The sequence below is a fragment of the Streptomyces sp. NBC_01334 genome, assembly GCF_035983595.1.
In the GTDB taxonomy this organism is placed as follows: domain Bacteria; phylum Actinomycetota; class Actinomycetes; order Streptomycetales; family Streptomycetaceae; genus Streptomyces; species Streptomyces coriariae.
In genome coordinates, this window is record NZ_CP130718.1 from 4,407,301 (window position 1) to 4,634,694 (window position 227,394).

The following is a 227,394-nucleotide window of genomic DNA, read 5'->3' on the forward strand; positions in this document are numbered from 1 at the left end:
CCGGCCAGGTGGAACGCGCCCGGCTGGTGGCCATGCTGCGTCAGCTGGACATGCCGCTCGCGCGGATCGCCGAGCTGGTGGGGACCGCCGACAGGCCCGCGTCCGGGGAGCTGCTCGCCGCGTACTGGGGTGAGGTCGAGACCCGGTTCGCCGCCCAGCGCGCCCTCGCCGACTACCTCCGTGCACGGCTGTCGGGGAGGAGCTCCGAGATGTACGAGAAGTTCGAGGTCCGCTTGGTCGACGTGCCCGAGCAGGTGATCGTCACCGAGACACGGCACGCGCTCGCGGACGAGCTGCCCACGTGGATCCCCGCCTCGCTGGGGCGGCTGGAGGAGACGGCCGGGGAGTGCGGGGGTGTGGCCGGGGCGCCGTTCGTCGTCTACTACTCCGCGGTGTCCATGGAGAGCGACGGGCCGGTCGAGTCCTGTGTGCCGGTCGCCGACGAGGCCGGGGCCCGGGCCTGGGCGGCCGCCGCGCAGGGCCGGGGCCGGCAGTTCCAGGCGCGGGTGGAGCCCGCCCGGCGGCTCGCGTACACGAGGATCACCAAGGCGCAGGTGGCGCACCCGCAGATCCTCGCCCCGTACGAGGCGGTGGAGGCGTGGATGAAGCGGGAGGGCTGGGACTACGACGGTCCCTGCCGGGAGATCTACTTCGCCGACTGGGACGCGGCGGGAGCCGAGGACCCGGTGTGTGACGTGGCGTTCCCGGTGAAGCGGGGCCAGCCGGGCTAGCCGGGTCGGCGGGCCTGTCGGGCCGACGGGCCTGTCGGCAGTCCCGCGCCGGAGATGTGCCGAGCCCCCTCGGCAAGGACGGCGAGCTGGTCGAGGGGGCTCTTGGGTCGTGCTGGTGAAGCTGGTCGTGCAGGTGAATCCGGTCGTGCTGGTGAAGCTGGTCGTACTGGTGGGGCGGTCTCAGGGGATCGTCCCCTTAGGCCTTGACCGATGCCACGAAGGTGTTCCACGCGTCGGCGGGGAAGGCCAGGGTCGGGCCCTCGGTGACCTTGGAGTCACGGACGGCCATGGCCGCACGGAGAGGGGACTTGATCTCGACGCATGCGCCGTTGCCCTGGGAGTAGGAGGACTTGACCCACTCGTTCGCGGCGCCCTGCTGGATTGCCATGTTCGCTCCGGTAGTCAGTTGCTGAGTTGCTGTCACCACGCCGTGCGCAGATCTCCGTCTGCACGGCATGGTTTGCGCCACCGTTGTTGCTTGATGGCGTGATCGACGCTACTCGCCAACATCGCGATGCGGAGCGACTATTCACCCGTCCGGATGGCATATTCCATAGGGACTTCCCTCCGGCCCGGCCGAAGGTGTACCTTGCGGCGCCTCACGGGGCGACCTCCCTGGCGTAGTCCTTCGCCACCTTCGCGATGAACTCCCGGGTCTGGTCGGCGTTCAGGGCCTGCGCCCGCAGGTGCTCGTACATCACGCTGTACTTCTGCACGTCCTGCGGCTTCTCCAGGTACAGGTCGCTGGTGACTCCCTCGATGTAGACCACGCTGGAGTCGGCGGCGTCCGGGAACTCCAGGATCGCGTACTGGCCGCTCACCCCCGGATGCGCGCCCATGGTGAACGGGATCAACTGCACGGTCACGTGCGGCAGCTGGGACATCTCCAGCAGGTAGTCCAGCTGCTCGATCATCACCTGCCGGTTGCCGACCTCGCGGCGCAGTGCCGCCTCGTCCAGAACGGCCCACAGACGCAACGGGTTGTCGGCTGTGGAAATACGTTCCTGTCGGCGCAGGCGCACCTGGATCCGCTTCTCGATGTCCGCCGGCGGGGCCTCCGGCAGCGCGCCCGAGATCAGCGCCTCCGCGTACTGACGGGTCTGGAGCAACCCGGGCACGACCTGCGGGTCGTACACGCGCAGACTCGCCGCGTCCGTCTCCAGGCCGATGTAGACGCTGTACGGAACATCGCCGAAGGCATGCCACCAGCCCTGCTGGCGGGAGTCCTTGGCCATCTCCATCAGCGAGTCGACCATCCGCTGGTCCTCGACCTCGTACACCCCGCACAGGTCACGGACGTCACGCTGACTGATACTGCGCCGGCCGTTCTCCAGCCGGCTGATCTTCGACTGGGACACCAGCAGGCGCTCGGCGACCTCTTCGGCCGTCATGCCCTTGAGCTCACGGAGCCGACGCAGCTCCTGGCCGAGCCGGCGTCGCCTGACGGTGGGATTGACATTGGACGCCACGGGACGTGCACCTCCGGCTGCGTGTCTGTAACTGACACTTTGCGTATCTGCTGTTGAGCAGACTGCCACCAAGGCGCTTTCTACCGCTGGAAAACGGTGGATATGCGGCGGGTACACGCCAGTTCGGGTCCGTCCCCGACATGCGTCCGCGCGGGGTGGCGGATCGATACGTCCACCACCCCGCGCGACCGCTGCGGCTCCCGGAACGGGTCCTGTGTCCGACGGGTCCAACTGGCCCTGCGGGTCTTACGTCCTGCGTTTCCGGCCCTGCCGGCGCGATGTCGTGGGACTGCGGCTCAGTGAGCCACGACACGCGCCATGGGACCGCGGTGCGGCTGCGCCGGAACGCCACGGGCGGGTTCCGGTGCGGGCCTGGCACCGGGTCCGGCCTGCCGGCCGGGTGGTGCCTGGTTGCGACGCGGCTGTGCCACCGCGCCGTTCTGGACGTCCATCACGGCGTGCGCCACGAGGCCGCCCATCGGGTCGTGCCTGATCAGATCCCGCAGCCGGGAGCGGGACGAACGTCCCTCGTTGCCCGGGTACAGGTGCTTGCCGAGGCCGACCGCGTGCGCCAGTGCGGCGAGCGCCGCGGTCCGCGGGTCCGGCGGTACGCCGGTGCGGATCGCGGAGTCCAGCCGGGCCTTGATCTCCCGGCTGATGTCGGTGTCCGTCGCCTGGTAGCGAGTCGTCGGCAGCACTCCGCACATCTGTCCCGCCACGGCATGAACCATGCCGCACCGCTCCAGATGCGAGAGGTAGGTCTGGCGTAGCCCGAGACGCGGCCCGCCGATCCAGTGGACGGCACGTACAGGAGCGCCACGCCTTCGCAGCAACTCCAACGCGCAGTCCAGCGTTGGGTCTCCAGTCGGCCGTGGGGACACCACGGCGATACGATCCCCGTCAGGGGCTATCCGTCCGGCCAGCGCCAGCTCCACTAGCTGTGCTCCGGCCAGACCGAGGTCGAGCGACTGCGGCTGTGCGGTGGTACCCGTGGTCGGGTCCAGCGCCAGCAACAAAAGCTCTTCCGGAATTGTTCTGCGGCTCCTGCCCATCCATGCCTCCCCGCGTGGATGAATGACAGGGTGACCCCTCTCACATTGGTCTGTCGAGGGTGCGTGACCTGTTTGTAGTGGAACCAGTAGGTATGTCGTTCTCGTCTACCGCAGGAGCCAAGCCCTCTACACAGGACACTGGTACATGGTTCGGACATGCCGTGAGGCGTGTCTCGGGCGGGCGGTTCACGGTTCGGCACGAGCGCGCGGTGGGCGTGCGGCACATGGAGGAGGCATCGGTGGCGGGCGAGTCCCCCGACAGGTCGAAGCAGCGCGAGTCGTCGGCAGAACCGACGTCGGGGAGCGCGAGCACGGTTCCCGAGGCGCGTGAGCCTCGCGATTCCCGCGAAGTCCGCGATCCGCGGGTGGCCGTGGCGCGGGAGGCCGAGCCGTCAGCGTCACGGGGCGGCGTGGACACGGCGACGCGAGTGTTCTCGGTACGGGACCTGAAGACCGCGGAGTCCGAACAGCCCGAGGCGTCCGCGGAGCCCGAGGAGGGCGAGGAGCCCGCGGGGGCCGAGGACGGCGACGAGGCCGTGGCGAGCGAGTCCGCCAAGGACGCCACGCAGGCCGAGGACGCCGAGAAGCCCGAGGGCGGGACCGAGGCCGACGACTCCGAGGAGCCCGAAGGGTCCACGGAGGCCACAGAGGCCGCAGAGGCCGCAGAGGCCGCAGAGGCCGCAGAGGCCGAAAACGGCGGTAGGGCCGCCAGGACCGGGTCCGCCGACGCCGAGGACGCCGAGAGCGGCTCCGAGAGCGACTCCGAGGGCGCCCAGGACGGCCCTGAGGGCGCCGAGGCGGCCGAAAGCGCGTCCGGGGGCGCCGAGGGCGCTTCCGGGGGCAGCGACGAGCGCCTGCGGGAGGCTGTGGCCCAGTGGGTGGCCTCGGCGGACGACAAGAGCTCCGCCGAAGAGCCCGCGACGGACTCGGCGGCGGACGGGGACGCCTCGGAAGAGGACACTTCGGACGAGACCACCTCAAATCGGGGCACCGGCGCCGAGGCGGAGGAACGTTCCGCGAGCGATGCCCCGGAAGCCGACGAAACCGACAAACCCGACGAGCCTGCCGACGTGAAGCCGGAGGCCGAGGCAGAGGCCGAGGCCGCCTTCGGGTCCGCGTCCAAGTCCACGTCCAAGCCCGCGCCGAAGTGGGCGTCGGACACCGACGAGGAAGCCGCCGGAGACGCCAAGCCCGGTCAGGCCGAGGACGCCGACGCCGACGCCGAAAAGCCCGACCACTCCCCCGTCGACCAGCCCACCGCCGTCTTCAAGGCGCCCCGGCCCAAGCCCGCCGTCGACCAGCCGACCACCATGCTGAAGCTGGGCGGCGCCACCAAGCGCAAGCCGGACGAGGACGAGGACGCCCCGAAGGCCGGCCGGCCGGCCGAGCCCGAGGCCCCCGCCGAGCGGACCAGCAAGTTCGTCGCGCTCAAGCCGCTCGACGAGCCCCGGCCGCAGAAGCCGGCCGACGTCACCGCCCTGGTCCCGCAGGTCGGCCCCGAGCGCACCACCCAGCAGCCGCTGCCGCCGAGGCCGCCGCTGGACCTGCTGGCGGAGCTGACGAACACCCCGCCGCCTCCGCCCACCCCGCTGCGCACGCTCGGACGGCGGCTCAAGATCTGGACGCCTCTGGTCATCCTGCTGCTGGTCGCATTTGCGATCGCGCAGGCCGTACGACCGCTGCCGGCGACCGCGTTGACCCTCACCGCGGAGGACTCGTACACCTTCGAGGGCGGCAAGACGCAGCTGCCCTGGCCGAGCGAGGGGCAGGGCTGGATCGACGCGGACGGCGTCGGCACGATGGGCAGCTTCGGCAAGCAGACGCCCGTGGCCATCGGCTCGGTCGCCAAGACCATGACCGCGTACATCATCCTCAAGGACCACCCGATGAAGACCGGGGAGGAAGGCCCGGAGATCGAGGTCGACGCGACGGCGGAGAAGGAGGGCGGCTACGACGTCTCCGGCGACGAGTCGACGCTCAACACCGTCAAGGCCGGCGACCGGCTCACCGAGAAGCAGGCCCTGTCGGCCGTCCTGATTCCCTCCGCCAACAACATCGCGCGGCTGCTCGCGCGCTGGGACGCGGGTACGGAGGCGGCGTTCGTGAAGAAGATGAACGCCACCGCCAAGGAACTGGGGATGAGCGACACGACGTACACCGACCCCTCGGGCCTGAAGGAGACCACCGTCTCCACGGCCGAGGACCAGGTCAAGCTCGGCCGCGCGTTCGTGAAGGTCCCGGCCCTGGTCTCCATCTCCAGCGCGGCCAGCTGGGACGACCCGTCCGGCAAGAACTGGCCCAACTACAACGTGCTGCCGTACAAGATGGGCGCGATCGGCATCAAGACCGGCAGCACCACCGCGGCCGGCGGCAACCTGCTCTTCGCCTCCCGCAAGGAGGTCGACGGGCAGACGGTGACCCTCGTCGGCGCGATCCTCGGCCAGCACAAGCCGAGGATCCTCGAGACGGTCAACGCGGTCAGCCAGACGGCGCTGCTCGCCGCCGAGGACGCGGTCACCTCGGCGAAGATCCTGAAGAAGGGCGACGTCGTCGGGTACGTGGACGACAAGCTGGGCGGCCGCACGCCCGTGGTCATCACCAAGGACGTCTCGGCGGTCGGCTGGGCGGGCATGACGGTGAAGCTGTCCTTCACCGCCGACGACGTGCCGCACACGGCGAAGGCCGGCACCCAGGTGGGCACGCTCACCGTCGGGGACGGCACCAGCAGTGCCGTGAAGGTGCCCGTCGCCCTGCAGTCCGATCTGACCGAGCCGGGCTTCTCGGACAAGCTGACACGCATCGGCTGACCCGCGACCCCGCACGTACGCCTACGTCACCCCGTCGGGCAGCCGCCCGGCGGGGTGCGTGCTAGCGTCACGAAACGGGACAGGTCGCCGGTCGCAAGGACGCAGCCGTGAAGCGGACGCGAACGGCATGCGGCCGAGAGCAGAAGACGGGACACGGGGAGTGCCTTCAGGTGGCCACTGCGGAGCCGACACGCGCCGACGACACCGGTCCGGACCCGGACGCCGGCGCGCGACCGAGGGTGCCCGCCCCACTGTCGGGCGACCACGACCGTGACGACCGCGGCGACCGTGACGACCGCGGCGACCGTGCCGACCACGGCGCGATGGTAGAGCTCGAGCGGGACCACGTCCCGGACCCCGAGGCGACGGACAGCCGCGCGGACGGCCGTGCGGACGGCCGTGGGGACGATGCGGGCCCCGCGCGTGAGCCGTCCCGGGTGAGATCCGCGCTCGACCGGCTGGGCGGCTGGCTGCGACGCCATCCCGTGCTGTCCATGACGGGACTGTCCGGCGTCCTGCACCTCGTCTGGTTCTTCACGTTCGCGAACAGTGGTGGCGACCTCGCGGCGCAGGACGCCTGGGCCGAGTTCGTCGGCCGGCACCCCGACTCCGCGTACAACCTCGCCTGGTACGGCGGCATGCACCCGGTCTCGTACAGCATGGTGTCGCCGTATCTGATGTCCCTGCTCGGCGTCCGGACGACGATGATGATCGCCGGGACGCTGTCGGCGGGGCTGCTCACCCTGATCCTGCTGCGCTGCCGACCGGTGAAGAACCCGTTGTGGCCGGCGCTGGCCGGGGTCTTCGCCCTGCTGTGCAACGCGGCTTCCGGGCGCGTGACGTTCGGGCTCGGCAACACGTTCGCACTGGGCGCGGTCGCCGTCGTGTTCTGCTGGCCGTACCGCTGGCGCTACAAACGCTGGGCGAAGGCGCTGTGCGCCGCCCCGCTCGCCGCGCTCGCCACGATGGGCTCGCCGGTGGCGGGGCTCTTCGTGGGGCTCGTCGCCGCCGCGCTGTTCCTCCAGAAGCGGCGGCCTGGCGCGTGGGCGCTGGGGCTCGCGCCGACGGCCGTGGTCGCCCTGTCCGCCTGGCTGTTCCCGTTCTCCGGCACCCAGCCGATGTCCTTCGGCTCGGCGTCCCTGCCGCTGCTGTCCGCGGTGGCCGTCTTCGCGGTCGTCCCGCGCGACTGGAAGACGGTGCGGATCACCTCGGCGGTGTACGGGCTCGGGGTCCTGCTGGTGTGGCTGATCAGCTCGCAGATCGGGTCCAACATCACGCGTCTCGCGATGCTGTTCACCGGCGTGGTGCTGATGGCTGCGCTGCCCTTCGCCGTGCCGCGCAGCCGCAAGTGGTACGCGATCGTCGTGGCGTTCCTCGGGTTCGTGGGCTGGATCGGCTTCAAGTCGGTCGACGACGTCCTGCGGACGACCCCGGCGGCCTCCTGGGCGCGTGAGCTGGCGCCGCTCGTCAACGAACTCCAGGAGATCGGTGCCGAGAAGGGGCGGGTGGAGGTCGTACCGGCCCGCTCGCACCGAGAGGCGTCCGCGCTCGCGCCGTACGTCAACCTCGCCCGGGGCTGGAACCGCCAGGCCGACATGGAGCGCAACCCGCTCTTCTACGACGACACCCTCAACTCGGCGAACTACCACGAGTGGCTCCAGCGGTGGGCCGTGCACTTCGTCGTCGTCCCGAAGGAGGCGCTGGACGGGGACGGCGGTGAACGGGAGCGCGAGCTGGTGCAGCGGGGGCTGCCGTATCTGGTGCAGATCTGGGGCGACGCCAACTGGCAGCTGTTCAAGGTCACCGACCCCGCCTCGCTCGCCGAGCCGAACGCGGTGGTGCAGCGTGCCAAGCAGGACGAGATGACGATCGACGTGAAGAAGGCGGGGCGGATCCTGATCCGGATCCCGTACTCGCCGTGGCTGAGCGTCGTCGACGCGCAGGGCAAGAGCCTGAAGCCGCCGCAGGAGACGGACGCGTCCAAGGACCGGGCGGAGGGGGAGCCGAAGACGTACGACAACGTCGACGGGTGCCTGTTCGAGACGGAGGAGGACGCGGAGGGGGACAAGTGGACGATGCTGGTCGCTCCGCGGGCGGGGGTGTACCGGCTGGCCGCGCCCTACCAGCTGCCGCGGGGCACTCCGTGTCCGGACGAGCTGAAGTGAGCGTGGCTTGACGCCGGCGTCCCTGGGGGCCGGCGCCCCCAGGCCCCCGCTTCGGCTTTGAACGGGCCTCGTCCTCAATCTCCCCCGGAGGGGGTACCCCCGAACAGGGTGGTGGTGCGGAGGTTCGCCACATGGGTGTCCGTGCCCGGGATCGTCGGGATGAAGGGTGCGAGCAGTTCCACCCGTCCCAGGCCCGACTCCGTCACCGCCTCCCCCAGGCCGGTGAAGTGGGGGTCCCAGCAGTCCCTCGGGTCGGTTTCCAGGAACCACAGGAGGGTCAGGCGGGTGTCGACGCCCTCGACCTGCTTGACGTAGGTCATGCGGTCGCCGGGGAGCGGGGTGGGGCGGAAGACGGTGACCATGGCCGTCGGGGAGCCTGCCACCCGCTTGGGGAGGTGGCGGGCGCGCAGCCACTCCAGGAGTTCGGCGCGCTGCTGCGCCGAGTCGGTGTCGATCACCTCGAGCACCAGGCCCGCGTACGGGTGGTCCAGGGCGTGGAAGTCGCGGGGACCGGCGGCGCCGTCCCGGTACACGGTCGTCTCGCGGTCCTGGAACGCGGTGAAGACGTGGGTGCGGTCCTGGTAGACGCGGGCGTCCCGGTTGAGGCGCTTGTTGATGGCGACCGTCCACTTCATGTGGTCGTCGTAGCGGCCGTCGGTGATCCAGTAGGTGGAGAGGTAGCAGCCGGCGGTGACCGGCCGGGCGATCGCCGACTTCTCCGGCTCGCGCAGGAGCTGGAGGTCGCGGGTCGCCACCCACCTGCGGCCGGCGTACATCCAGGGCATCGCCATCGCCCCGGCGTAGTAGTGGTCGTCCTCGTACCAGCGGTTGTAGGCGTACTCGTGGCCGGGATGCGGTTCGACCATGGTGATCAGGGCGTGGCCGGGGCGCACCCCGTAGGGGCCGAGGGCGGCCAGTTCGGCGTACGTCTCGCTGCGGGTCTCCTCGGACATGGGGACTTCCCTTCCCTTCCGTCCTCCTGCGGTCGCTCATACTCTGACGGTCCGTCAGTTAATGCGCCAGAGTCGGGAGTCAGGGAGGGCTCATGTCATTGCTCACCGGCAAGACCGTCGTCGTCTCGGGAGTCGGCGCCGGGCTCGGTCACCAGGTCGCCGCCGCGGTCGTCCGGGACGGCGGGAACGCCGTGCTGGGGGCGCGGACCAAGGCGAATCTCGCGAAGAGCGCGGCAGGGATCGATCCCGAGGGTGCGCGTACGGCGTACCGGGTCACCGACATCACCGACGAGGGGAGCTGCGAGGCGCTCGCGGAGCTGGCGCGGGAGCGGTTCGGCGGGATCGACGCCGTGGTGAACGTGGCGGCCTGGGACTCCTGTTTCGGCGGGGTCGAGGACGCCGACTTCACGACCTGGCAGTCGGTGATCGACGTGAACCTGCTGGGGTCGCTGCGGATGACGCGGGCCTGTCTGGCCGGGCTGCGGGTGAGGGGCGGGTCGGTGGTGTTCATCGGGACGCAGTCCGCCGTGGCGGCTCCCTCGCAGGTGCGGCAGGCGGCGTACGCGGCCTCCAAGGGGGCGCTGACCAGTGCCATGTACTCGCTCGCGCGGGAGTGGGGGCCGCACCGGATCCGGGTCAACACCGTGCTGCCGGGGTGGATGTGGGGACCGCCGGTGCAGGCCTACGTCCAGTTCACCGCGCAGACGGAGGGGGTGCCGCAGGAGGAGGTGCTGGGGCGGCTCACCGAGCGGATGGCGTTGCCCGAGCTGGCGACGGACGGGGATGTGGCGGACGCGGCGGCGTTCCTGGCGTCGGACCGGGCGCGGGCGATCACCGGACAGTCGTTGCTGGTCAACGCCGGGGAGCTGATGCGGTGAGTTCATGTAGGTGAACGCGAACCACCATACAGAATTCCTTTACCTCCCTTTGACCTTACGGTTACTTGTCGTGTTCACGCGGCAGCGCCCACGATGAGCGCCGGACTGAACGCCGGTCTGAACCCTGGGAGGGCGCACATGAACGGTCTCGACTGGGCCGTGCTCATCGGCTATTTCGGCGTGATGGTCGCGATCGGCGTCTGGTCGCACAAACGCGTCGACAACGTGAGCGACTTCTTCACCGCCGGCGGCAGGATGCCCTGGTGGCTGTCCGGCATCTCGCACCACATGTCGGGCTACAGCGCGGTGATGTTCACCGGGTACGCGGGCATCGCCTACACCTACGGCGTCACCTCCTTCGTCACCTGGTCCTTCCCCATCGCGCTCGGCATCGCCATCGGCTCGAAGCTGTTCGCGCCGCGCATCAACCGGCTGCGGTCGCGGCTCCACGTGGCTTCCCCGCTGGAGTATCTGAAGAACCGCTACGACCTCAAGACCCAGCAGGCGCTGGCCTGGTCGGGGATGCTGCTGAAGATCGTGGACGTCGGCGCGAAGTGGGCCGCCATCGCGACCCTGCTGTCCGTCTTCACCGGGATCTCCCTCAACCAGGGCATCCTCATCACCGGCGCGATCACCGCCGTCTACTGCACGATCGGCGGTCTGTGGGCGGACGCGCTGACCGAACTCGGCCAGTTCGTCATCCAGTTGCTGGCCGGCGTCGCGATGTTCGTCGCCGTCGTGCTGAAGCTGAACGACAAGGGCATCGGCTTCCTGGACGCCTGGGACCAGCCGGCGCTCCAGGGCCACGACAAGCCCCTGGTCGCCCAGTACGGCACGGTGTTCCTGCTCGCGTTCCTGTTCATCAAGCTCTTCGAGTACAACGGCGGCATGCTCAACCAGGCCCAGCGGTACATGGCCACGGCCACCCCGAAGGAGGCCGAGCGGTCGGCGCGGCTGTCGGCGGTGCTGTGGCTGGTCTGGCCGCTGGTGCTGTTCTTCCCGATGTGGATGTCGCCGCTGCTGGTGACGTCGAACAAGCCGGACGGCTCCGACTCCTACGCCCTGATGACCGAACAGCTGCTGCCGCACGGCCTGCTGGGGCTCGTCATCGTCGGCTTCTTCTCCCACACGATGGCCATGTGCTCGTCCGACGCCAACGCCATCGCCGCCGTCTTCACCCGGGACTGCGCGCCGGTGATCTGGGCCAGGGCGCGGGAGTGGAACCAGCGCTCGGGGCTGATCGCGGCCCGGGTGGCGACCGTCGTCTTCCTGGGGCTGTCCATGGCGGCCGCCACGCAGGTCAACTCCCCCGCCTTCAAGGACATCATCACGGTCGTCATCAAGTGGGTGGCCGGACTGATGGGCCCGATGGCGATCCCGATGATGCTGGGCCTGCTGCGCCCGTTCCGCCGCTCCGGCCCGACGGCCGCGCTGACCAGCTGGTCGATGGGTCTGCTGGCCTTCTGGCTGGTCAACTACCCGATCAACTGGAACGTCGACGGCGGAGTGCCGCTCCAGTACCAGGTGTCGATCCCGCTGGCCGTGTCGCTGGTCCTCTACATCCTGATCGGATTCATCAAGCCCGAGGACACCCCGGAACGCCTGGCGATCATCGAACAGATCAACACGGACGGGGACGGCAGCGCTTCGGCCGCCGCGCAGGTGCCGCGGCCCAAGGACGAGGTCCCCACGGCGGTGACGGACTAACTCCCCCTGGGGTACCGGGCCATCCAGCCCGGGGAAGCCCCGGCGGGACCGTGCAGGGCCGGCCCCTGGGTCATCTCCATGGCGAAGTCGTCGGCCAGTTCCAGGATCGTGGGACGGCCCTCCAGCTCGGCCAGCCAGGCCGGCGGGAGGGCCGTCTCGCCGTGCAGGGCGCCGAGCAGGCCGCCGGCGAGGGCGGCGGTCGGCCCCGAGGGAGCACCGTGGTTCACCGCGAGCCGCAGCCCGTGCCGTACGTCCTCCGCGACGAGCGCGCAGTAGACGGCACCGGACAGCACGGCCTCCGCGGTCCCCGCGCCCGCGAGCTCCTCCACCCTCGCCGGCCCCGGCAGCCCCTGCCGTACGGCGCCCAGCGCGTGCTGCAACGCCTCGGACACCGCCTCGTGCCCCGGCCGCGCGGTCAGCAGGGCGAGCGTCCGCTGCACCGCGCCGTCGAGACTCTCGCCGCAGGCCAGCGCGTGCACGGTGACGGCGTACGCGGCCGCCGCGAGGTACGCCGTGGGGTGGCCGTGGGTCTGGGCGGCGCACTCTACGGCGAGCTGCGCGACGAGTTGCGGCTCCCAGCCGACCAGCAGCCCGAAGGGCACCGACCGGGGAACCACCTCGGGCCCGGCCGCGCCGGGGCTCTTGGGCGAGTCCAGGGTGCCCATCACCTCGTCGCCGAGCCCGAGCAGCAGCGTCCGGGTCGGATCGCGCCGGGCGTACAGCCACTCCTCGCGGGCCAGCCAGCCGTCGTCCTTGCGGCGCAGGTCGGGCCCCCAGTCGCGCTGGGTGGCCGCCCATCTCAGATACGCCCGGTGCAGATCGGTCGGCGGATGCCAGGCGCCGGTGTCCCGCCGCACCTGGGCGCGGATCAGCCCGTCCACGGTGAACAGGGTCAGCTGGGTGAGATGGGTGACCGCGCCGCGCCGCCCGTGGGCGGGGGCCAGGTCCACGATGCCCTCGGGCCCGTGCTCCTGCCGGATCTCCTCGATCCCGAGCCCGTCGACGGGCGTCCCGAGGGCGTCCCCGACGGCCGCGCCCAGCAGCGTGCCACGCACCCGGCTGCGGAAGTCCTGCTGTTCGGCACGGCCCCAGACGGGCCCGGCAGTCGCACCCACCCAGTCCTCCCGCACCGTGCGTACATACGACGTCCGTCACTGTAATCGAACAGTGCTCCGTTCCGACCCCGTGCACGTGCTGTCCGGTGGAGGGGTGATGAAGACCTGGTGGGGTAAGGACACCGGCATGACCACCCCCACCACACGTATCCCACACGCGTCACGCGTGCTTCCGCTCACCGCCGCCCTCCTCACCGGGACGGTCGCGCTCTACATGCTTCTCGTCGCCTTCGGGAACATCACGGACTTCGGCACGAACCAGCAGTTCGTGCGGCATGTGCTGGCGATGGACACGACGTTCAAGGACGACGACGTGATGTGGCGGGCGGTGACGAGCAAGGGGCTCCAGGACGCCGCCTATGTCGCGATCATCGCGTGGGAGACCGTCGCGGGGGTGGTGCTGGCCGCCGGGACGTGGTTCTGGGCGCGGCGGAACGACATACGCGGTCGGTCGCTGTCCACGTACGGGCTGGTCATGGTGATGCTGCTGTTCGGCGCCGGGTTCATCGCGATCGGCGGGGAGTGGTTCTCGATGTGGCAGTCGGACACCTGGAACGGGCTGGACGCGGCGACCCGGGCCTTCCTGTTCGCCGGCGTCGTGCTGATCGTGAACCAGCTGCCGAGCGGACAGGCGCGGGACGACTCCCGGGCCTGACGCCCGGAGTTCCGGGACCCGGAGATAACGGGGCCCGGAGATAACGGGGCCCGGAGATACGGGGCCCGGAGATACGGGGCCCGGAGTTCCGGTACCTACTCGACGACCCTGACCTTCGTCCCCGTCTCGCCGAACGCCCACAGCGCCGTCCCGTCCGCCTTGGCCATCCGGATGCCGCCGGTCTGCGTGCCGGCGGCGGCCGGGGGCGGGGAGGAACCGTCGACGGCGTTGGAGAAGGCGATGTTGACGCCCGAGGTGGCGGAGAAGTAGACGATGTGCTCGATCGCCACGCCGTCGGAGCCCGTGGTGGCGTCCTTGCGGAGCGAGACCGTGAAGCTGCCGACGGCAGGGGCCACCGTGCCGGGCCAGACCGTGAAGGTGCGGCGGGCCGTTTCGTCCGCGTCGACCAGCCAGACCCGGTGCTGCCCCAGCGAGTAGACGATCCGCCGGCCGGTGCCCGAACCGGCCGGCACCTCGGCCGCCTTGGGGGTGGCAGACGGCTTCGGTGAGGCCGAGGGCTGCGCGCCCGCCGACGCGGAGGCGTTCGGACGGTTCGCCGCCGACGCCGTCGGGTGCGGGCCCTGTTCGGCCTGCGCCGTCAGGAAGACGACCGCGACGATCGCGCCGGTCGTCAGGCCGGTGACCCAAACCCAGGAGGGAAGCCGTCGGGCAGGCACGGGCACGCATCTCCTCAGCTACGGGACCCCTCCGGTCGGGGCCCGATCATCGTACTGCGAGGGGCCCGCTCCCCGGTCCCTGAGTGGCCCCTGAGTGGCCCCTGACTGGTCCCTGAGTGGCCCGTCAGTGCTCCCTGATGGTCCCCAGGCGCCTCCCCGAGCGGTCCCCCGGTGCTGTCCGAGTGTTCCCCTCAGTCCAGCACCGGCAGCAGTTCCGGCAGATGCCCGTCCGAGGCCGAAGCCGCCAGCTGCCGCTCCTGCGGCACCTCGCCGTACAGCGTCGTACGCGGCCTGGCCGGGCGGCCCGCCGCGTCCGCGACCGCGATCAGGTCCTTGACGGACTTGTAGGAGCCGTACGACGAGCCCGCCATCCGCGAGATCGTCTCCTCCATCAGCGTGCCGCCCAGGTCGTTCGCTCCCGAGCGGAGCATCTCCGCGGCCCCCTCCGAGCCCAGTTTCACCCAGCTGGTCTGGATGTTGGGGATGTGCGGGTGCAGGAGCAGCCGGGCCATCGCCGTCACCGCCCGGTTGTCCCGCATGGTCGGACCGGGGCGGGAGATGCCGGCCAGGTACACCGGCGCGTTCGTGTGGATGAACGGGAGGGTGACGAACTCCGTGAAGCCGCCGGTCCGCTGCTGGATCCCGGCCAGGGTCCGCAGATGGCCCAGCCAGTGCCGGGGCTGGTCGACGTGGCCGTACATCATCGTCGAGGACGACCGGATCCCGAGCTCGTGCGCCGTCGTGACGACCTCGATCCAGGTCGCGGCCGGCAGCTTGCCCTTGGTCAGCACCCAGCGGACCTCGTCGTCCAGGATCTCGGCCGCCGTGCCGGGGATGGAGTCGAGCCCGGCCTCCTTCGCCGCCGTCAGCCACTCGCGGATGGACAGGCCGGTGCGGGTCGCGCCGTTGACGACCTCCATCGGCGAGAAGGCGTGCACATGCATGCCGGGGACCCTCTCCTTCACCGCCTTCGCGATGTCGAAGTAGGCCGTGCCGGGCAGGTCCGGATGGATGCCGCCCTGCATGCAGACCTCCACCGCGCCCAGTTCCCAGGCCTGTTGGGCGCGGTCGGCGACCTGGTCGAGGGAGAGCGTGTACGCGTCGGCGTCGGTGCGGCGCTGCGCGAAGGCGCAGAAACGGCAGCCCGTGTAGCAGACGTTGGTGAAGTTGATGTTCCGCGTGACGATGTACGTGACGTCGTCGCCGACGGTCGAGCGGCGCACGTCGTCCGCGATGCGGGTCAGGGCGTCCAGGGCCGGGCCGTCCGCGTGGAGCAGGGCGAGGGCCTCGTCGTCGGTGAGCTTCGTCGGATCGTCGGCGGCCGTCGCGAGGGCCTGGCGTACGTCCGTGTCGATGCGCTCCGGCGCCATGCCGGGGGCGGCCGCCTCGCGCAGGGCGCCCCAGTCGCCGTACACCTCGTCGAAGTCGTCACGGCGGTCGGAGGTCCGGCCGTCGGTGTCGATGGTGCGGTGCAGGTCGGTACGGCCGGACGGCACGAACACCTCCTCCGGCTCCTGCCAGGGGCGGCCCTCGACGACGGCGTCCGACACGGCCAGTCCCGTCTCCGGGTCGGCCAGCGCGCGGACGTGCGGCAGCAGCCGCGGGTCGAGCCACGGTTCGCCGCGCCGGACGAACTCCGGGTAGACGCAGAGACGTTCCCGCAGGGCGAAGCCGGCCGCCGCCGACTTCTCGGCGAGCTCGTCGATCTGCGGCCAGGGGCGCTCGGGGTTGACGTGGTCGATGGTGAGCGGGGACACCCCGCCCCAGTCGTCGATCCCGGCCCCGATCAGCCGCTCGTACTCGCTGTCGACGAGGTTGGGCGGGGCCTGGAGGCAGGCGGCCGGGCCCATGATGTGACGGGCCACGGCCACGGTCGCGACCAGCTCGTCGAGTTCCGCGTCCGGCATGCCGCGCATCGCGGTGTCCGGCTTGGCGCGGAAGTTCTGGATGATCAGCTCCTGGATGCCGTGGTAGGCGCGGGAGATCTTGCGCAGCGCGAACAGCGACTCGGCGCGCTCCTCGTACGTCTCGCCGATCCCGATCAGGATCCCGGAGGTGAACGGGACGGAGGAGCGGCCGGCGTCCTCCAGGACGCGCAGCCGGACGGCGGGCTCCTTGTCCGGGGAGCCGTGGTGGGGGCCGCCTGGCTCGGACCACAGCCGGGTGGCGGTGGTCTCCAGCATCATGCCCATGCTGGGCGCGACGGGCTTCAGCCGCTGGAAGTCCGTCCAGCTCATCACCCCGGGGTTGAGGTGCGGCAGCAGTCCCGTCTCCTCGAGGATGCGGATGGAGATGGCGCGGACGTAGGCGATGGTGTCGTCGTAGCCGTGCGCGTCGAGCCACTCGCGCGCTTCCGGCCAGCGGTCCTCCGGCTTGTCGCCGAGGGTGATGAGGGCTTCCTTGCAGCCGAGGGCGGCACCGCGCCGGGCGATGTCGAGCACCTCGTCGGGCGACATGAACATCCCGTGTCCGGCCCGGCGCAGCTTGCCGGGGACGGTGACGAAGGTGCAGTAGTGGCACTTGTCACGGCAGAGCCGGGTGAGCGGGATGAAAACGCTCTTCGAGTACGTGATGACACCGGGCCGGCCGGCCGCCTCCAGGCCGGCGTCCCGCACCCGGGCGGCGGAGGCGGCGAGGTCCTCCAGCTGCCCGCCGCGCGCCTGGAGCAGCACGGCCGCCTCGCCGACGTCCAGGGCGACGCCGTCACGGGCCCGTTTGAGAGCGCGACGCATGGAGTTCTCGGTGGGGCCGGGGGTCGGGCCGGGGCCGGTTCCGGAGGTCGCGGAAGTCGTCATCCTTCGAGCATACGATCACGTTTTCCGAGCCTGGGGCGGGACCGGCGCCCGGGACGGAACCGGCAGCGGCACCGGGTCCCGGCCCGGACCCCGGTCCCGCGGACTCTGAGTACGCGTACCCATCCCCCGTACGCAGCCGTACCGATGCCCCGCGCACCCCGGCCGACCTACGGTCGCCACATGCCCGAGGAGATCACCGCCGCCCCCGCCACCACCCCCGTACCGGCGCCCGTACCCGCAGCCGCCGCGGCCGGACGCACCGCCGCGCAGGCCTTCGGCATCGGCTGCGCGGTGCTCGTCGCCGTGCCGCTGCTCCTCGTTCTCGCCTTCGTCGGCTGGATCGCCGTGGTGACGAAGGACGCGTCGGACTTCCCGCGCGTCACGCCCGAGGAGATGGTGGGCCGCGCCGTCGACCGCTCCCGGGAGGCGTACGACGTCCTCGGATTCACCCGTACCGTCAGGCCCGGTGTCGAGAAGATCGGGGTCTCCACCGAGAACACGGTCGGCTCGGACCACTGCTACCGGGGCGGTCTGACCGACGAGACCGTCGACGGCGCCTACAGCATCAGTCACAGCTGGGCGCTCGACCACGTCCCCGCCGAGCAGGCGGTCCCCGGTCTGCGCCGGCTGCGCGACCATCTCGAGGACACCGGCTGGGACATCACCTCCTACCGGGAGAACGTCTCCGGGGACTACTGGGCGCTGTACGCCTCGCGCGCGGACGGCGACGAGCGCATGTCCTTCCAGTGGTTCGCGGACCGCGACTACTTCGCCGGCGGCACCTCCACGCCCTGCGCCGTGGACCCCGGTTGGCAGCAGGGCGACGACGAGCCCGCCGGGGACCAGCTGTGGCCGCCCGACTTCGGGCCGTCGGCGAAGAAGAACGGGTCCTGAACGTACGGCGCGAACGGGGCCTAGAGGTACGGCGCGAACTCGTCCAGGGCGCGCAGCGCCTCCGCCTCCCCCACCGGCGGCAGCTGCACCACGACCTCCTCGATGCCCAGCTCGGCGTAGTACGCGAGCTTGCCGGGCGACGGGTGGACGGCGTACGGCACGACCTGGAGGGCGTCCGGCTCGCGGCCCGCGTCCGCCCACGCCGAGCGCAGCACGGGGAGCGCCTCGGAGAGGCCGCGGCCGCCGATCGGCAGCCAGCCGTCGGCGTACTCGCCGATGTGCGAGAACAGCTTCGGTCCCGCGGCACCGCCGACGAGGGTGCGGGGGCCGGTGACCGGCCCGCGCGGCTTCTGCACCGGCTTGGGGTACGCCGTGCTGGCGCGGACGCTGCCGTACTCGCCCTCGTACGCCGTCGGTTGCTCCGCCCACAGGGCCTGCATCAGCCGCATCCGGTCCCGGACCAGCTCACGGCGGGTGCGCCACTCGACGCCGTGGTCGGCGGCCTCCTCCACGTTCCAGCCGTAGCCGAGGCCGAGGGTGAGGCGGCCGCCCGACAGGTGGTCGACGGTGGCGATCTGCTTGGCGAGGTCGATCGGGTCGTGCTGGGCGACGAGCGTGATGCCGGTGCCGAGGCCCAGCGTCTCCGTCACCGCCGCCGCCTGACCGAGGGCGACGAAGGGGTCGAGGGTGCGGCCGTACTCGCGGGGCAGGTCGCCGCCGGCCGGGTAGGGGCTGGTGCGCTCGACGGGGATGTGCGTGTGCTCGGGCAGATAGAGCCCGGCGAAGCCGCGCTGCTCCAGCTCACGTGCGAGGCGGGTGGGGGTGATCGTCTCGTCGGTGAGGAAGATCGTGACGGCGATGCGCATGGGGGGCCTTTCGCTGCGTACGGCTCGGTCGACGGCGTCGTCGCGGGTGACGATCCCATCTCTACCTGCGGAACGATCCACTGTCCATACCGACTGGTCGGCATCACCCTCGGAGGCGCCGTCCCCTCGGTGTCCGCTGCCACGTGTCCGCTGCCGCGTCCTCCTGCCCGCCCTCGGCACACCGTCAGAACGCGCCCGGGGTGTCCAGCGGCCACCTGTCCGGCTCCGCGGGCGGGCTGTAGGTCATGGCCCGGTCGAGCCGCTCACGCTGCGCCGCGTCCAGGGCGGCCTCGGCCGGGTGCGGTGGGAGTGCTCGGCAGTACTCCGCGAACCGGTACCGGCGCTCCGGCCACCCGGTCATCACCACCACGTGCAGGACCAGCGCGAACACCCCCCACGTCAGCAGGCCCGCGATCACGCCGACCGCGATCTCGGCCGCGTTCGCGGCGAACCGACCGCTCGCGTACATCAGTTGGGCGGCGAGCCACCCCGCGAGCAGCGCGGCGGCCAGGATCGCGGCGATCTGGACGCGGTCCCCGTCCCGCTCGGCCCAACGCGGCCATCCGGAGTCCTCGGCCCGCAGGAAGGGGTCGCGCCGCCCGCGGTGCTCGTCGTCCGCATACAGCCAGTTCAGCGGCCACGGCCCGGCGTGCCCGCGCAGCGTGACCAGCACCGCGGCCGGGACCGGATGCTCCGGCGTCCGGGCGGTGTCGGCACCCTCGCCGGTGACCGACACCCGCCCGTCCTCCTCGATCCGGATCAGTCCGGCCAGCAGCAGTTCGGCGGCGGCGGCCCGGTCCGCGCCCTGCTCACCGCCGGCCGTGGCAGCCGCGTGGTACGGGTCGACGCGCGCCCCGTCCACCTGCGCGACGGCGGCCCGGTCGGCCCGGTCACGGAGCCACCACAACACGCCGAGCACGGCGTACACCCCGCCGAAGACCGCCAACACGGCCAGGAGCAGCTCCACTTGACTCACGGCAGGCTTCCTCTCGGACGAAGACACGGACGGAGGCGACGACAGGGACGTCGGCAGGAACGCACCGATCAGCTCACGTGCCGGGGATTCCCGTACGCCGAGGAATCCATGTACGGACCACGCCCGTTCGTGCGAACCCGTGACAACGCGACGGCATACTCGGCAGCGCCGTAACTGAGCTGCGAAGCCGTCGACTTGAGTCAGCTTCGGTGAAGAGGGGGATGCCGATGCGTACGAGCGGGAACGGGAGCGCCGGCAGGCAGGGTCGGGGCCGCACTGCCCTGCGATCCGCGACACTGCCGCTGGCCCTCGTCCTCACCACCGCCTGCCAGACGAACGCGGCCGACGGCCCGAGTCCCGCTGAAGCGAGCTTCACCGTCCGCTATGACCGGCCGACCGGCCCGGACGCGGACGACGCGGCGTTCGTCCGGGAACGGCGGCTGCCGGAGGAGGCCGTGCGGCACGTCACCGCTCTCGTGCGGCTGAACCCGCCGGTCGTGATGACCGTTCGGTCCTGCGACGGCGAAGGGCCCTCCTACAACCCCCAGACCCGTGAAGTGGAGATCTGCTACGACGAGATCTCCGAGACGCGGGGGCTCTATCAGGACGCCGGCCGGGGTCTCTCCGACGACGCCCTGTCCGCCGTCCTGCTGGAATCGTTGTTCCACGAGAGCGCACACGCCGTGATCGACGTCCTCGACCTCGCGGTGAGGGGCAAGGAGGAGGACTTCGCCGACCAGTTCGCCGCGCTCATGCTGCTCCGCCAGGGAGCGGAGGGAGAAGAGCGACTGCTCGACGTGGCCGAGACATGGCGGCTTTCCGCGATCACGTACGAGAACGAGGACGACGGTCAGGCGGACGAGCACTCCACGGACCACCGACGCGCCGTCGACCACCTCTGCTACCTCTACGGGGCCGCCCCGGCGAACCACGCAGACGTGATCGGCACGGACGCACTTCCCGCAGGCCGGGCGCGCGGCTGCGCAGGGGAGTGGAAGAGAGCGCAGGCCGCATGGATGAACGCCCTGGGACGACATGCCGAAGGCGACGACGCCTCCGCCGCCCGAGCCGCCGGCGGCCTTCACGAGTCCGGTGTTCCCGGGCGGGTGCAACGGCGGCCGATGAGGCTTGCGAAGGAACGGTCCGTGCCGGGATGAAACGATCGTGCCCATGACGTCTGCAACGCTCCCTCCCGCCGACACCCACGTCAGGCTTCTCGCCGGATATGCCGGCAACGGGCAGCCTGCCTACGAAGTGCTTCCCGCGCGCACGCTCGACGGGGGTCTCTTCGAGTTGGCCGGAAGCCCGGGGCTGGTCCTGGGATGCGCGGCCGGGGACGTGCTGCGGATATCGGACGACGGGGAGTTCGAGGTGACGCGACAGGGCCCATGGCTCTGCGTCCAGGCCGCCCCGGAGGCCGGAACCTTCTCACCGGAAGCCCTGACCGCACTGCACGAAGCCGTCGAAGGTCTGGGCGGGCTGGTCGAGTCCCCTGCCACCCTGCGCTTCGCCGTGATCACGATCGAGCGCGCCACGGATCCCGCCGCCCTCGAGCACGCGCTGGACGCCTGGGCCGACCGGACCGGGCAAGTGGCGTGGTGGTTCGGAAACGGCGAGGTCGCTCAGTAGCGGCCGAAGGGCGACTCGGTCCACCGCCCGTGGATCACGGACCCGCACCGCCTTCGCCGCCTGCTCGACGCGGTCAGCGCACGTCGACCCGGTAGGTGACCCGCTCCGGCTCGGTCGTCGGGGTCGGGGACGGGCCGGCGCCGCCGCCGCAGGCCGCGGTCTGCGCCGTGGGGAACGTGCAGTGCAGCAGCACGATCCGGGTGCTGCCCCTGCCGGTGGCCTCGAAGGTGAGGACGAGGGTGCCGCCGCCGCCGACCGACCTGCCGTCGTCGGCCGACTCGTAGGTGCGGTCGGCGGCGCGGACCACCGCCGCGTCCGGCTGCGGGGCGACCACGAACCAGTGCTCACGGGTGGACGCGTTCTCCGGGACGGAGAGCGTGAAGCGCTCGCCGACCTCGGCGGTGATGCTCGGGTCCTGCGTGGGGTGACTCGTGGGCTCGTCCGCGTCGGAGCCCGATGCGCAGCCCGCCACCAGCGTGACGGTGCACAGTGCCACCGCGACGGCCCCCGTGACCCTGCTCGACCAGGCCGCCATCGGCTCCCCCGTTTCGATCTTGGCCGCCGGGAGGGTAACACCCGCCCGGCGGACAAGTCCTAGCCGTCGACCTCGTACCGGCCGACCTCCAGGAAGTACCGCAGCTCCTCCGGCGTCCCGTCGATGACCTCCTCGGCGGCGGCGCGGAGGGCGGCGCTGATCTTCGGGTCGGCCAGGATGCGGGCCACGGCGACGCGGTCGTCCTCGGCCCGGGCCAGGCGGTAGCCGGTCTCCAGGAAAGCGCGCAGAGCCTCCGGGGTGCCGATGTCGAGGGCCTTGTTGGCCTCCCGGACGACCCCCTTGCCGGAGCTCTTGTCCGCCAGGATGCGCGCGATGGCGACGGCGTCGTCCTCGGCCCGGGCCAGGCGGTAGCCGGTCTCCAGGAAAGCGCGCAGAGCCTCCGGGGTGCCGGCGTCCAGGGCCTTGTTGGCCTCCCGGACGACCCCCTTGCCGGAGTTCTTGTCCGCCAGGATGCGCGCGATGGCGACGGCGTCGTCCTCGGCCTGGGCCAGGCGGTAGCCGGTCTTCAGGAAGGTGCGCATGTCCTCCACGGTGCCGTCGAGCACCTCACCGGCCTCCCGGAGGACCCTCGTGCCGCTGTCCTCGTCCGCCAGGATGCGCGCGATCGCGACGCGGAGGTCCTCCTCGGACATCTCGTCCACCGGCGTATCGGTCGTCACCACCGATGCCGCCGTGGTCGTCGCCGAGACCGTTGCCGCCGTCGTGCCGGTGGCGAACGCCGGGGTGGTGAGGAGGAGGGCCGGGGTCAGGGCGGTGGCCGTGACGAGCAGGGCGGCGCGGCGCCGTCTCAGCGATCTCATGGGCGTCATGGTGGGTTCCTCCGTGGTCTGGCGGTCGGTACGAAGATCCTCGCCGCTCCGCGCCATCGATGTCATTGCCGGATGTTGGCAGTCCTTGTCGGCTTTCGTTGCCGTACCCGCGCCCAAGTCGGCCGCTCGACGGGACGCACAACTCCCTTTGCGAGGACGGTGGTTACGTCGGAGGTAATCGCTCCGGGCCGTCGCCGCCGGTGATGATGGGGCCTCGTCGCGTCAGCGGGACGCGGCTTCCGCATCGGAAGGATCCACCGTGTCCTCAGCCACGCCCACGACTCCCCGCGCCGTGGTGCGGGAACTGCTCCGCCGGATCGGCGAAGGGGACCCCGAGCGCATCGCGGAACTGTACGCCGAACCGAGCGACTGGAAGCTGGACTGGCCGGAGGACGAGCACGGTCGTGCGCGGAGCGCCACCCCGTGGATCCGCCACCGGGTCACCCGTACCGACGCCGCCGCGCACTACCGCGAGCTCGCCGAGCACCACGTGCCCGGGCAGGCGGCCACCGTGATCGAACGCGTCCTCGTCGACGGTGACGACGCGGTCGTGCTCGGCGAGATCCGCCGTACCGCCCGCTCCACCGGGCGGGCCTATCGCGCCCGGTTCGCGCTGCACCTCACGATCGAGGACGGCCAGGTCACCAGGCACCACGTGTACGAGGACAGCCTCGCCGTCGCCCGCGCCTTCGGTACGGAGGGGACGGGTGAGAAGGGCGAGGAGAGCGGGAAGAGCGAGAAGGGTGAGACGGCTTAGACGATCGCCGTCTCCTCCTCCGCCAGGTCCGCGACCACGGCCGCGTGGTCCGAGGGCCAGACTCCGTCCACGGGACCGTGGCCCGCGCGGCGGACGTGCCGGACGTGGCCCTCGCCGATCGGGCCGGGCGGGCCCACATGGATGTAGTCGATGCGGACGGCGGGTTCCAGCACGCGGGCCGCGTAGGGGTTCTCGGGGGTCCAGGTGGCGGCGGGGGCGGTCGGGTCGGCGTAGTCCCAGGCGTCGTGGAGAACCTGTCCGGGGACGGCCGACGCGGTCCTCGTGCCGCCGAAGAGGCGCACCTCGTCGGAGTCCGGCCAGGCGTTGAAGTCACCGGTGACGACGGGCGGGAAGGGCGTGCCGCCGCGGTGCCTGGCGACGAGCTCCGCGAGGGCGGTGACCTGGGCGAGGCGCACCGCCGAGGCGTGGCCGGCCGAGGTGAGGTGGGTGGTGAAGAAGGGGATGTCGAAGGAGGGGGCGGCCACGCGCGCGTAGAGGGCGGCGCGGCCGTCGGCCAGGTCGGCGGGCGCGGGCAGCACCAGCGTCTCCCGTTCCACCACCGGCCAGCGGCTCAGCACCGCGTTGCCTATGTCGACCGAACCGGCGTCGGGGTCCGTGATCCGCTTCCGCCAGCGTTCGGGGGCCGGTGACGGGGCCCAGGTGCAGTGCAGACCGAGTTCGTCGGCCAGCCACTCTGCGAGGTTCTCGGCACCGGCCGCCCACACCTCCTGGAGGCCGACCACGTCGGGCTCCAGCTCGCGCAGAACGGCCAGGATGGCCTTCTGGCGTTCCCGCCAGGGGCCGAACCGCCACCACAGGTTCCAGGTCACCACGCGCATGTGCAGCCACCCGCTCTCGTCGCGCCGACGGCGTCGGGGACCATTGAAGCAACAAACCTGTGCGTGAAGGAGTCCCACGGATCATGACCCGTTCCAGCGACCTCCGTTTCCGCGCGACCACCGCCCTCCAGCGGTACGTCGCCAACCCCCTCATGCGCCGCCTGCCGTTCCACACGCTCCTGGAGACCACGGGCCGTGTCTCCGGTCTGCCCCGGCGCACCCCGCTGGGCGGCCGCCGGGTCGGTGACGTCTTCTGGCTGGTCTCGGAGTTCGGCGAGCGGTCGCAGTACGTCCGCAACATCAAGGCCGATCCGCGGGTGCGGGTGCGGCTGGGGGGACGGTGGCACTCGGGCACGGCCCGGCTGCTCCCCGACGACGACCCGGTGGCCCGGCTGCGCACCCTGCCCCGGGGCAACAGCACGGCCGTCCGGGCCCTGGGGACGGGTCTGCTCACCATCCGGGTGGATCTGGCCGACTGACGGACCCGCGGGCCCCGGCGAGACGGGACGGGACGAGCAGACGAGGCAAGCAGACGAGACGGGCGCGCGGCGCGGCACGGCAGTCGCCGGACACGGCGGCGGCCGCCCCGGGGTCGTCCGGAGGCCGCCGCCGTGCCGACTACCGCTCGGCTCGGGTCACTTGGCGGGCTTGTAGAAGGCGTACGTCGCGGTGTACGCGACGCTGACCTGGTCGGTGCCGGCACAGGCCGTGGTGGGGGCGACGCCGCCGGCCGTGTCGAGGCGCTGGATGTAGGTGACGTCGGCGAAGACGCCGGTGCCGCGGGTGGCGGTGGTCTTCAGGAGGAGCTCGGGGATGGTGCCGGTCCTGGGCGAGCTGACGGCGGCGGCGGCGTTGACTGCGCTGCCGTCCACCGTGGACACCCAGACGGGGCCGCGGGAGTGCAGGGCGACCGGGCGGTGGGCTCGGTCTCTCTTGTCCGACAAGGTGGCGGCGGGCTCCAGGAGCTTCCAGACGCCGTCGGCGCAGGTGTAGGTCTGGACGCCCCGGGCGGCGAAGGCTCCGGTCAACCGGTTGCCGTCGGGAACCTTGAGCGCCGCGGGAGCGTGGACCGCGGCGGGGGCGGACTGGGCGGGCGCGGCGTGACCGGCGGTCGTGCCGAGGAGGGTGCCGGCGGTAGCGGCGGCGAGGGCGGTGGTGGTGAGGACGAGTCGCTCGGCGAGCTTCATCGGGTGTTCTCCAGAACGTTTTCCGAACATGTGCACGGGGCAGGGAGTTGACGCCGACCGCGTTGCGACGCCGTCGTGTTCCGACACCGTCGTGTTCCTGACGCGGTCCGCGTCCCTGACGCCGTCCGTGCCCTTGCGCGGGGACGCTACGGGCCCGCGGCCGATTCCGGGGCCCGTCGGAGGAACTCGGCTCTCCGGCACCACGTGTCTGCACGCCGAGGACACTCCCCCGGTCTCAAAGGGCAAGTGGTCACAGCCCTGCGGGCGTTCTCACCCCGGCCACACGATCGCCTGCACCTCGCTGTACGCGTGCAGCGCGTACGAGCCGACGTCCCGCCCGACGCCGCTCCGCTTGAACCCCCCGAACGGGGCCTCCATGTTGCGGCCCACGGTGTTGATGCCGACGCCACCGGCCCGGAGCCTGCGGGCGACCCGGAAGGCCCGGGCCACGTCCGCCGACCAGACGTAGTCGATCAGGCCGTAGTCGCTGTCGTTGGCCAGGGCGATGCCCTCCTCCTCCTCGTCGAAGGGGATGACCGTGACCACCGGGCCGAAGATCTCCTCCCGCGCCACCCGCATGTCGTTCGTGCAGTCGGCAAGGAGGGTGGGGGCGACATAGAAACCCCGCTCCAGCGGCGGGCGTTCGCCACCCGCGACGACCACCGCGCCTTCCTTGCGTCCGAGTTCGACGTACGACTCCACCCGGTCCCGATGGGCGGCCGAGATCACCGGGCCGACCACCGTGTCCGGCGCCCGGGGATCTCCTACCGCCAACCGGCCTGCGTACGCGACGAGTTGCTCCACCAGCCGGTCGTACACCCGGCGCTGTGCCAGCACCCGCGTCGGGGCGGTGCAGATCTGGCCGCTGTAGAAGGAGAAGGTGGTGCCGATGCCGGCCACCGCCGAGGCGAGGTCCGCGTCGTCGAGGACGACCGCCGCGCCCTTCCCGCCCAGCTCCATCAGCTGGCGCCGCATGTCCCGGCCGCACACCTCGGCGATGCGCTGCCCGACCGCCGTCGAACCGGTGAAGCTCACCATGTCGACGTCCGGCGACGACACCGCCGTCTCGCCGATCTCGACGGCCCGCCCGGAGACGACGTTCACCACCCCGCGCGGCACGCCCGCCGCCTCCAGAGCCTCCGCCATCCGGTAGACGGACAGGGGGTCCTGCGGGGCCGGTTTCACGACCACCGTGTTGCCCATGGCGAGTGCGGGGGCGACCTTTCCGGCCGGGTTCGCCCACGGGTTGTTGTAGGAGGTGACGCAGGTGACGACGCCGACCGGCTGCCGTACGGCGACCGCGCCCATCACACCCGCCCTCCCCATCGGCCCGGCCTCGTTGACCTGCGGCGCGATCGGCCACTCGGCGGGCTCCACGCGCGCGTAGCGCCGGAAGCGGGCCACCCCCACCCCGACCTGCATCCCGCGCGCGGTCCCGGTCGTGGCGCCGGTCTCCGCCTGGGCCAGCTCGGCGTACGGCAGCAGCCGGGCGCGCATGATGTCGGCCGCCCGGGCGAGAATCGCCGCCCGTTCCTCCGGCGGGGTGCGCGACCAGGGCCCGAAGGCCTCGCGGGCCGCCGCGCAGGCAGCGCGCACCTGCTCCCGGGAGGCCTCCGGAGCCAGACCGACGGTCCCCTCGGTCGCCGGGTCGACGACCTCGTAGTGCCCGCCGTCGGGCTCCACCCAGGCACCGCCGACGAACAGCCGCTGCCCGCCGGGCCCGTGGGACCCCCCGGACCCGTGGGACCCGTCGGTCGTGCCGATCCCGTCGATCACCTGGTGCTCACCGTCCTGGTGTCCCGCCCCGAGCGCAGCACCCGGCCCGGGACGGCGCCCGTCACCACGTCGTCCCGAATGGCCGCCACGCCGTTGACCCAGACCGCCCGCACGCCGATCGCCTTCGAGTCCAGCCGCGGGCTGCCGCCCGGCAGGTCGTGCACCAGGGTGGCCTTGCCGGCGTCGATCCGCTCCGGGTCGAACAGGACGAGGTCCGCATGCCAGCCCTCCCGGATCCGGCCCCGCTCCCGGAGGCCGAACAGCCGCGCCGGGTCGTCCGTCAGCATCTTCACCGCCTGCTCCAGGCCGGCCAGTCTCCGGCCGCGCAGACAGTCGCCGAGGAAGCGCGTGGTGTACGGCGCCCCGCACATCCGGTCCAGGTGCGCGCCCGCGTCGGAGCCGCCGAGCAGCACGTCCTCGTGGCTCCAGGTGTCCGCCCGCAGCGCCCAGGAGTCCGGGTCGTTGTCCGTCGGCATGGGCCACAGGACCGTACGCAGTTCGTCGGCGGCGCAGATCTCGACCAGACAGGCGAAGGGGTCCAGGCCGCGTTCGGCGGCGATGTCGCGCACGACCCGCCCGGTGAGGCCCTCGTTCGCCGCGCTGTAGGTGTCGCCGATGACGTACCTGCCGAAGTTGGTCAGCCGTCGGAAGACGCCGGCCTCCTTGGAGTTGGCCCGCCTCAGCAGCTCCGCCCGCACCTCCGGGTCCCGCAGCCGCTCGATCCGCTCCGGGACGGGCAGGCCGAGGACCGGCCCCCACCCCGGGATCAGGTTCAGCGCGCAGAACGTGCCCAGGGACATGTTCATCGGCGTGAGGATCGGCATGGTCAGCGCGACGACCCGGCCGCCGGCCTTCCGCGCCCGTTCGCTCGCCATGAGCTGCCGGGGCACGCGTTCCGGAACGGCCGCGTCGACGGTGAGGACGTTCCAGTTCAGGGGGCGTCCTGCGGCCGCGCTCATCTCCACGAACAGATCGATCTCGGCGTCGCTGAACTGGTCCAGACAGCCCGCCACGATCGCCTCGATCTGGGTGCCCTCGTGCTCGCCGACGGCCCGGGACAGCGCGAGCAGCTCCTCCGGCCGGGCGTGCCGGGAGGCGACCGGCTGTCCGTCCCCGTCGGAGTGGGTCGAGGACTGCGTGGTGGAGAAGCCCCACGCGCCCGCGTCCATCGCCTCGTGCAGCAGCCGGACGATGTCGGCCAGCTGCTCCTCGCTCGGCTGCCCGCCCACCGCGTCCGCGCCCATCACGTACCGGCGCAGCGCGCAGTGCCCCACCATGAACCCGGCGTTGACGGCGATCCGCCCCTCCAGCGCGTCCAGGTACTCCCCGAAGCCGTTCCAGCTCCAGGGCGCCCCCTCCTCCAGCGCGACCAGGGACATGCCCTCCACCTTGGACATCATCCGACGCGTGTAGTCGGCGTCCTCGGGTCGGCCCGGGTTCAACGGCGCGAGCGTGAACCCGCAGTTCCCGGCCGCGACCGTGGTCACCCCGTGGTTCAGGGACGGGGTGGCGTAGGGATCCCAGAACAACTGGGCGTCGTAGTGCGTGTGCGGATCCACGAACCCGGGAGCGAGGACGAGCCCGTGCGCGTCCTCGCTGGTCCGCGCCTCCTCGGTGACCGAGCCGACGACGGCGATCCGCCCGTCCCGGATCCCGACGTCGGCGGTGAAGGCAGGCGCACCGGTCCCATCGACAACGGTCGCGCCCTTGATGACGTGATCAAGCATGGGGTGACTCCTCGAGATGCGTGAGGCATGCCTACTCAGAGGGGCGGGGCTGTATCGCTGCGCGGCTCCGCCGCGTGGGCGCGACCAGCCACGACGGAGCCGCAGCCGCCGACGACCCGCACCCCTAGGGCGACTAGGCCCCTTGGCGGAACCGCGTCGTCCGATGGACAGGATCCGTGTCGATCTTGGGAATGACCTGCTCTCCGATCAGCCGGATCGTCTGGAGCGTCTCCTCCTTCGGCACCCCCACCGGCAGCCCGAAGGACAGCTGATCCGCCCCCGCCTGCTCCCACCGCTTGCACTGCCGCAGCACCTCGTCGGGGTCGCCGCAGATCAACAGCTCCTCCTCGACGAGGAGTTCGACGAACTCGGCGTTGTACTCGGGCAGCGTCTCCGGCCAGACCGGGAAGCCCTCGGGCCGGGGGAAGGTGTCGTGGTAGCGGAACACCAGCGAGGGCAGATAGTGCAGCCCGCCCTCGACGGCGATCCGGATCGCCTCGTCGTGCGTCGGCGCGCAGATCGCCGTCGTCGTCACCATCACGTTGTCGTTGACGAAGTCGCCGATCGGCTCGGCGTTCACCACCGCCGTCTTGTACTGCTCCAGCACCCACTCCATGTCGGACACCTTCTGGATGCTGAAGCCGAGCACCCCGAGGCCCTTGCGGGCTGCCATCGCGTACGAGGGCGGCGACCCTGCGGCGTACCACATCGCCGGGTGCGACTTCCCGTGCGGCTTCGGCAGGATCTTGCGCGGCGGCAGCTGCCAGTGCTTGCCCTGGAAGCCGACGTACTCGTCCTGGAGCCACATCTTCGGGAACTCGGCGATGGTCTCCTCCCAGATCTCCTTCGTGTAGTTCATGTCGGTGATGCCGGGGAGGAAGCCGAGGATCTCGTGCGAGCCGGCGCCGCGTCCGCTGCCGAACTCGAAGCGGTTCTCGGTGAGATGGTCGAGCATGGCGACCTTCTCCGCGACCTTCACCGGATGGTTGACCTGGGCGAGCGGGTTGAAGATGCCCGAGCCGAGGTGGATGCGGTCGGTGGCGTGGGCGAGGTAGCCGAGGAAGACGTCGTTGGCGGAGAGGTGCGAGTACTCCTCCAGGAAGTGGTGCTCGGACGCCCAGGCGTACTTGAAGCCGGACTTGTCCGCCTGGATGACGTACTCGGTCTCCTCCATCAGCGCCTTGTGCTCGGCGAGCGGATCGGTCTCGGCGCGCTTGCCCACGTATCCCTGTACAAAGAGCCCGAATTCCACGGAGGTTCACCGTCCCGGTTCCTGGATCGCGATTAACTGACGGATCGTCAGATTCAGCGGATGCCGCCGACTGTGGCACCGGGCTCCCGGATGGTCAATAGCTGACGAACGGTCAGATGACCGAAACGCCCGCCAGCCATCCCCCGTCGATCACGAACGGCTGCCCGGTGATGTACGACGAGTCCTCCGAGGTGAGGAACAGGGCGAGCCGGGCCACCTCGTCCGCGCGGCCGATCCGGCCCAGGGGCACGAGCTTGCGGTAGAGGGAGTCGAGGGCCCGGGTCGTCTCCTCGGGGTCGGAGTCGGGCTCCAGCCGGGACGGATTGGACATCGCGGTGTCGACGGCCCCGGGACAGACCGCGTTGACCCGGATACGGCGGGGCGCCAGCTCCAGGGCGGCGACCCGGGTGAGGCCGAGCACCGCGTGTTTGGTCGCCGCGTAGGCGCCCACGGCCGCCATGCCGGTGAGCCCGGTGTAGGAGGCGGTGTTGACGATGGTGCCGCCGTCGGACAGCTCCGGCGCGGCGGTCCGGATGCCCAGGAAGCAGCCGACCTGGTTGACCCGTACGACCTGCATGAACTCGTCGAGCGGGGTGTCGACGAGGGCGTTGAACCGCAGGATCCCGGCGTTGTTGACGAGCCCGTCGAGATGGCCGTACGCCCGCTTGGCCTCCCGCACCGCCGCGGCCCACTCCTCCTCCACCCCCACGTCGAGATGGACGTACAGCGCGCCGATCTCCTCGGCGAGCGCCTGCCCCTGCTCGTCGAGCACGTCGGCGACGATCACCTCGGCGCCCTCCTGACGGAACAGCCGCGCCTCCTGCTCGCCCTGGCCGCGCGCCGATCCGGTGACGAGGACCACCCGTCCGTCGAGCTTGCCCATGCCGGCTCCCTTCGCCTCGGTGGAGCTCAGCATCGTATCGCCGCATCTGACGAATCGTCAGATGCGTGCGTCGGGAGATGGCAGCCATTGCACAAGCACACATCAAGTGACCAGCCGGTAGGGACATTTGACTCTGTCCGACACCTGTCCGGGGCCCCAATAATCCTTCACGGCCGGGCAAAGCCGAACCCAAGGATGGAGTACGTCGTGGCCAGGAGAAGACTGAAGAACAGGAAGGTCCGGTACGTGGCGATCGGTGCGGCTCTCGCGACCGGCGGAGCCGTCGTCACCCTGCTCCCGTCGGCGAACGCGGCCGACGAGAAGACACCGGATCAGATCATGAGAATGTGCCAGAGGTCCGCCGTGCTCAACGGAAAACAGCAGTCCGTGAGAGATTTCGGAGGAGCCTTCGCCGACGGGTTCGAGTCCGACAACTGCGATTTCGTCGAGACGAAGTTCGAGACCTTCGACGGCCCCACCGAGAAGTCGTCCATCGATTTCCCGAACTGCGAACCGAACGCCGCCGAGCCGGCGAAGGTCTCGATCACGTGGTCGGCGACCGCGGCCCAGGGCCAGGGAAAGTACTCCGTCACGCAACAGGGCGCCGGGGGCGGCCTCTTCGGATTCCTCAGCGGGTCCTGGCTGAAGCACAAGGGCACCCTGGACATGACCGTGAAGTCGGCCACCGCAGGCGCCACGGAACAGCGGGAGGTGCCGGTCGGCAAGGTGCTCCACATGGAGTTCACGCCGAAACTCCAGCGCATGACCGGCGAGTGGCGGGTGCGTCTCGACGCCGACCCCGGAAGCTTCGCCGTGAACCCCTCCCCCGAACAGAACTTCGTGGCGCCCGACGTCGTCGAAGGGCCCGTGATCCTGCCGGGCGCGGCAGGGGCGCCCGGTGTCGCGGACGGCACCTCCAAGGCGGTCCTGGAGGACTGCTGACCTGCAAGAAGCAGCAGAGATCGCAGCTCGACCCGCATCCCCCACAGGAGAATCCCATGACCACCCGCACCCTCCGGGCCAGAAGCCACCGCAGCAAGAGGAAGCGCATCACCCTCGCCCTGGCCCCCGTCGCGGCTCTCGCCGTGGCCGTGCCGCTGATGAACCAGGCAGGCGCCGCCACCCCCTCCGAGGTGACCGCCGACTGCGCGGCCGACTCGAGCAAGCTGGAGAACTGCGAGTTCGTCGACGTCCAGTTCAAGGCGAACAGTCTCGGGCCCAATCAGCGCGTCTCGCCCGTGACGCAGAACTGCGGATCGACGACCGCCGCGACGAACACCTTCAGCGTGAGCACGTCCGTCACCAGGACCATTCAGCTGGAGGACGGGTTCACCGCCGATGCCGGCACGAAACTCGGCAACTCCTTCTTCGAGATCGGCCTGAAGTTCAACACGTCGGAAATCAACATCACCCGCGACGACAAGACGACCGGCCTGGCGTTCAGCCGCTCCGACACCGTCCAGCCGGACAGCATCGGCTTCTTCATGTGGTCCGCCAAGCGCACCGACGTGAGCGGATTCCTGCGGGCCACCTACAAGGAGGCCCAGGACGGCCAGAAGGTGTTCTTCGCGCCGAGCGAGGGCGGGAGCACCGTCCACGTCTTCTATCCGCAGATCCTCAGGAACGGCACGCCGGACGGACGGCTCTGGCTGCGGAACGTGAAATGCGGGACGCCCGAGGCCAATGGAATCCAGAACTCGGCGAACAGCATCCGGACGGAACCGGGATTCGGCGAGGCCGGCGGTAACGTCACCGACGTGGAGATCCCGCTCGCGGACATCTCGCTCTCGGAGATCCCGGCTCCCTGACGGTTCTCAGGTGCGAAGCACGGGTGCGGCCGGGGTGGCGCCGAGCCATCGCAGGACCGCGTCCGTGCTGCCCCGGGCGTCGATCTTGGCGTAGATGTTGCTGAGGTTGTTGCGGACGGTCTTCTCGCTCAGCCGTAATCGCACCCCGATCTCCTGGGCGCCGAGGCCGGTCGACAGCAGCTCCATGACCTGCCGTTCACGCGGCGAGAGCAGCGCGCGCAGCCGCTCGATCGCGTCGCCGGCCGCCGGCATCCGGCGGGCCCCCTCCCGCAGGGCGGCGCACGCGGACGGGGAGAGGTAGGTGTGGCCGACGGTGGCCGCCATCACCGCGGAGGACAGCATGTGGGTGCAGTAGTCGCCCTCGGCCAGATAGCCCGCCCCGCCCCGGAAGACCCCGACGACCGTCTCGGTGTCCGTGCGGGGGCTGACGACGATCACCGGGACACCACGGCCGCCCAGCGCACCCAGCAGCCCCGGGAAGGACGTCGCCGGCTCCGCGCAGCGCAGCACGACGACGTCCGGCTCGCCCTCGCGCAGGGTGTCGTAGGGCGGGGCGACCCGCACCACCCGGCCCACGTACGGGTCGTCGGGGCCGGGCCAGCCCTCGTGCGGCCAGTCGTCCTCGGCGCAGGCGAGAGCGACGGTGAGTCGCTGGGAGGATCGCACTTACGGGGTCCTTCCGCCGGAACCATCACGTCCGTACGTCCGTACATACGCGGCCCGGCGTGGACATGTTCAAACTTCAAGAAGCCCGGTCGAGCAGGGGTCCCACCTCGGCTCCGAACAGGCCGATCTGGTCGGTGAGTTCGGTGCGGCTCCGGCAGCGGAAGCGCACCTGGATCTGATGGACGCCCATCGCCCCGTAGGCCCGCAGCGACTCGGCGAGGACCTCCGGCGGCCCGGTGAGGGTGCGGCGGCCCACCTCCCAGCCGGGGGAGCCGACGTACAGCGGCTCGGTGATGGCGCCGACGGTGAGCGGTGCGTCGTCCCCGCGCAGCCGCCGCAGCGTCTCGATCTGCGCGGGCAGCCGGCCCCTCGGGTCGCCCTGGGGCAGCCAGCCGTCGCCCTTGAGGGCGGCCCTGCGGACGGCGGCCGGGGAGGAGCCGCCGACCCAGATCGGCACCCGCGCCTGGGCCGGCCGGGGCCGCTGCCCGAGCCCCTCGAAGTCGTACGACTTGCCGTGGTGGGAGGGGAACTCGTCCGGCCCGAGCGCGGCGCGCAGCGCGTCGATCGTCTCCTCGAGCACGGCGCCCCGCCGCTCGAAGTCCACCCCCAGCGCCTCGAACTCCTCCCGTACGTGACCGGCGCCCACGCCGAGGATCAGCCGGCCGCCGCTGAGGTGGTCGAGGGTCGCGTACTGCTTGGCGGTGAGCAGCGGGTGGCGCAGGCCGACGACGGCGACGTGCGCGAGCAGCCGGACGCGGTCGGTCACGGCGGCCAGGTGGGCGAGGGTGGCCACGGGGTCGTACCAGACCGTGCTCATGGCCTCGGCCAGCCGGTGCGGGATCGCCACGTGGTCGCAGGCGGCGACGTAGGCGAATCCGGCGCGGTCGGCGGCGCGGGCGATCTCGACGAGGTCGGCGGGACCCGCGTCCGCCTCCCAGGGTTCGGCGTAGAGCGTGGACTGGGACTGGACCGGCAGCTGGATGCCGTAGTCGAGACTCACCGCGGGCTCCAGAGGCCGTCCGGGGTCAGCCCCAGCAGTTCGATCGCGTTGCCCCGGACGATCCGCTCCACCACGTCCGGCGCCAGGTGGCCCATCTGTGCCTCGCCGACCTCGCGCGACTTCGGCCAGGTGGAGTCGGAGTGCGGGTAGTCGGTCTCGTAGAGGACGTTCCCGACGCCGATGGAGTCGAGGTTCCTGAGGCCGAAGGCGTCGTCGAAGAAGCAGCCGAAGACGTGGTCGGCGAACAGCTCGGACGGGGGACGGTGGACCTTGTCCGCGACCCCGCCCCAGCCCCGGTTCTCCTCCCACACCACGTCGGCACGCTCCAGGATGTAGGGGATCCAGCCGATCTGGCCCTCCGCGTACATCACCTTCAGGTTCGGGAAGCGCTCGAACTTGCCGCTCATCAGCCAGTCGACCATCGAGAAGCAGCAGTTGGCGAAGGTGATGGTGGAGCCGACGGCGGGCGGCGCGTCGGCGGAGGTGGAGGGCATCCGGCTGCTGGAGCCGATGTGCATGGCCACGACCGTGCCGGTCTCGTCGCAGGCGGCGAGGAAGGGGTCCCAGTCGTCGGTGTGGACGGAGGGCAGGCCGAGGTGCGGGGGTATCTCGGAGAAGGCGACCGCGCGGACCCCTCGGGCGGCGTTGCGCCGGACCTCCGCCGCCGCCAGTTCGGCGTCCCAGAGCGGGATGAGGGTGAGCGGGATCAGCCGGCCCCGCGCCTGCGGGCCGCACCACTCCTCCACCATCCAGTCGTTGTAGGCACGCACGCACAGCAGGCCCAGTTCGTGGTCGGCGGCCTCGGTGAAGGTCTGGCCGCAGAAGCGCGGGAAGGTGGGGAAGCAGACGGCGGACTGGACGTGGTTGACGTCCATGTCGGCGAGGCGGGACGGGACGTCGAAGGACCCCGGGCGCATCTGCTCGTAGGTGATGACCTCCAGCTTGATCTCGTCCCTGCTGAAGCCGACGGCGGTGTCCAGGCGGGTGAGGGGGCGGTGCAGGTCCTCGTAGATCCACCAGTCGCCGATCGGGCCGTCGTCGCCGGGCTCGCCCATGACGGGCTTGAAGCGGCCGCCGAGGAAGGTCATCTCCTTCAGCGGAGCCCGGACGACGCGGGGTCCGGTGTCGAGGTACTTCTTCGGGAGGCGGTCCTGCCAGACGGTGCTCGGCTCCACGGTGTGGTCGTCGACGGAGATGATCAGCGGGAGGTTCTCCGTGGCCTGGACGGTCTTCGCGGTCTCCAATGCGTTCTCCATGGGGGCACGGTAGCGCTGATCTGACGGATCGTCAGCTAGTGGGCGGCAGCCGGAGTTGATCGACTCTGTGGGGATGTGTGCACACCGGATGTGAGGGGTGTGTGGACTCCCGTGCAGCTGCCGGGCAAGCTGACGCTTCCGGCATGGACAGGGCAAACTGGCCTAGGACCTGTCCGGCCGATCACGTCGCAGGAGAGTGACGGTGCCGAAGCAGCGCCGATGAGTGGGGTCTGGTGCGTGCGGCTGCAAGGCGGAGGAGGGCGTCGACGCGGAGCGTCGACAACCGACCAACGCCGCAGACGTGCGTGCCGGACCCCGCGTCTGCGGCGTGATCGGCCGGACAGGTCCTTGATTCGGATGCCTAAGGGGAGCCCTGATGGACGACCGGGTAGGACACCGCGACCCGCGTGTGCCGGAGCAGAGGCGTCCCGGCTCCGCCGAGGAGCCGGCGGCGCTGCGCTTCGACGTGCTCGGTCCGGTGCGCGCACACCGCGGCGACGAGCGGTTGGCCACCGGTTCACCGCAGCAACGCGCCCTGCTGGCAGCCCTGTTGCTGCGCGAGGGCCGTACGGCCACGGCCGCCGAGCTGATCGACGCGCTGTGGGGCGAGGAGCCCCCGTCGCAGGCACTGGCGGCGGTGCGGACCTACGCCTCCCGGCTGCGCAAGGTGCTCGACCCGGGCGTCCTGGTGAGCGAGTCGGGCGGCTACGCGGTGCGCGGTCTGGCCGAGGGCGCGCTGGACCTGGCGGTGGCGCAGGAGTGGGCGGCGCAGGCGGAGAAGGCGCGGAACGCCGGGGACCTGTCCCACGCCCGCGAGGTGCTGAACCGGGCGCTGGGACTGTGGGACGGGGAGGCCCTGGCCGGCGTCCCCGGGCCGTACGCGGAGGCGCAGCGGGTCCGGCTGGAGGAATGGCGGCTGGGACTGCTGGAGTCCCGGCTGGACATGGACCTGGAGCAGGGCTGCCACGCGGAGGCCGTCTCCGAACTCACCGCGCTCACCGCGGCGTACCCGCTCCGCGAGCGGCTGCGCGAACTGCTGATGCTGGCGCTGTACCGCAGCGGCCGGCAGGCGGAGGCGCTCGCGGTGTACGCGGACACCCGGCGACTGCTGGCCGAGGAGCTGGGGGTGGATCCGCGGGCCGGACTGCGGCAGTTGCAGCGCCGCATCCTACAGGCCGACCCGGAGTTGGCGGAGCCGTCGGCGCCGGCCGCGGAACCGGCGGTGGTACGGGTGCGGCCCGCGCAACTCCCGGCCACCGTGCCCGACTTCACCGGTCGTTCCGCCTTCGTACGGGAACTGAGCGAGGTGCTGGCCGGAGCCGGTGACGGCACGGGCGCGGGCGGCCGGGTGATGGCGGTGTCCGCGCTCGCGGGCATCGGGGGCGTGGGCAAGACGACCCTCGCCGTGCACGTGGCCCACCAGGCCCGGCCAGCCTTCCCCGACGGCCAGCTGTACGTCGATCTCCAGGGCGCGGGGCCGCGGTCGGCGGAGCCGGAGACGGTCCTCGGGTCGTTCCTGCGGGCCCTGGGCACGGCGGACTCGGCGATCCCCGACTCCCTGGAGGAGCGGGCGGCGCTGTACCGCTCGGTGCTGGACGGCCGCCGGGTGCTGGTGCTGCTGGACAACGCGAAGGACGCGGCCCAGATACGCCCCCTGCTGCCGGGCACGGAGGGCTGCGCGGCGCTGGTCACCTCACGGGTGCGGATGGTGGACCTGGCGGGAGCGCATCTCGTCGACCTGGACGTGATGTCCCCCGAGGAGGCCCTCGCCCTCTTCACCCGGATCGTCGGCGAGGAGCGGGTGGCGGCGGAGCGCAAGGCCGCGCTGGACGTGGTGGCCGCGTGCGGCTTCCTGCCGCTGGCGATCCGGATCGCGGCCTCCCGGCTGGCCGCCCGCCGCACCTGGACGGTGTCCGTCCTCGCCGCCAAGCTGGCGGACGAACGGCGCCGGCTGGACGAGCTCCAGGCGGGCGACCTGGCGGTGAAGGCGACCTTCGAACTCGGCTACGGCGCACTGGAGCCCGCCCAGGCCCGCGCGTTCCGGCTGCTCGGCCTGGCGGACGGCCCGGACACCTCCCTGGCGGCGGCCGCGGCGGTCCTGGACCTGCCGGTGGAGGACACCGAGGACCTGCTGGAGTCCCTGGTGGACACCTCCCTGCTGGAGTCGGCGGCCCCCGGCCGCTACCGGTTCCACGACCTGGTACGGCTCTACGCGCGTGCCTGCGCCGACCGCGACGAGCCACCCGGCGAGCGCGGCACGGCGTTGTCGCGGTTGCTGGACTTCTATCTGGCGACGGCGGCGGGGGTGTACGCGATCGAGCGGCCCGGCGACCGCACGGTCGTCCACCTGGAGCCCACGTCGTACCGGGGGCTGTCCTTCGGCGAGCGGACACAGGCCCTCGACTGGCTCTTCGCGGAGGCCCAGTGCCTGCTGGCGTGCGCACGGCAGCAGCAGTCGGGCAGTGGGCTGCGCCGTGCCGTCGATCTGCTCTGGGCCGCCAAGGACCTGGCGGAGTCGGGAGCGAACGCGAAGCAGTACGAGTGGGCGGCCACGGCCCTGCGGGACGCCGCGCAGGACGCCGCCGACGTCCGCGCGGAGAGCCGCGCGCGGACGGCGCTGTCCAACGTTCATCTGGCCGCGGGACGTTACTCCGAGGCGGACGAGGAGGCCCGGCTCGCGATCGAACTCGCGACGGCGGCGCACGACGCGACGCCGGTGAGCTGGGCGGCGACGGACCGGGGGATCATCGCCCTCAACCAGGGACGGTACGAGGAGGCGGAGCGGCTACTGACGACGGCGCGCGACGGGTATCGCGCCGACGGCAACCGCCCTGGCGAGGCCAGCGCGCTGTGCAACCTCGCTCAGTTGCACCAGCGCATGGACCGTGCCGACAGCGCGGTCTCGCTCGCGCAGCAGGGCGTCGACATCTTCCAGCAGCTCGGTCTCAGCCTGCGCCTCGCGAACGGCCGCTACTCCCTGGGTGTGGCGCTCACCCGCGCCGGGCGCCTGCCGGAGGGTCTGGCCCAGCTCACCGACGCCATGCTGATCTTCGCCTCCAACCGGCAGCGGCTGTGGGAGGGCACGACGCATCTGCGCATCGCCCAGCTGCACCTGGCCGCCCATCGCCCCGCGCAGGCCGCTCAGCACGCGGAGCAGTCCCTCGCCATCGGGGTCATCGGAGGTGACCTGATCCGAGGCAGCGTCCTGAACACGCTGGGCAAGAGCCTGCGGGCGCTGGGCCAGTCGGACCGGGCGCGCGCCTGTTGGCACGAGGCCCTGCTCCTGCTGGAGAATGCGGGGGCGCCCGAGGCCGCCGAGGTGCGTCGGCTGCTGGCCCCTCTGGACGCGTCATGAGTCCGACGCGGGCGGCGTTCATCGAACGTTTATGACCGCCCGACAGAATCGACCCAACGGTCCGTCGCGTCGGGGGGCATGCGGGCCGGGGAGTCCATGGGGGTGGACTCCGGTCCACGCCTCTGTCCGGCGATACTCGGGGGAATCGCCGGACAGAGGCGTCTCATTCACTTGAACACCATTCACAGGGGAAGCGTGAACATGAGCAGCACCGAGAAGCAGCCGACGGACATCACCACGCTGGAGAACCACTCGCCCGTCCCGCCGGCCCTCAAGGACGTGGTGACGCAGGAGACCACGACGCAGGAGACCACGGCCACGTCGACCGGCGAAGAGATCACCACGCTGGAGAACCACTCGCCCGCCCCGCCCGCCCTGGACCTGGACGGCAAGTAGGCACCACCCGTCACCACTTCGACGGGGATCGGCCGCGGCGGCGCGGAGGGGAGCCGCCGCGGCCGAGGCGTGTCCGGGGCCCGCGCGGTCACCGGGAGCGCAGCTCGCCCTTGACCACCTTGCCGCTCGCGTTGCGGGGCAGGGCGGTCACGAACTCCACCGCCCTCGGCACCTTGTAGTTGGCCATCTCCCGCCGGGCCCAGGCGATCAGGTCGTCGGCCGTGGAGACCGCGCCCGGCCGCCGCACCACGTACGCCTTGCCCACCTCGCCCAGGCGGGGATCGGGGACGCCGATCACGGCCACGTCGGCCACGTCCGGGTGCAGGCCGAGGCGCTGCTCTATCTCCGCCGGGTAGGCGTTGAAGCCGCCGACGATGAACATGTCCTTGAGGCGGTCGGTGATCCGGAGGTTGCCGGAGGCGTCCAGGACGCCCACGTCACCGGTGCGCAGCCAGCCGTCCTCCGTCAGGGCCTCCGCCGTCGCCGTCTCGTCCTCGTAGTAGCCGCGCATCACGTTGAAGCCCCGGACCAGGACCTCCCCGGGTTCGCCCGGCGCCGCGTCCACCCGCACCTCGGTGCCGGGGATCGCGCGGCCCGACGTCGAGGCGATGACCGTGGGGTCGTCCCCGCGACGGCACATCGTGACGACACCGCTCGCCTCCGAGAGGCCGTACGCCGTCAGGACGGTCTCGACGCCCAGTTCGCCCCGCAGGCGTTCGACGAGCCGCAGCGGCACCACCGCCGCGCCCGTGACGACCAGCCTCAGCGCCGACAGGTCGTGCTTGTCCCGGGACGCGTGGTCCAGGAGCGACTGGTGCAGGGTCGGCGGGCCGGGGAGGACCGAGACCCGTTCCGACGCCACGTTCGCGAGGACCGTGTCCACGTTGAACACCGGCTGCGGGATCATCGTCGCGCCCCGCATCAGACAGGCGATCACGCCCGCCTTGTAGCCGAAGGTGTGGAAGAAGGGGTTCACGATCAGGTAGCGGTCGCCCTGTCGCAGCCCCGCCAGGTCGGTCCAGATCCCGTACGCCCGCAGGGTCTGCGCGTGGGTGATCACCGCGCCCTTGGGGCGGCCCGTCGTGCCCGAGGTGAAGACGATGTCCGAGGGCCACTCCCCCGCCACCCGGTCCGCTCGCGCCCGGACCTCCGCCGCCCCGATGCCCTCCCCGCTCGCCAGGAAGTCCTTCCAGGTCCGGAAGTCCGGCGGGGCGTCGTCCGAGAGGACCACCACCTGCTCCAGCGCGGGAAGCCCCGGCAGCGGGCCGCCGCCGGCGCCCTCCGCCGCCGCCCGCCGCAGCGACGCCACGTACGACGTCCCGAGGAAGGTGCCCGTCACGAACAGCAGACGCGTCCCGCTGCGGCGCAGTACGTCCGCCGCCTCCGTGCCCTTGAAGCGGGTGTTCAGGGGCACCAGCACCGCTCCCGCGCTCACCGCGCCGAGCGCCGCCACCATCCAGTCCAGCGAGTTCGGGGCCCAGACGGCCACGCGGTCGCCCGCCCGCACCCCGTTCGCCAGACAGGCCGCCGCCGCGCGTTCGACGCGGGCGCCGAGTTCGGCGTACGAGATCCGGGTACGGCCCTCCACCACCGCCTCGGTCGTCGCGTACCGCTCGGCGGACCAGCGGACCAGGCCGGGGATCGTCCCCCACTCCATGTCACCACGCATGACCAGCCTCCCCACCCGACCACTAGCTGACTGACCGTCAGATTAGCGGTAACCTGACGGACTGTCAGCAGCACTGTCGCCGTGTGGAGGTGCGCGCAGCATGCCCGCAGTGACCGGAATCAAGGACGCCACCGCCATCGTCGGCATCGGTCAGACGTCCTTCGCCAAGCACCTCCCCGAGGACGAACGGACGCTCGCCTGCCGGGCCGTCCTCGCCGCCCTCGACGACGCCGGGATCGCCCCCGGCGAGGTCGACGCCCTCGCCTCCTACACCATGGAGGAGACGGACGAGGTCGAGCTCGCCAAGGCCGTCGGGTTCGGGGACCTGACCTTCTTCAGCAAGATCGGGTTCGGCGGCGGCGGTTCCTGCGCCACCGTCGCCCACCTCGCCGCCGCCATCGCCTCCGGGCAGGCCACGGTGGGGGTCGCCTGGCGGTCGCGGAAACGGGGCTCCGGGCCGCGTCCGTGGACCAACACGGCCGTCCAGCTCCCCACCCCCGCCCAGTGGACCCGGCCCTTCGGGCTGCTGCGGCCCGCCGACGAGATAGCCATGCTCGCCCGCCGCTATCTGCACGAGTACGGCGCCACCCGCGACCATCTCTTCAACGTCGCCCTCGCCTGCCGCAACCGCGCCAACCAGAACCCGGCCGCCGTGATGTACGAACGGCCGCTCACCCGCGAGATGTACATGTCGTCCCGGTGGATCAGCGAGCCCCTGTGCCTGTACGACAACTGCCTGGAGACGGACGGGGCGTTGGCGTGCGTCATCGTGAGCGGCGAGCGGGCCCGGGACTGCCGCCGGAGACCCGTGTACGTCCACTCCGCCGCCCAGGGCCTGCCCGCCCAGCACCACGGCATGGTCAACTACTGGAACGACGACCCGCTCACCGGCCCCGCCTGGGCGGCTGCCCGGCACCTGTGGAAACACGCCGACTTCACCCCGACCGACGTCGACGTCGCGCAGATCTACGACGCCTTCACGCCCCTCGTCCCGCTCTCCCTCGAGGGATACGGGTTCTGCGGCCGGGGAGAGGGTGGCGCGTTCACCGAGGGAGGGGCCCTGGAGACCGGCGGACGGCTGCCCCTCAACACCGGCGGGGGCGGACTCAGCGAGGCCTACGTCCACGGCTTCAACCTCATCAACGAGGGCGTCAAGCAGCTGCGCGGGACCAGCACCGCCCAGGTGCCCGGCGCCGCGACCTGCCTCGTCACCGCCGGCGAGGGCGTCCCGACCTCCGCCCTGCTGCTCAGGAACTGACCGCACCGAGGAGCTGATCCCACGATGCTCACCCCCGTCACCGACGCCGACGGCGCCCCCTTCTGGCGGTACGCCGCCCAGGGCGAACTCCGCGTCCAGGCCTGCGCCGACTGCGGCGAACCCCGCTTCCCGCCCCGCCCCTGCTGCCCGCACTGCCAGTCCTTCGCGAGCGAGTGGCGGCGGACGTCGGGACGCGGCCGGATCTGGTCCTACGTCGTCCCGCACCCACCCCTGCTGCCCGACTACGCCGCCCACGCCCCCTACAACGTGATCCTCGTCGAGCTGGCCGAGGCGCCCCGCATCCGGCTGGTGGGGAACCTGGTGAGCGGACCGGGGGCGGCGATCGACTCCTTCTCCCCCGACCGCATCCGCATCGGCGCCCGTGTACAGGTCGTCTTCGACGGCGACGGGCTTCCGCAGTGGGTTCTGGAGCGGCCGTGAGTGTGCGACTGGACATCGACAAGGACACCGGGGTCGCCGTCGTCACCCTCGACCGGCCGGCCCGGCTGAACGCCCTCGACCTCGAGACCGTCCGCGAACTGCAGGACGCCTGGCGGGAGTTGCGGTTCGACGACTCGGTTCGGGCCGTCGTCCTCACCGGGGCCGGACAGCGGGCGTTCTGCACCGGCCTCGACCGGGACGCCGTCGTGCCGCAGCCCGGCTCCCCGTACATGCAGGACGATCCGCTGCTCACCGTCGGCCCGAAGGCGAACGACCTGTGGAAGCCGGTCGTCGCCGCCGTGGAGGGGATGGCCTGCGGGGGCGCCTTCTACCTGCTCGGGGAGTGCGAGTTCGTCGTCGCGGGCGCCGACGCCGTGTTCTTCGACCCGCACACCACGTACGGGATGGTCAGCGCGTACGAGTCGGTGCTCCTGGCGCAGCGGATGCCGTACGGGGAGGTCGCGCGGATGATGCTCATGGGGACGGCGGAACGGATCTCCGCGCGGCGCGCCTTCGACGTCGGGCTGGTGTCCGAACTCACCGACACCGGCGGGGCGTCGGCCGCCGCCGTCGCCTGCGCCGCCGTCGTCGCCGGGTATCCCCCCGCCGGGGTCCAGGGCACCGTGCGGGCGCTGTGGTCGGCGAAGGAGGTGGCCCGCGCGATGGGGTTCGCGCAGGCGCCGCATCTCATCTCGCTGGGGAACCTGCCCACCGAACGCCAGGCGGAGCTGTTCGCCGGCCGCTCGGCAGCCGAACCCCGGGTCCGCTAGGAGAGTTCAGGAGGACGGGGCCGCCGGGTCGGGCTCGCAGTGGTCGACCTTCGCCGCGACGCCCGGGCCGGACAGGTCGACCTGGACCGTCGCCGAGTCGTTCCCCGAGACGTAGGCCTCCTCGCTCTGCTCCTCCAGCCGGCCGGAACCCGCGTCGAGGAAATCGACCGTGACGGTGAAGTAGCCGCCGGTCGCGTTCGGGTTGGTGACCTCGACCGTCGCGTACGCCTCGCTCGGCGTCGCGCAGTCGATCAGCTCCACCGTGGCGTCCCTCAGCGCCGTGGACGTGCTCGACGAGCCGCCGTCGCCGTAGGTGTCGTCCGAGTAGTCGTCATCGTCGTCGTAGTCGTGGTAGGTGCTGCCGGACGAGCCGCTGGACGTCGAACCCGACGTCGACGACGAGCTGTCGTGGTTCTGGCTGGAGCTGCTGCACCCGCCGCCCCCGCCGCCGTGGCTGCTGCCGTGACCGTGACCCCGGCTCGTCGAGAAACCGGTCAGGGCCAGTACGACGAACACGGCCACCGTGGTGAACTTGAGTTTCTGCCCCCGTCGATCCATACCGACAGCGTAGGCACCGCCTGTCACGGTCATGTCACCGCGTGGCGACCGGCCGGTCCCCGGCGTAGCGTCTGCGGTGGCGGCCGCCGTCCAGGTCCCTTCCGTGCACCCGGCACGACGGCCGTCCCGGCACGACGGCCGTCCTCCCGGCGGTGAGCGGTCGGCTCAGGCCGTCCGCGCCGTGCCCGTGCCCTTCTCCGCGTCCAGGGCGTACACACAGCGGTCCTTGCTGGACGCGTACACGACGCCGTCGCGGACCACCGGGGAGCCGGTGATCTCGCCGCCCGTCGCCAGCTTCCAGCGCAGCCGGCCGTCGTCGGCCTTCAGGGTGTACAGCAGGTGGTCCGTGGAGCCGAAGTGGATACGGCCCTCCGCGACCGCCGGGGCGCCCACGATGTCGCCGCCCGCCTGGAAGCGCCACTTGGGCGTGCCGGTGACCGCGTCCAGGGTGTAGAGCCCCTTGCCGCTGCCGACGTGCACATGACCGGCCGCCACCAGCACCGGGTCGACGGACGATCTGGCCTCGGTGGCGATGCGCCAGCGGTCGCGCCCGTCGGTGGCGTCGATGGCGTACACGGTGCCGAGGTAGTCGGCGAGGTAGACGCCGCCGCCGGTCACCGCCGGGCCGGGCACGAAGGTCGGCGGGGACAGGAACACCGCCGGAGCCTCGAAGTGCCAGCGCACCATGCCGCTCGCGACGTCGACGGCGAGGACGCGGGTGCCCGCGGAGAGGTAGACGTAGCCGTCGGGGGCGGGGGTGACGCGGACCGGGACACCCCCGCAGGAGGCCGTGTCGCCGATGGGGTACGACCAGCGCTCCTCGCCCGTGCGGGCGTCCAGGGCCCTGAGCCGGGCGTCCTGCCAGACGTAGACCGTGCCCTCGTGCAGGACCGGGCCCGCCTCCGGGGACTCGAAGTCGGTCTGGCAGCCGGTGATCTCCCAGAGCTTCTGGCCGGCCGAGGCCTCCCAGGCCTGGACGCCGCCGCCGCGCGTGCCGGTGACGACCGTGCCCCGGTCGGCCTTGAGCGAGTACACCCAGGCATCCGTCGACAGCCGCCACAGGTCACCGCCCTCGCGGGCGTCCAGGGCGAACAGGGTGGGTCCGTCGGAGGCGTGCACCCTGCCGTCCGCGACCGCCATCGACCAGGCCACGTCCCGCGTCTTGAAGCGACGGCGGCCGGTGGCCACATCCAGGGCGTGCACCTCGAAGGAGGTCACGTAGACGAGGTCCCCGGCGACGGCCGGCGTCCCCCACACATCGTTCGACATGCGAAAACGCCAGGGCCGCCAGCCCGCCGGTGTCTCCGACGGAGCGCTCGGCGGGGCCGGTACGGTCGTGTCGGCGCCGTTGACGCCGGGGCGCGGACGGGACCAGTTGGCGACCAGGCCGGGCTCGGCCACCGGCGCCTTCACGGCGGCCGTGGCACGGACGTCGGCGACGCGCGGACCCGGCCCGATCGGCACGGCGGCGCCCGCCAGCCGGACGGGACCGATGTCGGGGGCACCGACGGCCACGGGCGCGGGCGCCGGGCGGGAGAGGACCACGGGGGCGTGGGACGGCGGGGGCGGTACCGCCGGTACGGCGGGCCGGGCCATGCCCACACCGCCTCCGCCGCCGCTGCGGGGGCTCGGCGGCGCCGGTTTCACCTGACGGCCGCCACGGCGCGTCTCGATGAGGGTGACCGCCTTCTCGGGCAGCCACGCCGACGCCGTACCGCTGTCGTCGGAGCCGGAGCCGAAGAGGTGAGGGGCGAGCTGGGCCTGGAGGTCGGCCGGGTTGGGCCGGGCCGTGGCCTCCATCTGCATACAGGACTCGATGAGCGGACGCAGCTCGTCCGGCAGGCCCTCCAGGTCCGGTCCCTCGCGCAGCAGCATGAAGACCGTCTCGACCGGGTTGGCGCCGTGGAAGGGCGGGTGTCCGGTGGCGGCGAAGACCAGCATCGAGCCGAGCGAGAAGACGTCGCTCGCGCCGGTCACACTGCGCGAGTCCTTCGCCTGCTCGGGGGACATGTAGGCGGGGGTGCCGACAGCCACGTTCGTCATCGTCAAACGCGTGTTCGAGACGCCGGACGCGATACCGAAGTCGATCACCCGGGGCCCGTCCTCGACGACGAGCACGTTGGACGGCTTGAGGTCACGGTGGACCAGCCCCGCGCCGTGGATCGACTGGAGTGCCTCGGCGACGCCCGCCGCCAGCCAGCGCACCGCCTGGGCCGGCATCGGCCCGCAGTCGTTCACTATTTCCTCGAGGGAGGGCGCGGGCACGTACGCGGTGGCCAGCCAGGGCACGGCGGCGCGGGGATCGGCGTCGACGACGGCGGCCGTGTAGAACCCGGAGACCGCCCGGGCCGCCTCCACCTCGCGCGTGAAACGCACCCGGAAGAGCTGGTCCTCGGCGAGCTCGGTACGGACCGTCTTGATCGCCACGCGCCGGCCCGAGGCCGAGCGGGCCAGATAGACCAGCCCCATGCCGCCGGCACCCAGCCGTCCCAGCACCTCGAACGGCCCGATCCGCCGCGGATCGTGCTGCGTCAGCTGATCCACCACTTGCCTGCCACCTCCCCGTACGAACCGCGTCACCCACTTGTGTACACGGCCCCGTGCAGCGTCTCACCACCGCACCGCCATGGCGGCACGCACCCTGATTCTTCCTGGCCGGACGGCCGGTTGCGAACCCGGGGGCAATCGGGGTGTCTCATTTCATATACGCGCATACGGCACGCATACGGCACCTGTCAGCGCTGCAGAAGCGCGAACGACGCCCCTTGATTGTCCGTGACGACCGCCACGATTCCGTACGAAGCGGTGAACGGACCCGCCTGCACCCGCCCGCCGAGCCGGCTCACCGCGCCGAGGGTCGCCTCGCAGTCCTCCACCCCGAAGTGGACGAGGAAATGCGGCGGCATGACCTCCGGGAAGACATCGCCGACCGGCGCCCGCCCGAAGTCGGGTTCGGCGCCCGGACCGAACAGGGCCTCGTGGAAGAGATGACCGTAGAAGGTGTTCGCCGCCTCGGTGTCCCGGGCGTAGAGCTGCGCCCAGGCGAAGGCGCCGGGCCGGTGCCGTACGCCGAAGCCGGGGTGGCCGGCCGGCTGCCACAGGCCGAAGACCGCGCCCTCGGGGTCGGCGGCGAGCACGGTGGTGCCCGCCCCGCCGACCGGCAGCGGCGCCATGATGACCTGCCCGCCGGCGTGCTGGATACGGCGGGCGGTCTTCTGCGCGTCCGGGGTCGCGAAGTACACCGTCCACACGGTGGGCATCCGGCCGTCCGTCTTGTGGGCGAGCGCGGCCACCGGCTCGCCCTCCAGCCGGGCCCACACGGAGGAGCCGTACGCCTCCTCGAAACCCCACCCGAAGAGCTCACCGTAGAACCGCTTGCCCGCGTCCACGTCGGGGAGCTGCGCGTCCACCCAGCAGGGGACGCCCTCTGCGTACACCGATGCCCTGTTTTCGGCCATGCAGCCAAACTAACGGCGCCGCACGCAAGCCGCAGACCAGGCACACCCGCCTCCGCACCCCCTCGCACCCCATTTGCAGTCGGCCGAATAGCGCTCCGATCACCCCTCGGTAAGCTGACGGCATGACAGGACAAGTGCGTACCGTCGACGGCCGCGTGGCCGGTCGGCGCGGGCAGGCGACGCGGCAGAAGCTGCTCGACTGCCTCAGCGAGATGCTCAGCTCCTCTCCGTACCGCGACGTCAAGGTCATCGACGTCGCCCGGAAGGCGGGCACTTCGCCCGCGACCTTCTACCAGTACTTCCCGGACGTCGAAGGCGCCGTACTGGAGATCGCCGAGCAAATGGCAGCCGAGGGAGCCGAGTTGACCGGCCTCGTCGAGGGGCGGTCATGGATCGGCAAGGCGGGCTGGCAGACGGCGCAGGAACTCGTGGACGGCTTCCTGGAGTTCTGGCGGAAGAACGACGCGATCCTCCGGGTCGTCGACCTCGGCGCGGCGGAGGGGGACAAGCGTTTCTACAAACTCCGCATGAAGATCCTCAACTCGGTGAACAACTCCCTTTCGGACGCGGTCGCCGAGTTGCAGTCCAAGGGCAAGGTCGACAAGGACGTGAACCCGGGCGCGGTCGCCGGCGCGCTCGTCGCGATGCTCGCGGCGGTCGCCTCGCACCAGAAGGGCTTCCAGACGTGGGGCGTCAAGCAGGCTGAACTCAAGCCGAACCTGGCCCTGTTGGTACACCTGGGCATCACCGGCAAGAAGCCGACGAAGTAGCCCGGCCCCCACTCGATTCACGGTCAAGTCCTGTCTGCCAGGCGGCAGCTCACCCGGGTGAGCTGCCGCCTGCCGCGCTGTCGGCCTCAGGCGGGCAGCGCCCGGTCCTTCACCACGTGCTTCATCACCAGTGTCGACGTCAGCCGCTGCACTCCCGGAAGGGTGGCGAGGCGCTCGTCGTACAGCCGCTGGAAGGCCGCGAGGTCGGCGGTGGCCACCCGCAGCAGATAGTCGGGCTCCCCGAACAGCCGCTGCGCCTCCAGGACGTGTTCCACCTCACCGACCGCCCGCTCGAACTCGGCGACGGTGTCCCGGTCCTCCTGCCGCATCGAGACGAAGACCAGCGCCTCGAAGGTCAGCCCCACGGCGGACGGCTCCACCACCGCCCGGTAGCCGCTGATCGCCCCGGACCGCTCCAGCTCCCGCAGCCGCCGGTGACAGGGCGAGACGCTCAGCCGCACCCGCGCGGCCAGCTCGGTCACGGTCAGGCGCCCGTCCTGCTGAAGCTCGGCAAGAATCTTCCGGTCCACGTCGTCCATGGGGCAGATCTTCCCCCGGATCGCGCCGATCCGCGAAAACTTCGGGAACACTTTCGGCCGCATCGCGCCTAATGTCCCCGGCATGGACTCGGGAACGCTGATTTCTTTCCTCGCCGTCGACCTGCTGCTGGTGTGTGTGCCGGGCGCCGACTGGGCGTACGTGATCTCCGCCGGGCTGCGCGGCCGTTCGGTGGGTGCGGCGGTCGGCGGCCTGGTGAGCGGGTACGCCCTGCACACGGCGCTGGCCGCAGCGGGCCTCGCGGTGCTGGTCGCGGGGTCGCCGACGCTGCTCACCGGGCTGACGGTGGCGGGCGCCGCGTACCTGGTCTGGCTGGGGTGGGCCGTGCTGCGGCGGCCGGGGGCACCGGGCGCGGGCGAGGAGATCACAGCGGGCGGCGCCCGGGTGTTCCTGCGCGGGGCCACGATCAGCGGCCTGAACCCCAAGGGCCTGCTGCTCTACCTCTCGGTCCTGCCGCAGTTCCTCACCACGGGCGAGGGGCACCTGCCGGTGGCCGCCCAGACGACCGCCCTCGGGCTGCTGCACATGGCGTGCTGCGCCGCCGTCTATCTGACGGTGGGCGTCCTGGCCCGCAGACTGCTGGGCGCCCGCCCGGCGGCGGCACGGGCGGTGACCCGCACATCCGGTGCGGCGATGCTGGGCATCGGCACCTTCCTACTGCTCCAGCACACCTTCTGACCCTTTCGGGGCCCTTCTGCCTCCCAGGCGCTCCCCACCCGCCGAGCCCTCCTGACCCCTCCCGAGCCCTCCTGACCTCCGGGCCCCGGGCCCGCCTGCCCCCGGGCCTTAGGGCCACCTGGGCCCTCTAACCTCTGGTCCCCTGCACCCTCCAGTCCCTCTACGCCCTCGGGGTGAGCCGGAACACACGGATCTCGCGCTCCACCCGGGCCTGATACGTCGCGTACGGCGGCCAGAAGGCCAGCAGGGTCTTCCAGGCGGCCGCCCGCTCCTCCCCCGTCAGCAGAGCGGCCGTCACCGGGATGTCCTTGCCCTTCCAGCTGATCTCGGCGTCGGGGTGGGCCAGGAGGTTGCCGGTCCAGGCGGGGTGGCCGGTGCGGCCGAAGTTGGAGCCGATCAGGATCCAGCTCCCGCCGCCCTCCTCGGGCATGCAGGCCAGCGGCGCACGACGCGGCTGCCCGCTCCTCGCCCCGGTGGACGTCAGGATCACCCCGGGCAGCATCTGCGCGCTGAGCAGCACCTTTCCCCGGGTGAGGCGATGGACGGCCCGGTCGAGGGCGGGGATGACATGGGGTGCCACCTTGGCGAAGACCCTCGTCGAGGAGACCTTCTGCACCACCCGGACGCCGATCACACCGACACCTCCGTCCGCTCGAAGAGCCGGGCTCCCTCGGCCGCGTGCGCCCGCAGCCGGTGCACGGGCCCGAACAGCAGCTCGTCGCCGGCGGCCCGTTTGAAGAACAGGTGCGCCTCGTGCTCCCAGGTGAAGCCGATGCCACCGTGCAGCTGAATGCCCTCGGCGGCGGCCCGGCGCAACGCCTCCAGCGCCTGGGCAAGAGCCAGCCCGCCGACTCGGCCGTCCGGGCCGGCGAGACCGCCCGCCGCCCAGGCGGCGTAGTACGCGGCGGACCGGGCCGCCTGGATCTGCACATACACGTCGGCCAGCCGGTGCTGGACCGCCTGGAAGGAGCCGATCACCCGCCCGAACTGCTCCCGTCGGCCGAGGTACTCGACCGTCCGCTCCAGCGCGCGGTCGGCGGCGCCGACGGCCTCGCAGGCCAGGAAGGCGGCCGCGAAGTCACCGGTGCGGGAGAGGGCCTCCGGTATGCCCGCCTCCTCCTCCTCGCTCCCGAGCAACTCGGCCCGTACGTCGCGAAGTTGGACCCGGGCCTGCGGGCGGGTGGCGTCCAGGGCCGTCTGCCGGGTGCGGACGAGCCCGACTGCGTCCCCCGGCACGACGAACAGCAGGGTGCGCGACCGTACGAACCCCCCGGTGTGCGCGGCGACCACCAGCGCCCCCGCACCGTGCCCGTCGAGCACCTGCGCGGCCTCGCCGTACAGCCGCCAGACGCCCTGGACCCGCCGGGCCTGGATCCCGCCCGCGCGGCCGCCGCCGGCCCAGTCGCCGTCCTGGGGGCCGGTCAGGGCGAGGGCGGTGGCCAGGGCGGGTGCGGGCACGGCGAGGGCGGCGGTCAGGGTGCCGTCGGAGATCCGGGGCAGCAGGTCGGCGCGCTGGGCGTCGGTGCCGAGGCCGAGGACCAGCGGCGCGGCGAGGACGGAGGTCGCGAGGAGCGGGGAGGGCGCGAGCGCCCGGCCGGTCTCCTCGGCGGCGAGGGCGAGGTCGGTGACCGGGCAGCCGACGCCGCCGTACGCCTCGGGCAGCGCGAGGCCGGGCAGCCCGAGCTGCTCGGCGAGGGCGGCCCAGAGGGCGGGATCGTGACCGAGGGGTGTGTCCAGGGCGGCGCGCAGTTCTTCGGGGCCGCAGCGTTTGTGCAGCAGTTCGCGCAACGTGCGGCGGATCCCGTCCTGTTCGGCGGTGAAGCCGGGGTCCATGGCCACCCCTCTCATCCGTATCTGACGGTGCGTCATATTAGGGCGGGGGAACGGGAATGCCCAGAGAGGCGGCACCTGTCAGGGCAGGCGTTATCTGATGTACCGTCAGATTCATGGCATCCGCATCCGGTACCCGGAAAGTGGCCGTGGTCGGCGTCGCCCTCTCCGACTGCGGCCGAGTGGACGACGCCACCCCCTACGCCCTGCACGCCCAGGCGGCGCGGCGGGCGCTGGCGGACGCGGGGCTCGACCGGTCACGGGTGGACGGCTTCGCGTCCGCCGGGCTCGGCACGCTGGCCCCCGTCGAGGTGGCGGACTATCTGGGCCTGCGGCCCAGCTGGGTCGACTCCACCTCCGTCGGCGGTTCGACCTGGGAGGTCATGGCGGCGCACGCGGCCGACGCGATCGCCGCCGGTCACGCGAACGCGGTCCTGCTGGCGTACGGCTCGACGGCCCGCGCGGACGTGAAGGCGGGCCGCCGCACCGGCACCTTCGCCTTCGGCGGCCGCGGCCCGCTCCAGTTCGAGGTCCCCTACGGCCACACCCTGATCGCCAAGTACGCGATGGCCGCCCGCCGCCACATGCTCCAGTACGGCACGACGATCGAGCAGTTGGCGGAGGTGGCGGTCCAGGCCCGGGCGAACGCGGCCCTGAACCCCGACGCGGTGTTCCGCGACCCGGTGACGGTGGACGACGTCCTGTCCGGCCCGATGATCGCCGACCCCTTCACGAAACTGCACTGCTGTCTGCGCTCCGACGGCGGCGCGGCGGTCCTCCTGGCGGCCGAGGAGTACGTGCGCGACTGCCGCACGGCCCCGGTGTGGATCCTCGGTACGGGGGAGCACGTCTCGCACGCCTCGATGTCCGAGTGGGACGACTTCACGGTCTCCCCGGCGGCGGTGAGCGGCCGGCTGGCCTTCGAGCGGGCGGGACTGCGTCCGCAGGAGATGGACTTCGCCGAGATCTACGACGCGTTCACCTACATGACGCTGGTGACCCTCGAGGACCTGGGCTTCTGCGCGAAGGGCGAGGGCGGCGCGTTCGTGGAGAAGGGGCGGCTGACCCTGTCCGGCGCCCTGCCGGTGAACACGGACGGGGGCGGTCTCTCGGCCCAGCATCCGGGCATGCGGGGGCTGTTCCTGCTGGTGGAGGCGGTACGGCAGCTGCGGGGCGAGGGCGGGGACCGACAGGTGAGGGCGACGGACGGGGGCTTGCCCCGGCTGGGCGTCGCCTCCGGGACGGGCGGGTGGTTCTGCTCGTCGGGAACGGTGGTCCTGGGACGGGACTGAGGCCCGCCGCCCCGCCCCTCCCGGCAGGTCACGCCCCGCACGTCGGCCGCGACGATCCGATGGCGCCGGTGCGGACTGCGGAAGTCCGCGCCGACGGCGCTGAACGAGGCGCCGCCGTGTTCGCAGCCGTCCGGCCGGGGGACGAACGGCATGTCCAGCCGCCGGTCCACCGCAGGCTCGAAGCGCCGCAGCAGGACGCGGCAGCGGTCCGTCGCGCCCTGCGTCAGCTCGTTCACACCGCCGCTCAGCACCTCGGACGTGACCGCGCCGCTGTGGACGGTACGGCGACCGGGCGCAGCCCGGCGGCCAGGTGCATGAGTACGCGTACTCGGGCGCGGCCGGGCCTTCCGCCGGGCACGGCAACCTTTCCGGGGCCGGCGGCGACTGAGGAGTCGAAAGCTTTCCCGTACGTGCTCCGCCGAACCGCGTAAGGATTCATCCGTGGCATCCTCCTCACACCGCCGGCCCCGCCCCGAGAGACGCACGCGCCGCGTGCCCGTCGTCACGGTGGTCGCCGTGGCGGCCGTCGCGCTCGTCGTGTCCCTGGTCGTGGCCTTCCGTCCCGACGCCGGGTCCGGGACCGCGGCCGACGGCGGGGCCCGCACCGTCGAACCCGCCGCCGGGGCCGGGGTGAGCGGTTCGCCGACGGCGACCGGGACCACCGGGTCACCGTCGCCCAAGCCGAAGCCGTCGACCGCGTCCCCGAGCGCGACGGCCGGCCGGGCGTCCACGCCCGCCGCCACCCCGGCCGGCAAGTCCGGCTCGTCGAGCGGGCGCTCGGCCGCGCCCGCCGCGCGGACCGCGTCCGGCGCGGCACCGTCGGCGGGGCGGATCGCGCCCGGGACCTCCTACCGGGGCGTCGCCACCTCGTACGACATCGGAGACGGTAACGGCGCCTGCTCCTACGGCCCGACCTCCGACGTCATGACCGCGGCGATGAACACCGCCGACTACGAGACGTCCAAGGCGTGCGGCGCGTACGTCCTCGTCCGGGCCGGGAGCGGAGCGTCGATCACCGTCCGGATCACCAACGAGTGCCCGGCGCCCTGCGAGCCCGGTCAACTCGACCTCAGCCAGCAGGCCTTCGCCAAGCTGGCCCCGCTCTCGGCGGGCCGGATCCCGGTCACCTGGAGCCTGCTGAGCCCTGCCACGTCCGACACGATCTCGATCCGCTACAAGACCGGTTCCACCCAGTACTGGTGCGGCATCCAGGCGATCGGCCACCGCAATCCGCTGGCCCGGCTGGAGGTCCGCACGAGCGCCGGCTGGACCCGTCTGGCGCGCACCGACTACAACTACTTCCTCTCCGAGCAGGGCACCGGCTGCGGCGGCGCGCTCCGGCTCACCGACATCTACGGGGAGCAGCTGACGGTCGAGGGGATCGCCGTGCGGGCGAACGTGGTGCAGTCGACACGGGTCCAGTTCGCCCGGCACTGACCGCATACCCTCGCGGTATGGCCAAGGATCTTCATGAGCTGCTCAGGTCGCTGCGGGTGTGGGACCCGGAGGTGACCGCGCTGCCGCCGTTCGCCCCGGAGGAAGCCCCCGCCGAGCCGCTGTCCCTCTTCACGGACTGGTTCGCCGAGGCGGTGGCGGCGGGCGAGCGGGAACCGCACACGACGACCCTCGCCACCGTCGGCGAGGACGGCCTTCCGGACGCCCGCATCGTGATGCTGCACGGCGCCGACGCGGACGGCTGGGCCTTCGCGACCCACGCCACCAGCCGGAAGGGCCGTCAGCTCGCCGCGCGCCCGTACGCGGCCCTCACCTTCTACTGGCCGGTGCTGGGCCGCCAGATCCGGTTGCGCGGCCCGGTCACCTCCGCCCCCTCCGAGGAGGCCCAGGCCGACCTGCACGCCCGCTCGACAGGCGCCCTGGCCGCCGCCCTGACCGGACGGCAGAGCGAGGTCCTGGCCTCGACGGAGGAGCTGACGACCGCGTCGGAGGCGGCCTGGGAACACGCCCGCGCGAACCCGACGGCCAAGTCCCCGACCTGGACCCTGTACCGACTGCGCCCGGACGAGGTCGAGTTCTTCCAGGGGGACGGCACCCGCCGTCATGCCCGGCTGCGATACCGCCGGTCCGGAGGCTCCTGGTCCAGGGAACAGTTGTGGCCCTGAGGACACCCCCCAGGGGCGATCCGTGGCACGAGGGTGCACTGTCCCGGCGAAGGTGATCCAGCCCCTGTCACGGGACGTGTCGAGGAGACACCGGACACGTCCGCCGCCGGTCACCTCGATCTGCCCTCGCCGACAGGTCCGCCCCGCCTATGCCTTGAACCCGTACACCGCGAAGTCCGCCACCGGGCGGTAGCCGATCCGCTGGTAGAGCGCGTTGCTCGTCGGGTTGGCCAGGTCGGTGAAGAGGAACACCTCCGCCCCCGAAGCCAGCGCGACGCGGCTCACCTCGGCCGTCACCGCGCCCGCGTAGCCCCGGCCGCGCAGCCCGGCCGGGGTGTAGACGGGGGCCACCCTGATCTGGCCGGCCACCTCCGGGGTGACGCCGGCCATGGAGACGGGGGTGCCGTCGGCCGCCTCCCAGAGGGTGATTCCGCCGTAGGCGACCCGGGCGTCGGCCCAAGCGCCGCCGTCCTGGCCTTCGCGCGCGCCGATGTCGTCCGCGAACTCGTCGTGCCACCGGGCCAGTCGGTCGCGGTCGGCCGCGGTGGCGACGCGCGCCCGGCCCGCCGGGATCGGCCCCGGCGCCGTCGGCTCGCCCAGCCGGTAGAGGCGTTGGCGTTCGCTCAGGCGGGACCCGGTGCCGGTCCGCCGCTGCCAGGCCGCCGCGAAGACGGCCGCGGTGTCGCGGTCGGCGAAGACGCCGGGGAGGCGATGGCCGGTGGCGGCCAGTCGCGCGGCGAGGGTGTCGGCCTCCGCCTCCGTCAGGGAGGTGAGGTAGATCCCGTGCGGTGGAGTGCGGAAGAACACGGCGCGGATCTCTCCGGCCGTGTCCAGCATGCCGAAGAGGGGGGCCTCCGTGCCGTACACGTGCAGGCCCCGGCGGCGCAGGCCGTGCAGCACCGTCAGCGGGACGGTGTGCAGGTCCGGGCGGGAGGCCAGGAAGTCGCCGGCGCGGTCGAGGAACGCGTCGAGATCGTGGGTGAGGTGCCAGTCGTCGGGGCGCATGCCCCATCGTCGCGCGCGGGCGCTGCCCAGCGCCTGCCGATTACCCCGCCCTCACGGCCACACAGGCTCCGGGTCCGTGGTCAGTCGGGCGTGCAGGTGGACGTCCCGGAAGGCGTCTCGGCGGCCCGACTCCCACATCGCGCCGCGCAGGGTCCCCTCGTAGCGGAAGCCGCAGCGTTCGGCGATCCGGCAGGAGGCGTCGTGACCGAGGGCGTGGCCGAGCTCCAGCCGGTGCAGACCGATCTCGGTGAACGCCCACCGGGCCGCGAGCAGCAGCGAGCGGGTGGCGACGTGCCGGCCCCGCGCCTCCGGCAGGATCCAGTAGCCGACTCTGGCGAAGCTCAGCACGTGGTCGATCATGTTGACTCCGACCTGCCCGAGGACCGTGCCGTCGGCCGCGTCCGTGACACAGAACGCCATGGCACGTCCGGCGGCCGCGTCCGCGCTCCTGGCCTCGAGGGACGCCCGGGCGCCGGCGGCGTCGGCGATCGTCCGCAGCGGGGTGTTCCAGCGCACGAACTCCGGGTCGACGTGCCCGCGCAGCCAGGCGTCCACGTCGGTGGCGGACTCCGGGTCCCAGGACCGCAGGGTCAGGCCATGGCCGCGGAGACCGGAGGCGAGGGGGGCCGGGTACGGCTCGCGTATGTCGGTCATCCGGCCATTGAACACCGCCGGTCTTTCACGGCGCGGGCCGGAACACCGGCACCCCGTCCCGGAACGCGACCGCCAGTTCCAGCCCCGCCCGCAGCCCCGCCGACGCCTCCCCGGCCGCATCCCCCACGATCTCCGTGGACATCCGCGGCCCCTCCGCCAGGTCGACCACCGCCGCGACGTACGGCGTGCGCCCGCCGAAGGGCGGCAGGTCGTTGCGGTGGACGACGGACCAGGTGTACAGGGTGGCCTGACCGCTCGCGTCCTGCCAGGTCACGTCCTCGCTCCAGCAGTACGGGCAGAACTCCCGGGGGTAGTGGTGGGCCCGTGCGCAGGCCCCGCAGCGCCGGATCAGCAGCCGGCCCTCGGCGGCCGCGTCCCAGTACGCGCGGGTGAAGGCGTCGGTCTCGGGGACGTCGAACCGGTTGCCCATCTCCATGGATCTGACGGTACGTCAGGCGATCGGATCCGGGAAGACCGCGCCTTTCCCGCGGTATGCCCCATGACGGCGCTCCCCGTACCGCTTCCCGCGCTCTTCCGCATGCATCCCGCATGAGAGATCCCTGTGCGTCGGCCATGAAACTGTGCGTCGCCCGTGAATGTCCCGCAGATTGTTGACGATTTTGTTGGCTCCGAATTACGTTCACCAACGCAAGCCCGGAGAGCACGCAGTCACCACCCGGTTCATCGAGAGGCAGCATCGTGAAGCACAGGGCAGTCAAGCGCAGGTCGGTCGTCTTGGGGCTCGGCGCCACCGCGGGTGTCGCGGCAGTGGGCGGCATCGCCCTGAGCGCGCAGGCGTCCGGCGGCACGTCGACGTCCTCGTCCTCGGGCGCCGGTTCCCTGGCCTTCGACCCGGACGCCTACACCGAGCTCACGACGACCGTCACGGACACCGCGGGCGACGAGCACGCCGTGACGTACCACTTCTGGAAGGCGATCACCTACGTCGCCAAGCCGGTGGACGCCACGTACCAGTCGCTGAACGTGAGCGTGCCGGTGGAGATCGACGGCACGGCCGTCGACGCGAGCAACGCGCCGATCCTGTTCGCGAACTCCGTCGGCGGCTACATGCCGTCCTCCGTGGCGGACGCCACCGGGATCGGCGCCGGCGGGATGGGCGGCGGGATGGGTGGCGGCGCGCCCAGCGGAGCCCCCTCGGCCTCGGCGTCCGCTTCGGCCTCGGCCCCCGGCGCCAACGGCAACACCAACGCCACCGGCGGTGCCCTGTCCTCCAACCAGCTGCTGGCCCTGGCCGCCGGCTACGTCGTCGTCGAGCCCGGCGCCCGCGGCCGTACGCTCAAGAACTCCGCCGGCGAGTACTACGGCGTGGCTCCCGCCGCGATCGTCGACCTCAAGGCCGCCGTGCGGTACGTGCGGGCCAACAAGGGCGTCATCCCCGGCGACACCGACCGGATCGTGTCCGCCGGCACCAGCGCGGGCGGCGCGCTCTCCTCGCTGCTCGGCGCGTCCGGCGACAGCCCGCTCTACGCCGAGTACCTCGAGGAGCTCGGCGCGGCCGACGCCTCCGACGCGATCTTCGCGACCGGCGCCTGGTGCCCCATCACCGACCTGGAGCACGCCGACGGCTCCTACGAGTGGAACTGGGGCGGCAACACCCTCAGCACGGGCAAGCAGGTCGACCAGACGGTGTCGAAGGCGCTCCGGTCGCAGTTCGCCGAGTACCAGGCCGGACTCAAGCTCAAGGGCCTGAACGGCTTCGGCACGCTGAACGCCCGCAACTACGACGAGTACCTGGTCAAGCAGTACCTGGAGCCGTCGGCCACCACCTACCTCGCCGCCCTGTCCGACTCCGCCCGCGAGACGTACCTCGCCGCCAACACCTTCATCACCTGGAAGAACGGCAAGGCCGGCTTCTCCTGGGCGGACTTCCTCACCCACGTCGGCGCCCGCAAGAAGAACACCCCGGCCTTCGACGCCTTCGACCTGTCGGCGGGCGAGAACAACGAGTTCGGCAAGGGCACGGTCATCTCCCGTCACTTCACGGCCTACAGCCTGAAGAACGACACCACCGGGCTCACCGCCAAGCGCCTCGACAGCGACATCCCCGAGATGCTGCGGCTGATGAACCCGATGTACTTCCTGGCCGACAAGCCCAACGCGGGCCGCAGCAAGCACTGGTGGATCCGTCTGGGCACCAAGGACTCCGACACCTCGCTGACGGTCTCCGCCAACATCGCCGCCGCCGCGAACGGCCTCGGCGACGACGTCGACCACCTCTACTACTGGGACCAGGGCCACGGCGCCAACACCGACCCGGGCGACTTCATCACGTGGATCGCCAAGGTGACCGGCCACAAGGCCAAGGCCGGCGGCAAGGTCAAGAAGTAGTAGTTGCGCACGCCTCCCGGTCCCTCCGGAAGGCATCCTGGACGCGGCGGCGTCAGTTTCCCGTCATAGTCACCGACGCCGTCCGCACGCGACGCCTGGCCCGAGCGCACCTGGGCCAGGCGTCGCTCCTCTTCCCCCGCCGCTCCCTCGCCGCATCCCCACCGGATTCCCCACCGCTCCGGACTGTCGCGCACAACCGAGTGGCCTACGTCACCGGTCCTACCCGCACTTCCCCCACGCGTGATCGATCCGCAACCAATTCCGGTCTTGACCGAGACCCATCAACCGTCCGCGTGATTACGCTCGCGCTCATGGAAGACTCCGCACCGCGTCCGACCCCTCAGGCGATCACCACCGCGAACCCGGCCGACCGCCCCGTCTACGTCATAGGCGGCGGTCCCGGCGGCCTCGCCACCGCGTACGCGCTGCGTGCCCAGGGCATACGGGCCGTCGTCGTGGAGAAGGCCGACGGGGTCGGCGCGTCCTGGCGGCGCCATTACGACCGGCTGCATCTGCACACCACCCGGCGCCTGTCGGCCCTGCCCGGGCTCGCGATGCCGCGCCGGTTCGGGCGGTGGGTGGCGCGCGACGACATGGTGCGCTACCTGGAGAAGTACGCCGAGGTCCACGAGCTGGAGATCATCACCGGCGTCGAGGTCTCCCGCGTCGAGCGGACCCCGGACGGCACCGGCTGGCTGCTGCACGCCACCGGCGGGCGCGAGCTCGTCGGCTCGGCGGTGGTCGTCGCCACCGGCTACAACCACACCCCGCACCTGCCGGACTGGCCCGGCCGCGACGAGTTCACGGGCGAGCTGGCGCACGCCGCCGCCTACCGCAGCGGCAAGGAGTACGCCGACCGGGACGTCCTCGTCGTGGGCGTCGGCAACACCGGCGCCGAGATCGCCGTCGACCTGGTGGAGAGCGGTGCGGCCCGGGTGCGGCTGTCCGTGCGCACCGTCCCGCACATGGTGCGCCGCTCGACGGCCGGCTGGGCCGCGCAGTACACGGCCGTGCTCGTACGGCGGCTGCCGGTCCGCCTCGTGGACCGGCTCGCGCGGCCGATGGCGAGGCTCAGCGTGCCGGACCTGTCGGCGCACGGTCTGCCCCGCCCCGACAGCGGCCTGTACTCCCGCGTCAAGGAGGGCGCCATCCCGGTGCAGGACGTCGGCCTGATCGACGCCGTGCGCAAGGGCAGGGTGGAGGTCGTGGCGGCCGTGGCCGGCTTCGAGGAGGGCGGCGAGATCGTCCTCGCCGACGGCACCCGGATCACCCCGGACGCCGTGGTCGCCGCCACCGGGTACGTCCGCGCCCTGGAGGGCCTGGTCGGCCACCTCGGTGTGCTCGACGACCGCGGCAGACCCGTCGGCCACGGCGCCCGCGCCCCCGAGGACACCCCCGGCCTGTACTTCACCGGCTTCACCACCCCCATCAGCGGCACGCTCCGCGAGCTGGCGATCGACGCGGAGAAGATCGCGAAGGCGGTGCGCCGCCACCTCCGGTGATCCGCCCCGCCACCTCCGGCAGCCCGCCCCGGCAGGCCGCGGCCGCCGGATCCCGCGGCCAACTCCCTTCACCTCGCTGCCCGTTACACCTGTGTCAGATGTGACGAGAGCGTTGTCCCGTGCCCTCCCACGGAGCCAGAATGTGAGCACTGTTCATCTTTTTGGCTCCACCCCCGCTCGCTCCCGAAGCTCGACGGAGGACGCACGTGGCAAGTGAAAGACAGCATTCCCCAGGCATGTCCCGCCGTTCCCTGCTCGGCCGCACCGCCGCCGTGGCCGCCGGTGCCACCGCCGTGACCGCGGCCGCCGCCGGTACGGCCGCCGCGGCCACCACCCGGGACGTGGACGTCGCGATCGTCGGCGGCGGACTCGCCGGCCTCACCGCGGCCCGCGACCTCGTGGCCGCCGGCCGGACGGTCGCCGTCCTGGAGGCCCGCGACCGCGTCGGCGGCCGGGTCGTCAACCTGCCCCTGGCCAACGGGGGAGTCACCGAGGGCGGCGGCGAGTTCATCGGCCCCACCCAGGACCGCATCAAGGCGCTCGCCGACTCCCTGGGCGTGGCCACCTTCGCCACCTACAACACCGGCAAGAACCTCCTCTACAAGGACGGCAAGAAGACCCCCTACGCCACCGACGGCCTCCTCGGCTCGGTCCCGCCCGTCGATGTCGCCGGCCTCGCCAACGCCGCGATCGTGCAGGCCTCGCTGGACGACATGGCCAAGCAGGTGCCGGTCGACGCGCCCTGGACCGCCGCCAAGGCCGCCGAGTGGGACAAGCAGACCTTCGAGAGCTGGCTGAACGCCAACGCGGTGGTCCCGTCGGCGAAGTTCCTCCTCGACGTGGCCTGCACCTCGATCTTCTCGGCCGAGCCCCGCGAACTCTCGCTCCTCTTCGTCCTCTTCTACATCGCGGCCGCCGGCAACGCCTCGACCCCCGGCACCCTGGAACGCCTCACGGAGACCGCGAACGGCGCCCAGGAACTGCGCTTCGTCGGCGGCTCCCAGCTGGTGCCGATCAGGCTCGCCGCCACCCTCGGCGACCGGGTGGTGCCGAACGCCCCGGTGCGCACGATCGCCCGGTCCGGCGGCAAGTACGTCGTCACCGCCGACGGCATCACCGTCACCGCCAGGCGGGTCGTCGTCGCCGTGCCCCCGCCGCTCGCCGCCCGCATCCGGTACGACCCGCTGCTGCCCGCCGCCCGCGACCAGCTCACCCAGCGCCTGCCGATGGCCTCGGTCGGCAAGGCGATCGCGATCTACGACACCCCCTTCTGGCGGGCCGACGGCCTCAACGGCCAGGTCGTCAGCGACACCGGAGTGATCAGCTCCACCTTCGACAACTCCCCGCCCGACGCCTCGTACGGCGCGCTGATGGGCTTCATCGAGGCCGACGAGGCCCGCAAGCTGGACGCGGCGAGCGAGGCGGAGGTCAGGGCGGCCGTGCTGAAGGACTACGTGACGTACTTCGGCGAGAAAGCCGCCTCCCCTTCCTCCTTCGTCCTGCAACGCTGGAACAACGAGGCCTACACCCGCGGCGGCCCCGTCTCGATCGCCGCACCGGGAGTCCTGACGCAGTACGGCCCGGCCCTGCGCGAGCCGGTCGGCGGGATCCACTGGGCCGGGACGGAGACCTCCGTCCACTGGATGGGCTTCATGGACGGCGCCGTGCGGTCGGGCGAGCGGGTGGCGAAGGAGGTGCTGGCGGCGCTGTAGTCGCCGTCCGCGTCCACCCCCCGTCCGCTCCTTTCTGTGTGCACGACCATTCCTGACGCTCCGTCAGGTATGTAACCTGACAGAGCGTCAGTTACTTGACGGTCACCCATGGCAGTCACACAGGAGCGGGCGGACCGATGCTTGGATCAACCCACGGCACCCTCACCACCGACTCCCGCCGGGCCCGGGTCATCGCGTGCGGCGAGCACCCCGGGCCCGCCGTCCACGGGCGGCCCCCCGCGGCGGACGACCTCGACGTCAGCGGCCGTCCGCTGTATGCGGACGTCCCCGACCTGGACCGGTTCTTCCGGCCGGAGTCGGTCGCGGTCATCGGCGCCTCGGACGCCGAAGGACGCCCGAACACCGGTGTCACCCGGCAACTGGTGGGCTGGGCCGAGCGGGTGGGGGCGCGGCTGCATCCCGTGCACCCCACCCGCGGGAGCGTCTTCGGCCTGCCCTGCTCGCCGTCCGTGGCCGACCTGCCCGAACAGGTCGACCTGGCCGTCCTGCTGGTCGCCGACCCGCTGCCCGTCATCGAGCAACTGGCCGAGACCAAGGTGAAGTTCGCCGTCGTCTTCGCCTCCGGGTTCGCGGAGACGGGCGAGGAGGGCGCGGCAGCGCAGGCCCGCCTCGCGGCGGCGGTGGCCCGCTCGGGCATCCGCCTGCTCGGCCCCAACACCAACCTCAACGCCTTCGAGCGGTTCCGCGACGATCTCGGCGGCCCGGCGATCGCGCTGATCACCCAGTCCGGCCACCAGGGCCGCCCGGTCTTCGCCCTCCAGGAACTCGGCATCCGCCTCTCCCACTGGGCGCCGACGGGCAACGAGGCCGACCTGGAGACCGCCGACTTCCTCTCCTACTTCGCGGAGCGCCCCGAGGTCGGCGCGATCGCCTGTTACGTGGAGGGGCTCAAGGACGGCCGGTCCTTCCTCCTCGCCGCCGACCGGGCCGCCCGGCGCGGGGTGCCGGTCGTCGCGGTCAAGGTCGGCCGCACCGAGACCGGCGCCCGCACCGCCGCCTCGCACACCGGCAAGCTGACCGGCGCGGACGAGGTGGTCGACGCGGCGATGCGCCAGTACGGCGTGATCCGGGTGGACGGGCTCGACGAACTCCAGGACACCGCGACCCTGTTGGCCCGCGCCAGGCCGCCGCAGGCCGACGGGGTCGTCGTCTACTCGATCTCGGGCGGCACCGGCGCCCACGCGGCCGACCTGGCGACGGCGGCGGGCCTCACCCTGCCGACCCTGTCGGCGGACAGACAGGCCGAGCTGCACCAGTGGATCCCCGCGTACCTGAACGTGGCCAACCCGGTCGACAACGGCGGCCACCCGGTGGGCGACGAGCGCGGCCGGAAGATCATCGACGCGATCCTCGACGACCCGGCCGTCGGCGTCCTGATCTGCCCGATCACGGGCCCCTTCCCCCCGCTGAGCGACCGCCTGGTCCAGGACCTGGTGGACGCGGCGGAACGGACGGACAAGCTGGTGTGCGTGGTCTGGGGCTCGCCGGTGGGCACCGAACCGGCCTACCGCGAAGTCCTGCTGGGCTCCTCCCGGGTGGCGACCTTCCGCACCCTCGCCAACTGCATCTCGGCCGTCCGCGCCCACCTCGAGCACCACCGTTTCGTCAGCGACTACCACTCCCCCTTCGACGAGGCCCCGCGCACCCAGTCCCCGTCCTTCCGCAAGGCGCAGCTGCTGATGCGGCCGGGACAGCAGTTGAGCGAGCACGCGGCGAAACAGCTGCTGCGGGCGTACGGCATCCGGGTCCCGCGCGAGCAGCTGGTGACCAGCGCCGCGGCCTCGGTGCGGGCGGCCGGACTGGTCGGCTACCCGGTGGTGATGAAGGCGTCCGGCGCGCAGATCGCCCACAAGACCGAGCTGGGCCTGGTGAAGGTCGGCCTGACCTCGGCCAGCCAGGTCCGGGACGCCTACCGCGAGCTGACCGACATCGCGCGCTACGAGGGGGTCTCGCTGGACGGCGTCCTGGTGTGCCAGATGGTCGAGCGGGGCGTGGAGATGGTGGTCGGCGTGACCCACGACGACCTGTTCGGCCCGACGGTGACGGCGGGCCTCGGCGGGGTCCTGGTGGAGGTCCTGCACGACGCCGCCGTGCGCGTGCCGCCGTTCGGCGAGGACCAGGCCCGCGACATGCTGGCCGAACTGCGCGGGAGAGCGCTGCTGGACGGCGTACGCGGCCGCCCGCCGGCCGACCTGGACGCGCTCGTCGAGGTGATCCTGCGCGTGCAGCGGATGGCCCTGGAGCTGGGCGACGACCTCGCCGAGCTCGACATCAACCCCCTGGTGGTCCTGCCCTGGGGGCAGGGCGCGGTGGCGCTGGACGCGCTGGCGGTGTGCCGGTGAGGGCCACCTCACGGACCAGGACGAGGACGAGAGCCGAGACGAGAACGGAGAACGGAGCGTGACCGTGCCCGAGCCGTCGATACGCCACCGGACCGACCGCCAGGTCAGCCACATCACCCTCGACCGCCCCGAGACCCTGAACGCCCTCACCCCCGGGATGCGGGACCACCTGATCGACCTCCTCGCGAAAGCCTCGGCCGACCCGGACGTCCGGGCGGTGGTCCTCACCGGCACCGGCCGCGGCTTCTGCGCGGGAGCGGATCTGCGGGGTGGCTCCACGACGACGGGCGGCGAGCGGGTGGCCGGCGATGTGAGCCGGACCCTCCGACTCGGCGCCCAGCGCCTGGTAGGTGCCGTGCTGGACTGCGAGAAGCCGGTGATCGCCGCGGTGAACGGCACGGCGGCCGGCCTCGGCGCGCACCTCGCGTTCGCCTGCGATCTGGTGCTGGCCTCGGAATCGGCGAGGTTCATCGAGGTGTTCGTCCGCCGGGGCCTGGTCCCGGACGGCGGTGGCGCCTATCTCCTCCCCCGTCTGATCGGGCCCCGACGGGCCAAGGAGCTGATGTTCTTCGGCGACGCGCTCACCGCGCCGGACGCCGAACGCCTCGGCCTGGTCAACCGGGTGGTCCCGGACGGCGAGCTGGACAAGACGGCCCGTGAGTGGGCGGCACGTCTGGCCGCCGGCCCCACCCGCGCCCTGGCGCTCACCAAGCAGCTGGTCAACACCTCCCTGGACGGCGACCGGGCCGCCGCCTTCGCCGCCGAGGCCGCCGCGCAGGAGATCAACATGACGACGGCGGACGCGCAGGAGGGCGTGACGAGCTTCGTGGAGCGGCGGGAGCCGAGGTTCCGGGGCCGGTGACGCGGTCCCGGCGGTCCTGACCCTTCCTATCTGACATGCCGTCAGTTTCAATGGAACACATGATGGGACATGCGGGAATGGCGGCCGCGGCCGTCCGTTACCTCAGGGCGGACCACACGGTCGAGGCGCTGCCACGCCCGGAGCTGCGCTGTGTCCGCGAGGACGAACGCGCGCCGGTGGACCAGGGCGAGTTCCGGCGGGTGCTGGGGAGCTTCGCGTCGGGCGTGACGGTCGTGACGGCACCGGCCGTCGAGGGCGAGGACGGCGGCTCGGGCCCCGCCGGCTTCGCCTGCCAGTCCTTCTCCTCCCTCTCCCTCGATCCGCCCCTGGTCGCCTTCATGGTCGGCCGCACCTCCACGACCTGGCCGCGCATCGCCCGCGCGGGCGTCTTCTGCGTCAACGTGCTGAGCGCCGGCCAGGCCGGTCTGTGCCGTGCCTTCGCGGCGAGCGGCACCGACAAGTTCGCCGGCGTGGCCCATGACGCGGCCCCGGTGTCGGGGGCGCCCCGCCTCGCCGGCACCCTCGCCTGGATCGACTGCGCGGTGCACGCCGTCCACACGGGCGGCGACCATCTCGTCGTCGTGGGCCGGGTGAACGCCCTGGGGACGGGCGAGGGCGCGGAGGAACCGCCCCTGCTGTTCCACCGGGGCCGTTTCCTCTGAGCGCCGGCCGGTACGCCCCGCTCAGCGCACGTAGTCGACGACCTGCATCATGCCTTCGTCGCCGTGCTGGAGCTGGTGGCAGTGCAGCATGGAGCGGCCGGCGAAGTCCTCGGCGCGCAGCCGGAAGGTGACCGAGCCGTTCGGCGGGATGCTCACCGTGTCGTGCCAGACCGGCGTGGCCAGGCGGCGGTTGTCGACGGCGGTCAGGAGGAAGTGGTTGGTGTGCAGGTGGAAGGGGTGATGGCTGTGGGCGTGGGAGTCGTTGACGACCGTCCACTCCTCGACCTCGCCCAACCGGACGCGCTGGTTGACGAAGTCGGACGCGAGGCGCCCCCAGGCGAGGTCGCGGCGGCCGGCCAGCGGGTCGGCGGGCGGGGTCTCGCCGTCACCCAGGATGCGGTAGGCGTTCGGGAAGGCGCCTGAGAAGACGTTCTCGTAGCTGCGGAAGGTCAGAGTCCGGGTGCGGGTGGGCTCGGGCAGGTCGGTGGGCCTGCCGGGCAGGGCGGTCGGCAGCGCCATCGGGCGGGCTTCGCCGGTGACGACGAGCGTCAGCAGGGTCTGCGAGGGGCCCCCGCCGGAGAACTTGTAGGTACCGGGCTCGCCTCCGCGGATCAGCAGGTCGACGCGCCCGCCCATCGGTAGCGTCAGTCCGGTGGTGGCGACGGGTTCCATGAGGGTGATGCCGTCGCAGGCGATCTGGTGCAGCTCGTGCCCGCGCAGGCTCAGGAAGTGAGCGGTGATCGCTCCGGCGTTGACGATCCGCCAGCGCTGGACCTCCCCCGGGGCGATGGTCAGCACGGGGTTCTTGGCGCCGTTGACCAGGAAGGTCGAGGCGATGCCCTCATAGGCGCCGTGCGAGGTCAGGTCCGGCACCCGTCCGCCGGACAGCTTGAGCTCGTTGATGCAGACGACGACGTCCTTGGCGGCGGCGATCTCGGGCACCTCGTCGATGTCCCCCTCGACGACGAGCACGCCCCCCATGCCGCCCAGCAGCTGGGTCGCCGTGGAGCCGTGATGGTGGGGGTGGTACCAGAACGTGCCGGCCGGATGATCCGCCGGGACGTCGACGACACTGCGGTGGGTGGTGGTGCTCCCCGGCGTCTCGGAGGGCTCGAACGTGCGGTAGATGTTGTCCGCCTCGCCCGTGGGGTCCACGTGCATGCCGTGGGTGTGCAGGTTGAACGTGTTGAAGTGGTGCGGGACGTTCATGTCGTGCCGCGCCGCCTCGGCGTTCGGCGGCAGCGCGTTGACGTGCGTGATCTCCAGCGAGTCCCCCGGACGCACCCGCAACGTCGGCCCGGGGATCGTCCCTTCGTAGGTGCGCGTGGTCACCGTGCCGGCCCCGGGGAGCGCCTGCTCGGTGAAGGCGACGGTCAGACGGGTCTCCAGCCGCCCCGTGTGCGGCGGCGTCCTGCGGGTCTCCGGCTGCGGGAAGGAGGCGCCGGCCTCCGGTCGCGCCGCCGCTCGCGGACTCGCCGCCCCACCGGTCAGGACCGCCCCGGCGGCGACCGGCAGGCACTTCAGCACGCCACGACGGGCCAGAGAAGTCACGTATCGCCTCCATGGGCAGTAGAAGCAGTAGGAGCAGCGGACGGCAGTGCACGACAGCGCACGGGCAGAGCAACGACACGGAGGTCGCACAACGCAGCCATCCGTGTCGAAATGTGCCCATATGGTACGTAAAGGATCCCCGAAACCACCTTCGCCTCACCGGCTCGGCCGGGCACCGGCTCAGGCGGCCGTCGGCTCAGGCGGTCACCGATGCGGGGACAGCCGGTGCGGGGACCGCAGGCCGCCGCCGGATCACCAGCGCCATCAGCGCCGCCGCGGCGCACAGCGCTCCCGACGCGTACCAGACCATGTCGTACGAGCCGAACGTGTCACGCGCCATGCCGCCCAGGAAGGCCACCAGGGCCGCGCCGACCTGGTGGGAGGCCAGCACCCAGCCGAAGACGATGGCGCTGTCGTCGCCGTACTGCTCGCGGCACAGGGCCAGGGTGGGCGGGACGGTGGCGACCCAGTCGAGGCCGTAGAAGACGATGAAGAAGATCATCGGAGGGTGCACGGAAGGGGCCAGCAGCATCGGCAGGAACAGCAGCGAGATGCCCCTCAGCGCGTAGTACACCGCCAGCAGCCGACGCGGCTCGAAGCGGTCGGTGAACCAGCCGGAGGCGATCGTGCCGACCACGTCGAAGACGCCGATGACCGCGAGCAGCGAGGCCGCCGCCGTGATCGGCATGCCGTGGTCGTGGGCGGCGGGCACGAAGTGCGTCTGGATCAGGCCGTTCGTGGAGGCGCCGCAGATCGCGAAGGTGCCGGCCAGCAGCCAGAACGGGCCCGTGCGGACCGCCGAGAAGAGGACCCGCAGGGTGCGGCGCGCGGCGCCCTGCACCGGGGGCGGCTTCGGGACGAACTCCGTCGCGCCGTACGGCTTCTGGCCCACGTCCGCCGGATGGTCCCGCAGCAGCAGCCATACGAAGGGGACGACGGCCAGCGCGGCCAGCGCGACCGTCACCGCCGCCGGGCGCCAGTCGTACCGCGTGACCAGCCAGGACAGCAGCGGCAGGAAGATCAGCTGGCCGGAGGCGGAGGCCGCGGTCAGGATGCCGCTGACCAGACCCCGGCGCTCGGTGAACCAGCGGTTGGTGACCGTCGCGGCGAAGGCGAGCGCCATCGAGCCCGAGCCGAGGCCCACCAGCAGGCCCCAGTACAGCAGCAGTTGCCAGGCCGCCGTCATCCAGACCGTCAGGAGCGAGCCGACCGAGATCACGGTCAGCGCCACCGCCACCACCCGGCGGATGCCGAAGCGGTCCATCAGCGCCGCCGCGAACGGGGCGGTGAGGCCGTACAGCGCCAGGTTGACCGAGACCGCCGCGCCGATCGTGCCGCGCGACCAGCCGAACTCCTGGTGCAGCGGGTCGATGAGCAGACCGGGGAGCGAACGGAAGGCCGCCGCGCCGATGATCGTGACGAAGGTGACGGCGGCGACGAACCATGCGCGATGGATGCGGCGGCGACCGGGGACGCGGTCGGAGACGGGCTTCTGTTCCTCGGCGGATGCCGGAGTTTCGGTTGTCTGGGTCACGTCACAGAGCTTCCGATACCGGGATCCGGCGGGCGAGTGGCCCGAGGGACAGCATTCGCTAGGATCGGGCCATGGCCGAACCGTACGCATCCTCCCGCCATCGCGTCGTCGTCCTCGCCCTCGACGGGCTGATGCCCTTCGAGCTGGGCATTCCGCAGCGCATCTTCGGCAAGGCGTGCGACGCGGCGGGCCGCCGCCTGTACGACGTCGTGACCTGCTCCGTCCGGCCGCCGGGCCCCGTCGAGACGGACGCCGACTACGCCGTCCTGGTCGGCAACGGTCCCGAGGCGCTGGCCACCGCCGACACCGTCGTCGTCCCCACCTCCTACGAGCTGGGCCCCGTCTACGAGGAGGGCGTGCTCACCCCCGAACTGGCCGCCGCCCTCGCCCGCCTGCGCCCCGGCACCCGCCTCGTCTCGATCTGCACCGGCGGATACGTCCTCGCCGCCGCGGGCTGCCTGGACGGCCGCCCGGCGACCACGCACTGGATGCACGCCGAGCACTTCCAGCGGCTCTTCCCGAAGATCCGGGTCGACGCGGACGTGCTGTTCATCGACGACGGCGACGTCCTCACCTCCGCCGGAGTGGCCGCCGGGATCGACCTCTGCCTCCATCTCCTGCGCCGCGACCACGGCGCCGCGGTCGCCAACGAGGTGGCCCGCCGTACGGTCGTACCGCCGCACCGCGACGGCGGCCAGGCGCAGTACATCGAGCGCCCCGTGCCCGACCCGCAGCAGGCGACCACGACCGCCGCCCGCGCATGGGCGCTGGGCCGCCTCCACGAGCCGATCCAACTGCGCGACATGGCCGATCAGGAGGCCATGTCGGTACGGACGTTCACGCGCCGCTTCCGCGAGGAAGTCGGCATCAGCCCCGGCCAGTGGCTCACCCAGCAACGGGTCGAACGGGCCCGGCACCTGCTGGAGTCCAGCGACCGGTCCGTCGACCGGATCGCCCGGGACGCCGGTTTCGGCACCGCCCAGTCGATGCGGCAACACCTACAGACGGCCCTCGGGGTCACGCCCACCGCGTATCGCCGCACCTTCCGCACCGGGAGCGCCGAGAGCGGTGGCCACGGCGTCGTCGACGCCGCCCTGCGGTGACCTTCCCGCGCTGCGCACCTCGCCCCACCAGCCGACCGCCGTGAGGAGCAGGGTCACCCCGACCCCGGCCAGGATCGCCGTCGACGGGGCGACCACCTTCAGCAGGGCACCGGCGAGGGAGCCCGTCGCCGCGTAACCCGCGCCCGCGGCCGCGTACATGACGGAGTACCCCGCGGCCAGGGCGTGCGGCGGCAGCGCCTCGCGCAGGGACAGGTTGCGGGTGAGCATCGCGGCGGACTGGAGCACGCCTCCCACGGCCAGTGCCGCCGCGATCCCGACCGCGTCCGAGGTCAGCGCGGCGGCCGTCACACAGACCGACGTCCCCGCCATCAGCACCACGCTGCGGGTGCGCAGCCGTCCCGGCCAGGCCCGGAGACCGTAGGCGAACGCGCCGAGCCCCCCGCCCACCGCCATCCCGGTCAGCAGCGGTCCGGACCAGCCGACGCCGACGCCCCGCTGTTCGAGCAGGGCGGGCAGGACGAGTTCGGCGAGCCCGAGCAGGGTGAGGCTGGCCGCGCCGGTCACGTACACCGGCCATGCGCCGGTCAGGACCCGCAGCGGCGACGCGCCCGCAGGGTCCTCGCCCCGCGGGTCCTCCGTGCCGGCCGCGCCCCAGGACGCCGGGAGCAGCCACAGGCCCGCGACCGACGAGGCCATCAGGGCTGCCGCGAGGAGCAGCGGGACGCGCGGCGCGACGCCGAGGGCCAGCCCGGCGACCGCCGCCGGCGAGAGCGCCCACACCCCGGCCGTCAGCATCGACTCCACGGACAGCGCCTGGGCCGCGGCTCGCTCCGGAACCAGCGCGGTGAGCAGCGTGCGCAGTCCACCGGTGGCGGCGGCCGGGGCGGCACCGGCCACGACCGCGAACCCGCCGAGGACCGCCGGATGCGCGGCCGGGAACGCCCCGAGCCCCGCGAATCCGACGGCCCCGGCCACCAGCCCGACGGCCAGCTGGAGCCGGGCGCGCTCGGGGCGCAGCCGCATCCCGAGGACGGGGGCGCCCACGATCTCCCCGACGACGTAGGCCGCCGCGAGGATCGCGCCCAGCGTGTAGCCGCCGGGGCGCTCGCGCACCAGGAACACCAGCGCCAGCGGCGCCATGGCGACCGGCATACGGGCGCCGACTGCGGTGCAGCACCAGATCAGAACCTGTCCGGTGGCGACGTCGCGGTAGCTCATGCAAGGACCGTAGGGGTCGACACCGGCACCGCCCCACGGGTTTTCCGGGCAGCCGGACGGGCTGTGCGGTCGGCCCACGGTGCTTCGGTCAGCCCGCGGCTCCCGGTCGGAACGTGAGCACCGCCCGCGCCACCCTCCCCGCCTCCGCGTCCGCGGCCGCCTTCGCGAAGTCCTCCACCGGGTAGGTGTCCGTCACCAGTTCGTCGAGGAGCAGCCGACCGGCCCGGTACAGCTCGGCGTACAGCGCGATGTCCCGCTGCGGACGCGACGAGCCGTACCGGCAGCCCAGGATCGACTTGTCCAGGTACATCGACGAGACCAGGAAGGACGCCTCGGCGGTGGCCGGCGGCACCCCGAGGAGCACCGCCTGCCCGTGGCGGTCCAGCAGGTCGATCGCCTGCCGGATCAGCTCGACCCGGCCGACGCACTCGAAGACGTGGTCCGCGCCCGTGGGCAGCACGTCCCGCACCGCGTCCGTGGAGGTCAGGAAGTCGGTCGCGCCGAACCGCCGGGCCACCGCCTCCTTCGCCGGATTCGCGTCCACCGCGACGATCCGCGAGGCGCCCGCGATCCGCGCTCCCTGCACCACGTTCAGCCCGATCCCGCCCGTCCCGATGACGACGACGCTCTCCCCGTACCCGACCCGCGCGCGGTTGAGCACGGCCCCGACTCCGGTCAGCACCCCGCACCCGATCAGCGCGGCGGACGTCAGCGGGACGTCCTTCGGGATCCGGACCGCCTGTACGGCCTTCACCACCGTGCGCTCGGCGAAGGCGGAGTTGGACGCGAACTGGTACACCGCGCCCCCCGCGCGCGTGAACGGCTTCCGCGGGCGCCCGATGGCCTGCCGGCACATCGTCGGCCGGCCGCGGTCGCACTCCGCGCAGGTGCCGCAGTTGGCGAGCGTGGACAGCGCGACATGGTCCCCCGGCCCGACATGACCGACCCCCGCGCCGACCGCCTCGACGACTCCCGCGCCCTCATGGCCGAGGACGACGGGCGCCGGGAAGGGAATCGTCCCGTCGACGACCGAGAGGTCGCTGTGGCACAGCCCGGCCGCCGAGATCGCGACGAGCACCTCACCCGGCCCCGGATCGCGGACGGCCAGGTCGTCGACGACCTCGGCCCGCTTCCCGTCGAACACCACGCCTCGCATCGCGTCCCCACCGTCCTGTCCGTTTCCCGTCGCTATCCCTTGGGCTGCCTGGGCAGGCCGAGCACCCGCTCGGCGATGATCGTGCGCTGGATCTGGTCCGAGCCGCCGTAGACGGTGTCGGCCCGGGAGAACAGGAACAGGTGCTGCGCGTCGTCGAGTTCGTACGGCGAGGACGGCGACCAGTCCGCGGGGCCGACACTCGCCGCGGCCCCCCGCACCTGCACCGCAACCTCCCCGAGCCGCTGGTGCCAGCCGGCCCACAGCAGCTTCGCCACGCTGGGCGCGCCCGGCCCGCCGGAGCCTCCCAGCGTCCGTAGGGCGTTCCACCGCATGGTCCGCAGCTCGGCCCACAGCCGCACCAGCCGCTCGCGTACGACGGGGTCGTCGGCCGCCCCCGTCCGCACCGCCGTACGCACGACGCGTTCCAGCTCCTGGGCGAAGCCGATCTGCTGGGCGAGGGTCGACACCCCGCGTTCGAAGCCGAGGAGGCCCATCGCCACCCGCCAGCCGTCGCCCGCCGCGCCGACGACGTGCTCCACGCGCGCGTGCGCCCCGTCGAAGAAGACCTCGTTGAAGTCGCTGGTGCCGGTCAGCTGCCGGATGGGCCGTACCTCGATCCGTCCCGGCTGGTCCATGGGGACGAGGAGAAACGTCAGTCCGTGGTGCCGCCTGGACTCCGGATCGGTACGGGCGAGCACGAAACACCAGTCGGCCTCATGGGCGAGCGAGGTCCAGATCTTCTGTCCGGTGATGCGGTACGACCGTCCGTCGGGCGCGAGTTCGGCCCTCGTACGGACCCCGGCCAGGTCGGACCCGGCGCCCGGCTCGCTGTACCCCTGGCACCAGAGCTCGGCACCGGCGGCGATCGGCGGCAGGAAGCGCGCCTTCTGCTCCGCCGTGCCGTGCGCGAGCAGGGTCGGCGCGAGCAGGTTCTCCCCGATGTGCCCGGAACGGGCCGGGGCCCCCGACCGCGCATACTCCTCGGCCCAGGCGACCTGCTGGGGCAGACTGCCGGTCCGGTTCCCGAACCCACCCTCCCCCCAACCGATCCCGATCCACCCGGCCGCACCGAGCGCCCGCTCCCAGGCCCGCCGATCGGCGGCCTGCGGGGCGTGCTCGGCGAGCCAGGCCCGAGCCTCGGCCCGGAACTCCTCATCCAGGGGACTTGATCCGAAATCCACGGCACCGCCTCACGTCGGGGGCCAACTGCCCGACTCAAGGGGCGCGGGGAGCTGCGCGACCAGCCACAGACGACCCGCACCCGAAAGACCACAGGAAGCACGCTCAGGCGTTGGGCCGGCTCCCCTCCCGCGCGGCCCGAGCCATCTCCTCCAACCGCGCGAGCATCGGCATCGGATCGACCCCCACCGTCGTCGGCAGCAACTCCGCGATGGTCTGCGGCGTCCAGCCGCCGGAGGCGTACGCCGAACGCAGTTCGCCGGGCTGCGCCCACACCGCGATCTTCGGCCCCGCAACGGTGTACACCTGCCCGGTGACCTTCGCCTCCCGCGCGCGGTCCGACAGCAGATACACCACGAACGCGGCCACGTCCTCGGGTTCGCCGATCTCCGCCAACTCCATCGGCACGCCCGCGGACATCCGCGTACGGGCCACCGGGGCCACCGCATTGGCGGTCACCCCGTACTTGTGCAGACCCAGCGCCGCACTCCGCACGAGCGAGATGATCCCGCCCTTGGCGGCGCTGTAGTTGGCCTGCGAGACCGAGCCCTGGTGGTTGCCGCTGGTGAAACCGATCAGCGTGCCGGAGCGCTGCCCGCGCATCACCGCCGCCGCGGCCCGGAACACGGTGAACGTGCCCTTGAGATGGGTGGCGACGACCGGGTCCCACTCGTCCTCGGACATGTTGAACAGCATCCGCTCCCGCAGGATCCCGGCCACGCAGACGACTCCGTCGAGCCGCCCGTACGACGCCAGCGCGGTGTCGACGACCCGCTGCCCGCCGGCCATCGTCGAGACGTCGTCGGCGACGGCGACCGCCTCCCCGCCCGCCGCCTCGATCTCCTTGACGACGGACCGGGCGACCTCGCTGGTGGGTGAGGCGCCGTCCACCGAGACGCCGTAGTCGTTGACGACGACCCGCGCGCCCTCGGCCGCCGCGGCGAGCGCCACCGCCCGCCCGATGCCTCGTCCCGCCCCGGTGACGGCGACGACCTTGCCGGTCAGGAAGTTCCCCACGTCCGGCCCCCTCCCACAGTTTCTGACGGACCGTTAGATTTGGATGCGAGGTCCAGACTGACCCGTCCGTCGGTCGGGGACAAGCCCCGGGGAGGCACGGAATGACACTGCCGGTCGAGTTCCACGAGATCGCGAAGCGCGTCAACAACTGGGGGCGCTGGGGGGCCGACGACGAGATCGGCACCCTGAACCTCATCACCGACGACGTCGTCCGCGCGGCCGTCGCCGAGGTCCGCACCGGCCGCCGCGTCCCGCTCGCGCTGCCCCTGCGGGAGGACGGCGTGCAGACCGGGCTGATCCCCGGGCGGGTCAACCCCCTGCACGCCATGGTGCAGATCAACCAGGAGATCTTCGGTCCGGGCACGGTGGCGTGCAGCGACGACACCGTGACCATGGGCCTCCAGGCGGGCACCCACTGGGACGCGCTGACCCATGTCTCGCACTCGGGGAAGCTCTACAACGGCCGGCCGGCCGGCACCGTCACCCCGCACGGCGGCGCCGAGTTCAGCGGCATCGACAAGGCGCGGCACGTCGTCTCGCGCGGGGTGCTCCTGGACGTGGCACGCGCGCGTGGCGTCGACCGGCTGGAGGGCGGGCACGCGGTCACCCCGGAGGACCTGGCGGCGGCCGAGGAGCTGGCCGGCACGCGCGTGCGGGCCGGCGACATCGTGCTCGTACGGACCGGGCAGGTGCAGCTCTACCTGGCCGGCGACAAGCAGGGGTACGGCTATCCGTCACCGGGCCTCTCGGTCCGTACGCCGGAGTGGTTCCACGCGCGCGATGTGGCGGCGGTCGCCAACGACACCCTCACGTTCGAGATCTTCCCGCCCGAGATCGACGACCTGTGGCTGCCGGTGCACGCGCTCGACCTGGTGGAGATGGGGATGCTCCAGGGCCAGAACTGGAATCTCGAAGAGTTGTCCACAGCCTGTGGACAAACTGGCCGCTACGCGTTCCTGCTGTCGGCGATGCCCGAGCCGTTCGTCGGCGGCACGGGAACGCCGGTGGCCCCGGTGGCAGTGCTGTAGGCGCCGACCTGCGAACAGGCGCTCCCCTCACGTCGGCTGGCGGCGCGCGGCTGCCCGCCCCGAGCACGGCACCGCGCACCGCCATCCGACTCCGGCGCACCCTCCCCCGCTCCCGGCTTCGCCCGAGCGGGAGGGACCCCCACCGACTCCCCTCGGCCCTGAGGGAACCGGCGCCGAATCACGACCCACACTCGGCGAGAGCCTCCGTCACCGAAGCCCTCGTCGTCCCCTCGCGGCGAATCGCTGACCACAAGCGTGATCAAACAGACACGTCGCGTCAACACCTGAACGGAGATTTATTACTTACGTCCCCTTTGTGGTGGGCGCGCACGGAAGCACAGCCGGGCGCACCGATGCCGAACCGGACGATTCGCGACAGCGCTGTCTGCGCCCGTGCACCGCAAGCCGCGGGGGCGCTCCGCACCCGTGCGCCCTCGCCACCGCCCGCGTCGGGGGTCGCGCCGCCGGTCACGGGCCGGTCGCATCGCCGTCCGTCCGCCGCCCGATCGCCGCTCAGACGACCTCGTACGCGAGCCCTCCGTAAGCCGGCTCGGGCTCCGCCGGGACCGCGCCCCGGCATTCCTCCACGTTGCGGCGCTCCTCCGCGCCCCCGTGGTCCGCCTCGGCCTCGCCGGGCTCCGCACAGCGGTCCAGTTCGCACCAGATGCGCTTGCCCGCACCCTCGACGCTCCAGCCCCAGCGGTCCGCGAGACCGTCGACCAGGGCCAGACCACGGCCGCCGGTCGCCTCGTCACCGGCGCAGCGGGGCACGGGAGCCCGGCCACTGGTGTCGGCCACCTCGAGTCGGACGGTGGACGGCTCGGCCGTCCCGCCCGGCAGGGAGAGCCGCAGCACGGCCGGACAGCCGGTGTGCACCACGGCGTTGGTGACCAGTTCGGAGACGAGCAGGATCAGCGTCTCGGCGAGCGGCTCCTCGTCCCCTATCCCGGACCCGGCGAGGCGCGAGCGGGCCCACCTGCGGGCGCGCCCCACCTCAGCGGGGTCGGGCCGGATCTCCAGCTGCACTTGAAGCACCTGCACCGCTCACACCATCCGAACCGGCGGACACATGGCCGTGCGCCACGCAAGCCACGCGAGCCGCGTGTGCACCATGACGACGGGGGCCACGATCGTAGCCATTTTCTGCATGGCCAGAACAACGGCCAGAGGCAGGGTGACGGAACGTGAATCCCTTACGAGACAGCTTGGTTGACATACAGTCACCTCAACAAGCGCTTCGGGCATATTCCAGCGCGAAGGAGTACCCGTGCGGCATACTGTGCGACGCTCGTTGCGGGGAGTCGAACAGGCGGGCCCCAGAAGCCCGTCCGCCCTGCGAGCGGCGGCGCGCACCGCCGGATCCGGCACCGCCCCAGGGGCACCGCCGGCATGGCTCATGCTCGGAACCACTCGCATCCCACAGAAGGTACCGGAGAGGTCCGCCGACTCCAGGCCGTGACGGGTCACGCATCGGACACAACCCGATATCAACGCTCCGTGATTCCGGTATGCCACAATCCGCGACACCCGTGCGGCCGTCCGCGCGCCGCCCCCGCCGTCACCGCAGGCGAGCGCCCCTGACGGCCCCCTCCGGCAGCAGGTCGGCCGCGAGCAGTTCCTCACTCTCCGTACCGCCACCCGCACGCCGGGTGCGCAGCCAGGCCCGCTTGAGCAGCAGATGTACGTCCGCCTCCCAGGTGAAGCCCATGCCGCCGTGCACCTGGAGGCAGTCGCGCGCGCCGCGTACGGCGGCCTCGTCGGCGAGCAGCCGGGCGGCCGCGATGTCGGCCGGGTCGGCGGTGACGGCGGCCGCGTAGACCGCCGCGCGGGCCACCTCGACCCGCACCAGCAGTTCCGCGCACAGATGCTTGACCGCCTGGAAGGCGCCGATCGGCTGCCCGAACTGCTCACGCGCCCGGGCGTGTTGCACAGCGAGCTCGCACGCGCGCGTGGCCGTGCCGAGCTGCTCGGCCGCGGTGAGGAGAACGGCGACGGGATCGACGGCCGCCGAGACGCCCGGAACGCGGTGCAGCGGCGTCAGCGGATCCACCGACCGCAGCGGCACGGCCCCGTCGGCCTCCCCGCACACGACGTCCGCCTCCGTCAGCCACTCCACCAGCCCGCCGCCGTCCACGGCCGCCACGACCGTCTCCCCGTCGGCCGCGCCGGGCACCCGGCCCGCCGCGAGGTGGGTGGCCACGAGCGGCCCCGGCAGCAGGGCCCGGCCGGCCTCCTCGAACGCCAACACGGTCTCGGGCAGACCGAGTCCGACCCCGCCGTCCGCCTCGGGAAGCCGCAGCGCGAAGAACCCGGCCGCCCCCAGCTCCCGCCACAGCGCCCGGTCCAGCCGCCCCGGCCGGTCCACGGCGGCCCGCAGCGCCGCCCGGTCGAAGCGGCGCGCCACCAGCCCCCGTACGCCGTCCCGCAGCGCCCGCTGGTCCTCCGTCAGTCGAAATCGCATGTCGGAGAGTCACCGTCCCTTCGGCAGGCCCAGGATCCGCTCGGCCACGATGTTCCGCTGGATCTGCGAGGTCCCCGCCGCGATGGTGTACGAGAGCGAGGAGAGCCGGTCGTGGACCCAGGGGCGGTCGGTGTCGAGGGACTCGTCGCCCAGGACGTCGGCGGCCGTGTCGTACAGCTCCTGGCGGGCCTGCGAGTACCTCAGTTTGAAAACCGAACCCCCGACGCCCGGCAGACCGCCTTCGGCCTCCGCCTCGCTCACGTTCCACTGCGTCAGCCGCCAGAGCGCCCGGAACTCGGCGTTGAGGGCCCCCAGCCGCCGCCGCAGGGCGGGATCGTCCCAGCGTCCGTTCCTCCGTGCCTCCACGGCGAGTTCGCCCAGCACGCGCCGACAGGCGACGACCTCGCCCACGAAGGCGGTGCCTCGCTCGAACGACAGCGTCACCATCGTCACCCGCCAGCCGTCGTTCTCCTCCCCCACCCGATGGGTGACCGGCACCCGCACCTCGTCGAGGAACACCTCGGCGAACTCGGCGGATCCGGCGAGGGTGCGCAGCGGCCGTACGGTGATGCCGGGGGCGTCCATGGGCATGGCCAACCAGGTGATGCCCCGGTGCTTGGGCGCCGCCGGATCCGTGCGGACCAGCAGCTCGCACCAGTCGGCGACCTCCGCGTGCGAGGTCCAGATCTTGGACCCGCTCACCACGTAGTCGTCGCCGTCGCGCCACGCGCGCGTACGCAGCGCCGCGAGGTCCGACCCGGCGTCGGGCTCGCTGAAGCCCTGGCACCACACCTCCTCGCCGCGCAGGATGGGCGGCAGCCAGCGGGCCCGCTGTTCGGCCGTTCCCTCGGCGGCGATCGTCGGCCCCGCGTGCAGCAGTCCGACGAAACCGGCCCCCACGTAGGGCGCGCCCGCCTTCTCCGTCTCCTCCAGGAAGATCAGGCGGACGCCGGGCGAGGCCTGCCAGTGCACGTCGGCGTACCCGGCCTCGTACAGCGTCCGCTGCCAGCCGAGGTCGTAGGCGCGGCGGCCGGGCCAGTCGTCCGGGGAGGGCTTCGGCGGGAGCGTGGGCAGCACCTTGCCGAGCCACTCGCGCAACCGGGCCCGGAACTCCGCGTCCTCGGGGCTGTCCGCGAGGTCCATGGTCCTGATCCCCCTGCCCTGGTCCCGGCGCCGGCTACTTGTCGAGGTCCAGGTCCAGCATGCGGATCGCGTTGCCCCGCATGAGCTTGTAGACCGTCTCGTCGTCGAGGCCCTTGACGTGGTCGAGGGCGACCTCCTTGGTGTGCGGGAAGGTCGAGTCGACGTGCGGGTAGTCGGTCTCGAAGGTCGCGTTGTCGCGCCCCACCACGTCCAGGGACGCGACCCCGTGCTTGTCGCGGAAGAAGCAGCAGTACATCTGCCGGTAGTAGTACGTGGACGGCGGCTCGGGGACGACGTCCCTGACCCCGCCCCACGCGCGGTGCTCCTCCCAGACGTCGTCGGCACGCTCCAGGGCGTACGGGATCCAGCCCATCTGACCCTCGGAGTAGGCGAGTTTGAGGCGCGGGAACTTCACCAGCACCCCGCTGAAGAGGAAGTCCATCATCGAGGCCATCGCGTTGTTGAACGAAAGGGACGCCTGGACGGCCGGCGGTGCGTCCGGCGAGGCGGCCGGCATCTGCGAGGACGATCCGATGTGCATGTTGACGACCGTGCCGGTCTCCTCGCACACCGCGAAGAACGGATCCCAGTAGCCCGAGTGGATCGACGGCAGCCCGAGGTGGCTGGGGATCTCGGAGAAGGTCACCGCGCGCACCCCGCGGGCCGCGTTGCGCCGGATCTCGGCGACCGCCAGGTCGATGTCCCACAGGGGGATCAGGCAGAGCGGGATCAGCCGTCCGCCGCTGTCCCCGCACCACTCCTCGACCATCCAGTCGTTGTAGGCGCGCACACAGGCCAGCGCGACCTCCTTGTCGTGCGCCTCGGCGAAGGTCTGTCCGCAGAAGCGAGGGAAGGAGGGGAAGCAGAGGGAGGCCTCGACGTGGTTGAGGTCCATGTCCGCCAGCCGGGCCTTCGGGTCCCAGCAGCCGCGCCGCATCTCCTCCCGGGTGATGCCCTCCAGCGTCATCTCGTCCCGGTCGAAGCCGACGGCGGCGATGTTGCGCTTGTACGGGAACTTCAGGTCCTCGTAGATCCACCAGTCGGTGGGCTGGCCGTCCGGGTCCATCGTGATCTGGTACTTCCCGGCGACGTAGGCGAGCTCGCCGATCCCGGCGGTGAGGGGCTGCGGCCCCCGGTCCCGGTACTTCTGCGGCAGCCAGGTCGCGAAGAGGTGCGCGGGCTCGATCACATGGTCGTCGACGCTGACGATGCGCGGCAGTTCGGTACTCATGGCTTCCCCTCCGCCTGGCGGAACGCCAGTTGTCCGATGGACGTGTTCCGGCTATCTGATGACCCGTCAGATTGACTCTCCCCAGCAGGCTAGCCCCCGCCCCCTGGACCGACAAGGCGACCAGCCCTACGCTCTGCCCAAAATCTGACAGCCCGTCAGTTACGCCAGGGGGCCGACGTGAACGACACCGCCACCGCCACCGCCCACGAGCTGAGCGCGTCCCGCACCCTCTGGGACCTGCTCGCCCGCCGCGCCGACCTCACCCCCGGCCGCCGGGTCCTCCTCCAGAACGACCGGGCCCTGACCTTCGGCGAGCTGCGCGAGAGCGCCGAGCGGGTCGCGGCCGGGCTGCACGACATGGGGGTACGCCCCGGCACGGTCGTCGCCTGGCAGCTGCCCACCCGCCTGGAGACGGCCGTCCTGTCCTTCGCGCTGGCCCGCCTGGGGGCCGTGCAGTCGCCCGTCATCCCCTTCTACCGCGACCGCGAGGTCGGCTTCGCGCTGCGCGAGTCGAAGGCGGAGTTCTTCGCGGTGCCGGGCGTCTGGCGCGGCTTCGACCATGCCGAGATGGCACGGCGGCTGGGCGCGAAGGGCGTCTTCGAGGCGTACGACGAGCTGCCCGACGGGGACCCGGCCGTGCTTCCGCCGCCGCCCGCCGAGGGCACCTCGGTGCGCTGGATCTACTGGACCTCGGGCACCACCTCCGACCCCAAGGGCGTGCTGCACACCGACCGTTCGCTGATCGCGGGCGGCTCCTGCCTCGCCCACGCGCTGCGCCTCACCGCGGACGACGTCGGCTCGATGGCGTTCCCGTACGCCCACATCGCCGGCCCCGACTACACCGTCATGCTGCTGCTCTACGGCTTCCCCGCGGTGATGTTCGAGCACTTCGCGCTGCCGGACGCGCTGGACGGGTACCGACGGCACGGGGTGACGGTCGCGGGCGGGTCGACGGCGTTCTACTCGATGTTCCTCGCCGAGCAGCGCAAGCGGCCGGAGGCGCCGCTGATCCCCTCGCTGCGCCTGCTCGCGGGCGGCGGAGCGCCCAAGCCGCCCGAGGTGTACCACGCCGTCGTGCGCGAGATGGGGGTGCAGCTGACGCACGGGTACGGGATGACCGAGGTGCCGATGATCACCATGGGGGCGCCGGACGACACCGCGGAGAACCTCGCGACGACGGAGGGCCGGCCGCCGGAGGGCATGCGGATACGGGTGGTGGACGGCGAGGTGCGGCTGCGCGGCGAGGCCGTGTGCCAGGGGTATCTGGATCCCGCCCAGACGGCCGAGGCGTTCGACGCGGAGGGGTTCCTGCGCACCGGCGACCTGGGGCACGTGACCGGCAGCGGGCATCTGGTCCTCACCGGGCGGCTGAAGGACGTCATCATCCGCAAGGGGGAGAACGTGTCGGCCAAGGAGATCGAGGACCTGCTCGCCGCGCACCCGGCCGTCGGGGACGTGGCGGTGATCGGCCTGCCCGACGCGGAGCGCGGGGAGCTGGTGTGCGCGGTGGTGGAACGGGCGCCGGGAGCCGGGGAACCGTTGACGCTCGCGGCGATGACCTCGTATCTGCGCGCGGGCGGCCTGTCGGTCCACAAGCTGCCGGAGCGACTGGAGCTGGTGGACGCCCTGCCGCGCAACGAGACACTGCGCAAGGTCCTGAAGTACAAGCTGCGCGAGCGCTTCTCCCGCTGAGCGCGACTCGGGTGCGTGCGGCTCGGCTGCGTACCGGTCGGGTGCGTACCGCTCAGGTGGCTGCCGGTCGGGTGACTGCCGGTCGGCTGGGGCTACTCGGCGACCGTGAAGTAGCGGGCGAAGGCGGGGACGATCTCTGCCTCGCCGACCTTGCCGTCCGCGTCGGCGTCGAGGACGTCCGCGGCCCCCCGGGCGACCTCTTCGGGCGCTCCGAGCGCCCTGAGCACCCGTACGGTGTCCGCGACCGTGGCCCGGCCGTCGCCGTCGGGGTCGGCGATGTCCAGGGCCGCGTGCAGGAAGGGGCGGGCGATCTCGGCGAACCGCTCAGGGTTGTCGCGCAGGCGCTTGACCGCGCCGTTCACGAACTCCTCCCGGCTGATGCGCTGGTCGCCGTCCCGGTCGGCGATGCCTGCCATGCCCTGCCAGAACGCCTCGGCGCCCGCGTACAGCGCCTGCCCCTTGTCGGACCGGGCCGCGGTGCCGAACTCGGCGAGCAGCGCCTTGGCCGCCGCACCGAAGTCCACCCGGTCGATGTAGCCGTTGCCGTCCTGGTCGAAGGTGGCGAACCGGGCGGCGATCCTGCGCTCGTACTCACTGCTGACCATGTCTTCTCGGGCCGCCTTACGTCATCGCGTGGAGATTCTGCTGGGAGTGGTTCCGGCAGGGAGCGTACGACGCCGGCGACTCCCGGGCAGCGGGAAAGCGACGCCTGTGCCAGGACCGGGGAAATTCTGGGACGAGGGTGTAGCGGAGTCGGCCCCGTCCGGGCCCGCGCGGGCCTACGCCGAGAGCGGTTCCGTCCCGTCGTCCACGGCGGCCGCGAGGTCCCCGTAGACATCGAAGAGGCGGCGGACGCCCAGCGCGCCCAGCACCCGGTTGACGTGGGAGTCCTCCGCCGCGCCCCGCGCGGGAAGTATCAGGCGCAGCCGTCCCCGGCAGGAACGGATGAGGCGGCGCGAGGCGATGAGGACGCCGACGCCGCTCGAGTCGCAGAAGTACACCTCGGAGAGGTCCAGGACGAGACTGTGGCGACCTTCGGCCACCTCGTCGTGCACCTTCTGACGCAGTACCGGCGACGTCACCAGGTCCAGCTCGCCCGACACCTGGAGCACGGCCCATCCGCCCTGCTCCCAGCCGGTCACTTTGAAGGCCACCACCACGCCCTTCGCTCGCTGTAGCTCGCGGAAAACGGAAGCTGTCCCTTCGCTTCCTTGCAGCGCGGCTGCCCAGCGGCCGTGCCCCGAAACACCGAAGGAAAAACAGAAGCGGAGAGAAAGAGGCTTGTTCCAGTCGTATCCCGTCCGGTTCGATCCTTCTCTGTCGGGTAGGCGCCGCCCATACCACCCTCTCGCGGACAGGGGGCGCACATTGAAACAAAGGGGCGTGCGTTGTCGGACGTGCCGACTACATTCGAGGTGACGGTGGACGCACGCTGGACACACGCACAGGCAGAGGTACGCGCACGGGTGAGGGGGCCGCATGGCGAAGAAGGACGCACCGCCCCGCTGGGACCGCAAGATGCAGCAACGACTCGCGCGCGGCGAGGCGGCCGCCCTCGGCGAGCTCTATGACCGATTCGCTTCGCTCGTGCACGGTCTCGCCCACCGCGTGCTCGGAGACGAACGGGCGGCCGACGGCATCACCCGCGAGGTCTTCGCGCATGTCTGGGAACACCCCGACGCCTACGACCCGAAGCAGGGCCCGCTGCGCACCTGGGTCGCCTCGTTGACCCACCACCTCGCCGTGCAGCGCCTGCGCGCCACCGAGACCGCCGCGCTGGCCGAGGCGGGCCCCGGCTCCGCCGAGGCGACCGAGGAACTGGAACGCAGGGTGCGGCACGCCTCCGTCGCCGCCCGCGCCGACTACATCGTCCAGGCCATGCCCGCCCCGCTGCGCGCCGCCCTGGAACTGGCCTACTTCCAGCGACGCGACTACCGCCAGACCGCGGCCGACCTCGGCGTCACCGAGGACGAGGCCCGCCGCCGGCTCCGCCTCGGCCTGCAACTCCTGTCCACCGCCCACGACTCGGCGGCCCCCGGGGCACCGCCTGAATACGGGGGTGCGGCGTGAGGGGCGAGAACGTGTTCCCGCCGTCCGAAGACAGCGGAGACGGCGGAGACGAAGAGGACATGAAGAGGGACCAGGAGACGGACGAGGAGAGGCACCGGGAGAGGCCTCCGGAGGAGGGCAGGGAAACGGCGTCCGGCGACGACGGCAACGGACCGGGCGGCACCGGCGGTTCCGGCAGTTCCGACGGCAGCGGTCTCGGTGACCGCGGTTCCGGCGGCAGCGGTTCCGGTGACGGAAACGGCACGCCTCCGGCGCGCGAACCCGGCCGCCCGCCGCGCATCCCGCTCCCCCGCGCCTCCGTGGAGGACAGCGGGCTGCCGCTGCCGCCGGCGGAGCCCGCCGGCCCGGGACCGCTCACGCTCGAGCACCCGGTGCTCAAGTCCCTGCTGGGCGCCTGGGCACTGGCGGCCTGCTCGGCCGAGGAGACGGCGGCCGTCGAGGAGCACCTCGGCGACTGCGGAGCCTGCGCGGACGAGGCACGGCGGCTGCGCGAGGCGGTCGGCCTGCTCCAGCGCCCGGAGAGCCTCGACCTCGACCCGGGCCTGCGCACCCGCGTCCTCGACGGCTGCCTGAACCGTCGTCCGCCCCGCATTCCGGTGCCCGTCTGGGCGGCGTCGTACGACGCCGAGACCGCGCGGCTCGACGCCCTGCTCCAGGACTTCGGGGACGCCGAGTGGCACGCGCCGGTGCGGCTGCGCTGGTTCCGCGGCGAGGGGGCCACGAGCCGCCGGACCACCGTCGCCGGAGTCATCGCCCACCTGCTCGCCGTGGACGGGCTGGTGGCCGTCGCCCTCGGGCTCGACGACCCGCTGGCCCCGTTCGCCACCGGCGACAGGCCGGGCGGGACCGACGAGACGAACGAGACGGACAAGAGCGACGGGTGGGACCGCGGGACCGGGGCGACCGGGGCGACCGGATCGGGCGGGCCGGTGGACACGCCGGCCCGGCGCACCGAGTCGTTCTGGGCGGGCTCGCACTTCCCGCCCACCCGTTCCGTGCGCGGCCCCTGGCGCGAACAGACCCACGCCCTGGTGCGGACGGTGTCCTTCACCGGTGGGGGCACCTCCCGCGCGAGCGAAGCCGAGCGTGGGGAAGGCCCGGGCACCATGCCGGTGTCGTACGGCGGCTTCGAACTGCCCCTGCGCGACGCCATGCTGGACCGGGCCTTCGAGTGCTGGGTGCACGCCGAGGACATCGCGGAAGCGGTCGACTACCCCTACGCGCCGCCCGCCCCACGCCACCTGCACGGCATGATCGACCTCGCCGCGCGGATGCTGCCCGAGACCCTCGCGGCACGCCGCCGCGCGGGGCTCGCCACGCCCTCGCGCACCCGCCACCTGGTGACCGCGGGCCGCCCCGGCCGCAGCCTGCGTCTGGAGATCGAGGGCTCGGGCGGCGGCCAGTGGCTGATCCCGCTGGACTCACCGGGCGCGGTGGGCTCCGCCGACCACGAGGTGGCCCACGTCGCCCTGGACGACGTGGAGTTCTGCCGCCTGGCCGCCGGCCACGTCTCCCCGGAGGAGGCGGCGGCGGGCCAGCTGGGCGACCGCGAGGCGATCAGGGACGTGCTGTTCGCGGCGGCGTCGCTGAGCCGGATGTAGCCGGACGCAGCCCGACGCGACCGGACACGGCCGGGGCGGGCTGGCGCCGGGCAGGAGCATCGGCGGGACTGCCGCCGACGCTCGCGACGGCTCGCGGCGACTCGCGACGCCTACGCGAAGACGACCGTGCGCCGTCCGTTGAGCAGGATCCGCCGCTCCGCGTGCCACTTCACGGCCCGCGCCAGTGCCTGGCACTCCACGTCCCGCCCGACGGCGACGAGCTGGTCCGGCGTGACGCCGTGCCCCACGCGCTCGACCTCCTGCTCGATGATCGGCCCCTCGTCGAGGTCGGCCGTCACATAGTGCGCCGTCGCCCCGATCAGCTTCACGCCCCGCGCGTGCGCCTGGTGGTACGGCTTGGCGCCCTTGAAACTCGGCAGGAAGGAGTGGTGGATGTTGATGATCCGGCCGCTGAGCTGCTTGCACAGGTCGTCGGAGAGGACCTGCATGTAGCGGGCGAGGACGACCAGCTCGACGTCCTGCTCCCGGACCAGCTCGAGCAGCTGGGCCTCGGCCTCAGCCTTGTTCTCCCTCGTCACCGGGATGTGGCGGAAGGGGATGTTGTACGAGCCCACCAGCTCGGCGAAGTCGGTGTGGTTGGACACCACGGCCGCGATCTCCACCGGCAGCGCGCCGATGCTGGCGCGGAACAGCAGGTCGTTCAGGCAGTGCCCGAACTTGCTGACCATGAGGACGACGCGCATCTTCTCGTCGGCCCGGTTGATCTGCCAGTCCATGTGGAAGGAGTCGCCGATCGCCGCGAAGCTCGCCCGGAGCTTGTCCACGGTCACCGGAGGCTCGGCCGAGAAGTGGACGCGCAGGAAGAACAGACCCGTGTCGTGGTCGCCGAACTGCTGACTGTCCTCGATGTTGCAGCCGGTCATGAAGAGATAGCTCGACACGGCGTGCACGATGCCCTGCTTGTCGGGGCAGGAAAGGGTGAGGACGTACTGGTCGGCGGCGGTTGCTGCGGCTCGGGTGGGCTGCGCGTTCATGCCCGACAGGGTCGCACACCGGCCACCGCCGTGGTCAATCGTCCCGCAGGACGGAACACGGCGTCCGCCCCGCTCCCCGGCCCGGCTCGCGCCTTACGCGGCGCGCGTCATGATCCGCAGCACCTCGAGGGTGCGCGGCGGCGCGTCGGCGTCGTCGCCGTCGCTGGCCGCCATCCGCACGTGCGCGTCCCGCGCCGCGCGTACCGCCTCCGGCCACGCCTCGTGGTCGACGTACGCGGAGACCGGGGCGTCCGGCCCGACCTGGTGCATGATCCGCAGGACCCGCAGCACGGCGGTGTCCACGAGGGCCGCCTCCTGCGAGTCGCGGAAGATCGTGCCGACGTACTTCTCGGCGGACCAGTTGTCGAGCCAGGTGTCCTCGACGAGCCGGTACACGGCGTCGGTGACGTCCCCGTACCCCTCGACGCCGGCCAGCCAGACGTTCTGCTGGAACACCGGGTCGGAGAGCATGTGCAGCGCGGAGCGCACATTGCTGCGCCAGCGCCACCACGGCATGTCGTTGAGTGGCATGCCGCCCATGGTGGGGGAGCGACGGCCGCGACGGGAAGAGTTCTCCGAACCTTGCACGGTCACAGATCGTACGTTTCCCCGTCCCACGCACCGCAGGTGCCCCTGCAATTCACCTTGCCGTCACCACTCGTTGACCGTGGGTCACTCCCAGGTTAGCGATGTGACGGAATCGTGCGTGTCCATGACCGGCAAGCGACGCACATCAACGCGAAGCACCTTCCTCCCCAGGTCCTTCCGCTTCACCAGGTCCGTCAGAGCGACCGCCCTCTCGGCGGGCGCCCTGGCCGCCTGCGCGTCACTCGCCGTCGGCTGCGGGGTCGTCCCCGGTGTCTCGGGGGGTTCCGGGGACGACCCGATCGTCGTCATGACGTGGGCGCCCGAGGAGACGTCCGCCACCAACAAGCCGGGCATGCCCGCCTTCGCCCTCGCCTACGCCCGCTGGGTCAACGCGAACGGCGGCCTGAACGGCCGCAAGCTCAAGGTCCTGACCTGCAACGACCACAACGACACCGTGTCCGCGGCGTCGTGCGCCCGGCGCGCGGTCAAGGAGAAGGCGGTCGCCGTGGTCGGCTCCTACAGCCAGCACTCCGACGCCTTCTTCCCGCATCTGGAAGGCGCCGGCATCCCCTACATAGGCGGCTACGGCGTCACGAACGCCGAGTTCACCAGCCCGCTGTCCTACCCCGTCAACGGCGGCCAGCCCTCGCTGCTGGCCGGCCTCGGCAAGGAGCTCGGCGCGACCTGCGGTCCCGTCTCGCTCGTCCGCCCCGACACCATCGCCGGCGACGCGCTGCCCCCGATGCTCAACGCCGGACTGACCGCGGGCGGGCACGACAAGGCCGAGGACCAGCGGGCCCCGGAGGACGCCACCGAGTACGCGACGCAGGCCGAGGCCGCCATGAAGAACGCGACCGGCGACTCGGCCGGGGACGGGAAGGGGTGCGTGGTGACCGCGCTCGGGGACCGGACCGCCACCTTCATGGACTCCTTCCGGCGCACCCGCGCGGACTACCCCGACGTCCGCACCGGCACCGTCCTCGGCAGCGTCGACCAGACGGTGATCAACGCCGCCGGTGCCGCCTCCGGACCCTTCGAGGGGGCCTACGTCACCGGCTGGTACCCGGTGACGAGCGACCCCGCCTGGGCGCCGATGAAGAAGGTGATCAGCGAGGAGGCGTTCTCCGACACCCGGATCGACCCCACCGACACCGGCGTGCAGACCACCTGGATCGCCTACACCGTGTTCCGGCAGGCCGTGGAGTCACTGGACGGCGGCGAGGTGACCGCCGACTCCGTACGGGGCGCCCTGGACAACGGGCTGAAGGTCACCACGGGCGGACTCACGCCGACGCTCCGCTGGGAGTTCACCGACCGGCTCGCCTCCATCGGCTTCCCCCGCCTGGTCAACGCCGAGGTCACCCTCCAGGCCGTGCAGAAGGGCCGCCTGGTGGCCGCCAAGAAGGGCTTCGTGGACGTGACGAAGACCCTGGAGAAGGCCGACGTCGACTGACCCGCCCCACCCGGACAACCGCCCGACCCGGCTGACCAGGGCGACCTTTACCCGACCCGGCCGGTCCGCGTCTACAACTGGGTGGGCTGGCGCTCCGTCAGGCCGTAGGTCCGCGCGATCTTGTTCCACAACTTCGCGGCCTGCGTCTTCTGGGCGCTGGCGGTGCCGCTCGCGCGGTTGCCGGCCTGAGTCTCGGAGGTGGTGCGGGCCGAGCCCTTCTTGCAGCTCTTGTTCTTGCTGCCGGCGACCTGGTCGGCCCAGGTCGCGTAGTGGTTGTCGGCGGACGCGGACGCCTGCCACGCCTTGGTGAGGGCCGTGGTCAGCGCGGTGTGGTCCGGCAGCTGGTCGACCTGCAGCGCGGACAGCCTGGTGACCAGTTCCGAGCGCTGCTTCGCCGCGTCCCGCAGGTCCGTGGCGGCCTGGGCGAGATTGCCGCACGCCTTCACGTCGGCCACCGCGCTGATCACGCTGGCCCGGCTGCTGCCGCTGTCCGCGAGCAGCTTGTCGAGCTCGACGGCCTGCTGCTCGGCCGCGCCGGTGGACGCCGACGCGGACCCCTCGGTCGCGGGGGCCGACGCGGCGACGGTCTGGTTGTCGTCGCCCTGGCCACCGCCCCCGCCCGCGAGCATCGCGCCCGCGCCGACGCCGACGACCGCGAGCGCCACGCCGACCGCCGCGAACAACGGCAGCCGCGAGCCGGTGCGGCCTCCCCGGCCGCCGCCGTCGTCACGCGCCCCGCGCCGCCCGCCCGCCGCCGGGTCACCGGGCGGGGTGTAGGCGGGCTGCGGGGAACGGGCGGCGGGCCCGGCGCCGTAGCCCGGTGCGCCACCGTGGCCGCCCGGACCGCCGTGGCCGCGTCCGGGGGTGTCCGGCTCGGAGAAGCGCGGGAGCTGCTGCGTGGATCCTGCCGGGCTCTCGGTGGCCGGCCCGCTGCGGAAGAGGTTCTCGAACTCGGCGGGCGGCTGCCGGTCGCCGTCGGCCTGTGCGGCGACGGGCGGGATGTACTGCGTGGGCTCGGAGTCGGAGTACGCGCCGGGCTGCGTTCCGGGGGCCGGCATCGGCCCGGGGGCGTTGTGCGGGGTACGGCCCAGGTACTGGGTCGACTCGGCCGGCACCTCGGGCGGCAGCGCGCCGGGGGCGACCGGCGGTATGTACTGCGTCGCGCCCTCGTCGACGGGGGCGGCGGGGACGGGCGGCAGGTACTGGGTGGCGCCCTCGTCGGCGGCACCGGGTCCGGCGAACTGTGGCGGGTACGGGCCCCGGCCGTCGGCGGTCGGGTCGGCCGGGACCGGCGGTATGTACTGCGTCGCGGCGTCGTCGATCGAAGCGGCGGCGGGCGGCAGGGGTGCGCCCGGCGCCGGCGCGCTCTCCGGCGGGAGCGGGCCCGCGCCCGCCGAGGTGCCGCCGTTCCACGGGGCCGCCTGCCCGCTGTCCCACTGGGCCTGCGGCTGCTGCGAGTACTGCGGCTGGTGCTGCTGGTGTCCCTGGTCCGTTCGGCCCTGCCCGTCCGCCTGGTCCGCCGGGAGCGGCCAGCCCGGGGCGGACTGCTGCGGGGCGGACTGCTGCGGGGCGGGCGTCTGCCGGCCGGGACCCCAGGGGTCCCCCCAGGTCTGTCCGCCGGCCGGCGCCTGCTGCCCGTACTCGGGCTGCCCCTGGGGCGCGTGCTGCCCGTGCTGCCCGTAGTCCGGTTGCCCGTACTGCTGCTGCCCGTACTCGTCCTGTCCGTACTGCTGCTGCCCGTACTGCGGAGCGCCGTACTGGTCGGACTGGTGGCCCGACGGCGGCCCCGGCGGCGGTCCCTGGCGGGGTACCGGCCGCGGCGGGTTCGTCGTCATTCCCGGCAGCAGGGGTTCCCCACCGTCGGAGGGCAGCACGATGCCTTCGCGCGCGGGTTGCGCCGAGGGCTCCTCGCCCTGTCCACTCTGCGTCACCGGGACTCCTACGAATGGGGGACCTTCGGAATCGTCGGCTCACGCTACCGGGTCCCCGGAACCCCGTGCCACGCAGCTCAGAACGTGATCTCCCTCCCACCGGGTCGGACAGTGACTTCGGTGACAGATCCGGAGCCCCGTGCGCTGTATCCGCCCCTCCTTCCGCGCGACCGCGCCGTTTCCCGCGTGTTCACGCGGCGGCACCCCGTCCGTTCACGCCGCGGTCTGCAGCTCCAGCCGCGCCCCGAACTCCCTTACCACCGACTCGTCCCGGAACGGTTCCAGTCGCTGCTGGAGGTCCTCCAGGTACTCCGCGCCCCGGTTGGAGCGGAGCGTCTCGAGGAGCTCGACCGCCTTGAGGCCCGTGTGGCAGGCCTGTTCGATCTCGCGCTGCTGCACCTGCGCGGTGGCCAGCAGGACGTAGCCGATGGCACGCCGGCGCGCACGGCTCTCCGGGTGCCCGGCCAGGGACTGTTCGGCGCAGCGCGCCGCCGCCTCGGCCTGGCCCAGGTCGCGGTGGCAGTGCGCCAACTCGTCGGCCAGATAGGCCTCGTCGAAGTGCGCGATCCACGCGGGGTCGTCCCCGGCGGACGGCTCGGCCGCCTCCAGCGCCGAGATCGCCCGCCCGGACGCCGCCTGCGCCCCGCGCGCGTCCCCCAGCAGCGCGTGGCCGCGCGCCTCCGCCGCGAGGAACATCGCCTCCGCGCGCGGCGTCACCCGCCCCCGCGCTCCCTCCTGCGCGGCGCGCGCCAACTGCGCGATCTCCCGCGGGTTTCCGAGCTGCGCGGCGAGGTGGCTCATGGATGCGGCGAGGACGTATCCGCCGTACCCCCTGTCGCCCGCCGCCTGGGCGAGCCGCAGGGCCTGGATGTAGTAGCGCTGGGCGAGGCCGGGTTGGCCGGTGTCGACGGCCATGTAGCCGGCGAGTTCCGTCAACCGGGCCACGGCCGCGAAGAGTTCCCGGCCCACCGCCTCCCGGTAGGAGCCGGCCAGCAGCCCCGAGACGACGCTGTTGAGGTAGTGCACGACGACCGGGCGCACATGCCCGCTGCCGTACTGGTGGTCCAGGTCGACCAGCGCCTGGGTCATGGCCTTGACGGCCGCGACGTCGGAGAGGCCCACCCGGGGCCCGGCAGCCCGCGCCACCTGTGCGTCGGGGGAGGAGATCAGCCAGTCGCGGCTCGGCTCGACCAACGCGGAGGCGGCCACGGACGAACCGGAGAGGAAGTCGCGTCGGCCCACGTCGCTGCGCCACAGTTCGCAGACCTGCTCGATGGCCCCCAGTACCGTCGGCGAGAACTGGAGACCCACGCCCGAGGCGAGGTTCTTGCCGTTGGCCATGCCGATCTCGTCGATCGTGACCGTACGGCCGAGCTTGCGGCCCAGCGCCTCCGCGATGATCGCCGGGGCGCGGCCCCGCGGCTGCTGTCCGCGCAGCCAACGGGCCACGGACGTCTTGTCGTAGCGCAGATCGAGTCCGTGCTCGGCGCCGCACATGTTGACGCGGCGGGCGAGCCCGGCGTTCGAGCACCCCGCCTCCTGGATGAGCGCCTGCAACCGTTCGTTCGGTTGCCTCGCGACTAGCGGCCTTGCGGCCATGGGCACTACCCCCTGTGGCTGCGGTGACCGGGACGGCGGGTGCCCGCCCACACACCGAGTTGACGTGTCTTCCACCGAAAAGTTCCGGCCGAGAAGATCAATGCCCCACAGCCGCAGCGAAAATGCGAGGCATGTGAGGATTGCCAAGACTTGCCGAGGAATACAGAGAATTGCCGGGTTACCGGCGGACGCCCGCCCCCCTCTACCTGGTTACCCGCTCCCGCGCCCGTTCCTCCCGCGCGCCCCCGCCCGTGCACCCATGCGCCCCGGACGCGGAATCGATGCTCCTCCCCCGCGCAATGTGGCGGGCGTAACCCCTGGTGACGGCTAGAGTTGTGTTCATCGTGGAAGAGACCATCGCGGGCGCCGAAGCCACTCAAATCCCGAAGCAGCGCGGGGAATCGCTGCTCGAGACCGCTGTTCGTTACGCCGAGGAACGTCATTGGGACGTGTTCCCCGGCACCTGGCTGGAACCCGTCGACGGAGTGCAGCGCTGCTCGTGCGGCGACGGCGCGTGTGCGGCGCCGGGCGCGCACCCCGCGCGCCCCGACTGGGCGACACAGGCCACCGGCAGTGCGACGGTCGCGCGCCGGATGTGGCAGAAGCAGCCGACCGCCTCGATCCTGCTGCCGACCGGGCGTACGTTCGACGCGATCTCCGTTCCGGAGACGGCCGGGTTTCTCGCGCTGGCGCGGATGGAGCGGATGGAGTTGACGCTCGGTCCCGTCACGTTGACGCCGGACCGGCGGATGCAGTTCTTCGTGTTGCCGGGGGCTTCGGCGAAGGTGCCGGACCTGGTGCGCAAGCTGGGCTGGTCGCTGGGCGCGCTCGATCTCCTGACGCTCGGCGAGGGCATGTGGGTCGCCGCGCCGCCCACGCGGTTCGGGTCCCGGGGTGCCGTGCAGTGGGCGTGCCGGCCCACCGCCGCGAACCGCTGGCTGCCGGACGCGGAGGAGTTGATCTCGCCGCTCGCCTACGCCTGCGGGCGGGACCGCTGACCCCCTGAGTCGCTTTCCGCGCCGTAGGGTTCGTGCATGACGTCCGTACGCGTGCGTAACCTCTGGAAACGGTTCGGGCAGCAGGTCGCCGTCGCCGGGATCGATCTCGATCTGCCGTCCGGGAAGTTCATCGGGCTCGTCGGGCCGAACGGAGCCGGGAAGACCACGACCCTGTCGATGGTGACCGGGCTGTTGCGGCCCGATCAGGGATCCGTCGAGGTGGTCGGGCACGACGTGTGGCGTGATCCCGTCGAGGTGAAGGCGCGGATCGGCGTGCTGCCGGAGGGACTACGGCTGTTCGAGCGGCTCTCGGGGCGTGAACTTCTCGGTTACAGCGGGCGGTTGCGGGGGCTGCCGGGCCCCGAGGTCGACAAGCGGGCCACGCAGCTGCTCGACGTCCTCGATCTGGCCGGGGCCCAGCACAAGCTCGTCGTCGACTACTCGACCGGCATGCGGAAGAAGATCGGGCTCGCGGCCGCGCTGCTGCACAACCCCGAAGTGCTCTTCCTCGACGAGCCGTTCGAGGGCGTCGACCCGGTGTCCGCGCAGATCATCCGGGGAGTGCTGGAGCGGTACACCGCGTCCGGGGCGACGGTCGTCTTCTCCTCCCATGTCATGGAGCTCGTCGAGTCGCTGTGCGACTGGGTGGCGGTGCTGGCGGCGGGGCGGATCCGGGCGCACGGGACGCTGGAGGAGGTGCGGGGCTCGGCTGCCTCCTTGCAGCAGGCCTTTCTCGAACTCGTCGGGGCACAGGGGCGGGACACCGGTTCCGACCTCGACTGGCTGGGCGGCGGGGCGGCCCGGTGAGCGAGCCGACCTCCCCGCCGGGCCTCGTCCCCACCGTCGTACGGCTGAAGCTGTCCCTGCTGCGCAACGGGCTGCGGCAGTCGGGTGGGCGGCGGGCCGCGTACGTCGCCTCCGCCGTCGTCACACTGCTCTTCGCCGCGCTTCAGCTGCTCGGACTGATCGCGTTGCGCGGGCACGACCACGCGGTGTCGCTGGTGGTGCTGCTCGCGGCGGTGCTGGGGCTGGGCTGGGCGGTGATGCCGTTGTTCTTCCCCAGCGGTGACGAGACCCTGGACCCGACCCGGCTGGTGATGCTGCCGCTGCGGCCCCGGCCGCTGGTGCGCGCGCTGCTGGCGGCCTCCCTGGTGGGCATCGGGCCGCTGTTCACGCTGCTGATGCTGGTGGGGTCGGTGGTGTCCGTGGCGCACGGGGCCGCGGCGTGGACGGTGGGCGTGCTCGCCGTCGCCCTCGGGCTGCTGGTGTGCGTGGCGCTCGCCCGGGCCGTGGCCGCCGCCAACATCCGGCTGCTGACCAGCCGTAAGGGACGCGATCTCGCGGTGCTGAGCGGGCTGGTCATCGCGATCGGGGCACAGGTCGTCAACTTCGGGGCGCAGCGGCTCGGGACGTCCGGTCTCGGGCAGCTCGATCCGGCGGCGGAGGTGCTGCGCTGGCTGCCGCCCGCCTCGGCGATCGGCGCGGTGGACTCGGTGAGCGAGGGCGCGTACGGGACGGCCGCCGCGCAGATCGCCGTCAGCGCGGGCGCTCTGGTGCTGCTGGTGCGGGTGTGGACGCGGAGCCTGACCCGGTTGATGATCTCGCCCGACGGTTCCACCCTCCAGGCGGCCGAGCCGGCCGCGCGGGAACGGCGGAGCTCGGCGGGGCTCGGGCGGCTGCTGCCGGGCGGGCGTACCGGCACCGTGATGGAGCGTGGTCTGCGCTACATCTGGCGCGACCCGAAGACGAAGGCGGCCTGGGTGACGTCGCTGGCCATCGGGCTGATCGTGCCGGTCTTCAACGCCCTGCAGGGCACCGGCTCGATCTACTTCGCCTGCTTCGCAGCCGGGATGCTCGGCATCCAGATGTACAACCAGTTCGGGCAGGACACGTCCGCGTTCTGGATGGTCGCGATGACGATCTCCTCGCGGCGGGACGCGTACGTCGAACTGCGCGCGCGGGCGCTGGCCCTGCTGCTGATCACCCTGCCGTACGCGACGCTGGTGACCGTGCTGACGACGGCGATGCTCGGCGACTGGTCGAAGCTGCCCGAGGCGCTGGGGCTGTCCCTCGCGCTGCTCGGCGCGATGCTGGCGACGGGTGCCTGGACCTCGGCCCGCTTCCCCTACTCGATTCCGCAGGAGGGCTACAAGAACGTCGCCCCCGGCCAGGCCGGTCTCGCCTGGATCGCGATCTTCGGCGGGATGGTCTCGGCGGCCCTGCTGTGCGCGCCCGTCATCGCGGTGACGATCTGGCTGCACGTCACCGAGGGCGGGGACTCCTGGACCTGGCTGCTGCTGCCGGGGGGCGCGGTGTACGGCGCGGCGATCACGCTGCTGGGACTGCGTCTGGCCGCTCCCCGGACGGCGTCGCGCCTCCCGGAGATCCTGACGGCGGTGAGCAAGGGCTGACCGCACGGCCGCCCGCCCCCGCGACCGCCTGACCGCCGAGGGCTACCGGACCCGCGGCCTCGGAAGGGCTTCGGCGGGCGCCAGAGAGGCCCTCCGCGGGCCGTAAGGGGTCGAGGGGGCCGTAGAGGCCTCCGGGGGCCGCAGGGATCTCCGCGGGCCGTGGAGGCCTCAGGGGGCTTTCGGAGTGAGGACGGCGTCGAGGAACGGTTCGATCGCCGTGCGCCACCCCTCCGGCTGGTCGTAGTGCACGAGGTGCCCGGCGTCGGCGACCTCCGCGTACGCGCCGCGCGGCAGGACCCGCACCATCTCCTGGGCCTCGGCGCGGCCGAGCTCGCCGTCCAGGCCACGCACCACCAGCGCCGGGCACCGGACCTGGGTGAGCTCCTCCCAGTGCGCGTCGTAGACCCAGGTCTCGCGGGTCTTGAGCATCTGCTCGGGCTCGAAGACGGGACGCCAGCCGTCCGGCGACTCGTGCATCACCTCGGCGTAGAACTCGCCCCGGGACGGGTTCGGGCGCTCCACCCAGGGGTCGTCCTCGCCGAACCACTTGCGGACGTCGGCGAGCGTGGCGAAGGGGGCCGGCCAGGACTTGAACCAGTCGCCCCACTCGCGCTGCGAGGCCGCTCCCAGCGCGGAGGCCCGCATGTCGCAGACGATCAGACCCTGCACCAGGTCGGGGCGCTTGGCGGCGAGCTGCCAAGCGGTGAGCGCGCCCATGGCGTGGCCGATGAGGACGGCCGGGGCGAGGCCGAGCTGCTCCAGGGCGGCCTCCGCGTCCTCGACGTAGGCCTCGCGGGTGAAGGCGGCCTCGGGCAGCTTCGCGCTCTGGCCGTGGCCGCGCTGGTCGAGGGCGACCGCGCGGTGCCGCTCGGAGAGCCAGCGGGCCGTGGACGACCAGTGCGAGGCCCGGCCCATCAGACCGTGCAGTAACAGGACGCCCGGCCTGCTTCCGGCGCCGTTCTCGAGGGGCTCGGCGGACCGGCCCCCCTCCCGCTTCCGCACGGACTGGGGCGGAATCACGGGCTCCGTCACCGCTTTCGCCGGGTCGCCCTTGGGCGGGTCACCGAACTCCCAGGCCGCCAGGCGTACGCCGCCCGCCCCGGTCACGTCGATGCGTCGCGCCATAGGTCCTGGCACCCCCTAGCCGTCATACCTCTGCGCTTCCGATGCCTTCGTACTGCCTTCAATCACCCGCAGGCTATCGAATGGCCTTTCGAGAAATGCACTCTCCGCGCACAACACCCCTCGTTCGAGTGACCACCCTCAAGGAATGATCGCCGCTGCCGAGGGGAGACCTTCAGCGGGAGGCGGACCGCTCGGGGAAATCGGTCCGCGGGGAATGACCCTGAGAGCTCGGGGCTCCGGGTCAGTACAGGGGAGGACAGGCCCCGGTGCCGTACGGCACCGGGGCTCTCCACTGCTCCGCGGCACGGCATCCGGCCCCCCTCAGGTCATATGCCCCACGCGACAGCCTGGCACGTGAAGCGCCGGAGCGCTGCGATTCGACACAGGGAATCTGCGATTCGACGAGATCGACGAAACACATCAACTTCCCCACGCTCCCCAGGAGTTGAACAATGCTCAGCGTTTCGGCGGCGACCGGTGGTCACCCCGACGACGTGCCGCGCCCGCCCGGCCGGAGCTCAGCGCTTCGCGACGAACACGTGGGACGCGACGTCCGACTCCAGCTCGGCCGCCTCGCCGCCGCTGCCCACCAGGACACCGCCCGCCGACTCCGTCACGCTCACCACCGAGCCGGGCTGCACGCCCGCGCGACGCAGCGTGTACATCAGCTGCGCGTCCGTCTGGATCGGCTCGCCGATCCGGCGTACGACGACCGTCTTGCCCTCCAGGCCCGGGTCGAGGTCGGCCAGCGAGACCATGCCCTCGTCCAGGAACGGGTCGGCGCCGTCCTTCTCGCCCAGCTCCTCCAGGCCCGGGATCGGGTTGCCGTACGGCGACTCGGTCGGGTGCCGCAGCAGCTCCAGCACGCGCCGCTCGACGGCCTCGCTCATCACGTGTTCCCAGCGACAGGCCTCGGCGTGCACCTGCTCCCACTCCAGGCCGATCACGTCGACGAGGAGACACTCGGCGAGGCGGTGCTTGCGCATCACGCGCGTGGCGAGCCGGCGACCCTCGTCGGTGAGCTCCAGGTGTCGGTCGCTGGCCACGGAGACCAGACCGTCGCGCTCCATGCGCGCCACCGTCTGGCTGACCGTCGGCCCGCTCTGGTCGAGGCGTTCGGCGATCCGGGCACGCATGGGCACCACGCCTTCCTCTTCCAGCTCGAGGATGGTGCGGAGATACATCTCCGTGGTGTCGATCAGTCCGGACATGTGTGCCCCTCGATTAGCTCTGCTGGCTCTGCCGAAGGCTGAACGGCTCTCCGGCGCGTGCGCTGGCCCTGGACTCAATTCTGCCGGATACCACTGACAAGCGTGCCGCGCCGTTGGAACGAGGCGGTTACATCGGGGCGCGGATCGCCGCCGCGAGGCCGGCCGGCACCCCGGCCGCCCCACCGTCACCGGGCGTATTGACAGCGCACTGGTCCAGACCGCACGGTGATCCGCGACACGGACACCCGCTACGGCAAAGGGGCCCTTCGGATGAGCGACCGCAAGCTCGCCGCCCAGTTCTTCGACGCCGCGATCGCCCTGCTCCAGCGGGCCCGCGACGAGGAGGCCGACACCGTCGAGGCCGCCGGCACGCTCCTCGCCGACACCGTCGCCGCAGGCGGCCGCCTCTTCGCCTTCGGCGCCGGTCACTCCTCCCTCGCCGCCCAGGACGTCGTCTACCGCGCGGGCGGCCTCGCCCTGATGAACCTGCTCGCGGTCCCGGGCGTCGGCGTCGATGTCTCCCCCGCCACCCTCGGCTCGGCCCTGGAGCGCGTCGACGGCCTCGCGACCGCCGTCCTGGACACCTCGCCCCTGCGCGCGGGCGACGCCCTCGTCATCGTCTCGCTGTCCGGCCGCAACGCCCTGCCCGTGGAGATGGCCCAGAAGGCCCGCGCCCTGGGCGTCCGGGTGATCGGCCTGACCTCGGTGGCCTACGCCTCGGAGACGACGTCCCGGAATGTCTCCGGAACCTTCCTGAAAGACCACTGCGACGTCGTCCTCGACTCGAAGATCGCGGTCGGCGACGCCGAGCTCACCCTCGACACCGTCCCCGCGCCCTTCGCCCCCGCCTCCACGGTCGTCACCTCGGCCCTCCTCCAGGCCGTGATGGCCACCGCGGCCGGCGTCCTCGCCGAGCGTGGCATCGAGCCCCCGCTGCTGCGCTCCGGCAATGTCGACGGTGGCCACGACTGGAACGGGCGGATCATGGAGGAGTACCGGGACCGGATCTTCTACCGCCGCTGAACGGGCGGCGCCACCACCCGGCGGCGCGACCGGCGGACCGGCCGCCCGACCCGCCCCGACCGCGCGGGTCAGGCGCCTTCGCCCCGGCCCGCCGCGTCGGCCGCCCCGGTCAGATCGGCGAGGTCCAGCGCGGCGGCTATCCGGACGGCGACATCCTCGGCGTAGATCGCGTCGGAACGCTCGAAGGCCGTACGGCCACCGCCGCGCAGGAACGTCACGACACCCAGGGTGCGGCCTCGGCTGCGCAGCACCGCGCACAAGGCGTGCACCGTGTCGTCGGGCCACAGGCGCGCCCGGGCCCACTCCCGTGCCTCGTCGGCCGACGCGGAGCCCACCCCGGCCCGCACCGAACCCGCCCGCGCCACGCACTGAAGCGCCGGGTGCGCCTCGCCGTAGCGCACCGGCAGGCCCGTGTGTCCGGTGAGCGTGCTGGGACCCGGCCCGCCCGACGGGGTGGCCGCGACCCGCATCAGCCGCTGCGGACCGGCCCCCTCGTGGTCGGCCGGGGCGCCGCCCATCACCCGGTCGACCAAGGCGTGGTCGGCGAATCCGGCGAGCGCGAAGTCGAGGTGCACGGTGGCCGCCTCGGCGGGGTCCTCGCACTCGGCGGCCGCGCGGGCGGCCCGGTGCAGCTGGTTGGCGCGGAAGCGCAGCAGCGAGGCCTCCTGCTCGCCCTGCTTGGCCTCGGTGACGTCCTGGAAGATCCAGCCGACGCCGAGGGGCACCGGCTCCTCGGCGAGCGGCGAGGCGAGCCGCAGGAAGCCGCTGCGCCAGCAGCGCCGCTTCTCGCCCTCCGGGGTGCGCACCCCGACCCACAGCTCGGCGGGTGCCGGCGGAGCGCCCTCGGCGAGGACGTGCGTCAGCGCGTTCTCCAGCTCCTCGACACCCTGGGTGAGCAGATCGCCCAGGGGGCGGCCCAGGGCGGCCGTACGGCCCGTGCCGAGCGCGCGGGCGGCGTGCGCGTTGACGACGGCGGGGCGCAGGTCGGCGTCGACCAGGACGACTCCCCAGGAGGCGTCGTCGAAGAGGGCCTCGCTGAGCGCGATGGAGCGCTCCAGGTCGATCTGGGCATGCACCTCGCTGAACGCGAAGTACAGCCCCGCGGGCTTGCCGTCGGGCCCGCGCACGGCGGCGGACTGGCTGCGCACGAGGACGCGGCCGCCGTCCTTGGTCAGCAGCGCGAACTCGTGGACCTGGCGGCCCGGCGCGTGCATGGCGGACATCAGCCGCCCCTCGATGTCCTCGGCGTCGGCCTCGCGCACGGCCCATCCCGCGAAGCCGCGCCGGCCGACCGCCTCGGCGGCGGTCCAGCCGAGGATGCGTTCGGCCTCGCGGTTCCAGTGGGTGACGATGCCGTCGCCGTCGAACGCGCAGAGCGCCGCGTCCATGCCGTCGAGCAGCGCGGCGAGCAGATCGGTGCCGTCCGGGCCGACCGGGCCGACCGCCGTCTCCGCGCCTTCCGGGGGCGTGGGGCCGTCGCCGCCCGACCGCTCGGGCTCGTCCGGCCCCAGCTCGTCGGTGGTCCCACTACGTCGGGAAGCACTCACCTGGACCCCCTGCAGGTTCGCTCACTTGCCCTCATTCAACTCGAACGTGACGCAGCCCACATATGGTTCCCGCAAGATTGCAGAGGAATCGTTGTACCGCGCCTCAGTCATCGCGGGGCAGGAGCCGCAGGTCGACCCATTCCGCCGTCCCGCCGTCGAGCACGTACCGCTCGACCTCGACGAAACCGCGTGCCCGCGCGAACCGCAGGCCGTCCTCGTTGACGGCCAGCACGCACGTCTCGACCACCCGGGCGCCGAGCACCCGCGCGTGGGCGAGAGCGTGGTCGTACAGGGCCGCGCCGTGGCCGCGCCCCCGGTACGCGGGCAGCACGCGCGCGATGACGGTCGCCACCGCCTGCTCGCCCTCGGGCGGCCGCACGGTCGAGCAGCCGACGAGGACGTCACCGACGTAGGCGTTCTCCAGCCGGTAGCGGCCCGCGCGCTCGCGCACCTCGTCGAGGGACATCGCGGCGGGCGGCACGATCGTGTTGTGGACGTGCCGCCACTGTTCGAGCGCGGCCTCACCGGCCACGGCCTCGGTGCGCAGACGAAGATCAGTCACGCGAGCAGGGAACCGCTTCCCGGCCCGCCGGGTCAACAACCGAGAAAAACACTTGAAGCGACCGGAGACGGGTTCCTAGTGTGTGCCGTACCGAAGGAAAGGAGGTGGTCCGAAGCATGTATGCACACCGGACGTCGGAGGTGGCTGCGGGCTAGTGGCCCGTCGCCCACTGAGTGCGGTGCCGGACCAGCGTGTGTGAGTTGCACGCAACCGGCCAATTCAACGCAGTCACCCGACCCGCGAGTCGCCGGTACGTCCGGCCGGCCCTCCTGAGCGAGGACCAGACTCGCGGGTCGCCTGCGTTTCCGGTCCACCGTTCTTCCGCCCTCCGCTCCCCCGGCCTTCGCACTTCCGGCCCTCCGCTCTTCGGGCCCTCCGTCCACAGGGTTTGCGGGGCGTGATCCGCGCCACGTACGGATCTTTCGTCAGGCAGTACCCTGGGCGCATGCTTTCGCTCGTTCGACGCCGCCACGTGGACTACGTCCGCGTCACGAGCATGGGCTGTCGACGCTCCCTCTGAGCTTCCAGCCCCTTCCGCGGTTCACATCCGCCTGCGTTCCCCTCCCCTCTTGCCCACTTGGCACCCGTGCGCCGCCCCACCCACGGCGGCGGCCGGGCCCCGTACACCTGCGGACGTACCATGACGAACCCGTCGTACCAGCAACTGCCGATCATCGATCTCTCCGCCGCCGACCGCGGCCCCCAGGCCCGGGCGCTGCTGCACGCGCAGCTGCACAGTGCCGCGCACGACGTGGGGTTCTTCCAGCTGGTCGGGCACGGGGTCGGTGAGCGGGAGACCGGCGAGCTGCTGTCCGCCATGCGGGCCTTCTTCGCACTGCCCGAGGCCGAGCGGCTCGCCATCGACAACGTGAACTCGCCGCACTTCCGCGGCTACACGCGGACCGGCGACGAGCGGACCGGCGGGCGGCAGGACTGGCGGGACCAGCTCGACATAGGGGCCGAGCGGCCCGCCCGGACACCCGGGGCCGACGAGCCCGCCTACTGGTGGCTGGAGGGGCCCAACCAGTGGCCCGCCGGGCTGCCCGCGCTGCGGACCGCCGCGCTCGCGTGGATCGCGCGGCTGAGCGCCGTCGCCGAGAAGCTGCTGCACGAGCTGCTCGCCTCGATCGGGGCGCCCGTCGACTTCTACGACCAGGCGTTCGGGGAGCGGGCGCATCCGCATCTGAAGCTCGTGCGGTATCCGGGAAGCGCGGGCGACGGTGCCGGCCAAGGCGTCGGGGCGCACAAGGACTACGGGTTCCTGACGCTGCTCCTCCAGGACCGGGTCGGCGGACTCCAGGTACAGCGCGCGGACGGGCTGTTCCATGACGTTCCGCCGCTGCCGGGCGCTTTCGTGGTCAACCTGGGTGAGCTGCTGGAGGTGGCCACGAACGGATATCTCGTGGCCACCAACCACCGGGTCGTGTCGCCGCCGAGCGCCGTCGAGCGGTTCTCCGTGCCCTTCTTCTACAACCCCCGTCTGGACGCCCGCGTCGAGCCGCTGCCCTTCCCGCACGCCTCCGCCGCGCCCGGCGTGACCGACGACCCGGCCAACCCGCTCTTCGCCGAGTACGGCTTCAACGAGCTGAAGGGCAAGCTGCGGGCCCACCCGCTGGTGGCCGAACGGCATCACGCGGAGCTGCTCAGCCCCGCGTGATGCCGCGTGTGACACCCGGCGGACGCCGACCGTGACGCCGTGCTTCGGCGGTGGGCCGGGCGGCCGGGCCTAGCCGCTGATGTCCCCGTAGCCCTCGATCTCCCGGGGGTTGCGGGAGCCCGGGCCGATGTAGCGGGCCGACGGGCGGACCAGGCGGCCGGTGCGCTTCTGCTCCAGGATGTGCGCCGACCAGCCCGCCGTGCGGGCGCAGGTGAACATCGAGGTGAACATGTGCGCCGGGACCTCGGCGAAGTCCAGGATGATGGCCGCCCAGAACTCGACGTTCGTCGCCAGGACCCGGTCGGGGCGGCGGGCGTGGAGTTCCGCGAGGGCCGCCTTCTCCAGGGCTTCGGCGATCTCGAAGCGGGGCGCGCCCAGCTCGCGGGCCGTACGGCGCAGCACGCGCGCGCGTGGGTCCTCGGCGCGGTAGACACGGTGGCCGAAGCCCATGAGCCGCTCGCCCTTGTCGAGGGCCCGCCTGACGTACGCCTCCGCGTCCCCGGTCCGCTCGATCTCCTCGATCATGCCGAGGACGCGGGAGGGTGCGCCACCGTGCAGCGGTCCCGACATGGCGCCCACGGCGCCGGACAGGGCGGCGGCGACGTCGGCGCCCGTGGAGGCGATCACGCGGGCCGTGAACGTGGACGCGTTCATGCCGTGTTCGGCGGCCGACGTCCAGTAGGCGTCGACCGCGGCCACGTGCTTGGGGTCCGGCTCGCCGCGCCAGCGGATCATGAACCGCTCGACGACGGACTGTGCCTTGTCGATCTCCCGCTGCGGGACCATCGGCCGGCCCTGGCCGCGCGCGGACTGGGCGACGTAGGAGAGGGCCATGACGGCGGCGCGGGCGAGGTCCGCGCGGGCCTGCTCCGCATCGATGTCGAGGAGCGGCCTCAGGCCCCAGACGGGCGCGAGCATGGCGAGGGCGGACTGCACGTCGACGCGGATGTCACCGGAGTGGACGGGGATCGGGAACGGCTCGGCGGGCGGCAGGCCGGGGTTGAAGGCGCCGTCGACGAGCAGGCCCCAGACGTTGCCGAAAGAGACGTGACCCACCAGGTCCTCGATGTCGACGCCCCGGTACCGCAGAGCGCCGCCCTCCTTGTCGGGTTCGGCGATCTCCGTCTCGAACGCGACGACTCCTTCGAGTCCGGGTACGAAGTCGGACATCGGGCGGCTCCTCGTGATGTGTGCGACGGGCGGCGCCGGCGGTTCCACGGTCCTGTGCACCTGGGGTGCGAAGACTCGCGGTCCTGGGCGGTATTCCACTGATGCCCCGTGCGGCCGTCGGTCACCCGACCGGCACCCGACCGGGGCGGGACGCGGCGACGGGTGCCTCTGCACCATATCCCCGAGTGCCACCCTTGGGGAGTGGTCGCGGCACTCAGTGCCACCTTTGGTGGGTCGGTCTGCGGCGGTGGGCCATACGGCAAGATGACCACGTGACCGACGCAGACGCCGTCTCCCCCGGCCCCGTCCCCGATCCCGCCGCCATGCGCAAGCAGTACCGGGCCGAGGGGCTCTCCGAGGCCGAGCTGGCCGCCACGCCCGTGGAGCAGTTCGCCCGCTGGTTCAAGGACGCGGCCGTCGAGGCCCATCTCTTCGAGCCGAACGCCATGGTCGTCTCCACCGCGGACGCCGAGGGCCGGCCCGGCTCCCGCACGGTGCTGCTGAAGCACTTCGACGAGCAGGGCTTCGTCTTCTACACCAACTACGACTCCCGCAAGGCCCGCGACCTCGCCGAGAACCCGCACGTCTCGCTGCTCTTCCCCTGGCATCCGATGGCCCGGCAGGTGATCGTGCGGGGCGTGGCGCGGCGCACCGGGCGCGACGAGACCGCCGCGTACTTCCGGACCCGGCCGCACGGCTCCCAGCTGGGGGCCTGGGCCAGCGCGCAGTCCTCGGTGATCGCCACCCGCGCCGATCTCGACGCCTCCTACGCCGAGCTGGCGGCCCGCTACCCGGAGGGCGAGCAGGTGCCGGTCCCGCCGCACTGGGGCGGTTTCCGGGTGGCTCCGCAGTCGGTGGAGTTCTGGCAGGGCCGCCTGAACCGGCTGCACGACCGGCTGCGCTACGTGGCGGAGGCGGACGGGAGCTGGCGGGTGGAGCGGCTCAGCCCCTGACGGGACCGTCCCCTCGGGGGCTCGGACCCCGCCGGGCAGGAGCACTGTTCTGTGCGGGGCCGTCGGACCTGGGGCCGGGTGGGCCGCCGGACCGGGGGCCGGGGCAGTCGGCGGGCGGCCGATCGGGCCGTCGGTGGTGGGGTCAGCCGAGTGCGTCGTCCAGCAGTCCCGCCCACTGCGTCACCACGCGCTCGCGGCGCCCCCCGTCGTCGGTGAGGAGGTTGGCGAGGCCGAGGCCGCGGGCCATGTCCAGCAGGCCCTGGACGGTCTCGCGGACGCCGGGCGCGGACTCGTCGGCGCCCAGGAGCTCGACGGCTATGCGGTGGCTCTCGCGGCCCACGCGGGCCTCCAGCTCGGTCACGCGCGAGCGCAGCTGCTCCTCGTTGGAGGCGGCCACCCACAGGTGCAGGGCGGCCCGGAAGAGGGGGCCGGTGTAGAGGCCCACGAGGGCGGTGACGACCGCGCGCCGGTCGCCCGTCGCGCCCTGCGGGAACAGCGCGCGCAACGCATCCGAGCGTTCCTCGGCGACGTACTCGACGGCCGCGGTGAAGAGGTCCTCGCGGGTGGGGAAGTGGTGCTGGGCCGCGCCCCGGGAGACGCCCGCGCGTTCCGCGACGACGGAGACCGTGGACCCCGCCCAGCCGCGTTCGGCGAGGCAGGCCACGGCGGCCGCCAGGAGCCTCTGCCGGGTGGCCCGGCTGCGGTCCTGCTTGGGCACCCGGTCGCCCGGGGCGCGATCGCCCGGGGCGCGGTCGTCCGTGGTCACAACACCCATGGAGGATCCCGTCGTTCGAGGAAGGCCGTCATTCCCTCGCGGGCGTCGGGGCCGGCGAACAACGAGGCCGAGAGCCTGGTCATCTCGCCCGCGTCCTCGACGAGGGCCTCCAGCACCTTAGCCGTGAGCAGCTCCTTCGTCCTGGCCAGGGCCGTGGGCGCGGCACGGCGCAGGCCGTCGAGGACGGGTGCCAGGGCCTCGTCCAGGTCGCCGTCGCCGGCCGAGAGGGTGACGAGGCCGATCCGGGCCGCCTCGGCCGCGCCGAAGGTCTCACCGGTGAGGCAGTAGCGGGCGAGGGCGCGCGGGTCGACGCGGGGCAGCAGCGGCAGTGAGATGACGGCGGGCGCGACCCCGATGCGCACCTCCGTGAACGCGAAGGTCGCCGTCCCGGAGGCGAGCGCGATGTCGCAGGCGCCGAGCACGCCCAGCCCGCCCGCCCGCACATGCCCGGCGACCCGGGCCACCACGGGCTTGCGCAGTTCGAGGATCCGCCGGAGCAGGGCGGGCACCGCATGGGGCGGCGGGGGGTCCTTCAGGTCGGCGCCCGCGCTGAAGGTGTTGCCGGTGTGGGTGAGGACGACGGCGCGTACGTCGTCGTCCTTGTCGCAGCTCCCGAGCGCGTCCGTCAGTTCGCTCACGAGGGCGCTCGAGAGGGCGTTGCGGGTGGTGGGCGAGTCGAGGCTGAGGGTCTCGACTCCTCGGATGCGGGTCCGTCCGACCAGGGCGGTCGTCATGCACGCTCCCTCAGTTGACGGCGCAGGATCTTCCCGGAGGCGGCGCGCGGCACGGCGTCGATGAAGGTGACCCCGCGGACGCGCTTGTAGGGGGCGACCCGCTCGGCGACGTACATCGCGATCTCTCCCTCGGCGAGCTCGGGTGACGTGGGCTGCCGGACCACGTACGCGTGCGGGACCTCGTTGCCGTCGTCGTTGTAGACGCCGATGACGGCCGCGTCCGCTATGCCGGGGTGGGTGAGCAGGAGGGCCTCGAGTTCGGCGGGTGCCACCTGGAAGCCCTTGTACTTGATCAGTTCCTTGACCCGGTCGACGACGAACAGCCAGCCGTCCGCGTCGACCCGCCCGACGTCGCCGGTGTGCAGCCAGCCGTCGCCGTCGATCATGTCGGCGGTGGCGTCGGGGCGCCCCAGGTAGCCCTTCATGATCTGCGGCCCCCGGATGAGGATCTCGCCGGCCTCTCCGACGTCGAGGTCCTTGTCGGGGTCGTCGAGGGAGACGATCCGCATCTCGGTGCCGGCGATGAGCTTGCCGACGGTGCCGGCGGGCGCGTCCCGCATGGCGTCGAGCGGGACGACGTGGGTGCCCGGGGACAGTTCCGTCATGCCGTAGGCCTGGCCGACCGGCGGCAGGTTCAGGCGCTCGGCGCAGGCGGCGGCGAGGGCAGCGTCCAGGGGCGCGGCCGCGCTGACGACGTGGCGCAGGGACGACAGGTCGTACCGGGTGACCGCCGGGTGCTTGGCGAGGGCGAGGACGATCGGCGGGGCCACGTACAGGCCGGTGATCCGGTGGTTCTGGATGGCCGCGAGGAAGGTCTCCAGGTCGAAGCGGGGCAGCACCACGACGGTGGCGCCCTGCCGCAGGGGCGCGTTCATCAGGGCGGTGAGGCCGTAGATGTGGAAGAAGGGCAGCACGGCGAGGATGCGGTCGCCGGGGCCCACGGACATCACCGAACGGAGCTGGGCGAGGTTGGTGGCGATCTGCCGGTGGGTGAGCATCACGCCCTTGGGGACGCCGGTGGTGCCGGAGGAGTACGGCAGGACCGCCACGTCTTCCACCGGGTCGATGTCCACCTGCGGTTCCGGGGCCGCCGAGGCGAGCATGTCGACGAGCGAGCGGTGCCCGGCGGCGGTGTCGCAGACGAAGATCTCCTCGACGCCGCCCGCGAGTTCGGCCGCCCGTCGGGCCGTCTGGAGCAGCGGGGAGACGGTGACGATCCAGCGGGCGGCGGAGTCGTCGAGCTGCTTGGCGAACTCCTCGGCGGTGGCGAGCGGGTGCACGGTGGTGACCGTGGCGCCCGCGCGCGTGGCCGCGTAGAAGGCGAGCGGGAAGGCGACGGTGTTGGGGCTGTGCAGGGCCAGCACGTCGCCCTTGCGGACCCCGGCCTCGGCGAGCGCGGCGGCGACCCGCCGGTGGAACCGGTCCACCTGGTCGTACGTGAGGGTGGTGCCGTCCGTGCCGTCGACGAGCGCCGGGAGTTCGCCGAACTCGGCGGCACGGCCCAGCACGGCGTCGTGGATGGGGAGTTCTACGGGCGGGACGTCTGCGAACTCGCTGCGGAACATGGTTCCTCCTCGCGCGCCGGACACGACGGTTGCCGGCTGCGGTCAGTACGACTTGGGCAGGCCCAGGGTCTGGTGGGAGACGTAGTTGAGAATCATCTCCCGGCTCACCGGGGCGATACGAGCCACGCGGGAGGCGGTTATCAGCCTGGCGAGGCCGAACTCGCGCGTGAGGCCGTTGCCGCCGAGGGTGTGCACGGACTGGTCGACCGCCTTCACACAGGCCTCCCCGGCCGCGTACTTGGCCATGTTGGCGGCCTCGCCCGCTCCGACGTCGTCCCCCGCGTCGTACAGCTGGGCCGCCTTCTGCATCATCAGGCGGGCCAGTTCGAGGTCGATGTGGGCCTGCGCGAGGGGGTGCGCGATGGCCTGGTGGGCGCCGATCGGGCTCTTCCAGACGGTGCGGTCGCGCGCGTACTCGATCGCCTTGGAGAGCGCGTGGCGGCCCATGCCGATCGCGAAGGCGGCCGTCATGATGCGCTCGGGGTTGAGTCCGGCGAAGAGCTGGAGCAGGCCCGCGTCCTCGTCGCCGACGAGCGCCTCCGCGGGGAGCCGCACGTCGTCCAGGACGAGCTCGAACTGCTTCTCCACGCTGTTGAGTTCCATGTCGATGCGGCGGCGGGAGAAGCCCTCGGCGTCACGCGGGACGATGAACAGGCAGGGCTTGAGGCTGCCGGTGCGGGCGTCCTCGGTGCGGCCGACGATCAGGGTGGCGTCGGCGATGTCGACGCCGGAGACGAAGACCTTGCGGCCGGTCAGCAGCCAGTCGCCGCTCGCGGGGTCGCGGCGGGCGGTGGTGGTGATGCGGTGGCTGTTGGAGCCGGCGTCGGGTTCGGTGATGCCGAAGGCCATGAGGCGGCTGCCGTCGGCCAGGGCGGGCAGCCACTCCCGCTTCTGGGCCTCGGTGCCGAAGCGCGCGATGACCGTGCCGCAGATCGCCGGGGAGACGATCATCATCAGCAGCGGGGCTCCGGCGGCGCCGAGCTCTTCGAGGATCAGGGACAGCTCGGCGATGCCGCCGCCTCCGCCGCCGTACGCCTCCGGCAGGTTGACGCCGATGTAGCCGAGCTTGGCGGCTTCCTGCCAGAGGCCGCGCCTCTCCGAGTCGGAGGCGGCGTCGGAGGCGGAGCCGGGAGCGGATTCGTGGGCGTGGCTCCTGGCGAAGGACGAGACCGCCTTGCGGAGTGCCTTGTGCTCGTCGGATTCGATCAGCGTGCTCAATGTGGCTCCTTCGTCTGCGGGTTCGTCATGGCCGGCCGCGCCCCACGCGGCGGAGCCGCATGATGTGGCGCCCCGCGCCCCTCAGGGCGCGATTCCCTCGACGACGGCCAAGAGGGTGCCGAGCTCCACCTGCTGTCCTGTCGTCACCGGCAGCGCCGTCACCTTCCCCTCCACCGGGGCCGAGATGACGTGCTGCATCTTCATCGCTTCGAGCCACAGCAGCGGTTCGCCGGCCCGGACACTCGATCCGGTGATGAGACCGTCCGCGAGCTTGACGACCGTGCCGGGCATCGGCGCGAGCAGGGAGCCGGGGGCGTGCTGGGCCTCCGGGTCGGGGAAGCGCGGGAGCGCGGTGAGGGCGGTGTCGTTGACGTGGACGCGGTCGCCGTAGCGGGCGACCTCGAAGCGGCGCCGTACGCCGTCGATCTCCAGGACGACCAGGCCGGGGTCGGCGTGCACCACCTGCACCCCGTCGGCCGTGAGGCCGGTCCGGGTGTGGCGGTAGCGGACCTCCGTCTCCTCGCCCGCCGCCGCGTACCGCTTCGTCTGCGGCTGGGACGGCAGGTTGCGCCAGCCGCCCAGCGGCGAGCGGGTGCACGCGTCCGCGAGGGCGGCGGCCAGCGGGGCGTACGGGTCGGGTTCCGCGACCGTGAGGTCGCCGAGATGCCGGTCGTAGAAGCCGGTGTCCATGCGGGCGGAGGTGAACTCCGCGTGGCGCAGGGAGCGAACCAGCAGGTCGCGGTTGGTGAGGGGGCCGTGCAGGACCGTGCGTTCCAGGGCGCCCGCGAGCTTGCGGATCGCCTCCGCGCGCGTGGGGGCGTGGGCGACGACCTTGGCGAGCATGGGGTCGTAGTGGACGCCGATGTCGTCGCCGTCGCCGAAGCCGGTGTCCAGGCGGACGCCCTCGGGGACGATCAGACGGTGCAGGGTGCCGGTCTGCGGGGTCCAGTCGTTCGCCGGGTCCTCGGCGTAGAGCCGCGCCTCGACGGCGTGGCCACGCGCGCGTGGGGGCTCGGGATCCAGGGCGGCGCCCTCCGCGACCCGGATCTGCTCGGCCACCAGGTCGAGGCCGAAGACGGCCTCCGTGACGGGGTGTTCGACCTGGAGGCGGGTGTTCATCTCCAGGAAGTGCGCGCGGCCGTCGGCGACGAGGAACTCGACGGTGCCGGCGCCGACGTACGAGACGGCCCGCGCGGCACGCACCGCCAGCGCCCGCAGTTCCTCCGCCGTCCGCTCGGACAGGCCCGGCGCCGGCGCCTCCTCGATCACCTTCTGGTGGCGCCGCTGGAGGGAGCAGTCGCGGGTGCCGAGCGCCCACACCGTGCCGTGCGTGTCGGCGAGGATCTGCACCTCGACATGGCGGCCGTTCTCGACGTACGGCTCGACGAACACCTCGCCGTCGCCGAACGCGCTCGCGGCCTCGGCCCGGGCGCCCTCCAGCGCGGCGCCCAGCTCCGCCAGGCGGCGCACGATGCGCATCCCGCGCCCGCCACCGCCCGCGGCGGCCTTCACCAGCACCGGCAGGTCGGCTTGCGTCACCTCGTCCGAGGCGAGCGGGGCGAGCCCCATGAGCTGCTTGGCGCGGGTCTTGGACGCCATCGCCTCGATCGCCTCGGGCGGTGGCCCGATCCAGACGAGGCCCGCGTCCAGGACGGCGCGCGCGAAGTCGGCGTTCTCGGAGAGGAAGCCGTAGCCGGGGTGCACGGCGTCCGCGCCGGCGCTGACGGCGGCCTTCACCACGAGGTCGGCACGCAGGTAGGTGTCCGCGGGCGTGCTGCCCGGCAGCCGTACGGCCGAGTCCGCCACGCGCGCGTGGAGGGCGTCGGTGTCGGCGTCCGAGTGCACGGCGACGGTGCAGATGCCCGCCTCGCGGCAGGTCCGGAAGACGCGGCAGGCGATCTCGCCGCGGTTGGCCACCAGAACGGAAGTAATCATGAGCCTCACATCCGGAAGACGCCGAAGCCACCCCGCGCTCCCTCGAAGGGCGCGGTGTGGACGGCCGACAGGCACAGGCCGAGAACGGTGCGGGTGTCGCGCGGGTCGATGACACCGTCGTCGTACAGCCGCCCGGACAGGAACATCGGCAGCGACTCGGACTCGATCTGCTGCTCCACCATGGCGCGCAGGGCGGCGTCCGCGTCGTCGTCGTAGGGCAGACCCTTCGCGGCCGCCGACTGCCGGGCGACGATGGACAGGACCCCGGCGAGCTGCTGCGGCCCCATCACCGCCGACTTGGCGCTCGGCCAGGCGAAGAGGAACCGGGGATCGTAGGCGCGCCCGCACATGCCGTAGTGGCCGGCCCCGTACGAGGCGCCCATGAGGACGGACAGGTGCGGGACCTTCGAGTTGGCGACCGCATTGATCATCATCGCGCCGTGCTTGATGATGCCGCCCTGCTCGTACTCCCTGCCGACCATGTAGCCGGTGGTGTTGTGCAGGAACAGGAGCGGGATGTCGCGCTGGTTGGCGAGCTGGATGAACTGGGCGGCCTTCTGGGACTCCGCGCTGAAGAGCACGCCCTGGGCGTTGGCCAGGATCCCGACCGGGTAGCCGTGCAGGGTCGCCCAGCCGGTGACGAGGCTCGTCCCGTAGAGGGGCTTGAACTCGTCGAAGTCGGAGGCATCGACGAGCCGGGCGATCACCTCGCGCGGGTCGAAGGGGGTGCGCAGGTCCCCGGGGACGATGCCCAGGAGTTCGTCCTCGTCGTACTTGGGAGGGACGGCCGGGCCCGGATCCCGGTACGCCTTGCGGTGGTTGAGGCGGGCCACCACGCGGCGCGCCTGCCGCAGCGCGTCCCGCTCGTCGACGGCGAAGTGGTCGGCGAGGCCGGACACGCGCGCGTGCATCTCCGCGCCGCCCAGCGACTCGTCGTCGCTCTCCTCGCCGGTCGCCATCTTCACCAGGGGCGGCCCGCCGAGGAACACCTTCGCGCGCTCCTTGACCATGATCGCGTGGTCGCTCATGCCGGGGATGTACGCGCCGCCCGCGGTCGAGTTCCCGAAGACGACGGCGACGGTCGGGATCCCGGCGGCGGACAGCCGGGTCAGGTCACGGAAGACGGCCCCGCCCGGGATGAAGATCTCCTTCTGCGACGGCAGGTCGGCCCCGCCCGACTCCACCAGGCTGATGCAGGGCAGCCGGTTGGCCAGGGCGATGTCGTTGGCGCGCAGGGCCTTCTTCAGGGACCAGGGGTTGCTGGCGCCCCCGCGCACGGTCGGGTCGTTGGCGGTGATCATGCACTCCACGCCCTCGACGACCCCGATGCCGGTGACGAGGGAGGCGCCCACGGTGTACTCGGGGGCGGTGCTGCCCCAGGCGGCCAGCGGAGACAGCTCCAGGAACGGCGTGTCGGGGTCGAGGAGCAGCTCGATGCGCTCACGGGCGAGGAGCTTGCCGCGCGCGCGGTGCCGGGCGACGTACTTCTCCCCTCCCCCCGCCAGCGCCTTCGCGTGCTCGGTGTCGAGGTCGGCGAGCTTGGCGAGCATCGCCTCGCGGTGCGCGCGGTAGTCGGGGCCCTGGGTGTCCAGGGCGGACGTCAGAGCCGTCACAGGAGGGCCTCCGGGATGTCCAGGTGTCGGGAGCGCAGCCATTCGCCGAGTGCCTTGGCCTGCGGGTCGAAGCGGTGCTGGGCGGCGACCCCGGCGCCGAGGACGCCCTCGACGACGAAGTTCAGGGCGCGCAGCCGGGGGAGCGGGTGGCGGGTGACGGTCAGCTCGCGGCTCTCGGGGATGAGCTGCCGGAACCTGTCGGCCGTCAGTTCGTGGGCGAGCCAGCGCCAGGCCTCGTCCGTGCGGGTCCACACCCCCACGTTGGCGTTGCCGCCCTTGTCGCCGCTGCGGGCGCCGGCCACGAGCCCGAGGGGCGCGCGCCGTACGGGGCCGGGGGGCGGCGGATCCGGCAGGTCCGGTTCCGGCACCTCCTCGAGTACGAGGGTGCCGGCGGCCGCGGGCGCGGCGACGGGCAGGCGGCGGCCGTCGTGGAGGACGGCGAGGTGCTCGACGTCCTCCTGCGGCACGTACGCGGCCTCGAACACCCCGTAGGGGGAGCCCTTCCCGGGCGGCGCGAGCACATGGAAGCCGGGATAGCTGGCCAGCGCCAGCTCCACGGCCGCCCCGCTCAACGCCCTTCCCACGGCGTCCGGTTCGGGGTCGCGCACGACGAGCCGCAGCAGTGCGCTGGCGGTCTCCTCGGTGTCGGCGTCGGCCCGGTCGGTCCGGACCAGCTCCCAACGCACCTCCGCGGGCCGGGACTTGAGGAACACCTGCGCCATCTGTTCCCGTACGAGCGCGGCCTTGGCCTCGATGTCCAGGCCGGTGAGCACGAAGACGACCTCGTTGCGGAAGCCGCCGAGACGCGTGCGGCCGACCTTGAGGGTCGGGGGCGGGGCCTCCCCGCGTACGCCGTGGATCCGTACCCGGTCCGGGCCGTCCTGGGTGAGCCGCACGGTGTCCAGGCGGGCGGTGACGTCGGGGCCGGCGTACCGGGCGCCCGTCGTCTCGTACAGCAGCTGGGCGGTCACCGTGCCGACGTCGACGAAGCCGCCGGTGCCGGGGTGCTTGGTGATGACGCAGCCGCCGTCCTCGTGGATCTCGGCGAGCGGGAAGCCGGGCCGCCGCAGGTCACGGCCGCCCTCGGCGAAGAAGGCGTAGTTGCCGCCGGTGGCCTGTGTCCCGCACTCCAGGACGTGTCCGGCGACGACGGCGCCCGCGAGCCGGTCGTACTCCTCGGGCCCCCAGCCGAAGTGGGCGGCGGCGGGGCCGGTGACGAGGGCCGCGTCGGTGACCCGCCCGGTGACGACGACCTCCGCGCCCTCGCGCAGACATGCGGCGATGCCGGAGCCGCCGAGATAGGCATGGGCGGTGAGGCTGCCCGGATACCGGGCGCCGACGTCGTCGCCCTCGACGTGCGCGACGCGCACCGGGATGCCGAGCCGGTCCGCCAACTGCCTTACCGCGTCGGCGAGTCCGGCCGGGTTGAGGCCTCCGGCGTTGGTGACGATCCGTACGCCGCGGTCGTGGGCGAGGCCGAGGGACTCCTCCAGTTGCCGGAGGAAGGTGCGGGCGTACCCGCCGGCGGGGTTCTTCAGCCGGTCGCGGCCGAGGATCAGCATGGTCAGCTCGGCGAGGTAGTCGCCGGTGACGACGTCGAGTTCGCCGCCGGTGAGCATGTCGCGCAGGGCGTCGAAGCGGTCGCCGTAGAAGCCGGACGCGTTGCCTATCCGCAGGACCGTCACCGGACGGCTCCCTTCGGCGTACGGCCGCTGCCGGGCGGGCCCGCGAAGGCCTGGGCGATGTCCAGCCAGCGGTCGGCGTCGGGGCCTTCGGCGCGCAGGGCGAGGTCGGCGCGGTGGGCGCGCTGGGTGACCAGGAGGCAGAAGTCGAGGGCGGAGCCGGTCACCCGGTCCGTGGCGTCCTCGGGGCCGTACGTCCACAGCTCGCCGGACGGGCCGCGGAGTTCGACGCGGAACTCCTCGAACGGCGTGGGCAGTCCGTGCACGCCGAAGGCGAAGTCCCGGGTGCGGACGCCGAGGCGGACGATGTGCCGGAGCCGGTCGGTGGGTGCGGGCGTCTCGCCCAGCGCGTCCGCCACGTCCCGGCCGTGGGCCCAGGTCTCCATGAGCCGCGCGGTGGCCATGGAGGCGGCCGACATGGGCGGGCCGTACCAGGGGAAACGTGCTCCTTGGGGGGCCGCCCGCAGGGCGTCCGCCAGGGCCTCGCGCCCGGCCCGCCAGTCCGCGAGCAACCGCTCCGGCGGCTTCGCGGCCCCCTCCCGCGCGCCGTTGTCGACGAAGTCCCCGGGCGCGGCGAGCGCCTTCTCGACCTCGCGGGCGAACGCGTGCTGGTCGGTCACGGCCAGCGCGGAGGAGTGGTCGGTCCAGGCGAGGTGCGCGATCTGGTGGGCGACGGTCCAGCCGGGGGCGGGGGTCGGGAGCGTCCACCGCTCGGGACTCAACTCGGCTACCAGCCGGTCGAGTTCGTCGCTTTCGGCACGGAGGTCGTCGAGCACGGGCGTCGGGTCGGCCATGGGGTGGAGCATGGCAGCGGGCCAAGAAACAATCAAGCATGCTTGCATGAATTTTCCCGGGGCCCCCGCCGGCCCGGAGACCGAGCCGACCTTCGACGAGATCGAGGACCACCTCGGCGCCGTCGGCCCGGGGTTCGCGCGGGCCGGAGGACGACCGCTTCGCGCGGGCCGGAGGACGTACGGTTCGCGCGGGCCGGAGGACGTACGGCAGGAACCGTGGGCCGGACCGATGGCCGGCGCCGAGACCCCACGCCGGACGCGACACCTCCCCCACCGGACGCGACACCGTGCGGCATGGCCTCTGGGCTCGCCACCCGTGGGCCGGACCGCCGGTCGGCGCCAAGGCCCCCACCGGGCGCGACACCTCGCGCCCTGACCGCTGGGCTCGCCGGTCGGCGGCCCCGCAGACCGAAGGGCGCCCGCAGGACAGGGCGACCGGCGCTCGCGGGAGCGCACGCCCTGTCGCCGCGCCCGTCAGTCTGTGGCCGCGGACTTCGGCAGGGCGCCCGGACGCGTACCGGAATCGGCCGGCCGCTGTCGTCCCTCGTGCCTGCCCAGCGCCGCGAGGGTCAGGGTCACGGTGACCGATCCGGCCGCCATCAGCGTCATCGCGGTGGCCGGGGCGGTCAGCTGGGCCAGCGTGCCCGCGAGGACGGCGCCGACGCCCTGGAGAGCGGCCATGCCGGTGACGTGCAGGCCGAGAGCCTGGCCCGCGAGGTCGTCGGGCGTGAGGGACATCAGGCGTTCCTGGAGGACCAGGCTCGCGGCGAAGCCGGCGGAGGCGACGGTGACGGCCACGGCCGACAGCGCCACTCCGGGCCGCAGGACGAAGAACAGGTACGGAACCGCCAGCAGCAGGCGCAGCGGGGTCGCGAGACGGGGGCGCGAGGTGGGCGGTACCAGGCGACCCACCGCCATGTCGCCCACGAACATGCCCAGCGCCCCGAACGCGTACAGCATCCCGGCGGCCCGGGGGGCGTAGGGGACGTAGAGCGAATCGCTCCCGACGATCAGGCCGTTGGGGACCCACAGACCCAGGTACGTCAGGCGGCGGGGGCGTGAGGACCACAGGAGGGCGTTGGTGCGCCAGGTCGCCGGAACGGACGGGCGGCCCGAGGATCGCGGCGGGCGGGCCGTGAAACCCAGGCGGGTGACCAGGGCCGACATCACGTACAGCGCCGCCGCGAGGAGCAGGCAGGTCCGTGGGGACAGGAGCGTCAGCAGTACGCCGCCCGTCGCGAAACCGGCCATCTGCACCAGGCCCCAGAGCATGTTGAACACCGAACGGCCCAGGACATAGCCGTCCTTGGACAGGATCTCGTTCAGCAGTCCCCCGCGCACTCCTGCGCCCAGCGACGCGACCAGCCCCTGCAGGAGGACGACGGCGAAGAGCGCCCAGACCGGCAGGCCTGGCAGCGCCGTCACCGCCGTGCCGGCCGCGAAGGCGAGGGCGAGGCCGGACAGGACCGCGCGCGGGGGCAGGCGGTCGGCGCCCGAGAGCAGGAACGCGCCCCCCAGCAACTGCGCGAGCTGCGGGCCGAACATGCTCACCGCCGACAGGAACGGGGAGCCTGTGGCCCGGAAGACCAGCGTGCCGAGAGCCAGGCCGCCGATCGTCTGAGCCGCGGCGAAAGCGGCGAAGGAGAGCAGGAACGGAGTGAACTCCGGCGTGCGGAACAGGGAGCGGTAGCTGCGCATGCGTCGAAGTTTCGGAGCAGCCGGCGACCCCTGTTCACCGTTTCGCCGAGACACGAAACGTCGGCTGTACGTCCGGACGGCGGCCGGGCAGGTGCTGACGGACGGTGGCCGTCAGGCCTCCGGGACCGCCGACTTCGGCCGCCCCACCTGCGTCCGGACCGCGCCCATGCTCGCCGCGACGACCAGGGCGATCGCGGCCGCCTGGATCGTGGTCAGGGCCTGGTCGAGGATGAGGAAGCCCGCGGTGGCGGCGACAGCCGGTTCCAGACTCATCAGGATCGCGAAGGTGGAGGCGGGCATCCGGCGCAGGGCGAGGAGTTCGAGGGTGTAGGGCAGAACCGAGGAGAGCAGGGCCACCGCCGCCCCCAGCCCCAGCGTCACCGGGTCGGCCAGTTTGCTGCCCGACTCGGCGAGGCCCAGGGGAAGGAACAGCAGGGCGCCCACCGCCATCGCCAGCGCCAAGCCGTCCGCCTGCGGGAAACGGCGGCCGGTGCGGGCGCTGAAGACGATGTACGCCGCCCACATCGCTCCCGCCCCCAGCGCGAAGGCGACACCCACCAGGTCGAGGCCACCACCCAGCCCTCCACCGTCCCCGCCGTGGCCGCCGCCCCCGCTGAGCAGGAAGACGCCCGCGAGGGCCAGGCCGGCCCAGACCAGGTTCAGCGCACGGCGCGAGACCACGACCGACAGCGCGAGGGGGCCGAGGACCTCCAGCGTCACCGCCGCGCCCAGCGGGATGCGGTCCACCGCCTGGTAGAAGAGGCCGTTCATCGCGGCCATCGTGACGCCGAAGACGACGACCGTGCCCCAGTCGGTGCGGGAGTGGCCGCGCAGCCGGGGCCTGCAGATCACCAGCAGGACCACCGCCGCCACCAGCAGCCGCAGCGCCACCACGCCCAGGGCGCCCGCCCTCGGCATCAGTGTCACCGCCAGCGCGCCGCCGAACTGCACCGAGATGCCTCCGGCGAGCACGAGGCCGACCGGGCCGAGGGCGCCCAGCCGGCCCGGAGCCCCGGGGGCGCCGGTCGCTGTGGCGGTGGGGGCGAGCTGGGGTGTGGCGGCGGTGTCGGGGGCAGTCACGGGCGGTCCTGGGGCTCGGCTCGAGGTGCGTACATCACGCTGCACTGTCAAGTCCAGGGTAATGGACTCGGTCAGGCGTGTGAACCCGTTATGCCACTGTCTCGGGCTGTGAGACGTCAGCCGCCCTCGACGCGGAGCAGGCGGCCGGCGGCTATCTGCGCGCCATGTAGAGGTCGAGCGCTCGGTGCAGCAGCTTGTTGAGCGGGAAGTCCCACTCGCCCAGGTACTCCACGGCCTGTCCGCCCGTGCCCACCTTGAAGCGGAGCAGGCCGAGCAGGTGGTTGGACTCCTCCAGGGTGTCGGTGATCCCCCTCAGGTCGTAGACGGCGGCGCCCAGTTCGTGGGCGTCGGCCATCATGCGCCACTGCATGGCGTTGTTCGGCTGGACCTCGCGCCTGCGGCCGGTGGAGGCGCCGTAGGAGTACCAGACATGCTCGCCGACGGTCAGCATGGTCGCCGCCGCGAGAACCTCCCCGTCGTGGTGGGCGAGGTAGAGCCGCATACGGTCGGGGTGTTCGGCGTTCAGCGCGCTCCACATACGCTGGAAGTAGGACAGGGGGCGCGGGATGAAGCGGTCGCGTTCGGCGGTCTCGGTGTACAGCCCGTAGAACGCCGGGAGGTCCTCCGCCCCACCCCGGACGACCTTCACGCCCGCCTTCTCGGCCTTCTTGATGTTGCGCCGCCACTGCTGGTTGAGGCCGCTGTGGACGTCCTCCAGCGTGCGTCCGGCGAACGGGACCTGGAAGACGTAGCGCGGCTGACCGGCCGCGAAGCCGTCCTCACCGCCCGGCTCGGTCTGCTGCCAGCCGGCGCGGCGCAACCGGTCGGCGACCTCGAAGGCGCGCGGTTCGTACGAGCTCGCCTCGGCGTCCCGCAGCCGGTGGGCGCCCGGGTCGGCGATGGCCGCCTTGACCGCGTCGGCGCTCCAGCGCCGTACGACGACGGGCGGGCCCATCTTCACCGAGAACGCCCCCTGCGCCTTCAGCCACGCGAGCATCGGCTCCAGCCAGCGCTCGACCAGATCCGGCGCGTGCCAGTCGACGAGCGGCCCCTCGGGCAGATACGCCAGGTACTTCCGCAGCCTCGGCAACGGCCGGAACAGCACCAGCCCCACCCCCACGAGCGCACCCGTCCCGTCGGTCCAGCCCAGGCTCTCCGCCCGCCAGTCCGGCTTCACGTCACCCCACGAGGGGATCTGCATATGGCTGGCGGAGGGGCGGGCCGCGACGAACGCCAGGTGCTCGTCGCGGGTGATGAACTGGACGCGCAGGCTCATACGCGGGGCTCCTTCGAATGACCGTTCGAATCGCCCGTTCGCATCGCCGGACGACCGTCCCGGTCAGCGTAGGAGTCGGCCCCGCCCATCCCCGGCTCAGCCACGCCCGCCGCCGCCCGACGCCGCCCGCCGCCGCCCGACGCCGCCCGCCAGCGCCCGACGCCGCCCGGCGGCAGGCCGCCTCCCCCTCAGGCCCCGCAGCGCTCCCCTCAGGGCTCCCTCGGCGCTCCCTCAGTGCGCCCGTCCGTCGTCCTCCAGGTGCTCTGCCAGTACCTCCGCGAGGTGTCTCCCCCGGGCCCCCGCCAGCTGCTCCAGTTGGGTGCGGCAGGAGAAGCCGTCCGCCAGGACCACCGCTCCCTCGGGGGCGTCCCGCACGGCCGGCAGGAGCTGCTCCTGCGCGCAGGCCTCCGACACCTCGAAATGGCCCTTCTCGAAGCCGAAGTTGCCGGCGAGGCCGCAGCACCCGCCGCTCAGGTCGCCGGTCAGACCCGCGGCCTCGCGCAGCCGCCGCTCGGCCGCGTCGCCCAGCACCGCGTGCTGGTGGCAGTGGGTCTGACCGACCGCCGGACGGTCCAGGCGGGGCGGGGTCCAGTCGGGCGCGTGCCGCTCCAGGGCCTCCGCGAAGGTGAGGACGCGGGCGGCGAGGCGGGCCGCGCGCGGGTCGTCGTGCAGCAGCTCGGGCAGGTCGGTGCGCAGGGCGGCCGCGCAGCTCGGCTCCAGGACGACGACCGGCGCGGCCGTCTCCAGCACCGGCTCCATCAGGTCGAGCGTGCGGCGCAGCACCACGCGCGCGTGGTCGAGCTGGCCGGTGGAGACGTACGTCAGCCCGCAGCAGACCCGGCCCCGGCGGGCGGTCAGCAGCGCGGCCGCGCTCCTCGACCGGCCGTCGCCCACCGGCCGGCCCCGCATCCGCAGGGTCGGCGGCAGCGCCACCCGCAGCCCCGCCGCCTCCAGGACCCGCACGGCGGCCCGGCCCACGGACGGCGAGAGGTGCTCGGTGAAGGTGTCGGGCCACAGGACGACCAGGTCACCGCCCTGCCCCGGCCCGGGGGCGGGGGCGGGCTCCCGGCGCCGCCACCACCCGCTGAACGTCTCCCGCGCCAGCCGCGGGATGTCGCGCTCGGCCGCGATCCCGCCCAGCCGCTTGGCGACGCCCGCCAGCGGGCCGACCGAGGCGAGCGCGTTGAGCGGGGCGGCCGCCCGCAGCCGGCTCGCCCACCGCAGCCACACCGGCAGCCGCCCCATGCTGTAGTGGGCGGCCGGACGCCGACGGCCCTCGTAGTGGTGATGCAGGAACTCCGCCTTGTAGGTGGCCATGTCGACCTCGACGGGGCAGTCGGAGCGGCAGCCCTTGCAGGACAGGCACAGGTCGAGCGCGTCCCGGACCTCCGTGGAGCGCCAGCCGTCGGTCACCAGCTCACCGGCCAGCATCTCGTGGAGCAGCCGGGCACGCCCGCGCGTGGAGTGCTCCTCCCGGCCCGTGGCCCGGAACGACGGGCACATCACCCCCGACCCCGCTCCCGGCACCGCTCCCGGTGGGGTCGTCGTACGGCACTTCGCGACGCCGACGCACCGGCGCACCGCCGCCGAGAAGTCACCGCCGTCCGACGGGTAACCGAAGGCCACGTCGACCGGCTCGCGCGGGAGCACGGCGAAGCGCAGGTTGCCGTCGAGGGGCGCGGGGCGCACCAGCATCCCCGGGTTGAGGAGGTCGTCCGGGTCCCAGACCGCCTTGGCCCGCTCGAACAGGGCGACCATGTCCTGCCCGTACATCTTCGGCAGCAGCTCGGCCCGGGCCTGTCCGTCACCGTGTTCGCCGGAGAGGGAGCCGCCGTGGGACACGACCAGTTCGGCCAGTTCCTCGGAGAACCGGCGGAAGCGGGCGATCCCCGCCGCCGTCAGCAGGTCGAAGTCGATACGGACGTGGATGCAGCCGTCCCCGAAGTGCCCGTACGGCGTGCCGCGCAGGCCGTGGTCGGTGAGGAGCACCCGGAAGTCCCTCAGGTACGCGCCGAGCCGGGCCGGCGGCACCGCGCAGTCCTCCCAGCCGGGCCAGGCCTCCGTGCCGTCCGGCATACGGGTCGCCGTCCCGCTCGCGTCCTCGCGGATCCGCCACAGCGCCCGCTGCCCGGCGGCGTCCCGCACGATCCGCGCGTCCAGGACGTCCGCCGCGCGCACGACGGCCTGCGCACGCGCGCGTGCCTCGTCCTCCGACTCGCCGCCCGTCTCCACGAACAGCCAGGCCCCGCCCCGCGGCAGCCCGGCCGCCGCGTCCGACGGCACCAGGTCGGCCGCCATCCCCTCCACCGTCAGCGGCCCGAACGACAGCAGCCCGGCGGCGGCCTCGGCGGCGGCGCCCTCGTCGGCGTACCCCAGCACCGCGAGCACACGCGCGCGTGGAGCCTCGACGAGCCGTACGACGGCCTCCGTGAGCACGCCCAGGGTGCCTTCGCTGCCGCAGAAGGAACGGGCGACGTCGACGCCGTTCTCCGGCAGCAGCGCGTCCAGCGCGTATCCCGAGATGCGGCGGGGCAGCTCGGGAAAGCCGGTCCGCAGCCGGGCGAGTTCCCCGTCCACCAGTGCGCGCAGGCCGTCCGGCGCCCCCGCCCACCCCTGCCCGAGCCGCAGCCGTCCCCCGCGCGCGGTGACGACCTCCAGCTCGCGCACACCGTCCGCCGTCGTCCCCCACGCCACCGAGTGGGAGCCGCACGAGTTGTTGCCGATCATCCCGCCGAGCGTGCAGCGGCTGTGGGTGGAGGGGTCGGGACCGAAGCGCAGCCCGTGCGGGGCCGCGGCCTCCTGGAGCCGGTCGAGTACCAGCCCCGGCTGCACGACGGCCGTCCGCGCCCCCGGATCCAGGGCGACCAACCGGTTCATGTGGCGCGTGAAGTCCAGCACCACCCCGGTGCCGGTGGCCTGCCCCGCGATGGACGTACCCCCACCGCGCGCGACGACCGGCACACCGTGCGACCGGCACACCTCCAGCACGGCCGCCACGTCGTCGGCGTCCCGGGGCGCCACCACGCCCAGGGGAACGCGGCGGTAGTTCGACGCGTCCATGGTCACGAGCGCCCGGGAGGTGACATCGAAGCCGACGTCACCCCGGACGGCCTTGCGCAGTTCTGCCTCAAGATCCGTCATGACTTCAGCAAACCAGCACGCGTCCGCGCCTACAGCCCGTCCGGCATTTGCGGACGAGGCCGTCCAGCCCCAAGGGAAGGGGAGGCCTGGGGGGGGGAGGGATGGCCCGGGGGAACAGCCCCCGACACCGCGACACGCCCCCGTCTCACCCGACGGACCAGGTTTCACCCAGGTTTCCCCCACCGGCTAACCTCGCTTCCGTGGCTGAGATCCGGATTCCTGCTGACATCAAGCCCGCCGACGGTCGATTCGGCGCGGGCCCCTCCAAGGTGCGGGTGGAGGCGCTGGACGCCCTGGCCGCCACCGGCACGTCCCTCCTCGGCACCTCCCACCGCCAGGCCCCGGTCAAGAACCTGGTCGGCCAGGTACGCGAGGGCATCTCCGAGCTGTTCTCCCTGCCCGAGGGCTACGAGGTCGTCCTCGGCAACGGCGGCTCCACCGCGTTCTGGGACATCGCGACCCACGGCCTGATCGAGAACAAGTCGCAGCACCTCACGTTCGGCGAGTTCTCGTCCAAGTTCGCGAAGGCCGCCAAGCTGGCCCCGTGGCTGGCCGAGCCGACCGTCGTCTCCGCCGACCCGGGCACGCACCCCGAGCCCGTGGCCGAGGCGGGTGTCGACGTCTACGCCTTCACCCACAACGAGACCTCCACCGGTGTCGCCGCCCCGATCAAGCGCGTACCGGGCGCCGACGAGGGCTCCCTCGTCCTGGTGGACGCCACGTCCGGCGCCGGCGGCCTCCCGGTCGACATCGCCGAGACGGACGTCTACTACTTCGCCCCGCAGAAGTCCTTCGCCTCCGACGGCGGCCTGTGGATCGGCGTGTTCTCCCCGGCCGCGATCGAGCGCGCCGAGCGGATCCACGCGTCCGGACGGCACATTCCCGAGTTCTTCAGCCTGCCGACGGCGATCGACAACTCCCGCAAGAACCAGACGTACAACACCCCGGCCCTCTCCACCCTCTTCCTGCTGAACCAGCAGCTGGAGTGGATCAACGGCCAGGGCGGCCTGGACTGGTCGGTGCGCCGCACCGCCACCTCCGCGCGCACGCTGTACGGCTGGGCCGAGGACGTGAAGTACGCCAACCCGTTCGTCACCGACCCGGCCAAGCGCTCCCAGGTCATCGGCACGATCGACTTCTCCGACGACGTGGACGCGGCCGCCGTCGCCAAGGTGCTGCGCGCCAACGGCATCGTCGACACCGAGCCCTACCGCAAGCTCGGCCGCAACCAGCTGCGGGTCGCGATGTTCCCGGCGGTCGATCCGGCCGACGTCGAGGCGCTCACCAAGAGCATCGACTACGTGATCGAGAAGCTCTGACCGCTTCGGTACCGCATGAGTACCCCTCAGGTATGAGGCCGAAGGGCGCCCGGTGACCACCGGGCGCCCTTCGTCGCGTCTCACACCGCCGGGCATCTCACACGGCCGTGCAGCTCACGCTCGGCACACCCCCTCCCCCGGGCGTACCACCGAACCCGAAGCTCGCCGAACCGCCCGCCGGGACCGCCCCGTTGTGCGAGGCGTTCACCGCGGTCACGCCCGTCCCGCTCTGGGTGTACGAGGCGTTCCACATGCTGGTGATCTGCTGTGCGCCGCTCCAGGTCCAGGTCACCTTCCAGGAACCGATCGCCGTGGTCCCGGTGTTGGTGACCTTCACCTCGGCGTTGAAGCCGCCACCCCAGTCGCTGCTGACGGTGTAGGCGGCGGCGCAGGATGCCGTACCGCCACCGCCGCCCCCTCCGCCGCCGGTCCCCGGGAAGCCGGGCGCCTTGACGCTCGCCAGGTATCCGTCCTTCACGGTGTCGACGCTCTGCCAGTCGTCCTTGAGGATGCCGCCCGTGTCACCGGAGTTGGGGTTCCAGGACCAGAAGGTCCAGTGGAAGGAGTCGGCGCCGTACGTCGACGTCGGCCGGAGGTAACTCACCAGGGCCGCCAGCCACTTCTGGTCCACCGTGGACTGGAGCGTGGTGCCGAACTCGCCCACCCACACGGGCGCGATGTTCTGCTTGAAGATGTAGCCCCAGTACTTGTCCCAGATCCCCGGCATGTTCGCGGGGAACGTCGGGTCGCTGAACCAGCTCTGCTGGGCGACGCTCGTCGCGTAGTCGTGGGCCGAGTACACGACCCGGTTCGCCACGTCGAGCTGCACCGGGTACTGGCCGACACCCATCAGGTTGCCGCCCCACCAGCCGGAGACGCCGTTGAAGGTCTGCACGCCCTCGACGAAGATCAGCAGGGCGGGGTTGACGGACAGGACGGCGTTGCCGGCCCGTTGCGCGGCCAGCCGCCAGTCGGTCGCGGTGTCGCCGCAGCCCCAGCAGGCGGGATCGTGGGGTTCGTTGTGCAGGTCGATGCCGACGACCGTGTCCTGGCCCTGGTAACGGGTCGCGAGGGCCTTGAGGTTGGCGATCCACGTCGACTCGGGGACCGCGGCCGTGTACCAGAGCGCCGACTGCCCGCCCCCGTCCGGCCGGTGCCGGTCGAGGATGACCTTCAGACCGTCCTGGCCGGCGTACGAGACGATCCTGTCCAGGATCTGGAGCGAGTTCAGGCCCTGGAGGTCGGCGTTCTTGCCGCTGCTGAAGTCGATGCTGTTGGGGACGGTCGTGCTCTTGAAGATGTCGTCGCTGTAGGGGATGCGGATCGTGTTGTAGCCCAGCGTCCTCATCTGGTCGATCATGCTCTTGTAGTCGCGGGACCAGAGTCCGTGGACGACGTAGTTGCCGGTCTCGAAGCCGAACCAGTTGATCCCGGCGACCCGGACCGGCTGCCCGGCGGCGTCCAGGATCTGCCGGCCGCTGGTGTGCCAGTAGCCGGCTCCGGCCGCGGCCGCGACGGTGGCGTCCGCCGTGACGGTGTCCGCCGCGCGGGCCGTCTGCGCTCCGGCTCCCAGCGGTATCAGAAGCGCGGCGGCCAGGCCGCACAGCACTCTTCGCAAGCTGCGGAACAATTCGCTGCTTCCTCTCGGGAGGCGCGGGCCCGAAACACATGGGAGCGCTCCCATACACCGCGCACCACCCAGGAAACTGACACACCATGACCACGTCAAGAAGCGCGGCAAGGGCGGCAGCCACGCCGGCGGCGCCCCGAGAGCGCTCAGTTGCGGCGCAGCAGCCGGCGGAGGCCGAAGAAGGCGACACAGACCGCGGCGACCGCCAGGGCGCCGAACTTCACGCTGCCGGTGGCCGAGGAGCCGCCACCTTCACCCGAGGCGCTCGAACTTCCGCTCCCGGAGGGCGACTTGGCACCCGAAGCGGCGCCCTCGGGGGCGTCCTCCGCCACCACGGAGCTCCCGGAACCCTCGCTCCCGTACATGATCTTGGTTCCGTCGGCGGAGTAGCTGACGGACTCCCCCTGCCGCTGGAGCGGCACGTCGAGCCGGCCCTCGCGCTTGATCTTCCCGCCGTTCCAGGCGTAGGAGATGCCGCCGAAGTAGCCGCGGACGGCGAGCTGGGCACCGTCCGGGGAGAAGGCGGCGTCGGTGGCCCACAGGTCGACGGCGGCGACGGGCTTGAAGACGTTCGCCCCGGAGGCGGAGAGGTTCGCCGGCCCCTCGTAGAGGTGCCCGCCGTCCTCCTTCTTGTCGATGATGTAGACGCGTCCGGTCTTGGGGTGCACGAGGAGCGACTCGGCGTCGCGGGCGCCGTCGGAGTACTTCACGACGTACTGGGTGGCCTTGACGGTCTGGTCGACGAGCTTCTTCGGCTCGGGCAGCCGGTAGATCCACACGTACTGCCAGGTGCCGCCGAGGTTGTCGCCGATGTCGCCGACCCAGATCTCGTTGCCCGGCCCGATGGAGATCGCCTCGACGTCGCGGGGCGTGCCGACGCCGGTCAGGGTGAGCCGGGCGACGGTCTTCCCGGTCGCGCTGTCGACGGCGTAGAGGTAGGGGCCGTCGTCGCTGTCGTTGTGCGTCCAGTAGACGCCCGGGTGCTGACGGGAGGCCGCGAGACCGCTGGACTCGGTGATGCGCGGATCCTCGACGGTGAATCCCTTGTCGCCGTCGGCCGCGTACGCGGCGGGCGCGGTGGACGCGGCGAGCACGGTGAAGGCGCCCGAGAGGAGGACTCCGGCGAGAAGGGCTCCGGCCCGGACGGCGAAAGATCGGCGCATGCCCACAAGCCTGCCATCCCGCCCGCCCGTTCACGGATTCGTGGCCGGTCTCACACGCCCCCGGCAGCGGTGATCCTTTGCCGATCCCTCATCATGAGCGGATGCTCAGGTTCATGCCCGTAGGCGACTCGATGACGATCGGCAGCTCGGGCGAGCACACCTGGCGTTACCGCATGTGGCGGCACCTGTGCGCCACGCACGACGGCCCGTTCACCCTCTCCGGGCCGCGCGAGACGCTCTACGACAAGGCGACGGACTCTCCCGCGTCGTACGCCTACGCCGACCCCGACTTCCCGCGCGGTCACCTGGCCGGCTGGGGCGAGGGCTGGCTGCACATGGCCCCGCTGATCGGCGAGGCGGTGCGGACGTCACGGGCGGACATCCTGCTGGTCTCGCTGGGCCTGATCGACCTGGGCTTCTACACGAACGCCGAGCAGACCGCCGAGAACGCCCGCGCCTTCGCCGCCGAGGCCCGCGCGGCGAACCCGCGGATCGCCATGGTGTGGCTGCCGGTCATCCCCAACATCCGCGCCGCGGACGACGCGCCCTTCGCCGCCCAGGTGACCCGCTTCAACGAGCTCCTGGCGAAGACGGCCGCCGACCTGAACGAGCCGGGCTCCCCCATCCTCCTGGCCTCGGTCCCGGAGTCCTGGGACATCGACACCGACACCTACGACGGCACCCACCCGAACGCGAACGGCGAACACCGGCTGGCGTCGGCCTTCGCGGCGGCGATGCACCAGGGGTGGGGGCTGGGCGGAGAGTACGCGGGCTGAGGTCCGCGCCCCGCCCGGTTCTGGCATATGCGCTCCGCGCCGTGACCTGGTCACCGTGCGTAGCAAGTGCCATCTGTACACCGAGCCCAAGGACGGCGAGTGCTTGAGTGAACTGTCCGTCGCCTTCGGCACGGAGATCGACCTCTCCACCTCCCTCGGCCTCACCCTCAAGACCGACGAGTTCCCCCGCGACCGACCCGTTTCCCGGCCGGTCCCCCTTGCATGGAGCGCACTCCAAGTCGTTGGCTTGTGCTTCATGAAGTACACGCAGCTCGGACGTACCGGACTCAAGGTCAGCCGCCTCGTCCTCGGCACCATGAACTTCGGCCCGCAGACCGACGAGACCGACAGCCACGCGATCATGGACGCGGCGCTCGGCGCGGGCATCAACTTCTTCGACACCGCGAACGTGTACGGCTGGGGTGAGAACAAGGGCCGTACCGAGGAGATCATCGGCAGCTGGTTCGCCCAGGGCGGCGGGCGCCGTGACCAGGTCGTCCTCGCCACCAAGGTGTACGGCAACATGGCCGCCGACGGCGACGCCTGGCCGAACCACGACAAGCTCTCCGCGCTGAACATCCGGCGGGCCGTCGACGCCAGCCTGAAGCGGCTCGGCACCGACCACATCGACCTCTACCAGTTCCACCACGTCGACCGCAGCACTCCCTTCGAGGAGATCTGGCAGGCCATCGACGTACTGGTGCAGCAGGGCAAGATCCTCTACGCCGGCTCGTCCAACTTCCCCGGCTACAAGATCGCCCAGGCCAACGAGATCGCCGCCCGGCGCGGCGGCACCATCGGGCTCGTCAGCGAGCAGTGCCTGTACAACCTGGCCGAGCGGCGCGCCGAGATGGAGGTCATCCCGGCCGCGCAGGAGTACGGCCTCGGGGTCATCCCGTGGTCGCCGCTGCACGGCGGGCTGCTCGGCGGGGTCATCAAGAAGCAGGCCGAGGGCGGCCGCCGCGCCTCGGGGCGGGCCGCCGACACCCTCGCCGACGCCACCGCACGCGCCCAGATCCAGGCCTACGAGGACCTGCTGGACAAGCACGGCGTGGAGCCCGGTGAGGCCGGCCTGGCCTGGCTGCTCACCCGGCCCGGCGTGACCGGCCCGATCGTCGGTCCGCGCACCGCCGAGCAGCTCGACTCCGCCCTGCGCGCGGTCGAGCTGGAGCTGAGCGAGGAGCTGCTGTCCGGCCTGGACGAGATCTTCCCCGGGCCGGGGCCGTCACCGGAGGCCTTCGCCTGGTAGCGGGCGCGTCCCGAAGGGCGGGGGAACTGCGCGACCAGCCGTGCCCGGCAGGCACTCGGCGAACGGCGCGCGGTTCCCCGGCCGCAGCCTGGCCAGGCCTATCTACCGACCGCCGCCGCCACGGCAACCACGACGAACAACAACACGAGCGCACCGGCCATGATCCGGTTCCGGGTCTTCGGGTCCACGTGTGGAGCCTAACCGGCCCCGCCGAGCGCCCAGCGCCCGACCGGCTCGTAACGGGGCTGCTCCCCGGGAACGCCGGACCTCGGCAGGCTGCTGCGGACCAGCACCAGCTCCCCCACCGTCCAGGTGCGGCCCTCGAAGGCGTCCAGCGCCTCGACGTACGCCTGCACGTCCACCGCCTCGCGGCTGCGGGCCAGCGTGAGGTGCGCCTTGTAGCGGCGGTGCTCCCCCGTCTCCACGCCCGCCTTCCGGGCCGCCGCCTCCGCCCGGTCGGCCAGCAGGCGCAGCGCCGGTACGTCCCCGGCGGCCCCGGCCCACAGCGCCCGCCCGTGTCCGAACTGTCCCCCGCCCCGCACGGCCAGCGCGAAGGGCGTGCCGCGGTGCGCGGCCCGCCCCAGCCGTGCCGACAGCTCCGGTACGAGGTCGTCGTCGACCTCGCCGTAGAAGGCGAGGGTGAAGTGCCAGCCGGGGCGGCCCGTCCAGCGCAGCCCGTCCGCACCGGGCAGCATGTGCAACCGGGCGACCTCGGCGGCGAGTTCGTCGGCGATGTGGTCCGGGGGCAGCACGGCGGCGAAGAGTCTCATGCCCCCGATTTTCCCGGTCGGCGGGGCCGCCCGCCCGGCATGATGGGCGTCATGCGGATCACCATCAGAGAAGGCGGACCCGACGACGTCCCCGTGATACTCGGCATGCTCGACAGCAGCGTGGAGTGGCTGGTCGCGCAGGGGCGCCCCGGCCAGTGGGGGACGAATCCCCTGTCCCGGAGCCCGAAGACGGTGGAGTCGGTCGCCCGGTACATCGACGAGGGCTGGGCGTACGTCGCCGAGGCCGACGGCGTACCGGCCGCCACCCTCACCCTCACCGACTCGCCCGGCGCGTATCTGGCCCATCTCCCGCCGCCCGGGGAGCCCGAGCGGTACATCCACTGGCTCGCCTCCGACCGGCGCTTCAAGGGCCACGGGGTGGGCAGTGCCCTGCTCGCGCACGCCGCCGAGGAGACCCGGCGGGCGGGCGTCGGCCTGCTGCGGGTGGACTGCTACGCGGGCGACGACCGCAAGCTCGTCGCGTACTACGAGGCCAACGGCTTCACCCCGACCGAGGCCTACACGGTCGGCGAACACGCGTGGCCGGGCCAGGTGCTGGCCCGGAGGGTACGGCCCCCTGCCGCATCCTCCGGGTGACGCCGTACGACGTCAGGCCACCGCGGCGAGTTCCCGGGTCTCCCGGGGCACGAACCGCACGCTCGGGTGGCCGTGGTGCCAGCCCACCGCCAGGCGCAGGTTGCCCATCCGGGCCAGGACCAGGCCGATGGTGACGGCCGCGACGGCCGAGACGGCGCCGCCCGCCGCCAGGCCCGCCCGGACGCCGTACGCGTCCGTGATCCAGCCGGCGATCGGCGCGCCGATCGGGGCGCCGCCCATGAACACCATCATGTAGAGGGCCATCACCCGGCCGCGCATGGCCGGGTCGGTGCTCAGCTGGACGCTGCTGTTGGCGGTGACGTTGACCGTCATGCCGAACATGCCGATCGGGGCCATGAGCAGGGCGAACAGCCACAGGGAGGGGGCCATGGAGGCCACGATCTCCATCGCGCCGAAGGCCACCGCCCCGGCGACCAGCACCCGCATCCGGGCGGTGCCGCGCCGGGCCGCGAGCAGGGCGCCCGCCAGGGAGCCCACCGCCATCAGCGTGTTGAAGAGGCTGTAGGACCCCGCGCCCGCGTGGAAGACGTCGTCGGCGAAGGCCGAGAGGTAGACGGGGAAGTTGAAGCCGAAGGTGCTGACGAACCCGACCAGGACGATCGTCCAGATCAGCTCGGGGCGGCCTGCGACGTACTGGAGCCCCTCGCGCAGCTGGCCCTTGCCGCGCGGGGCACGCTGGACGGCGTGCAGGTCGCGCGAGCGCATCAGCAGCAGGCCGGCGAGGGGGGCGACGAAGGACAGCCCGTTGAAGAGGAACGCCCAGCCGGTCCCGACGCCGGTGATCATCACGCCTGCCACGGCGGGGCCCACCAGCCGGGCGGACTGGAAGTTCGCGGAGTTGAGGCTGACCGCGTTCTGGAGCTGGTCGGGGCCGACCATCTCGGAGACGAAGGTCTGGCGGGCGGGGTTGTCCAGGACCGTCGCGAGGCCCACGGCGAAGGCGGCGACGTAGACGTGCCAGACCTGGACGTGGCCGGAGAGGGTGAGGACGGCGAGCGCGATGCCGGTGAGGGCCATCGCGGACTGGGTGAACAGCAGCGTCCGGCGCTTGGGCAGCCGGTCGACGAGCACGCCGCCGTAGAGGCCGAAGAGCAGCATGGGCAGGAACTGGAGGGCCGTCGTGACGCCGACGGCGGTCGCGGAGCCGGTGAGGCTGAGGACCAGCCAGTCCTGGGCGATGCGCTGCATCCAGGTGCCGATGTTGGACACGACCTGGCCCATGAAGAACAGGCGGTAGTTCCTGACCTTCAGAGAGCTGAACATCGATGACTTGCGGGCGCCCGCGGCGGGCTTCTCGGCAAGGGTCTCGTGAGTGGTCGGTGCGGGGGCGGAGTCTGCTCCGGATCCCGAACTCAAAAGGGTCGCCTCCTCATGGCCTGACGGCTGTCTACAGGTGTGCGAGTTTCTCCAGCACGGGGGCGGCGGCGCGCAGTTTCGCCCACTCGTCCTCGTCGAGCCCGTCGACCAGGGTGGCCAGGAAGGCGTTCCGCTTGGCGCGGCTCTCCTCGAGCATGGCCTCGGCCTGCTCGGTCTTGGTGACGACCTTCTGGCGCCGGTCCTCGGGGTGCGGCTCCAGCCGGACCAGACCCTTGGCCTCCAGCAGCGCCACGATGCGGGTCATCGAGGGCGGCTGCACATGCTCCTTGCGGGCGAGCTCGCCCGGGGTGGCACTGCCGCAGAGGGAGAGGGTGCCGAGCACCGACATCTCGGTGGGGCTCAGCGACTCGTCGACCCGCTGGTGCTTGAGCCGACGGGACAGCCGCATCACGGCTGAACGAAGGGAGTTCACGGCGGCAGCGTTGTCGCCATGGGTGAGGTCAGGCATCTCTTTAGCGTAACTCATTACTCTGGCTAAACAAGCTGGGGGTGGCCGGATTCCCCGTGACCCCGGCCACGGAAACCTCGTCATCACTCGAACGAGTGAGTAGGCAGCGAAAGTGACCGGACTGCGGTACGTGCCCGCGACCCTCGTCTCATGGGGACCAGTGTGCTCAGCCTGCGGATAGACGAGGAGCTGCTCGAACGGCTCCGGCAACATGCCGCGAAAAGGGGAATGAGCGTCCAGGACTATGTCGTCCAGACGCTCATTCGCGATGACTTCGACGAGCGGTTCCAGACCGCCGTCGAGGAGACGGAGAAGTTCTACGGGCTCACCTGAGCCGCCGCCGCGGGCGGGCGGGGACCAGGTGAGGCCGAGGCCGCATCAGGTGAGGCCGAGGGCCGGCATCAGGTAGTAGAAGGCGAAGACGGCGGAGACCACGTACATGGGCGCCGGGACCTCCCGGCCGCGCCCGGCCGCCAGGCGCAGCAGCACGAAGGTGATGAAGCCCATGCCGATGCCGTTGGTGATCGAGTAGGTGAACGGCATCATCACCATGGTGATGAAGGCCGGGATGGCGATGGTGAGGTCGGCCCAGTCGATCTCCTTGACCGAACCGGCCAGGATCAGGAAGCCCACCGCGAGCAGGGCCGGGGTGGCGGCCTGGGACGGGACCATCGTGGCGACCGGCGTGAGGAACAGCGCGACGGTGAAGAGGCCGCCGGTGACGATGTTCGCGAGGCCGGTGCGGGCGCCCTCGCCGACGCCGGCCGTGGACTCCACGAAGGCGGTGGTGGCGGAGGAGGAGCTGGCACCGCCCGCGGCGACCGCGAGGCCGTCGACGAAGAGGACCTTGTTGATGCCGGGCATCTCGCCCTTGGCGTTGGTCAGCTTGGCCTCGTCGCTGACGCCCATGATCGTGCCCATCGCGTCGAAGAAGCACGACAGCAGGACCGTGAAGACGAAGAGGATGCCGGTCAGGACGCCGACCTTGTCGAAGCCGCCGAACAGGCTGAACTCACCGATGAGCCCGAAGTCGGGGGTGGCGACGGGGTTGCCGGGCCACTCGGGGGTGGTGAGACCCCAGGACGGGATCGTCGCGACCGCGTTGATGATCAGCGCGAGGACGGTCATCGCGACGATCGAGATGAGGATCGCGCCGGGTACCTTGCGGGTGATCAGGGCCAGCGTGAGCAGGGCGCCCAGGATGAAGACGAGGACCGGCCAGCCGTTCAGGTGACCGTCGGCGCCGAGCTGGAGCGGGACGGTGGTGTGGGCGGCGTCCGGGATGCGGCTGACGAAACCGGAGTCGACGAGGCCGATCAGCATGATGAACAGGCCGATACCGATGCTGATCGCCTTGCGCAGGCCGAAGGGCACCGCGTTCATGACGCGCTCACGCAGACCGGTGGCGACCAGCAGCATGACCACGAAGCCCGCGAGCACGACCATGCCCATGGCGTCCGCCCAGGACATCCGGGGGGCGAGCTGGAGGGCGACCACCGAGTTCACGCCCAGGCCGGCGGCCAGGGCGATGGGCACGTTGCCGATGACGCCCATGAGGAGCGTGGTGAAGGCGGCTGTGACACAGGTGGCGGTGACCAGCTGGCCGTTGTCGAGCTGATGCCCGTACATGTCCTTCGCGCTGCCGAGGATGATCGGGTTCAGCACGATGATGTACGCCATCGCGAAGAAGGTGGCGAAACCACCCCGGATCTCGCGGGGCAGGCTGCTGCCCCGTTCGGTGATCCTGAAGTAACGGTCGAGGGCGCCGAAGAGGGGCGTGGCTCCCGGCTGTTCAGGGGCGGGGACCTTGGCGGGGGCCGACGTGGGCATCTTTTGGCGTTTCCTACGAAGAGAAGTGGTCAGTACCAAACCGTTTCAGTATGAACATATAACGTTCGGATCGGCCATCTCCGCGCGTAGACCCGACTGCCTCGTAAGCTGAGCACCATGAAGAAGTGGATCCCTGAACACGAGGCGCCGGAGCCCCTGGAGGGCCCCGTGGTCGCCACCGTCACCGGCGGCACGATCCTCTGGTTCGTCCTCTTCCTCGTCCAGCTCCCCTTCTACGGCTGGTACGACGACCACGGCCACCTGTGGTGGATCTGGACGTGCCTCGCGGGCGCCGGACTCGGCCTCATCGGCATCTGGTACGTCCGCAAACGGGACGCGGCGATCAAGCGGGACGCGGCGAGCGGGCCGACCGGGCCCGCGAGCCCGGTCACCGACTAGGGGCTGTCCCCCAGGCAGGTCCCGGGGCGCTACTACCGAGGTACTGGACGGCACCGCGCCCGTCCTCCCGAAGTCGGATCTTCGGCGTCCTCAGGGGGTGAACCCCCAGATCCGCACGTACCGTCGATCCCATGGCCCACACCGACGCCCCCGCCTCCGTGCCGACGGCGACCGGCCTCACCGCCGCCGAGGTCGCGGAGCGCGTCGCGCGCGGTCAGGTGAACGACATACCCGTCCGCAGCAGCCGCTCCGTCGGCGAGATCGTCCGGGCGAACGTCTTCACCCGGTTCAACGCGATCATCGGCGTCCTCTGGGTGGTCATGCTGTTCGTCGCCCCCATCCAGGACGGCCTGTTCGGTTTCGTGATCCTCGCCAACACCGGCATCGGCATCATCCAGGAGTGGCGGGCGAAGCAGACCCTGGACTCCCTCGCGGTCGTCGGCGAGGCCCGGCCCACCGTCCGCCGCGACGGCACGGCCGTCGAGGTCTCCACCTCCGGACTCGTCCTGGACGACGTCATCGAGATCGGCCCCGGGGACAAGGTCGCCGTGGACGGGGTGTGCGTCGAGGCGGACGGCCTGGAGATCGACGAGTCACTGCTCACCGGCGAGGCCGACCCCGTCGTCAAGCGGCCGGGCGACCAGGTCATGTCGGGCAGCTTCGTGGTGGCCGGCGGCGGCGCCTTCCAGGCCACGAAGGTCGGCCGGGAGGCCTACGCAGCCCAGCTCGCCGAGGAGGCCTCCCGCTTCACGCTCGTCCACTCCGAGCTGCGCTCCGGCATCTCCACGATCCTCAAGTACGTGACCTGGATGATGGTCCCGGCCGCGATCGGCCTGGTCGTCACGCAGCTCTTCGTCAAGAACAACGACCTCAAGGAGTCCATCGCCCGCACCGTCGGAGGCATCGTCCCGATGGTCCCCGAGGGGCTCGTCCTGCTCACCTCCGTCGCCTTCGCGATCGGCGTCATCCGACTCGGCCGAAAACAGTGCCTGGTGCAGGAGCTGCCGGCCATCGAGGGCCTCGCCCGCGTCGACACCGTCTGCCTGGACAAGACCGGCACGCTCACCGAGGGCGGTATGGACGTCACCGGGCTCAGCACGCTCGACGGCTACGACGAGTCGTACGTCCGCCGGGTGCTCGGGGCCCTCGGCGAGTCCGACCCGCGGCCCAACGCCTCCCTCCAGGCGATCATCGACGCCTACCCGGACGCCGAGGACTGGCGCTGCACCGAGTCCCTGCCCTTCTCCTCCGCCCGCAAGTACAGCGGCGCCAGCCTCAGCGAGGGCAACGGGGAGAACGGCACCTGGCTGCTGGGGGCGCCGGACGTGCTGCTGGCCGACGACGATCCCGCCCTCGCCGAGACCGAGCGGCTCAACGAGCAGGGCCTGCGGGTGCTGCTGCTGGCCCGCGCCGCCCGCGACCTCGACGACCCCGAACCCGCACGCGGCGCCAAGCCCGCCGCACTCGTCGTACTCGAACAGCGGCTGCGGCCGGACGCCGCCGACACCCTGCGCTACTTCGCCGAGCAGGACGTCCGCGCCAAGGTCATCTCCGGCGACAACGCGGTGTCGGTGGGGGCGGTGGCCGCGAAGCTCGGGCTGGACGGCCGTACGGTCGACGCGCGCCGGCTGCCCGCCGAGCAGGAGGGCATGGGCCGGGCGCTGGACGAGGGCACGGTATTCGGCCGGGTCACCCCGCAGCAGAAGCGGGACATGGTCGGCGCGCTCCAGTCGCGCGGGCACACGGTCGCGATGACCGGGGACGGCGTCAACGACGTCCTCGCGCTGAAGGACGCCGACATCGGCGTCGCGATGGGCTCGGGATCCGAGGCCACCCGGGCGGTCGCGCAGATCGTGCTGCTGAACAACAGCTTCGCGACCCTGCCGTCGGTGGTGGCGGAGGGCCGGCGGGTCATCGGCAACATCACCCGCGTGGCGACCCTGTTCCTGGTGAAGACGGTCTACTCGGTGCTGCTGGCCCTGCTGGTGGTCTGCTGGCAGGTCGAATACCCCTTCCTGCCCCGGCACCTGACGCTGCTGTCCACCCTCACCATCGGCATCCCCGCCTTCTTCCTCGCCCTCGCCCCCAACAAGGAACGGGCCCGGCCGCACTTCGTACGAAGGGTGATGCGGTACTCGATCCCGGGCGGGGTGGTGGCCGGGGTCGCTACCTTCGTCACCTATCTGGTCGCCCGTCACCACTACACCGGCCCGGGCTCGTTGGAGGCCGAGACCAGCGCCGCGACCCTCACTCTGTTCCTGATCTCGATGTGGGTGCTGGCGATCATCGCCCGGCCCTACACCTGGTGGCGGGTGCTGCTGGTGGCCTCGATGGGCGCGGCGTTCGTGCTGGTGCTGGTGGTCCCGTGGCTTCAGGACTTCTTCGCGCTGAAGCTGATCGGGATGGCCATGCCGTGGATCGCGGTGGGGGTCGCGGCGGTGGCGGCGGTCGCCCTGGAGTTCTCCTGGAAGTGGGTCGACCGCCGTTTCCCGGCTTAGCCGCTTGCGTGCAGACTTACTTGACGTCGACGAAGTCGCCCGCCGCGCTGACCGCCGGGGTCGTCGTGGTGCCGGCGAAGCTGTAGCGGTAGTAGCCGTCGGCGGCGGCCTTGACCGTGGTCTTCAGAGCGCCGGTCGAGCTGGTCTTCACGGTCTTGACCGTGGTGTAGGTGGTGCTGCCCTTCTTCTTGAACTGGAGCTTCACCGGCTGGGCCGCGTAGCCGCCGAGCTTGTTGGTGTCCCAGTTGGCGCGGGTCAGCTTGCCCGTGACGGTGAGGGTCTTGCCCTTCTTCACCGGCTCCGGGGTCGCGTCGGCCGTCAGCTGGGCCTGGCGCTGCACGTTGACGGCGCCCAGATTGCTCTGCCACTTGAGGTCGGCTTCGCCGGTGGCGTCGTGCGGGACGGCGAGCGCGCCCACCTTCCAGGTGCCGGCCTGGCTGTTGGCCAGGTCGTCGTACGCGCTGGAGACGGTGGGACGGAACTGGATCTTGGCGGTGCAGCTGAGGACCGTCGTGGAGACGGCCTTGCAGGTGCCCGGCTCGTCACCGGCGATGATCTGGGCGTTCGCGTTGAGCGAGGTGCCCCGGTAGAGCATCGGGCCGTTGTCGAAGGAGCTCGTGCTGAGGCTCGCGGGCTTCGTCACGGTGTACGTGGCGGTGACGGTGACCTTGGTCGAGGGGCCGACCACGACGGCCTTGCCCGCGTTGACCTTCATGTTGGAGAAGGTGACGTTCGGCGCCGCAGTCGGGGCGGCCTGAGCGGCCGGGACGGCGAGGGCGGACAGGGCGAGGGCGCCGGAGGAGGCGACCACGAGGGCGCGTATGCGCATTGCGTTCCCCAGATGGGAGAGAGATCTCGGAGTCTGTTGACTCATCGGGTGAGATCCATGACGGACGGAGCCAGTTGTGCGGCGGGAGGCAAGAGCTGCGTAAGAGCGGAGAACGGCCGGCCCCGGAAATCCGGAACCGGCCGTTCTCCGCTACAGCGTGCTACTTGTCGCTTGACGTACGACGACCTACTTGACGTCGATGAAGTCGCCCGCGGCCTTGACCGCCGGGGCGGTCGTGGTGCCGACGAAGCTCCAGCGGTAGTAGCCGTCCACGCTCGCCTTGACGGTGGTCTTCAGACCGCCGGTCGAGGTGGTCTTGACCGACTTCACCGTGGAGTAGGTGGTGGAGTTCTTCTTGCGGAACTGGAGCTGGGCGTAGACGCCGGAGTAACCGGTGTACTTGGCGGTGTCCCAGTTGGCACGGGTCAGGCTGCCCGTGACGGTGATGGTCTTGCCCTTCTTCACCGGCTCCGGCGCCGCGTTGACCGTCAGCTTGGACAGCCGCTGGAGCTTGGTGGTGGCCAGGGCGTCGCCCTCGACGTAACCGACCTTGGTCCAGTCGATGTCGTCGTCGGTGTACGGGTCGACGTCGTTCCAGTCGACGACGTAGCCGAGCGCCTTCCAGGTGGTGGCGTCGGCGTTGTAGAGCTCCTCGCCCGGGAGGATGTCGATCGTGCCCTTGCAGGAGGCGACCGTGGCCGAGGTGTTGGTGCAGCTCGGCCAGTCGTCGCCGACGAGGATGTTGGTCGGGTCGTCGAACGCGCCGCGGTAGATGACCAGGTCCAGCTCGGTGTCGTCGGCGGTGACGTCGACGCCCGCGCCGTGCGTGACCGTGAAGGTGACCGGGGCCGTGACCTTGCCGCTGGTGCCGGCGACGATCGGCTTGCCGCCGTTGATCCTGACGTTGCCGAACTTGGCGTCCAGCGCGTACGGGGTGCCGGTGTCGGCGGGGGTCGAACCGGTGAAGGCGCTCTTGCCGGAGGTGGCCGCGTGGAGGGCCTTCAGGGTGTCGACGGGGTTGTGCGAGTCGCTGCCGGTGGCCTGCGCGGCCGGCACGGCGAAGGCGGACAGGGCCAGGGCGCCGGTGACGGCGGCCACGGTGGCTCGTATGCGCATAGTGCGTTCCCCCTGCGGAGAGGGGCCCGGACGGTGGCCGCTCGCACGGCTCGTCGTAGCATCCGGGGCCCAAAGTGATGGTGGAGTCTCTTGACTCAAGTGATCAGATGCCTGGTGGGGGCGGATGGTTGTACGAACGGTGTGAAATTCGTGGAAGAAATCTTCACACCGGCCACGACCCGCCCCCCCAGCCGGTAGCCGCCCGCCCCCGCGGCCGGTCCCGCGTCAGTCGAACCAGCGGTCGCGGGCCAGCTCCGCGGTCCGTGACGGGTCCTCCAGCAGGGCGGCGACCTCGAAGCGGCGCGGCCACTGCCTCGCCGCCCAGGCGAGTCCGGCGGCCACGCCCTCCAGGGTCGCGGCGTGCAGGACGCCGTCGTCGGTCAGCCGCCAGTCGATCTCCACGCCGTCGACGACGAGCTCCTCGTGCTCGACGTACGTGCCGGGCGTGCGCGGCCCGAGCAGCACCCGCACCGGCTCCGGTACGTCGTGCTCGACGCCCTCGGAGTCGACCCGCCCGGTCACGGACTCGCTCAGCCGCCGCACCTGGAACAGCTCGGCCAGCTCGGCGGCCCGGGACGGCCGTACCGGAAGCAGCGGCACGCCCTCGGTGAAGGGCAGCAGATCGGGCGAGTCGACGACGACGGCCTCGGCCGCGTCCACGACCTCGACCCGCCCGTCGACGACCGCCCGCAGCTCGTCCGGGAGAGTCACCTGCTCGGGATCCAGCTCGGCCAACGCACCATAGAGGCCGTGCAGTTGGGAGGCCCCCACGGGGCGTTCCGGGTCGGCGAGGCGGTCCAGGAGTTCGGCGGCGCCGCCGGGCTCCTCGAGCAGCGCGGCCACGGAGGTCCGCACGCCGAGGGCGCGCAGCACCTGCTCGTCGTCGAAGCCGGTGGCGTCGGCCTCTTCGTACAGCCCGTGCAGGAGCGGATCCCCGCCTGCCGCCAGCAGACCGGCCGGTCGGCGGCCGTCGAGCACCGGGTTCCCGCGCAGCCACCAGGCGGTGTACGGCCGGACGACCTCGTGGGTGCCGTCCGGCAGCAGGATCCGGACGGGCTGGGTGAGGGCGTCCCGCAGCGGCGGCCGGGCGAGCAGCGCGAGGGCCTGGGGCCAGCGGTCCTCGTCGACGAGGTCGAGGTCGCGGACGGCGACCAGCTCGGTGGCGACGGGAGGCACCGGGCTGTCGGGGAACCGGTCGAGGATGTCCTCGCACCACACGTCGACGGCGTCCAGCAGGCCCGCGTCGTCGGGTTCGGCGAAGTCCCCTTCGCGGGGCTCCAGTTCGTCCGGGTCGAGGACGACGTCGGTGGCGCGGACGAGCGCGAAGTTCGCGAGGACGCCACAGGCGGCGAGGGGCTGTTCGCCCCACCGGTCCGCCAGTTCGGCGTCGACGAAGGCGAGTTCGCCCTCCCGGACGACGGAGGCGAACGGGCTGCCCGGCAGCACCAGTTCACCGGCGGGGACGAGTTCGCCCTCCTCGTCGGGCAGCGCGAGGGCGCCGAGCCAGGGTTCGTCGCCGGGGTCCAGGCCGGCGTCACGGACCAGCGCGAGCACGGTGTCGGCGAGTTCCTCGGCGTCCGGGGTGTCCTGGTCGTCCCAGGCGCCGCCGTCGTCGTCCAGGGACGCGGCCACGGCGGCCCGCACCTGCGGGGTGGTCAGGACGGCGCGGGGGGTGGCGGGCAGCGCGCCGAGCTTCTCCAGAAGGGGGTGCGCGGCGTCCTGGTGGGCGACCTTGAGGCCGAGGCGGGCGAGGATCTCCGGGTCGGGACCGGCCGCGTCCGCTGTGGGCAGCAGCACCTGGCGGGGACCGATGGTGGTCCGCCCTCCCCCCGTGCCGAAAGCCTGGGAGGTACCCCCGGCAAGGGGCACCGGGAGCCCGGAGAGCCGGTCCGGGTCGACGCCGGCCAGGCTGTCGTAGAGCCGGTACCACCACTGCGGGTCCTTCTCCAGGCCGGCCAGCCGGTCCACCGCGTCGGCGAGCGGGATCCGGGCGACGCCGAGCGTGCGCAGCTCGACGCGCCGCTCCAGCCCGGCGGGCAGCAGGGTGGGCAGCACCTCCGCCAGCACCCGTACGGTGTCGGCGCCGGCGCCCTCGACGACCTCGGCGTCCCGGGGGCGCAGCGCCTCCGGGAGCTCGACCCCGGCGACCCCGTCGACCCCGTCGACCCCGTGGCCTTCCCCGTCCTCGGGGACGGGCCGGACGGCGGGCGGCAGGAACGCGGTCCGCGGCAGCCGCTCCAGGATCGCCTGGCGCAGCGCCCCGTCGAGCTCCCCCTTGCCCAGCGGCCCGGGCACGAGGTCGATGATCCCGGCGCCCACCGGCCGCCAGCCGGCGAGGAGTTCGGCGTACGCGTCGGCCGCGCGCTGCACCAGGTGGTCGGTGAGCGGGCCGGGGGCGGCGTGCCGGCGGGTGGTGTCGAGCGGGAAGGAGGCGATGAGCAGGGCGGGGACGCCGAGGGGCTCGTCGCTGGGGGTGGGGGCGTGCACGACGGGGGTGGTGCGGGGCCGGGCGGGCGAACCGTCGTCGTCGACCGGTACGGCCCAGGTGACCGACCAGTGGGGGCGCAGCCGCTCCTCCACCGGGCGGTCGACGAGGAGGTCGGGCGTGAGGGGGCCGTGCGCGGCGGCGACGCGCCAGCGGGTGGTCCCGTCCCGCGTGTCCGCCACGACGGTGAGGGCGTCGTCGTCGGCGTCGGTGTCCCGGCGCAGGACGCGGGGCGCGTCGTCGCCGATCTCGATCACGACCTCTGCCAGGCCCGGGAGGGCGAGCAGGAGGGCGTCGTCGACGGCGGTGAGAAGGCGTTCGGCGAGGTCGGCGGCCGCGGTGTCCCGCAGCGGCAGGATGACGGCCGTGTCGTACGGGTCGGGGGCGGTGCCCTGGGCGGCGAAGGGCAGCCGGAGCAGGGGCACATGCCCGTCCCGCCGCCGGATCTCGTCGCCGAGCCCCGGGCTGTGCCGGGCGGTGTCGGAGGCGAGCGCGCGGGCCTCGGCCAGGTCCCAGCGGACGCCGCCGTGCCGCCCGACGACGGCGGGCTCGTCGGTGACGGCGAGGACGGCGGCGAAGCCGACACCGAACCGTCCGACGGCCACGGCCGACTGCCGGGCCTCGCGCTTGGCGGAGGCGCGGAGGGTGGCGAGGGACTCCACACCGGCGGCGTCCAGGGGCGCGCCGGTGTTGGCGGCGACGAGGACGCCGTCCCGGAGGGTGAGCCGCAGCCGCCCGGGCACGTCGGCCCTGGCCGCGGCGTCGGCGGCGTTCTGAGCGAGCTCGACGACGAGCCGGTCCCGGTACCCGCCGAGGACCAGGTCCTCCTCGGCGTTGGCGTCCTCCCGGAAACGGGCGGGGCTGGTCGCCCAGGCATCCAGCACTCCGCGACGCAGGCGGGCCGTGCCGAAGGGGTCCGCGCCCTCGGGTGCCGGCCGCACGAACTTGCTCACGTTCACTCTCCTCATCGGCGTGGGCTCGAAGGTACCGCGACCCGAAGCACCGCCAGACCGTCCCGCAAGGCCACACCCGGACCCCGGCCACCCCACATCACAATCACACAACAACTGGCCCCCACCCGCCCCACCACCCCGCCCTACGGCCCCACCCGACCCCCGGGAAAAACGCCGAGAGGCGGCCCCGAGGGCGCGGGGGCGGGCCTGGAGGGGTTGGGGCGGCGAGCCTGGAAAGGCCTGGGGCGGGTGGGCTGGAAGGGGCCGGGGCGGGCCCCAGGAGAGGGACCGGGACGGCCCCAGGAGGGACCGGGCGCGGCCCCGACAGGCGTCCGGGACAACCCGCAGGGCCAGGCGCGGCCCCGGCAGGGGCCCGGGATGGCTCGCAGGGAATCAGGGGGGCCTCCGCAGGGGGTCCGGGACGGCCCCCGCGGAGAACGGCGCGGCCCCGGCGAGGGTCCGGGAGGGCCCCGAGAAGAGTCCGGAACAACCCCGCAGAGCCCGGACGCCGCCCCGGCAGGGGTCCGGGACGGCCCCGCAGGGGTCAGGCGCGCTCCGCCGGGCGTCCGGGATGGACCTGGGTGGGGCCGGGGCTAGGAGTGGCCCAGTTCCGCGGTGTCCTCGTCCGTCTTCTCCGGGACCGAGCCCGAGTCCGCCGCCGGGCGGAGGGGGAACGGGTCGACCCGGGTCTCGTCGATCACCGGCGGAGCGGGCCGCGGGGGCGTCGGCATGACCGCCGCCTCCGAGTGGCCGCCGCAGCCGTACGCCAGGGAGACCACCCGGCCGTCGGCCGGGGAGAACTCGTTGGCGCAGACGCCGAAGGCCTGCCCGAGGGAGCCGCCGATGGGAGTGAGGAAACCGCAGCTCACACAGGACGCGGGGGCCGCCTGGGCCATGGGCGTCTTGGGGCCGAAGCCGTCCTCCCAGCGGTCGGCCGCGGTGTGCAGACCGTAGCGGGAGAGGACCCGGGCGCGACGCAGGCCCAGTTCCTCGGCGACCGCGGCGATGGTGCCCCGGCGCGGAGCCGACGGAAGGGCCGCGGGCGGGGCCGGCGTCACCTCCGCGTCCTCCGCCTCCACCAGCTCGGCCATCTCCTCGGAGAGCGGCGAGTTCGGCGTCGGCTCGTCCGAGTCGAAGTAACCCGGCTGGAGGCGCGGATCGTCCTCACCGGTGTAGCCGGGCTCCAGACGCAGATCCTCCGCGTCCGTGGGGAGGAGGTCGCCGGGGCCCATGTCGCCGGGGCGCAGACGGTCGCTCCACGGAACCCATTCGGGGGCCAGGACCGCGTCCGGGCCGGGCAGCAGGACCACCTCGTCGAGCGTGACGACCTTGGCGCGCGAGGCCCGTGCCACCGTCGCCGCCCAGCGCCAGCCGCGGTAGCCCAGTTCCTTGCACTCGAAGTAGTGGGTGACCACCCGGTCGCCCTCGGAGACCAGCCCCGCATGCTCGCCGACCACGCCGGGGGCGGCTGCCTCCTCGGCTGCGGCGCGTGCGAGGTCGACGGCCTCGGCGCACAGGCGGTCGGGGGTGCGGCTTCGCGTGGTCGCTGCGCTCACAGGTATCGCTTCTCTCCTACGCCGTCTCTCGGTGCGCCGGCCTGAAGGCGGCGGGAGCGGACGGAGCGGCTGGGGGTACCTCCCAGGCTCTTCAAGCACTGGGGGAGTGCCGCGTCGACGTCCGCGCCCGATCGCGCTCGGGCGCACCTGCTGTCATCCATTCTGCGGGATGGCCGGGAGGCGCGCGGCCGAGAACAATCGCCACGGCGCGCTACGCACGCTACCTGCTCGCGGACGCTCGGCCTACACCGACGGGACGTTTCCCGCTCACAGAAGCCGCCGAACCGCCGCCGAACCCTGTCCCGACCGGCCCGGCGCGGCGACGATCACACGCCCATACGCGCGGTAACCGCACTACGTACCGCTTTTCCGGGGCACTATGACGGGGTGGCAGCCGCGAGGACACCCCAGGGCGCCACCGGGATCGGTGCGACGAAGGGGAACAAGGGGAGGAGCCGGGTGAGCGGTTCGGGCCGGATGAGCGGGTCCGTCCGCGCGGTCGGCCGTGCCCTGCACTTCCCGTTCACCGGCACCGCCCGCGGGATCCGGAAGGCCACCCACGCGCACGGCGCCGGCGAGTCCGGCCTCGGCAAGCTGATCGAGCTGCACGGCGTGAACGGCGCCGGCGATGTCATGATCACCATCGCGCTCGCCTCCACCGTGTTCTTCTCGGTGCCCACCGACGAGGCCCGCGGGCGCGTCGCGTTGTACCTCGCCATCACCATGGCCCCCTTCACCGTCCTCGCCCCCGTGATCGGCCCGCTGCTGGACCGGCTCCCGCACGGGCGGCGCGCCGCCATGGCCGGGGCCATGCTCGCCCGCGCGCTCCTCGCGCTCGTGCTGTCCGGGGCCGTCGCCACCGGCAGCATCGAGATGTATCCGGCCGCGCTCGGGGTGCTCGTCTCCTCCAAGGCGTACGGGGTGGTCAGAAGCGCCGTGGTGCCCCGGCTGCTGCCACCCAAGTTCTCCCTGGTCAAGGCGAACTCACGGGTCACCCTCGGCGGCCTCCTCGCCACCGGGATCGCCGCGCCCGTCGGGGCGGGACTGCAGGCCCTCGGGCCGCGCTATCCGCTCTACGGCGCCTTCGTGATCTTCGTGGCCGGTACGTTCCTGTCCTTCTCGCTGCCCCGCAAGGTCGACTCCGCAAAGGGCGAGGCCGTGGCGCTGCTCGCCGCCGACGAACAGCATCTGCACGGCCTGCACCGGCAGCCGGTGAAGCGGCCGGGCCTGAGGACCGTCGGCATCGCCGTCACCCACGCCCTCGGCGCCAACGCGGCCCTGCGCTGGCTGTCGGGGTTCCTGACCTTCTTCCTGGCGTTCCTGCTGCGCGAGCACCCGCTGACCGGGCAGAGCGCGGCCGTGTCGCTGGGCATGGTGGCGGTGTCGGCGGGCGTGGGCAACGCGCTCGGCACGGCGGTGGGGGCGTGGCTGCGTTCCAAGGCCCCGGAGCTGATCATCGTGACGGTCGTCGCCGTGGTGCTGGGCGCGGCGATCACCGCCGCGGTGTTCTTCGGGGCGTTCCTGGTGGCGTGCATGGCGGCCATCGCCGGGTTCTCGCAGGCCCTGGCCAAGCTGTCCCTGGACGCGCTGATCCAACGGGACGTGCCGGAGCTGGTGCGCACCTCGGCGTTCGCCCGTTCGGAGACGCTGCTCCAGGTGTGCTGGGTGTTCGGCGGCGCGGTCGGCATCGTGATGCCGCTGAACGGCACGCTGGGCCTGTCGGTGGCCGCCGCGGTGGTCGCCCTGGGCTGGCTGACGACGGTCCGCGGTCTGCTGTCCTCGGTGCGGCACGGGAGCGGTGCGAAGCCCCGCGTGGCGTAACCGCGTGGCGTAACACACAGCCACGCCGCCCCCCACGTAAAGAGACGGCCGGGCGTGCCCGATAGCCTTCCGCCATGACCACGATGCCCCGCGGCGGAGCCGCTGATGTACCTGGCGTTGCGCGACGCCGCCGCGTCGTCGCCGCCGCCGGCGCCGTTTCCGCCGGACTGCTCGTCCTGTCGGCCTGTGACAAGCCGACGCCGCTGTCCACGATCACCGTCGGCCGCACCTCGGTCAGCGCCGAGGCCACCTGTGGCGGGGAGGGCGACACCCTCCAGGCCGCCGCGCTGACCAAGTGCCTCGCGGACAAGGACATCAAGTCGATCACCGTCGACCCGGACGAGACCGTCCGCTTCGGCGTCGACCCCGATGTGGCCGACAAGCGCTGGACGATCCTGATGAACGGTCAGCCGCTCACCGAGGACAGCGACAAGACCTACCGCACGATCCCGGGCAGCGTGTTCTTCAACGCCCAGTACGGCGCCCAGGGCGACTCCACCCTCGTCTCCATCAAGGCCGGCGACGGGAAGAAGGGCAGCCAGGCGGTGACCGGCCTGTGGTCGTTCAAGCTCAAGAAGGACGACTGACCACGTCCCGCACCCGCGTCCTCGTGGCCACCGCGGTCCCCGCCGAACGGGACGCGGTGGCCCGGGCGCTGCCCGGGCCCGGCCGTGAGGTACGCGTGCCGGGGGTGACCCTGCACCGCGCGGACGAGCCCTACGACCTCCTCGCCGCCGGGGTCGGCCCGGCCCTGGCCGCCGCCTCCGTCTCGGCCGCCCTCACGGCCGCCGCGCTGAGTGGCGACCCCTACGGTCTCGTCGTCTCGGCGGGCATCGCCGGCGGCTTCGCGCCCGCCGCCCCCGTCGGCTCCCTGGTCCTCGCCGACGAGATCACCGCCGCCGACCTGGGCGCCGAGACCGCCGACGGCTTCCTGCCCGTCACCGAGCTGGGCTTCGGCACCGTCACCCACCGTCCGCCGGAGTCCCTCGTACGAGAGACCGCGGCCGCCACCGGGGCCCTGACCGGCGTCGTCCTGACCGTCTCGACGGTCACCGGGACCGCCGCCCGGGCCGCCGCCCTGCGCGCGCTGCACCCGCGCGCCCTCGCCGAGGCGATGGAGGGCTTCGGCGTCGCCGAGGCCGCCGCCGCGCACGGCGTGCCCGTGCTGGAGATCCGCGCGGTCTCCAACCCCGTCGGCCCGCGCGACCGCGACGCCTGGCGCATCGGCGCCGCGCTCGCCGCCCTGACCACGGCCTTCGGGAAGCTCACACCCGTCCTGGAGAGTTGGAACCCGCATGACCGGTGACGATCTGAAGATCGCGTACTCGCCCTGCCCGAACGACACGTTCGTCTTCGACGCCCTCGCCCACGGCCGGGTGCCGGGCGCGCCCGGCTTCGACGTGACGTTCGCGGACATCGACATCACCAACGGCAGGGCCGAGCGCGGTGAGTTCGACGTGCTGAAGGTGTCGTACGCCGTGCTGCCGTACGTCCTCGACGAGTACGCGCTGCTGCCGTGCGGGGGCGCGCTGGGCCGGGGCTGCGGCCCGCTGGTGCTGACGCGGGAGGACGGGAGGACCGGCGGCTCCGACGCTGTCGGCGGTGGGGGACTGACCGGCCGCACGGTCGCCGTGCCCAGCGAGAGGTCGACGGCGTACCTGCTGTTCCGGCTCTGGGCGGCGGAGGAGGTGCCGGGAGGCGTCGGCGAGATCGTCGTCATGCCGTTCCACGAGATCATGCCGGCCGTGCGGGACGGAAAGGTCGACGCGGGGCTGGTGATCCACGAGGCCCGCTTCACCTACCGCGACTACGGCCTGCACAAGCTCGCGGACATGGGCGAGCACTGGGAGTCCACGACCGGCCTGCCGATCCCGCTCGGCGCCATCATCGCCAAGCGCTCACTGGGCACGCAGGCCCTCACCCGGCTCGCCGACTCGATCCGTGCCTCCGTACGCGCCGCCTGGGACGCCCCCGAGGTCTCCCGCCCGTACGTCATGGAACACGCCCAGGAAATGGACCCGTCCGTCGCCGACCAGCACATCGGTCTGTACGTCAACGAGTTCACGGCGGACCTGGGCGAGGACGGCTATGCGGCGGTCAGGGGATTGCTGACGCGCGCGGCGGCCGAGGGGCTGTTGCCGCCCCTCGGCCCGGATGCACTCGATTTCCCGTAACGCCCTCGGCGGATACCGATTTCCCGTCGGCCGGTACCGGTCAGACGTCCAACTGGTCGGCGACCGCGCGCAGCAGTCCGGCAATCTGCTTGCCGGAGGTCTTCTCCGGGTAACGACCCTTCTCGAGCATCGGCGTGATGTTCTCGAGGAGGGTGGTCAAGTCCTGGACGATGGAGGCCAGTTCGTCGGGCTTCTTGCGCTGTGCGGCGGCGACCGAGGGGGTCGGGTCGAGAATCACGACGGAGAGAGCCTGGTCGCCGCGCTGTCCGGCGACGACGCCGAACTCCACTCGCTGGCCCGGCTTCAGTGCCTCGACTCCGGCAGGCAGGACGGAGGAATGGACGAAGACGTCACCGCCGTCGTCACGGGAGAGAAAGCCGAAGCCCTTCTCGCTGTTGAACCACTTGACCTTGCCGGTAGGCACGTCTGTCCTCGTCCTCGTACTCGTCGGAAAGCTGCTTCTCGACACCGAAACAGCTCTGAACGGCTCTGGATAGCACTCGGGCGGGTCGACCACGACCCGCCGGTACCAAGGCTAATGGTCTTCGGGCCGGTGACAAGACGTCCCCCGGTTGTTCCTTCGCGCAGGGAACTACCCTGGTCCGGTGCGTGACAAAACCCAAACGAATTCCGCCGCTCCCGGTGACCGACTGATCCGTGCCGGCGCCATCGTGTTCTTCGTCGGCGCCGTGGCCACTCTGGTCACAGTCGCCCCACTCCTCCTCGATACGACGCCTTTTCCGACCTACATGTTCGGCTTGAGCATGCTCATGGGCGTCGGATTCCTCGTCGCGGGCGCCGGCGTCCTGCAATCGGTCGCCGCGGGCCGGCGTCAGGCGCGGGGCGCCGCGCGGTAGGCCTCGAGGTGACCGGCGAGCCAGGCCGGGAATTCGGTGAGGTCGGCGAGCACGACATCCGCACCGGCCGCCCGCAGTTCCTCCGCACCGATCGGCCCGGTCGGCACGGTCACCGACAGCGCCCCGGCGGCGCGCGCGCCGCGTACGTCGCCCACGTGGTCGCCGACGTAGACGCTCGCGCCGTGCTCGCGCAGCGCCTCCGCCTTCTGTTCGGCCCACAGGTTGCCGATGACCGCGTCGGGACCGAGGCGCAGATGCTCCACCTGGAGCTTGGCGTTGGGCTCGTGCTTGGCCGTGACGACGATCGCCCGCCCGCCGGCCGCCCGCACCGCCGCGATCGACTCACGGGCGCCGGGCAGGGCGGTCGCGCCCGGGACGCCGTGCTCGGGGTACAGCGAGCGGTACAGGTCGGCGACGGCCGCGACCCGCTCCGCCGGGTACCAGTGGGCCAGCTCGGTCTCGGGCGGCGGCCCGAGCCGGGTGACCACCAGATCGGCGTCGATGTACGTCCCCGTCCGCTCGGCGAGCGCCACATAGGTGGCGCGGATACCGGGCCGGGAGTCGATGAGGGTCATGTCGAGGTCGAAGCCGACGGTGATCACGGGTGACGTCATACGGCCCATTCTGCCTGGCCGGTGCACCCTTCCTACCTCGGCTTCTGTGACCGCCAGACCAGGAACAGCGCCGACGCCACGGCCGCGCCCCGGATCACCCACGGCCAGGTCTGGGCGACGGCGTCGTTCATGTGCCCGTCCGCGATGGGGTCGCCCCAGCGCCCCTCGGACCGCCCCCACAGCCAGACGAGCCCGGCCGTGAGCGCGAACCCCGGCAGCCACATGACGGCGAACTTCGTCTCCCGTTCGGTCAGCCGACGCGAGGCGTAGGCGAGGAGCCACCCCAGGATCAGCCCGAACCAGTTCCCGAGCACCGCGCCGACGACGAGACAGCCGGCGGCGACCAGCAGCAGGGGGTTGCTCCAGCGGGCCCGCTCACCGGAGGGCGAGCGCCGAAGGACACGGAACCGACGCCGCCGCGGCCGGCCACCGCCCTCGTCACCCCCCGACTCCTCGTCACCCTCTTCCTCCCGCTCCTCCCGCTCCTCCTCCAGTTTCCTGGGCCGCGGAGGCTTGAGCAGGTCCGGGATCTCCACTCCGCCGACGAACCCCGGCACGTCCTCGCCGATGCCCAGCGGAGTCGGCTCGTTCAGCCACCAGTCGGGCGTCTCGCGGCTGTCGCCCAGCTCGTGCGCGGGGGCGCGGTGCGGCGGGGACGCCACGTCGGAGGGGGTCGCGGGGGGCGGCGCGCCGGTCCGGGGCCGCGGCACGACCCGCCGGATCCCCTTCGGCCGCTCCGGCTCCTCCTCGCGGTCGCGCTGCGCGGGCACGGAGGGCGCCGGCGTCTGCGGCGCGTCGCCGCCCCGGTCGGCCGCGGCCGCGACGATGTCGTCCGGGCTGCCGAGGCGGTCGATGATGCGGCGGACGGCGGCGGGTGAGTCGACGACCGCCTTCGCGCGGCGCCGGTCGATCTCGTTGCGCAGCTCGGAGACGAGCCGCATCCGCGTGGCCGACGACAACTGCCGTTGCTGCGCGACATCCCCGACCCGGCTCAGATACTCGTAGACGACTTGGTCGCTCTCGATCCCCACGGGAAGAAGCTACCGCTTCTCCCCACCCCCACCGCTTCCTCCCGCCCGACACCGCTCCGCATCACCGGCCCGCATCACCCGGCCCGTGGGACGCCGGCGGTCGAGCACCGGTCCGCACCTTCCAGCCCCGCGCGACGTCAGCGGTCGAGTGCCGGTCCAGACCATCCAGCCCGTCCGGCGATCGAGGACAAGGCCCCTTCAGGGCCGAAGCGGGGGTCCGGGGGCGCAGCCCCCGGGGGACGCCAACCGCTACCGTGGGCAAGATGAGCACCGAGGACCAGCGGGCCCCCCGCTCCCTAGCGGCAGCGCTCCGCGCCCGGGACGACGCTTCCCTTGCCGCACTCCTGCGCGCCCGCCCCGACCTCATCACCCCGGTCCCCACCGACCTCACGCAGCTCGCCACCCGCGCCGGCACCCGCGCCTCCGTCGTCCGCGCGCTGGAACGGCTCGACCGGTTCGCCCTCCAGACCGCTGAGGCGCTGGCCGTGGCCGGCGACCCGGCGACGTACGCCGAACTGCTCGGGCTGATGGCCGGCGACGCCCGCGACCAGGCGGTCGTCGACGCCCTGCCGGGCGCCCTGACGGCCCTGCGGGAACAGGCCCTGGTCTGGGGCGACGAAGGCAGCCTCCGTCTCGTCCGCACCGCCCGTGAACTGCTCGCGCCGTCCGCGCAGCACCCGTCCCCGACGGGGCTCGGGCCGAGCGTGCGGGAGGCGACCGCGGGCATGTCACCGGGCCGGATCCAGGAGCTGGTGGTGACGGCCGGGCTGCCGTCCACGCACGACTCGGTGTCCGCCGTCGGCGCGCTCACCGCCCTGTTCACCCACCGCAAGAAGATGACCGCCCTGCTCGCGAAGGCGCCGACCGACTCCGTCGACGTCCTGAAGCGGCTGATGTGGGGGCCGCCGTACGGGCAGGTCACGGCCGATCCGGCGGCGCGACTGCGCTGGCTGCTCGATCGCGGGCTGCTGTTGCCGACGGCGCCCGGGACCGTCGTACTACCGCGCGAGGTCGCCCTGCATCTGCGCGAGGGCCGGGCCCACCGCACGGCCGAACCCGTGCCGCCCACCGTCGAGGCGGTCGCCACGCATCGTCCCCAGGTGGTGGACGCGACGGCGGCCGGGCAGGCGTACACGACGCTGGCGACCGTGGAGGAGCTGCTGAAGGACTGGCACGAGGGCGGCCCCGCGGTCCTTCGGGCCGGCGGGCTGAGCGTGCGCGACCTGAAGCGGACGGCCGTCGCCCTCGACGTGTCCGAGCCGATGGCCGCGTTCTGGGTCGAGCTCGCGTACGCGGCCGGGCTGCTCGCCTCCGACGGGGAGGCCGACGAGCGGTACGCGGCCACCCCGGAGTACGACGAGTGGCTGGAGCGGCCGCCCGCCGACCGGTGGGCGCAGCTCGCGCAGGCGTGGCTGGCGGCGACCCGGACGTCCGGGGTGGTCGGCGGCCGGGACCTCAAGGAGCGGGCCCTGTCCGCGCTGGGGCCGGGCCTGGACCGGTCCGCCGCGCCCGAGGTGCGTCATCGGGTGCTGACCCTGCTGGCCGGGCTGCCCGAGGGGGCCGTCCCGGACCCGGAGGCGGTGCTGGCCCGGCTGCGCTGGGAGCGTCCGCTGCGCGGACCGCAGGGCCAGCAGAGTCCACAAGGTGCGCAGGGACAGCAAGGACCGCAAGGTACGCAGAGCCCTCCGGGCGACGACGACCTGCGCTCCCGGCTGGCCCGCTGGACCCTGACGGAGGCCGAACTCCTGGGCGTGACCGGCCGGGGCGCCCTGTCGGCGCACGGACGGGCCCTGCTGGGGGCAAGGCCCGCGCCCCAACCGCCCACCCCCACCGCCACTGCCGCCCTCACTCCCACCGCGCAGGACGACCCGACCGGGCACGCCCAGGAGCTCGGCCCCGGCGACAAGCTGCCCGCCCCGCACCGCGCGGCCGCCGCCGGACCCCCGGCCACGCCCCTCTCGGCTCCCGAGCAGGCCGTGGCCACCGCGGCCGCCGCCCGTCTGCTCGCCCCGCTGCTCCCCGAGCCCCTGGACCACGTCCTGCTCCAGGCCGACCTGACCGCGGTCGCCCCCGGCCCGCTGCGGCGCCCGCTGGCCGACGTGCTGAGCGTCCTCGCGGACGTCGAGTCCAAGGGCGGCGCGACCGTCTACCGCTTCACCCCCGGCTCGGTGCGCCGCGCCCTGGACGCCGGCCGCAGCGCCTCCGACCTGCACGCCTTCCTCGCCGAGCACTCCCGTACGCCGGTGCCGCAGCCGCTGGCGTACCTGATCGACGACGTGGCCCGCCGGCACGGCCATCTGCGGGTGGGCGCGGCCTCGGCCTACGTCCGCTGCGACGACGACGCCCTGCTGAACGAGATCCTCGCCGACAAGCGCGCCGCCGCCCTGCGCCTGCGCCGCCTCGCCCCGACGGTGCTCGCGACCCAGGCCGACCCGGCGACCCTCCTCGAGGGCCTGCGCGCGATGGGCTTCGCGCCCGCCGCCGAGTCGGCCGAGGGGGACGTCCTGATCACCCGCGCCCACGCCCACCGCACCCCGCCCCGCACGGCTCCCGACCCGGTGCCGGACGGTCCGCCGGTACCCGACACCACGCTGCTCACCGCGGCGATCCGCGCGATCAGGGCCGGCGACCTGGCCGCCACGACCCCCCGCAAACCGACGGAGGACGCCGCCCCGCTCGCCCCCGGTGAACTCCCCCGGACCAGCTCCGCCGAGACCCTCGCCACCATGCAGGCCGCCGTCCTCACCGGCGAGGCCCTGTGGGTCGGCTACGTCAACGCCGAGGGCACCGCCAGCCAGCGCGTCATCGCCCCGGTCCGGGTGGAGGGCGGCTTCGTGACGGCGTACGACCACACGGCGGACGAGGTCCGCACCTACCCGCTGCACCGCATCACAGGCGTCGCGGAACTGGCCGACGACTGACCCAGGCAGGCCCGCCCCCTGGCCAGAAGCCGCCAGGCACGAGGCCGTCGGGCCAGAAGCGCCCGATCGATTGTCGACGGGCCGGAGCCCGGCCGGTCAGCACTCTCCGACGGAGGCGTCCGCAGGAAGGCCGAAGTGGGCGCGGGCCGCGGCCTCCAGGGCGTGGGGCGAGATCGGGTCCTGGAGGGAGGACCGGGTGAAGACCCCGAAGTGGGACTCCGTCCACCGCCCGTACCCTTCGCCGTCCGGCGGCTCCTCCCGGGCGACGACCCGGTAGCCCCCGGCGGCCGCCTCGTCCCGCTCCAGCCGCACCACCTGCGGATACTGTCCGGCCCCGCACTCGACGAGGCTGTCGTCCTGCACGCCGTACTCGACGCACAGCGTGTTGACGCCGGCCCGGACCACGCCCGCGTGCTCCTCCAGTTCGAGCGCCTTCGCCTCGCAGAACCAGCGCGCCTCGAGCGCGGGCACGGTCTCGCCGTAGCCGCTCCCCCGCGACTCCGCCGCGATCCTGGCCTCGATCACCGGCCGTACCTCGCTCCACAGCCGCCCGTCGATGTCCGCGGGCCACATCACCCAGGTACCCGTGGCCGCCAGCACCGCCGCGGCTCCCACGCCGACCGCACCTCTGCGGAACGACAGGACCGACATACCGTGACTCCCCACCGCGTCGCGCCCATCGCGCTGCTCCCCCGGTCAGACCCACGAACGCAGGTCAGGGTTGCGCAGGGCCGCCGGGAAGAAGCGGGCCACCGCTACGGCGCGCCGTACGGCACACTGGAGGTTTGGCCCGTGCGGAAGGGATGGCGTACGTGAACGGACCGCTGATCGTCCAGTCGGACAAGACTCTGCTCCTGGAGGTCGACCATGAGCAGGCGGACGACTGCCGTCGCGCCATCGCGCCGTTCGCGGAGCTGGAGCGGGCGCCGGAGCACATCCACACCTACCGGCTGACCCCGCTGGGCCTGTGGAACGCGCGGGCCGCGGGCCACGACGCCGAACAGGTCGTGGACGCGCTCGTGCAGTACAGCCGCTACCCGGTGCCGCACGCGCTGCTCGTCGACATCGCCGAGACGATGGACCGCTACGGCCGTCTGACCCTGAGCAAGCACCCGGCGCACGGGCTCGTGCTCACCACCACCGACCGGCCGGTGTTGGAGGAGATCCTGCGCTCCAAGCGGGTCGCTCCGCTGGTCGGCGTGCGGATCGACCCGGACAGCGTCGCCGTGCACCCCTCCGAGCGCGGGCAGATCAAGCAGACACTGCTGAAGCTGGGCTGGCCGGCCGAGGACCTCGCCGGGTACGTCGACGGCGAGGCGCACCCGATCGAGCTGGACGAGGACGGCTGGGCGCTGCGGCCCTACCAGAAGCAGGCGGTGGAGAACTTCTGGCACGGCGGCAGCGGGGTCGTGGTGCTGCCGTGCGGTGCGGGCAAGACCCTCGTCGGCGCCGGGGCGATGGCCCAGGCGAAGTCGACCACGCTGATCCTCGTCACGAACACCGTCTCCGCGCGGCAGTGGAAGCACGAGCTGGTGAAGCGGACGTCGCTGACCGAGGAGGAGATCGGCGAGTACAGCGGGACGCGCAAGGAGATCCGGCCGGTCACGATCGCCACGTACCAGGTGCTGACGACCCGGCGGAAGGGCGTCTACCCGCACCTGGAGCTGTTCGACTCCCGGGACTGGGGGCTCATCCTCTACGACGAGGTGCATCTGCTGCCGGCGCCGGTCTTCAAGTTCACGGCGGACCTCCAGGCGCGCCGCCGCCTCGGGCTGACCGCTACCCTCGTCCGCGAGGACGGCCGTGAGTCGGACGTGTTCTCCCTGATCGGTCCGAAGCGGTTCGACGCGCCGTGGAAGGAGATCGAGGCGCAGGGCTACATCGCGCCCGCCGACTGCGTCGAGGTCCGGGTCAACCTGACGGACTCCGAGCGGCTGGCGTACGCGACCGCCGAGGCGGAGGAGAAGTACCGCTTCTGCGCGACGACGGCGACGAAGCGGAAGGTGACGGAGGCGCTCGTCCGCCGCTTCGCGGGACAGCAGATCCTGGTCATCGGCCAGTACATCGACCAGCTGGACGAGCTGGGCGAGCACCTGAACGCCCCCGTGATCAAGGGCGAGACCTCCAACGCCCAGCGCGAGAAGCTCTTCGACGCCTTCCGGGAGGGCGAGATCAGCGTGCTGGTGGTGTCCAAGGTCGCGAACTTCTCGATCGACCTGCCGGAGGCGACGGTCGCCATCCAGGTCTCGGGCACCTTCGGCTCCCGCCAGGAGGAGGCCCAGCGTCTGGGCCGTGTCCTGCGCCCCAAGGCGGACGGCCACCAGGCCCACTTCTACTCGGTGGTGGCACGGGACACCCTCGACCAGGACTTCGCCGCGCACCGCCAGCGCTTCCTGGCGGAACAGGGCTACGCGTACCGGATCATGGACGCGGACGAGCTGCTCGCGGGTGAGGCCTGAGTCACCTGCGGCGGCGGACGCCCGCTTCCTCGCCGTACTCGCCCAGGATGATCACGTCGAAGGCGGCGCCCGCGAAGACCTTCACGGCGCGCAGGGCGTCGCCGAGGCGGTGGCGGTGGATGTCGGACAGGGAGGTCGCGCCGGACGGGCGACCGGGGGCCGGGGTCAGGGTCGCTGCACTCATGTCTCCATGATGGGCTCCGGGGCATAAAGCGGGCATCGGTCCCAGGTCCCCGTTCGGCCTACTCCTCGGGTACACCTGCGGGCGGGGTCTCCCCTACGGGACGGAGGGCCGTCGGGTGGGGGTGCGGAGCGGTTCCGTGGGCTCGGGCAGGGGTCCCACGGGGGTGCGGCCGCTCCCGTCGAGGGCCCTGCCGGGTCCCGTCGAAGGCGTGGCCGGGTCCCATCGGTGCGCGGTCGGACAAATTCGTTGGCACGCTCCTGCGCCGTTCACCTACAATCTCCGCTCTCACCCGCCTCCCTTCCCGGAGTGCCGCCGTCCGGACGGAAACCGGACGGCCTCACCGCAGCGCCCCCCTCAGCCGGTCCGGAGGCACCCCCTTGTCCACGCCGTCCACGCCGTCCACGCCGTCCACACCTGTCGACGACGATCCGCTCGCCCGCGAACGCGCCCACCTCTCCTCCTCCCGGGGTGCCCTGCGTGCCATGCGCGAGGACGCCGAGTCCCTCGACATCAGCGACGTCACCGCGAACTGGGTCAACGCCCAGATCCTGGAGCGCCAGATCGGAGAGCGGATCAAGGCGCTCGCCGACCTCAGTGACACCCCGCTGTTCTTCGGCCGGCTCGACTACCTGCACGCTCCCGGCGCCGAGCGGGCGGAGGGCGCGGAGGGAGAGCAGTTCTACATCGGGCGTCGGCATGTGCACGACGGCGACGGCGACCCGATGGTCATCGACTGGCGTGCGCCGGTGTCGCAGCCGTTCTACCGGGCCTCGAAGAAGGATCCGATGGACGTCGGGCTGCGCCGCCGCTTCGGCTACACCGGCGGCGACCTCACCGCCTACGAGGACGAGCACCTGTCCGACCCGGCGGAGGCGGCACGGACCAGCAAGCTGCTCCAGCGGGAGATCGAGCGGCCCCGTGTAGGACCGATGCGGGACATCGTCGCCACCATCCAGCCCGAGCAGGACGAGATCGTGCGCAGCGGGCTGGGCGGCACGGTCTGTGTCCAGGGAGGGCCGGGGACCGGTAAGACGGCCGTCGGTCTGCACCGGGTGGCGTATCTGCTGTACGCCCACCGCGAGCGGCTCGCCCGCACCGGCACGCTGGTCATCGGACCGAACCGGTCCTTCCTCCACTACATCGAGCAGGTGCTGCCCGCACTGGGCGAGTTGGCGGTGCGCCAGGGCACGGTCGACGACCTGGTGGCCCATGTGGAGGTGCGGGGCACGGACGACGCGGCGGCGGCGGTCGTCAAGGGTGACGCGAGGATGGCGGAGGTGCTGCGGCGGGCCGTGTACTCGCACGTCAGCATGCCGAGCGAACCGCTCGTCGTCGTGCGCGGCTCGCGGCGGTGGCGGCTGCCGGCGTACGAACTCGAGGAGATGGTCCGGGAGTTGCTGGACCGGGACATCCGCTACGGCGCCGCCCGCGAGGCTCTGCCGCAGCGCATCGCGCACGCCGTCCTGGTGCAGATGGAACGTTCCGGAGAGGCCCCGGACGACCGGGTGCAGGACGCCGTCGCCCGCAACAGCGCGGTGAAGGCGGCCGTGAAGGAGGTCTGGCCGGCCGTCGATCCGGCGAAGCTGGTGCTGCGGCTGCTCACGGACGCGGACTTCCTCGCCGAGCACGCGAAGGGCCTGCTGAGCGAGGACGAGCAGAAGACGATCCTGTGGGCACTGCCGGGCTCCGGCAGGAGGCCGGCCCGGTCCGTGAAGGCGGCCGGATGGTCGGCGGCGGACGCGGTGCTGATCGACGAGGCGACCGACGTCGTCGAGCGCACCCCCTCCCTCGGCCATGTGGTCCTGGACGAGGCGCAGGACCTGTCCCCCATGCAGTACCGGGCCGTCGGCCGCCGCTGCACGACGGGTTCGGCGACCGTGCTGGGCGACCTGGCGCAGGGCACCACCCCGTGGGCGACCCGGAGCTGGCAGGAGGCCCTCGGTCACCTGGGCAAGGCGGACGCGGTGATCGAGGAACTGACGGCCGGTTTCCGCGTGCCGACGGACGTCATCACCTACGCGTCCCGCCTGCTGCCGCACATCGCGCCGGGCCTGACACCCGTCGCCTCGGTCCGCGAGAACCCCGGCTTCTTCGACCTCCGCCCGATCGCCGGCACCGCCGAAACCGTCGCGGCCTGCGAGGAGTTGCTGCGCAACGAGGGCTCGACGGGCCTGATCGCGGCCGACGCCCGGATCCCGGCCCTGGCCGAAGCGCTGACCGCGTCGGGCATCGGCCACCTGGCCCCCGGCGAGGAGACCACGGCCGAGACCCGCCTCACCCTGGTCCCGGCCTCCCTGGCCAAGGGCCTGGAGTACGACTACGTCGTCCTGGACGAACCCCAGGCGGTGGTCGACGGCGAACCGGACGAGCGGACCGGCCTGCGGCGGCTGTACGTGGCGCTGACCCGAGCGGTATCGGGCCTGATCGTGACCCACACGGCCCCACTGCCACCCCAGCTCACCTGACCGACCCGGGGCCGGATCCCGGCACCACGGCCCCACCGCCGATCGGACCGGGACCGGCGCCCGGACCCACGCGGCCCCGCCGCCGACCCGCCCGACCGGACCGGACCGGGACCGGGGTCTGATCGTGGCGGGCATGGCCTCTGCGTCGGATCCGTTCGGCCGACCGGCCCCGGCACCGACGCCGGGCGGGCCCGGCCCGCCCGACCGGCTCGCCCTACGCGTTCGGCTCGCCGTCCACCGCTCGTCGCCACTCCCTCACGGCCTCCGCCGACACGGGCCCGGTCCAGCCGTCCGGTCGGGCCGCGCCGCCGATGTGGAAGGCGTCGACGCCGGCGGCCCTCAGCACCGGCACATGGTCGAGGCGCAGCCCGCCGCCGACGAGGAGCTGCTGCTCATAGCCCTGCTCCCCCTGCCGTGCAGCCTCCGCGAGCAGGGTGGGCAGGCCGGTGTCGACGCCGGGGGCGGAACCGGCCGTGAGGTAGGTGTCCAGTCCGGGCAGACCGTCCAGCTGCTTGCGCAGGGCGTCGCGGTCGGCAGCGTGGTCGACGGCGCGGTGGAAGGTCCAGCGGCAGCCGTCCAGCTCGGCGACGACCCGCTCCACCGCGGCCAGGTCCACCCCGCCCTCCGCGTCGAGGAATCCGAGCACGAACTCGTCCGCGCCGGCCGCCCGCAGCTCGCCGGCGACCCGTACCAGGGAGTCGATCTCCTCGGCGGCTCCCGCCGCGAAGCCTTCGGAGCGTCTGAGCATCACGCGCAGGGAGAGGTCGACGGCGGCCCGGATCCCGGCGAAGACCGCGACCGGCGGGGTGAGCCCGTCGGCGGCCATGTCGGTGACCAGCTCGAGGCGGTCCGCGCCTCCGGTCCGGGCGGCGACGGCGTCCTCGACGTCGAGGGCGATCACCTCCAGAACTGCACGCTTGCTCATGGCACCCCATTCGTCTGCTTCGTCTGTTTCATCGGCTGCATCGGCTGCATCGGCTGCATCGGCTGCATTCGACTTCGTCGGCTTCATCGGGCGACTACAGGTCTAGTCCAATTCAAGAATACGCCGGAGAACCCCGTCCGTACGCGCGACAATGGGGCCATGGCCGATCTCGACGCCCTGCGCACCCGTTTCAGCCACACCCTGGACAGGACCCGGGGCCCGGCCGGTGGCCCGGACCCGGAGCCGTACGCCGACGACCTCCTCGCCCGCTGGCAGGAGCCGCAGCGCCGCTACCACACGCTCACGCACCTCACCGAGGTCCTCGACCGCGTCGACATCCTCGCCGAGCACGCCGCCGACCCGGACGTCGTCCGGCTGGCCGCCTGGTTCCACGACGCCGTCTATCTGCCCGACCGGTCCGAGAACGAGGAGCGCTCCGCCCGCCTCGCCGAGCGCGCGCTGCCCGAGGCGGGCGTGTCGCCGGAGCGGACCGCCGAGGTCGCGAGGCTCGTCCGGCTCACCGTCACCCACGATCCGGCCGACGACGACCTCGACGGCCAGGTCCTGAGCGACGCCGACCTCGCGATCCTCGCCGCGCCGCCGACCGCGTACGCCGCCTACACCGCCGCCGTCCGCGAGGAGTACCACTTCGTCCCCAGCGACGCCTTCCGGGCCGGCCGGGCGGACATCCTGCGCCAACTCCTCGACCTGCCCCGGCTGTTCAGGACGCCGTACGCGAGCGAGCGGTGGGAGGCCACGGCCCGCTACAACCTGCGGGGCGAACTGGAACTGCTCACCTCGTGACCACCCCGCGCATCCCGGCCGAACGCCTCACCCTCGAAGGCGTCACACCCAGCGCCGCCGCCGGACTGCGGGCGGGCGGCGGCGGAGGCTTCGTGTGGCTCGACGGCGGACCGTTCGAGGGGACGCGGGACGCCGCGGGAATGATGGTGCGGGCGTATGTGTCCGGCGTGCACCGGCCGGAGTTCGGCATGTACGTCCTCGTGCGGCGGGCGGACGGCCGGGCCGTCGGCAGCATGTGCTTCCACACGGCTCCGGACGAGGACGGCCGCACCGAGATCGGCTACGACCTGGTCGAGGCCGCCCGCGGCCACGGCTACGCGACCGAGGCCCTGCGCGCGCTGGCCGGCTGGGCGCTGGCACGGGACGACGTCCGGCGCCTGTTCGCGGTCGTCGGGCACGCCAACGCCCCCTCTCGGGGCGTGCTGGAACGGGCCGGGTTCGTCAAGGTCGCCGCGGGCGACGTGGAGGACGCGTACGAGCTGCGCGGGCCGGAGCACCTGCCGTAGGACACCCCGCACCGCCCGCCCTGCGCCCCGACCCCTACGTCCCGGCGATCACGTCCCGGCGCCCTTGCGTCTGCGCAGGCCGGCCGCCGTCAGCAGGCGCACCACCTCGCGGCTGCTCACCTCGACCGCACCGGCCGCCACCACCTCGGCGTAGCGGTGCGACGGGATGTCGTAGTGATCGCGCTCGAAGGCGCGCCGCGGGATGCCCAACCCCTCGGCGAAGACGTGCAGTTCGCCGTACGAGACATCGCTCACGAGGTGGGACCACATACGGCCGTGGCCCGGCCAGTCCGGCGGGTCGATGTAGACGGTCACGAGACACTCACGAGGACGGGTCGCCTCCCAGGGCCGGGCCCAGCGAGCCCACCGAAGCGACCTTCACGCCCGCCTTGTGGCACACCCAGTGCGGATCGGGACCGAGTTCGGGCTCGACCTCGAGGGCGTGCGGGTCGCCCGAGCCGCAGACCGGGCAGATCGGCCAGCGCCCGTACCGCTCCAGCAGCGCGTCCTGCACGTCCTGCGCCACCAGTCCCGCCACGTACGCCACGCCGTCCGGCCACTGCTCGACCCACCAGCGCCGCTGCACGACGGAGTCCTCGACCAGCGACACCACATCCGCCGCGGCGACCTCGCCCGAGGCCAGATCGGCCAGCACGAGGGCGCGTGCCGTGTGCAACGCCTGTTCCAGGGGGCTGATGGGATCCATGCACCCATTGTGCGCACTCTTGACCCCGAGCCCGAACAGAAAATAGCTTTCAGAGGTGACCAAGGTAGTGAAGGAAACCTTCAGTCCCGATCCTTCCGCCCTCGCAGCCAAGGTCCGCACCCTGACGCCCTCCCTGACCCGCTCCATACGGCGTGTCGCCGAAGCCGTCGCGAACGACCCGGCGGGCTGCGCCGCCCTCACCGTCACCGGCCTCGCCGAACTCACCGGCACCAGCGAGGCGACCGTCGTGCGTACCGCCCGCCTGCTCGGCTACCCCGGCTACCGTGATCTGCGGCTCGCCCTCGCCGGGCTGGCGGCGCAGCAGCGGTCCGGGCGGGCGCCCGCCATCACCACCGACATCGCGGTCGACGATCCGCTGGCGGACGTGGTCGCCAAGCTCGCCCACGACGAGCGGCAGACCCTCGCCGACACCGCCGCCGCGCTCGACACCGGCCAGCTCGAGGCGGCCGTCACCGCCGCGGCGGCCGCGCGGCGCATCGACGTGTACGGCGTCGGGGCGTCCGGGCTCGTCGCCCAGGACCTCACCCAGAAGCTGCTGCGGATCGGGCTCATCGCGCACGCCCACAGCGACACCCACCTCGCGGTGACGAACGCGGTCCAGCTGGCCTCCGGTGACCTCGCGATCGCCATCACGCACTCCGGCGCTACGCGGGACGTCATCGAACCGCTGCGGGTGGCGTTCGAGCACGGGGCCACCACCGTCGCCCTCACCGGACGGCCGAAGAGCGCGGTGACGCAGTACGCCGATCATGTGCTGGCCACGTCGACCGCGCGGGAGAGCGAGCTGCGCCCGGCGGCGATGTCGTCCCGCACGAGCCAGCTGCTGGTGGTGGACTGCCTGTTCGTGGGGGTGGCCCAGCGGACCTACGCGACGGCAGGGCCGGCGTTGGCCGCGTCGTACGAGGCGTTGGCCCACCGGCACCGGTAGACCGTGGAGGTGCAGACAGTTGTCCCGACCCGCACCGGAAAGAGCTCTCCCCGATGACCTCCCAGCCCGACCCCAGTGAGCTGCGCGCCGCGCTCGAATCCCTCACCACCGAGGCGTTCCGCCCCGACCTCGCCGAGATCGACCGGCTTCCCACCCTCGACATCGCCCACCTCATGAACGGGGAGGACGCCGACGTCCCCGCCGCGGTCGGTGTACGGCTTCCGCAGATCGCCGCCGTCATCGACGCGGTCGCCGCACGCATGGCACGCGGCGGCCGGCTGGTCTACGCCGGTGCCGGTACCGCCGGGCGGCTCGGAGTCCTCGACGCCTCCGAGTGCCCGCCGACCTTCAACACCGCGCCCGGCCAGGTCGTCGGACTGATCGCGGGCGGCCCGCCGGCCGTGGTCACCTCCGTCGAGGGCGCCGAGGACTCCCAGGAGCTCGCCGAAGCGGATCTGGCCGCCCTCGCGCTCACCCCCGACGACACCGTGATCGGCGTCTCCGCCTCCGGTCGCACCCCGTACGCCGTCGGCGCCGTGCGGTACGCGCGGGCCCGGGGCGCCCTGACCGTCGGGCTGGCCTGCAACCCGGGCAGCGCGCTGGCCGCCGCCGCCGAGCACGGGATCGAGGTGGTCGTGGGGCCGGAGCTGCTCACCGGCTCCACCCGGCTGAAGGCGGGCACGGCCCAGAAGCTGGTCCTGAACATGATCTCGACGATCACGATGATCCGGCTGGGCAAGACGTACGGGAACCTGATGGTCGACGTCCGTGCCTCGAACGAGAAGCTGCGCGCCCGTTCCCGGCGGATCGTGGCGCTGGCGACCGGGGCGGACGAACCGGAGATCGAGGCCGCCCTCGCGGCCACCGACGGCGAGGTGAAGAACGCGATCCTCGCCCTGCTGGCCGGGGTGGACGGGCCGGCGGCCGCCCGCCTTCTGGAGGAGTCCGGGGGACATCTGCGCGCCGCGCTCGGTGCGGCGCGCGGCTGAGCCGCACGCTCGGGGGGTGCGTATCGACTCCTCCTCCACAGCCGCCGCGATCCTGCCCCTGGTGGGCGGCCCGGCGAACGTCACGTCCGTCGCCCACTGCATGACCCGGCTGCGGCTGGGCCTCGCCGATCCGTCCCGCGCGGACGAGGACGCGTTGCGGGCGCTGCCCGGGGTGCTCGGGGTCGTCGTGGACGACGGCTCGTACCAGGTGGTCCTCGGGCCGGGCGTGGTGACACGGGTGACGGCCGACTTCGAGCAGCTGCTCGCCCGGCCGTCCGCCGCCGACGAACTGGGCGCGCGGGGGGCCGAGTTGCGGGAGGAGCGGCGCAGGGGCAACGCGACTCCGTTCAAGGCCGGTCTGCGCCGGCTGGCCGCCGTGTTCGTCCCGCTGATCCCCGCCCTCATCGGCTGCGGGATCCTCGCCGGGATCAACGGTCTGCTGCTCAACACCGGGTGGCTGCCCGGCCTCACCCCCGCCCTGGCCGCCGTCGCCTCCGCCTTCATGGCGCTGATCGCCGTCTTCGTCGGCCACAACACGGCGAAGGAGTTCGGCGGCACCCCGATCCTGGGCGGTGCGATCGCGGCGATCGTCGTCTACCCGGGGGTCGCGAAGGTGACGGCGTTCGGGGTGACCCTCGCCCCCGGCCAGGGCGGGGTCCTCGGCGCGCTGGCGGCCGCGCTCCTCGCGACCCGCGTCGAGAAGTGGTGCCGTGGCCGGGTCCCGGAGGCGCTGGACGTGCTCCTCACCCCTGCCCTGACGGTCCTCGTCGCCGGGCTCGGCACGCTGTACGGCCTGATGTACGCGGCCGGCCTGGTGTCCTCGGCCATCGGCACGGGGGCGAACTGGCTGCTGGCGACGACGGGCGCCTTCGCGGGTCTGGTGCTCGGCGGCCTCTTCCTGCCGCTGGTGATGCTCGGCCTGCACCAGGCCCTCATCCCCATCCACACCACCCTCATCGACCAGCAGGGCTACACGGTTCTGCTGCCCGTCCTGGCCATGGCGGGCGCGGGCCAGGTCGGCGCGGCGGTGGCGGTGTACGTCCGGCTGCGCCACGACACCTCCATCCGGACGACGATCAGGTCGGCGCTCCCGGCCGGGCTGCTGGGCGTCGGGGAGCCCCTGATCTACGGGGTGTCGCTGCCGCTGGGCCGTCCCTTCCTCACCGCCTGCGCGGGCGGGGCGGCCGGCGGCGCCTTCGTCGGCTTCTTCGCGATGCTCGGCGACAAGGTGGGAGCGACGGCGATCGGCCCGTCCGGCTGGGCCCTGTTCCCCCTGCTGGCGGGCAACCGGGGACTGGGCCCGACGGCGGCGGTCTACGCCGGCGGGCTGCTGACGGGGTACGCGGTCGGCTTCGCGGCGACCTACGCCTTCGGCGTCACCGACCGCGTGCTGTCCGGCGCTACTTCCCGCGGGATCCGGAGCGGGAGCGCAAGCCCTGGTGGCCCGACACCTGACCGATCCAGCTGACGAAGTCGCCGGGGTCCAGGTCGGCGCCGTGGCCGGCGTCCCAGTAGTAGGCCGTGTCGACGTCGTCGCCGAGTGCGGTCAGGCGGGTCGCGAGGTTGGCGGCCACCGACAGCGAGGTGTCGCTGTCCTTCGTGCCGAGGCGTATCCACCAGTGCTTCGCGCGGTGCGGGTTCACCTTGTCGACGAGGTGGTACATCGGGTTCATCAGGTGCAGCTTGGCGGGGAGGTCGGCGTCCAGGCGGGCGCTGTCACCGGCCTCGTGGCGGAGGCTGTAGAGCGTGAAGTGGCGGGCCTTGGTGGTGCCGGTGCCGAAGAGGTTGCACTCGGGCGTGGACAGGTCGAAGCCGTCGAAGGAGGGGGCGTTCTTCTTGCGGGCGCCGACGTGGGTGAGGAAGTCCGCCCAGGTGAAGGTGGCCTTGCCCGCGGACCAGGTGATGAAGGGGTTCGCGGCGAGGTAGGTGTCGCGGGCGGTGTCCGTCAGGGCCGCCAGGTACTCGGTGGCCGAGGGCTGGACGAACGTCTCCAGCAGATAGGTGTCCAGGTTGCGGGCGGTGAGAGCGCCGTAGCCCTTGGCGCGCAGCTTCAGGGACGCGAGGTAGTCCGTGAACTGTGCCTTCAGGTCGGCGGAGATCGTCGCGTCGACCGTCGCGCCGGAGGCGAGCGGGTTGGCTCCCCAGCACCACTCGTAGGCGGCGTCGGCGTGCTCCAGGTCGGTGATGGGGCACCAGTCGCCGCTGGCGAAGATGGCGTCGGAGGTGTCGGCCGCTCCGACCTCCGCCAGGTAGGAGTCGTACAGCGGGCTGTCGCCGGAGGCACCGAGCAGCGCGGAGAGCGCGCCGCCGGCGCTGACACCGGAGGAGACGATCCGCTCGACGTCGCCGGGGACGCGGCCCTTGTTGAACTTCAGGTAGCGCACCGCCGCCTTGAGGTCCACGATCGCGGCGGGCGCGGTGCCGTAGTACGTGCCGTTCGCGTCGACGAGGCTGCGGCCTCGGGCGCCGGGCTCCACGACGACGTACCCGGCGGCCAGCGCCAGCGCCTGCCTGCTGGTACCGCCGCCCATGCCGGACGCGCTGATCCCGGTGGCGTTCGCGACGGAGGACGGCATGTATCCGCCGACGGCGTTGGCGAAGAGGATGGGTGCGTCGGAGGCGTCCACGGCGGCGCCGTCGATGGACACGGGGACGCTGACGTTCAGGGACTGGTAGACCGCGTTCACCGGCTTGGCCACGTAACTGGCGACCTTGAAGAAGCGGTAGGTCACGCTGTGCGCGGTGCCGGTGGTGTCCTTGATGCTGATGGTCTGCTCGGTGTAGGCGGTGGGGTCGAAGACCAGGGAGGTGTCGGCCGCCGCCCCGGAGCCCGCGGAAGCCCTGCCCTGCCCGGCCGCGGCGGCCTCCGGGGCGTACCCGAGGGCAGGCACGGCCCCTGCCGCGGTGAGTCCCATGACCACAGTCCTGCGCTTCACTCGCTTCACATCCATCTCGTCCGTAGGCAGCTCTTGCCGTCGCCTCTTGCTACCACCCGCACCCTCGAATCGTCACCGAAATTGTCAACAATCACAGCTTCGCTGCGCAGATTGGCCGAGAGCCGTCACCCGCCGCGCCCGCCCTACCCTGGAGCCATGAACCACGCCCAGCTCACCGCGCTCGGCCGTGCCCTCCGACTCCTCGGCGAGCACGGCGAAGCGCTCACCGGCGACACCCCGGACACCCGGCTGCACGAGGTCAAGGCCGATCTGCGGCGTGCCCTGGACCTGCTGGACGACAGCGTCGTCGGCGCCACGCCCACCACCCGCTGCGCCGAGCACCCGCACGGCCCGGTCGACGAGGCTGCCCCCGACCTGTGCCTGCTCTGCGAGACCCGCCGCCGGGCGGCCCGCCGGGCCGAGTTCAACGGCCCCGCCCCGCAGGCGCCTTACAGCGCTCCCACCCCCTCCACCTCCCGATACGGCACCCGCGCCGACCGCCCGCAGCCCCAGCAGCGCTGGCTGGCAGAGCTGTGGACCGGCCAGGAGTGGCAGCTCTGCGGGACGCCGCGCAGGGACCGCCGCGAGGCCGAGCTCTACATCGCCGCCCTGCGCCGCGGATCCCGGCCAGCGATGGCCTACCGGCTGGTGCACGAGTTCACCGACTACGAGGTGCTGCGCATCTGGGGCACCCCGGTGAAGGTCGACATCGAGCCCCTCGGCAACCTCTAGGACCGCCACCGCCGTACGGCTCTCAGTCCCTGTCGCGTACACCCCCGTCCAGCAACGGCAGCGGCGGGAAGCCGTGCCCCTCCCACAGCCGACGGGAGGTCTCCTCCGGGTACGGGCGCACCTGCGGCTCCGCGCCCAGCACCTGCACCAGCCGCCGCTCCGGGTCGTAGGCCGGCCAGCCCGGGTCTCCCGTCCGTGCGAAGGATGTCCACGACCGCTGGAATTCCGCCGTCAGGGCCCGAGCCTCGTCCGTGACCTCCGCCCCCGCGAACAGCAGGTTCCCGAGGTCCGCCGTGTAGGTGCCGAACAGCAGCGGGATGTCCAGGCCGTGGCACGCGCCCAGGGCGCCGCCGGCTCCCGGGGCCGGCCAGGTCAGCTCGTAGACATGGGCCCGGCCACCGCCCGCCACCTGCGCCTCGGCCAGCTGCAGGGAGGGTATGTGGAACAGCCAGTCCGACTGCACCCGCTCGTACAGCTCGCCCGCGTCCGCTTCCGGGAAGGCCGATCGGTAGGCCTGTTCGCCCTCCGCTCCCCCGCCCGGGGCGAACAGCCGCAGCACGGCGGTCGCCTGTTCCTCGGTCACCTTGCCCAGCAGGCCGCCCAGGACGAGGAACAGCCGGAACTCCTGCGCGTTGTGTCCGACGATCAGCTCGACGTCCCGAGCGGCGCCCGCCGCCAGCGCCTGCCAGGGAGTCGTCGGCAGGATCTCGCCGTCGACCACGGGAGAGAACGGGGTGACCGTGGGCGCGACCTGTCCCCACCGGTCCACCCGCTGTGCCATCTTCGCGCCCAGCGCCGCACCGGCCTCGGTCAGCGTGCGCGGATCCACCGTGCCCAGGTCTGCGGCCGTCGGACGCAGGCCGGCCTCCGCGGCGATCGCGCTCGCGAGGTCGCGGGCCAGTTCGTCGGAGAAGTAGGTGCCGGGCACGCTCTGCGCGATGGCCCGCCCGAACAGGCCCCGGGCGCCCGGCATGGCCAGCAGCGAGGCCACCGAACCGGCGCCCGCCGACTCGCCGAAGACGGTCACCCGGCCGGGGTCGCCGCCGAACGCCGTGATGTTGTCCCGCACCCACTCCAGCGCGGCGACCTGGTCCAGCAGCCCCCGGTTGGCGGGCGCGCCCTCGATCCGCGCGAACCCCTCTATGCCGACCCGGTAGTTGAAGGTGACGATGACCAGGTCACCGGCGCGGGCGAGGTGCTGCGCGTCGTAACCGGGGCTGCCGGAGTGACCGAGCTTGTAGGCGCCGCCGTAGATCCACACCATCACCGGCCGGGCGGCCGACGGGTCCGGTTCGATGTCCGGGGTCCAGACGTTGACCGTCAGCCAGTCGTCGCCGGTCGGGGCGCCCGGGATCCCGGCCCGGCCCTGGATGCCCGCCTCCTGCGGGGGCGGCGGGCCGAAGGCGTACGCGTCCCGCGTCCCGTCCCACGGGTGGGGCGGGCGCGGGGCCTGGAAGCGGGCCTCGCCGACCGGCGGCGCGGCGAAGGGGATACCGCGGAAGACCGTCAGGTCCTCCTCGCGGAGACCTCGTACGACGCCGGCCGTGGTACGGGCGACGAGCCGGTCGGTGGCGTCGGGTGTCGTCATTGATCACTCCTGAAATGGCGGCTGCTCGTGGAACGGACGGTGATCGGCGAAAGTGCCGAAGGCGGCTGTCACCCCTCGTGTGGGTGACAGCCGCCTCCGGCACGTCGGTTGGCGCTCACGCCTTGGCCGGGGCGGCCTCCTCGGCGCCTTCCGTGCCTGCCGCGTCGTCCACCACCGAGAGCCCGGCCGGGGCCTTGCGCTTCGGGATGAAGGTGGCGAAGAGGAAGGCGGCCAGGGCCGCGCCGGCTCCGATGGCCATGACGACCTTGAAGCCGTTCTCCGAGGGAAGGGCGTAGCCGCCGAAGTCGGTGGTCATCTGAGCGAGGATCACGCCGGCGATGGCGCTGGCGAAGCTGGTGCCCAGGGACCGCATCAGGGTGTTGAGGCTGTTGGCCGCGCCCGTCTGGGAGGGGTCGACGGCGCCCATGATCAGGGCCGGGAGCGCGCCGTAGGTGAAGCCGATACCGGCGCCGATGATGCAGGACACCAGGATCAGGTGCCAGACCTCGGACATGAGCAGGATGTTCAGGCCGTAGCCGGAGGCGACGATCAGCGCGCCGATCATCAGGGTGACCTTGGGGCCCTTGGCCTTGGTGATCTTGGCGGACACGGCGGACATGACCATCATGACCAGGCCCTGCGGGGCCAGCACCAGACCGACGGTCAGCATCGACCTGCCCAGGCCGTAGCCGGTCTGCTCGGGCAGCTGGAGCAGCTGGGGCAGGACCAGGGACATCGCGAACATCGAGAAGCCGAGGGCGATCGAGGCGAGGTTGGTGAAGAGCACCTGCGGCTTCGCGGTGGTGCGCAGGTCGACCAGCGGCTGCTTCGCCTTGAGCTCCCACCAGCCCCAGGCGGCCAGGATCAGGACGGCGGCGGCACCCAGGCCCAGCGTCGTACCGGAGGTCCAGCCCCAGTCGGCGCCCTTGGACACGGCCAGCAGCAGCGAGACCAGACCGGCCGACAGACCGAGCGAGCCGACGAGGTCGAAGCGGCCGCCGACACGGAGCTGCGATTCCGGGACGAACAGCAGCACGAGCAGGAAGGAGACGACACCGAGGGCGGCGGAGGTCCAGAAGAGGATGTGCCAGTCCCAGTTGTCCGCGATGAACGCGGCGGTGGGCAGACCGAGCGCGCCGCCGACGCCGAGGGAGGCGCTCATCACCGCCGTCGAACCGGCGAGCTTCTCGGCGGACACCGTGTCCCGCAGGATGCTGATGCCCAGCGGCACCACGGCGGCCGACAGACCCTGGAGCGCACGGCCGACGATCATCGGGACGAGCGAGTCAGCGAGGGCGCAGACCACCGAGCCGGACACCAGCAGCACGATGCTGGTGAGCAGCATCCGCCGCTTGCCGACCATGTCACCGAGCCGCCCCACGACCGGGGTGGCGACGGCGGCGGCGAGCAGCGTGGCGGTGACCGCCCAGGCGGTGTCGGAGGCGGGCGCGTCCAGCAGCTTGGGCAGCTCGGGGACGATCGGGATGACCAGCGTCTGCATCAGCGAGACGACGATCCCGGCCAGGGCCAGCACCGCCACCACGGCGTTCGACCTCGGTGGGGCGGATGTTCCCGCCGCAGCGGGTCGGGCAAGGGCGTCGGACATGACAGGGCCTCCGTCGGATGCACGAGGGATGTGAACTGCTTGACTCAAGCAAGCTTATGCAGATTGATTGAGTTAAGCAAGCTAAATTTCCCGTGCCCGCGCCCCCGAGGGAGAAAGCGAAGGTCGGACGAGGGTCGGACGAGGGTCGGAACGGAGGTCAGGCGCAGGTCACGCACGGAGGTCGGACGGAGAGACTCCCCGGGGCCTCAGCCGTGGCGCGCGATGATCTCCCGCGTCCGCTCCTCGTCCAGCTCGTAGACCGTCTCGTGGGCACGCGGATCCCGTGCGTGCAGGGTGTGGAACATCGGTCCCGTCGCCCCGCCCAGCTCCACCAGGGATGCGGACGCCCCACGCACCGCCCGTTCGGTGCCGGGCGCGGTGGTCAGGTCGATGCGGTTGACGACACCGGGCGTCACCCACACCGGCACGCCGGCCAGCAGCCCGAAGAGCTGGAGATGGAAGTGCCCGGTGAGCAGCACGCGGACGTCACTCCCCCGGACAACCTCCGCCAGCCCCTCGGGGTCGCGCAGCCCGAAGACCCGCTGGGTAGCCGAGATGCCGAGGCCGATCGGAGGGTGATGGAAGGCGACGACGGTGCCGTGCTCGGCCGGCGTGCTCAAGACGTCCCGCAGCCAGTCCAGCTGGCCTGCGCCGAGCCGGCCGTACACCTCCCCCGGAACCAGTGAGTCGAGGGTGACGAGCCGCCAACCGCCCACCGTGCTGACGGCGGCCCGCTCGGCGCCGGGGAAGTCGAGGGCGGCATCCGGGTGGCCGCTGCCCAGCACCTTCGCGAAGGCGGTCCGCTCGTCGTGGTTGCCGGTGGTGTAGAAGACGGGGGCGCCGAGGGAGCGCGCGAAGCCGCCGATCAGCTCCCGCACGGTCGTGTACGCCTCCACCGAGCCGTCGTCGGCGAGGTCGCCGGTGACGACGACCGCCTCCACGTCCCGCAGGTGGCGGAGTTCGCCGAGCAGGAGCCGGAGGGAGTCGGCGGCGTCGACCCGACGGCCGTCGGGCCCGTCGACGCGGCCGATATGGGTGTCCGAGAGATGAAGGATTCTCATCTCCCGGACCATACCCGCGAGTTGACGCTCAGCGAGGTGTCGCTCAGCTGAGGGTGCGCAGCGCGGCGGCGTCGTACGGCTTCAGTTCGTCGAGACGCCCGTCGAGCACCTTGGCCGCCCACTCCGGGTCCTGGAGCAGCGCACGCCCGACGGCCACCATGTCGAACTCGTCGCGCTCCAGCCGGTCGAGGAGGTCGTCGATGCCCTTGACCGGGGAGCCCTCGCCCGCGAAGGCCCTGATGAAGTCGCCGTCGAGTCCGACCGAGCCGACCGTGATGGTGGGCCTGCCGGTGAGCTTCTTCGTCCAGCCCGCGAGGTTGAGGTCCGAGCCGTCGAACTCCGGGAGCCAGTAGCGGCGGGTGGAGGCGTGGAAAGCGTCGACACCGGCGGCGGCGAGCGGGGCGAGGATGGCCTCCAGCTCCTCCGGCGTCTCGGCGAGTCGCGCGTCGTACGCCTCCTGCTTCCACTGCGAGTAGCGGAAGATGATCGGGAACTCGGCCGAGACGGTCTCGCGCACGGCGGCCACGACCTCGGCGGCGAACTTCGCACGGGCCACGGCGTCACCGCCGTAGGCGTCGGTGCGGCGGTTGGTGCCGGCCCACAGGAACTGGTCCACGAGGTATCCGTGGGCGCCGTGGATCTCGACGCCGTCGAAGCCGATGCGCTCGGCGGCGGCCGCGGCCTCGGCGAACGCGCCGATGACGTCGTCCAGGTCGCGCTGGGTCATCGCCTTGCCGGTGCCCTCGGTACCGTCGACCCGGATGCCGGAGGGGCCGACGGCGGGCGCGTCCGCGAACGGCGGCTCACCCTGGTTGCGCACCATCCCGATGTGCCACAGCTGCGGCACGATCGTCCCGCCGCCCGCGTGCACGGCCTCCGCGACCTTCGCCCAGCCCGCGAGCTGCTCCGCACCGTGGAACCGCGGCACCCGGTCGCTCTGCCCCGCCGACTCGTGCCCGACGTACGTCCCCTCGGTGACGATGAGGCCCACACCGGCGGCGGCCCGACGGCCGTAGTACGACACGACGTCCTCGCCGGGAACGCCGTCCGGGGAGAACATGCGCGTCATCGGCGCCATGGCGATGCGGTTCGGGACGGTGAGTCCGTTGATGGACACCGGGCGGGCGAGAATCTCGGCGGCGCGCGTGGCGGCGGGCGGGGTGATGCTCACGTGGGGGGCTCCTCGGGACGATGGACCAGTGGGTATGTGCACATGCATTGAGTGCCTCTCCCACTGAAACCCCTCGGCCCTCCGCGCCATTCCGAGCCCCGGGAGTCAGCCCCTGTGATCCCGGCCACGCGCCCGGGCCGCACATCCCGGCCACACGTCCCGGCCGCGAGAATGACGCCATGCCGAAGCCCCCGCCGCTCCCCTCCCTGCTCTCCTCCCCCGAGCTGGAACGGTCCTCCGTGGTCGCCAACAACACCATGAACCGCGAGCGCGGCCTCACCGGCGTGAACAGCTACGCCCGCGAACTGGGCGTCGACCTCCTGGCCCACCTGGCGCACCGCCCCGCACCCTCCTGGCTGGACCTGTGCAGCGGCGAGGGCCGCGCCCTGCGCGAGGCGGCGTCCGCCCTGCCGGCCGAGGCGGTCCTCACCGCCGTCGACCTGGTGGGCCCGCTCGTTCCGCGGCCCGCCCCGCCCGCCCTGGAGGAGACAGTCGCCTCCGTCTCCTCCTGGACCCCGGCCCGGACCTACGACCTGATCACCTGCGTCCACGGCCTGCACTACGTCGGCGACCAGCTCGGCCTGCTCACCCGCGCGGCGTCCTGGCTGACCGAGGACGGTCTGCTGGCCGCCCACTTCGACCCGGAGTCGGTGCGCCACGCCGACGGCTCGACCGCCGCGAGACCGGCGGTCTCAGCCCTGCGCGCGGCGGGCTACGACTACAGCCCCCGCCACCACCGCCTCACCCTCCGGGGGCCCCGAGCCGTCCGCCTCCCGTTCCGCTACCTGGGCGCCGACCCGGCCGCCGGCCCCAACTACACGGGCCAGCCCGCCATCGCCTCCTACTACACCGCCTCCTGACCGACGGCCGGCTCCCGGGAGTTGGGCGTGGCGGTTCAGCATGCGCACCCTCTCTCGCAGCACCTCGGCAGGCGCCACCTCTTCCGCGTCCTCTCGAGCACCCCGCGAACGCCCGAGGGCGGCACCCCCCGTTTCCGGGAAGTGCCGCCCTCGGTCCGAAGGACAGGCGATCGACCAGAGGTCGATCAGAAGTCCATGTCACCGCCCGGCATGCCGCCGCCGGCGGGCGCGGCGGCCTTCTCCGGCTTGTCGGCGATGACGGCCTCGGTGGTGAGGAACAGCGCGGCGATGGAGGCGGCGTTCTGCAGGGCAGAGCGCGTGACCTTCGCCGGGTCGATGATGCCTTCGGCGATCATGTCGACGTAGTCACCCGTCGCGGCGTTCAGGCCGTGACCGATGGGCAGGTTGCGGACCTTCTCGACGACGACGCCACCCTCGAGACCACCGTTGACGGCGATCTGCTTCAGCGGGGCCTCGAGCGCGATGCGCACGGCGTTGGCGCCGGTCGCCTCGTCACCCTCGAGGTCCAGCTTCTCGAAGACGGAGGACGCCTGGATGAGGGCCACGCCACCACCGGCGACGATGCCCTCCTCGACGGCGGCCTTCGCGTTGCGGACGGCGTCCTCGATGCGGTGCTTGCGCTCCTTGAGCTCCACCTCGGTGGCGGCACCGGCCTTGATGACCGCGACACCGCCGGCGAGCTTCGCCAGGCGCTCCTGCAGCTTCTCGCGGTCGTAGTCCGAGTCGCTGTTCTCGATCTCGGCGCGGATCTGGTTGACCCGACCGGCGACCTGGTCCGAGGAGCCGGCACCGTCGACGATGGTGGTCTCGTCCTTGGTGATGACGACCTTGCGGGCCTTGCCGAGCAGGTCGATGGTCGTGTTCTCGAGCTTGAGACCGACCTCCTCGGAGATGACCTCGCCACCGGTGAGGATGGCGATGTCGTTCAGCATCGCCTTGCGGCGGTCGCCGAAGCCCGGGGCCTTGACCGCGACGGACTTGAAGGTCCCGCGGATCTTGTTGACGACCAGCGTCGACAGGGCCTCGCCCTCGACGTCCTCGGCGATGATCAGCAGCGGCTTGCCGCCCTGCATGACCTTCTCGAGGAGCGGGAGCAGGTCCTTGACGTTCGCGATCTTGGAGTTCGCGATCAGGATGTACGGGTCGTCGAGGACGGCCTCCATACGCTCCATGTCGGTGGCGAAGTACGCCGAGATGTAGCCCTTGTCGAAGCGCATACCCTCGGTGAGCTCCAGCTCCAGACCGAAGGTCTGGGACTCCTCGACGGTGATGACGCCTTCCTTGCCGACCTTGTCCATCGCCTCGGCGATGAGCTCGCCGATCTGGGTGTCGGCGGCGGAGATGGAGGCCGTGGAAGCGATCTGCTCCTTGGTCTCGACATCCTTGGCCTGCTCGAGCAGGGCACCGGAGACGGCCTCGACGGCCTTCTCGATACCGCGCTTGAGGGCCATCGGGTTGGCGCCGGCGGCTACGTTGCGCAGGCCTTCCTTGACCAGGGCCTGGGCGAGGACGGTCGCGGTGGTCGTACCGTCACCGGCGACGTCGTCCGTCTTCTTGGCGACTTCCTTGACCAGCTCGGCGCCGATCTTCTCGTACGGGTCCTCGAGCTCGATCTCCTTGGCGATGGAAACACCATCGTTGGTGATCGTGGGTGCGCCCCACTTCTTCTCGAGGACGACGTTGCGGCCCTTGGGGCCGAGCGTCACCTTCACGGCGTCCGCGAGCTGGTTCATGCCGCGCTCGAGGCCGCGCCGTGCCTCCTCGTCGAACGCGATGATCTTGGCCATGTGAAGTGGTCCTCCCGGACTGGGGTGGATTGCTCCGGACCGCGCTGGCGCCCGCGACGGACGGCTCGCCGGCCTCGTGGTTCCTTGCCCCACCTGGCCTGCGGGCCTCACCGACCCGGTCCTCGTTGTCACTCTCACCTTCAGAGTGCTAACGCCAATGATTAGCACTCGACCCATGAGAGTGCAAGCGCCTCCACCGGACCCGTGCCCTTCCGGACACCCCTCGCGGACGGCTCGCCGACGCCTCGCGGACGCCCCCGGACAGACCGAAGGGCTCGCCCCCCGTGGAGGTGCGAGCCCTTCGTCAGTTGTACAGAAGAACGACGCTTTCAGTCGGCGCGTGCTTCAGCCGGTCGCGAGCCGGACCATGTCCGCCTGCGGCCCCTTCTGACCCTGCGAGATCTCGAAATCGACCCGCTGACCCTCTTCCAGGGTGCGGTAGCCGTCCATCTGAATCGCGCTGTAGTGGACGAAAACATCCGCACCACCGTCGACCGCGATGAAGCCGTACCCCTTCTCCGCGTTGAACCATTTGACGGTGCCCTGAGCCATGCCTAACTCCCCTATTACTGGCCCTTGCACGGATCCACACTTCGCGGATCCGGGTCAGACCTCACCCCCCGGTTGGCTTGGGGGCGTGCGCCGGAACGCGTCGACCGCGGCTGAATGTATCTGTCCAACTGCCGTCTGCAACAGGTCAGTCGGACGAGAATTCCGGACGCATGGGATCCGGAATGTGGCGAGAATTCGCCTGAATTAAGGGCAAGTCGGGCCCTACATAAGCCACAAAAGCCACGAAAGAGGCGCACACATTGGCTGCTTCTTGTCGGGCGCGAGGCAGAAATCAAAGGCTCCGGATCCGGTGATCCGGACCGGGTTCCCCAACTGTACCGCGCTCAACCACACTGAATTGCCCCCTCCGCTTCTATCGCGGAGAGGGCAATTCGATGAACACTCGGTAATCGCTGTTACCGACGGTTACTACCGATGGGTACTGAACTACGGTCAGCCACCTGCGACGGCCGGGATGATCGAGACGCCGGCGCCGTCCGGGGTCGCCGTCTCCAGCCCCTGCTCGAAGCGGACGTCGTCGTCGTTCACGTACACGTTGACGAACCGACGCAGCTTGCCCTGGTCGTCCAGGACCCGGGCGGCGATGCCGGTGTGGTTCTTCTCCAGGTCGGCGATGACCTCACCGAGGGTCGCCCCCTCGGCCTTCACCTCGGCCTGGCCGCCGGTGTAGGTGCGCAGGATGGTGGGGATGCGGACGTTGACGCTCATGTCTGGTGGTCTCCGGTCGGGTAGTCGGCCTCAGGGACGCGGGGCTGTCTGGATCGTGCGACTGCCGCCGCGTGGGCGCGGCCGGCCCACGCCGGCCCGCAGCACACATACGGTCTTACAGCGGAGCGCCCCGCTCATGACGCGAGGCCGGCCTCGCGGAAGGAGTCGAGGTTGGGACGGATGGTCGCGGTCAGCCCGGTGCCGGCCACCGCGTCCAGGGTCTTCAGTCCGTCGCCCGTGTTGAGGACGACGGTCGTCCTGGTCGGGTCGAGAAGGCCGTTCTCGATCAGCTTGCGCGTCACGCCCACCGTCACACCACCGGCGGTCTCCGCGAAGATGCCCTCGGTGCGCGCCAGCAGCTTGATCGCGTCGACGACCTGCTCGTCGTTCACGTCCTCCACCGCGCCGCCGGTGCGCCGCGCGATGTCGAGGACGTACGGACCGTCCGCGGGGTTGCCGATGGCCAGCGACTTGGCGATGGTGTTCGGCTTCTGGGGGCGGACCACGTCGTGCCCGGCCTTGTAGGCCACGGACACCGGGGAGCAGCCCTCGGCCTGCGCGCCGAAGATCTTGTACGGCTTGTCCTCGACCAGCCCGAGCTTGATCAGCTCCTGGAGGCCCTTGTCGATCTTCGTGAGCTGGGAGCCGGAGGCGATCGGCACGACCAGCTGGTCCGGCAGCCGCCAGCCGAGCTGCTCACAGATCTCGTACGCCAGCGTCTTGGAACCCTCGGCGTAGTACGGCCGCAGGTTGACGTTGACGAAGCCCCAGCCCTCGCCCGCCGAGTCGCCGATGAGCTCGGAGCAGAAGCGGTTGACGTCGTCGTAGTTGCCCTCGATGCCGACGAGCTCGCCGCCGTAGATCGCGGCCATGACGACCTTGCCCTGCTCCAGGTCGTGCGGGATGAACACGCAGGACCGGAAGCCCGCCCGGGCGGCGGCGGCGCCGACGGCACCGGCCAGGTTGCCCGTGGAGGAGCAGGAGAGAGTGGTGAAGCCGAACGCGCGGGCGGCCTCGATGGCCTGGGCGACGACGCGGTCCTTGAAGGAGTGCGTCGGGTTGCCGGAGTCGTCCTTGACGAAGAGCTTGCCGGCGTCGACACCCAGTTCACGGGCGAGGTTGTCGGCCTGGACGAGCTTGGTCCAACCGGGGTTGATGTTGGGCTTGTCGGCCACGTCCGCGGGGACGGGCAGCAGCGGCGCGTAGCGCCAGATGTTCGCGGGCCCCGCCTCGATGCGCTTGCGGAGCTCCTCCGTGTCGTAGGAGGAGAAGTCGTAGGCGATCTCGAGCGGGCCGAAACACTCCTCGCAGGCGAAGACCGGGCCGAGGGGCACGCGGTGGCCGCACTCGCGGCAGGTCAACGCCGCGGCCGGACCGAGGTCGACAGCAGAGGACGTCGTAGAGTCGGTGGTGCTTGCAACAGTCTGCGCAGCCATGTGAGGCGAGGCCCTTTCTCCTCATCTTCCTCACGACGCATCTCGCCGTGAGACGGATTTGGCACCTTCCCGAGCCGGGAGCCTCGCGAAGCGATCACCACGTGGATCAGTGATCGTTACGAGACCGGCTGGAGGGTTGCCGGGGCTTCATCGGGCCGTATCCCTCTGCCCCTCTGGATGAGCGGTATGAAGTTGTGAACGGGGGGCGACCTCGGACATGCGATGGTCATCCGCGTTGTTCAAGACTGTAACCGAAGGCCAGGACAGTTGAGATAGTCGTCCGAACCGCGAGATGGATCACACGGTCACCTCCTGTGCACCCGGTGTGATCACGACAGTGAGGAGCCGCAGACTGTGCTTCGAGAAACTGAGCGCTGGCTGGCCACCCGCTCCTGGTCCGTGACCGATCGTCCGCTCCACCGGATCCTGGCCGCCAAGCGCGCCACGAACCAGTCGGTGTCCGTCGTCCTGCCCGCGCTGAACGAGGAGGAGACGGTCGGTGACATCGTCGCGGTCATCCGTCACGACCTCATGCACCAGGTCCCGCTCGTCGACGAGATCGTCGTCGTCGACTCGGGATCGACCGACCGTACGTCCGAGGTGGCCGCGGCGGCCGGCGCGCGGGTCGTCCACCGGGACGACATCCTGCCGCGGATACCGGCCGTGCCCGGCAAGGGCGAGGTCCTGTGGCGCTCCCTGCTGGTCACCACCGGGGACATCGTCTGTTTCATCGACGCCGATCTGAGGGAGTTCTCCTCGGACTTCGTCTCGGGGATCGTCGGCCCGCTGCTCACCGACCCCGGGGTGGATCTGGTCAAGGGCATGTACGACCGCCCGCTGGGCGGCGCGGCCGGCCAGGGCGGCAGGGTCACCGAGCTGATGGCCCGCCCGCTGCTCAACATGCACTGGCCGCAGCTGGCCGGGTTCGTGCAGCCGCTCGGCGGCGAGTACGCGGCCCGCCGCGGTCTGCTGGAGCAGCTGCCCTTCCCCGTCGGCTACGGCGTGGAGCTGGGCATGCTGGTGGACGCCCTGCACCTGGTGGGCCTGGACGCCCTCGCCCAGGTCGACATCGGCGTGCGCAAGCACCGTCACCAGGACGGGCAGGCGTTGGGCCGGATGGCGGCGGCCATCTACCGCACCGCCCAGCTCCGGCTGGCCCGCGGGCACCTGATCCGCCCGTCCCTGACCCAGTTCGAACGGAGCGCGGACGGCTTCGAGCCGCGCACGTACTCCGTGGACACCGAGGAACGGCCGCCGATGGCGGAGATCGCGGAGTACGCGACCCGCAAGGTCGCGTAACGCGTCGGACGGGCCGTATACGGCGATAGCGCCGATAACGGCGATATACGGCCAGATACGGCCCGTCCACACAGCGCGACCGTACGTTTGAGCGTTTCCCGACCGGGCTAGGTTGAGGCGTATGGCTTCCACGCACGACACTGCCGCCCCGGCCGCCGAGGTGCTGGTCGCGTCCAACCGCGGCCCGGTCTCCTACGAAGTACGCGAGGACGGCTCGCTGCACGCGAAACGCGGCGGCGGCGGGCTGGTCTCCGGTCTGTCGGCCATCGGACCCGAGGCGGGCGCCCTCTGGGTGTGCTCGGCACTCTCCGACGGCGACCGGGAGGCGGTCCGGCGCGGCGTCGGCGAGGAGGGCGTGCGCATGCTGGCCGTTCCGGCCGACGTGCACGCCGACGCGTACAACGGCATCGCCAACTCCGTGCTGTGGTTCGTCCACCACCTGCTCTACCAGACGCCGCTGGAGCCCGCCTTCGACGCGGAGTTCCGCCGCCAGTGGGCGTCGTACGAGGCCTACAACCGGGCGTTCGCGGAGGCGCTGGCCGAGGAGGCGGCGGACGGGGCGGCGGTCCTCGTGCAGGACTACCACCTGTGTCTGGTGCCGGGGATGCTGCGTGAGCTGCGCCCGGACCTGCGCATCGGCCACTTCTCGCACACGCCGTGGGCGCCGGTGGACTACTTCGCGCTGCTGCCGGGGGACATCCGCGAGCAGCTGCTGCACGGCATGCTCGGCGCGGACCGCCTGGGCTTCCTCACCCGGCGCTGGGCGGACGCGTTCACCGCGTGCTGTACGGAGTTCGCCGGCGGTCCCGGCAAGACGCAGATCGGCGTGCACGGTCTCGGCGCCGACGCCGACTTCCTGCGCGAGCGCTCGCACCGGCCGGACGTCGACGAGCGCTTGGCGGCGCTGCGCGCGGAGATCGGCGAGGGCCGCAAGGCGATCGTCCGCGTCGACCGCACCGAGTTGTCCAAGAACATCGTGCGCGGGCTCCTGGCCTACCGACAGCTGCTCGACGACCACCCGGAGTGGCGCGAACGGGTCGTCCACGTGGCCTTCGCCTACCCCTCCCGCCAGGACCTCGCCGTCTACCGCGACTACATGGCCGAGGTGCAGCGCCTGTCCGAGAAGATCAACGACGCCTACGGCACGCCCGGCTGGACCCCGGTCCTGCTCAACCTCAAGGACGACTTCGCCCGCTCCCTCGCGGCCTACCGGCTGGCCGACGTGGCCCTGGTGAACCCGATCCGCGACGGCATGAACCTGGTCGCCAAGGAGGTCCCGGTCGTCTCCGACGAGGGCTGCGCGCTGGTCCTGTCCCGGGAGGCGGGGGCCTACTGGGAGCTGCGCGAGGACGCGATCACGGTGAACCCGTACGACGTCCTGGAGACCGCCCGCGCCCTGCACGAGGGGCTGACCATGAAGCCGGAGGAGCGGGCCGCGCGCACGAAGCGGCTGTCCGCGGCGGCGACCGCGCTTCCCCCGGCCCAGTGGTTCCTGGACCAGCTGAACGCCCTGCGGGAGATTCAGCCGAGCTGAGCGGCCAGTTCCCGCAGCAGCCGTACGACGCCGGCGGGCCCGTCGACGACGAGGTCCGCGCGCTCCGCCAGTTCACCGACCTCGGTGCTGCCGCTGCACACCAGCAGCCCGGGTACGCCGTCCGTGCGGAGCTTCTCCACGGCGGCGAAGGCGGGCAGGTCGCCGAGGTCGTCACCGGCGTAGAGGACGGACCGCGCGCCGGTCTCGCGGACGTGCTCCAGCAGGGCGACGCCCTTGTCCATGCCCGGCGGGCGCAGCTCGAGGACCATCCGGCCGGGTTCCACGATCAGGCCGTGCCGGGCGGCGAGGTCGGTGAGCGGGGCCCGCAGCGCTTCGAAGGCGGCCCGGGGGTCGTCGGCGCGGCGGGTGTGCACGGCGACGGCCCGGCCGCCCTTCTCCTCGACCGAGACACCCGGCCGGTCCCCGGCGGCGGCCAGGACCCGCGGGAGTTCCGCGCGGACGGCGGCCACTCCGGGGTGCGGGGCCGGGGCGCTGAGGGCGCCGGTGCGGGCGTCCCAGCGTTCGGCGCCGTAGTGGCCGAGGACGGAGAGGTGTTCCAGTCCTTCGGCCCCGGCGAAACCGCCGTGCCGTACGGCGACCTCGGCGGGCCGCCCGGTGATGACGGCCACGGCGGCGACCTTCGGCGCGAGGGCGGTGAGCGCGGGTACGGCGTCGGGGTGCGCCCGGGCGTCCTCCGGGTTCTCGACGATCGGGGCGAGGGTGCCGTCGAAGTCGAGCGCGACGAGCGTGGTGGCGGGCCGGCCGACGATCGCGTCGAGCGCGGCGCGGCCCGCCGGGGTGACCGGAACGGGGAGGGGAAGGGGTTCGGGTTCCGAGGAATGCGTCTCGTGGGTGCCCATACGCCGACGATAACCAACGCACGCCCGCGGCCAGGACGCGCCTGACCGTTCCCGCCGGGCGCGCATGGTCAGACACGCCCTAGCGCTCCCCCCGCCTCGCCTCCCGCACCCTGCGCAGTCTGTTCACCGTGACCGGGTCGTGGGCCAGGGCGCGCGGGTCGTCCAGGAGGGCGTTGAGGAGTTGGTAGTAGCGGACCGGGGACAGGTCCAGTTCCTCGCGTATCGCCCGTTCCTTCGCGCCGGGGCCGGAGAACCCGCGCCGCTCCAGGGCGAGGATGCCCCGCTCCCCCGCCCCCAGCTCGTCGTCCGCTTCCGCTCGCCGCTCCATGTCCGCACGGTAACGCCAGGCACCGACAGCGGCCCAGCGCCGGGCGGCTCGTCAGCCGGTGCCGGCGTCCAGCGTCGTGGCCGTGGTCTGGAGTTCGCCCAGTACGCCGGCCGGGTCGCCGTTCGCGGTCACGGCCTGGCCGATCCGCTGCTTGATCTCCGCGCTGACCTTCGCCCAGGAGGTCCGTCCGACGGGGTAGGTCTCGGAGAGCGGGAGCTCGTCGAGGAACGGCTTGAGGTCGGCGTCCTCCTTGGCCGCGCCCATGACCTGGGAGGCCGAGTTGGTGACCGGCAGCAGGTCGTACTCGCGGGAGAAGTCCAGCACGTTCTTCTCGCTGTAGACGTAGTCGAGGAAGTCGCCGACCTGCTCGGCGTGTCCGTTCTGTTTGAAGGCGGTCATCCAGTCGGCGACGCCCATGGAGACCTTGGTCGGCCCGGCGACGCCGGGCATCGGCACCATGCCGAACTTCACGCCCTTGCTCGCGGCCGCCTTCATCAGCGAGGGGTGCCCGTTGAGCATGCCCACGTCGCCGGCGGCGAACGCGGCGAACGCGGCGGCCCGGTTCAGCTTGTCCGGCGCGACCGGCCCGGTGAGGCCCTTGCCGACCAGGTCGTCCTTCAGCCAGTCGAAGGTCTCGACGTTCTCGGTGGAGTCGATGCTGTAGGCGCTGACGGTCTGGGTGTAGCCGCCCCCGCCGCTGAGCAGCCACTGAAGGGTCTCGGCCTGCGCCTCCTCGGACCCGAGGGGCAGCGCGTACGGGAACTTCACGCCCTCGTCCTTGAGCGCCTTCGCATCCTCGGCGAGCTCGGCCCAGGTGGTCGGCGGGGTCAGGCCGGCCTCGGCGAAGAGGGTCTTGTTGTAGAACAGCAGCCGCGTGGAGGAGGCGAACGGCATGCCGTACCGCACCCCGCGCACCTCGCCCGCGTTGGCGAGCTGGGAGACGAAGTCGGCCTCGACGGGGATGGAGAGCACATCGCTCACCTTGTAGAGCCGGTCGGCGGCCGCGTAGTCGGCGTAGGCGCCGATCTGGGCCATGTCGGGGGCCTTGCCCGCGTCGACCATCGCCTTGACCTTGGCGTCCACGTCGTTCCAGGAGTAGACGGTCACGTCGACGGTGACGCCGGGGTGGTCCTTCTCGTAACCCTCGACGAGCTTGTCCCAGTACTTCTCGGAACTGTTGGCGCTGCTGTCGCCGTAGTCGGCGGCGACGAGTCTCAGCGTGACGTCGTCGGAGTCTCCGGACAGTCCGCAGCCGGTGAGGACCGCGGCCATGCCGAGGGCCGACACCCCCGCGACCGCTCCCGTGATCGTTCCTGACTTCCGTGCCCGCCGCTGCACCGTGACGCTCCCAACTGATTGCTCATACCAATGGACCGCTATGCGGATTAAGGTCTACACCACCCATGTGGACTAGACCTCTTCCGGCCTCCGAGGCGGCACGGTACCCCCACAACCCGCGAGTGGACTAGACCTCTCGCGGGTCCTCGGTCCACACTGTCCCCGTGAGACATGTCATCGCCCTGGACGTGGGCGGCACCGGGATGAAGGCCGCCCTGGTCGGCGCGGACGGCGCACTGCTGCACCGGGCCCGCCGGCCCACCGGCCGTGAGCGCGGACCCGACGCGGTCGTCGCCGGCATCCTCGACTTCGCCGCCGAGCTGCGCGAACACGGCGCCCGGCAGTTCGGCGAGCCCGCGGCCGCGGCGGGCGTGGCCGTGCCCGGCATCGTCGACGAGGCGAACGGCGTCGCCGCCTACGCGGCCAACCTGGGCTGGCGGGACGTACCCCTGCGCGCACTGCTCGCCGACCGACTCGGCGCCCCCGTCGCCCTCGGGCACGACGTGCGCACCGGCGGCCTCGCCGAGGGCCGGATCGGTGCCGGCCGGGGCGCGGACCGGTTCCTGTTCGTGGCGCTGGGCACCGGCATCGCGGGCGCGATCGGCGTCGACGGCCGGGTGGAGGCGGGCGCCCACGGCTTCGCGGGCGAGATCGGCCACATCGTCGTACGGCCCGGCGGAACCCCGTGTCCGTGCGGGCAGCACGGCTGTCTGGAGCGCTTCGCGTCGGCGGCGGCGGTCAGCGAGGCATGGGCGGCGGCCTGCGGGGACCCGGAGGCGGACGCCGCGGACTGCGCGAAGGCCGTCGTGTCCGGCGACCCGAACGCCGTCCGGGTCTGGCAGACCGCCGTGGACGCGCTCGCCGACGGCCTGGTCACCGCCCTCACCCTGCTGGACCCCCGCACGCTCGTCATCGGTGGCGGCCTCGCCGAGGCGGGGGAAACCTTGTTCACGCCCCTACGGGACGCGGTCCGCCGACGGGTGACCTTCCAGAAGCTTCCGGAGATCGTCCCGGCGGCCCTGGGCGACACCGCCGGCTGCCTGGGCGCGGGCCTCCTGGCCTGGGATCTCCTCAACACAACCGACGGCATGGAGGTAACACCCTGATGGCCACCCCCCTAGGGGCGCGGGGAACTGCGCAACGACCCACGACGCGCCCGCAGGTACTCACCGGCGCCAGGGTGGTACTGCCGACGGGCACGGTTCCCGACGGCCGCGTCACGATCGACGGCACGAAGATCGCGGCCGGAGCCCCGCACGGGGACGTCATCGACGTGACGGGCCACTGGCTGGTCCCCGGCTTCATCGACCTGCACAACCACGGCGGCGGCGGAGCCTCCTTCTCCGGCACGGCCGAGGACGTTCTGAAGGCCATCCACACCCACCGGCTGCACGGCACCACCACCCTCGTCGCGTCCACCGTCACCGACGACATGGACATCCTGGTCCGTCAGGCCGGCCTGCTGAGCGAGCTGGCCGAGCAGGGCGACCTGGCCGGCATCCACTTCGAGGGCCCCTTCATCTCGCCGTGCCGCAAGGGCGCGCACTCCGAGGCGCTGCTGCGCGACCCCGACCCGGCGGAGGTGCGCAAGCTGATCGACGCGGCGCGCGGCCGGGCGAGCATGGTCACCCTCGCGACGGAACTCCCGGGCGGCCTGGACTCCGTACGACTGCTCGCCGAGCACGGTGTGATCGCCGCCGTCGGGCACACGGACGCGACGTACGAGCAGACGGTTCAGGCCATCGAGGCCGGAGCCACCGTGGCCACCCACCTCTTCAACGCGATGCCGCCGCTCGGCCACCGCAGCCCCGGCCCGATCGCCGCGCTCCTGGAGGACGAGCGGGTGACGGTCGAGCTCATCAACGACGGCACGCACCTGCACCCGGCCGCCTTGGAGCTGGCGTTCCGTCACGCGGGCCCGGGCCGGGTGGCGTTCATCACGGACGCGATGGACGCGGCCGGCATCGGCGACGGCCGCTACCTGCTCGGCCCGCTGGAGGTCGAGGTCAGCGACGGCGTGGCCCGGCTGGTGGAGGGCGGCTCGATCGCGGGCTCCACCCTCACCCAGGACCGCGCCTTCCAGCGGGCGGTGACGATCGACCGGCTGCCGGTCGAGGACGTCGTCGCCGCGCTGTCCGCCAACCCGGCCCGGCTGCTGGGCATCGAGGACAGGGTGGGCTCACTGGAGGCCGGCAAGGACGCCGACCTGGTCCTGCTGGACGAGAACTTCGAGGTCAAGGGCGTGATGCGCAAGGGGGATTGGGTGGTGGATCCCCAACTGGCCTGAAACGTCCCCCCGCACAGGAACGGTGGCCGACCCGCGCACTGGGCCGGTCGCCGTCTCTTTGGCATGATCAGGCCTCCGGAAGCCGGAAGAGTTCCGGAACCGTTCATGTACGCATGCCAGCCGGGGGAGGCCGCCAGGTGATCCTCACCGTCACCCTGAACACCGCTCTCGACCTCACCTATCGTGTGCCGGCGCTGCGGCCGCACACCTCGCACCGGGTGACCGACGTGCGGGAACGGCCCGGCGGCAAGGGGCTGAACGTCGCCCGGGTGCTGGCCGCCCTCGGCCACGAGGTGACGGTGACCGGTTTCGTGGGCGGCCCCACCGGCCGGGTCGTACAGGAACGACTCACCGCCGTGACCGGGATCGTGGACGCCCTCGTCCCGGTCGCCGGGACCACCCGCCGCACGGTCGCGGTCGTCGACGCCCGCACCGGCGACACGACCCAGCTGAACGAACCCGGCCCGGTGATCGCGCCGGCCGAGTGGTCCGCCTTCCAGGAGGCGTACGAGGGGCTGCTCGCCGGCGCCGACGCGGTGGCCCTGTGCGGCAGTCTGCCGCCGGGCGTGCCGGTGGGCGCGTACGCGGTCCTGGTGCGGCGGGCACGGGCCGCGGGTGTCCCCGTACTGCTGGACACGAGCGGGGAGCCGTTGCGCCGCGGGGTCGCCGCCCGCCCGGACATCGTCAAGCCGAACGCCACCGAACTGGCCGAACTCACCGGTTCGCACGAGCCGTTGCAGGCGACCCGGGACGCGCGAAGGCGCGGCGCGCACGCCGTCGTGGCCTCGCTGGGTGTCGAAGGGTTCCTCGCGGTCACCCCGGAGGGCCGCTGGCGCGCCGCCCCGCCACGCCGCGTCCACGGCAATCCGACCGGCGCGGGCGACTCGGCGGTCGCGGGCCTGCTGTCCGGCCTGGTGGAACGCCTCCCCTGGCCGGACCGCCTGTCCCGCGCGGTGGCCCTGTCGGCGGCGACCGTGGCGGCCCCGGCGGCGGGCGAGTTCGACCGCGCCGCCTACGAGGAGCTGCTCGGCCGGATCACGGTGGCCGCGGAGATCACCGCGGCCTGAACCGACGGATCAGTCCTGAACCCGAGGTGTCAGTTCTTGACCTGACCGGGCTTCACCCACAACTGGTCCAGCAGGACGTTGCACTTGTCGCCGTCCTGGCAGGAGAGGGTGAGCGTGTTGGTGCCCTTGGTGAGCGTGGGATACGTGTAGCTCGTCGTCCAGCCCTTGACGAAGTCGCCGGCGGGCCCCTTCGCGTAGTTCTTGAGGGGGAACTTGCTGCCGAAGGTCTTGCCGTTGACCGTGAGCGTCATCGCCTGGTCTTCACCCGGCACGCTGTAGTGCGCGAACAGCGTGTACGTGCCGTCCGACGGGATGCCGTTGACCGTCCAGGTGACCGAGTTGCCGACCTGGTTGAGGTTTCCGACATAGACCCCGCCGGCCGCCTGCGCGCCCTCGACGTCCGAGGCCAGAGCGGCGCTGCCGCCGAGGTTCAGCGCCTTCGCGTCCACCGGCGGGATCTCGGCCTTGTTCTCGTCGTCGCCGGCCGACTCGCTGGGCGAGGGGCTCGCGGAGGGGGAGGCCGAGGTGGTGGGCTGGTCGCTCGCCTTGTTGTCGTCGGAGCCGTCGTCGCCGTTCGCCATGGCCACCGCGATGCCGATCACGACCGCGGCGACCACCGCGACCGCGCCGATCAACAGGCCCTTGGTGTTGGGACCGCGGCCGCGGCCGCCGCCGTTCTGCGCGGGCTGGCGACCGGTGGAGGGGCCGCCGCCGAAGTTCTCGGGCGCGGCGTAGTGCGCGTTCGGCTGGCCGTACGCGCCCTGCTGCTGAGGCATCGTCGGCTGCTGCCCGTACTGCGCGGTCTGCTGCTGTCCGTACTGGCGCTCGCCGACCGCGCGCACTCTGCTGACCGAGTTGGGGTAGCCGTAGCCACCACCGGAGGGCGGCTGCGCGCCGTTGGCCTGGCCGTCGGCGTAGAGGTAGCCGAACGGGTCGTCGTCCTCGGGCGTACTCGCGCCGTTGTTGCCGGACGTCATCCCTTGGTACTCCTCAGCAAGTGCGGGTCGGATGCGATGGTGCGGTCAGACTGGCGAGCCTACCCGCTCCGGATGGCCCAAACAGGTGACTCTGATCGCATCAGCTCGCTGACCTGGTGATCATCCCGCACGCCGGTGCTGTTTGGGACGAGATCGTTTCTCGACGTACATGCGTTCGTCGGCGGACTTCAGCACTTCGTCCGCGGTCATCCCGCAATGTGCCCAGCCGATACCGAAGCTCGCGCCCACCCGCACGGCCCGGCCCTCGGCGCGGATCGGCTGGATGATCTCGTTGCGCAGCCGTACGGCCAGGTCGGCCGCGTCGGCGCGGCCGAGGCCGTCGGCGAGGATCACGAACTCGTCGCCGCCGAGCCGGGCGACCGTGTCGCCGTCGCGGACCTGGCGGGAGAGCCGGCGGGCGACCTCGATGAGGACCGCGTCGCCGGCGTTGTGGCCGAACCGGTCGTTGATCGACTTGAAGCCGTCGAGGTCGCAGAAGAGGACCGCGAGCCCCTTGGTGCCGTCGTCGCGCCCCTCCTCGGGGGCGGCGGTGTGCACATGGTGGTCGTAGCCGTCGAAGGACTCGGCCCCGCCGGGCCGGTAGTCGAAGCCGTGCCCGTTGGCGTCGAAGGCGGCGTGGCCGTACGCCGTGTCCATGGCGTCGACGGCGGCGGGGTGGGTGGACTGGGGGCGCTGACAGAGCCGGGCGGAGAGCCGCGAGCGCAGTTCGGCGGAGTTCGGCAGTCCGGTGAGGGAGTCGTGCGAGGCGCGGTGGGCGAGCTGGAGCTCACGGCGCTTGCGGTCCTCTATGTCCTCGACGTGGGTGAGGAGGAAGCGGGGCCCGTCGGCGGCGTCGGCGACCACGGAGTTGCGGAGGCTGACCCAGACGTAGGTGCCGTCCCGGCGGCCGAGGCGGAGTTCGGCGCGCCCGCCCTCGGCGGAGGTGCGGAGCAGGGTGCCTATGTCCTCGGGGTGGACGAGGTCGGAGAAGGAGTAGCGGCGCATCGCGGAGGCGGGGCGGCCCAGCAGGCGGCACAGGGCGTCGTTGGTCCGGAGTATCCGACCGTGCTGGTCGCCGCCCATCTCGGCTATCGCCATGCCGGAGGGGGCGTACTCGAAGGCCTGCCGGAAGCTTTCCTCACTGGCGCGCAGGGCCTGCTGCTCGCGTTCGAGCCGTACCAGTGCCCGCTGCATATTCGCACGTAGACGCGCGTTGCTAATGGCGATGGCGGCCTGGAAGGCGTACATCTGGAGGGCTTCGCGCCCCCACGCGCCGGGCCGGCGTCCGTTGCGCGGCCGGTCCACGGACAGGACGCCTATCAGCTCACCGCAGGTGCCTCCGCTGCCGGGGGCGGCGGGCATGTACATGGGGGCGAAGAGGCGGTCCGAGGGGTGCCACTCGTCCTCGAAGCGGGGCGCGGGCCCGTCGGTGTACCACTGGGGCACGTCGTCGTCGTCGAGGACCCAGCCCTCGGTGTGGGGTATGAAGATCAGGTCGCCCCAGGTCTCCCCCATCGCGAGGCGCCGGTCCCAGGATTCGCGCGAGCCGACCCGGCCGGTGATCAGGGCCTCGGCGGCCGGGTTGCCGGCGAAGGCGGCGACCACGAGATCGCCGTCGGGACGCACGAGGTTGACGCACGCCAGCTCGTACCCGAGTGCCGTGACCACGCCGTCGGCGACGGTCTGCAAGGTGTCGGCCAGGCTCCGGGCCGTGTTCATGTCGGCCATGACCTGGTGCAGCTGTCGCAGGGACGCAAGGCGGACGTAAGGCTCCGACTCGGTCTCCATGTGTTTCGCCCTCCCCCCGAGACTTCGCAGCGAATCAAGGGTTGTTCTCGGCGTAACGTCGTTTCTGGTGCTGTGCTGTCGGTGTGTGTCTCCTTGTGACGCCTCCGCCACTGAATCACAGCGCGCTGCCCACTCGGTACACAGGGTCAACAATTAATGCTTCTTGTGACTCAAGTCACAGGTGAAGGTGAACATTTGAGTGGAGTTTCCGCGTTTTCCTGTGTGTTTCCTGAACACGGACAGGCACGAACATGCCCGGACGGACACCGGAATCGGGCGCCGGGGGGAGTCGGTCCACGGTCCTACGACCCTACTCGGGCGGAGGTCCGATGCGCCGCACGCCGGACGGACATTAGCGTTTCGGACATGCCCCCAGACGTACTCGAGCCGGCTGCGCTCAAGACCGTGTCCGAGACCCGCTCCAGGCATGCTGAGGGAGTGAGCAACGACGAGTTCCGCGCCGCCATGTCCCGGCTCGCCGACGGCGTGGTCCTGGTGACCGCCCGGGAGCCGTCCCTCGACCCGGACGACCCCGGGGCGCCGGACGGCGAGGACGTCGGCATGACCGCGACGGCGTTCGTGTCGGTCTCTCTGGACCCGCCGCTGGTCATGGTCAGCCTGCGCACCGGCTCCCGGATGGACGACCTGCTCGACGAGCAGCCCCTGTGGGCGGTGTCGGTGCTCTCCGAGAGCCAGCGGCACATCGCCGGCCGCTTCGCCATGAAGGGCCGCATCAGCGACCGGCTGCTCTTCGAGGACATCCCGTACACCCGTGGCGAGGTGGCCGGCGCACCCCTGGTCGGCGGTGCCCTGGCGACCCTGGAGTGCCGCACCGAGCAGCAGGTCACGGCCGGCGACCACACCCTGGTGATCGGCCGCGTGCTGACCGCGTCGGTGCCGAGCGCGGACGGCGGTCCGCTGGTGCATTTCCGGGGCCGTTACCGGCAGTTGGGGTGACACCGGAAATGGCGTGGCCGCATGACGAGCGGCCCGCCTAGGGTGCCCGCATGACGACTTCAGGGCCCCGACTCGAGATCATCACTCCCTCGAATTTCGAGGCCGCGACGGGCATTCGGGTCCGCCCCGACCAGGAGTTCGCCGTCTCTCCGGTGATGCAGTCGCTCGCGGAGGCGCATGTCCACCGCGCGGGGGTCGCCTGGCCGCGCCTGATCATGGACGGTGACAGGGCCGTCGGCTTTCTGATGGCTTTTTTCGACATCGACTGGGACGGGCGCGGCGACGGCGGCCCGATCCGCTCCGGACTGTGGCGGCTGAACATCGCCGCCGGTGAACAGGGCCGCGGTTACGGCCGGTTCGCCGTGGAGTCCGTGGCCGCGGAACTGCGCCGCCGGGGCACCGAGGAGATGTACGTGACCTGGCACGAGGGCGAGAACGGTCCCGCGGACTTCTATCTCGGGCTGGGCTTCCGGAAGAACGGCGAGACCAGCGAGGGAGAGACGGTCGGCGTCCTCGCCCTGGACTAGCCGCCCCCGGCCCCTTCCGCGGTCAGCCCCAGTCCCGTCCGTTCCGGCCCCGCTTCGTCTGCGAGCGCTGCTTCTTCTCCCGCAGCCGGCGTTCGTTGATCCCGCGCGGGATCCGGGTCGGCCGGCGCGGCTTGGGCGGCGGGGCGGTGGCCTCGGCGAGGAGGGCGGCGAGGCGTACGGCGGCGGTCTCCCGGTTGCGCCACTGGGAGCGGTGCTCGGAGGCGCGGACGGTGACGACGCCGTCGACGAGCCGACCGGCCAGCCGCTCGAGCGCCCGCGCCTTCCACACCTCGGGCAGCGCCTCGGTGCCCGCGATGTCGAAGCGGAGCTCCACCTGCGAGTCACTGGTGTTGACGTGCTGCCCGCCCGGCCCCGAAGACCGCGAGAAACGCCACATGAGCTCGGCCTCGGGAAGCGAGACGGAGCCGCGGACGACATAGGGACCAGACATGCCGACCATGTTCCCGCTCGCGCCGCCCCCACGTCACGCGAATATCCCCGGAACCCGCCGCACGGTCGTCTTGGTAAAGAAAGTAAAGAAACGCGGAGTGGCGGGGAACCTTGAGCACCCTTCGCTGCGTTCATAGGGATAGCTGTAGCTTCGTGCCCGTACGAAGCCCCGTACGAAGCCGTACGCAACGAGGGAAGGACTCCCAACCATGGCTGTAAGCCTGTCCAAGGGTGGCAACGTCTCGCTCACCAAGGAGGCTCCGGGCCTGACCGCCGTCACCGTGGGCCTCGGCTGGGACGTCCGCACCACCACCGGCACGGACTTCGACCTCGACGCCTCGGCGATCGCGGTCAACCCCCAGGGCAAGGTCTACTCCGACGGTCACTTCGTCTTCTTCAACAACAAGCAGACGCCGGACCAGACCATCGTCCACACCGGCGACAACCGCACCGGCGAGGGCGCGGGCGACGACGAGGCGATCAACGTCAACCTGGCCGGTCTCCCGGCCGACATCGACAAGATCGTCTTCCCGGTCTCGATCTACGACGCGGAGAACCGCTCGCAGAACTTCGGCCAGGTCCGCAACGCCTACATCCGCATCGTCAACCAGGCCGGCGGCGCCGAGATCGCCCGCTACGACCTCTCGGAGGACGCGGCCACCGAGACGGCCATGGTCTTCGGCGAGCTCTACCGCAACGGCGCGGAGTGGAAGTTCCGCGCGGTCGGCCAGGGCTACGCCTCGGGCCTCGTGGGCATCGCCCAGGACTTCGGCGTGAGCGTCTGACGTCCTGCGCCCACGCGCACGCCTCGGCGGAGCCCTCGGCCACCCGGCCGGGGGCTCCGCGGCCTAGCGCGCAAGTTCGGCCGGTTCGTCCAGCCGGGTCAGCTTCCGCGGGTTCCTCATCAGATAGACCCTGGTGACCAGGCCGTTCTCCACCACGACGCTCACCGCGGTCGGCTCGCCGTCGATGTCGATCCGGCCCGCGGGCGCGCCGTTGAGCCACACGGTCGTCGTCTCGCAGGCTCCCGTCACCAGCTGGTTCGCGCGCGCGAGCACCGCCGCCACCTGCGCGGCTCCACACACCGGAGCCAGCGCAGCCGCCGCGATCCCACCGCCGTCGGCGATCATCACCACGTCCGGCGCCAGGACCTCCATCAGCTCCTGCAACCGCCCGGTGCGCAGCGAGGCCAGGAACCGCTCCATCACGGCCCGCTGCTCCGCCCGGCTCACCCGCATCCGCGGCCGCCGGGCGGCCACGTGCTCGCGGGCCCGCCGCGCGATCTGGCGCACCGCGGCCGCGGACTTGCCCGTCGCTCCGGCGATCTCGCCGTACGGCAGGTCGAAGACCTCACGAAGCACGAACACGGCCCGCTCCGTCGGTCCGAGCGTCTCCAGCACGGTCAGCATCGCGATCGAGACGCTCTCCGCGAGTTCGACGTCCTCGGCGACGTCGGGGCTGGTCAGCAGCGGCTCCGGCAGCCACTCGCCCACGTAGTCCTCGCGGCTGCGCGACAACGCGCGCAGCCGGTTGAGGGCCTGTCGCGTGACGATACGGACGAGGTACGCCCGCGGGTCACGCACCTGGGTGTGGTCCACCTCGGCCCACCGCAGCCAGGACTCCTGAAGCACGTCCTCGGCGTCGGCCGCCGACCCGAGCATCTCGTAGGCGACCGTGAAGAGCAGGCTGCGGTGGGCGACAAAGGGGGCCCCGGTCATGCCGTGGACGCCACCGGGGACTGCCCGGAACCCGCGGCCAGCGGAATGTCGCACGCGTCCGAGTAGCCCTGCGAGGTGATCCCCTGCGCCGCGTTGGTCCTGGCCGACAGGTTGGCGAAGCCGATGAGCACGGTGAGTTCGACCAGCGCCGCCGGGCCGAGCCGTTCGAGCAGACGCGCGGACAGCTCGTCGGTGACGGTCGGCGGCGTGTTCGTCATCGCCTCGGCGTACTCCAGCACGTCCCGCTCCAGCGGCGTGAACACGTCCGCCTCCCGCCAGCGGGGCACCTGGCTCGCCTTGCCCAGGTCCAGGTTCTTGTTCAGCGCCGCGAAGTAGTTGATGTCGAGGCACCAGCTACAGCCGACCTGCGCCGCGACGGCCATGTGCGCGAAGGTCTTGAGGCTCTCGTCGGCCGTGTTCCACTCAGCCGCCTTCGCCCCGAACTCCAGAGTGGCCATGGTGACCGCGGGGTTGTTGAAGCCCACCTCCACGGGCTCGGGCAGTGCACCGAACTGCTTGATCAGGTTTTCCCTCAACTCGGTGGGAAGCTCCGCCTTCGGCATACGGGGTGTCACGGTGTTCTCCCTGTCTCGGTGGCCGGTGCGGCCCGCTCGGCCTGCACGACGTGATCGGCATGAAGACACCGCCGGGCCCGTGGATGTGACAAGCCGGCGGGGGACCTGTCGGACCGGGTTCGCCGACTAGCGTGCTTCCCATGCTTCTCGACTCCCTCCCCCTCACCCCCGACCGCGACATCCCCGCACCGCTGCTCACCGAACTCACCGCGCTCTACGCCTCCCAGCACGCATTCCACGCACTCAGCGGGGAGTTCCCGGATCCGGACGACATCCGGCCGGAGCAGGTGGCGGCGGCGCTCGCGCGGGAGTTGGCGCACGAGGGTGTGGAGGTGCTGCTCGCCCGCAGTCAGGGGCGGCTGGTCGGGGTCGTGGTCACCCTCGACCGGCATCCCGACCCGGCCGATCCCGATCCGTGGATCGGGTTGCTGATGGTGGACGCGGCCGTGCAGGGGCAAGGCCACGGCAGGCGGATCGTCCGGCAGGTCGAGGACCGCTTCCGGGAGGCCGGCCGCGACGCCCTGCGGCTCGCCGTGCTCGACGACCATCCCACGGGGCTCGCCTTCTGGACCGCCCTCGGGTACCAGGTCGTCGGGCACCGGCCCGACCTGCAACTCGGCCGCCCGTGCGCCGTGTTGCGCAAGCCGCTGCGCAGGTCCCGCCGTGCCGCCCGGGTCGCCGTCGTCGATCCGCAGGGCGCAGTCCTCCTCTTCCGGTACGACGACGCCGACGTCGGCATGCACTGGGCGCTGCCCGGCGGCGGCCTGGAGGAGGGCGAGTCGCCACGCGAGGGGGCGCTGCGGGAACTGCGCGAGGAGACCGGGTGGGCGGACCTGGAACCGGGTCCCCTGCTGTGCACCTGGGAACACGACTTCACCCGCACGGGCATCCTCGTGAGCCAGCACGAGCACATCTACGTCTCCCCCGGCCCGCGTCGCGAACCCGGCGGACCCGACCTCGCGGCCTCCCACGCCACGGACGGCATCCTCGGCTGGCGCTGGTTCACGCGCGAGGAGCTCGCGCAGGAGGCGGAGCCGGTGTGGCCGCCCGGTCTCGCCCGGCTGCTCGACGCGTGGGAGGCGGAGAGCGGCCACCGTCGTCCGGGACCGGCGTGACGGCTCACGGGCGTGCGGGCTTGCCCTCCCCGTACAGCCAGTCCGCCCAGATCTCGTCGAAGTCCTCGTCCGGTGCCTGCTCCTCCACGAACGCCGTGAAGTCGTCGGTGTCGGCGCTGCCGTGGCGGTGGGCGGCGGCCCAGCCCTGGACGATGTCGTAGAAGGTGTCCTCGCCGACGGTCTGGCGGATGCGGTGGATCACCATCGCGCCGCGCTGGTAGACGGGGGTGTCGGAGACGTGTGCCGCGCTCGTCGGCTTCGCGGGCGGGAACGCCCACAGGTCCTCGTACTCGTCCTCGCCGTGGTCGTACAGCTCCGTGAACGTCTCCTCCGCCGTGGCGCCGCCCTCGTCCTCCGTCCACAGCCACTCGGCGTAGGTCGCCAGGCTCTCGTTGAGCCACATGTCCTGCCAGCTCTTCGGCGTGACGGAGTCGCCGAACCACTGGTGGGCGGTCTCGTGGACGAGGGTCGCGGTGTCGGGGGCGCCGGGGTAGAAGGGACGGTTCTGGGTCTCCAGGGCGTATTCGGCGTCCTCGGGGCGGTCGACGATCGCGCCGGTGGAGGAGAACGGGTAGTGGCCGAAGTTGTTCTCCGCCCATTCCATGACCTCGGGGAGCCGGGCGAGCACCTTGCGGCTCGCGGTCACCTGGGACGGGTCCACGGCGACGTACACCGGCAGCCCGCCCTCCGCCGTGGAGCGGGTGACGGTGTAGCGGCCGATCGCCAGGGTCGCCACATAGCTCGCCATCGGTTCGGCCGTGTGCCAGGCGAAGGTCGTGCGGCCGTCGGCCACCGTCCTCGCACTGCGCAACTCGCCGTTGGAGACGGCCGTCAGGCCCTTCGGGACGGTGACGGCGATGTCGTACGACGCCTTGTCGGAGGGGTGGTGGTTGCCGGGGAACCAGGCCATGGAGCCGGTCGGCTCACCGAGGGCGAGCGCTCCGTCCGCGGTGCGCAGCCAGCCCTCCTTCGAGCCGTCCGGGTCGGTGATCGTCCGCGGGCTGCCGGAGTAGCGGACCCGGACCTCGAAGGTCTCCCCGTCGGACAGGGCGCCGGGCGGCCGGACGATCAGCTCCTGGCCGTCCCGGCGGAACTCGGCCGTGTCGCCCCCGACGGTCACCTCCTCGACCTTCATGCCCGCGAGATCCAGGTCGAAGGCGGCGAGGTCCTCGGTCGCACGGGCGGTGACGACGGCGGTGCCGGTGAGCCGGTTGCCGTCGGGGGTGTAGGCGAGGGTGAGGCCGTAGTGGGAGACGTCGTAGCCGCCGTTGCCCGCCTTCGGGAAGTACGGATCACCGACACCCGGGGCACCCGAGGCGTCGCGGGCCTGGGCGCCCGAGGTGTCCGGCGCCCCCTCGTCGTCGCAGGCGGTCAGGGCGAGCACGAGCGCCGCGGCGGCCACCGCCGGAACAAGGCGTACGGATCGGGACATGTCAGTGATCCTATGGGGACGGCCGGCCCCGGCGCGGGGGCGTGACACCATCGCCTACGTGCTCGACATCGGCTACGCCCTCTCCAACCGCTTCCCGGACCCGCCGCAGAAGGACTACCGGCGCGCGGACGTCCACAGCCTCCGCCACGACCTGTTCTGCGGCGACGTGTACCTCGCCGACACCAAGGCGGACCGTGAGGTGTCCACAGCCTGGGGATGGGTGCCGGTGCTGGACTTCGCGTGGGCGCTGTGCGACATCGTGGAGCTGATCGACCAGGACCCGGCGGGCTCCCGCGCCTCCCGCCCGCAGTACGCGGAACTGGACTTCACCGAGTCCACCGACTGCATGCTGTTCGAGCGCCGCTTCGGGTGGGTGGACATCACGGCCGACTGGATGCCGACGGAGGAGCCCCCGCTCACCTTCTCCCACGCCGAACTCCGCCGCGAGGCCCGCGACTTCCTGCACGACCTCCTCGCCGATCTGACCGACCTGCACGAGGACCTGGCCGAGAACCCGGCGATCTGGACGTTGCAGGCCCGCTTCCCCCGGGTGGGCTAGCCCTCCACCCTGAGCCCCAGCTCGGCAGCCAACACGGGTGCAAGATCCAGCAGTTGGGCCGCGCTGATCACCGCGCCGGACAGACGGTCCACGCCGCCCGCGAGGCCCAGTTCCACCGCTCCGCGCAGGTCCACGTCCGCCAGGGTCGCCGCGGTGAAGTCGGCGGACTTCAGGGCGCAGTCGACGAACTCGACCCGCTCCAGGCGGGCGCCGCCGAAGTCCGGCTCCACCAGGACGCACGACTCGAAGACCACGTCCCGCAGCCGCGCCTGCCGCAGGTTCAGGTAGTCGATCTTGCCGCCGCGGATCACGACCCGTTCCAGGACGGCGCCGTGCAACTGGGTGCCGCCCAGGCGGGCGTCGAGCAGCTTCACATCGCGCAGGGTCGCCTCCGCCAGGTCGGTGCCGACGCCCCGGATGCCGGTCAGGACCGAGTCGAGGAAGCGGGTGCGGCGCAGCCGTGTCTCGTCCAGCGCGCAGCCCGTCAGGGCGCAGTCCATGAAGCGGGCGCCCCCGCCGTCCTGCCCGGCGAGGTCCAGCTCGCGGAACTCCACGCCGTCGTAGTCGCCGTCGGACTCCAGCGCCCCGCCCCCGTACGGCTCGAGCGGCGGCAGCCGCACCTCCGGACGCCGCGCGCCCTTCACCGCCGCGGCGGCCCTGCCGCCGGTGCCGCCACCGGTCCTGTCGGTTCTCCCGATCCCAGTCCTCGCCATACCCCCATGCTGCACCCGACCACTGACAATCCCCCTGACCCCTCCCTCCCTTCCCCTCCGCCTCCCTCCGCCTCCCTCCGCCTCCCCGGCAGCCGGAACGCCCTTGACCTCAAGCAAGGTTCAGGTTGAAGAGTGGGAGCGGTCGGGCAACAGCCCGTCCCCAACCCGCCGCTCCTCACCCATCTCACCCACCACCCACGGGGGATCACCATGCGCGCCATCCGCCTCCACGCCTTCGGTCCCGCCGAGAACCTCCGCCACGAGGAGGTCGCCGACCCGGTGCCCGGTCCCGGCCAGGTCCGTGTCGCCGTCGAGGCCGCGGGCGTCCACCTCCTGGACACCGCCCTTCGCGAGGGCCTCCAGGGACCCGCCCCCGCGCCGACGCCCCTCCCCACGATCCCCGGCCGGGAGATCGCCGGCGTCGTCGAGGCGGTCGGCGAGGGCACCCCCGACAGCTGGCTCGGCAGGCGCGTCGTCGCCCATCTCGGTTTCGCGCCCGGCGGGTACGCCGAACGTGCCGTCACCGACGTCGACCGCGTGCACGAGATCCCGCCGAACCTGGACCCCGCCCAGGCCGTCGCCATGATCGGCACCGGCCGTACGGCGCTGGGGATCCTCCAGTTCGCCGAGCTCGGGCCCGCGTCCGTCGCCGTGGTCACCGCTGCCGCGGGCGGCATCGGCACGCTCCTGGTGCAGTACGCCGGGAACGCGGGCGCGACCGTCGTCGGGCTGGCGGGCGGGCCGGAGAAGGTGGCCCGGGTCGCGGCGAACGGCGCCGATCTCGCCGTCGACTACACGGACACCGCCTGGCCCGCCAAGGTCCGCGCCCACCTGGGCGGCCGGACCGCCGACGTCGTCTTCGACGGGGTGGGCGGTGACGTCGCCCGTGCGGCCGTCGCCCTGCTCGGCCCCGCGGGCAGGCACCTCGTCTTCGGCTGGTCCGCCGAGGGCGTCCGCGACGGGAAGGGCTACTTCGTCGAGGGGGTCTCCCGGTCGGTCCTGGGGCCCGTGATGATCGAGAAGGCGGGCGGCCTGCGGGCCCTGGAGCTCCGCGCCCTCGCCGAGGCGGCCGCCGGCCGGCTGACCCCGGCGGTGCAGACCTTCCCGCTCGCCGAGGCCGCCGCCGCGCACCGGGCACTGGAGACCCGCGGAACGGTGGGAAAGGTCGTCCTGGTGCCATGACCCGCCATGGGCAGCCGGTCCAGGGATGCGATAAGCACTGATTCATGGTGTTCTGTCGGAATGAGTGTCACCCGGACAGGTGAATCCTCCGCCGACACCGAACCCGATCCCCGCCGCTGGTGGGGCCTGGTGATCATCGCCCTCGCCCAGCTCATGGTCGTCCTGGACGCGACGATCGTGAACATCGCGCTGCCCTCCGCACAGGAGGACCTGGGCATCTCCGACGGCGACCGCCAGTGGGTGATCACCGCCTACACCCTGGCCTTCGGCGGTCTGCTGCTGCTCGGCGGCCGCATCGCCGACCTGGTGGGCCGCAAACGCACGTTCGTCATCGGGCTCATCGGCTTCGCCGTCGCCTCCGCGCTCGGCGGGGCGGCCACCGGCTCGGGCATGCTGTTCGGCGCCCGCGCCCTCCAGGGCGCCTTCGCGGCCCTACTCGCCCCTTCCGCGCTCAGCCTCCTGACGACGACGTTCACCGACCCCAAGGAACGCGGCAAGGCCTTCGGCATCTACGGCGCCCTGGCCGGCAGCGGCGCCGCGATCGGCTTCATCGTCGGCGGGCTGCTCACCGAGTACCTCGACTGGCGCTGGTGCCTGTACGTCAACGTGCCGATCGCCGTCGTCGCCGTGCTCGGCGCCCTCGTGCTGCTCCACGACCGCCCCGGCCACGCGGACGTCCGTCTCGACGTGCCCGGCGCGGTGCTGGGCTGCGGCGGCCTGGTCGCGATCGTCTACGGCTTCAGCGAGGCCGAGCCGCGCGGCTGGACCGACCCGCTGGTGCTGGGGCTCTTCGCGGGCGGGATCGTCCTGCTCACGGTGTTCGTGTGGTGGCAGACGAAGGCGCGGGTGCCGCTGCTGCCCCTGCACATCATCAAGGAGCGCAACCGCGCGGGCTGCTTCCTGACCATGGGCCTGGCCATCATCGGGATGTTCGGCCTGTTCCTGTTCATGACCTACTACCTCCAGGTCATCCTCGGCTACTCCCCCCTGAAGACGGGCCTCGCCTTCCTCCCGCTCACCCTGGCGATCATCATCGGCTCCACCCAGATCTCCGCCCGGCTGATGAACCGGGTGCCGCCGCGCATGCTGATGGTCCCCGGCATGCTCCTCGCCTCGGGCGGCATGGTGATCCTGACCCAGATGACGGTGGACTCCTCCTACACCAGCGAGATCCTGCCCGCCCTGCTCCTGATGGGCCTCGGCATGGGCCTGACCTTCATGCCGGTCTTCTCCACGGCCACCGCCGGGGTCGCCCCGCAGGACGCCGGTGTCACGTCCGCCACCGTCAACACCTCACAGCAGGTGGGCGGCTCCATCGGCACCGCGCTGCTCAACACGATCGCCACGACCAGCAGCACCGCCTACCTCTCGGCCCATCTGACCGGCCCCGCGCGCCGGTCCCAGGTCGCCGCGGAGGCCACCGTGCACGGCTACACGGTGGCCATCTGGTGGGCCGCCGGAATCATGCTGCTGGCCGGCCTGGTGGCGGGCCTGATGGTCACCACCGGCCCCCCGAGACACGCCCCGACGGCAGCCGTACCGGAATCGGTGGGCTGACCGCCCCGCCCCCGACCCCTTACCGCTCCCGGCCCCCCGCCCCGGTCCGCACGTCAGCACGCGCACCCGCGGCCCACGCACCCGCCGCCCGGTCGCCCGTCGCGCGCCCACCCAGAACGCTGCTTCAGTGCCGCCCCGCCACCCGGTCCGCGACCCGCGCCAGCCGTGAGGACCCCGCCGCGTGGCGCTCCGTCTCCCGCCGGTCCGCCGCCCGGTAGGTCGCGTACATGCCCCGCACCCCCAGCCAGCGCAGCGGCTCCGGCTCCCACCTGCGCACCTTGTGGCCGACCCAGGGGAGGTCGGTGAGGTCGGTGCGGCCCTCCTGCCCGGAGTCGAGCCGCACCAGGTCCCGCAGGGTCCGGGCGGCCAGGTTCGCGGTGGCGACACCGGAACCGACGTATCCGCCCGCCCAGCCGAGGCCCGTGGCCCGGTCCAGCGTGACCGTCGCGCACCAGTCGCGCGGCACGCCCAGCACCCCGGACCAGGCGTGCTCGACCCGCACCCCGGCCAGCGCCGGGAAGAACCCGACCAGGATCTCGCGCAGCGCCCCGGCGGTCTCGAGCTGCGTGCGTCCGTCGTTGTCCGTGCGCGAGCCGAAGCGGTAGGGCACCCCGCGCCCGCCGAGCGCTATCCGGCCGTCCGCCGTGCGCTGGGCGTACATGTAGGCGTGCGCCATGTCGCCGAGCGCCTCCCGCCCCGACCAGCCGACCGCCGCCCACTGCTCGTCGGTGAGCGGCTCGGTGGCGATCATCGAGGAGTTCATGGGCAGCCAGGTCCGCCGCTCACCCTTCAACGCGGCCGTGAACCCCTCCGTGCAGCGCAGCACGTACGGCGCCCGCACCGTCCCGTACGGCGTCACCGCCCGGCCCGGGAGGATCTCCGTCACCGGGGTCGCCTCACGGATCTCCACCCCCAGCACCTCCACGGCTGCCGCGAGCCCCTTGACCAGCTTCACCGGGTGCACCCGCGCCCCGTGCGGGGTCCAGCTCGACCCCACGGCGCCCGCCACCCGCACCCGCTCGGCCGTCTCCCGGGCGCCGTACAGCTCGCGGTCCCGCTCCCCGTACGACAGCTCGTGCGCGTGGAAGTCCTTCAGCCGCGACAGTTGCGCGGGGGTCCGGGCCACCTCCAGCACCCCGCCCCGGTGGACACCGGCGTCGAAGCCCTCCTCCGCCACCGCCCGGACGACCTCGTCGACGGTGTCGTTCATCGCCCGCTGGAGCCGTACGGCGGCCTCGTGGCCGTGCAGCTTCGCGTACCGGTCCCGGCCCGCGATGCCGTTGTACAGCCAGCCGCCGTTGCGCCCCGAGGCGCCGTATCCGCAGAACCTCTGCTCCAGGACGGTGATCCGCAGGAAGGGCGCCGCCTTCTTCAGGTAGTACGCCGTCCACAGCCCCGTGTAGCCGCCGCCGACGATCACGACATCGGCGGAGGCGTCACCGGCGAGCGGCTCCCGCACCGCCGGAAGGCCGTCGTCCGCGTACCAGAAAGAGATGCCGCCATTGACGACGCCGTCCACGACACCGCTTGCCGAGCTGCTCATGGCCGGACGTTAACCCGGCGGCACGGGCGCTGTCTCCTTCGGATTCCGTACTCTTTCGCGCCCTCTGACCAGCGGATAACACGCCAGCCCGATGAGGACGGAGACGAAGTGGCCGAAGTCCGTGAAGGTCGGTTCGGCGGTCAGCGGGAAGCCGTAGAAGACGAGCACGGCCGCGAGATACCCGTACCGCCAGGGTGGACGGATCCGGTAGACGAGCACCGCCACCACCCCCGACAGCGCGTAACTCACCCCGACGTCCAGGGTGTTGACCGCCGACTGCGGGGCGAGCCCGTCCCTGATCGCCTTCGCCAGCGCGCCCTCGCTGATCAGCGTCGCCAGCACATGCGCGGCCGCGCACACCGCCAGCCACCGAGCGGTGCCCAGCCACCGCTCGGCCTGGGCGTGGAAGACGGAGTACAGCACCGCGTACGGCAGCCAGTACCCGCCGTCGATCCACATCGCGCTCGCCACCAGCACCCGCACCGGGTGCCGGGACAGCTCATGGATGTTGGTGGACCGCTGCCGCAGGAACTCCTGCTCGAACTCCGGCGACATGTGGTGCAGAGCCACCGTCGTGACGAACAGGACCGCCAGCCACACACAGGTGCCGGGCGCGCTGCGGACGTACGCCCACACCGCCCGCCGGACGCCGGAAAGCCCGCAGAGCCGTCTCACCCGGCCCAGTATCGGCGAATCACCGGTCGCGGGCATGCGAAAGCCCAGGTCGCACAAGAGCTGACCTGGGCTTTTCGGAGAGCCCCCTGTCGGATTCGAACCGACGACCTGCTCATTACAAGTGAGCTGCTCTGGCCAGCTGAGCTAAGGAGGCATCGCGCGCCACCGCACGCACGCGAGGGCGGGACCACTGTACACAGCCCCGCTTTCCCCGGGCCACGGACTTCCGTGGTCCGCGCGGCTCTGACCAGCGGGCGACTGCGCCGCACTCGAAAGTTTCCGCGAAGTTCACATGCCTCCGGGTACTGACAGACCGGGAAACGCCAGGTACCGTCCTGACCCAGTTCGCTCATGTGGACTACACCAACCACCTTCCTACAACGGATCGTCCGGCACGTTCCTGCCGGTAGAAGGGGGCCCTTCACCATGGCCACTGTCACGTTCGACAAGGCGACCCGGATCTACCCGGGTTCCACCAAGCCCGCCGTCGACGCTCTCGAGATCGACATCGCGGACGGCGAGTTCCTCGTCCTGGTCGGCCCGTCCGGCTGCGGCAAGTCCACCTCGCTCCGCATGCTCGCGGGGCTCGAGGACGTCAACGGCGGTGCGATCCGCATCGGCGACCGCGACGTCACGCACCTGCCGCCCAAGGACCGGGACATCGCCATGGTGTTCCAGAACTACGCCCTCTACCCGCACATGTCGGTCGCCGACAACATGGGCTTCGCGCTCAAGATCGCCGGCGTCAACAAGGCGGAGATCCGGCAGAAGGTCGAAGAGGCCGCGAAGATCCTCGACCTCACCGAGTACCTGGACCGCAAGCCGAAGGCCCTCTCGGGTGGTCAGCGCCAGCGTGTCGCGATGGGCCGCGCCATCGTGCGTGAGCCGCAGGTCTTCCTCATGGACGAGCCGCTGTCCAACCTGGACGCCAAGCTCCGCGTCTCGACGCGTACGCAGATCGCCTCGCTGCAGCGCCGCCTCGGCATCACCACCGTCTACGTCACCCACGACCAGGTCGAGGCCCTCACCATGGGCGACCGCGTGGCGGTCCTCAAGGACGGTCTGCTCCAGCAGGTCGACACCCCGCGCAACATGTACGACCGGCCCGCGAACCTCTTCGTGGCCGGCTTCATCGGCTCCCCGGCGATGAACCTCGTCGAGGTGCCGATCGCCGACGGCGGCGTGAAGTTCGGCAACTCGGTGGTCCCGGTCCAGCGCGACGCGCTCGCCGCTGCCACCGACAAGACGGTCACCGTCGGTGTCCGCCCCGAGCACTTCGACGTGGCCGGCGCGGACGCCGACACGGGCCTCGCGGTCGTCGTGAACGTGGTCGAGGAGCTCGGCTCCGACGCCTTCGTCTACGGCACCGCCAAGGTCGGCAGCGAGTCGAAGGACCTCGTGGTCCGCGTCGGCGGCCGTGACGTCCCGGAGAAGGGCAGCACGCTGCACGTCGTCCCGCGCGCGGGCGAGACCCACGTCTTCTCGACGTCGACGGGTGCGCGTCTCTCCGACTGACCCGGTTTGAACCCGGGTGATTCACCCGGGTTGACGAAAAGGGCCCCGCAGCCTGCTGCGGGGCCCTTTTCCCTGCCCGCGAAAATCCCCGGCACAGCGGACATTTCGACCGGTGTCCGTCAACCCCTTACCCAAAAGGGAGCACGGCTTCATCCCCCGTCCGGGTGACTAAATGTCGCCAAATCATTACTGCACGCTACCCTCTCACGCGTGAAGCACTCCGCGAACCACTCCACCACCCAGCGCACGCGCCGCGGCCAGGGCGGCCCAGCCCGCCGGATCGGCCGCTCGCTCGCCCTCGTCCTGCCCGTCGTCATGGTGCTCTCCGGGACCCTCGCGGTCACCCGGGTCAACTGGTCGGGGAACCCCTCGGATTCGGTGCTCACCGCCTCCGACGTCTCCGCCGCACAGCAGTCCTCGCACGAGGCCGCCAAGGCCCCGCAGGACGTGCTGCGCGACCAGTTGCTGACCGAGCTCCAGGAGAAGGATCCGGGCGTCGCCCTGACCCACCTCCAGGCCGCCGTGAACGGCAAGCCGTCGCTGGCGAAGCACTGCTCCTCCATCGCCCGCGCCCTGGGCCGGGCGGCCGTCCGCGTGTACGGCCCCTCACGCGCCCAGTCGTACGCCCGCCCGGTGTGCGACACGGCCTTCGCCTCGGGCGTCCTGGCGGCCCGGGGCTGAGCCACCGGGCCGCCGGGCCGGCCCGCAGAGCGACCGGGGCGTGCGGTTCCCTCCCGTCGGGGGAGCCGCACGCCCCGAAACAAGGGGCACGTACAGTGCGGGCATGACCGATCCGCACGCCGCGTCCCGCCCCACGCAAGCCGTCATCCTGGCCGGTGGCCAGGGGTCCCGGCTGCGTCCGTACACCGACGACCGGCCCAAGCCGATGGTCGAGATCCCCGGCACGGGGACGCCGATCATCGGCCATCAGCTCGTCTGGCTCGCCGAGGAGGGCGTCACCGACGTCGTCGTCTCCTGCGGCCACCTCGCCGAGGTCCTCCAGGACTGGCTGAAGTCGGCCGACCTGCCCGTCAAGGTCACCACCGTCGTCGAGACCGAGCCCCTGGGCCGCGGCGGCGGGCTGAAGTACGCGGCCGCCCACCTGCCCCACCCCGACCGGCCCTGGTACGCCACCAACGGCGACATCTGGACCCGCTTCTCGCTGCGCGAGATGGCCGACTTCCACACCGAGCGCGACGCCATAGCGACGCTCGCGCTGGCACGTCCGCGCATTCCGTGGGGCGCGGTGCAGACGGACGGGTTCGGCCACATCACGGACTTCATCGAGGCGCCGCCCACCACGTACGAGATCAACGCGGGCGTCTACGTCTTCTCCCCCGCGTTCGCCGGCCTGCTGCCCGAGCGCGGTGACCACGAGCGGACTACGTTCCCGCACCTCGCCCGCGAACGGCGGCTGGCCGGGTTCCCGCTCCCGCAGGGGGCGTACTGGCGGGCCATCGACACCGCGAAGGACCTCACGGAGGCGGCGAAGGAACTGGCGGCGCTGAGCCGCTGAGAGTCGCTCCGCGGGTGGAGCGGAACGGTTCGTTGTCATGTCGGCCACCGGCCCGGTGGGGGCTGGTCGCGCAGTTCCCCGCGCCCCTCAAAAGAGCACAAGGGCCAGGGTGCCGTGCGCTTGTCAGCGCACGGCACCCTGGCCCTTCTTCAGTTCCGCTCTACCCGAGCAAGCCGCCCACCAGGCCCGGCTGGCCGGAGGAGGACGAGCCGCCGTCCGAGCCGCCACCGCCGCCGCTCGTCGAACCACCCGAGGTGGCGGAGCCACCGGAGGACGGGCCGGAGCTGGTGGCGGGCGCCTGCTCCACGGGAGTGGACTGCTCCGGAGGGGCCTCGCCCGCGGTGCCCTGCGTCTGGCTGGGCGCGCCGGCGTCTCCGCTGCCCGTGGTGCCGGAGTCCTGCGCCTCGGTGGGCTCGCTGTCCGTGCCCGCCGTCGGGGCCGCCGAGGTGGCGCCCTGGGTGGGTGAGCTGGACGCGGAGGGCTGCCGGGACGCCTTGTGCGTGCCGGACTTCTCCGGCAGCGGCGAGCCGGGCAGCTCGTTGCGCGGGGGCTCGCCGGGGCCGGGGACGACCACCCGGTCGGCGTCGCGGACGGCGCCGCCGAGCAGCGAGCCGACGAGCAGGGTGAGCCCGACGGCGATCGCGGTCACCAGGGCACCACGACGCAGCACGTAACGGCGCAGCTCCCACAGGTCGGAGCGCGGACCGAGCCGGCGCCACGCACCGGCGGCGAGCCGGCCGTCCACCGAGTAGACGGGGGCGCCGGCGATGACCAGCGGCGACCAGGCGGCGAGGTAGATGATGTCGGGGGTGTCGTAGACCGGGACGGTCTTCCAGCTGACGGTGACGATGAGCGCCGCCGAGAGCCCGGCGCCGACGACCGCGGCGACCCGCTGCCAGCAGCCCAGGATCGTGAGGACGCCCACGACGACCTGGAGGAAGGCGATGACGAGGCCTGAGCCGACGGGGTGGTGCAGGGCGAACTGACGCAGCGGCTCGGCCACTTCCCACGGGTGCAGGGTGTTGAGCCACTTCACCATGGAGCCGCGCTTGCCGCCGTCGAAGTAGACGGGGTCGCACAGCTTGCCCATGCCGGCGTAGATGGAGATGAAGCCGAGGAAGACGCGCAGCGGGAGCAGGACCACGCCGAGGTTCATCCGGCGGCCCGGGTAGTAGGCGTGCCGGGCGGGGTCGTCGCTCTGCCGCCGGCTCCGCGGCGCCGGGTCCGGGTCGACGTCGGCTTCCCCGAAGTCCTCGAACTGGGCGTCGTCGTAGGCGGGTTCGTCGTAGGCGCTGCCGACGCCGCGCATGTTCGGCAGGATCCGCTGCTCGCCGCCGACCGGCGTCCGCTGGGCGCCGACGATCGGGGTCTCGAGAGTCTGCGCGGCGAGGTCGCCGTCGTACCCGCGGTCGCCCATACCGACGCGGGGGATGACCTGGGTGGCTCCGGCGTCGGCACCGGGCGGTTCGCCGTGGCCGACGCTGCCTGCCCGCACGGCCTGCAGCAGTCGGTGCGCGCCGGTGTCGTCCGGGGCGGACTTGCCGCTCCAGACGACGGCCCGCCGACGGCCGCCGGAAGCGGCGCCCGCTCTGCCGGCCGCCCCGACGGCGGCCATGCGCGCGGTGTCATCGATGGCGCTCACGTGCCGGGCGATCCGCGGGGATTGGTTACGCCGCGCCGACGCGCCCAGCTGCACGCGGAAGCTCGCGTGGCTGACGATGATCTGCGCCGGATCGCTCGGCACCTTCACCATGCTCAGCGCGGGAGCGTCGTCGAATCCCGACGAGCGGTCCCCCGTGGGTGTGCGGGGTGTTCTGGTGTCCACACTCATCTAACCGAGTGACGTGTGTTTAGGACACTGCTTTGACCCGCCGGATCTGTCCGGACTCCGTCAAGGTTGCACTACTCGCCGGGATTAACCCGTCCGAGTGAACCGCTGCCCTCTGCCGCCCTCGCGCACCACGAGGCTCCGCCGGCCCGGGCCGGCGGAGCCCGGACTGCCTCAGCCCCGGCGCCGAGCCGCCTCGTACAGCACGATCCCGGCCGCCACACCCGCGTTGAGGGATTCCGCGCCACCCGGCATCGGGATCCGCACCCGGAAGTCACAGGTCTCGCCGACCAGGCGGGAGAGGCCCTTGCCCTCGCTGCCGACGACGATGACGACCGGGCCGTCCAGGGCCTTCAGCGTGCCGACCTCGTGCTCGCCGTCGGCGGCCAGGCCGACCACCGCGATCCCGGCCTTCTTGTAGGCCTCCAGGGCGCGGGTGAGGTTGGTGGCACGGGCGACCGGGGTACGGGCGGCCGCACCGGCGGACGTCTTCCAGGCGCCGGCCGTCATACCGGCCGCGCGGCGCTCGGGGACGACGACGCCGTGACCGCCGAAGGCGGAGACGGAGCGGACGACGGCACCCAGGTTGCGCGGGTCGGTCACGCCGTCGAGGGCGACGATCAGCGGGTCCTCGCCGTGGTCGTAGGCGGTCGACGCCAGGTCCTCGGGGTGCGCGTACTCGTACGGCGGGACCTGGAGGACCAGGCCCTGGTGGTTGAGGCCGTTGGTCATGCGGTCCAGCTCGGGACGCGGGGCCTCCATGAGGTGGATGCCACCGCGCTCGGCGGCGAGCTGGAGCGCCTCGCGCACCCGCTCGTCGTTGTCGATGAACTGCTGCACGTAGAGCATCGTCGCGGGCACGCCCTCACGCAGCGCCTCGACGACGGAGTTGCGGCCGACGACCATCTCGGACGTGCCCTTGCCGCCCCGGCCGCGCTGTGCGGGCCGGCGCACGGCCTGCTTCGCCTTGGCGGTCGCGATGCGGTTCGCCTTGTGCTTCTTGCGCATCTCGGCGGGCGGGGTGGGACCCTTGCCCTCCAGGCCCCGGCGCCGCTGGCCGCCACTGCCGACCTGCGCGCCCTTCTTGCCGGACATGCGGCGGTTGTTGGCTGCCATGAGTCTCTCGTCTCCGTGAGCTTTTCGTACGTACGTCTTATGCAGTGTGCCGCCCGGAAGGCCGGGCGGCACACTCGATCAAGGACAGGCCCCGGGGCCGCCCTACCGCGGGCCGAGGCTCCAGCGCGGCCCCTGCGGGCCGTCCTCGATGGCCAGGCCGGACTGGGTGAGCTGGTCGCGAATGGCGTCCGCGGTCGCCCAGTCCTTGCGCGCGCGGGCCGACTCGCGCTGGTCGAGGACGAGTCGTACGAGGCTGTCGACCACGCCGTGCAGGTCCTCACCCCGGCTCTCCTCGCCGGCCCAGTGGGCGTCGAGCGGGTCCAGACCGAGGACACCGAGCATGGCACGGACCTCGGCGAGGCGGGCCACGGCGGCTTCCTTGTCGTCGGCCGCGAGGGCCGAGTTCCCCTGCCGGACCGTCGTGTGCACGATGGCGAGCGCCTGCGGGACCCCCAGGTCGTCGTCCATCGCCTCGGCGAAGGCGGGCGGCACCTCGGCCGCCGGCTCGACGACTCCCCCGGCCTTCTCGACCACGCGCTGCACGAAGCCCTCGATCCGCGCGAACGCCGACTCGGCCTCGCGCAGCGACTCCTCGCTGTACTCGATCATCGAGCGGTAGTGGGGCGTACCGAGGTAGTAGCGCAGCACGATCGGGCGCCACTGCTTCACCATCTCGGAGACGAGGACGCTGTTGCCCAGCGACTTCGACATCTTCTCGCCGCTCATGGTGACCCAGGCGTTGTGCACCCAGTACCGCGCGAACTCGTCGCCGTAGGCCTTGGCCTGGGCGATCTCGTTCTCGTGGTGCGGGAAGATCAGGTCGAGACCGCCGCCGTGGATGTCGAAGGCGGTGCCCAGGTACTTGTGCGCCATGGCCGAGCACTCGAGGTGCCAGCCCGGACGCCCGCGGCCCCAGGGGGTCTCCCAGCTCGGCTCCCCCGGCTTGACGGACTTCCACAGGGCGAAGTCGCGCTGGTCACGCTTGCCGGTCTCGCCGTCCGCCGAGGGCTGGAGCAGGTTGTCCAGCTCCTGGTTGGACAGCTGGAGGTACTCCGGGAACGAGCGCACGTCGAAGTAGACGTTGCCCTCGGACTCGTAGGCGTGACCGCGCTCGATCAGCCCCCGCATCATCTCGATCATCTCGGGGACGTGCCCGGTGGCGCGGGGTTCGTAGGTCGGCGGCAGGCAACCCAGCGCCTGGTAGCCGTCGTTGAACGCCCGCTCGTTCTCGTACCCGATCGACCACCAGGGGCGGCCCTGGTCGTGCGACTTGGCGATGATCTTGTCGTCGATGTCGGTGACGTTGCGGATGAACGTGACGTCGTAGCCGCGGTGGGCGAACCACCGGCGCATGATGTCGAAGTTCAGGCCCGAACGGATGTGCCCGATGTGCGGAGCCGCCTGCACGGTGGCACCACAGAGGTAGATCGAGACACAACCCGGCTGGAGCGGGGCGAAGTCACGGATCTGCCGGGCACTGGTGTCGTACAGCCGAATGGTCACCTCTCCAGGGTAGTGGGCGCGGAGCGATGCCCCGAGCCCCTTCCACCCAAGGGCCACACATTCGTGACATGCCATGGCATATGTCGGCCGGTGCCGACGGCGGGCGTCAGCCGGTACGCGCCACCAGTGCCGTCGCGATCGCCATCAGGCCCTCGTCGCGTCCCGGGAACCCGAGCCCGTCCGTCGTCGCACCCGACACCGACACCGGCGCGCCCGCCGCCTCGGAAAGGATCTTCTGCGCCTCGTCGCGCCGCTTGCCGATCTTGGGGCGGGGCCCGACGACCTGTACCGCGATGTTGCCGATGACGAAGCCGGCCGCGCGGACGATCCGGGCCGCCTCCGTGAGCAGGGTGACACCCGAGGCGCCGGACCACTCGGGGCGCCCGGTGCCGAAGTGCTGCCCCAGGTCACCGAGGCCGGCCGCGGAGAAGAGCGCGTTGCAGGCGGCGTGCGCGACGACGTCCGCGTCGGAGTGCCCGGCCAGTCCGGGGCCCTCCCCCTCCCACTTCAGGCCCGCGCACCACAGCTCGCGGCCCTCCTCGAAGGCGTGGATGTCGGTGCCGATGCCGACCTGGGGAAGCACGGGCCGCGTCTCAGAAGCCATCGTTGAGCCTCCTGCGGGCCAGGACCGCCTCCGCGAGGACCAGGTCGAGGGGCCGGGTGACCTTGAAGGCCTCCTCGTGACCGGGAACGACCACGACCGTCAGCCCCAGCTGCTCGACCATGCTCGCGTCGTCGGTGACGTTCTCCGTGACCGACTCGTGGGCGCGGATCAGGGTGGCCCGGTCGAAGCCCTGCGGGGTCTGCACGGCACGGAGGCGGGCGCGCTCGGGCGTCGCGACGACCGGCTCGGGGTCGCCGGCGGTCACGGCCGGTTCGACCTCCTTGACGGTGTCCGCGAGCGGCAGCGCCGGCACGACGGCGGGGGCGCCCTCGCGGACGGCCTCGATCACGGCGTCCACCGTGTCGACGGGGACGAGGGGCCGGGCGGCGTCGTGCACCAGGACGATGTCGTGGCCGGGCGGCAGCGCGTCCAGGCCGAGCTTCACGGATTCCTGGCGGGAGTCACCGCCGGGCACGACCAGGAAGTCGGTGCGGTCGGGCAGCGCGTGCGCGTCGAGCAGCGACTTCACCTCGGCGGTGCCGTCCGGCGGGGCCACGACGACGACCAGGGAGACGGCGCGGGAGGCGGCGAGGGCGCGCACCGCGTGGATCAGCATGGGCGTGCCGCCCAGCGTGCGGAGCGCCTTGGGGGCGCCCGGACCGAGGCGGACACCCCGCCCGGCGGCCGGAATCACCGCGGCCGTGCGGGTGGGCGCGGGCGAGGGACGCGAATCGTCAGACATCGGTTCCTGTCAGGTTTGTGTTCCGGCCTGGCGTGGGTATGGCCCTGGAAGTGCCGGGCGCGACGCCTTGACCGGACCCTTCCGTGACGTGCCGGTCGAGGCAGCAGCCCGGGCCCGGCACACCAAGTATCGAAGCATCGGTCGCATTATCGGGGGCGGTTCGGGGGCAGTACCGACCGACCACCCCTGTGGGGGTAGGGCGTACGGCGGTTGTCCTGGCGCGAACATGCCGCAGCGCCCGGCGACGGGAAATTCGTCATCGGGCACCGCGGCATTTCAGTGTTCTTCAGTGTGCGTGTTCTTCAGGGTGCCAAGGCCGGTCTCGGGCCGGCTTCAGCACTCGAAAAACGCGTCGAGCTCAGGACGCGAGCACCTCGTCGAGCAGCGCTTCGGCCTTGTCCTCGTTGGTGTTCTCCGCGAGAGCGAGCTCGCTCACCAGGATCTGGCGGGCCTTGGCGAGCATGCGCTTCTCACCGGCGGAGAGTCCGCGCTCGCGCTCACGACGCCACAGGTCACGCACGACTTCCGCGACCTTGATGACATCGCCGGAGGCGAGCTTCTCCAGATTTGCCTTGTAACGACGCGACCAGTTCGTGGGCTCCTCGGCGTACGGCGCGCGCAGCACCTCGAAGACCCGGTCCAGCCCGTCCTGACCGACCACATCACGTACGCCGACGAACTCCGCATTGTCCGCTGGCACACGTACCGTCAGGTCACCCTGGGCGACCTTCAGCACCAAGTAGGTCTTGTCCACGCCTTTGATCTGGCGAGTTTCGATGGCCTCGATCAGCGCGGCCCCGTGATGGGGATAGACCACGGTGTCGCCAACCTTGAACGTCATGTGACAGGTACCCCTTCCGTGGCTATCCAGGGTAACACGGAAACTGCGGGTTCTGAATGGCGTTTTCGCAGGTCAGGGCATATCTCGGGGCTTGACAACAGCAACAGGAACGTGCTGCGAAGGGGCGGCGGAAGCAGGTATTCGCAGGTCGGAGGTGCTCTCCGAGGGGGGAGAAACGCGCACGTTACACACATCCGGAGCCCCGCCCGAACGGCCGAACGTCCACATATGTCCGCTTCCAGGAGTGCGACTTCCGCTACTCCGTTCGGTTCACGTGGCCGGATACGAGCCGTTTCCGGAATTGATCATCGGACCCTCGACCCGGCCCGTGATCAATTCCGGGGACGACCTCGCATTCCTTCACCGAAAATCCGTGATCGGACCTCCGGCGCGGATATGCGAATGGACCGGCGAGCCGGAAGAGGACAGGGGAGAGGCAGGAAGACGGCAGGAAGGCGAGGGGAACACGACGGGAAGAGAAGTGAGAAGAAGACGAGCGGGAAGGCGGGGGAAGACGCGCGGGAAGACGACGGGTGAAGCCGAAGTGACTCAGGGGTCGCTCGTGGCGGTCGGGACAGGTGGCGCCGGAGGCCGTTCAGCGCGTCCGTCGAGGCACGGGATCGCTCTAGAGGCGGGTCGGGTGCGGTGGCGCGAGAACGGCTCGGTAACCTAAGGCCGCTGACAGACCCTTAGGACGGCTTTATCCAAAGGAAGGCCGTCCGTGTGTACAAGGAGTTGCCGCCGCCGTGAGCAGCAGCCTTCGACGCGGCGCCCTCGCCGCTTCCGCCATCGCGTTCTCGATCGCCTCGCTCGCCGCCTGTGGGGCCGGCAACGACTCCCAGACCCTGGAGATCAAGCCGGACAACGCCGCCACCAGCATCGGCGACATCAAGCTGCAGAACGTCATCGTCATCACCCAGCCCGACCTGGAGTCGACGGGTCCCGCCGTGATCTCGGCGACCGTCTTCAACAGCGGCAGCAAGGCGCAGACGCTGGAGTCCATCACCCTCGACGGCGGCAAGTCCGCCGAGCTCTCGCCCGCCAAGGGCAAGGGCAAGCTGACCGTCCCGGCCGGCGGCTCGGTCGTCATCGGCGGCGCGAACAACGCCTCCGCGGTCCTGTCGAGCAGCCGTGAGGCCGTCAAGGACGGCGACGCGCAGAAGGTGACCTTCACCTTCAGCGAGACCGGCGAGGTCAGCCTGCGCGCCTTCGTCGTCCCCGCCGAGAGCTACTTCTCCAAGTGGGGCCCGAGCGACATCCCGAGCGCCGCGGAGTCCCCCTCCGAGAGCGCGTCGGCGTCCCCGTCCGAGTCGGCTTCCGGCGCGGCCGCCGAGGGCGGTTCCGCGGAGTCCGGCTCGGCCTCCCCGTCGGACTCGGCCTCCGCGTCGGAGTCGGAGTCGGCGGCCGCCGGTCACTGACCTCGTACGCGCACGGGCACGCACAAGGAGGGCCGGCACCCCGTGCGGGGTGCCGCCCTCCTTGTGCGTGCCCGTCCTTCCCCGACGCATCCCTCGACGTCGGCGGAAGCGGCCGCAGCCGGTCCGGCCTACGGCTCGAACTTGTAGCCCAGGCCGCGGACCGTGACCAGGTACCGCGGGGCGCCGGGGTCGGGCTCGATCTTGGCGCGCAGGCGCTTGACGTGGACGTCGAGGGTCTTGGTGTCCCCCACGTAGTCGGCGCCCCAGACCCGGTCGATGAGCTGCATACGGGTCAGGACACGGCCGGCGTTGCGCAGCAGCATCTCCAGGAGGTCGAACTCCTTGAGGGGCAGGTCGACCTTGGAGCCGGAGACCGTCACGACGTGGCGGTCGACGTCCATACGGACCGGGCCGGCCTCCAGGGCCGCCGGGGTCACCTCCTCCGGCTCGCCCCGGCGGCGCAGGACGGCCCGGATACGGGCGACCAGCTCGCGCGACGAGAAGGGCTTGGTGACGTAGTCGTCGGCTCCTATCTCCAGGCCGACGACCTTGTCGATCTCGCTGTCCTTCGCGGTCACCATGATCACGGGGACGTTGGAGCGGCCGCGCAGCTGACGGCACACCTCCGTACCGGGCAGGCCCGGCAGCATCAGGTCGAGAAGTACGAGGTCGGCGCCGTTGCGCTCGAACTCGTCGAGTCCGTCGGGCCCGGTGGCCGCGATGGCGACCTCGAAGCCTTCCTTGCGGAGCATGTAGGACAGGGCGTCGGAGAAGGACTCCTCGTCCTCGACGACGAGCACTCGGGTCACGGAAGGACCTCCGGGGCGGAAAGCGTCCGGTACGCGGACGAATCGGGGGATGAGGCGCGGGGTGATGTCTGGGTGGAGCGGTGAGGGGAGGAGTGACCGACCTCGTCGAGGCCGTCGACATCGTCGACGTCACCGAGGTCGTCGACGTCGTCGACCTCGTCCGGGTCGGGGTGCTGCTGCGCGCGGTCGCGGGCCACGCCCGCCTCCGGCAGCCGCAGGGTGAACGTGGAGCCCTGGTTCTCGGCGCTCCACACCGTGACCTCCCCGCCGTGCGAGGCGGCCACGTGCTTGACGATCGCCAGTCCGAGCCCCGTACCGCCCGTCTGGCGGGAGCGGGCCGGGTCGACGCGGTAGAAGCGCTCGAAGATGCGCTCCTTGTCCTTGTCGGAGATGCCGATGCCCTGGTCGGTCACGGCGATCTCGATCAGGTCCCCGCCCGGCGCGCTCACCCGGCGGGCGGCTATGCCGACGCGGGTCCGGGCGGGTGAGTAGTTGACGGCGTTCTCGACCAGGTTGCCGAGGGCGGCGGCCAGCTGGCCCCGGTTCCCGAAGACCCGCAGGTCGGCGGTGCCGCCGGCGGCCATGGTGATCTGTTTGGTCCCGGCCTGGTGACGGCAGCGGTCGACGGCCTCCGCGACCAGCTCGTCGATGCCGACCGGCTCGGCGTCCTCGAGGGGATCGTCGTTCTGGACCCTCGAGAGGTCGATGAGCTCCTGGACCAGGCTGGTCAGCCGGGTCGCCTCGATCTGCATACGGCCGGCGAACCGCTCCACCGCCTCCGGATCCTCCGAGGCGTCCATGACGGCCTCGGAGAGAAGGGAGAGCGCGCCGACCGGGGTCTTCAGCTCATGGCTGACGTTCGCCACGAAGTCCCGCCGGACCGCCTCGATACGACGGGCCTCGGTGAGGTCCTCCACGAGCAGGAGGACCAGCCGGGAGCCCAGCGGGGCCACTCTGGCGGACACGGCGAGAGCCTCGCCGCGCCCGGTCCCGCGCCGGGGAAGGTCCAGCTCGACCTGGCGTATCTCTCCGTCGCGTCTGGTGTCCCGGGCCATCTTGAGCATCGGCTCGACGCTGAGCCGGCCGCCGCGCACCAGCCCGAGGGCGTAGGCGGCGGAGCTGGCCTTCACGACGGCGTCGGCCTCGTCGAGCACGACGGCGGAGGAGCGGAGCACGGAGAGGACGGTGTCCACACCCGGCGGAAGCACCGGGTCCGTGTGCAGCGAGGTGCGCGTGGGGCGCTTCTGCTCCCGCTCGCTCCAGCGGAACGCCAGCATGGCGATGACACCGGTCAGTACCCCGGCGATCGCTGCCGCTGCGGCGACCGCCGCGTTCACGTCCATGCCACCAGGTTAGGCACGCGATCGGTCCTGGCCACAGCTATCGAGGTGCGACCTCGAACACTCGTCGCCCAGAGTTCACCTTGGAGCCAGTGGTGGTTCATTTGGGGTGCCGGAAATCGACGCGTACGGGGCGGAGCGTGGCACCGTGGGGTTCGCAGCACCGGTTCCACGGCCGGTCGGCGCCGGTGCAGCAGCCGGTGACGACCCGGTTCGCGGCCGGTTCTGGCCCCCGGAACCGAACCCGAACCCCAAGCACGACGTACGAGAGGGAACCCTGATGCGGGACGCGTACCACGAGGAACTGGACTCGATCGGCGACAGCCTGGTGGAGATGGCCCGGCTGGTCGGGTCGGCGATCGGACGCGCCACGACCGCCATTCTCGACGCCGACCTGAAGCTCGCCGAGAGCGTCATCGAGGCCGACAAGAAGGTCGACGAGCTCCAGCACGACCTGGAGGCACGGGCGATAGCACTGCTGGCCCGGCAGCAGCCGGTGGCGACGGACCTGCGGATCGTCGTCACGTCGCTGCGGATGTCGGCCGACCTGGAGCGCTCCGGCGACCTCGCCCAGCACGTGGCGAAGCTGGCGCGGCTGCGCTTCCCGAACCGCGCGGTCCCGCAGGACCTGCACGCCACCATCCTGGAGATGGGCCAGCTCGCGCAGCGCCTGATGGCGAAGGCGGCGGAGGTCGTCGTCACCAAGGACGTCGACCTCGCCCTCCAGCTGGAGTCGGACGACGACGCGATGGACCTCCTGCACCGCACCCTCTTCCAGCACCTGCTGGACGACCGCTGGAAGCACGGCATCGAGACCGCCGTCGACGTCACGCTGCTGGGCCGCTACTACGAGCGCTTCGCCGACCACGCGGTGGCCGTCGCCAAGCGCGTGGTGTTCCTGGTGACGGGCGAGCACGCGGACGAGCTCCAGCCGGAGATCCAGCCGGACATCCAGCCGGCGACCGGAACGGGCACGGGGACGGCGGCCGAGGGGGTCTGAGCCGGACGGTGAGTGGGTGACCGGGGGCTGCGGCGGTGCGTGGGTGACCGCGGGGGCCGCGACGGTGGGTGACGCTGAGTGCGTGACCCACGGTGGGTCGTCCGGCAGGGGCGTACCGGATCTCCTCAGGGCGTGCGCAAGCCGCTGTGCGCCGTTGAGCCGTTGATGCGCCCAGCGGAACGGGCATGCAATGGGCACAGGTCCTACGCCTCCGGGAGGAACCCATGGCCGAGTCCCCCATCACTCCCACGCCCGACCCCGCACAGGAACGCCCGACCGAGCAGCCCGCCGAGATCAGGAACCTGATGCTCATCGGCGCGTGCGGCTGCGGTTCCGGGTGCGGCTGCGGGTGCCAGTCGGGCAACCCCTGCCAGTGCGGCTGAAGACGCACGACGAACGCGGGCATGACGAGGGGCCCGGTGCCGGTATCGGCACCGGGCCCCTCGTCATGCCCGGCCCGCTCCTCGTCCGGTCGCCGCGCGGGGAGCGCGAGCGCAGCATGGAAGTGCAGGCGCGCAAGCGCGGGCACAGGCACAGGCACGGCGACTGGAAGGGGGCGGGCAGTCATGACCCGCTTCATGGACGTCCACCACGACATGCACGGCATCACCGCCGACCAGCTCCTCGAGGCCCACCGGGCGGACCTCGCCATCGAGGGCGAAGAGGGCGTGCACTTCGAACGGGCCTGGGCGGACCCGGAGTCCGGAACCGTCTACTGCCTCTCCGAGGGTCCCTCGGCGGAGGCCGTCCTCCGCGTCCACGAGCGCACCGGTCATATGGCGGACGAGATCCACCCGGTGCCGCTCACGGTCTGAGATCGCCCGGAGCGTCCGCCGAGGAGCGCTGACCCGGGTCAGGAGGGCTTGACCGCCGATACGGCGGTGACGGTCACCTTGTTGTCGCACTGCGCGAACTGGCCGTCGTCCAGGGCGACCTGATGCTTCCCCGCGCCCGGCAGACCGATGACGAGCGTGGGGAACACGACGGGCTCCGCACCGGATTCGCAGAACCCGTCGGCCTCCCCCTGCACCTGCACGAAGGTCAGCTTCACCCATGCCTTGCCCTTGGGGGCCAGCGTCACCGGTGCGGCGGATCCGGTGGTCGTGACGGAGAGCGGGGCGTTCTTCTCCGGAGAGCCGTTGCCGGCCCCCGCGACGGTCGGATGACCCTTGAGGACACAGGCCTTGGCCGAGCTGTTGGTGAACTCGACGATCGCCGCCCCGGTCCCCGTGCCCGACGGCCGATCGGCGGCCTGCCGGGCGGCGACCTTCAGGCTCCCCACGGAACAGGCCGGCGCGGCAGCACCGACTCCCCGGGAACTGTCCACGGCGGGCGTCACGACGGCGGCACTCGCGGAGGGGGCACTCGCGGAGGCGGAGGCCACCGAAGGGGAGGCTGCGGAAGGGGAGGTCACGGGGGCGGGGGTCGCGGAGTCGGGACTGACGGAGGCGGGACGCGCGGAGGTGCCGGGGGACTCCCCCGAACCGCACCCCGTCACCACCAGAGCGGCCGAGGCCACGACGGCCGCCATCACGGAACCCCGAATTCCGAACCTGTTCCAGCGCATGTACCCGTTCCCGTCCCTGTTCGCGTTCGTGTTGGCGTTCGTGCTCGTCTTCGCGTACCGCATGCTGCCCCCCGGATCCGGATCGCCGAGGGCGTCGGCCCTCAGCACCCACCAAGCCACCGACCCACCTGCGTGTCGTCCGTCAACGCAGACAGAACGGGCAGGCGAACGGGTTCTCCCGAGGACCGACCTGTGACGCATCGGTGACGATATCCGGCCACATCGACTGAACCCCGTAAATCGGAATAACCGGTCGCTCGTGGCGGACGCCGGCCCCGCTCGCCGTCCGGCGGCCACCGGGTGACCATGGGTGACGGGACCGGTTCAGGGGCCGAGCACCGCACCGGGAGGCACCCCGTGACACGCACCGGAACGACCGACGTACTGATCGCGGGCGCCGGCCCGGTCGGCCTGAGCGCCGCGGCGGAGTTGCGGCGGCAGGGAGTGCGCTGCCGGCTCGTGGACCGGCTGCCCGCCCGTCTCCCGTACGCGAAAGCCGTCGGCATCCAGCCGCGCACCCTGGAGATCTGGGACCGGATGGGCCTGGCCCGCACGGTCCTGGAGGCCGCCGCGGTGCTGCGCGGTCAGCTCATCTACGTCAACGGCCGGGAGCGGGCGCGCATCGAGCTCACGCTGCCGCCCGAGGTGCCCTACGCATTCGCCGCGCTACCGCAGTACGAGACCGAGCGCCTCCTGGAGGAGTACGTCGCCGGCCTCGGTACGTCCATCGAACGCGGCACCGAGCTGCTGTCGTTCACCCAGGACCAGGACGGGGTCACCGCCCGCCTGCGCACCGCCTCCGGCACCGAGGAGGAGGTGCGGACCGGCTATCTGATCGGCTGCGACGGCGCCCACAGCACCGTGCGCAAGGGGCTCGGCCTCGGCTACGAGGGGGCGGCCTTCGACGAGGAGTACATGCTGGGCGACGTCGAGACGGACTGGGACATCCCCCACGGCTACGGCATCCGCTCCAGCCACCTGGCCGCCGACGGCTCCACCGACGACGTACTGGTCTGCATCCCGCTCCCCGGCCCCGGCCGCTACCGCATGTCGATGCTCGTCCCACCCGAACTCTCCATGCGGACAGACACCGACGGCAGTACGCCCGGCGACGGTGCGACGCCCGGCGGCAGTGCGACGCCCGGCGACGGCGTGGCGCACGGCCTGGAGAGCGGCCGCGCCCCGGAGCTGCACCACCTCCAAGCGGTGGTCGACCGCCTCGCCCCGGAACCGGCGGTCCTCTCCCGACTGCGGTGGTCCTCCGTCTTCCGCATCAGCCACCGCATCGTCGACCGATACGCCGACGGACGCGTCTTCGTCGCGGGCGACGCCGCCCACATCCATCCGCCCACCGGCGCCCAGGGCATGAACACCGGCATCCAGGACGCGTGCAACCTGGCCTGGAAACTGGCCCTCGTCATCCGGGGAGAAGCCGAACCCGCGCTCCTGGCCACCTACGACGCCGAGCGCCGCCCGATCGGCGAGGAGGTCGTCGGCCGAACGGTCCGCCACGCCACCCAGGGCATCGAAGCCGACCCCGACGACCCACGCACCATCCTGCTCCGAGAGGCCCAACTCCTCGTCAACTACCGCAACGGCCCCCTGGCGCCCCACCTCGACGGCTCCCCCGAAACACCCCGGGCCGGCGACCGCACCCCTGAAGGCTCGCCGGCAACCCTCCAGCCCGGCGACCGCGCCCCGGACTGCGCCGGTCTGACCGCCTCCGGGTCCGCCTACCCCTGGCGCCTGCTCGACGTCCTGCGCGAACGCACGGGGCACGTGGTTCTCCTCTACGCGACCGACCCCACGACGGTGGCAGCGGCAGCCGACTCCGTGGAAGCGACAGCGAAAGCGACCGCGGCCACCGGCCCGCACCTCGAGCTCATCGCCGTCCTCGCCCGCGGAACCGCACCCGAGCCGTCCACCCCGAACACCCTCCCCGTTCCCGCCTACCGAGACGCCGCCGGCGAGTTCACCCGCCTCTACCAGCCCGACGGCCCGACCGCCTACGTCATCCGCCCCGACGGACACCTCGCCACCCGCTTCCCCCTCCCCGCCACCACGACAGCCCTGCCCCCCTACCTGACAGCGCTGTCCACACCGCCACTCACACCCGACACCACCTGACACCTCCCGCCGTCGGCCCTCACCCCGCGAGGAACCGCAGGCCGAGGGCCTGAAGCTGTGGGTTCACAGGGGGCCCGCACCCCGTATGGCTGCCGGCGTCGAGAGAAGACCGGCGGTCAGCAGGACTCCACGCCGACGGGCGAGACGTACATCGCGGACAGCACCCCGTCTCCGTCCACCTTGACCGGGACAGCGGCTGTCGTATCGGTCAGCTCCAAGTCGTACGGCAGGGATCGCAGCGGGATGTCCTCGCCGAGGTAGGCCACCGAAACCGTGCCCTGGCAGTCGGAGCCCCCCGGCGGCGCGGTGTCGGGGACTCTGCCGTCCTGCGGACCGGCCTTGTGGGACGTGACGTTGATCAGCGTGTACTCGTACTCGTAGCGGGCCGGGGTGACGGCGGTCTCCTCCCGCGTCTTCTCGACATCGACCCAATACCGGGCGAGCTTCACCGTGACTGCCTCGCACGGTCTCTGGATCGCCTCCGGGGCGAAGTTCAGACCGGAGGAGTCCAAGGTCAAGCCCCTTGACTGGTATTCGCCGCTGCCGCTGCGCAGTTCCTTCAGATAGGCGGTCAGCTGCTCGACGCTCATGCCACTGGTCTTCACGCACTTCGCGGGCGCGGCCGTCGTCGGACTCTGCGTCGGAGTGGCCGTGCCGGGAGCGGCCGTGTAGTGAGCGAGCTCGGACGGCGAAGCCTGGGCAGCCGGCTTGTCCTCTGATGAACACCCCGAGACCGTGAGCAGCGCTGCTACGGCGGCGGCCGGTATGAGGAACTTGCTTGCACTTCCCATGAGTTACCCCACCTGCTTCGAGACCGCTTCCCCTACCGGGCGGACCCACAGTACGAGTGGATGATCAGGTCCACCAGCAAGTCGGTCATCTCCGTCTCAGTCGGCGATGCGCGGCTCGAAGTCGCCAAAAAGCCCCCGACCTGCCAAGAAACAGCAGGTCGGGGGCCCAAGGGGTGTTGCTTACTTCTTCTTGCCCTGGGTCTTGCCGGGGATCTTGGTGAGCTGGGTCTTCGCTGGTCAGGGGCGGTGGGACCGTGCGCCTGGCGGTCGTTGTTGGTCGTCATTGGCCACCGTTGAGCGGCCTCGGACGGCCCAGGGACGGCCCAGGCACCGCCCCGTCGGCAAGGCCTACGAGCTGAGTGGCAGTTCCCTCGCTCGCTGCCGTGCTTGGGCCCGTAGCTCCTCCAGTCGACTGTGGAACGCGTTATGGCGGTTCTGGACGAGGTTCATACGGGAGGACCTATGTCAGGAGGTATGCCTTCAGGATCGTCACCGTGTACGTGTTGCCGGTGGTGTCGGTCAGGGTGGCCCTGAAGGAGACCGACCTGGCCGTCTTCGGGTGGGTCAGGGTGAGGGTCTTCTTGCCGTTCCTGGTGGTGACCGGGGCGTTGGACCAGGTCGTTCCGCCGTTGTAGGAGACCTTCACCGCGAGGGACTTGAGGTGGGTGGCGGCCGGGCCCTCGATGGAGAGGGGGACCGTGGTGCGGTGGCCGGCGCGGGCCGTGCCGGCCGGGGTCAGCTTCGGGTGGAAGCGGACGGTGGAGAGGGGCATCGCCTTCGAGTCGGCCGGCTGGGCGGGCTGCTTCGAGGTGAAGGTCCAGGCCGCGGTCAGACGGCTGGTGGTGCCGGCGACCGTGGCCGGGCGGGTCAGGTCCGTGCGGATCGTGTAGCGGGTGGACGCCGCCGGGAGGTTCTCCACCGTCTGGCAGAGGTCGCCGTCGTTGTCGAGCAGGGTACGGCCGCCCGCGGTGACCGTCGTGTGCCGTGCGGCGACGGAGGACGCGGGGTGTCCGGCGCCGTCGACGAGGTCGGGGACACACAGGTCGAGGGTGTCGCCGACCCGCTGCGCGCCCCACCCCTGGCCGACCATCGGGCTGAAGACGCCGACGTTGTACGTCGACTCGTACGTCCGGCCCGCCCGGTAGGACACCCGTTGGTCGTCGTAGAACACGTCGGTGTCTTCACCGGCGGCGTTCAGCTGGCCGACATTGACCGTCCACCGGAAGCCCTTGGGCGTGGTGACGTACGTCTTCGCCGTCGTCGGCAGCGGGAACGGGTCGCTGATCGTGCCCAGCCCCAGCTCGGGGCCGTACCACAGGGCGTTGACGGCACCCTTGCGGTGCGCGACGGAGGAGCCGATGTTCCGCTTCAGCAGGGCCAGTTCGCTCATCCGCGCCGTGTGCTGGTAGCCGGTGGGGAAGCGGTCGGGCAGGTTGTAGAGCAGGTTGTAGGTGGTGCTGCCCTTCTGCCACAGGCCGCTGAGCTGGGTGCTGAGCGTCCCCGCGGCGGGCGCCGGGCCCAGGCTCGCGGTGCGCAGGTCGGTGAAGGAGTCCGAGAACAGGAGGGTGGTGTTGTAGCGGGTGCCGCCGGTGTCCATGCGGTAGTTGAGGTAGCCGGCCGACATCTTCGCGCCGCCGGGGGCGGTGATCCGGACCGGCTTGGTCTTACGGGCGTCGAAGGTGACCGTGGTGTCCTTGGTGAGCGAGAGCTTCGGCCGGACGAGCGCCGAGGTGCCCTCGCTGCCGCCGTCGCCGATCAGCGTGTCCAGGACGTAGTCGCCGCGCGGGACGCGCACTTTGTAGACGCCCTTGGCGATCTGCTGGGAGTCCTCCAGGACATTGGTCTCGTACTCACCCGAGTAGCCGATGATCTCGGTCAGCGGCGAGCTGACGGGCTTGCCGCCACGGTCGAGGAACTTCAGGGTGAGCTCGTACGCCTCCGCCTCGCGGATCACGCCGAAGGAGGTCCGCACGGACCTGCCGTCGCCGTCGCCGTCGCCCTGCGCGGTGGCGACGACCGTGCCCGAGTACGCGCCGTCCGCCGCCTCGGTGCGGGTGTCCGAGGTGAGATCGACGCTCGCGGTGCCGCCTGCGGGGACGGTGAGTTGCCGTGTGCTGAGCGTGAACATGCCGTCGGGGGCCGCCTTGCCCCCGGGGCCGGTCGCGGTGGCCGTCAGGTCCAGGGTGACGGGGCGGTCGCCGTCGTTGCGGTAGGTGACCCGCCGGGTGGCCGGCCGGTCGTCGGTGTGAGGCCACAGCTGCTTGCCGAAGGACACCGACATCTGCTCGCCGACCACGCTCTGGCCGAGCGCCCGGGCCACGTCGAGCCGGCCGGTGCCCTGCTGGTAGCCGGTCAGGCCGGCGGTCGGCGTGGTGGACGCGGTGAGTGCCTGCTTGATCCGCGCCCCCGTCCAGTCCGGGTGCCGTTGCGCCAGGATCGCGGCGGCGCCCGCGGCATGCGGTGTCGCCATCGACGTACCGGACATGGAGACATAGCCGTCGGCGGCCGGGTCGCCCAAAACGCCGTTCGCCGCCCTCGCCGAGACGATGTCGACGCCCGGCGCGGTGAGGTCCGGCTTCAGCGCGCTGTCGGCGGTCGGGCCGACGCTGGAGAACTCGGCGATCCGGTCCTCGCCGTCGACCGCTCCCACGGTGAGCGCCGACTCCGCGGCGCCCGGGGAGCCGACGGTCCCGGCGCCCGGGCCCTCGTTGCCGGCCGCGGCGACGGTGAGCATGCCGGTGCTCTCGGAGAGGGCGTTCACGGCCGTCTCCACCGGGTCTGCCCCCGGGGCGTCCGTCTGGCCGAGGCTGAGGTTGGCCACCTCGGCGCCCTGCGCGGCGGCCCACTCCAGGCCGGCGATGACGCTGGAGTCGGTGCCCTCGCCGTCGTCGTTCAGCACCTTGGCGTTGAGGAGCCGCGCGCCCGGTGCGACGCCCTTGTAGAGGCCGTCGGATCTGGCGCCCGAGCCGGCCACCGTCGCCGCGACGTGCGTGCCGTGGCCGACCCTGTCGTCCGTGCTGCCGGTGCCGCTGAAGTCCTTCGACTCCGTCACCACCGAGGCGAGGTCCGGGTGCGTGGTGTCGATGCCGGTGTCCAGGACGGCGACCTTGACGCCCTTGCCGTCGTACCCGACGTTCCAGGCGGTCGGCGCGCCGATCCGCGTGACGTTGTCGCTGACCTTGTCACTGTCACCCTGGGTCTCCGCCTTGAACCGGCCGTCCAGCCAGACCCGTTCGACGCCCGGTGCGGATGTGAGGGCCTGCCAGGTGTCCTCGGCCTCCTCCTTGCGGACGCTGAGCGCGGCGCCGTCCACGCTGGGCAGTTCACGGCGGACGGTGACGGCCCCTTGTCCGTCCGCGAGCAGCGACCTCTGGGTGTTCCTGCGCTGGGCGGCCTTCCCCTCGTACGACACGATCAGGGGGAGTGTGCCGCGCCGGGTGTCGTCGTAGCCGGCCCGTATCAGACCGCTGACGTCGAACAGCCGCTTGTCCAGGACGCCTTGGCCGATGAGGGCGGCGGCGTCGGCGGGGATGACGTACTGGTCGTCGCCGAGGCGGCGTACGGACAACGGGACGTGTCCACGGCCAGGGGCCCGCCGGACGCCGGTCACCTGGCCCCGGGCATCCAGTTGGACCCGGTCGCCGGTGACGAGGGTGACGTACCGGGCCGGGGAGCCGGTGTCCGGCCGGGCGGCGGTGGCCGCCGCGGCGGTCCGCACGCCGAGGCCGGAGCCGGTGGCCGACACCGAGACGCCCGTCATCACTCCCGCGACCAGCAGGGCGGCCAGCGCCGCCGAGGAGGAACCGAGGCGCACGTCAGCTCGCCTTCCCGGGGACCTGCTTGTTGGCGTCGACGACCGCGCGCTGGGTGATCGCGGAGGTGAACAGGACGGTGCCGGGCTTGAACTCCCCGTCCTTTTCGGCCTTGACCTGGACGGTGCGGTCGCCGAGCAACTGCAGGGTCTTCTTGTCGAAGATCCACTCGGTGCGCTGACCGTCGGTGTCGTTCTGCCGCGCGATCGCGACCCCGTGGCGGCCCAAGGCGTCGACCGCGTCGTCCACCGCGACGACCCCCGGGATCTTGGCGGCGGCCTTGTACAGGGCGACGGCCACGTCCGCGGGCGGGTAGCTCTCGTTCAGCAGATCGCCGATGGCGACGAAGGCCGCCTGGTCGCGGGGGACTTCGGGGTCCCGGACGGCGTCCGACTCCTTGTAGATCTGCTTCAGCAGTACGTCGGGGTCGGTGGGCAGCTTGACCAGGCTGTCGTACGCACCGGTGAGCGGGGTGGACCCGGCCAGGGTGATGTCCTCCTCGCCCGCTTCGATCAGCCAGCCGTCCTTCCCGTCGGTGGACATCCAGACCTGACGGGAGTGCAGCTCCTTGCTGACGATCGTGGTCTTGTCGTCGACGGTCCTGGAGTGGGTGCTGGCCACCTTCGAGGCGATGTAGATGTACTGGCCGTCACGCGCCGTGGGTCCGGAGGTGTCGGCGGCGGCGAGCGAGATGCGGTCGAGCAGCTGGGGGGCGCCCTTGGTGTCGACGGCGCCGATCTGGGTGGTCAGGGCGGGGCCGGTGGCCACGGCGGTCCTGCCGCCGTCTCCGTTGCCGCCGGACAGGGCGAGGCCGGCCACGACCGCGCCGGCCACGGCGAAGGCGGCGGCGGGCACCAGGATCACGCGGCGCAGGAACGGGTTGCGCTGCCGCTGCGGGGCGGGGGTGCGGCTGCCGCGGAGGTCTTCGTGGATCTGGGCCATCATGTGCTCCTTGTGGAACTGGCTGCGGCCCGCCGGCAGATCCCGCTCGACGGAGGGCAGGAGGTCCTGGGTCTCCGTCCACTCAGCCGGGTGCGGCTGGGAGGGGTTGGCGTTCATCGGTTTCCTTCCTGTGCGGACCGGATCACGTATCCGCGATCACCTGTTATCTGCCGGTCTGTGCGGGTGGGTTCCGTTTTTTTCCCGCCGAGTTCGCTTTTTTTTCGGAGCAGTTCCGCGTCGGCGAGTTTTCGCAGCTTGCCGCGGGCGCGGGACAGTCGGGAGCGGACGGTGCCGACAGGGATGCCGAGGGCGCGGGCGGCCTCGGCGTACTCCATGCCCTCGCACAGGCACAGGGTCAGGACCTCGCGTTCGGGGCGCTTGAGCGAACTGAGGGCGGTGAGCGTGGCGCTGATGCGGCGCCGGTCGTCCAGCCGGCCTGCGGTCTCCTCGGCGTGGTCCTCGACGTGCTCGTCCGCGGCGTTGGCGGCGGCTGCCGCGCTCGCGGCGTTCCGGTAGCGCCGGTTGCTGCGGTACTGGGCGCGGGCCACGTTGGTGGCGATACCCAGCAGCCAGGGCCGCAGCGAACCCCCTTCGGCCTCGACCGACGCGCGGCGCCGCCAGGCCTCCATGAACGTCGTCGACATGACGTCCTCGGCCGCGGACCAGTCGGCGGTCAGCCTGAACGCGTGGTTGTACACGGCGCGGGCATGGTCGTCGAAGAGTTCCGCAAACGCGTTCGGATCTCCGGTTCGCACCCGGGTTCGCATATCTGTGGTCACGTTATGAACTGACTGTCGGAGCAGGCGAGTTCCGGTGACCTACGTCACATCAGCCTCGGGCGTCCCGTACGTCACCAGGGAAGCGCGCGGGCGTGGACCACGTCCAGCCGGGACACCGCGCGGGTCAGGACGACGTACAGCCGGTCCAGGCCGCGCGGCTCGGCCTCCGCGACGGCCGCCGGTTCGACGGCGACGACATGGTCGTACTCCAGGCCTCAAGTTGAGCCGAAGCAAGGCCGTCTTCGCCCCGCCCAAGGGTGGCAAGCTCCGGGACGTGCCGCTTCCCGGGCCGGTCGCTGATACCCTGCGGGCCCACATGAAGCGGTTCCCGCCGGTCGACATCACCTTGCCGTGGAAGGTGGCGGACGGGCCGCCGGTGACCAAGCGGCTGATCTTCACCGGGCCGCGCGGAGGTCACGTCTGGCGGACGTCGCTCAACGAGGAGGCGTGGAAGCGGGCGCCGGCCTCGGCCGGGGTGATCCCCGACCGGAAGCCGGGCAAGTCGTACGCCGAGTCCCGCGAGAACGGCATGCACGCCCTCCGCCACTTCTACGCCTCGGTGCTCCTGGACGCCGGGGAGAACATCAAGGCCCTCGCCGAGTACCTCGGCCACGCGGACCCGGGCCTGACGCTCCGCGTGTACGCGCACCTCATGCCGTCGAGTCAGGAGCGGACCCGCAAAGCCGTAGCCGCTGTCTTCGACACCACCAAAACGATGCGACATGACGGCTGAGGGCTCGTACGCTCCGAAACGGAAGGGGCGGGGAGAACAATGGCGGACGAGTACTTCTTGCTGGTTTGCGACGACGTGCCTCATGACGTGGTGCTCACTGACCCCGGTGTCCGCGTGATGGACGTCGTCCAGGTCGTGCGTCGGCTGACGGGACTGAGCCTGTGGCGCAGCAAGGTTCTGGCGGCTCAGGTTCCCGCCGTCATT

At 72.1% G+C, this 227,394-nt stretch carries 199 protein-coding genes, 1 tRNA gene, 2 pseudogenes and 1 riboswitch (2 of these 203 cut by a window edge); of the genes and pseudogenes, 86 read left to right on the forward strand and 116 right to left on the reverse strand.

Annotated elements, in window-relative coordinates:
* Positions 1-731 carry the 3' portion of a MerR family transcriptional regulator gene (locus OG736_RS19650; protein WP_327183609.1) on the forward strand. Its footprint begins 151 nt before the window's first position, so only the last 731 of its 882 coding nucleotides appear in the window; its start codon lies beyond the left edge, outside the window; its stop codon occupies positions 729-731.
* A gap of 196 nt (positions 732-927) precedes the next feature.
* On the opposite strand, the gene OG736_RS19655 is transcribed toward OG736_RS19650, so the two are convergent.
* The 3 genes from OG736_RS19655 to OG736_RS19665 form a co-directional block, all read right to left on the reverse strand.
* A complete protein-coding gene (locus tag OG736_RS19655; RefSeq protein ID WP_020131958.1) occupies positions 928-1,119 on the reverse strand; it encodes a DUF397 domain-containing protein in 192 nt (63 codons plus the stop codon).
* A 211-nt stretch (positions 1,120-1,330) separates the two neighbouring features.
* A complete protein-coding gene (locus tag OG736_RS19660) occupies positions 1,331-2,200 on the reverse strand; it encodes a helix-turn-helix domain-containing protein (RefSeq protein WP_028807189.1) in 870 nt (289 codons plus the stop codon).
* A gap of 296 nt (positions 2,201-2,496) precedes the next feature.
* Complete coding sequence (locus OG736_RS19665; protein ID WP_028807190.1) at positions 2,497-3,252, reverse strand: GOLPH3/VPS74 family protein; 756 nt, start codon at positions 3,250-3,252, stop codon at positions 2,497-2,499.
* A 224-nt stretch (positions 3,253-3,476) separates the two neighbouring features.
* Between OG736_RS19665 and OG736_RS19670 the strand changes: the two genes are divergently transcribed.
* Positions 3,477-6,059, forward strand: coding sequence for a D-alanyl-D-alanine carboxypeptidase (locus OG736_RS19670; RefSeq protein WP_327187653.1), 2,583 nt, complete (start codon positions 3,477-3,479; stop codon positions 6,057-6,059).
* Positions 6,060-6,229: 170 nt separating this feature from the next.
* Entirely contained in the window at positions 6,230-8,224 is a 1,995-nt protein-coding gene (locus OG736_RS19675) for a DUF8823 domain-containing protein (protein WP_327183610.1), read from the forward strand.
* A gap of 74 nt (positions 8,225-8,298) precedes the next feature.
* On the opposite strand, the gene OG736_RS19680 is transcribed toward OG736_RS19675, so the two are convergent.
* Entirely contained in the window at positions 8,299-9,177 is an 879-nt protein-coding gene (locus OG736_RS19680) for a hypothetical protein (protein ID WP_327183611.1), read from the reverse strand.
* Positions 9,178-9,269: 92 nt separating this feature from the next.
* Here OG736_RS19680 and OG736_RS19685 point away from each other — a divergent pair, with 92 nt between their 5' ends.
* Complete coding sequence (locus tag OG736_RS19685; protein WP_327183612.1) at positions 9,270-10,055, forward strand: SDR family oxidoreductase; 786 nt, start codon at positions 9,270-9,272, stop codon at positions 10,053-10,055.
* 138 nt (positions 10,056-10,193) lie between these two features.
* A complete protein-coding gene (locus tag OG736_RS19690) occupies positions 10,194-11,762 on the forward strand; it encodes a sodium:solute symporter family protein (RefSeq protein ID WP_327183613.1) in 1,569 nt (522 codons plus the stop codon).
* Here OG736_RS19690 and OG736_RS19695 read toward each other — a convergent pair.
* Positions 11,759-12,877: an ADP-ribosylglycohydrolase family protein gene (locus tag OG736_RS19695; protein ID WP_327183614.1), complete on the reverse strand. Its 1,119-nt coding sequence runs from the start codon at positions 12,875-12,877 to the stop codon at positions 11,759-11,761. The genes OG736_RS19690 and OG736_RS19695 overlap by 4 nt on opposite strands.
* A gap of 127 nt (positions 12,878-13,004) precedes the next feature.
* On the opposite strand from OG736_RS19695, the gene OG736_RS19700 reads away from it, so the two are divergent.
* The gene (locus tag OG736_RS19700; protein WP_327183615.1) at positions 13,005-13,532 is read left to right on the forward strand and encodes a DUF2165 domain-containing protein; all 528 of its coding nucleotides are present in this window, start codon (positions 13,005-13,007) and stop codon (positions 13,530-13,532) included.
* A gap of 95 nt (positions 13,533-13,627) precedes the next feature.
* Here the strand turns inward: OG736_RS19700 and OG736_RS19705 are convergent, their stop codons facing one another.
* Positions 13,628-14,215 (reverse strand): hypothetical protein, encoded by a 588-nt coding sequence (locus OG736_RS19705; protein WP_327183616.1) that lies wholly within the window; start codon positions 14,213-14,215, stop codon positions 13,628-13,630.
* A 185-nt stretch (positions 14,216-14,400) separates the two neighbouring features.
* A complete protein-coding gene (locus tag OG736_RS19710; protein ID WP_327183617.1) occupies positions 14,401-17,004 on the reverse strand; it encodes a bifunctional FO biosynthesis protein CofGH in 2,604 nt (867 codons plus the stop codon).
* Between the two features lie 180 nt (positions 17,005-17,184).
* Between OG736_RS19710 and OG736_RS19715 the strand changes: the two genes are divergently transcribed.
* Positions 17,185-17,898 carry a hypothetical protein gene (locus OG736_RS19715; protein WP_327183618.1) on the forward strand — a complete coding sequence of 238 codons (714 nt, stop codon included), beginning with the start codon at positions 17,185-17,187 and terminating at the stop codon, positions 17,896-17,898.
* A gap of 20 nt (positions 17,899-17,918) precedes the next feature.
* Here the strand turns inward: OG736_RS19715 and OG736_RS19720 are convergent, their stop codons facing one another.
* Positions 17,919-18,764, reverse strand: a complete 846-nt coding sequence (locus OG736_RS19720; protein WP_327183619.1) for an LLM class F420-dependent oxidoreductase — start codon at positions 18,762-18,764, stop codon at positions 17,919-17,921.
* Positions 18,765-18,948: 184 nt separating this feature from the next.
* Positions 18,949-19,740 (reverse strand): hypothetical protein, encoded by a 792-nt coding sequence (locus OG736_RS19725; protein ID WP_327183620.1) that lies wholly within the window; start codon positions 19,738-19,740, stop codon positions 18,949-18,951.
* Positions 19,741-19,967: 227 nt separating this feature from the next.
* Between OG736_RS19725 and OG736_RS19730 the strand changes: the two genes are divergently transcribed.
* Positions 19,968-20,897: a DUF4344 domain-containing metallopeptidase gene (locus tag OG736_RS19730; protein ID WP_327183621.1), complete on the forward strand. Its 930-nt coding sequence runs from the start codon at positions 19,968-19,970 to the stop codon at positions 20,895-20,897.
* Positions 20,898-20,910: 13 nt separating this feature from the next.
* Entirely contained in the window at positions 20,911-21,369 is a 459-nt protein-coding gene (locus OG736_RS19735) for a DUF4265 domain-containing protein (RefSeq protein ID WP_327183622.1), read from the forward strand.
* Positions 21,370-21,442: 73 nt separating this feature from the next.
* Here the strand turns inward: OG736_RS19735 and OG736_RS19740 are convergent, their stop codons facing one another.
* Both OG736_RS19740 and OG736_RS19745 read right to left on the reverse strand, forming a co-directional pair.
* Positions 21,443-21,904, reverse strand: coding sequence for a protease inhibitor I42 family protein (locus OG736_RS19740; RefSeq protein WP_327183623.1), 462 nt, complete (start codon positions 21,902-21,904; stop codon positions 21,443-21,445).
* A 59-nt stretch (positions 21,905-21,963) separates the two neighbouring features.
* A complete protein-coding gene (locus OG736_RS19745) occupies positions 21,964-22,716 on the reverse strand; it encodes an ALF repeat-containing protein (RefSeq protein ID WP_442817182.1) in 753 nt (250 codons plus the stop codon).
* Between the two features lie 277 nt (positions 22,717-22,993).
* Between OG736_RS19745 and OG736_RS19750 the strand changes: the two genes are divergently transcribed.
* Complete coding sequence (locus OG736_RS19750; protein WP_327183625.1) at positions 22,994-23,491, forward strand: nuclear transport factor 2 family protein; 498 nt, start codon at positions 22,994-22,996, stop codon at positions 23,489-23,491.
* On the opposite strand, the gene OG736_RS19755 is transcribed toward OG736_RS19750, so the two are convergent.
* Entirely contained in the window at positions 23,488-24,330 is an 843-nt protein-coding gene (locus OG736_RS19755) for an endonuclease/exonuclease/phosphatase family protein (protein WP_327183626.1), read from the reverse strand. The two genes, OG736_RS19750 and OG736_RS19755, sit on opposite strands and share 4 nt — an antisense overlap.
* Positions 24,331-24,413: 83 nt before the next feature.
* Between OG736_RS19755 and OG736_RS19760 the strand changes: the two genes are divergently transcribed.
* The gene (locus OG736_RS19760) at positions 24,414-24,809 is read left to right on the forward strand and encodes a nitroreductase/quinone reductase family protein (protein ID WP_327183627.1); all 396 of its coding nucleotides are present in this window, start codon (positions 24,414-24,416) and stop codon (positions 24,807-24,809) included.
* 156 nt (positions 24,810-24,965) lie between these two features.
* On the opposite strand, the gene OG736_RS19765 is transcribed toward OG736_RS19760, so the two are convergent.
* The 5 genes from OG736_RS19765 to OG736_RS19785 all read right to left on the reverse strand — a co-directional run bounded on the left by OG736_RS19765 (position 24,966) and on the right by OG736_RS19785 (position 31,155).
* Positions 24,966-25,517, reverse strand: coding sequence for a DUF3455 domain-containing protein (locus tag OG736_RS19765; protein ID WP_327183628.1), 552 nt, complete (start codon positions 25,515-25,517; stop codon positions 24,966-24,968).
* 270 nt (positions 25,518-25,787) lie between these two features.
* Entirely contained in the window at positions 25,788-27,281 is a 1,494-nt protein-coding gene (locus OG736_RS19770; protein WP_327187654.1) for an aldehyde dehydrogenase family protein, read from the reverse strand.
* Positions 27,282-27,289: 8 nt separating this feature from the next.
* On the reverse strand, positions 27,290-29,020 hold the full coding sequence (locus OG736_RS19775) for an N-acyl-D-amino-acid deacylase family protein (protein ID WP_327183629.1): 1,731 nt from the start codon (positions 29,018-29,020) through the stop codon (positions 27,290-27,292).
* Between the two features lie 133 nt (positions 29,021-29,153).
* Positions 29,154-30,272 carry an LLM class flavin-dependent oxidoreductase gene (locus OG736_RS19780; RefSeq protein ID WP_323179006.1) on the reverse strand — a complete coding sequence of 373 codons (1,119 nt, stop codon included), beginning with the start codon at positions 30,270-30,272 and terminating at the stop codon, positions 29,154-29,156.
* 112 nt (positions 30,273-30,384) lie between these two features.
* Positions 30,385-31,155: an SDR family NAD(P)-dependent oxidoreductase gene (locus OG736_RS19785; protein ID WP_327183630.1), complete on the reverse strand. Its 771-nt coding sequence runs from the start codon at positions 31,153-31,155 to the stop codon at positions 30,385-30,387.
* A 246-nt stretch (positions 31,156-31,401) separates the two neighbouring features.
* Here OG736_RS19785 and OG736_RS19790 point away from each other — a divergent pair, with 246 nt between their 5' ends.
* Entirely contained in the window at positions 31,402-32,097 is a 696-nt protein-coding gene (locus tag OG736_RS19790; protein WP_327187655.1) for a hypothetical protein, read from the forward strand.
* Between the two features lie 56 nt (positions 32,098-32,153).
* Positions 32,154-32,963, forward strand: a complete 810-nt coding sequence (locus OG736_RS19795) for a hypothetical protein (protein ID WP_327183631.1) — start codon at positions 32,154-32,156, stop codon at positions 32,961-32,963.
* Positions 32,964-32,969: 6 nt separating this feature from the next.
* Here OG736_RS19795 and OG736_RS19800 read toward each other — a convergent pair whose 3' ends face one another.
* From OG736_RS19800 to OG736_RS19810, 3 genes are all read right to left on the reverse strand, one after another.
* Positions 32,970-33,629, reverse strand: coding sequence for a response regulator transcription factor (locus tag OG736_RS19800; protein WP_327183632.1), 660 nt, complete (start codon positions 33,627-33,629; stop codon positions 32,970-32,972).
* 76 nt (positions 33,630-33,705) lie between these two features.
* Positions 33,706-34,629, reverse strand: coding sequence for an LLM class F420-dependent oxidoreductase (locus OG736_RS19805; protein WP_327183633.1), 924 nt, complete (start codon positions 34,627-34,629; stop codon positions 33,706-33,708).
* The gene (locus OG736_RS19810) at positions 34,626-35,885 is read right to left on the reverse strand and encodes an amidohydrolase family protein (RefSeq protein ID WP_327183634.1); all 1,260 of its coding nucleotides are present in this window, start codon (positions 35,883-35,885) and stop codon (positions 34,626-34,628) included. The genes OG736_RS19805 and OG736_RS19810 overlap by 4 nt, the downstream gene beginning before the upstream one ends.
* Before the next feature lie 376 nt (positions 35,886-36,261).
* Here OG736_RS19810 and OG736_RS19815 point away from each other — a divergent pair, with 376 nt between their 5' ends.
* Both OG736_RS19815 and OG736_RS19820 read left to right on the forward strand, forming a co-directional pair.
* Positions 36,262-39,240, forward strand: a complete 2,979-nt coding sequence (locus tag OG736_RS19815) for an SARP-family global regulator AfsR (RefSeq protein WP_327183635.1) — start codon at positions 36,262-36,264, stop codon at positions 39,238-39,240.
* 201 nt (positions 39,241-39,441) lie between these two features.
* On the forward strand, positions 39,442-39,636 hold the full coding sequence (locus OG736_RS19820) for a sigma-like protein (RefSeq protein ID WP_327183636.1): 195 nt from the start codon (positions 39,442-39,444) through the stop codon (positions 39,634-39,636).
* An 88-nt stretch (positions 39,637-39,724) separates the two neighbouring features.
* Here the strand turns inward: OG736_RS19820 and OG736_RS19825 are convergent, their stop codons facing one another.
* A complete protein-coding gene (locus tag OG736_RS19825) occupies positions 39,725-41,305 on the reverse strand; it encodes a FadD3 family acyl-CoA ligase (RefSeq protein WP_327183637.1) in 1,581 nt (526 codons plus the stop codon).
* A gap of 100 nt (positions 41,306-41,405) precedes the next feature.
* Between OG736_RS19825 and OG736_RS19830 the strand changes: the two genes are divergently transcribed.
* Genes OG736_RS19830 through OG736_RS19840 form a run of 3 tightly spaced genes read left to right on the forward strand, consistent with a single transcriptional unit; the run spans position 41,406 to position 43,774 of the window.
* On the forward strand, positions 41,406-42,563 hold the full coding sequence (locus OG736_RS19830) for a lipid-transfer protein (RefSeq protein WP_327183638.1): 1,158 nt from the start codon (positions 41,406-41,408) through the stop codon (positions 42,561-42,563).
* A 24-nt stretch (positions 42,564-42,587) separates the two neighbouring features.
* A complete protein-coding gene (locus tag OG736_RS19835) occupies positions 42,588-43,004 on the forward strand; it encodes a Zn-ribbon domain-containing OB-fold protein (RefSeq protein WP_142264834.1) in 417 nt (138 codons plus the stop codon).
* Positions 43,001-43,774: an enoyl-CoA hydratase/isomerase family protein gene (locus tag OG736_RS19840; RefSeq protein WP_327183639.1), complete on the forward strand. Its 774-nt coding sequence runs from the start codon at positions 43,001-43,003 to the stop codon at positions 43,772-43,774. The genes OG736_RS19835 and OG736_RS19840 overlap by 4 nt, the downstream gene beginning before the upstream one ends.
* 6 nt (positions 43,775-43,780) lie before the next feature.
* Here the strand turns inward: OG736_RS19840 and OG736_RS19845 are convergent, their stop codons facing one another.
* The 3 genes from OG736_RS19845 to OG736_RS19855 all read right to left on the reverse strand — a co-directional run bounded on the left by OG736_RS19845 (position 43,781) and on the right by OG736_RS19855 (position 47,790).
* A complete protein-coding gene (locus OG736_RS19845; RefSeq protein WP_327183640.1) occupies positions 43,781-44,332 on the reverse strand; it encodes a hypothetical protein in 552 nt (183 codons plus the stop codon).
* A 165-nt stretch (positions 44,333-44,497) separates the two neighbouring features.
* Positions 44,498-46,879 (reverse strand): protein serine/threonine kinase AfsK, encoded by a 2,382-nt coding sequence (locus tag OG736_RS19850; RefSeq protein WP_327183641.1) that lies wholly within the window; start codon positions 46,877-46,879, stop codon positions 44,498-44,500.
* A 188-nt stretch (positions 46,880-47,067) separates the two neighbouring features.
* The gene (locus OG736_RS19855; protein ID WP_327183642.1) at positions 47,068-47,790 is read right to left on the reverse strand and encodes an AfsK-binding protein KbpA; all 723 of its coding nucleotides are present in this window, start codon (positions 47,788-47,790) and stop codon (positions 47,068-47,070) included.
* A 134-nt stretch (positions 47,791-47,924) separates the two neighbouring features.
* On the opposite strand from OG736_RS19855, the gene OG736_RS19860 reads away from it, so the two are divergent.
* Positions 47,925-48,560 carry a TetR family transcriptional regulator gene (locus tag OG736_RS19860; protein WP_327187656.1) on the forward strand — a complete coding sequence of 212 codons (636 nt, stop codon included), beginning with the start codon at positions 47,925-47,927 and terminating at the stop codon, positions 48,558-48,560.
* Between the two features lie 86 nt (positions 48,561-48,646).
* Here the strand turns inward: OG736_RS19860 and OG736_RS19865 are convergent, their stop codons facing one another.
* Positions 48,647-49,099, reverse strand: a complete 453-nt coding sequence (locus OG736_RS19865; RefSeq protein WP_314222277.1) for an Lrp/AsnC family transcriptional regulator — start codon at positions 49,097-49,099, stop codon at positions 48,647-48,649.
* An 82-nt stretch (positions 49,100-49,181) separates the two neighbouring features.
* On the opposite strand from OG736_RS19865, the gene OG736_RS19870 reads away from it, so the two are divergent.
* Positions 49,182-49,796 (forward strand): LysE family translocator, encoded by a 615-nt coding sequence (locus OG736_RS19870; protein ID WP_327183644.1) that lies wholly within the window; start codon positions 49,182-49,184, stop codon positions 49,794-49,796.
* A 160-nt stretch (positions 49,797-49,956) separates the two neighbouring features.
* On the opposite strand, the gene OG736_RS19875 is transcribed toward OG736_RS19870, so the two are convergent.
* Positions 49,957-50,430: a nitroreductase family deazaflavin-dependent oxidoreductase gene (locus tag OG736_RS19875; protein ID WP_327183645.1), complete on the reverse strand. Its 474-nt coding sequence runs from the start codon at positions 50,428-50,430 to the stop codon at positions 49,957-49,959.
* Positions 50,427-51,629 (reverse strand): acyl-CoA dehydrogenase family protein, encoded by a 1,203-nt coding sequence (locus OG736_RS19880; RefSeq protein WP_327183646.1) that lies wholly within the window; start codon positions 51,627-51,629, stop codon positions 50,427-50,429. The genes OG736_RS19875 and OG736_RS19880 overlap by 4 nt, the downstream gene beginning before the upstream one ends.
* A 113-nt stretch (positions 51,630-51,742) precedes the next feature.
* Here OG736_RS19880 and OG736_RS19885 point away from each other — a divergent pair, with 113 nt between their 5' ends.
* The 3 genes from OG736_RS19885 (at position 51,743) to OG736_RS19895 (ending at position 55,038) form a co-directional block, all read left to right on the forward strand.
* The gene (locus OG736_RS19885; protein WP_327183647.1) at positions 51,743-52,918 is read left to right on the forward strand and encodes a thiolase C-terminal domain-containing protein; all 1,176 of its coding nucleotides are present in this window, start codon (positions 51,743-51,745) and stop codon (positions 52,916-52,918) included.
* 441 nt (positions 52,919-53,359) lie between these two features.
* Positions 53,360-54,355, forward strand: a complete 996-nt coding sequence (locus OG736_RS19890) for an expansin EXLX1 family cellulose-binding protein (RefSeq protein ID WP_327183648.1) — start codon at positions 53,360-53,362, stop codon at positions 54,353-54,355.
* Between the two features lie 17 nt (positions 54,356-54,372).
* The gene (locus OG736_RS19895) at positions 54,373-55,038 is read left to right on the forward strand and encodes a pyridoxine/pyridoxamine 5'-phosphate oxidase (protein WP_327183649.1); all 666 of its coding nucleotides are present in this window, start codon (positions 54,373-54,375) and stop codon (positions 55,036-55,038) included.
* A gap of 147 nt (positions 55,039-55,185) precedes the next feature.
* Here the strand turns inward: OG736_RS19895 and OG736_RS19900 are convergent, their stop codons facing one another.
* Genes OG736_RS19900 through OG736_RS19910 form a run of 3 tightly spaced genes read right to left on the reverse strand, consistent with a single transcriptional unit; the run spans position 55,186 to position 57,127 of the window.
* Positions 55,186-56,043, reverse strand: a complete 858-nt coding sequence (locus OG736_RS19900; protein ID WP_327183650.1) for a GNAT family N-acetyltransferase — start codon at positions 56,041-56,043, stop codon at positions 55,186-55,188.
* 51 nt (positions 56,044-56,094) lie between these two features.
* Positions 56,095-56,697, reverse strand: coding sequence for a GNAT family N-acetyltransferase (locus OG736_RS19905; protein ID WP_327183651.1), 603 nt, complete (start codon positions 56,695-56,697; stop codon positions 56,095-56,097).
* Positions 56,698-56,722: 25 nt separating this feature from the next.
* Positions 56,723-57,127, reverse strand: a complete 405-nt coding sequence (locus tag OG736_RS19910) for a Zn-ribbon domain-containing OB-fold protein (protein ID WP_327187657.1) — start codon at positions 57,125-57,127, stop codon at positions 56,723-56,725.
* A 269-nt stretch (positions 57,128-57,396) separates the two neighbouring features.
* Here OG736_RS19910 and OG736_RS19915 point away from each other — a divergent pair, with 269 nt between their 5' ends.
* The 6 genes from OG736_RS19915 (at position 57,397) to OG736_RS19940 (ending at position 66,147) form a co-directional block, all read left to right on the forward strand.
* Positions 57,397-59,046, forward strand: a complete 1,650-nt coding sequence (locus tag OG736_RS19915) for a subtype B tannase (RefSeq protein WP_327183652.1) — start codon at positions 57,397-57,399, stop codon at positions 59,044-59,046.
* A gap of 311 nt (positions 59,047-59,357) precedes the next feature.
* Positions 59,358-60,548, forward strand: a complete 1,191-nt coding sequence (locus OG736_RS19920) for a flavin-containing monooxygenase (RefSeq protein WP_327183653.1) — start codon at positions 59,358-59,360, stop codon at positions 60,546-60,548.
* A gap of 236 nt (positions 60,549-60,784) precedes the next feature.
* Entirely contained in the window at positions 60,785-62,260 is a 1,476-nt protein-coding gene (locus OG736_RS19925) for a flavin monoamine oxidase family protein (protein ID WP_327183654.1), read from the forward strand.
* A 137-nt stretch (positions 62,261-62,397) separates the two neighbouring features.
* Positions 62,398-64,623 carry an acetate--CoA ligase family protein gene (locus OG736_RS19930; protein WP_327183655.1) on the forward strand — a complete coding sequence of 742 codons (2,226 nt, stop codon included), beginning with the start codon at positions 62,398-62,400 and terminating at the stop codon, positions 64,621-64,623.
* Positions 64,624-64,681: 58 nt separating this feature from the next.
* Complete coding sequence (locus OG736_RS19935; protein ID WP_442817054.1) at positions 64,682-65,485, forward strand: enoyl-CoA hydratase/isomerase family protein; 804 nt, start codon at positions 64,682-64,684, stop codon at positions 65,483-65,485.
* 62 nt (positions 65,486-65,547) lie between these two features.
* Positions 65,548-66,147 (forward strand): flavin reductase family protein, encoded by a 600-nt coding sequence (locus OG736_RS19940; RefSeq protein ID WP_327187659.1) that lies wholly within the window; start codon positions 65,548-65,550, stop codon positions 66,145-66,147.
* Between the two features lie 21 nt (positions 66,148-66,168).
* On the opposite strand, the gene OG736_RS19945 is transcribed toward OG736_RS19940, so the two are convergent.
* Complete coding sequence (locus OG736_RS19945; protein WP_327183656.1) at positions 66,169-67,698, reverse strand: multicopper oxidase family protein; 1,530 nt, start codon at positions 67,696-67,698, stop codon at positions 66,169-66,171.
* A 196-nt stretch (positions 67,699-67,894) separates the two neighbouring features.
* A complete protein-coding gene (locus OG736_RS19950) occupies positions 67,895-69,232 on the reverse strand; it encodes an MFS transporter (RefSeq protein WP_327183657.1) in 1,338 nt (445 codons plus the stop codon).
* A gap of 71 nt (positions 69,233-69,303) precedes the next feature.
* On the opposite strand from OG736_RS19950, the gene OG736_RS19955 reads away from it, so the two are divergent.
* Positions 69,304-70,335 (forward strand): GlxA family transcriptional regulator, encoded by a 1,032-nt coding sequence (locus OG736_RS19955; RefSeq protein WP_327183658.1) that lies wholly within the window; start codon positions 69,304-69,306, stop codon positions 70,333-70,335.
* Here OG736_RS19955 and OG736_RS19960 read toward each other — a convergent pair.
* From OG736_RS19960 to OG736_RS19975, 4 genes are all read right to left on the reverse strand, one after another.
* Complete coding sequence (locus OG736_RS19960; RefSeq protein ID WP_327183659.1) at positions 70,231-71,514, reverse strand: MFS transporter; 1,284 nt, start codon at positions 71,512-71,514, stop codon at positions 70,231-70,233. The two genes, OG736_RS19955 and OG736_RS19960, sit on opposite strands and share 105 nt — an antisense overlap.
* 88 nt (positions 71,515-71,602) lie before the next feature.
* Positions 71,603-72,670, reverse strand: coding sequence for a Zn-dependent alcohol dehydrogenase (locus OG736_RS19965; protein ID WP_327183660.1), 1,068 nt, complete (start codon positions 72,668-72,670; stop codon positions 71,603-71,605).
* Between the two features lie 32 nt (positions 72,671-72,702).
* On the reverse strand, positions 72,703-73,851 hold the full coding sequence (locus tag OG736_RS19970) for an acyl-CoA dehydrogenase family protein (RefSeq protein WP_327183661.1): 1,149 nt from the start codon (positions 73,849-73,851) through the stop codon (positions 72,703-72,705).
* Between the two features lie 103 nt (positions 73,852-73,954).
* Positions 73,955-74,866, reverse strand: coding sequence for an SDR family NAD(P)-dependent oxidoreductase (locus tag OG736_RS19975; protein WP_327183663.1), 912 nt, complete (start codon positions 74,864-74,866; stop codon positions 73,955-73,957).
* Between the two features lie 101 nt (positions 74,867-74,967).
* Between OG736_RS19975 and OG736_RS19980 the strand changes: the two genes are divergently transcribed.
* On the forward strand, positions 74,968-75,894 hold the full coding sequence (locus OG736_RS19980) for a cyclase family protein (protein ID WP_327183664.1): 927 nt from the start codon (positions 74,968-74,970) through the stop codon (positions 75,892-75,894).
* A 513-nt stretch (positions 75,895-76,407) separates the two neighbouring features.
* Here the strand turns inward: OG736_RS19980 and OG736_RS19985 are convergent.
* The 4 genes from OG736_RS19985 to OG736_RS20000 all read right to left on the reverse strand — a co-directional run bounded on the left by OG736_RS19985 (position 76,408) and on the right by OG736_RS20000 (position 80,729).
* Positions 76,408-76,920 (reverse strand): ATP-binding protein, encoded by a 513-nt coding sequence (locus tag OG736_RS19985; RefSeq protein ID WP_327187660.1) that lies wholly within the window; start codon positions 76,918-76,920, stop codon positions 76,408-76,410.
* Positions 76,921-77,452: 532 nt separating this feature from the next.
* Positions 77,453-78,355 carry an acyl-CoA dehydrogenase family protein gene (locus OG736_RS19990; protein WP_327183665.1) on the reverse strand — a complete coding sequence of 301 codons (903 nt, stop codon included), beginning with the start codon at positions 78,353-78,355 and terminating at the stop codon, positions 77,453-77,455.
* Positions 78,356-78,364: 9 nt separating this feature from the next.
* Positions 78,365-79,498 (reverse strand): acyl-CoA dehydrogenase, encoded by a 1,134-nt coding sequence (locus tag OG736_RS19995; protein WP_327183666.1) that lies wholly within the window; start codon positions 79,496-79,498, stop codon positions 78,365-78,367.
* A gap of 34 nt (positions 79,499-79,532) precedes the next feature.
* The gene (locus OG736_RS20000) at positions 79,533-80,729 is read right to left on the reverse strand and encodes an amidohydrolase family protein (protein ID WP_327183667.1); all 1,197 of its coding nucleotides are present in this window, start codon (positions 80,727-80,729) and stop codon (positions 79,533-79,535) included.
* Between the two features lie 177 nt (positions 80,730-80,906).
* On the opposite strand from OG736_RS20000, the gene OG736_RS20005 reads away from it, so the two are divergent.
* Positions 80,907-82,421 carry a class I adenylate-forming enzyme family protein gene (locus OG736_RS20005; RefSeq protein WP_327183668.1) on the forward strand — a complete coding sequence of 505 codons (1,515 nt, stop codon included), beginning with the start codon at positions 80,907-80,909 and terminating at the stop codon, positions 82,419-82,421.
* A gap of 92 nt (positions 82,422-82,513) precedes the next feature.
* Here the strand turns inward: OG736_RS20005 and OG736_RS20010 are convergent, their stop codons facing one another.
* Both OG736_RS20010 and OG736_RS20015 read right to left on the reverse strand, forming a co-directional pair.
* Positions 82,514-83,026: an EF-hand domain-containing protein gene (locus tag OG736_RS20010; RefSeq protein WP_327183669.1), complete on the reverse strand. Its 513-nt coding sequence runs from the start codon at positions 83,024-83,026 to the stop codon at positions 82,514-82,516.
* 174 nt (positions 83,027-83,200) lie between these two features.
* Positions 83,201-83,581 (reverse strand): STAS domain-containing protein, encoded by a 381-nt coding sequence (locus tag OG736_RS20015; protein WP_020130204.1) that lies wholly within the window; start codon positions 83,579-83,581, stop codon positions 83,201-83,203.
* Positions 83,582-83,900: 319 nt separating this feature from the next.
* On the opposite strand from OG736_RS20015, the gene OG736_RS20020 reads away from it, so the two are divergent.
* Complete coding sequence (locus tag OG736_RS20020; RefSeq protein WP_057600759.1) at positions 83,901-84,491, forward strand: sigma-70 family RNA polymerase sigma factor; 591 nt, start codon at positions 83,901-83,903, stop codon at positions 84,489-84,491.
* Positions 84,492-84,550: 59 nt separating this feature from the next.
* Positions 84,551-86,092 carry an anti-sigma factor family protein gene (locus OG736_RS20025; protein WP_327183670.1) on the forward strand — a complete coding sequence of 514 codons (1,542 nt, stop codon included), beginning with the start codon at positions 84,551-84,553 and terminating at the stop codon, positions 86,090-86,092.
* A gap of 110 nt (positions 86,093-86,202) precedes the next feature.
* Here OG736_RS20025 and purU read toward each other — a convergent pair whose 3' ends face one another.
* Both purU and OG736_RS20035 read right to left on the reverse strand, forming a co-directional pair.
* A complete protein-coding gene (purU, locus tag OG736_RS20030; RefSeq protein WP_020130207.1) occupies positions 86,203-87,087 on the reverse strand; it encodes a formyltetrahydrofolate deformylase in 885 nt (294 codons plus the stop codon).
* Positions 87,088-87,180: 93 nt separating this feature from the next.
* A complete protein-coding gene (locus OG736_RS20035) occupies positions 87,181-87,681 on the reverse strand; it encodes an SCO4402 family protein (protein WP_078615735.1) in 501 nt (166 codons plus the stop codon).
* Positions 87,682-87,799: 118 nt separating this feature from the next.
* Between OG736_RS20035 and OG736_RS20040 the strand changes: the two genes are divergently transcribed.
* The gene (locus OG736_RS20040) at positions 87,800-89,128 is read left to right on the forward strand and encodes an ABC transporter substrate-binding protein (RefSeq protein WP_327183671.1); all 1,329 of its coding nucleotides are present in this window, start codon (positions 87,800-87,802) and stop codon (positions 89,126-89,128) included.
* Between the two features lie 71 nt (positions 89,129-89,199).
* Here the strand turns inward: OG736_RS20040 and OG736_RS20045 are convergent, their stop codons facing one another.
* Together OG736_RS20045 and OG736_RS20050 are read right to left on the reverse strand one after the other, a co-directional pair.
* Positions 89,200-91,059 carry a hypothetical protein gene (locus tag OG736_RS20045; protein ID WP_327183672.1) on the reverse strand — a complete coding sequence of 620 codons (1,860 nt, stop codon included), beginning with the start codon at positions 91,057-91,059 and terminating at the stop codon, positions 89,200-89,202.
* A 213-nt stretch (positions 91,060-91,272) separates the two neighbouring features.
* The gene (locus OG736_RS20050; protein WP_267022540.1) at positions 91,273-92,658 is read right to left on the reverse strand and encodes an NsdA family TPR-like regulatory protein; all 1,386 of its coding nucleotides are present in this window, start codon (positions 92,656-92,658) and stop codon (positions 91,273-91,275) included.
* Between the two features lie 335 nt (positions 92,659-92,993).
* Between OG736_RS20050 and OG736_RS20055 the strand changes: the two genes are divergently transcribed.
* The 3 genes from OG736_RS20055 to OG736_RS20065 are packed head-to-tail and all read left to right on the forward strand — an operon-like array spanning position 92,994 to position 96,067.
* Entirely contained in the window at positions 92,994-93,656 is a 663-nt protein-coding gene (locus OG736_RS20055; protein WP_327183673.1) for a bifunctional DNA primase/polymerase, read from the forward strand.
* A 36-nt stretch (positions 93,657-93,692) separates the two neighbouring features.
* Positions 93,693-94,463, forward strand: coding sequence for an ABC transporter ATP-binding protein (locus tag OG736_RS20060; RefSeq protein WP_327183674.1), 771 nt, complete (start codon positions 93,693-93,695; stop codon positions 94,461-94,463).
* Positions 94,460-96,067: a transporter gene (locus OG736_RS20065; protein ID WP_327183675.1), complete on the forward strand. Its 1,608-nt coding sequence runs from the start codon at positions 94,460-94,462 to the stop codon at positions 96,065-96,067. The genes OG736_RS20060 and OG736_RS20065 overlap by 4 nt, the downstream gene beginning before the upstream one ends.
* A gap of 168 nt (positions 96,068-96,235) precedes the next feature.
* On the opposite strand, the gene OG736_RS20070 is transcribed toward OG736_RS20065, so the two are convergent.
* Both OG736_RS20070 and OG736_RS20075 read right to left on the reverse strand, forming a co-directional pair.
* Positions 96,236-97,192 carry an alpha/beta fold hydrolase gene (locus OG736_RS20070; RefSeq protein WP_327183676.1) on the reverse strand — a complete coding sequence of 319 codons (957 nt, stop codon included), beginning with the start codon at positions 97,190-97,192 and terminating at the stop codon, positions 96,236-96,238.
* Positions 97,193-97,710: 518 nt separating this feature from the next.
* Positions 97,711-98,403 carry an iron-dependent transcriptional repressor DtxR gene (locus OG736_RS20075; RefSeq protein WP_020130217.1) on the reverse strand — a complete coding sequence of 231 codons (693 nt, stop codon included), beginning with the start codon at positions 98,401-98,403 and terminating at the stop codon, positions 97,711-97,713.
* A gap of 270 nt (positions 98,404-98,673) precedes the next feature.
* Between OG736_RS20075 and OG736_RS20080 the strand changes: the two genes are divergently transcribed.
* Positions 98,674-99,426 (forward strand): SIS domain-containing protein, encoded by a 753-nt coding sequence (locus tag OG736_RS20080; RefSeq protein WP_327183677.1) that lies wholly within the window; start codon positions 98,674-98,676, stop codon positions 99,424-99,426.
* A 68-nt stretch (positions 99,427-99,494) separates the two neighbouring features.
* Here OG736_RS20080 and OG736_RS20085 read toward each other — a convergent pair whose 3' ends face one another.
* Complete coding sequence (locus tag OG736_RS20085) at positions 99,495-100,973, reverse strand: PAS domain-containing protein (protein WP_327183678.1); 1,479 nt, start codon at positions 100,971-100,973, stop codon at positions 99,495-99,497.
* 103 nt (positions 100,974-101,076) lie between these two features.
* A complete protein-coding gene (locus tag OG736_RS20090; RefSeq protein WP_327183679.1) occupies positions 101,077-101,535 on the reverse strand; it encodes a GNAT family N-acetyltransferase in 459 nt (152 codons plus the stop codon).
* Between the two features lie 640 nt (positions 101,536-102,175).
* On the opposite strand from OG736_RS20090, the gene OG736_RS20095 reads away from it, so the two are divergent.
* Positions 102,176-103,192: an isopenicillin N synthase family dioxygenase gene (locus tag OG736_RS20095; RefSeq protein ID WP_327183680.1), complete on the forward strand. Its 1,017-nt coding sequence runs from the start codon at positions 102,176-102,178 to the stop codon at positions 103,190-103,192.
* A gap of 69 nt (positions 103,193-103,261) precedes the next feature.
* Here the strand turns inward: OG736_RS20095 and OG736_RS20100 are convergent, their stop codons facing one another.
* Positions 103,262-104,362 (reverse strand): citrate synthase 2, encoded by a 1,101-nt coding sequence (locus tag OG736_RS20100; protein ID WP_327183681.1) that lies wholly within the window; start codon positions 104,360-104,362, stop codon positions 103,262-103,264.
* Positions 104,363-104,634: 272 nt separating this feature from the next.
* On the opposite strand from OG736_RS20100, the gene pdxH reads away from it, so the two are divergent.
* A complete protein-coding gene (gene pdxH, locus OG736_RS20105; RefSeq protein ID WP_327183682.1) occupies positions 104,635-105,315 on the forward strand; it encodes a pyridoxamine 5'-phosphate oxidase in 681 nt (226 codons plus the stop codon).
* Positions 105,316-105,457: 142 nt separating this feature from the next.
* On the opposite strand, the gene OG736_RS20110 is transcribed toward pdxH, so the two are convergent.
* From OG736_RS20110 to OG736_RS20165, 12 genes are all read right to left on the reverse strand, one after another.
* A complete protein-coding gene (locus OG736_RS20110) occupies positions 105,458-106,090 on the reverse strand; it encodes a TetR/AcrR family transcriptional regulator (RefSeq protein ID WP_327183683.1) in 633 nt (210 codons plus the stop codon).
* The gene (locus OG736_RS20115; protein ID WP_327183684.1) at positions 106,078-106,824 is read right to left on the reverse strand and encodes an enoyl-CoA hydratase family protein; all 747 of its coding nucleotides are present in this window, start codon (positions 106,822-106,824) and stop codon (positions 106,078-106,080) included. Before OG736_RS20115 ends, OG736_RS20110 begins: the two co-directional genes overlap by 13 nt.
* Positions 106,821-108,389 carry a 4-coumarate--CoA ligase family protein gene (locus OG736_RS20120; protein WP_327183685.1) on the reverse strand — a complete coding sequence of 523 codons (1,569 nt, stop codon included), beginning with the start codon at positions 108,387-108,389 and terminating at the stop codon, positions 106,821-106,823. The genes OG736_RS20115 and OG736_RS20120 overlap by 4 nt, the downstream gene beginning before the upstream one ends.
* A 42-nt stretch (positions 108,390-108,431) precedes the next feature.
* Positions 108,432-109,607: an acyl-CoA dehydrogenase family protein gene (locus tag OG736_RS20125; protein ID WP_327183686.1), complete on the reverse strand. Its 1,176-nt coding sequence runs from the start codon at positions 109,605-109,607 to the stop codon at positions 108,432-108,434.
* An 81-nt stretch (positions 109,608-109,688) separates the two neighbouring features.
* Complete coding sequence (locus tag OG736_RS20130; RefSeq protein WP_327183687.1) at positions 109,689-111,542, reverse strand: acetyl/propionyl/methylcrotonyl-CoA carboxylase subunit alpha; 1,854 nt, start codon at positions 111,540-111,542, stop codon at positions 109,689-109,691.
* Between the two features lie 5 nt (positions 111,543-111,547).
* On the reverse strand, positions 111,548-113,155 hold the full coding sequence (locus OG736_RS20135; RefSeq protein ID WP_327183688.1) for an acyl-CoA carboxylase subunit beta: 1,608 nt from the start codon (positions 113,153-113,155) through the stop codon (positions 111,548-111,550).
* Positions 113,152-114,840, reverse strand: coding sequence for an acyclic terpene utilization AtuA family protein (locus tag OG736_RS20140; protein WP_327183689.1), 1,689 nt, complete (start codon positions 114,838-114,840; stop codon positions 113,152-113,154). Before OG736_RS20140 ends, OG736_RS20135 begins: the two co-directional genes overlap by 4 nt.
* A complete protein-coding gene (locus OG736_RS20145) occupies positions 114,837-115,631 on the reverse strand; it encodes a TIGR03084 family metal-binding protein (protein ID WP_327183690.1) in 795 nt (264 codons plus the stop codon). Before OG736_RS20145 ends, OG736_RS20140 begins: the two co-directional genes overlap by 4 nt.
* A 474-nt stretch (positions 115,632-116,105) precedes the next feature.
* Entirely contained in the window at positions 116,106-117,329 is a 1,224-nt protein-coding gene (locus tag OG736_RS20150; protein WP_327183691.1) for an MFS transporter, read from the reverse strand.
* A gap of 111 nt (positions 117,330-117,440) precedes the next feature.
* A complete protein-coding gene (locus OG736_RS20155; protein ID WP_327183692.1) occupies positions 117,441-118,409 on the reverse strand; it encodes an EamA family transporter in 969 nt (322 codons plus the stop codon).
* Positions 118,410-118,560: 151 nt separating this feature from the next.
* Positions 118,561-119,685, reverse strand: a complete 1,125-nt coding sequence (locus OG736_RS20160) for a lipid II:glycine glycyltransferase FemX (RefSeq protein WP_327183693.1) — start codon at positions 119,683-119,685, stop codon at positions 118,561-118,563.
* A 231-nt stretch (positions 119,686-119,916) separates the two neighbouring features.
* Positions 119,917-122,826, reverse strand: coding sequence for an FAD-binding and (Fe-S)-binding domain-containing protein (locus OG736_RS20165; RefSeq protein ID WP_327183694.1), 2,910 nt, complete (start codon positions 122,824-122,826; stop codon positions 119,917-119,919).
* 200 nt (positions 122,827-123,026) lie between these two features.
* On the opposite strand from OG736_RS20165, the gene serC reads away from it, so the two are divergent.
* Positions 123,027-124,145, forward strand: a complete 1,119-nt coding sequence (gene serC / locus OG736_RS20170; RefSeq protein WP_327183695.1) for a phosphoserine transaminase — start codon at positions 123,027-123,029, stop codon at positions 124,143-124,145.
* Positions 124,146-124,242: 97 nt separating this feature from the next.
* Here serC and OG736_RS20175 read toward each other — a convergent pair whose 3' ends face one another.
* Both OG736_RS20175 and OG736_RS20180 read right to left on the reverse strand, forming a co-directional pair.
* Entirely contained in the window at positions 124,243-125,775 is a 1,533-nt protein-coding gene (locus OG736_RS20175) for a cellulase family glycosylhydrolase (RefSeq protein WP_327183696.1), read from the reverse strand.
* A gap of 146 nt (positions 125,776-125,921) precedes the next feature.
* The gene (locus tag OG736_RS20180; protein ID WP_327183697.1) at positions 125,922-126,938 is read right to left on the reverse strand and encodes a TolB-like translocation protein; all 1,017 of its coding nucleotides are present in this window, start codon (positions 126,936-126,938) and stop codon (positions 125,922-125,924) included.
* Between the two features lie 101 nt (positions 126,939-127,039).
* Here OG736_RS20180 and OG736_RS20185 point away from each other — a divergent pair, with 101 nt between their 5' ends.
* The gene (locus OG736_RS20185) at positions 127,040-127,714 is read left to right on the forward strand and encodes a GDSL-type esterase/lipase family protein (protein ID WP_327183698.1); all 675 of its coding nucleotides are present in this window, start codon (positions 127,040-127,042) and stop codon (positions 127,712-127,714) included.
* Positions 127,715-127,970: 256 nt separating this feature from the next.
* Positions 127,971-128,963: an aldo/keto reductase gene (locus OG736_RS20190; protein WP_327187661.1), complete on the forward strand. Its 993-nt coding sequence runs from the start codon at positions 127,971-127,973 to the stop codon at positions 128,961-128,963.
* Between the two features lie 197 nt (positions 128,964-129,160).
* Here OG736_RS20190 and thpR read toward each other — a convergent pair whose 3' ends face one another.
* Positions 129,161-129,733 (reverse strand): RNA 2',3'-cyclic phosphodiesterase, encoded by a 573-nt coding sequence (gene thpR / locus OG736_RS20195; RefSeq protein WP_327183699.1) that lies wholly within the window; start codon positions 129,731-129,733, stop codon positions 129,161-129,163.
* Positions 129,734-129,784: 51 nt separating this feature from the next.
* Between thpR and OG736_RS20200 the strand changes: the two genes are divergently transcribed.
* Positions 129,785-130,330 carry a GNAT family N-acetyltransferase gene (locus OG736_RS20200; protein ID WP_327183700.1) on the forward strand — a complete coding sequence of 182 codons (546 nt, stop codon included), beginning with the start codon at positions 129,785-129,787 and terminating at the stop codon, positions 130,328-130,330.
* A 12-nt stretch (positions 130,331-130,342) separates the two neighbouring features.
* On the opposite strand, the gene OG736_RS20205 is transcribed toward OG736_RS20200, so the two are convergent.
* Both OG736_RS20205 and OG736_RS20210 read right to left on the reverse strand, forming a co-directional pair.
* Positions 130,343-131,707, reverse strand: coding sequence for an MFS transporter (locus OG736_RS20205; protein ID WP_442817055.1), 1,365 nt, complete (start codon positions 131,705-131,707; stop codon positions 130,343-130,345).
* A gap of 31 nt (positions 131,708-131,738) precedes the next feature.
* Positions 131,739-132,176 carry a MarR family winged helix-turn-helix transcriptional regulator gene (locus tag OG736_RS20210; protein WP_057600790.1) on the reverse strand — a complete coding sequence of 146 codons (438 nt, stop codon included), beginning with the start codon at positions 132,174-132,176 and terminating at the stop codon, positions 131,739-131,741.
* 150 nt (positions 132,177-132,326) lie between these two features.
* Between OG736_RS20210 and OG736_RS20215 the strand changes: the two genes are divergently transcribed.
* Positions 132,327-132,509: a CopG family antitoxin gene (locus OG736_RS20215; RefSeq protein WP_020130247.1), complete on the forward strand. Its 183-nt coding sequence runs from the start codon at positions 132,327-132,329 to the stop codon at positions 132,507-132,509.
* Positions 132,510-132,554: 45 nt separating this feature from the next.
* Here OG736_RS20215 and OG736_RS20220 read toward each other — a convergent pair whose 3' ends face one another.
* Positions 132,555-134,006: an NCS2 family permease gene (locus tag OG736_RS20220; protein WP_327183702.1), complete on the reverse strand. Its 1,452-nt coding sequence runs from the start codon at positions 134,004-134,006 to the stop codon at positions 132,555-132,557.
* A 117-nt stretch (positions 134,007-134,123) separates the two neighbouring features.
* Here OG736_RS20220 and OG736_RS20225 point away from each other — a divergent pair, with 117 nt between their 5' ends.
* Both OG736_RS20225 and OG736_RS20230 read left to right on the forward strand, forming a co-directional pair.
* On the forward strand, positions 134,124-134,405 hold the full coding sequence (locus tag OG736_RS20225) for a DUF2530 domain-containing protein (RefSeq protein WP_327183703.1): 282 nt from the start codon (positions 134,124-134,126) through the stop codon (positions 134,403-134,405).
* Positions 134,406-134,536: 131 nt separating this feature from the next.
* Complete coding sequence (locus OG736_RS20230; RefSeq protein WP_327183704.1) at positions 134,537-136,903, forward strand: HAD-IC family P-type ATPase; 2,367 nt, start codon at positions 134,537-134,539, stop codon at positions 136,901-136,903.
* A 16-nt stretch (positions 136,904-136,919) separates the two neighbouring features.
* On the opposite strand, the gene OG736_RS20235 is transcribed toward OG736_RS20230, so the two are convergent.
* The 4 genes from OG736_RS20235 to OG736_RS20250 all read right to left on the reverse strand — a co-directional run bounded on the left by OG736_RS20235 (position 136,920) and on the right by OG736_RS20250 (position 143,842).
* On the reverse strand, positions 136,920-137,732 hold the full coding sequence (locus OG736_RS20235; protein WP_327183705.1) for a hypothetical protein: 813 nt from the start codon (positions 137,730-137,732) through the stop codon (positions 136,920-136,922).
* Between the two features lie 186 nt (positions 137,733-137,918).
* On the reverse strand, positions 137,919-138,848 hold the full coding sequence (locus OG736_RS20240) for a hypothetical protein (protein WP_327183706.1): 930 nt from the start codon (positions 138,846-138,848) through the stop codon (positions 137,919-137,921).
* A gap of 225 nt (positions 138,849-139,073) precedes the next feature.
* On the reverse strand, positions 139,074-142,286 hold the full coding sequence (locus OG736_RS20245; RefSeq protein ID WP_327183707.1) for a sacsin N-terminal ATP-binding-like domain-containing protein: 3,213 nt from the start codon (positions 142,284-142,286) through the stop codon (positions 139,074-139,076).
* A 593-nt stretch (positions 142,287-142,879) separates the two neighbouring features.
* On the reverse strand, positions 142,880-143,842 hold the full coding sequence (locus tag OG736_RS20250; RefSeq protein ID WP_057600797.1) for a DUF3027 domain-containing protein: 963 nt from the start codon (positions 143,840-143,842) through the stop codon (positions 142,880-142,882).
* Between the two features lie 387 nt (positions 143,843-144,229).
* On the opposite strand from OG736_RS20250, the gene OG736_RS20255 reads away from it, so the two are divergent.
* The 4 genes from OG736_RS20255 to OG736_RS20270 all read left to right on the forward strand — a co-directional run bounded on the left by OG736_RS20255 (position 144,230) and on the right by OG736_RS20270 (position 147,837).
* Positions 144,230-145,663 (forward strand): MFS transporter, encoded by a 1,434-nt coding sequence (locus tag OG736_RS20255; RefSeq protein ID WP_327183708.1) that lies wholly within the window; start codon positions 144,230-144,232, stop codon positions 145,661-145,663.
* Positions 145,664-145,737: 74 nt separating this feature from the next.
* On the forward strand, positions 145,738-146,250 hold the full coding sequence (locus OG736_RS20260) for a DUF2771 domain-containing protein (RefSeq protein WP_327183709.1): 513 nt from the start codon (positions 145,738-145,740) through the stop codon (positions 146,248-146,250).
* Positions 146,220-146,969 carry a futalosine hydrolase gene (locus tag OG736_RS20265; RefSeq protein ID WP_327183710.1) on the forward strand — a complete coding sequence of 250 codons (750 nt, stop codon included), beginning with the start codon at positions 146,220-146,222 and terminating at the stop codon, positions 146,967-146,969. The genes OG736_RS20260 and OG736_RS20265 overlap by 31 nt, the downstream gene beginning before the upstream one ends.
* Positions 146,959-147,837 (forward strand): 1,4-dihydroxy-6-naphtoate synthase, encoded by an 879-nt coding sequence (locus OG736_RS20270; protein ID WP_327183712.1) that lies wholly within the window; start codon positions 146,959-146,961, stop codon positions 147,835-147,837. Before OG736_RS20265 ends, OG736_RS20270 begins: the two co-directional genes overlap by 11 nt.
* A gap of 40 nt (positions 147,838-147,877) precedes the next feature.
* Here OG736_RS20270 and OG736_RS20275 read toward each other — a convergent pair whose 3' ends face one another.
* Positions 147,878-148,261 carry a cold-shock protein gene (locus OG736_RS20275; RefSeq protein ID WP_020130260.1) on the reverse strand — a complete coding sequence of 128 codons (384 nt, stop codon included), beginning with the start codon at positions 148,259-148,261 and terminating at the stop codon, positions 147,878-147,880.
* Positions 148,262-148,442: 181 nt separating this feature from the next.
* Between OG736_RS20275 and OG736_RS20280 the strand changes: the two genes are divergently transcribed.
* Complete coding sequence (locus OG736_RS20280; protein WP_020130261.1) at positions 148,443-148,694, forward strand: hypothetical protein; 252 nt, start codon at positions 148,443-148,445, stop codon at positions 148,692-148,694.
* Here OG736_RS20280 and OG736_RS20285 read toward each other — a convergent pair.
* Both OG736_RS20285 and OG736_RS20290 read right to left on the reverse strand, forming a co-directional pair.
* A complete protein-coding gene (locus OG736_RS20285) occupies positions 148,670-149,317 on the reverse strand; it encodes an HAD family hydrolase (protein ID WP_327183714.1) in 648 nt (215 codons plus the stop codon). The two genes, OG736_RS20280 and OG736_RS20285, sit on opposite strands and share 25 nt — an antisense overlap.
* A 23-nt stretch (positions 149,318-149,340) precedes the next feature.
* Entirely contained in the window at positions 149,341-150,339 is a 999-nt protein-coding gene (locus OG736_RS20290) for a hypothetical protein (RefSeq protein ID WP_327183715.1), read from the reverse strand.
* Between the two features lie 263 nt (positions 150,340-150,602).
* Here OG736_RS20290 and OG736_RS20295 point away from each other — a divergent pair, with 263 nt between their 5' ends.
* Positions 150,603-153,260, forward strand: coding sequence for a helicase-associated domain-containing protein (locus OG736_RS20295; RefSeq protein ID WP_327183716.1), 2,658 nt, complete (start codon positions 150,603-150,605; stop codon positions 153,258-153,260).
* Between the two features lie 96 nt (positions 153,261-153,356).
* Here the strand turns inward: OG736_RS20295 and OG736_RS20300 are convergent, their stop codons facing one another.
* Positions 153,357-153,911, reverse strand: coding sequence for a hypothetical protein (locus OG736_RS20300; protein ID WP_327183717.1), 555 nt, complete (start codon positions 153,909-153,911; stop codon positions 153,357-153,359).
* A 161-nt stretch (positions 153,912-154,072) separates the two neighbouring features.
* Between OG736_RS20300 and OG736_RS20305 the strand changes: the two genes are divergently transcribed.
* A complete protein-coding gene (locus OG736_RS20305; RefSeq protein ID WP_057601091.1) occupies positions 154,073-155,719 on the forward strand; it encodes a DNA repair helicase XPB in 1,647 nt (548 codons plus the stop codon).
* Between the two features lies 1 nt (position 155,720).
* On the opposite strand, the gene OG736_RS20310 is transcribed toward OG736_RS20305, so the two are convergent.
* Positions 155,721-155,903, reverse strand: a complete 183-nt coding sequence (locus OG736_RS20310) for a hypothetical protein (protein ID WP_020130267.1) — start codon at positions 155,901-155,903, stop codon at positions 155,721-155,723.
* Between the two features lie 377 nt (positions 155,904-156,280).
* Here OG736_RS20310 and OG736_RS20315 point away from each other — a divergent pair, with 377 nt between their 5' ends.
* Positions 156,281-158,368 (forward strand): HelD family protein, encoded by a 2,088-nt coding sequence (locus tag OG736_RS20315; RefSeq protein WP_327183718.1) that lies wholly within the window; start codon positions 156,281-156,283, stop codon positions 158,366-158,368.
* A gap of 214 nt (positions 158,369-158,582) precedes the next feature.
* On the opposite strand, the gene OG736_RS20320 is transcribed toward OG736_RS20315, so the two are convergent.
* Positions 158,583-159,293, reverse strand: coding sequence for a copper homeostasis protein CutC (locus tag OG736_RS20320; RefSeq protein WP_327183719.1), 711 nt, complete (start codon positions 159,291-159,293; stop codon positions 158,583-158,585).
* A gap of 159 nt (positions 159,294-159,452) precedes the next feature.
* Between OG736_RS20320 and OG736_RS20325 the strand changes: the two genes are divergently transcribed.
* Positions 159,453-160,097: an HD domain-containing protein gene (locus OG736_RS20325; protein WP_327183720.1), complete on the forward strand. Its 645-nt coding sequence runs from the start codon at positions 159,453-159,455 to the stop codon at positions 160,095-160,097.
* Positions 160,098-160,108: 11 nt separating this feature from the next.
* Positions 160,109-160,603: pseudogene (locus OG736_RS20330) on the forward strand (GNAT family N-acetyltransferase); the annotation flags it as partial.
* Positions 160,604-160,651: 48 nt separating this feature from the next.
* Here the strand turns inward: OG736_RS20330 and OG736_RS20335 are convergent.
* Both OG736_RS20335 and OG736_RS20340 read right to left on the reverse strand, forming a co-directional pair.
* Positions 160,652-160,918 carry a DUF4031 domain-containing protein gene (locus OG736_RS20335; protein WP_327183721.1) on the reverse strand — a complete coding sequence of 89 codons (267 nt, stop codon included), beginning with the start codon at positions 160,916-160,918 and terminating at the stop codon, positions 160,652-160,654.
* 7 nt (positions 160,919-160,925) lie between these two features.
* The gene (locus tag OG736_RS20340; protein ID WP_267022497.1) at positions 160,926-161,309 is read right to left on the reverse strand and encodes a DUF8819 family protein; all 384 of its coding nucleotides are present in this window, start codon (positions 161,307-161,309) and stop codon (positions 160,926-160,928) included.
* Positions 161,310-161,364: 55 nt separating this feature from the next.
* On the opposite strand from OG736_RS20340, the gene OG736_RS20345 reads away from it, so the two are divergent.
* The 3 genes from OG736_RS20345 to OG736_RS20355 are packed head-to-tail and all read left to right on the forward strand — an operon-like array spanning position 161,365 to position 164,715.
* The gene (locus OG736_RS20345) at positions 161,365-162,258 is read left to right on the forward strand and encodes a MurR/RpiR family transcriptional regulator (RefSeq protein ID WP_327183722.1); all 894 of its coding nucleotides are present in this window, start codon (positions 161,365-161,367) and stop codon (positions 162,256-162,258) included.
* A gap of 53 nt (positions 162,259-162,311) precedes the next feature.
* A complete protein-coding gene (gene murQ / locus OG736_RS20350) occupies positions 162,312-163,247 on the forward strand; it encodes an N-acetylmuramic acid 6-phosphate etherase (protein WP_327183723.1) in 936 nt (311 codons plus the stop codon).
* 16 nt (positions 163,248-163,263) lie between these two features.
* On the forward strand, positions 163,264-164,715 hold the full coding sequence (locus OG736_RS20355) for a PTS transporter subunit EIIC (RefSeq protein ID WP_327183724.1): 1,452 nt from the start codon (positions 163,264-163,266) through the stop codon (positions 164,713-164,715).
* On the opposite strand, the gene OG736_RS20360 is transcribed toward OG736_RS20355, so the two are convergent.
* Positions 164,648-166,162, reverse strand: coding sequence for a subtype B tannase (locus tag OG736_RS20360; protein WP_327183725.1), 1,515 nt, complete (start codon positions 166,160-166,162; stop codon positions 164,648-164,650). The genes OG736_RS20355 and OG736_RS20360 overlap by 68 nt on opposite strands.
* Before the next feature lie 177 nt (positions 166,163-166,339).
* Here OG736_RS20360 and OG736_RS20365 point away from each other — a divergent pair, with 177 nt between their 5' ends.
* Positions 166,340-166,915: a hypothetical protein gene (locus OG736_RS20365; protein ID WP_314223723.1), complete on the forward strand. Its 576-nt coding sequence runs from the start codon at positions 166,340-166,342 to the stop codon at positions 166,913-166,915.
* Between the two features lie 22 nt (positions 166,916-166,937).
* Here OG736_RS20365 and OG736_RS20370 read toward each other — a convergent pair whose 3' ends face one another.
* From OG736_RS20370 to OG736_RS20385, 4 genes are all read right to left on the reverse strand, one after another.
* A complete protein-coding gene (locus tag OG736_RS20370; protein ID WP_327183726.1) occupies positions 166,938-168,503 on the reverse strand; it encodes a carboxylesterase/lipase family protein in 1,566 nt (521 codons plus the stop codon).
* Between the two features lie 115 nt (positions 168,504-168,618).
* Positions 168,619-170,109 carry an MFS transporter gene (locus OG736_RS20375; protein ID WP_327183727.1) on the reverse strand — a complete coding sequence of 497 codons (1,491 nt, stop codon included), beginning with the start codon at positions 170,107-170,109 and terminating at the stop codon, positions 168,619-168,621.
* A gap of 206 nt (positions 170,110-170,315) precedes the next feature.
* Entirely contained in the window at positions 170,316-171,170 is an 855-nt protein-coding gene (locus OG736_RS20380) for a metallophosphoesterase (RefSeq protein ID WP_327183728.1), read from the reverse strand.
* Positions 171,171-171,213: 43 nt separating this feature from the next.
* Positions 171,214-172,341 carry an NADH:flavin oxidoreductase gene (locus OG736_RS20385; RefSeq protein WP_327183729.1) on the reverse strand — a complete coding sequence of 376 codons (1,128 nt, stop codon included), beginning with the start codon at positions 172,339-172,341 and terminating at the stop codon, positions 171,214-171,216.
* A 179-nt stretch (positions 172,342-172,520) separates the two neighbouring features.
* Here OG736_RS20385 and OG736_RS20390 point away from each other — a divergent pair, with 179 nt between their 5' ends.
* Positions 172,521-173,201, forward strand: a complete 681-nt coding sequence (locus OG736_RS20390) for a class I SAM-dependent methyltransferase (protein ID WP_327183730.1) — start codon at positions 172,521-172,523, stop codon at positions 173,199-173,201.
* A 185-nt stretch (positions 173,202-173,386) separates the two neighbouring features.
* On the opposite strand, the gene groL is transcribed toward OG736_RS20390, so the two are convergent.
* The 4 genes from groL to thrC all read right to left on the reverse strand — a co-directional run bounded on the left by groL (position 173,387) and on the right by thrC (position 177,726).
* Positions 173,387-175,009 carry a chaperonin GroEL gene (groL, locus tag OG736_RS20395; RefSeq protein ID WP_020130284.1) on the reverse strand — a complete coding sequence of 541 codons (1,623 nt, stop codon included), beginning with the start codon at positions 175,007-175,009 and terminating at the stop codon, positions 173,387-173,389.
* Between the two features lie 345 nt (positions 175,010-175,354).
* Positions 175,355-175,561 carry a cold-shock protein gene (locus OG736_RS20400; RefSeq protein WP_007493268.1) on the reverse strand — a complete coding sequence of 69 codons (207 nt, stop codon included), beginning with the start codon at positions 175,559-175,561 and terminating at the stop codon, positions 175,355-175,357.
* Between the two features lie 453 nt (positions 175,562-176,014).
* On the reverse strand, positions 176,015-176,290 hold the full coding sequence (locus tag OG736_RS20405) for a ubiquitin-like small modifier protein 1 (protein ID WP_171397997.1): 276 nt from the start codon (positions 176,288-176,290) through the stop codon (positions 176,015-176,017).
* A 134-nt stretch (positions 176,291-176,424) separates the two neighbouring features.
* On the reverse strand, positions 176,425-177,726 hold the full coding sequence (gene thrC / locus OG736_RS20410; RefSeq protein WP_327183731.1) for a threonine synthase: 1,302 nt from the start codon (positions 177,724-177,726) through the stop codon (positions 176,425-176,427).
* 18 nt (positions 177,727-177,744) lie between these two features.
* Positions 177,745-177,910: riboswitch (SAM riboswitch) on the reverse strand.
* Positions 177,911-178,080: 170 nt separating this feature from the next.
* On the opposite strand from thrC, the gene OG736_RS20415 reads away from it, so the two are divergent.
* Both OG736_RS20415 and OG736_RS20420 read left to right on the forward strand, forming a co-directional pair.
* Positions 178,081-179,025 carry a glucosyl-3-phosphoglycerate synthase gene (locus OG736_RS20415; protein ID WP_327183732.1) on the forward strand — a complete coding sequence of 315 codons (945 nt, stop codon included), beginning with the start codon at positions 178,081-178,083 and terminating at the stop codon, positions 179,023-179,025.
* Positions 179,026-179,146: 121 nt separating this feature from the next.
* Positions 179,147-180,559 carry an alpha,alpha-trehalose-phosphate synthase (UDP-forming) gene (locus OG736_RS20420; protein WP_327183733.1) on the forward strand — a complete coding sequence of 471 codons (1,413 nt, stop codon included), beginning with the start codon at positions 179,147-179,149 and terminating at the stop codon, positions 180,557-180,559.
* On the opposite strand, the gene otsB is transcribed toward OG736_RS20420, so the two are convergent.
* The 3 genes from otsB to OG736_RS20435 all read right to left on the reverse strand — a co-directional run bounded on the left by otsB (position 180,547) and on the right by OG736_RS20435 (position 183,085).
* Positions 180,547-181,419, reverse strand: a complete 873-nt coding sequence (gene otsB, locus OG736_RS20425; protein ID WP_327183734.1) for a trehalose-phosphatase — start codon at positions 181,417-181,419, stop codon at positions 180,547-180,549. The two genes, OG736_RS20420 and otsB, sit on opposite strands and share 13 nt — an antisense overlap.
* A 79-nt stretch (positions 181,420-181,498) precedes the next feature.
* Positions 181,499-181,747, reverse strand: coding sequence for a DUF3263 domain-containing protein (locus OG736_RS20430; RefSeq protein ID WP_327183735.1), 249 nt, complete (start codon positions 181,745-181,747; stop codon positions 181,499-181,501).
* A 51-nt stretch (positions 181,748-181,798) separates the two neighbouring features.
* Entirely contained in the window at positions 181,799-183,085 is a 1,287-nt protein-coding gene (locus OG736_RS20435; RefSeq protein WP_442817056.1) for an ABC transporter substrate-binding protein, read from the reverse strand.
* 164 nt (positions 183,086-183,249) lie between these two features.
* On the opposite strand from OG736_RS20435, the gene OG736_RS20440 reads away from it, so the two are divergent.
* From OG736_RS20440 to OG736_RS20450, 3 genes are all read left to right on the forward strand, one after another.
* Positions 183,250-184,191, forward strand: a complete 942-nt coding sequence (locus OG736_RS20440; RefSeq protein ID WP_327183736.1) for an ROK family protein — start codon at positions 183,250-183,252, stop codon at positions 184,189-184,191.
* Positions 184,191-185,372, forward strand: a complete 1,182-nt coding sequence (nagA, locus tag OG736_RS20445) for an N-acetylglucosamine-6-phosphate deacetylase (RefSeq protein ID WP_327183737.1) — start codon at positions 184,191-184,193, stop codon at positions 185,370-185,372. Before OG736_RS20440 ends, nagA begins: the two co-directional genes overlap by 1 nt.
* A gap of 137 nt (positions 185,373-185,509) precedes the next feature.
* Positions 185,510-186,439, forward strand: a complete 930-nt coding sequence (locus OG736_RS20450) for a 1-phosphofructokinase family hexose kinase (RefSeq protein WP_327187663.1) — start codon at positions 185,510-185,512, stop codon at positions 186,437-186,439.
* Positions 186,440-186,468: 29 nt separating this feature from the next.
* Here OG736_RS20450 and OG736_RS20455 read toward each other — a convergent pair whose 3' ends face one another.
* Both OG736_RS20455 and cdgB read right to left on the reverse strand, forming a co-directional pair.
* On the reverse strand, positions 186,469-187,416 hold the full coding sequence (locus OG736_RS20455) for a carbohydrate-binding protein (RefSeq protein WP_327183738.1): 948 nt from the start codon (positions 187,414-187,416) through the stop codon (positions 186,469-186,471).
* A gap of 120 nt (positions 187,417-187,536) precedes the next feature.
* Positions 187,537-189,204: a diguanylate cyclase CdgB gene (gene cdgB / locus OG736_RS20460; protein WP_327183739.1), complete on the reverse strand. Its 1,668-nt coding sequence runs from the start codon at positions 189,202-189,204 to the stop codon at positions 187,537-187,539.
* Between the two features lie 366 nt (positions 189,205-189,570).
* On the opposite strand from cdgB, the gene OG736_RS20465 reads away from it, so the two are divergent.
* Positions 189,571-190,161 (forward strand): flavin reductase family protein, encoded by a 591-nt coding sequence (locus OG736_RS20465; protein ID WP_327183740.1) that lies wholly within the window; start codon positions 189,571-189,573, stop codon positions 190,159-190,161.
* Positions 190,162-190,211: 50 nt separating this feature from the next.
* Positions 190,212-190,688 (forward strand): GNAT family N-acetyltransferase, encoded by a 477-nt coding sequence (locus OG736_RS20470; protein WP_327183741.1) that lies wholly within the window; start codon positions 190,212-190,214, stop codon positions 190,686-190,688.
* 22 nt (positions 190,689-190,710) lie between these two features.
* Here the strand turns inward: OG736_RS20470 and arfB are convergent, their stop codons facing one another.
* Positions 190,711-191,148, reverse strand: coding sequence for an alternative ribosome rescue aminoacyl-tRNA hydrolase ArfB (arfB, locus tag OG736_RS20475; RefSeq protein ID WP_327183742.1), 438 nt, complete (start codon positions 191,146-191,148; stop codon positions 190,711-190,713).
* Between the two features lie 199 nt (positions 191,149-191,347).
* Between arfB and OG736_RS20480 the strand changes: the two genes are divergently transcribed.
* Positions 191,348-191,923, forward strand: coding sequence for a TerD family protein (locus OG736_RS20480; RefSeq protein WP_020130301.1), 576 nt, complete (start codon positions 191,348-191,350; stop codon positions 191,921-191,923).
* Positions 191,924-191,986: 63 nt separating this feature from the next.
* On the opposite strand, the gene OG736_RS20485 is transcribed toward OG736_RS20480, so the two are convergent.
* Together OG736_RS20485 and OG736_RS20490 are read right to left on the reverse strand one after the other, a co-directional pair.
* On the reverse strand, positions 191,987-192,856 hold the full coding sequence (locus tag OG736_RS20485; protein WP_327183743.1) for an RNA polymerase sigma-70 factor: 870 nt from the start codon (positions 192,854-192,856) through the stop codon (positions 191,987-191,989).
* Positions 192,853-193,431 carry a carboxymuconolactone decarboxylase family protein gene (locus OG736_RS20490; RefSeq protein ID WP_327183744.1) on the reverse strand — a complete coding sequence of 193 codons (579 nt, stop codon included), beginning with the start codon at positions 193,429-193,431 and terminating at the stop codon, positions 192,853-192,855. Before OG736_RS20490 ends, OG736_RS20485 begins: the two co-directional genes overlap by 4 nt.
* Positions 193,432-193,571: 140 nt before the next feature.
* Between OG736_RS20490 and OG736_RS20495 the strand changes: the two genes are divergently transcribed.
* On the forward strand, positions 193,572-194,546 hold the full coding sequence (locus tag OG736_RS20495; RefSeq protein WP_327183745.1) for a bifunctional GNAT family N-acetyltransferase/NUDIX hydrolase: 975 nt from the start codon (positions 193,572-193,574) through the stop codon (positions 194,544-194,546).
* Between the two features lie 4 nt (positions 194,547-194,550).
* On the opposite strand, the gene OG736_RS20500 is transcribed toward OG736_RS20495, so the two are convergent.
* Positions 194,551-195,978 carry a M1 family metallopeptidase gene (locus OG736_RS20500; RefSeq protein ID WP_327183746.1) on the reverse strand — a complete coding sequence of 476 codons (1,428 nt, stop codon included), beginning with the start codon at positions 195,976-195,978 and terminating at the stop codon, positions 194,551-194,553.
* Between the two features lie 58 nt (positions 195,979-196,036).
* Here OG736_RS20500 and OG736_RS20505 point away from each other — a divergent pair, with 58 nt between their 5' ends.
* On the forward strand, positions 196,037-196,537 hold the full coding sequence (locus tag OG736_RS20505) for a hypothetical protein (protein ID WP_314223855.1): 501 nt from the start codon (positions 196,037-196,039) through the stop codon (positions 196,535-196,537).
* On the opposite strand, the gene OG736_RS20510 is transcribed toward OG736_RS20505, so the two are convergent.
* Positions 196,534-197,250: a pentapeptide repeat-containing protein gene (locus OG736_RS20510; protein WP_327183747.1), complete on the reverse strand. Its 717-nt coding sequence runs from the start codon at positions 197,248-197,250 to the stop codon at positions 196,534-196,536. The genes OG736_RS20505 and OG736_RS20510 overlap by 4 nt on opposite strands.
* A gap of 210 nt (positions 197,251-197,460) precedes the next feature.
* Here OG736_RS20510 and OG736_RS20515 point away from each other — a divergent pair, with 210 nt between their 5' ends.
* Complete coding sequence (locus OG736_RS20515; protein WP_327187664.1) at positions 197,461-198,432, forward strand: zinc-binding dehydrogenase; 972 nt, start codon at positions 197,461-197,463, stop codon at positions 198,430-198,432.
* A 60-nt stretch (positions 198,433-198,492) separates the two neighbouring features.
* Positions 198,493-199,989, forward strand: coding sequence for an MFS transporter (locus tag OG736_RS20520; RefSeq protein WP_327183748.1), 1,497 nt, complete (start codon positions 198,493-198,495; stop codon positions 199,987-199,989).
* A 124-nt stretch (positions 199,990-200,113) separates the two neighbouring features.
* Here OG736_RS20520 and OG736_RS20525 read toward each other — a convergent pair whose 3' ends face one another.
* From OG736_RS20525 to OG736_RS20535, 3 genes are all read right to left on the reverse strand, one after another.
* On the reverse strand, positions 200,114-201,532 hold the full coding sequence (locus tag OG736_RS20525; protein WP_327183749.1) for an NAD(P)/FAD-dependent oxidoreductase: 1,419 nt from the start codon (positions 201,530-201,532) through the stop codon (positions 200,114-200,116).
* 9 nt (positions 201,533-201,541) lie between these two features.
* Positions 201,542-202,168, reverse strand: a complete 627-nt coding sequence (locus OG736_RS20530) for a rhomboid-like protein (protein ID WP_327187665.1) — start codon at positions 202,166-202,168, stop codon at positions 201,542-201,544.
* Positions 202,169-202,287: 119 nt separating this feature from the next.
* Positions 202,288-202,361: transfer RNA gene (locus tag OG736_RS20535), tRNA-Thr, on the reverse strand.
* 272 nt (positions 202,362-202,633) lie between these two features.
* Here OG736_RS20535 and OG736_RS20540 point away from each other — a divergent pair.
* From OG736_RS20540 to OG736_RS20550, 3 genes are all read left to right on the forward strand, one after another.
* Complete coding sequence (locus OG736_RS20540; protein WP_020130312.1) at positions 202,634-203,722, forward strand: ABC transporter ATP-binding protein; 1,089 nt, start codon at positions 202,634-202,636, stop codon at positions 203,720-203,722.
* Between the two features lie 210 nt (positions 203,723-203,932).
* Positions 203,933-204,403 carry a hypothetical protein gene (locus OG736_RS20545; RefSeq protein ID WP_327183750.1) on the forward strand — a complete coding sequence of 157 codons (471 nt, stop codon included), beginning with the start codon at positions 203,933-203,935 and terminating at the stop codon, positions 204,401-204,403.
* A 103-nt stretch (positions 204,404-204,506) separates the two neighbouring features.
* Positions 204,507-205,238: a nucleotidyltransferase family protein gene (locus OG736_RS20550; protein WP_057600837.1), complete on the forward strand. Its 732-nt coding sequence runs from the start codon at positions 204,507-204,509 to the stop codon at positions 205,236-205,238.
* Between the two features lie 160 nt (positions 205,239-205,398).
* Here OG736_RS20550 and OG736_RS20555 read toward each other — a convergent pair whose 3' ends face one another.
* From OG736_RS20555 to OG736_RS20580, 6 genes are all read right to left on the reverse strand, one after another.
* On the reverse strand, positions 205,399-207,069 hold the full coding sequence (locus OG736_RS20555; protein WP_327183751.1) for a DoxX family protein: 1,671 nt from the start codon (positions 207,067-207,069) through the stop codon (positions 205,399-205,401).
* Between the two features lie 171 nt (positions 207,070-207,240).
* Entirely contained in the window at positions 207,241-208,182 is a 942-nt protein-coding gene (gene rlmB, locus OG736_RS20560) for a 23S rRNA (guanosine(2251)-2'-O)-methyltransferase RlmB (RefSeq protein WP_054243878.1), read from the reverse strand.
* Between the two features lie 102 nt (positions 208,183-208,284).
* Positions 208,285-209,685, reverse strand: coding sequence for a cysteine--tRNA ligase (cysS, locus tag OG736_RS20565; RefSeq protein WP_327183752.1), 1,401 nt, complete (start codon positions 209,683-209,685; stop codon positions 208,285-208,287).
* Between the two features lie 106 nt (positions 209,686-209,791).
* Complete coding sequence (gene ispF, locus OG736_RS20570; protein ID WP_327183753.1) at positions 209,792-210,289, reverse strand: 2-C-methyl-D-erythritol 2,4-cyclodiphosphate synthase; 498 nt, start codon at positions 210,287-210,289, stop codon at positions 209,792-209,794.
* Entirely contained in the window at positions 210,279-211,031 is a 753-nt protein-coding gene (ispD, locus tag OG736_RS20575; protein ID WP_327183754.1) for a 2-C-methyl-D-erythritol 4-phosphate cytidylyltransferase, read from the reverse strand. Before ispD ends, ispF begins: the two co-directional genes overlap by 11 nt.
* A 358-nt stretch (positions 211,032-211,389) precedes the next feature.
* A complete protein-coding gene (locus OG736_RS20580) occupies positions 211,390-211,872 on the reverse strand; it encodes a CarD family transcriptional regulator (RefSeq protein ID WP_003953493.1) in 483 nt (160 codons plus the stop codon).
* A gap of 746 nt (positions 211,873-212,618) precedes the next feature.
* Here OG736_RS20580 and OG736_RS20585 point away from each other — a divergent pair.
* Positions 212,619-213,290 (forward strand): copper chaperone PCu(A)C domain-containing protein, encoded by a 672-nt coding sequence (locus OG736_RS20585; RefSeq protein ID WP_327183755.1) that lies wholly within the window; start codon positions 212,619-212,621, stop codon positions 213,288-213,290.
* A 128-nt stretch (positions 213,291-213,418) separates the two neighbouring features.
* On the opposite strand, the gene OG736_RS20590 is transcribed toward OG736_RS20585, so the two are convergent.
* Positions 213,419-214,099, reverse strand: a complete 681-nt coding sequence (locus tag OG736_RS20590; RefSeq protein WP_007382946.1) for a two-component system response regulator PhoP — start codon at positions 214,097-214,099, stop codon at positions 213,419-213,421.
* Entirely contained in the window at positions 214,096-215,442 is a 1,347-nt protein-coding gene (locus OG736_RS20595) for a two-component system sensor histidine kinase PhoR (RefSeq protein WP_020130321.1), read from the reverse strand. The genes OG736_RS20590 and OG736_RS20595 overlap by 4 nt, the downstream gene beginning before the upstream one ends.
* A gap of 277 nt (positions 215,443-215,719) precedes the next feature.
* Between OG736_RS20595 and phoU the strand changes: the two genes are divergently transcribed.
* The 3 genes from phoU (at position 215,720) to OG736_RS20610 (ending at position 217,254) form a co-directional block, all read left to right on the forward strand.
* Positions 215,720-216,439, forward strand: a complete 720-nt coding sequence (phoU, locus tag OG736_RS20600; protein WP_327183756.1) for a phosphate signaling complex protein PhoU — start codon at positions 215,720-215,722, stop codon at positions 216,437-216,439.
* Between the two features lie 224 nt (positions 216,440-216,663).
* Entirely contained in the window at positions 216,664-216,822 is a 159-nt protein-coding gene (locus OG736_RS20605; RefSeq protein ID WP_171398028.1) for a hypothetical protein, read from the forward strand.
* Positions 216,823-217,005: 183 nt separating this feature from the next.
* Complete coding sequence (locus tag OG736_RS20610; protein ID WP_142264944.1) at positions 217,006-217,254, forward strand: SCO4226 family nickel-binding protein; 249 nt, start codon at positions 217,006-217,008, stop codon at positions 217,252-217,254.
* A 38-nt stretch (positions 217,255-217,292) separates the two neighbouring features.
* On the opposite strand, the gene OG736_RS20615 is transcribed toward OG736_RS20610, so the two are convergent.
* Positions 217,293-218,006 carry a DUF4232 domain-containing protein gene (locus OG736_RS20615; RefSeq protein WP_442817183.1) on the reverse strand — a complete coding sequence of 238 codons (714 nt, stop codon included), beginning with the start codon at positions 218,004-218,006 and terminating at the stop codon, positions 217,293-217,295.
* A gap of 357 nt (positions 218,007-218,363) precedes the next feature.
* Between OG736_RS20615 and OG736_RS20620 the strand changes: the two genes are divergently transcribed.
* Entirely contained in the window at positions 218,364-220,133 is a 1,770-nt protein-coding gene (locus OG736_RS20620; RefSeq protein WP_327183758.1) for an FAD-dependent monooxygenase, read from the forward strand.
* A gap of 116 nt (positions 220,134-220,249) precedes the next feature.
* On the opposite strand, the gene OG736_RS20625 is transcribed toward OG736_RS20620, so the two are convergent.
* The 4 genes from OG736_RS20625 to OG736_RS20640 form a co-directional block, all read right to left on the reverse strand.
* Positions 220,250-220,924, reverse strand: a complete 675-nt coding sequence (locus OG736_RS20625) for a hypothetical protein (RefSeq protein ID WP_327183759.1) — start codon at positions 220,922-220,924, stop codon at positions 220,250-220,252.
* Between the two features lie 460 nt (positions 220,925-221,384).
* Positions 221,385-224,738 carry a S8 family peptidase gene (locus OG736_RS20630; protein ID WP_327183760.1) on the reverse strand — a complete coding sequence of 1,118 codons (3,354 nt, stop codon included), beginning with the start codon at positions 224,736-224,738 and terminating at the stop codon, positions 221,385-221,387.
* A gap of 1 nt (position 224,739) precedes the next feature.
* Complete coding sequence (locus tag OG736_RS20635) at positions 224,740-225,795, reverse strand: CU044_5270 family protein (RefSeq protein WP_327183761.1); 1,056 nt, start codon at positions 225,793-225,795, stop codon at positions 224,740-224,742.
* Positions 225,792-226,457: an RNA polymerase sigma factor gene (locus OG736_RS20640; RefSeq protein WP_327183762.1), complete on the reverse strand. Its 666-nt coding sequence runs from the start codon at positions 226,455-226,457 to the stop codon at positions 225,792-225,794. Before OG736_RS20640 ends, OG736_RS20635 begins: the two co-directional genes overlap by 4 nt.
* Before the next feature lie 92 nt (positions 226,458-226,549).
* Between OG736_RS20640 and OG736_RS47290 the strand changes: the two genes are divergently transcribed.
* The 3 genes and pseudogenes from OG736_RS47290 to OG736_RS20650 form a co-directional block, all read left to right on the forward strand.
* Positions 226,550-226,681 carry a hypothetical protein gene (locus OG736_RS47290; RefSeq protein WP_442817216.1) on the forward strand — a complete coding sequence of 44 codons (132 nt, stop codon included), beginning with the start codon at positions 226,550-226,552 and terminating at the stop codon, positions 226,679-226,681.
* Positions 226,672-227,190: pseudogene (locus OG736_RS20645) on the forward strand (tyrosine-type recombinase/integrase); the annotation flags it as partial. The gene OG736_RS47290 and the pseudogene OG736_RS20645, both read left to right, overlap by 10 nt.
* A gap of 39 nt (positions 227,191-227,229) precedes the next feature.
* Positions 227,230-227,394 carry the 5' portion of a ribosomal protein L7/L12 gene (locus tag OG736_RS20650; RefSeq protein WP_327183763.1) on the forward strand. It continues 111 nt past the right edge of the window, so 165 of the gene's 276 nt are visible here — the first part of the coding sequence; its start codon is at positions 227,230-227,232; its stop codon lies off the right edge, out of view.

Excerpts from the sequence above, each read along its gene's own strand:
- OG736_RS19655 (WP_020131958.1), bottom strand. The coding sequence starts at position 1,119 with ATGGCAATCCAGCAGGGCGCCGCGAACGAGTGGGTCAAGTCCTCCTAC.
- OG736_RS19665 (WP_028807190.1), bottom strand. The coding sequence starts at position 3,252 with ATGGGCAGGAGCCGCAGAACAATTCCGGAAGAGCTTTTGTTGCTGGCG.
- OG736_RS19670 (WP_327187653.1), top strand. The coding sequence starts at position 3,477 with ATGGAGGAGGCATCGGTGGCGGGCGAGTCCCCCGACAGGTCGAAGCAG.
- OG736_RS19680 (WP_327183611.1), bottom strand. The coding sequence starts at position 9,177 with ATGTCCGAGGAGACCCGCAGCGAGACGTACGCCGAACTGGCCGCCCTC.
- OG736_RS19685 (WP_327183612.1), top strand. The coding sequence starts at position 9,270 with ATGTCATTGCTCACCGGCAAGACCGTCGTCGTCTCGGGAGTCGGCGCC.
- OG736_RS19690 (WP_327183613.1), top strand. The coding sequence starts at position 10,194 with ATGAACGGTCTCGACTGGGCCGTGCTCATCGGCTATTTCGGCGTGATG.
- OG736_RS19700 (WP_327183615.1), top strand. The coding sequence starts at position 13,005 with ATGACCACCCCCACCACACGTATCCCACACGCGTCACGCGTGCTTCCG.
- OG736_RS19710 (WP_327183617.1), bottom strand. The coding sequence starts at position 17,004 with ATGACGACTTCCGCGACCTCCGGAACCGGCCCCGGCCCGACCCCCGGC.
- OG736_RS19715 (WP_327183618.1), top strand. The coding sequence starts at position 17,185 with ATGCCCGAGGAGATCACCGCCGCCCCCGCCACCACCCCCGTACCGGCG.
- OG736_RS19720 (WP_327183619.1), bottom strand. The coding sequence starts at position 18,764 with ATGCGCATCGCCGTCACGATCTTCCTCACCGACGAGACGATCACCCCC.
- OG736_RS19730 (WP_327183621.1), top strand. The coding sequence starts at position 19,968 with ATGCGTACGAGCGGGAACGGGAGCGCCGGCAGGCAGGGTCGGGGCCGC.
- OG736_RS19735 (WP_327183622.1), top strand. The coding sequence starts at position 20,911 with ATGACGTCTGCAACGCTCCCTCCCGCCGACACCCACGTCAGGCTTCTC.
- OG736_RS19740 (WP_327183623.1), bottom strand. The coding sequence starts at position 21,904 with ATGGCGGCCTGGTCGAGCAGGGTCACGGGGGCCGTCGCGGTGGCACTG.
- OG736_RS19755 (WP_327183626.1), bottom strand. The coding sequence starts at position 24,330 with ATGCGCGTGGTGACCTGGAACCTGTGGTGGCGGTTCGGCCCCTGGCGG.
- OG736_RS19760 (WP_327183627.1), top strand. The coding sequence starts at position 24,414 with ATGACCCGTTCCAGCGACCTCCGTTTCCGCGCGACCACCGCCCTCCAG.
- OG736_RS19765 (WP_327183628.1), bottom strand. The coding sequence starts at position 25,517 with ATGAAGCTCGCCGAGCGACTCGTCCTCACCACCACCGCCCTCGCCGCC.
- OG736_RS19775 (WP_327183629.1), bottom strand. The coding sequence starts at position 29,020 with ATGCTTGATCACGTCATCAAGGGCGCGACCGTTGTCGATGGGACCGGT.
- OG736_RS19785 (WP_327183630.1), bottom strand. The coding sequence starts at position 31,155 with ATGGGCAAGCTCGACGGACGGGTGGTCCTCGTCACCGGATCGGCGCGC.
- OG736_RS19795 (WP_327183631.1), top strand. The coding sequence starts at position 32,154 with ATGACCACCCGCACCCTCCGGGCCAGAAGCCACCGCAGCAAGAGGAAG.
- OG736_RS19810 (WP_327183634.1), bottom strand. The coding sequence starts at position 35,885 with ATGGAGAACGCATTGGAGACCGCGAAGACCGTCCAGGCCACGGAGAAC.
- OG736_RS19815 (WP_327183635.1), top strand. The coding sequence starts at position 36,262 with ATGGACGACCGGGTAGGACACCGCGACCCGCGTGTGCCGGAGCAGAGG.
- OG736_RS19820 (WP_327183636.1), top strand. The coding sequence starts at position 39,442 with ATGAGCAGCACCGAGAAGCAGCCGACGGACATCACCACGCTGGAGAAC.
- OG736_RS19825 (WP_327183637.1), bottom strand. The coding sequence starts at position 41,305 with ATGCGTGGTGACATGGAGTGGGGGACGATCCCCGGCCTGGTCCGCTGG.
- OG736_RS19830 (WP_327183638.1), top strand. The coding sequence starts at position 41,406 with ATGCCCGCAGTGACCGGAATCAAGGACGCCACCGCCATCGTCGGCATC.
- OG736_RS19835 (WP_142264834.1), top strand. The coding sequence starts at position 42,588 with ATGCTCACCCCCGTCACCGACGCCGACGGCGCCCCCTTCTGGCGGTAC.
- OG736_RS19845 (WP_327183640.1), bottom strand. The coding sequence starts at position 44,332 with ATGGATCGACGGGGGCAGAAACTCAAGTTCACCACGGTGGCCGTGTTC.
- OG736_RS19855 (WP_327183642.1), bottom strand. The coding sequence starts at position 47,790 with ATGGCCGAAAACAGGGCATCGGTGTACGCAGAGGGCGTCCCCTGCTGG.
- OG736_RS19865 (WP_314222277.1), bottom strand. The coding sequence starts at position 49,099 with ATGGACGACGTGGACCGGAAGATTCTTGCCGAGCTTCAGCAGGACGGG.
- OG736_RS19870 (WP_327183644.1), top strand. The coding sequence starts at position 49,182 with ATGGACTCGGGAACGCTGATTTCTTTCCTCGCCGTCGACCTGCTGCTG.
- OG736_RS19880 (WP_327183646.1), bottom strand. The coding sequence starts at position 51,629 with ATGGACCCCGGCTTCACCGCCGAACAGGACGGGATCCGCCGCACGTTG.
- OG736_RS19885 (WP_327183647.1), top strand. The coding sequence starts at position 51,743 with ATGGCATCCGCATCCGGTACCCGGAAAGTGGCCGTGGTCGGCGTCGCC.
- OG736_RS19895 (WP_327183649.1), top strand. The coding sequence starts at position 54,373 with ATGGCCAAGGATCTTCATGAGCTGCTCAGGTCGCTGCGGGTGTGGGAC.
- OG736_RS19900 (WP_327183650.1), bottom strand. The coding sequence starts at position 56,043 with ATGCGCCCCGACGACTGGCACCTCACCCACGATCTCGACGCGTTCCTC.
- OG736_RS19905 (WP_327183651.1), bottom strand. The coding sequence starts at position 56,697 with ATGACCGACATACGCGAGCCGTACCCGGCCCCCCTCGCCTCCGGTCTC.
- OG736_RS19910 (WP_327187657.1), bottom strand. The coding sequence starts at position 57,127 with ATGGGCAACCGGTTCGACGTCCCCGAGACCGACGCCTTCACCCGCGCG.
- OG736_RS19920 (WP_327183653.1), top strand. The coding sequence starts at position 59,358 with ATGGAAGACTCCGCACCGCGTCCGACCCCTCAGGCGATCACCACCGCG.
- OG736_RS19925 (WP_327183654.1), top strand. The coding sequence starts at position 60,785 with ATGTCCCGCCGTTCCCTGCTCGGCCGCACCGCCGCCGTGGCCGCCGGT.
- OG736_RS19930 (WP_327183655.1), top strand. The coding sequence starts at position 62,398 with ATGCTTGGATCAACCCACGGCACCCTCACCACCGACTCCCGCCGGGCC.
- OG736_RS19940 (WP_327187659.1), top strand. The coding sequence starts at position 65,548 with ATGGGACATGCGGGAATGGCGGCCGCGGCCGTCCGTTACCTCAGGGCG.
- OG736_RS19955 (WP_327183658.1), top strand. The coding sequence starts at position 69,304 with ATGGCCGAACCGTACGCATCCTCCCGCCATCGCGTCGTCGTCCTCGCC.
- OG736_RS19960 (WP_327183659.1), bottom strand. The coding sequence starts at position 71,514 with ATGAGCTACCGCGACGTCGCCACCGGACAGGTTCTGATCTGGTGCTGC.
- OG736_RS19965 (WP_327183660.1), bottom strand. The coding sequence starts at position 72,670 with ATGCGAGGCGTGGTGTTCGACGGGAAGCGGGCCGAGGTCGTCGACGAC.
- OG736_RS19980 (WP_327183664.1), top strand. The coding sequence starts at position 74,968 with ATGACACTGCCGGTCGAGTTCCACGAGATCGCGAAGCGCGTCAACAAC.
- OG736_RS19990 (WP_327183665.1), bottom strand. The coding sequence starts at position 78,355 with ATGCGATTTCGACTGACGGAGGACCAGCGGGCGCTGCGGGACGGCGTA.
- OG736_RS19995 (WP_327183666.1), bottom strand. The coding sequence starts at position 79,498 with ATGGACCTCGCGGACAGCCCCGAGGACGCGGAGTTCCGGGCCCGGTTG.
- OG736_RS20000 (WP_327183667.1), bottom strand. The coding sequence starts at position 80,729 with ATGAGTACCGAACTGCCGCGCATCGTCAGCGTCGACGACCATGTGATC.
- OG736_RS20010 (WP_327183669.1), bottom strand. The coding sequence starts at position 83,026 with ATGGTCAGCAGTGAGTACGAGCGCAGGATCGCCGCCCGGTTCGCCACC.
- OG736_RS20020 (WP_057600759.1), top strand. The coding sequence starts at position 83,901 with ATGGCGAAGAAGGACGCACCGCCCCGCTGGGACCGCAAGATGCAGCAA.
- OG736_RS20025 (WP_327183670.1), top strand. The coding sequence starts at position 84,551 with ATGAAGAGGGACCAGGAGACGGACGAGGAGAGGCACCGGGAGAGGCCT.
- purU (WP_020130207.1), bottom strand. The coding sequence starts at position 87,087 with ATGAACGCGCAGCCCACCCGAGCCGCAGCAACCGCCGCCGACCAGTAC.
- OG736_RS20040 (WP_327183671.1), top strand. The coding sequence starts at position 87,800 with ATGACCGGCAAGCGACGCACATCAACGCGAAGCACCTTCCTCCCCAGG.
- OG736_RS20050 (WP_267022540.1), bottom strand. The coding sequence starts at position 92,658 with ATGGCCGCAAGGCCGCTAGTCGCGAGGCAACCGAACGAACGGTTGCAG.
- OG736_RS20060 (WP_327183674.1), top strand. The coding sequence starts at position 93,693 with ATGACGTCCGTACGCGTGCGTAACCTCTGGAAACGGTTCGGGCAGCAG.
- OG736_RS20070 (WP_327183676.1), bottom strand. The coding sequence starts at position 97,192 with ATGGCGCGACGCATCGACGTGACCGGGGCGGGCGGCGTACGCCTGGCG.
- OG736_RS20075 (WP_020130217.1), bottom strand. The coding sequence starts at position 98,403 with ATGTCCGGACTGATCGACACCACGGAGATGTATCTCCGCACCATCCTC.
- OG736_RS20080 (WP_327183677.1), top strand. The coding sequence starts at position 98,674 with ATGAGCGACCGCAAGCTCGCCGCCCAGTTCTTCGACGCCGCGATCGCC.
- OG736_RS20095 (WP_327183680.1), top strand. The coding sequence starts at position 102,176 with ATGACGAACCCGTCGTACCAGCAACTGCCGATCATCGATCTCTCCGCC.
- OG736_RS20100 (WP_327183681.1), bottom strand. The coding sequence starts at position 104,362 with ATGTCCGACTTCGTACCCGGACTCGAAGGAGTCGTCGCGTTCGAGACG.
- OG736_RS20110 (WP_327183683.1), bottom strand. The coding sequence starts at position 106,090 with ATGGGTGTTGTGACCACGGACGACCGCGCCCCGGGCGATCGCGCCCCG.
- OG736_RS20115 (WP_327183684.1), bottom strand. The coding sequence starts at position 106,824 with ATGACGACCGCCCTGGTCGGACGGACCCGCATCCGAGGAGTCGAGACC.
- OG736_RS20120 (WP_327183685.1), bottom strand. The coding sequence starts at position 108,389 with ATGTTCCGCAGCGAGTTCGCAGACGTCCCGCCCGTAGAACTCCCCATC.
- OG736_RS20130 (WP_327183687.1), bottom strand. The coding sequence starts at position 111,542 with ATGATTACTTCCGTTCTGGTGGCCAACCGCGGCGAGATCGCCTGCCGC.
- OG736_RS20145 (WP_327183690.1), bottom strand. The coding sequence starts at position 115,631 with ATGGCCGACCCGACGCCCGTGCTCGACGACCTCCGTGCCGAAAGCGAC.
- OG736_RS20150 (WP_327183691.1), bottom strand. The coding sequence starts at position 117,329 with ATGCGCAGCTACCGCTCCCTGTTCCGCACGCCGGAGTTCACTCCGTTC.
- OG736_RS20160 (WP_327183693.1), bottom strand. The coding sequence starts at position 119,685 with ATGAGCCTGCGCGTCCAGTTCATCACCCGCGACGAGCACCTGGCGTTC.
- OG736_RS20165 (WP_327183694.1), bottom strand. The coding sequence starts at position 122,826 with ATGACGGATCTTGAGGCAGAACTGCGCAAGGCCGTCCGGGGTGACGTC.
- OG736_RS20180 (WP_327183697.1), bottom strand. The coding sequence starts at position 126,938 with ATGCGCCGATCTTTCGCCGTCCGGGCCGGAGCCCTTCTCGCCGGAGTC.
- OG736_RS20185 (WP_327183698.1), top strand. The coding sequence starts at position 127,040 with ATGCTCAGGTTCATGCCCGTAGGCGACTCGATGACGATCGGCAGCTCG.
- OG736_RS20190 (WP_327187661.1), top strand. The coding sequence starts at position 127,971 with ATGAAGTACACGCAGCTCGGACGTACCGGACTCAAGGTCAGCCGCCTC.
- thpR (WP_327183699.1), bottom strand. The coding sequence starts at position 129,733 with ATGAGACTCTTCGCCGCCGTGCTGCCCCCGGACCACATCGCCGACGAA.
- OG736_RS20200 (WP_327183700.1), top strand. The coding sequence starts at position 129,785 with ATGCGGATCACCATCAGAGAAGGCGGACCCGACGACGTCCCCGTGATA.
- OG736_RS20210 (WP_057600790.1), bottom strand. The coding sequence starts at position 132,176 with ATGCCTGACCTCACCCATGGCGACAACGCTGCCGCCGTGAACTCCCTT.
- OG736_RS20215 (WP_020130247.1), top strand. The coding sequence starts at position 132,327 with ATGGGGACCAGTGTGCTCAGCCTGCGGATAGACGAGGAGCTGCTCGAA.
- OG736_RS20220 (WP_327183702.1), bottom strand. The coding sequence starts at position 134,006 with ATGCCCACGTCGGCCCCCGCCAAGGTCCCCGCCCCTGAACAGCCGGGA.
- OG736_RS20225 (WP_327183703.1), top strand. The coding sequence starts at position 134,124 with ATGAAGAAGTGGATCCCTGAACACGAGGCGCCGGAGCCCCTGGAGGGC.
- OG736_RS20230 (WP_327183704.1), top strand. The coding sequence starts at position 134,537 with ATGGCCCACACCGACGCCCCCGCCTCCGTGCCGACGGCGACCGGCCTC.
- OG736_RS20235 (WP_327183705.1), bottom strand. The coding sequence starts at position 137,732 with ATGCGCATACGCGCCCTCGTGGTCGCCTCCTCCGGCGCCCTCGCCCTG.
- OG736_RS20240 (WP_327183706.1), bottom strand. The coding sequence starts at position 138,848 with ATGCGCATACGAGCCACCGTGGCCGCCGTCACCGGCGCCCTGGCCCTG.
- OG736_RS20260 (WP_327183709.1), top strand. The coding sequence starts at position 145,738 with ATGACCACGATGCCCCGCGGCGGAGCCGCTGATGTACCTGGCGTTGCG.
- OG736_RS20270 (WP_327183712.1), top strand. The coding sequence starts at position 146,959 with ATGACCGGTGACGATCTGAAGATCGCGTACTCGCCCTGCCCGAACGAC.
- OG736_RS20285 (WP_327183714.1), bottom strand. The coding sequence starts at position 149,317 with ATGGGCCGTATGACGTCACCCGTGATCACCGTCGGCTTCGACCTCGAC.
- OG736_RS20295 (WP_327183716.1), top strand. The coding sequence starts at position 150,603 with ATGAGCACCGAGGACCAGCGGGCCCCCCGCTCCCTAGCGGCAGCGCTC.
- OG736_RS20300 (WP_327183717.1), bottom strand. The coding sequence starts at position 153,911 with ATGTCGGTCCTGTCGTTCCGCAGAGGTGCGGTCGGCGTGGGAGCCGCG.
- OG736_RS20310 (WP_020130267.1), bottom strand. The coding sequence starts at position 155,903 with ATGAGTGCAGCGACCCTGACCCCGGCCCCCGGTCGCCCGTCCGGCGCG.
- OG736_RS20320 (WP_327183719.1), bottom strand. The coding sequence starts at position 159,293 with ATGAGCAAGCGTGCAGTTCTGGAGGTGATCGCCCTCGACGTCGAGGAC.
- OG736_RS20325 (WP_327183720.1), top strand. The coding sequence starts at position 159,453 with ATGGCCGATCTCGACGCCCTGCGCACCCGTTTCAGCCACACCCTGGAC.
- OG736_RS20340 (WP_267022497.1), bottom strand. The coding sequence starts at position 161,309 with ATGGATCCCATCAGCCCCCTGGAACAGGCGTTGCACACGGCACGCGCC.
- murQ (WP_327183723.1), top strand. The coding sequence starts at position 162,312 with ATGACCTCCCAGCCCGACCCCAGTGAGCTGCGCGCCGCGCTCGAATCC.
- OG736_RS20360 (WP_327183725.1), bottom strand. The coding sequence starts at position 166,162 with ATGGGACTCACCGCGGCAGGGGCCGTGCCTGCCCTCGGGTACGCCCCG.
- OG736_RS20365 (WP_314223723.1), top strand. The coding sequence starts at position 166,340 with ATGAACCACGCCCAGCTCACCGCGCTCGGCCGTGCCCTCCGACTCCTC.
- OG736_RS20370 (WP_327183726.1), bottom strand. The coding sequence starts at position 168,503 with ATGACGACACCCGACGCCACCGACCGGCTCGTCGCCCGTACCACGGCC.
- OG736_RS20375 (WP_327183727.1), bottom strand. The coding sequence starts at position 170,109 with ATGTCCGACGCCCTTGCCCGACCCGCTGCGGCGGGAACATCCGCCCCA.
- OG736_RS20380 (WP_327183728.1), bottom strand. The coding sequence starts at position 171,170 with ATGAGAATCCTTCATCTCTCGGACACCCATATCGGCCGCGTCGACGGG.
- OG736_RS20390 (WP_327183730.1), top strand. The coding sequence starts at position 172,521 with ATGCCGAAGCCCCCGCCGCTCCCCTCCCTGCTCTCCTCCCCCGAGCTG.
- groL (WP_020130284.1), bottom strand. The coding sequence starts at position 175,009 with ATGGCCAAGATCATCGCGTTCGACGAGGAGGCACGGCGCGGCCTCGAG.
- OG736_RS20400 (WP_007493268.1), bottom strand. The coding sequence starts at position 175,561 with ATGGCTCAGGGCACCGTCAAATGGTTCAACGCGGAGAAGGGGTACGGC.
- OG736_RS20405 (WP_171397997.1), bottom strand. The coding sequence starts at position 176,290 with ATGAGCGTCAACGTCCGCATCCCCACCATCCTGCGCACCTACACCGGC.
- thrC (WP_327183731.1), bottom strand. The coding sequence starts at position 177,726 with ATGGCTGCGCAGACTGTTGCAAGCACCACCGACTCTACGACGTCCTCT.
- OG736_RS20420 (WP_327183733.1), top strand. The coding sequence starts at position 179,147 with ATGGCTTCCACGCACGACACTGCCGCCCCGGCCGCCGAGGTGCTGGTC.
- otsB (WP_327183734.1), bottom strand. The coding sequence starts at position 181,419 with ATGGGCACCCACGAGACGCATTCCTCGGAACCCGAACCCCTTCCCCTC.
- OG736_RS20430 (WP_327183735.1), bottom strand. The coding sequence starts at position 181,747 with ATGGAGCGGCGAGCGGAAGCGGACGACGAGCTGGGGGCGGGGGAGCGG.
- nagA (WP_327183737.1), top strand. The coding sequence starts at position 184,191 with ATGGCCACCCCCCTAGGGGCGCGGGGAACTGCGCAACGACCCACGACG.
- OG736_RS20455 (WP_327183738.1), bottom strand. The coding sequence starts at position 187,416 with ATGACGTCCGGCAACAACGGCGCGAGTACGCCCGAGGACGACGACCCG.
- cdgB (WP_327183739.1), bottom strand. The coding sequence starts at position 189,204 with ATGGAGACCGAGTCGGAGCCTTACGTCCGCCTTGCGTCCCTGCGACAG.
- OG736_RS20465 (WP_327183740.1), top strand. The coding sequence starts at position 189,571 with ATGCCCCCAGACGTACTCGAGCCGGCTGCGCTCAAGACCGTGTCCGAG.
- OG736_RS20470 (WP_327183741.1), top strand. The coding sequence starts at position 190,212 with ATGACGACTTCAGGGCCCCGACTCGAGATCATCACTCCCTCGAATTTC.
- arfB (WP_327183742.1), bottom strand. The coding sequence starts at position 191,148 with ATGGTCGGCATGTCTGGTCCCTATGTCGTCCGCGGCTCCGTCTCGCTT.
- OG736_RS20480 (WP_020130301.1), top strand. The coding sequence starts at position 191,348 with ATGGCTGTAAGCCTGTCCAAGGGTGGCAACGTCTCGCTCACCAAGGAG.
- OG736_RS20485 (WP_327183743.1), bottom strand. The coding sequence starts at position 192,856 with ATGACCGGGGCCCCCTTTGTCGCCCACCGCAGCCTGCTCTTCACGGTC.
- OG736_RS20495 (WP_327183745.1), top strand. The coding sequence starts at position 193,572 with ATGCTTCTCGACTCCCTCCCCCTCACCCCCGACCGCGACATCCCCGCA.
- OG736_RS20500 (WP_327183746.1), bottom strand. The coding sequence starts at position 195,978 with ATGTCCCGATCCGTACGCCTTGTTCCGGCGGTGGCCGCCGCGGCGCTC.
- OG736_RS20510 (WP_327183747.1), bottom strand. The coding sequence starts at position 197,250 with ATGGCGAGGACTGGGATCGGGAGAACCGACAGGACCGGTGGCGGCACC.
- OG736_RS20515 (WP_327187664.1), top strand. The coding sequence starts at position 197,461 with ATGCGCGCCATCCGCCTCCACGCCTTCGGTCCCGCCGAGAACCTCCGC.
- OG736_RS20520 (WP_327183748.1), top strand. The coding sequence starts at position 198,493 with ATGAGTGTCACCCGGACAGGTGAATCCTCCGCCGACACCGAACCCGAT.
- OG736_RS20525 (WP_327183749.1), bottom strand. The coding sequence starts at position 201,532 with ATGAGCAGCTCGGCAAGCGGTGTCGTGGACGGCGTCGTCAATGGCGGC.
- OG736_RS20540 (WP_020130312.1), top strand. The coding sequence starts at position 202,634 with ATGGCCACTGTCACGTTCGACAAGGCGACCCGGATCTACCCGGGTTCC.
- OG736_RS20550 (WP_057600837.1), top strand. The coding sequence starts at position 204,507 with ATGACCGATCCGCACGCCGCGTCCCGCCCCACGCAAGCCGTCATCCTG.
- OG736_RS20555 (WP_327183751.1), bottom strand. The coding sequence starts at position 207,069 with ATGAGTGTGGACACCAGAACACCCCGCACACCCACGGGGGACCGCTCG.
- rlmB (WP_054243878.1), bottom strand. The coding sequence starts at position 208,182 with ATGGCAGCCAACAACCGCCGCATGTCCGGCAAGAAGGGCGCGCAGGTC.
- ispF (WP_327183753.1), bottom strand. The coding sequence starts at position 210,289 with ATGGCTTCTGAGACGCGGCCCGTGCTTCCCCAGGTCGGCATCGGCACC.
- ispD (WP_327183754.1), bottom strand. The coding sequence starts at position 211,031 with ATGTCTGACGATTCGCGTCCCTCGCCCGCGCCCACCCGCACGGCCGCG.
- OG736_RS20580 (WP_003953493.1), bottom strand. The coding sequence starts at position 211,872 with ATGACGTTCAAGGTTGGCGACACCGTGGTCTATCCCCATCACGGGGCC.
- OG736_RS20595 (WP_020130321.1), bottom strand. The coding sequence starts at position 215,442 with ATGGACGTGAACGCGGCGGTCGCCGCAGCGGCAGCGATCGCCGGGGTA.
- phoU (WP_327183756.1), top strand. The coding sequence starts at position 215,720 with ATGCGGGACGCGTACCACGAGGAACTGGACTCGATCGGCGACAGCCTG.
- OG736_RS20605 (WP_171398028.1), top strand. The coding sequence starts at position 216,664 with ATGGCCGAGTCCCCCATCACTCCCACGCCCGACCCCGCACAGGAACGC.
- OG736_RS20610 (WP_142264944.1), top strand. The coding sequence starts at position 217,006 with ATGACCCGCTTCATGGACGTCCACCACGACATGCACGGCATCACCGCC.
- OG736_RS20615 (WP_442817183.1), bottom strand. The coding sequence starts at position 218,006 with ATGCGCTGGAACAGGTTCGGAATTCGGGGTTCCGTGATGGCGGCCGTC.
- OG736_RS20625 (WP_327183759.1), bottom strand. The coding sequence starts at position 220,924 with ATGGGAAGTGCAAGCAAGTTCCTCATACCGGCCGCCGCCGTAGCAGCG.
- OG736_RS20635 (WP_327183761.1), bottom strand. The coding sequence starts at position 225,795 with ATGAACGCCAACCCCTCCCAGCCGCACCCGGCTGAGTGGACGGAGACC.